Source organism: Methanobacterium lacus, from assembly GCF_000191585.1.
Taxonomy (GTDB): Archaea; Methanobacteriota; Methanobacteria; order Methanobacteriales; family Methanobacteriaceae; genus Methanobacterium_B; species Methanobacterium_B lacus.
Genome location: NC_015216.1, coordinates 1,016,545 through 1,247,230, shown reverse-complemented (window position 1 = coordinate 1,247,230; position 230,686 = coordinate 1,016,545). Strand labels below are relative to the sequence as shown.

Sequence of the window (230,686 nt, the reverse complement as noted above, 5' to 3'; positions counted from 1 at the left end):
GAGTAGTATTAATGGGTGCAAGAAGCAGTAAACGTGTTAACAATGTGATTGTAATTATAAAACTTGCTGTTGTAATTATTTTTGTATTAATGGGCATAAAATACGTTAACACCGCCAATTACATCCCTTTCATGCCAAATGGCATAAATAGTGTTTTCCAAGGTGCAGCCATGGTATTTTTTGCATATCTTGGGTTTGAAGCTGTGGCTACCTCGTCCGAAGAGGCCATAAATCCTCAAAAATCCATTCCTAAAGGAATAATAGGTTCATTAGTCCTGTGTGCAGTATTATATATTTTGGTAGTTATTATAATGACTGGAATGGTCAAATATTCAGAATATTCCGGAGTTGCAGCCCCTGTTCAGTACGCATTGAATGCTGTCGGTGCCAACTGGATCATGACAATTGTTACCATTGGAATTATGGCAGGACTCACAACTGTCATTCTAGTTAATCTTTACATAATTCCCAGGGTAATATATTCAATGAGTCGGGACGGACTGCTCCCTTCAAAATTGAGCCATATAAATACCAAATATAAGGTTCCCATCATACCAATAATTATTTCAGGAGTGTTAATAGGTATCATAGCGAGTTTTGTGCCATTGGGTTCTGTATTCGAACTTGCTAATATAGCAGCTTTAACAGCTTTTATCTTTGTGGCCATTGGAATAATCAACCTTAGAAGAACTTGTCCAGATGTACCAAGGAAATTTAAATGTCCATTAGTACCAGTCTTGCCTTTGATAACAATTGTAATTTGTTTAGTACTGATTTTAGAACTCAAACTATCAACAATCCTATATTTTAGCATATGGACTGTTCTCGGGTTAACAATTTATTTCGGGTACAAATGTTACAAACTGAAAAAAGTAACTGATTAATTCACCAGAGTAACCTGTTCCATGTTAAAATTCATTACAATTAAATAGAATATCGAATGATTTAAATTATAAACTAATATTGGGGTATTAGATGAAAAATTTTAAAATTATCTTTATTTTATTGGGGCTTTATCATATTCACAAATGGGTTCAAGTAGTGCATCTGCTGTGAAAAATCCATATGTTATTAGTGTTGATCCTTCCCATGGTTCTATTGATATTCCTGCAAATAAAGCAATAAATGTGATTTTTAATGAAAATGTAACACTTAATAATGGTCTGGTTGAACTTAAATCAAGTTCTAATCAGTCAGTACCCATATCCCTCACTCTGGGAAAACAAAAGTTGAGAATAACTCCAAATTGCTTGTTAAAAAATGGAGAGAAATATATGTTGTACATCCATACAGGCAGTTTCAAGGGTTTAAAAAACAATTATAACAAATTGTTTATTTCCAGTTTCAGAGTATCCTTAACACCTCCAACATCATCAAAGGTTTATTTTCAAGTTTTATCACCTGAAAAAACAGTTAATGGTACTAAAACTTATTCTAAATATGCAGTATATCAAAAACCTGCTTACAGTGCATACTGGAACAGATATCTATTCTATCACATGGTGAATCCTGCTGTTAATGGAACTAATGGTCCTGAAGATGTGTATAGAATTTATAAATTGCAAAATATTGTATCTAACTCCAGCTATATTTCCCCAAAACCAATTCAAAGTACAGATCTTACAACACCTGGAAACTGGGAAAAAGCCGTCCAAATAGCTGGAAATCCTTTGATGGGTGGTATGCACGGTTACGAAATGGTTAATAGTATTTTTTATTATGGAGATGGCATCAAATTCATTCCAACAATGAATTTAATGAATGAGTTCAATAAACTTGAGATCGTTGAAACATCTGATTTATTAAATCCTAAAAATAATTCCCAAAAAGTGGCCAAGACCGTGACAAAATATATTTGGAACGGTGCAAGTTTAACATAAATACCAAGTATCAATGGCTAGTTAATGCTAAAATTGTTACTGCTTACGCAGCAATGTTTCCTATTAAAAATAGTAAAAATGCTGCTTATAAAGGACAATTAGTGGGAAATAATGTTCAAAACTTTCATAATGGAAATGTTGTAAGGGCAAACTCTGCTAAGGGCACAGTTTGGGATGACAATAACAATCTCCATATGAGTATGCAAGTATTAAACCCAGTATCAGCCCTCAATTCCTATAAAACAAATGGTAATTCAGCACATGGAAAAACATGGTACAGGCAATTCGGATCATATATTAAATTATACATCACTCGAGTTCACAGTCCCCAATATGAAATGGTGACCAAAAAAACAGTTTGGTACATCGGAACTATGTACAACATATGGAACGTAGTTTGAAATTAGATTATAAATACAAAATATGGTGTGAACTATTAATAGAACCCACAACATAATTATTTAAAAAAAAAAATATATGTAAACCAGTTTTAACTGGTTATTCTTTTTTTACAACTTTATTTAGTGTATACAAGTCTTAGGGAGTTTAATATTACTGCAAGTGTAAGTCCCATGTCTCCAAATGTTACTGCCATCCACAATGAAACATAACCAAACACTGCAAGTACAGATAGTGATACTTGGATTATGAGTGCAACAGAAACATTCTGTTTAACAACCCCCATTGTTTTTCTGCTTAGATTCAGAAGGTAGTTGATTTTACTAATATCATCGTGCATGAGAGCTATGTCTGCAGTTTCAATTGCAACATCCGAACCTGCGGCCCCCATTGCAATACCCACATTAGATCTTGCAAGGGCTGGAGCATCATTCACTCCATCACCAACCATAGCAACTTCAATTCCTTTATCAATATACTTTTCAATGATTTTTACTTTATCCTCTGGTAATAATTCGGCATAATATTCATCAAGACCAATATCATCAGCAACAGTTTTTGCAGTTTGTTCATTGTCTCCAGTGAGCATGACTGTTTTTATTCCACTGTTCTTCAGCTTTGATATTGTGCTTTTAGAAGCTATTCGCACAGTATCCTTCATACAAATAAAACCTAATATCTCAGTTTCATTAGCAATTAAAACCACTGTTTTTCCTTGATCTTCAAATCCCCGAATCATTGTATCGGAAAATTCATATTTATTGCTAAATAAATTCTTCTTACCCAAAATATAGGTTTTATTATCGAGGGTTCCTTTTAAACCATTTCCAGTAATGGACTTGAAATCCTTTACTTCACTGAGTTTAACACCCTGCCCTTTGACATAGCTACTTATGGCATTTCCTATTGGATGGTTTGAATTTGATTCTAATGAACCTGCAACCATCAATATTTCAGCCTTCGAGTAATTGTTCAATGCTATTATATCAGTTAGCTCTAAATTTCCCTGTGTCAATGTTCCAGTTTTATCAAACACCATGACCTTTATCTTGCTCATTTCTTCGACGTATCTTGAACCTTTTATTAAAACTCCGTTCTTCGTACTTGCTGTTATTCCTGATACCATGGCAACTGGTGTTGATAATAAAAATGCGCAAGGACAAGATATTATTAACAGTACCAGTGCTCTATAAACCCATTCATCTATAGATTGTCCAAAGAATACAACCGGAATTATTGCAACTAAAGCTGCGAGTCCTATAACAGCAGGAGTATAATATTTTGCCAGTTTATCAATGAAATTTTCAGTATTTGACCTTTTTTTCTGTGATTCTTTAACCAGCTTGACGATCTTTGATAGAACTGTTTGATCCGACTCTTTAGTGACATCCATTTCAATGTAACCCTCTTGATTCAAAGTTCCTGCAAAAATATCATCCCCTATATTTTTATTTACAGGTACACTTTCACCAGTAATTGCTGCTTGGTTTATTGAAGTTGAGCCCTTGATTACTTTACCATCAATTGGGACTTTGTCTCCAGGTTTTACAACCAGAATGTCTCCAGCTTTTACATCATGAACATGAATTTCAGAGGTTAATCCATCTTTTTTCAAAGTTGCTGTTTCTGGTACCAATTTTAATAGGGATGCTATTGATTTTCGAGCCCTTTCTCCGGCATAGTTTTCAAGGTAGAGTGCTATGTAAAATAGGAATATTACAACTGCACCTTCAGCTCCAGAACCTATTAAAAATGAACCGAACACGGCTATTGTCATTAAAAAGTTCATGGTAAAATTTCCCTTAAAAAGAGCAATTATACCATTTTTTACCACATTATATCCCGAGAGCAAAACCACAATCAGGAATAATGGTGTAGTAGTTAATGATCCATATCCTGATAAGTCTAAGTACAGTGCTGCAAAGAGGAATATTCCTGATAGAGTTATGACCATAAGGGGTTTTCTGTCCCATAACTGTTCCTTTTCCTCTAAAAGGTCTTCTTCACAACTACATCCACATGTTCCATCATTACAGTTATCACCATTTACATTGCAAGTTTCACCTTCGCAGCCACAATTATCTAGTTTATTGTTGTTGGTTGATTCTTCATTTGATTCACAGTTTTCCTGGTTGTGTTCATGATTGTGTTTGTTATTCTTTGGCATGTTCAAGTCCCATTTCTATAATTTTTTCGACATGATCATCGGCAAGAGAGTAGTATGCCATTTTACCTTCTTTTCTAAATTTTACCAGATTGTTCTGTCTTAATATCCTTAATTGATGGGATATTGTTGATTGATTGGCTTCAAGTACTTCAGTTAGATCGCAAACACATAATTCTCTCCTAAATAATGCTTGGAGTATTTTGAGCCTTGTAAGGTCTCCGAACACTTTGAATGTTTCTGATACTTTTAAAAGGATATCATCAGCAGGTAATTCCGATTTAACTTCCTCAATTGTATCTTCATGTTTGCATTCAATTTCACACATATCATCAATTTTCATAGTTGTATATATGCACACATCACCATATATAAATGTGAGTGTCATGTGGTAATTCTCAAATCTTTTTATAGAATCTAAATTATTATTTAGCTAAAAAAAAAACAGTCAGAATATTCAAAAAAACGTCATTAAAACATTTAAAAATAAAATGAAAGGATTAAGTAAATTTATCCTGGAAATCCTCAACATAATCTTTTTGTATCAAAGGTTTTACAGCTTCAACCATGTTTCCCATTATAAAGAAAAAGTCCTTATCCTTCTCAATCATTGCATCCATTATAGATTTTTCCATACCTTTCCTAGCTGTAATATCAGTCATTATTGATATGGCACCTATGTACTCTCCATTCATCTTTTTTAGGGGACTTGTGGACATCAGGACCCACAGTGGTGATCCATTATTCTTTAAAAACTGTAATTCATAGGTTTGGCCTACACGTGCCTTTGATTGTAGATGCTTTTTAAAAACTGCCCTGCAGTTCTTTTTGATGAAACTGAAAACATCTCTGTTTAAAATTTCATCCATGTTGTAACCTAACATATCTGCCATTTGTTTGTTAACATAATTTATCTCATTTTTAGAGTTGATTAAAAACAGACCAGATTCTATTTTTTCAACCATGGCCCTGTATTTTTCCTCACTCTTCCTAAGATCCATTTCTATCCTTTTTCTTTCAATTGAATATTTTATGGACCTAGAAAGTAGTTGCTTATCAATATTACCCTTAACAAGATAATCCTGAGCACCTTCACCCACAATGTTAATTGCAAGTTCTTCATCTAAAAGACCAGTTAAAATAATAATAGGCATTTCTGGGGCGTGACTGTTCATTATATTAAAAGTTTCAATTCCCCTGCTATCCGGAAGGTTTAAATCCAAAAGTACGATATCAAAATCTTCAATAACATGCTCTACGCTGTCTTCAAGCCTTTGAAAATGTATGAGCTCAAATTTATTTTTATATATTTCCTTCAACATCTCCCTTATTATGACGGCATCCCCGGGATTGTCCTCAACAAGTAAAATACGAATATTACCATCTCTCATATTAATTCACCTTGTGGGAAGTTTAACTATACTTAACCAAAAGTTTTCTATTGATTTAACAACATTTATGAACTGATCAAGGTCTACTGGTTTGGTTATATAACAATTTGCGTTCATGTTGTAGGTTTCCCTTAAATCATCTTCTGCATTAGATGTTGTCAAAATAACTACAGGAATACATTTCAACATGTCACTATTTTTAATTTCCCTTAATACCTCACGTCCATCTTTTTTTGGTAGATTAAGGTCTAATAGGATGAGGTCAGGACAGAAATTATGGCCATTATCGGAATTTAAAATTTCCATAGCTGTTTCTCCGTCGTAGGCAATTTCCATTGCATTACATATATTTGCGTCCTTAAATACCTCTTGAATTAGCCTTACGTCCCCAGGATTGTCTTCTACTAACAATATTTTGATTGGATCTGATACAACATTTAATATGTTAACCACTCCTTATAGTGAAATTGAATTTAGTACCATTAATTCTTTCTGTGTCAACCCAAATAGTTCCACCGTGCTTTTCTACGATTCTTTTTGAGATTGCCAAACCAATTCCGGTTCCATTGTATTCATAAGAATCATGTAACCTCTTAAAAATTTTAAAAATTTGCTTACTGTACTTAGAAGGTATTCCAATACCATTATCTTCCACAGAAAAAATCCATTTATCACCATTATTTGTGGCTGAAATGTGAATTTCCGGACTTTTTACACTTCTGTACTTGATAGAATTGTTGATAAGGTTTTGAAACAACTGAATCATTTGGGTTTTGTCTGCTCTGATTTTAGGAAGTTTTCCACTGGTTATAAATACGTTGTTTTCCTTTATTAAAATATCTAAATTAGTTTCGACAATTTTCAAAACATCTTCAAAATCAACACAGGTAAATTCATCTGATCGTGTGTTGATCTTTGAGTATTCAAGCAAGTCATCTATCAGTTCATGCAAATGTATTGCTCCATCCACAGCAAAATTAATGAATTCATCTGCATCTTCATCCAATTGATCTTTATATCTCCTTTGGAGCAACTGTAAAAAACTGGTAATCACCCTCAGAGGTTCTTTAAGATCATGGGATGCTATGTAGGCGAACTGCTTAAGTTCTGAATTTGTGAGTTTTAATTGTCTAAGTGTTTCTTTTAACTCATTTTCTATCCTCACCCTTTGTGATATGTCATTAAATATAACTGCAAATTGATTCTTTCCAGGCGAAAATGCAAGAACATCATAATGTCTGTTTAATGCACTGGAATATTCATTAAAATGAATTGAAACATCTTCTAACGCCACTTCACCATAAATTTTAACCCAGTTAACAGTGTCCTCAGGAATAACTTCTGATTCTCTCCTTCCAATAATATCTTCCCTTTTAAGTCCTGTCAACTCTTCAAATGCAGGGTTGATGTCTAAAAATATGTAGTCTACAGGCTCACCATTAGAATCGCAAACAATTTCATGCAATGCAAATCCCTCAGTCATCTTATTAAAAAGAGATCTATACCTTTTTTCACTCTTTTTTAGTTCGTTTTGAGCTACAATTTTATCAGTTACATCATTAAACGTGGTATAAACTTGGAAAGGCTTATCATCATCTCCTATGAGAGGTACTGCATGTACACTCAACCATCTGTAACCACTGGGAATTTTAAGTCCCATAATAACATCTTCAATTTCTTTACCAGTATTTAAAGCTAAATATGATGGAAACTCTTCGGCTAAAAATTCTGATCCATCTTCATGTACAGATTCTTGTACAATATCCTGTGGTTTTTGTCCTTGAATTTCAGCTAAACTGTACCCCAATATTTTTTCAGCAGCTGGGTTCATTGAAGTAATTTTACCAGAAGAATCCTGATAAACAACTCCTTGAATCATGGTTTCAAACAGTCTTCTATACTTTTGTTCACTCTTAACTATTCTCTCTTCAACGCCCTTTAAATGAGTTATATCTCGACCGATGCCAAAAATTCCTAAAATGGAATCATCAAAACCCATATATGGACCTTTGGTCGTTATATAATCTCGAATTTCACCTTCCCTTTCAGAGTACAAACTTTCTTCGTAGGTCAAGGTTTCTATGTTTTCAATTATTTCCTTATCTTCCGTGGTTATTACTTCTGCATCTTCCCCATGGTATAAATCCCAATCATTTTTTCCAATAATTTCGGATATGGGTTTTCCCATTATTTCTGATGTAGCAGTGTTTACCATGATATAATTGCCACTTAAATTTTTTAGGTAGATAGCATCATTGGTGTTTTCAACTATGGAATTTAAAATGTTGTAACTCCGCTTGAGTTTCTTTTCAGTGTTCTTAGTAGCTGTCATATCCCTATTAATAGATATATGACCATTTACAACACCGTTTCCATCTGTAATAGTGACAATTTTAGAGCTTATATAAAGGGGAAAATTTTTTTTGGTAAACTGAAGAAATTCATTTTCATAGGATCCCTTTTCACTCAACATTTTAGAAGTGTTTGGTTGTTCATTTCCAATAAATTTGGTTCTTAAAACTGTTTTTGCAGTTTTTCCCAGAACTTCAGACGACTTCCAACCATATATCTCTTCTGCAGCAGGGTTCCAATATGATATTTTGAAATTTTCGTCTGTGATTATCACAGCATCTTTTAAAATAGAAAGCAATTCTATGTTGTAGGGCATTGAAATTTGTTGCTTTTCCCCCACACCGTTGTTTTTATTGGCCCGTTCTTGGAAATCTGAGCTTAAGTTTTGTTTCATGATCTTCATTTCACCTTTAAACAGCCTTAATCAATCTACCACATAAAGATATGGACATGAAAGTATAACTAATTTTTCATCTAGCTATGGTCCTCTGAGTCAACGTAAGGATAGTTATAATAAAATAAGTGAAAATTCATAACACCTGAAAATAATAAAAAAACAGTAATGCGTAAATAAAATTAGTTATGAGATTTTAAGAACATTTAAAGCTGTATCTATAAACACGGGAATGTCCTTTGGCCCTCTGCTTGAAATAAGGTTATCATCCACCACTATCTCATTATCAATGTATATGGCACCAGCATTCTTAAGATCCTGAACTATAGATCTCCAACCTGTGACCTTTTTTTCATGAAGCAAATCCGCAGTTATTAGTATCTGTGGTGCATGACAGATTGCAAAAATAGGCTTTCCAGTTTTAAAAAAATTCTTTACAAAATTCACTGCAGATTCATATCCTCTGAGGTGATCTGGTGAGCATCCGCCGGGAATCATAAGAGCGTCTAGATCATCTATATTATATTTTGAAACTGATTCTTCTATGGTTACAGGAGTGGACTTCCTTTTTCCCTTAACTACCTGACCTTCTTTAATTCCAATATGTACAATAGAATGTCCTTCATTTACAAATGCTTCGGAAGGTTTGATGTATTCAACGTCTTCAAACATTTCATCTATCAAAATACCTATCATAGCCAAGCGAATTACCCCGGTTACCCATAAAAAAAATACATAAAAAATTTATTTTTTCTTTTTCTTTGCATCATTCAATGATTTGAGTGTATTTAGTGTTATTTCCTGTTCTAAAACACGTAATCTTTCTGCTAAGAAATCTAATACTTGTTTCCGTTCTTCAAATGGCACATTCTTCTTTGAAAGCATGTTAATTAATTCTGTTGTACTTCTTACAGAAAAAGAACCTGCTTGTTCGTCCATTAGTATTATATCTCTTTTACCCATCTCTTTGGCTGGAGAAACACATACTGCCCCAAGGATGTTGCCTTTTTCATCCTTAACATCCATTGAACTTATATAACTAATGTTTGCTTCGTTCCTCATTTTAAATCACCTTAATTCTTTTTAATTCATCTTAACAAATTTTTTTTAATATTAATTAAGAGTTTGATATATAAATAGTTATTGGTTTTTTTTATTAATATGTCCATTAAAACTTTTTATTAAATAAAATAGAATTCCTGAAGTTTTTTAAACTCCAGGAACTTTATCATGTAAGTCTGTTACGGAGGCGGTAGACAGACATGACCATGAAGTTGGGAAAAGTATCCCTAATTTATTTTTGCGTAGGTACTTCTATATGTTTACTTACAAATAGATTATTCTTCATAGTATATAAATTTTAGCATGCAATACAACCTAATTCAAGCTATTACATCCTATATCTTTCAATAGTTTTTATCCATTTTTTAAAGATTTTAAGTGAAATATACGCTTTAATTTGGGTATAATCAAACTAAATTTGATAAATTAGATATATTCAAAAAATCTATTTAGTCCTAAAAATGAATCTCGTTCATCATATTAATTTTTAACAAAATTATAAATTCCTTCTTCACCATAATAAGTATTAATAATAGTATTAAACAGGAGTGATCGCTATGAATGAAAAAGAGATTGAGGAATTCGTTGAAAACTTCAAAGGAATGCTATGGGACGAACTTGACGATGAACTCGGTGAGATGTCACGTGAAGATCTGATAACCGTTATAGTAAAACTGAAAAGAAGGTATGGATAACATTTTTTTTATTTTTTTTAATTAGATTAAAAAAATAATTTATACAATCCTAGTAAATACTCAGAATTCTGTCATTCATATCCCACTAACACTAATTATCAATTTTCACAGGATATCAACTAAAAATTAATAAAAAAAAGTAAAAAATATTTACTTAATAAAATCATTCAGATTCAGCTTTTTCTTTCTCAGCTTGCTTCATTTTGTAATCTGCAATTGCAGCCTTCAATGCATCTGCTGCTAAGTTTGAACAGTGCATTTTTACAGGAGGTAAACCTTCTAATTCATCTGCCACATCATTTCTTGTGATTTTTAATGCTTCTTCGATGGTCTTTCCTACAGCCATTTCTGTAATCATACTACTGGTTGCTATAGCCGCTCCACATCCAAATGTTTTAAATTTTATGTCTGTGATTATGTTGTCTTCTACTGTAATGTAGATGGTCATAAGGTCTCCACAAGTAGGATTGCCCTCGGTTCCGACTCCACTTGCGCCCTCTATTTCCCCAACATTTCTAGGATTTTGAAAATGATCCATTACCTTTTCACTATACATATTTTCACCTTCTAATTATCAATATTTTGTATCAGATTATTCCCGTTAACAACTGTCAACCAATGGAATCCTATTGAATTTAATATTGTTATTATATTATTGTCATTAATTCTAATAGAACTTTGCATTACTAGTGTATAACTATAGTTATATTTAAGCTTTGAGTTTATATCAAAATATTGTTTTTTTTTTATTACAATTTATAATCCATATAATAAATTTATAAAGAAGTTATCACTCGGAAATATTGTTTAAATCTTTATTTTCCTTACTTCGTATTTATTCTTTCTAATTTTTACTTAATATAAATTTTCAGTTTAAAATAGAGTTTAATTATTGGAAAATATATCTTAATGGCCAAAAAATATAGTAATACTAATATTTAAATTAATAGTAATTTTTATTAATATCATCTCACATAATAATACTAATAAGAATTCAAAAAAAATGCGAGGTGTGACCCCATGAAAATCAAGGATGAAATAATAGGTAAAGAAGTAATGGATAATCAAGGAGCTTTAGTTGGAAAAATCAAAGATCTAGACTTAGATTTAAAATCTAAAAAAATTGACGCCATTGAACTTGAAGATACAGGATTATCAGGTAAAATAGGCCTTGGAGAAAAAAAGATATTGCCCTTCGATTTAGTTGAACACATTGGAGATAAAGTAATAATCAAACAAATCAAGTAAAAATTGAAGATTTGTAGGTTAAAGGAGATTATAACATGAAAGAAAGAGAAGAACCTAAAACCAATAAAGAGATCGAAATAAAAACTTCTGATCCTGAAAAATCAAAAGAAATTAAAGAACAAAAATCCAAAAAGACTTCTAAATTGAATATCGAGGCTGAAGAAAATAAAAAAGCAGCAGAGAATTATGTAGATGACCTCAAACAGGCAAGTTCCGAAAAAGGTCAAGAAATTAAGGAAGGGTTAAAGGATGTTAAAAAGGAAGCTAAAAAGAAGAAAGAAAAGTTAATTGAAGAGAGTAAAGCTAGAAATGTACATCCTACTGAAAAGGTATTGGGAGATATCATATCCAAATTTAAACAAGGCACAGACCAGATCAATGAAATGATGGCTGATTACACAAAAGAAAGTAAATCAAAAAAATCATTTAAATTGCCACTTGTAGATGTATTTGATACCAATGAAGAGATAATATTAATCGCAGACATTCCTGGAGTAAAAAAAGAACATATTAACCTCGGAATATCAAAGAATTGCGTGGAAATTGAAGTGAAATACAAAGATGTACCAGACATTAAAGATTCAAAATTTATAATAAACGAACGAAGTTATGGAATTAAAAAACGTAAAATACCCATTAAATCTGATATTAATGTAAAAAAAGCCAATGCCAAATGGGAAGACTCAGTATTGACCATAACTCTACCAAAAAAAGAAAGGGACCTTACAAAAATTGACATTGAATAATTATTCCATACTTATTTTTTTTTGGAGTCGAAATCCATTAAAAAAACAATAGAATTCATTGAAGCCTAAATTCCATTCAAATTATATATTAAGAAAGAAGTAAGCCAAAAATAAATGGAATTAATTATACTCCAACTCATCGTAGAATTCTGATAGAGCATAAAAAGATTCTTTAGGTTCCCAATTCATGTTTTTATATGTTTGCCCATGTCCCTCACACAATGTTTTAACCAGACTGTAACTTGCCATGTCTAAGTCACGACATGGATCCTTCGAATGTTTAAAGGTTGGCTGTACAAATGTGAAAACAAACCCACCATCCACTCCTGAATTTTCGAGAATATTCAGTTGTTCTGTTAATTCAAAGGCTTGTACAGCTTCATTTCTCACATAGTTTCCATTCAATTCTTCACTGTTCAGTTCATCCAAAATGTTCCAAGCCCATCCACCAAGATCTTCCGCTCCTTCATAGGTACAGCATCCAAATTCTCCAATTACAACGGGTTTACCAAATCTAGCAAAACTTTGAAGAATTTTAGGATATTCTTCTTTTATCTTTGCATCTCTGTAAATATCAACACATACAAAGTCAAAGATATTCCAGTTAACAGCTTCAAATGGTGCAGATGCATAGGTTACAGGACCATTAAACACATTTCTAACAAGGGCATTTCCTTTCACTAAAAATTCATTTAAGCTTGTGTTGTGCTTTCCATTGGTAACAATTTCCATGAAATCTGGACTTTGTAATCTTTCCATGAAATTCTCTCCGTTTAATATTCCATTCATGAATAAAGAGAGTTCTGTTCCCATTATAAAGACCACTTTTCCTTCATATATTAATCTGAGTTTTTCAGTTTCAACAGCTGCTTCAACAATGTACTCCAAAGTGTCCTCAGGATTTTTATCCCAAAGTTCCGGTGAAACCCATACTTCAAGACCAAGTTTAAGTGCAAATTCTGAAGCCCTCATGAGACGTTTAACATCTTTTCCACATATTTTAACCACATTACAATGCAGGTCTTCTTTAATTATTTCAAGTTCCTGTTTGACAATGTCATCATCAAATTCTGGGCGAAAATTTTTGTCCATCATCACCCTTCCAACATCGTAGCATACTCCTCTGCGATTCATCTCAACTTACCCCTGTAAACAGTTTGAATTATTTAAAATAATCTTTTTATTTCACTGAACTGTATATTTCTCCAAATCTTTCATGAAGAGAAATAATTTCATCTCTATGTTCAGAAAGTTTTTTTGGTTTAAAATCTTCTAAAATGGATATATATCCATTTAATTCTGTAATTGCTTTTTTAATCGTGATTTTATTATGATCTACATAACTTTCTTTGAGTAAATTACCGAAAAGTTTGTAGGTAGTTTCTGTTCCCTGTTCTGAAAGACTGTATTTTCCATCAGCATTTTTAACAATTAAATCTTCTGAAACCATCTTTTTTAACATGGGATAGAGGGATCCGTTTGAAGGACGCCACGAAAGATGTTCCTCCAATGTTTGATTATCTGGAAATTTAATGTTGTGCATCTTCTCAAATCTTTTGTTCATATCCATGAAGTTGACTTCATGCAGTTTTTGATGTTTAAATTGGATGTCATCTGCTATTTCCACACCATTTTTAGGACCTTCACTCAAAACAGATAGTATCCAAACTCTTAATCCCCCAATTTTTTCTAATTCTTCCATTCTTTCTCGAATATCCCTATGGCTAACAAACATCCTAATACCCCTATCTAACAAATTATCTATAAGTCGACAAACCGATTCAAAAAATTTATTTTAACCAAAATACACTTTGTATTTGTCAGCAACTTCCAAATCTTAAGTTTTGAATGTCGACTAATCGACTATTTAAATATTTTATTATATAAAATGATCTGAAAAATCTCAAATTTTACAGACAAATGGATCACCATTAAAATAATTCTCTCAATGATTCTCTTGAACTACAAAAATGTAATTATTAACTGTGTTATTTAGTTTTAATTGATTTTTTATGGGATTCTTTGTGAAATTTTATGGTTATCATTTCACATATTTACTTATGAGTGTGAACCAAAATTAGCATTCATTTAAAATATCCTTAGGAGTGGAAAAAAATTGAAGATTAAAAATAATTTGGATGAATTGAAATCAATTTTAAAAAACTCACCTGATTCCATTTTTGTACATAACCTAAAATTTGATTTAATTTATGCAAATAAAGGATCATGCGAAAGTCAACTGTATAACAATAATAAATTTGGTACTTCACACTTCAACGAACTCGACCAATTGATTCATTACAACCTTCAGAAAAATTACAATGATCTAATTAACAACGGATCAACCTACTTTGAATCTTCAAAAATCTGTTACGATGGATCTACCATAGATGTAGATGTTGATTCAAATATAATGGAGTCTGAAGAAGATTCAATAATATTAAGCATTGCTAGAAACTCTTGTGAAATTGAATCTCCAAACACTGATCAAAAGGAATTATATGAAATGCTTAAAACAACCAGAAAAGGAATGATAATAGATAATTTGGGTATAATAACTTATTTAAATCATAATTTATGTAATCAGTTAGGATACAGCAAGGATGAAATATTGGGCCATGAATATATCGATTTTTTCAAGGGAGTTCAAGAGTTCTCCATACTTGATGAGCTTGTTAAGGTCAAGATGGGAGGCGTTAGTAATTTAATATCTAAAATGGAAAGGAAAGATGGTTCAAATTTGTGGATGCTCACAACAATATCCCCCATCTACATTAAAAATGAGGAGTATTTAGGGAACCTATCAACACTCAGAGACATAACAGAATTAGTCAATCAATGATAAAAATCCAAATCTAAATTTTATATTTTGTTATCCTGAGTACGGTCTTCAATTGGTTGATACCAATTTGATCCCATTTAAATTTAAGATGATGGCCAAAATGTTTATCATTCTTCGGGATCTTGCATAGTATAATTAAACCATCTTAAACTTTCAAATGGGATAATTTGTTCTTCCCATCCGTCTTCATCTTTATATTCTATTTCAATTATTCTATTTTCCTTGTTAATTTGTATGTTTCTTATAGAATTTTTTCTAATTTCAAAGGTAGAATTAAGATCATCATTTCGAAATATTACCAGTTTTGAAGCCCATATTGTCAATTTTATGCCTCCAGACTTTAATTTAATTCTTTATCTTTGAATTCATCTATAGTTTATACTAAGAATTTTTTTTCATTTTTTCATGCGAGTATTATGTATAATATCTATCTGAAATTTTATTTAATAATTAATGAATTTTTCACAGTTTCATAGGTTACTTGAGATTGATTGAGAAATATTTCAAATAACAGTGCATTATTACGTTTTTTGACTGGAACAAATAGATTGAAAGTGTTAGATGATTTATCAACAAATTCAGTTGCATTTATGCCATCGACGAGTGTTACGTCTGTTATGTTGCTAGCGTTGTTTATGTAATTTGTTTTCACAGTTCTCATATCTGCTATGAAGTTAGGATCAGACTTGTCACCAGTTCCAGGTGTTGAGTTGAAGAAATATAAATCACATGTTTCATTTGATTCATCAACGACCTTGATGTTATTTGGTAACTTAAATTCCACGTATTTATTTTCAAAAACGTTAGTATCGACATGTGGATGATATACTAATGTAAAAATAACCAGTGCCACAAATATAGCCGCCCCAATATAACCCATTTTTTTGTTTAACAAATTTAATATTCCCCCATCTTTAAAATATTAATATTACTTTTTTATAATTTTTTTATAGTTGGAAATATTAGTAATTTGTCCCAGTTAGTGATGATATTGAGTAATAACTAAAATAGTTTAATTTAACATGAAATTATTAGATATAAAGGGAAATATTAGGAGTAAGGAGTAAATAAGTTGACGATCTAATATCGTTAAACTCTTATAAGTTTAGGATATAATAGAATTTCTGGATTAAAAATGATGGTTTAGTTGGAATAATCAAATAAATATACGATTCTAGGGGGATTTTGAACTGGGAAATACAAAAATTTTCATTACAGAAGATCAGATGATACTCAAACTCGATCTAAAAAACAGGCTTGAAACTTTAAATTACGAAGTGGTTGGAATGGCTGATAATGGATACGATGCAATTGAACAAATAGAAAAATTAGATCCTGATGTTGTTCTCATGGACATAGTGTTGAAGGGAGAATTAAATGGGATTGAAACTGCTCAGTTGATCAAAGATAAATTTAATACTCCCATAATTTACATGTCTGCATACTACGATGATGAAATATTGGACAAAGCAGCAAAAACGCAACCGGATGGTTACATCACCAAACCATATGAAGACGTGTTGATTCGCACTACCATTGAAATGGCCATGAGAAAAAGGAAGTATCGAGACGAATAATGAAAAAAGATAGCACTCCTGTTAAAATAGTCTTGTTATTTCCATTAGATAAGCATTGTTTAGTTATCAATCTTATAAAAAAGTATAGGTAGTAAACAATCCATACCTTTAATGGAGTATAATACTTTCAATTAGAATCCATTTTTTTTAAAAATAAATTTATTCATTGGATCTATCAAAAGCTCAGGTTTTGTCCTAATAAAAAAATGATCTTCTTTAGCCATTATTAATTTTGAATTTTGTATACGATCAAAGAGTTCCTTTGCATATTTTATAGGTGTTGATGAATCCTGTGTTCCATTAACGATAAGTGTTGGTGATTTAATTTCTTTCAAATATTTTGTTCCATCATAACTTGTCAGTGCATCAAATAGTCTTAAAAAAGATGTGGAAGAGGGAGGATATTTGCCCATTGCATTCAATAATTTAGGATTATTGGCTACTTGCTTTAATTTTTCGTAGGCTTCCTTAGAATTTTCATCGGAATTTTGAGCAGATTTAGCTGCTGCTACATTTAATATCAAATTTGAGACTCTATCTGGATATTTAGCTGCCATTGTAATGGCTATACGAGAACCCATTGATATTCCCAGAATACTTACTTTTTGAATTTTAAGTTCATCGAGTAAACTAATAGCATCTTCAGCCATGATTTCTATTGTGTACTCATCATTTGGTTTGTCTGTTCTTCCAGTGCCTCTGTTGTCAAAAGTTATTAATTTGTAATTCTTTGTTTCTTTGAGTTTATCTACAAAAGAACCAATTTCACCACCCATACCCCATATGATCATCAATGGTTTACCTTCACCAAAAATTTCGTAGTATATTTTGATTCCATTTACATTTGCATACACGATAATCACCTCGAACGTTTTAATTAATATTTAACATCATGTTATTGTATAACACTATGTTATTATATAACATGGTGTTATTTTTATTTAAATATTTGGATTTTACTAGAAATTTAGGGGAAATAGTCATTTTAGAAAAAGTTAATCTAGTGATAAAAGTTTGTTTACAAAATTAAGGAAAATTATGTTGAAGTTTTGATATTCATTCAAATTCAGTTCCTTAAATTCCATCTTCATTACAGGGGATGGACTGATCATTCCATCTAAAGTTGATAATATAATTATTGTCAAAAGCTTCGGATCCATATCAACCGAAATTGTTTTTTTATCCAAATTAGTAATTATTTCCAATAGAATATTGAATATTTCTCTTTGAAGCTTTAAAATTTCTTTTAAATCCCATACTGAACTCTTATGCTGTCCGTTTGTAGAACTTAATAGATCTTCAACCTCAAACCTTCCAGACTGGAAGTAGTTATAAACCTTGAAGTACTGTGGATACATCTGGAAAAACATATAATAAGTAGATCCCACAGCATTTATCATCCGTCTAGCAGTTGTCCTTTTCACATTTTTTTTGATCATTCCATTTAAAATGCGCATACCCTTTAAAATCACTGCAAAACACAGGGCTTCTTTATTTTCAAAATACAAATAAATGGTTGCACGATTCAATTCAACTTCATCGGCAATATCCTTCATGGTGACATTATCATAGCCCTTTTTAAAGAATAGAATTTCTGCAGCATCTATCATAGATTCACGCCTCTGTATTTTTTCACGCTGCTTTCTTTCCGGTATTGCCATGAATTTCACCAAGATAACTTAAAACGAAATGAATTTCTTTATTCAATTAAATTTAAGAAGTCATAACTATTTAAGATTTTGATACAACTTGAACTTTTCATGATTTAACAAATGTTATAACAATATATAACTCCAAGAATAAACTAATCGAATCTAAAAGTTAGCCCAGATATAATCAATACAAATATGAAAAACCTACTTTAAATCAAACCGACTTTTAATTAAAGAGGTAAAGCTGTACTGGAACATAAAGTTCAATCGTTAGATATACGTGTACTGTCCTTATTATCAGGTATTTTAGTATTATTAATTAGAATAAGAGTTTTTTTGTAAATCCATCATGTTAAACCCTTAAGTAAAAAAACTTATATGAAATGAATTCAATTTATTAAAAAAGGAGATTAAATACTATTTTTTTTGTTATAATTGAGGGCAGGGTTAAATTACAGGGGTCACAGGAATGAAAAAGTGAGTTCCCAGAAATAGTTAACAGTAAAAAAAAATAGTGGATATGTAAATTTAGAGTTAAATAAACTAATTTTTGGGATTCTTCAGAGGATAAGGATATAAATGGTAAAAGAATTCACGATGACAAAATCTGAGGATTTAAATGATTTTTCAGAGGATAAAACTAATAAATTTCTTTGGATCATCCCGGGATTAATTGCATTTTTAATAGCACTCATTCCAACTTTGAGCAATGCCTGGCCCTTCACTGTTGATATTTATGTACATGCAAGGACTGCTGAAGTATTCAGTCAATACGGACTCACATTTATAGATCCTATGATAAACCCACCTAATGGGGCTGCAATAACATCTCCACCATTATTTAGTTTGATCTTGATGTACGTGGGCGACTTTTTTAAAGTAAATTATTTCGATGCAGCACGTTTTTTACAACCGTTCCTTGCATTATTTGTGGTTTCTTCAGTATCGTATGTTGGGAAAAAATTTTATGGCAATGTTGCAGGTATGTCTGCAGGTTTCATTATAATGGCAAGCTATCTTTTTACTAGAATGATGTCACCCCTTCCAGAAACATTTGCAATTATTTTCGTTCCAATAGCAATTTATATGTTTTACAAGGCTGTAACAACCCGAAATTATCTATACACCATTATTACAAGTTTTTTGTTTTTAGTAATCTTAGCAACACACCAATCAACAACCAGTCTGCTGTTTTTAATTTTATCCGCAATTACATTGGTATTAACCATTTTAAAAAGGGATAATATTTATATCAAGAATTATTTGATTTTTCTTTCGATTATTGTTGTTGCAGGCATCATAGCATCCATCGGTCTTTTGATATTTAAACCTGACATGGCCTCCACAGTCCTTACCTACGCAATAAGCATGATAAAAACATCCGTTCCCTACAACGATCCAATCAGTAATGCAAAATATTTGATCTACTTGGGTATTGTACTGATTTTCATGTTGATTGGTGGTGTTGTTGTGCTTAAAAGACGAAGTACCAAGGACCTTTTCATCATCATCTGGATCTGTGTGCTTTTCATAATGAGCAAATCCTATTGGTTTGGAATAAATGTGTACACCATCAGGTTACTGATCCATTTATTAATACCCCTCTCAATTCTGGGTGGAGTTGGTTTAAGTTATCTTTACCTTGAATTTAAGAAAAAGGAATTTCCCAACAAATCCATAAGAAACACCTTACTGGTTACAACATGCATAATTCTATCGTTATTTGCTGTTGTCACTGCCACAAGTTCAAACTTCGAAACAATACCCCAATACAACTCCCAACCCTACGGTTCAAGTAACATCACTGTACCCCAACTCGCACCCCCAACTAATGCAGATGTGGAACTTGCAACTTGGTTTAACCAATATGGAAACAACAAATCATCAGTACTTTCAAATAATTACAACACGAACCAATTTTTAGTGGCAACAACTGGTCAACCAGTTATTAATGTGGGAACAAGTGAGCGTATCATCACCAATGGATTCAAATCATCAGAATTAAATACCTACAAAATAGGATACTTCGTGTTTGATAAACGTTTAACATTCCCTTCAAACACCAGTGATAAATATCTTGATCAGGGATTCCTATACCTAAACAGTAAATACAGTATACAATCTATCTTACCCTCCGATGCCACCCTACTTTACCAGAATGAGTACTACATAGTATACAAAATCTAGTTATTCCATTATGTATACCTTTTTTCTTAAAATGAATCAGAATCTAAGGTTTATTCAGACAGCTATCTGCCCAGACAGATTTGTTTTTCAAGACAGAAAATTAGAAAAACTGAAAGATTTATTAAGAAATTTATGTTATATAATAATAAGTATTATGAAATTATTTAGGGTGATAAATTTTGGTTAAACCAAGAATACTGATAGTTTTATCAATTATAGTTCTTTTTATAACTGTTTATGTAGTAGATTCTTTATTTTTTAGGCATTTATTCTGGGAACGTTTGATTGCTAATATTGTAATTGTTCTGGTTTTCGCTGGAATTTATCTAAAATATTTGAATAAAGAATGAATAGTCATTAATAGTGTCATTAAAATTAGTTCGTTTGAGGGGGATTTGATTATGGATGAAAATTATGTGCAGGCCAAAAACAGAATGCATCAATTAAAAGCATTTTACAAAAATTTAATATCCTATGTCGTAGTCATGATATTCCTTGTTGTAATTAACTATTTCACCAGTCCAAACTTTTGGTGGGTTCTTTTCCCTGCATTGATCTGGGGTATCTTTGTGATTATTCAAGGAGTAAGTGTGTACAGTAAACGTGGACTGTTCTCCAAAGAATGGGAAGACAAAAAAATTCAAGAGTATATGGACGAAAATGAGGATTAAATTCCACATTTTTTAGTATTTTTAGAAACAAAATCATGAATTAACAGTTAAAACTGATTCTATCTAAACTAGATTAAATTCTGAAAAATAAAAAAAGATAACGTAGTGGTGAGCTTACACTCATTTTATGCAAAGAAGTATCCGTCACTTTTTATTTGAGGTCGTATATTTTTCCAATAGTACGTTACTGGTGTTAGCGATGTTTTTGCGTACGATGTTACCGAAGATCTGCCACTGTAGAGTTTAACCTCGGGACTTGTTTCAACTATTTTTAATTTACTTGAAGTCAATTTAGTAATGGAATAAGTGCTGTACCAGGAATTATTTATTGTTTTATAATGAACCTGAACCACAACACCATTGCTTGTTTTGTATGTTTTCCATGTGTATGCAAACAAACCTCCACGTTCACCCCAGTAAAATTTGTTTGAACCTGAATCAATGAGATTTTTTTGTACAACTTTTTGGATAGATACTCCATTTGTATTGTTTGTTGCAGAAACTGAACCTGCAAATAGAGCTATTATTATAATTAAAACTATTATGGGAACCATATTCTTTTTCATTTAAAGAATCCCCTCCATTTTTATTTATTGGTGTTTAACGATATAATTAAAGCGAATTATTGCACTGTTACCCAACTAAATTCACTCTACACTATTATATGTACCATATATTTATTAAGGTTTTTTATCAGTGATTTCTAAGATAAATAAAAGCTTTAAGAAGTCTTAAAATCTTGATACTAATCTACAATCAGTTATAAAGCTGAATTATAAATTATTTGGATATTAAATCTTCGTAACTGTTGTAATATCCATTTACAACCCTAAATATTGTTCACATTCGTAATAGTTTAAAAAATTTAAATACCAAAAAATCATAATTTCTCATGTATTTTTTCAGATAAATACTTTCAAATATGAATGGATTAAAGCATTTAAAACAGTTTTAAACTCACATAATATAATTTTTTTAATGAATTAAATTAAAAATTTGTAGTGTTAGTGAAAATTTTATTTTTTTTACCCATCTGTTTCATGTTCCATTAGAATCTCCAAACTGGATATGATAGTATTTAATATCATAGTTATTTTAAAATACAATCAATATTAAGGAATTAGATAATGGAAGGGTACATGATGGATAAAACAAATTATACAATGCTTCTTAAAGAAGATAACTTGCCAATAGAAAAGGTGGGTGGTAAAGCATTAAATCTGTCCAAATTATCATCCATTGGATACAATGTTCCCATGGCATTTATTGTTTCAGTAGAAGCTTATGATTATTTTATTAAAAAAGAATTAGAACCTGAAATAGCTTCGATACTTAATTCTATCAATTATAATAATGAAAATTCAATTTATAAATAGGATCTAAATTGATTAAGAACTTGTTAAAATCTAAGGACCTACCAAAAAATCTTCTAAATTGAAATTCAAGGTCAAATAGAAAACCTTGCAGAGGGATATTATGCTGTAAGATCATCCGCATTGGCTGAAGACTTGGAAGATGTGAGTTTTGCAGGACAGTTAGATAGTTTTCTATATGTGAGTAAGGAAGATATTCTTGAAAACATTATACAATGCTGGGCATCTTACTGGAATGATCATGCCATCAAATACAGACACGACTCTTCAATAGGACATTTAGACACAGAGTTAGAAGCAGCCGGAATAGCTGTTCTTGTTCAGAAAATGGTAAATGCCGATGTTAGTGGAGTTACATTTACAGCTGATCCAGTTTACGGTACCGATGATATTGTGATAGAATCAACCTATGGACTTGGTGAAGCCATTGCATCAGGAATAGTAACACCAGATACCTATGTTTTAGATAGAAATAGAAACGTAAAGAAGCAGACAATAAAAACAAAGAATCAGGGCTATTTTCTTTTAAATGGTAGAAATACGTTGAAGGATATTGATGAGATTGATAGAAAAAATCAAGCCTCAACAATGAAATTCTTTCGGAATTAGAAACTATTGGGATGGAACTCGAAAAATATTTTGGTGTACCTCAAGACATAGAATGGGCATTGGAATTTAATGAATCAAGTTCAGATAATAAACATACCATCTACATACTTCAATCAAGACATGTAACCACTCTCACAGCAGGTTCAGAGAAGGATGATATTTTATGGTTCCGGACATATGGAGTTGAATATTGGGCAGATGCAACTACACCACTATTTTACGATGTCATGGGAAAAATGCTCACAGACTACGTTAACCATGAAGGTGCAAAGATAATGTGATACACCGATCTTACCGGCACAAAACTATTAAAACTGCACAAATCACGGGTTTACTTCAATAGTTGGGTGTTAGAAAAAGCCTTTTCATACTACCCAAAATTTGCATGATAACTTATTTTAAAAAAAAGTATTATTTATGAATTTGTTTTCTGAAATGAAAGAATTATAGGAAAATTTAAACAAAAATCTAATCATTTTGAAGTTTGTAATTTAAATATTCATTAAAACTATCTTTTTCCAGGAATTCAAAGTATGTTTCGAAGTGGTCTTTTTCTAAATCTTCTTTATACTTACATGATTGAAATCCTTTAACAATTTCATTGAAATATGATTCTTGATCTTTTTTATCAAAATTATCAAGTTTTAAACCTCTTCCAAAGTTATCATCATAACGCCAAATAACTCTTTTAAATGCCACTAGGTAATCAGTTTTATTTTCATATTTTACCGAGTTAATAAAGTATAGAGTAATTTTGTTTGCTTTTAACAATGCTTCAATTCTTTTTTTACTGAAAATTGTTAATCCGTTTCCAATATCTTTTCTATAATGATAATAAGTACCAATAACTGGAATGGTTTTCTTTGAATAATATGTTGCTCTTGCTGTAAAGGGAACGTCCACTAATCCGGGAAGTTTGTCAAAAGTTATATTGTTTTTTTGTAAGTATTTTCTTTTGTATATAGCATTCCAAATCACGACAGAATGTTCATTTAAGTTTAACAGTTCTCCATCAGATTTTCTTTCAAGAATTGTTCTGTTTATGTTATCTTCCTTTGAATGGTTCGGGTATTCATATACATATTCTGTTCTTGTTAAGTCAGCGTCCTGCTTTTTGGCTTCGGTAAATAATGTTTCATAAAAATTTAAATCAATCCAATCGTCACTATCAACAAATCCAATATATTCTCCTTTTGCAATTTTAAGACCAGTGTTTCTTGCCAATCCTGGTCCTTGATTTTTTTGGTTTATTATTTTTATTCTGCTATCTACTTTTCCATATTCATTTAATATTTCTCTTGATCGATCAGTTGAGCCGTCATCGATACAAATAATTTCAATATCATTTAGGGTTTGATTTATCACACTATCTAAACACTTTTTAAGATATTTTTCTCTATTGTATATTGGAATGATTACAGAGACTTTAGGGGGTATCTCTTCTAATAACCTTTCTTTTATTTCAGGGTAATATTCTAAAATTGCAGAAAGCTGTTCATCGTTTCTTAGTTGATTATCTTTATATAAAGTTCCATCGTTGTTTAAATTTAGTTCTCTTTCGGGATTGATGTATGTTAAATATTTATATCCATTTTTAATAATTTTGATCTTTCTATTGTTTAAAACAACCATTCCCCAAAACCACAGATCGTCATTATTTGGTGAAAGTTTAAGGAATAGCTGATCCTTTAAAACATCTTTATAAAAAACATCCGGAGGATATAAAACGCCCCCAACACCAGTAATCAAGTTTAAAATGGAGATTTCCTCATTTTCAGTGCACTTATCCCATAGTTCATAAGGTACAGGAGAACCCGATTCAAAATTCACTAAATGAGCTCTATGTGCCACTACGTTTTTTCCATCATAATTTTCATATAATCTTTCCAACCAATCTTCAGGATAAAAAATATCATCATCTGCAGTAACAATAATTTCATTTGGATACTCTTTTAGAGAATGAATTAATTTATTATAAACCCTAAAATTTTTGTCTGTCCATTTAATTTCCAAACCATGCTTTTCGAGATTTAATACATTTGAAGGTAAATCTTCTTCTAAATTTGGGAATTCTTCTTTTGACAACCATAAAATAAGTCTATCTGGCTTAAAATTTTGATTTAATAGAGAGTATAAACAGTAATGAATATCATAAATTCTAGCAGGATAAGAAGTTAGGGAGACTATTATTTGAGGGCTTCTTTTCTCTCGAGTAACTCCCAATCCCTTGAACAACTCTATTTCACATGCGATTTTTTCTTTGTTAATATGATTAAGAGTGAATACCCTGGTAAATTTTCTTGTTAACCTGTTAAGATCATCAATTTTTCTAGTTAATGATGAATGAGAATTAATTCTATTGTTTAACTTTTCAATTTCTTGCTTGTGTTTTTTATTAGTTTCATTTAATTTATTTTTAAGATCCTTAATTATATACTCTGTTGAGTTAATCTCAGCGTGATGATTGGGAAATCTTCCTTCTTTTTTCCCGTAAACAACATAGTGAATTAGTGGATTAACTTCAGACTTTCTTACATCAGAATAGTTTTTCAAGTAATAGTTTCCGTCGAACTTGGTAGATGGAACTCTTTTTTCCTTCCATCCATGATAGATATAATGATCCAATGGATTTATATTGGTATTTCTAATATCTGGATAGTTGGTTAAATAAAACTCTTTATCAAAAAGATTTAGAGACTTAATTAGTTTTTGAGCTTTAATAATTCTATAAATATTCTTTGGATTCAGTTTTTCCTTCTTAAAAATGTATATCATTGACATTTTGTAAAATTTCCTTTCAATTGTTATTATTCATCAGAAGATTTATAATATAATTCGTTCAACATATTAAATATTGATTAAACCATGATTATCATTGATCCATTAATATATATAAATATATTTTTTTACCAATTTATTGGGAGATTAATATGATTAAAGAGCTCATAAAAAAACAGATTAAAAAAACAGGGACATATAGAGAAGTAGAAATTGAAACCCAAAAGCTTGAAAAACAAATCCAAACCTTAGACCAAGTGAGACAAACACAAATTACAGCTCTTGAAAAACAATTAGAAACATCAAAAAATGACAAAAATAAGCTCAATAATCAAATAGAAACCCTACAAAAAGACAAAAATAAGCTCAATAATCAAATAGAAACCCTACAAAAAGACAAAAATAAGCTCAATAATCAAATAGAAACCCTACAAAAAGACAAAAATAAGCTCAATAATCAAATAGAAACCCTACAAAAAGACAAAAATAAGCTCAATAATCAAATGCAAACCCTACAAAAAGACAAGCAAGCACTTAAAAAAGAGAGACCTAGACTTTTAGGATATAGTATGAAAAGTAGACCTAGAGGAGTTAGTGCAGATGTGGGTAAGCCTGTCATTTTGAAGTATATTTTAGAGAATATTAAAAAAAACCAGAAAGTGTTAGATGTTGGTTTTGGATCAGGTGTGTATGGAAAATTGCTTAGAACATTTTATTATAGGTATGTCGATGGTATAGATGTTTTTGATAAACATTTGGAGGAATTTGGTCTAGATCTAATTTATGATAATATTTACATCGAAAATATACTCGAATTCGAATTTGAATTTTATGATCTGATAATTATGGGCGATGTATTAGAGCATATTGAGTTGGAAGCAGCTAAAAAACTGCTTACAAAGTTTATTGAAGAAAAAAAATGCGACCATCTAATTGTTTCTATCCCATTCGAGAGTGAACAGGGTGATGTACATGAAAATGTACATGAAATACACTTACAGGATAATGTTACAGCAAAATATATGGAAAAACATTATCCATATCTTGATTTGATTGATTTATACTATAATTCAGAACTAGGAAATATTAAAGCAGTATATATCTGGAACAAAGACTTAAAAACTAATCCCACGAGCTCTTGTTGATTTCGTCAATTGTTCCAGTTACCTACTAATTCTATTTTACCAATAAGCGGGCATAGATATTGTTCCTGCCAGTAATTACTCATCTCACTTTATTTAGAAACTATTCAAAATATCAAATTTTTATAACCATTTAATAATGAATCACGAGGTTAGTGTATTATGGAATCTAGATGTGACATTTTCGTGTTCATTAGAAATTTTAGAAATGTAACATTTATTTTTTGATTCCGCACCAGAGAGGAGACATTTGTCTTAGTTGTTCCACAACTTCTTTTATGGCTTTAATTGCATATTCAATGTCTTCTTCAGTGTTTTCATGGCCCAAACTAATTCTTAGTGATCCATGGGCTTCAACTTCCTTGAGTCCTATGGCTGTTAAAACATGTGAAGCTTCGAGTTTGGTTGATGAACATGCCGAACCTGTTGATGCTGCTATTCCCTTGGTATCTAGACGGAGTATGAGGGATTCGCCTTCAATTCCTGTGAATCTGAAGTTTGCATTGTTTGGAAGTCTTTTGGTTCTGTCACCGTTTAGGTAGGAATCTTCTATGGAGTTCAGGATTCCATCTACTAACTTGTTCCTGAGGTTTGTGAGTTTTTGTGCATCTGTTTCTTGGCTTACTTTGGCAATTGAGCATGCTTTGCCCAGCCCTACAATTCCAGCCACATTTTCTGTTCCTGGCCTTAATCCCCTTTCATGACCTCCACCGTGGAGTAATGGTTCGATTCTAACACCCTTTTTGATGTACAATGCTCCAACTCCTTTAGGACCGTATAGTTTGTGTGAGGAGAGTGATAGCATGTCAACATTCATCTTCTTAACATCTACAGGTATTTTTCCAACGGTTTGAACTGCGTCTGTGTGGAAGTATATTTTTTTCTCGCTTGCAATCTTTCCAATTTCTTCTATTGGTTGGATGGTTCCAATTTCGTTGTTTGCATGCATTACAGTTATGAGTATGGTTTCATTGGTGATGGCAGCTTTTAGATCGTCAACCTTGATGATTCCATCTTCTCCCACTGGTAGGTAGGTTACTTTGAATCCATTTTTTTCTAGGTACTTACAGGTTTCATCCACTGCAGGATGTTCTATGTTGGTGGTTATTATATGATTTCCTTTGTTTTTGAGTTTGTAAGCTGTTCCTTTGATTGCTAGGTTGTCAGATTCTGTTCCACCACTTGTAAATATTATTTCTTTGGGTTCTGCATTGATTAATGATGCTACCTCAATTCTTGCTGCTTCCATGGCCTGTTTTCCTTCTCTTCCAAGGGAGTAAAGTGTTGATGCATTTCCAAAGGAATCAACAAAGTAGGGTTTCATTGCTTCAAATACTTCTGGGTCTACCGGTGATGTTGCTGAATGATCCATATAAATCATGTTTTTATAACCTCTCAAAATTTTTATTTAAAATAATAAATATAACACCTACATATTTTAAATTCAAAATATTTATGATCGTTCCAATTTTATATTATTTTCAGACTCTAAAAATACTTTATAACTATAGTTATATTTAAGTCTTGTTAAGCTAATTATATTTTTTTATGTTATAACTTTCTAATAAAATGTTATATTCATGGAATTTAAATAACTGAATCATTTAAAACATCAAATTCCACAAATATTTCTATCTGAATGGTTTTTATAGTGTTAAACAGCCTTTATTTTTAATAAAAAAACAATCTTTTTTTTAACTGTTTTGATTAAACTTTAACCAATAATAGTATTATTTTTTAATATTGGGTTTGAAAATAAAAAAATTAGAAATCCTAATTTTCTGTCATCATGCTGCTTACATGATCCATTGTAACAATTCCAATGACAGTTTCAGATTCATCCACAACAGGCAGTGAGGATATTGAATATTTTTTCATCTTCCGTGCAGCCAGTTCTATTGGATCCTCTGGGCTGACCACTATAACTTCCTTGGTCATGATATCATCCAGTTCCTTGTAGTTTCTTGCTACAGATTTGGAAATATCCCATGCAGTTACAATTCCAAGTAGAGTGCTGTTGTCTGTCACCACTGGAAGGTGGGTGACCTTTTCATGGAGCATGAGCTCAGCAGCATGTTCAATACTTGACTTTTCTTTGATCTTTGGAAATTCCTTGGCCATCACATCCTTCACAAGAGTGTCCGATAAAAATCCTGCTATTAAGTAATTCAGCTGACCCGCTTCTATTAAAAAGGCATCATGCCCATAACTTGATTTAATTTCACAGTAGCTGACATTTATATCGTTGGCATTGAGTCCCATCACAATGTCTCTTGAAAGTGATGGAGGATAGAGCCAATCTGAATCAACTGATATCACGAGAAATTTAATTTTAAGACCGTAAAATGTTTCTGCGAGAGAACCTTCCCCTGCAAGATCGAAATAATCCACTGCCTTGGTTATGTAAAGGTAGGAATTTGCATCGAATCGCTTGGTGAATGAATTTCCCTGATAGTGAAGGTAGCTTTCGACTTCGAAGTCTGTTTCAAAGTCAAATCCATAGTCTTCCTTGTCCTGAAGTCTCCTTCCAAACTTCTGATACATGGATTCATTACTTAAATAAGTTATATGAGCTATCATCCTTGCAAGAGCCAAACCCTCTGTAGGTACTTCTGAATCGTAGTACTGACCATTATTCCAGTTTGGATCCGATATTATTGCCCTTCTACCAACTTCGTTAAAAGCTATTTGTTGAGGGGATGAAAATGCTGTGGTGGCAATAGGGATGGCTGATCTGACCATGTCAGGATATGAAACACACCATTGTAAGACTTGCATCCCGCCCATTGAACCTCCTATTACTGCGAACAATTGTGTTACACCCATGGAATTTACCAGTTTTTTCTGGGCGTTTACCATATCCTTAATAGTTATTATGGGAAAATCCAGCCCGTAAGGTTTGTTGGTTTCTGGATTGATTGAAGATGGTCCAGTGGAACCTTTACATCCTCCTATGACATTGGAGCAGATGATGAAATATTTTTCAGTGTCCAAACATTTGCCTGGACCTATTATAACATCCCACCAGCCTGGTTTTTTATCTCCCTCGTACCAACCTGCAACATGTGCATCTCCTGTAAGTGCATGGCAAACCAGTATAGCATTACTCTTCTCTTTATTGAGTTTACCGTAGGTTTCATATGCGACTTGGACATTTTTTAGTTTTTCACCGCTTTCAAGGATCAAATCATCGGATAAGGAATGATACTTGGTTTCTACAATTCCGATGGATTCGTTTTTCATATTTCCTCCCCTAAATTTTCATCCGGGATATTTCTCATTCCGGACTACAACTAAATCTTCTTTCCTTTGAATAGTACTGTGCAAAATACATGCTTTTATACCTATATTTATTTTATCGATGGCTATATTTGTTTTTTGGATTATATCTTGGACAGTGCCTGATCAATGTCTGCAATGATATCTTCAACATCTTCAAGACCAATGGATAGTCTTACAAAGTCCTCAGTAACACCTGTGGTTTCCTGTTCTTCCCTTGTTAACTGTTGGTGTGTTGTTGATGCGGGGTGTATAACTAGGCTCTTTGAGTCACCGATGTTTGCAAGGTGGGAGAACAGTTCAACATTTTCAATGAATTTTTTACCTGATTCTAATCCGCCTTCAATTCCGAATCCTATTAATCCACCGTATCCACCTTTAAGGTATTTACTGGCTACTTCATGTCTTGGGTCTTCTTCGAGTCCAGGGTAGTTTATCCATGATACTTTAGGATGATTTTTGAGATGTTTTGCTACTTTAAGAGCGTTTTCAGCATGTTTTAATACCCTTAGTTCGAGTGTTTCAAGTCCCTGTAAGAACTGAAATGCGTTGAATGGACTGAGTGCTGGTCCTAAATCCCTTAAAAGTACGACCCTTGCCCTTATGGTGAATGCTATGTTTCCGGCTCCAGGGAAGTCTCCGAAGGTTTCCCAGTATTTGAGTCCGTGGTAACTTGGATCTGGATCTGTGAATTGTGGAAATTTACCATTACCCCAGTTGAATTTACCAGAGTCAACTATTACTCCACCTATGGATGTTCCGTGTCCCCCGATGTATTTGGTGGCAGAGATTACAGTGATGTCTGCTCCGTAATCAATTGGTCTTAGTAATCCTACTGTGGATGTGTTGTCTACTATGAGTGGTATGTCATGATCGTGTGCAATCTTTGCAAGCTTTTCAAAGTCAGGTACATCTAATTTAGGGTTTCCTAATGATTCTACATATATTGCTCTGGTTTTTTCGTCAATTGCTGCTTCAAATTCTTCTGGTTTTTCAGAGTTTACAAATTTAACTGTTCTTCCGAGTCTTGGTAGGGTGTAGTTGAATAGTTCGTAAGTTCCACCGTAGAGGTTGTCACCGGATACTATGTTTTCTCCCAGCTCTGAGACGTTTAATACTGCTAGGAAGATTGCGCTCATTCCACTTGCTACTCCAAGTGCTGTTGCTCCACCTTCCACCGCTGCGACTCTTTTTTCAAAGACGTCTGTGGTTGGATTCATGATCCTGGTGTAAATGTTTCCAAATTCTCTGAGTCCAAAAAGATTTGCTGCATGTTCTGTATCATTAAATACGTAGGATGATGTGAGGTATATTGGTACTGCCCTTGATCCTGTTGCAGAATCAGGTTCTTCCTGTCCTACATGTAGCCCTATCGTGCTTAATCCCGGCCCTTGCCATTCATTATTTTTTTCTTGTTCTGACATTTTTTTTATTCTCCCTAAGTCTTATAAATCTGTTTTACCATTGGATCAATATTTAATGCCTCTAAATATTCTTTTCCAAGGTTTGTTTATATTTTCATAGGTTTTATCATCTGCAAAATTTGTGCTGATTCCCCAAATGAAAATATAACAATTGTTATTTTTTTATCCTATTTAAAAGTTTCCAATTTAACACTGTTATTAGGTCTTGTTAATCCAAATATAAATTCAAAGCTCATGGTTTCTTGTTAAACCGATCATAACATTTATATTGTTAACAATTGTTATTTATGTTTGGTGATTAAATGTCAATGACTAATGAAATGATGGATGCAATAGAAAAGGATCTTGTATTTCTAGCAACTGCCACAGAAGATGGAATACCAAACGTGGTTCCTATTGGATTTGCAAGACCTTTAGATGAAGATACAATATTAATAGCAGATAATTACATGAACAAATCCCGAAAAAATCTTGAAAAAAATCCATGGATATCGTTGGTAACTAAAGATTCCCAGAAAAATCCATTCCAATTCAAGGGAAAGGTAGAAATATTTGAATCAGGTAAGTACTTCGACACTGTAACGGAATGGGGACAAAATGCCATGACCAAACTAACACCCAAGGCAGCTATTCTCATGAAGGTTGAAGAAATATATTCAATACAACCTGGACCTGAGGCAGGTAAGAAGATAGAATGAAGTGGAAACACTTCATATATTATTTTAAGACAAACGCATAAAAATTGGCCATATAAAAAAACCAGCATAAACCAACCCATACAAAGTGTTATTAATTATCATCAACAAAATAACAACAGGCAGAGTAAACTATTTATATAACAATTGTTAATTTAGTTAATGTTGCTTTGTAAATCAAAATTTGCACTGCAAATGATTTATTTGCCGAGATGACCGAGCGGCTAGGTGCGTGGCTGCAAACCACGTCACTTGGGTTCAAATCCCAATCTCGGCCTATCTTTTTTATTCAAAGTGGATTGATAAATTTTTTTAGGCAATCATAGTTAAGTTATTTCCAGGAAAATAATGAAGCCTACAAATAAAACATAAAAAAAATGTTATGTCCATTTGATCATACAAATAAATCACTCAATCTATATAATTCTATAATAATCACAAATTTTAATCAAATTATTTTGGACAGTGAAAACCATGATAAAGTTGTACAACACCATGACCCGCAGGAAAGAAATTTTCGAACCTATAGAAGGAAACAGGGTAAAACTTTTTGTTTGTGGTCCAACAGTTTACGATTATTCCCATATTGGTCATGCAAGAACCTACATCTCCTTCGATGTTATTGTCCGTTACATGAAGTATAGCGGATATTCAGTGTTCTATGTACAAAACATCACAGACCTTGATGATAAAATTTTAAAAAGAGCTGATGAATTAGAAACATCCCCTCTTGAGCTTGCAAGAAGATATGAAGAGAAGTACCTCCGAGACATGGAACTACTGGGTGTAGAGCATGTTAACCTGTATGCAAGGGCCACAGAGCACATTCCAGAAATAGTAAGACAAATTGGGGTGCTTGTTGACAAGGGATATGCATATGAAACAGATAAAGGAGTTTACTTCGATGAATCTAAATTTGAGGACTTTGGAAAACTGAGCAACAGAAATCTCGAGGATTTAAATGTCCATAGAATAGGTCCTGACAGCTCAAAAAGAAATCCTGGAGACTTCGCACTTTGGAAAAAACGAGAAAGGATCTCAGAAGAGCAGGAAATGATATGGGATTCACCTTGGGGCACTGGTAGGCCAGGGTGGCATATAGAGGATACAGCCATTACAGAAACCTACTTCGGACCACAGTACGATATACACGGTGGTGGATTGGACCTTATTTTCCCACATCATGAGGCTGAAATTGCCCAGATGGAAGCCTCCTCTGGTATAAAACCAATGGTTCGCTACTGGATGCACACAGGATTTTTAAATGTTAAAGGTGAGAAGATGTCCAAGTCACTTGGAAACTTCATAACCATCAATGAATTGTTGGAAGAGTACTCTCCCGAAGTATTCAGATTTTTCGTGCTTTCAACCCACTACAGAAGTCCAATAGATTTCAGTAGTGAAATTCTTCACCAGTCCAGCCAGGGACTCAACAGAATTTACAAATTAATTGAAAAGATTAACAGCGAACTAGACAGTGACACAAACATATCACTTGATAACGATTCTGATTACATACAAAAGCTTGCAGCAGTTAGGGAAGAATTTTTTGAAGCCATGGATAATGATTTTAACACACCTGCAGCAATTTCAACCATATTTGATCTTATTAGGGATGTTAATCGTGACATCCATGAATCGAACATCTCGAAGAATTCACTCACCAAACTCAAAGCAATAATAATAGAATTTGGCTATGTTTTAGGTTTAGACTTCTCAATGGAACCTGAAAATGAAGAAAATCTTGAGGTCGAACTGCTTGATCTTTTGAAGTACGTCAGGGAGAAATTGCGTCAAAATAAGAATTGGGAACTTTCAGACCAAATAAGAGACAGGTTAAATGAGTTAAATATTACCCTTGAAGATAAAAAGGTCTGATTTTGATATTATTTTTTTAATTTTTGCATGATCAAAATATTTATTAGCCATGCCGTTAACAATTGTTATATAAATAAGCTTAACAATTGTTATGATGGTGGACGAATATAAGGCTGAAAAATACCGTTTTAAAAAAATTGTGAAGTGAAAACCATGATATACGATGTTATTATCGTGGGAACAGGAGCCGGAGGCGCAACTGTTGCCCATGAACTTTGTAATGAGAATTTAAATTTATTGATCCTTGATAAAGGTTCCAAAATCCCTAGGGGAAATGCAGTAAACAAAATCAAGATCACAAACTTAAACCTTGAAATTGAAGAAGAAACTGATAACACTGAATATGAATTTTTAAGCCAATCAGCAGAACTCATGGAAATTGTAGGAGTAGGGGGAACAACTCCTGTTTCGCTGGCAAATGCGTGTTATGCGTGTACAAGTTGCTATAAAAATTCTGCTACAGCACAGTTTAAGGGACATGACTTTGAACTCTTTGAAGAACTGGTAGATGCAAGCAAAGAACTCAAGGTTGGATCGTTACCATCCCACATGATGGGACCTGCAACCACCAGACTCATGAGGGAAGGTGAAAAATTAGGTTACTTCATGGAACCCATGCCAAAATTTATCGACTTCAGCAAATGCGACAGCTGCGGCCTCTGCATACTGGGCTGTACCAAAGGTGCTAAATGGGATGCCACAGATTTTATAAGGGATGTTAAATCCTCTGAAAATCCGCCGGAAATTGAAACAGATTTCACAGTGACAAAAATCCTTCACAACAAAGGAAAAGTTCAGGGTGTTGAAGGAATAGATAAAAACGGCGATTTAAAAGTTTACCAGTCCAAAAAAGTAGTTCTTGGAGCAGGAGCATTGAACACTCCCCAGATACTCATAAAATCAGATATATCCCAAGATGTTGGGGAAGGATTGTTCACAGATCTCTTCATAACAGTAGGAGGTTTCCTCAAGGACATCGAACTAAACAAAGAAATTCCAATGGGTGTCAAATCAGAATTTGGACCTTACTTCCTTTCACCGCACTACGCTGGACAGTTAGTTGGTATGATAAAGGATAAAGGCTTTGATGTAGAGGAATCTGATGTCATGGGCATCATGATAAAAATTGCAGATGAATCTAACGGAAAAATACACGATGACGGTACCATCACTAAAAAATTAACTGAAAAGGATTTGAAACTGTTTAAAAAGGGATATAAAAAGTGTGTTGAACTTTTAACTGCGATGGGTGTTGATCCAGATTCTATATCTTCCACCGCAATAAGGGGTGCGCATCCTGGTGGAACAGCGGCCATTGGGAAGGTTGTCAATAAAAATTTAGAAACCAAAATAGCAGGACTGTACATCACAGATGCAAGCGTTATTCCACAGGCACCTGGAAGACCACCAATACTCACAATAACAGCCCTTGCAAAGAGACTTTCAAACAATATTAAGAATGAGTTTAATGGTCTATGATGGCAATATCCAATCATTTTTTTCAGGAAAAGAAGTCCTGAAGCCTGACTTAACATTTAACTAAATATGAACAATTATAAAATTTTAAAATAAGGAAAATTAGAGCAGATCTAGAAATAATTGGGATGAAAATCATGCAGAGCAGATATTCAAGACAAGTTATACTGGAAAACATTGGAAAAGAAGGACAAGAAAAACTTTTAAAAAGTTCAGTTGCTATTGTTGGATGTGGAGCACTTGGAACAGTTGCAGCTAACAACCTTGCACGTGCAGGGGTAGGAAAAATAACCATCATTGACAGGGACTTTGTTGAACTCAACAACCTTCAAAGACAGATGTTGTTTGATGAAAAGGATGTGGGTGCACCCAAAGCTGTGGCTGCAGCCCAAAAAGTTCATGATATAAATTCAGAGATCGAAGTGGTGCCTGTGATAAAGGATCTGAACTACACCAATGCTGAAGAGCTCCTAGAAAATGTGGATTTAGTGGTGGATGGAACAGACAACATATTAACCAGAATGCTTGTAAACGACATCTGTGTTAAGAATAAAATTCCATGGATTTACACCGGAGCAATTGGAACCTCAGGAATGAGCATGAACATCCTTCCAAACAAGGCATGTATACGCTGCTTATATCCTGGAGTGCCAAAGGCAGGTTCACTCCCAACATGCGACACAATGGGCGTTTTAAACACAGCGACCGTGATAATGGGATCCATCGAAACAACAGAAGCCCTTAAAATACTATTGGGCTATTACGATGATGATGAATCCACAGACAGCAATTTAATTGTTTACGATACCTGGAACCACAGCTTCGACACCATCTCAGTCAGAAAGAATGAGAAATGTGAATGCTGCGGTAATCAAAACTACGAGTACATAGACTCTGATGAACAAGAAATCATAACATCGCTGTGCGGAAGGAACTCCATCCAAATAACACCTGCAGATCCCAAGGAATTATCTCTCAAGAAGATAGCAGAAAATCTTGAAAAACTTGGAAAAGTAAAATGTTCCGATTTTATCATGATATTCTCCACAGAAGAAACGGAAATATCTTTATTTAGGGATGGAAGGGCAATTATAAAGGGAACTAATGATGAGAAGGTTGCAAGATCAATTTATGCCAGATATATAGGTACCTGAAATCGATGCATTTATTTGTTAAGTTTGCAAAAGTAAAGAATTATGTTGAAAATTTTTTTAGGTGGACTAAAAAAATTTTTGTTTAACATGATCACAATCAAGGTTTCAAACTAACCTAAGGAGATAGACCTAAAAAATGAGAACTATCAAACTGAACAAAAATTCACATAAACTGGTGGATGATGTTTTAAAGGATCTTAAAGCATCACCAGATCTCGGTATTTATAAATGTGTTCAGTGTGGAATGTGCACATCAATATGTCCTGGAGCCAGTCAGTCAGATTACGATCCAAGGGATATGGTAAGGCGTGTTTTGGAAGATGATGTATCAATTGTGGACGATGAAAACATATGGAACTGTTTTTCATGCTACACTTGTAACAGTGTCTGTCCATCTGGAAACAACGCCAGCGAAGTTAATCAGATCCTGAGACAAATGTCCATTGATAAAGGAGAAGGAATTCTTAAAATCCAATCTTTTGCTGCCTATGGAGACAGCTTCATTGAACTTGGAGTGGGGTCTGTACCAAGCAAATTTTTCGATGACATGGTCAAAGATGTTGGACCAGAGTACATGAACTTAAAACTCAACATCGAAGACATAAGATCAGATCTTGGACTTGGAAGCTACATTCTTCCAGAAAAATCCATTGATGAAGTCGAAGAAATATTGGATAAATCTGGGTTTAAAGCAAGGTTGAAAAGGATTAAGGGATGTAAAAAATGAAATTTATACCAGATAAAGAGATACTGCTCTTTAAAAGTTGTCTGGTCAATGTTGAGTATCCTGGAGTGGAATCATCCACATGCTACGTATTCGATAAAATAGGCGTAGAGTACCATGTTGATGAAAGACAGTCCTGCTGTACAGGGCTTGGACACTACTACGATTTATTTGACCAACTATCAACCATCACACTGGCTGCTCGTAACTTCAATGTAGCAGCAGATACAGGCCACAAAAACATCGCAACCATGTGTGCAACATGCTACGCAATACTAAAAAAATCTGCCAAAATACTGAACCAAAATGAAGAAGCACGTGAAGAGGTAAATGGAATCCTCGATGATTCTGGCCTTGAAGCCATGGAGTACAGTTCTGGAGATATGGATCCTGCTGAAAATATTTTCCATGTGGCTGAAATTCTTTTTAATAAACGTGAGGAAATATCAAAACACATTAAGGTTGATCTTACGGGTTTCAAAGTTGCTTCGCATCATGCATGTCACTACTGTAAGGTTCACTACAACGACACCATAGAAGGCATAAGGGATCCTAACTTAATAGATGAACTTGCATCTGCCTGTGGTGTTGAAACCATAGGATGGTACGATCATAAAAGAGTGACTTGTGGTGCGGGATTTAGACAGAGGTATACTAATAAAGAAGCTTCACTGGCAGTGACAGGAGAAAAGCTTCAGGCACTTAAGGATAAAGATGTGGAAATACTTCTTCACATGTGTCCAAATTGTCAGATGCAGTTTGACAGGTACCAGCCATTAATCGGTGAAAAATTGGGAACAGAATTCAACATATTCCATCTTAACATTGCCCAGTTCATTGCCCTTGCAATGGGTGCAGATCCCTACAAAGTAGTGGGAATTCAAACACACACCGTACCAGTTGAACCTTTGTTAAACAAGTTGAAACAACCATTCAACCTGAAGGAAGATCAATCCAAAAGAAACTCTCTTAAGATCGATGAAAATCGTGATTGAATCTAAACTATCATTAATTTTATAGATAAACTTCTCTAAGAGGTTATTACAAATGAGTACCATTTCATTAAACGATAATGCAGATGAAAAAGCCCTTAAAATTGGTGTTTTTCTTTGTCGCTGTGGTGGAAACATATCTGACACAGTTGACATGGACCGGCTTAGAAAATCTGTTGATGCAGAAGTAATAGAAGAATTTGAAAATCTTTGTTCAATAAATGGACGAAAGATTATAAGGGACAACATAATTGAAAAGGAACTAGACAGGGTTGTGGTAGCTGCTTGTTCACCCATTACCCATGGAAAAATATTTCAAAACTACGTAACTCCACTGAATCCCTATCTCCTTGAAATGGCAAACATACGGGAACAGTGTTCTTGGGTTAATCCTGATAAAGACTCTGCAACTGACAAAGCCATATCAATTTTACAGTCTGCAATTGAAAAAGTGAAACATTCCATTGCTCTGGAACCAATTATTAGGAAAACACCTAAGAGTACCGCAGTAATTGGTGGGGGCATATCTGGAATAAGTGCTGCTCTTTCACTTGCAAGACAAGGAATAAGAACCTGTTTAATAGAAAAAGAACCTACCATAGGTGGAGCAATGGTAAAGGTAGGTAAACTTTTCTCACCAGAGAAATTGGCAGAAGAATGTGCCATGTGCCTACTAAATCCACTTGTAAATGAAGCTGTTGAACACGGTAACATCAATATAATGACCAACTCCACCCTCAAATCTGCAGATAGACGGTCTGGTAATTTTAACCTTCTAGTGGAAAAAAAGCCCAGCTACGTAATTAAGGGTAAATGTATAAGCTGCGGTAACTGTGCAGAGGTCTGTCCTGTGGAAGTCAGTGATTCTTGGAATGAGGACATGACCACCAGAAAAGCAATTTTCAAACCATTTCCACAAGCTGTTCCAGATGTTTACACCATCGACCATGAAAACTGTAAGAAATGCGGTAAATGTCAAGATGTTTGTAGAATGAATGCTATAGACCTTGACATGGAAACTGAGGTCATACCCATCACTGTTGGTTCTGTGGTGATAGCTACAGGTCATAAAACATTTGATATGGATAAAAGACCGGAGTATGCTTATAAAAGACACGAAGATATCATTACTCAGATGGAACTTGCAAGGTTAATGGGTGTTAATGGACCAACCAAAGGAAAGCTTTTAAAACCTTCCAATGGCAAAGTTCCAGAAAGGGTTGTTATGATACAGTGCGTTGGTTCTAGAGATGAGAAACCAGGCGGCAGAAAGTACTGTTCTAAGGTCTGTTGCATGGTTGCAATCAAACATGCCAATGTAATTAAACAGCACTACCCAGATACCGATGTTATCATCTGTTACACCGATATGAGAACACCGGGAATGTATGAGAAGTACTACAAATTTGCTCAGTCCAACAAGGTCAGACTCATAAGGGGAAGACCAGGAGAAGTAGCAGAGAAAGACGGCATATTCAGTGTACGAATGGAAGATACCTTTTCAAACGAACCTTTAGAAGTTGAGGCCGATATGGTTGTTCTCTCCACAGCCATGGAACCATCAGAAGGTACTATAGAAGTTTCAAAGGAACTTGATGTGGGTCTCACCGAAGAACTGTTTGTAAAGGAGAAGCATTCCAAGATTAAACCAGTTGCAACTGATGTTGAAGGGATATTTGTTTGTGGAACTGCCCAGGGACCTAAAGATATTACCGACAGCATAGTTCAGGCCAACGCTGCAGCATCCAAAGTATCAGAACTCATACACGGCGGTGTTGAACTGGAACCATTCATTGCCAAGGTAGATAACAGTAAATGTAATTTATGCCAAAAATGTATTGATATCTGCAGCTTTAAAGCTGCATTTATCCAGGAAAATGTTTTAAAAATCGATCCAATTGCATGTAATGGCTGTGGGGCATGTATTGCTGAATGTGAAACTAATGCCATCGACATAATTGGACAGACAGATGAACAGCTCTTTGCAATGATTGATGGAATGTTAATAAATAAAAAACCCGATGAAAAACGTATCATCGCATTTTTAGATTCTGTTGGTTATGTTTCAGCAGATAACATTGGTATAAATAAGATAAGTGTACCTAGTTCCATTAGAATTATCAAGGTTCCCTACATGAACAGGGTGATGTATAAACACATACGCTATGCCTTTGATAAGGGTGCTGATGGAATTATCATGGGAGAATATCCATACAGTCCACTTTACAAGAAAACCAAAGAAAAAGTTTTAAAACTTAAACAGGAACTTGCAAACAACAACATTAATCCTGACAAGCTCGAACTTTTCAAGGTTTACATACCCTACTTCAGGGGACTGGCAGATAAATTTAATAATTTTGACCAACGCATCAAATGTTTAGATGACTAATCAAAATTACTAGCCATAATCCCCATTTTCTTTTATTTCTCAAATAAAAGTAATGTAACTGTAAATATACTTGTAAAAGGGTTTTTAGGGTTTTCAATCACATTTTTTCAGGGAAAAAATAGCTGGTTTTTGATTAATCCATTATAATAAAGATGAAGATCATAGTAAATTTTATACTGAGTACTTAAAATTTTGGAGATGTAAATTTTGGATGAAAAAGAGTTTGAAGCCATGGAAAAAGAGTTCAAAACCAAGGAAATCGAAATTATCATTGGTGACAATATTCTAGATGAGGATATTCTAATTTTTGATGGAAGAAAATATAAAATTGAAGATATGAGCTACAACGATGGCAACCTTGAAAAGATAAAAGTAACTCCCATAATGACAGACAAAGAGTTTGCAGATTGGTTAAAATATAAGAGACTGAAATATAAAAGCAAACTAAAGGGAATTACTAAGTAGATCCGTGCCCTAAAATTTTATTCATTTTCTTAATTATTTTCTAAAAAATTCACCATGTACATGACCCTTAAATAGTTCTTATTATCCCTATTCTACAAGTTAAAAATTAATTAAACTTGATAACATAATATATCAATGGATTTCAGGGATTGTAAATATAATATTTTTATGGATATGATTTGAATCCGAGTATTAACATGAAGTTTTCAGGCAGATGACCTATGAAAAGTAGGAAAAGAGATCAGCTTAAGGAGTTTATGGATACTAAACTTGTTAACAAGCTCAGGTTATACACTGCAATCTTGGTAATCATGACAGTTATTGTGGTTGCAGAGGTTTTAAGATCTAAATTCAGTCCGGAATTGGCTGTTGTAGGATTTATCTCAGGAATGGTTGTTGGTATTCTTGTTGCTCGTATGTACAAGTTAAGTTGGGATGAATCTAACAACAATGTGACTGGCACTGTGGATGTTATTGGCGGAATAATTCTCGTCCTTTACTTCACGTACATCTTTACAAGAACTTATTACCTAGAGCAGTGGGTTTCAGGAATTCCACTCTTTGCATTTATTTTAAGTATGACGGCTGGAACCATGTTTGGAAGAATAATAAACACCAGACACGATGTTTTTAAAATTTTGAAGGCCCTGAAAATAATTTGAACATTTTTCATATATTCAATCTTTTATGGAGTTAAATTGAATCTATTATGATTTTTTTACATTTTTATAATAAATTTTTTCATATTTTTTAGTTTTCGATAGAAACAAATTTATAAACAAAAGTCTCTGGATATATTATGAAAAAGATAGTGCTAGGTCTCCCAAAGGGGAGTTTAAACAATGTTAATAGGGGTAATACTTATCAGTTATTTGTTGATGCAGGATACGAGGTCAGAGGATATGAACCAGGAAACGAATCTAATGAGATAGGGATCATGAACGACCCTGAGATCAAGGGATTTTTAACCAGACCACAAAGCGCTCCTGTAGAACTTAACAGAGAAATATTAGACCTTGCAGTCATAGGTGAAGATTGGGTTCAAGAAGAATCTGTGAACTACAAAGAAAAGCTCATAAAAAAGGTGGGGGATTTAGATTACGGTCAAACAAGGCTTATTGTAGGTGTTCCAAAGGAAGCAGAATACAAGGATCTTACAGACTTTTTCAGAAAAAACAAGGACAGAAAAACACCAATACTCTGTTTTACAGAATATCCAAATTTAACCCGTCAATTTTTTGAAAACAACGAAGGATACAAGGAAGTTTTCGGTGAAACTAAGCCATTTGTACAGGTGAGGGGATTAAGGGATGGTGACAACATGATGGTTCAGATCATAAATTCTGATGGTGCAACCGAAGTGTACATAGCCAAGGGAGCAGATCTCATTGTTGACAACACCCAAACCGGAAGCAGTCTCAGAAAAGCAGGTCTTAAAGAACTTGAAACCATAATGGAATCCAGTGCAGGACTTTATGCAGGACCAAGTTGCACAGGTGAAAAGGAAAAGAAAGCTAAAATGATATTTGATCAGCTTTTTGGTGCAATTAACGCACGAAAGTTCTTCGATGTTAAATTTAATATTTCAACACTCAAGGTTGATGATATCAAAGAATTTTTACTCAAAAATAAGTACTGTTCTGATGAACCAACAGTTGTTGAAGGTAAAACCTACTCCCAAGTCAATGTCCTCATACCTAAAACTAAATTTCCAGCCATGGTTAAGGGAATTAAAAATTACGGCGCATCTGCAATTGTAAGGGAAAATGTGAAACAGTACATTCAATAAACTTCCCACAATATTTCTTTTATGGCAAACCAATCTAGTTCGGATATAAAAGATACAAAAAAATAGTTGGAAAAGTTCACAATTACCACAGCTACCATATTAAGTAATTACTACTAATTTAATGGTTAAAGAATAGTAAAAGGATGTTAAAAAAAAATGATCGTTGTAACAGCTAAAATGAATGTTAAGCCAGCTTCTAAATATGATTTCATGGTTGAAACAGAGGCATTGATTAAACACACAAGATATGAGAAGGGATGTATAAGTTACAATTTATACACTGATACTGATGATCCAAATCAGCTGGTTATGCTAGAATTTTGGAAGGATATGGATGATTTAGATGCACATATGAATACTGTACACTTTAAAGCATTTGGCAATGCAATTTCAAAGTATTTAACCTGTGAAATAGAAATATCCAAGTTCGACGCCCAAAAAGTCTAGAATGAATTTTTTAAAATTTTTTTGTATACAATATTCCATAGCCATGGTTTAGATTAAAAAAGGGGTTGGAATGTTAATTAACCTTGATAATTTCTGACTTCCCGTTTGTTAATTCTCTACTTTTAATAGTAATGTGCAGGTTCCTTATGGACTTGGTTTATATACTTCAGTTCAAATATATCTTCAGGATTTAAATCTGTGCTCATGTATCCCAACTTCTTTAGAACTGGTAAAAAGTCCATTGTTGATTTAATGTACTCTTCAGGTATTTTCGCACAGTAGCGTGGTGAAATACTGTAGGTTTTCAATACAAAGTCTTTATCAACGACACCCATCTCTTCTGCAGCGATATCTGCTGCTTGTTCTGGATAGTTTCTTATTAAGTTACATGCTTCTTCATGTGCTTTTAAAAAGCTTAATATGAATTCTTCATCCTCTTTGATCATATCTTCTTGCACTACGATTCCGTAACTTGGATTGTATGGCCATAACATGTTTGGAGGTATGATTATTTTTGTTTTAAGCTGCATGTCTGCAACGGTAGCGAGGGAAGGTGTTCCAACACCTGCGGCTATTTCGTTTTCGGATATTGCATCTGGTATGAAATCAGCCCAGGGATAGTTGTTGATCGAAACATCACTGTTAACAATAAGATTTCTGATTATCACATCATGAATCGATCCCCTTGTGGGCGTTCCTATGGATTTTCCTTTAAATTGTTTAAGAACAGATTCTAAATCACCCAAATCATCGTATGAATCATATTCTTCCTTTGCAATCATGACTGTGCCTTCGATGTGTCCTCCAGCAACGCATTTGAGTTTCATTCCATTTTGTATTCCAATCATAACAGGAGGTAACCCCACGTATCCAAGATCTATTTCTTTATCTTTGAATGCCTCCATTATTGCCGGACCTGTTGGAAACAGTTGCCATTCTGTTTCATCGGAATTTTTGTAACCTATATTTCCACTTTTTAAGATGAACGATGTGTGATATATTGTTGAGAGATAACCAATACGCATGTTGCACCTCCTATTTTGACATATTATTTATAATATTTTTACTTTAAATCTGAATTAACAATTGTTATATAAATTAAGTTACTTAAATAAATTTTCAAAATTTAGGATTTAAACTAGGAAATCATTTTTGTAAAGACTAAATTCAACAGATAGCATTAAAAAAAATACAATATTTATTTCACCACTATTTTAGTCTAGAAATTGATGTCCTTTTTCAGTAATATATATTATTTTTTAATCAGATTATAATAATCCATCTAAAAAAATTCTGATTATCTTTTTAAAAATAAAATAAATCAAATTATACTTAAATTACAATAGTTAGGTTTTGGTTTTAAATTTAAAGATGTATGCTACTTTAAGTTATTTCCAAATAAGCTGTGATCGCGGATTTTGTATAATTACACAGTACCAATCGTTTATTGTTCATTTTGTTTTAGTAATATTCTGCAATATTTAATAACCATAAGTATATACACCAATAATGATAATATAGTATTAAGTAAGTGGTTTATAACAACTGAGGTGAAAAAATGGTGGAAACACAACAAGCAAGTGGTGGAGGTCTAGTAGGTTTTGCAATTATTTTCTTAATTATTTTACTACTATTCCCAGCCTTCGCTATATGGTTATTATATGTAGCAATAGTAGTAATGTTAATTGCAGGAATCATATCATTAATTGCAGGATAACTGAACTACTCATCTTATTTTTTTTAAAATTACATTAAATCCTTAAGTTGTTCAAATTAAAAACCATCTGTCTAATGAACCTCAAATGATTCATTGGTGGCCAAAAATCAGTCAGGAATACAATGAAAGCTGAACATTCCAACAATTTCCACTTAATGGCTAAAGCCAGGGAGCAATGTGCAATTTAGCGTGTAAATATTGTTTTTACACTCCAAAAAAGGAGTTATATCCTAATCTTAATATGGGAATGTCTGATGAAGTTTTAGAAGAATTTACCTGCCAGTATATTAATGCCACACCCATCTAAGAGATTACTTTTTCCGGGCAAGGTGGCGAACCAACTTTTATGGGCATGGAATTCTTTAAAAAAGCCTTAAAATATCAGAAAAAGTATAAATCACCTGAATGCATGTATATAATACTATTCAAACTAATGGACTATTTTAAACGATGAATGGTGTCAATTCCTGCGAGATAACAATTTTTTAGTAGTAATCACATGTCAATACAATAAATTACCCTTTAACCCATTCTTTTTTTTAATTTGTCTGATTACCAATTGAATTATTTTTTTGTAGCACCAGTGCTCTCAAAAAAAAAGGAAATGATCTCATGAATACCGCCATTCTTTGAAATTATATTTCATGATGATCATATCAAAAGCATTAAGAAGAATGGATAAATGACATGTAAAACAATATCTGCTGAGAAATGTCCCATCATTGCGGATTCCAATCCTTTTTTCCAGTAAAGCCATCCAAATACTATTCCCCCTACACCATTTAGCAGAACTGCTCTTCCAATGATTAATGGAGTTATTGAGGTTATGGATCCTGTTATTGGAAGATGACCCAAACCAAATATAACGGCTGAAAGAACGATGGCAATCCAAATACCCAAGGAATTAGGTTTTCCATCCTCTGTTTTTTTGATCTTGAAAATTATCCACACAATCAGAGTCATCAAGAACAGTCTCATGACAATTTCCTCGGATATTCCCCCATAGAACGATGCTAAAAATCCCTTCCACAGTGGTATGGATAATTCCACATTTTGAAAAGTAGCTGTTACAGGTGTGAAAAACAAACTTAAAACAACTATTAGCACACCAGATAACAATCCTAAACCTATGGAAATTCCCAATATGGATCTGAAATAACTTCCAACTTCCCTACCTTCCAACCATCCTTCAAGTATGGGTAAACTGAAACCCACACGTTTTGCAAGGATCAATCCCAAGAAAATAGCCACAGAAAATATTACCAGTGTCTGTATCATCTGTGCAATCAAAACAAAAGGTGTAAAAACCGCTGCTAAACCTGGGCTAAGGGCCAATGTATATGGTAAAACCAGAACTGCACTTATTATACTTGCAATAAGGAGAATACCAAATAATTTCCAGTTTATATTCGTATTCATAAATAACTACTCCTAATTATTTCATATTAAAAAAATGTTTAAATTTGATTCATTCTTCGTCAAAGAAGATGTCTTCGATATGGACATTGAAAAATTTGGCTATTTTAAAGGCTAATGTAAGGGAGGGATCGTATTTTTGCTTTTCTATTGAAATAATAGTTTGTCTAGTTACCTTGATCTCTTTAGCTAGATCCTCCTGGGTTAGATCATTCATGGCCCTGTAAACCTTTAATTTATTTTTCATTTTTTGATCCCTTCTAGTATCTCCTTTTGTAGTATATGCGTGATATCATGTTAATTATAAGTGCTAATACCGCTGTGGCAAATAACGTGTACCCCGCCAATTGAATGTCTGGATAACTGTTTCTCAAGGAAATGATTATGAGACCTGCATATAGTATAATTCCTACTAGCGCTCCCAGGGTTACTGTGGAAGATTTTTCATTTATGAGTTCTGTTCTCTCATCTTCCATAATATCTTTACCCTGGAACATACCTGAAATATCATTCCTATGTATGTAAACCAGGGGTAAAATTATTAATACAACGATTATGGCTGCTAAAACAAACCAAATATTTGCAAACAACAATCCAACTATCCATAACACGGATTGAATCATTGATGTTAATATAAACAGAATTTTCAAACTTTTTTCATTCATATAAAACACTCCATGTATAGTGTACTTTACATAATGTTATATATATTTTACTAATTGTAATGTTTGTTATCCATTTGAGGTAGAGTAAATGCTAAATTTTAAGTTCCATACACTGTAAATGATCATTTAGAATAGTTTTTGAATATCAAAAAAGTTAGAGGATAAAAACCATGGTTAATTATGCTACTTCCGAAGGATTTACCTTCAATATGCTGATGTTAAAATCATTTTCTCTCTGTGATGAATGTTCCAAGTTGGATGTGTGGGAAGAATCTAAATGTAGTGAAAAGTTGAATAATTTAAGAAATTATAGAGATAATCTCCTACAATTTAATTTTGAAGATGAATTTGAGATCAAACAAAAAGATGGGATGATTAAAAACCTATCTGCCATGATTACAAAACTTGAAACCCTAAAAAAAGATTAAATTAAAAATTAACCTCAAAAAATCACATTTTTTAAACCAATACACAATTAGTAAAAGTATAAAAAATGAAGAGTTATTTGGAGACAAAAAAATGTTTAAGTGGGATGCAAAGGAATATCAGAAAAGTTCAAGTGCACAGCAAAAATGGGCAAAAGAGCTCATAAAAAAAATGGATCTAAATGGATCAGAAAAAATGCTCGATCTAGGATGTGGAGATGGGAAAATAACATCTGAAATAGCCACAAATCTTGAAAAAGGATGTATATTAGGAATTGACAGTTCTGAAGATATGATAAAACTTGCAAAGGAAACTTTTCCGGAAACTGAGCAACCTAATTTAAAATTCAAGGTAAAAGATTTTCAGGATTTAAATTACAATGAAGAGTTTGATCTGATCTTCAGTAATGCTGCACTTCACTGGGTGAAAGATCATTCTAATATTCTTAAGGGCATAAAGCAAAGTTTGAAACCTAACGGCAAAATACTCATACAGATGGGTGGTAAAGGTAATGGTAAGGAAATTTTAGATATCAGTACCGAAATAACACATAAACCAGAGTGGAATAGTTACTTTCAAGATTTCAGCTTTCCATATGGATTTTACGACACTAATATTTATGAAAAATGGCTTAAAGAAGCTGGTCTTAAAGCTTTGAGGGTTGAATTAATATCTAAAATTATGGATCAAAATGGTGTTGAAGGATTGAAATCATGGATGCAGACTGTATGGCTTCCATACACCCAAAGAATTCCTGTAGATCTTCAAGAAAAGTTTATAGATGAAATTGCAATCAAGTACCTTGAAAACCACCCTATGGACAAGGATGGAATGGTACATGTTAACATGGTAAGGTTGGAAGTTGAAGCAATAAATTCAAAATAAACAGACCCCAATACCAAAGTTCCAATTATTTTTTTGTATAAGGAATACACATCCCAATTAATAAATAGTTCTAATTGAGATTGTTTGCTATTTTTTTTAAACTCTTTAAAAAAAGGAAAAAATTATTACAGAAACTACAAGATAGTAATCAAGCCCCATATAAGAATCAAACAGGATACTCAGTTTAATTTGTATTTAAACAAAATATTAAAGAGTTGTAATAATAATCTTTAATATGATGGTGTTTTTGAATGTACAAAGCATAAATATGTAAACTTAGCTATTGCAAGCAGAATAGATAGCCTGCATCAAGTTAAAATTAGAAATTTGATCAATTAATGATGATCATGATGTATATTCCTATTAATTGTAAAGATCAAAGGAGTTTACGTTGATGTTTCCCAATAAAAGTTTCTAAAGATTATTAGTTTTAACTTTAAACTTATTTTAATCTTTTTTTTGTTCTTCCAATGATAAATTTCATATAAAAAAATATTAAAACGCATCAGTGCATTATTAAATAGATAAAATTAAATTTTAAAGTTTATTTTTCCAATTAAATAGCAACTATCTCGATTTTGATGGGCTTGGCTTGAAAATTAAATCAATAAATTTATATGGCATATAGTGACTATTTTTAATAGTCCCAAGTTAATTTTAATTTATTTGGGATATAGACCACGGGGGTGAAACTATTAAACGAAAAATGTTTTTTTCGGTGTTATTGCTAATAGGATTAGCAGTGGTTTTGAATGTAAATTTTAGTAGTGCAACAACCGTGAATCAAACAGATATTATTAATTCGACCCATACTATTAATAATTCGACTGTATCACATACAGTCACTAGTAAAGCTAGTAACAAAACAGTGAAAACAAATTCAGTGTCGAATTCAACTAAGAATATGGCTGCAGGAGGATCCACAACTGTTAATGGTTTGAGTGTTTCCCAGCTTAAGGATGGAATTTCCAGAGTTCAAATATTCTACTTCAAAAACAGTAGAATGCCAAACTTCGTAAATTTTGGAACCAGAAAAATTCTAATAGGTACCTTCCAGAAAAATATAGCAACTGCTGGTTTAAGTATAAACCTTTCAGTGAATGGTTTAACAGTTGCTCAGTTGAAGGACGGAATTTCCAGAGTTCAATCATTCTACAGTAATAATGGTAGATTGCCAAATTACGTAAGTTATGGAACCAGAAAAGTTACCATTACAACATTCCAGAGTAATATTGCAACAGCCGGTTTAAAATTATCTTTATCATCAGGGACAATACCAATTGATACCAGCTCAGTATCTGCACTTGCAAAATCTCTTGCATACGGTTCATCGTCACAGTACGAAACCGCGCAGAAAATATTTAACTGGGTTAGAGACAACGTTACCTATTCATTCTACTATAATACCGTCTACGGTGCATCTGGAACGTTAACTAAAAGACTTGGAAACTGTTGTGATAAAACCAACCTACTGGTTGCTCTTTCAAGAGCAGCTGGAATTACTGCACAGTACAAATGGGGTTCATGTTACTTCACTACAAGTAAAACATGGTATGGCCATGTATGGGCAGACCTTTACCTAGATGGTAAATGGGTTGCTGCAGATACTACAAGTAGCAGAAATTCGTTAGGTGTAATTAACAATTGGAACACAGCCACATTCACGTTAAAAGGAACATATACGACACTACCATTTTAAACAAAACCCAAAAAAATAACACCTTTTTTTCATTTTTTTTTAATCGACACTTCAAACATCATATGCACATATAACCCCAATTTACAACTAAAACTGGTTTTTCAAGTCTTGAAGGTCTATTTTATGATATCACGTCTTTAACCTATATTTAATGTTTATTCTGGAAATCTTTTCTGTTAAATTATTGTTCCAAAATTTTAGAGCAAAATAACCTGAGAGGATTCCTATGATGGCCCCCACCACTACATCGTAGGGATAGTGTACCCCAATGTAAATCCTTGAAAATCCTACTACAGCTGCGAATATCATAAGGGGATAAAGTAGACTGTAACTTTTTCCCTTGAGGTTTAATTTATATTTACTGCCTATAACAAATGCTGCTGCAAAGGATGATGCTGCATGACCCGATGGAAATGAGTAGGTTTCCTCGGCATGAACCAGCAGATCAACATTGGCGAGTGTTAAAAATGGTCTGGGTTCGGCAACTAAAAATTTCAAGGAGTAAACCACAACATTTGCTATGAGGAGTGCCATAACTCCTAAAAATGCAATTTTACGTGTTTTTTGATCACCAAATACAAACATCAATCCTAAGATTAAAAACCATGCAAGTACACTGCCAAAATCTGTTATAAATGGCATTACAATATCAAATAGTCTGTTATCCAGACCATGGTTAATGAAGTAGAAACTTAAAATGTTCAAATAAGACAGTGCAGATAGTAAAGAATTCATGGAAATTTACCTCTAAAAAATATGAAAAAATTGTAGTTAGTATATTAGCTTCAATATCTGGGTCTTAGTTTATGTATATATTCCCTAATCAGACCCCAAACTTTTTCAATAAAAAAAAATTTGGTGTAATTTGGGTAAACGTTTAAAAACATCAAAAAACTATTAAATGTAAATCATCATGTAAACTCAATTAAAACTCCATAATCTTTAATTTTTAGCATAAGCAGATGTTGAGGAACTGTGTTTGATGGTTGAGTTTTAATTTGGTTTATGAATGAATATTAATTTAATTTGATAAGGAATTTTTATGAAGGGAATAACGAAAATTTTGCTGGTTCTCATAGTCTGCATTTTGATAGCTGCAGCTTTCTTCCAAGTGTACAGGACAAATGTTGGTTCCAATTCCACAGGATATGTAACTAAACAGGTTGATGCATACCCATTACCGCATCAGACAAAAATTGCGGTGATAACAGGTATGCACCCTCGTGAACTTCATGCAACCGATGTTGTACCCAAGGCAGCTCTGGCATATGCCCTTCAAAACAATGTGGAAATAGACAATTATCAGGTAACTGTGACTGATGAGCCTCGAGATTTTAATGTTGGAAGGGCCAACGGTCAGGCATTGGTTGCTGGCTTTGTAAATCCTGATATTATCAGGTCCAACTACTCCATGGTTATTATTTGTCATGATCATGAATCAGGTTACGGTTCAGGATATTACTTTGCAACCCCTACTCACGACAGTAAATCAGTTGCCTTGGGAAATAAAGTAGCCAGTCTGCTTCCAAATTTTAACTATTACTCAGGTTCTAGCAGTGCAAGTTACGAAGCAACTTCCATTTCACAGGTTGATCTTCCACTTACGAATGCTGGTATTCCTGTTTTTGTGTATGAAATTCCTGAAAACGATGATAACAACACAGCCTACTCCATGACCTACGACTTATTGAACGCAAGTTTTAAAGCCTTATCATCATGAGTTACAGGAAGTTTCATGATTCTAATAAACAAAATCAGTTTCAAAATCTTCCATTTTTTTATGAATCTGTAAAATTGACATCCCTTCTAAAAAGGGTAGATAAAAAATTTTGGTTTTAGTTAGTTTTATTAGGGAATGGTATTCAATCTAAAAAAAAAAGAAATTTGAGGTTTGAGATGTTTATGTCAAACTCAAGCCCTTGGATAATGCAAACTGGGTCATTAAACTCTTGGGTATAACAATTATGTTACCCTTGAGGTACTGTTGTACAACTGTTTGAAAAAGAGATCCCGATTTACTTGGATCCTTTATTGCTGCCATTACTGGTTTCATCAGAACTTCAGATGCTTCTCCTCGCGTCATTGTACTGTTTTTACCTTCACTCACGCTTCTTATGTAATCAATAGACGCATTGGTATCATTTGTGTAGCCAGGAATGTTCAGTGGAGCTATGGAATTTAAAATTGCATCTACAGCTTCAGGAGTTACTATGACCACTGCATCAGTTTTAATACCGGTGTTGGTTTGAACAATTTCTTGGGAATTTTTCACGTCTGCTTCTGTGTCCGCACCCCATAATGAATCATGAAGTCTCAAATGTCCTCCACCAGCATTTGCTTCTGCAGGTTCCATTGCTGTTGCTGAAACCATTCCACCAGGATAGATTGGTGTAAGGTTGGTGATGTCACCATCATGTACTCCGATTGCAAAGGCCATGTCTACTGCACCAATACCGGGTCGTTTTTCTGAAGGATCTGCTGTCATCAAGAGGATAGTATGATCCCCCTTCATAACATTGGTTGTTCCTGGTTGGTATAAATTAGAATATACAACATACCCTGCCGATATTCCAATTGCAACTAGGATGATAATTAAGGCAATTATTTTTCTACTCATGTAAATTCACCGTTTTTTTTCTAAACTTTTTTTTCTGGTCTTCTTTTTTTTTTGGTTATATTTTTTTTATTTACTAGAAATATTCAAGCTGAGTTGAAAACTTCTCTATTTAGTTTGAATATATGATTAATATAGTTATGTGAAAAATATTTAAGATAAAAAAAAAAGTGGGGAAAATAGAAAAAAATGGTTAAATATTACTCAATAAATTTAAATCAAAATAAATTAGTTATTTATCCTAATTAAATTACAACATTGAATTGGAAATTGATTTTTAGCTCTTAATTGCAACTAATCATATTATTTTTGACTTGAATCCGTATTAATTTTATTATTGAATTTTTAAATTTTTTATCAGTCTTTTAATTCTAATTAGCTGTCTAAAATTGAATTCATTAATTTCTATAAATATTTTATTTTTCAATACGAAAATATTTAGAAATAATAAAAAAATTGACAAAAATAAATAATATCATCTTAATTTTTAATTGAAGAGCTAATTTAGGGTTTAATCAGAATATTATGCCCTAAAAACTTTCTAATGATTCTCTGTTGGTTGAGGTACTTGTAGACACTACAACTCCATACCAGCCCTAAGATAAAGTAGTATAAATACATCTTATTTTCCCGAAAATACAGAGGATATGGCTAAATTCATAATAATAAGAATGGAGATAGACCATCCATATACTGTCCATTAAAAAAGGTTTTATAAGGTCTTAAATTGAATAAAAGGCCATAATATTGTCTTTTTTTTTATTTTGAACCAAAGGGTTTATATAGTTGGTTGAAGTCTTTAGAGTTAAGTTCAATTTCTCATTGAAAAAATCTTTTTCTGATGATTTTGAACTCGGAGGCGATTAGATTAAGCGAAAATCAATATGCTCTATCATGTTGCTATTGGCTTTTGCACTAATTTTGAATGTTCACACAACATCAGCTGCCACAACCAATGGAACTAGCAGCATTAATTCCAGTGTGAGTTCAGATGTGACTAATCAAGTTAGTGCAGCAAGTAGCACGAGCACAACATCAAAATCCAAGTTAGTTTCAACAAGCAAAGACGTAACTAAACCAAAGGTTGTTAAAACCGATCCTACGAAAAATGCAGTGAAAGTTGACACCAAAAAAACCATTAAAATATATTTCAGTGAAGCAATTAAATTTGGAAATGGCTGGATTGAATTAAAAAATAATAAAAAAAGTGTATCCATAAAAACAACAATAAACGGAAAAATTTTGACTATAGACCCCCTGGCCTACTTGAGTAAAGATGGTAATTACAACATCTACATACACTCAGGCAGTATTACTGACATGTCAGGTAACAAGTTAAGTTTGTATAAAACCAGTTTCAGTACAGTATCATCTAAGAAACCTGTATCAGCTGCCATGCAAAAATATTTGGTACCAACAGCAAATTGTCAATCGAACAACTCTAAGATCAAAGCATTAGCAGCCCAAATTACCAAGGGATCTACAACAGATTATGCAAAGGCTTCAAAGATCTTCAACTGGGTTCGTGACCATGTGAGCTACTCCTTCTACTACAACACTCAGAAGGGTGCTTTAGGTACTTTAAATTCAAGATCTGCAAACTGTGCAGACACTGCACATTTAGTTGTGGCCCTTGAAAGAGCAGCAGGAATACCTGCTCGTTACAACCATGGTACTTGCAGATTTTCAAGTGGTACCTGGTACGGTCATGTATGGGCACAAGTATATGTAAATGGAAAATGGTACTATGCAGATGGAACCAGTTACAGAAACTCCTTTGGAGTTGTGAAAAACTGGAACACCAAGACATTCACATTACATGGAATATACGCATCCCTACCATTCTAGGAGGACAATCTATATGATCAAAAAAGTCATATTGGGACTCGTTGTTATTGTTGCAGTATTTGGAATAGGATACGCAGCATTTACCAACATGAACACTACTACATCCCCAACAAACAATTCATCAGTTCAAAATGTGCAGAACACAACTTCAAACACCAGTAACGTTCAAAAAACAGAGAACAAAACCATCTCTTCAGAAGAAGCAAAGAAAATAGCAGCTAAGTACATTGAAGTATCAGGAGCAACACCAGGAACACCAAAACTAGTTAACCAAGACAGTAGAATGGTTTACATTGTACCTGTAATGGTTAATGGAGAAAATGTGGGAGAAATAGATATTGACGCTGAAACAGGTGCAAACCTTGGAGGCGCGGGAGGAGGTTAATAAACTTCCCCCAATTTTATTTTATTTATTTTGTATTAAATAAAAAAATAATTAATAAAACTTTTTTTACAACATTCTAATGAATCATGACTTTATACATGGATCTAATAAACTATGGATGGAAGTTGTAGATTTGAATAGGACCATAATTTAATGGATTTAGTTCTCATCAGATTCTTGGTTTAGATCATTTACGTATCGGTGGTAACTATCAGGATACCTTCTAAATACACGATCAAATATACTGCGATTTTTCATGTCCAATATAACGACATATGTGAATTTTAGGTATTCACGTGCACTGTCAAGATGCTTTTTTGTAACTTTTACTCTATGATCAAGTTTTTTGTTATCATCCTTCAGTTTCTCAAACTTACCAAACTTCATGGCAAGGTCTTGGAGTTCGTATTCGTTGATTCTGGATTCTAATGAACTGTTTTTTTCAACCATGTCACTAACCCTGTTGTTGGCATCTTGAATCCCCTCTTTTAAATTTTGGATTGTGACCTGTTTTTTTGCAAGTTCTATCTCAAGTTCTTCAATAATGGCATCATAATCTTTTTTACTCTTTTTTGAATCATCATCATTAATCGAAACCATCCCCTGATATGTTTTGGCTGCTTGATCCAGTTTATATTAAACTTTTAGTATGATCTGTTAGTTTCAAAGTTTACTAAATAAATTATGTTTCAAAACTTATAAAAAGAGTTCTAAGCACAACAGATGCAGCGATTCAAGAAAAAATAAAATAGAAAAAAAATATAGAAATAGTAATTGGTATTTGTTTGGTGTTATCCTCCAGCGATAGTCTGGAACATTACTATCTCATCACCATCGTTAAGTTTGGTTTCTGTACCATCAAGATCCCTTATATCCTCACCATTTACCATTACCTTCAGATAGTCCCTCACAGTACCATCTTCGTCTAATAAAACATCACGGAATGTTTCATCGTATTTTTCGCACAAAGCCTCTATAAGTTGGGATATGTCCCCTGCATCTTCAATGGTTGTAGTTTTTTCTCCGGTGATGTCTATGAATCTTGTTAAAAATTTTACTTCTACTTTTTGCATGATCTTTTCCTCATCTGGATCTTATGATAAATAAAAAGCTTGCTTTAAAATTGCAATACCATGATCATTCTTAACTATAGTTATACTTATTTTTAATCTTTGCGCAAATTTTATGCAACTGGACAAATCAACTGTTAGTCATATAACTAACTAGCATTCATTTTAAATTAGTTCTTGTAAATTATTTTATTGATCCAAACATATTTTGCATGTGAAGGTTAACTATTGTTATATATCATGATGGGAGATGAATTATTGAACTACGATTTAGATAAAGTTTACAACAGAAAAAACACTGACAGCCTTAAATGGGATTTCATGAAACCCATAATTGGAAGGGACGATATTATACCATTATGGGTAGCAGATATGGATTTTCCAGTTGCCGAACCAATTAAAGAAGCCATTAAAACCCGGGCTGAGCATCCTTTTTACGGTTACACACAGCCTGGAGGAAGTGTGGTTGATTCAGTTGTCCAAAGACTGAAAAAAAAGTACAACTGGAACATTGAACCAGAATGGGTTGTTTTCACACCCGGTGTTGTTCCAGCACTACAAACTGCTGTAACTTCTTTAACACATCCTGGTGATGAGGTCATACTACAACAACCATCTTATCACCCATTCTTTCCAGTGGTAAAAAATAGTGGTTGCAGCATAGTTAACAACCAGCTCAAACTGGTTAATGGAAGGTACGTCATGGACTGCGAAGATCTTGAATCTAAGTTTCATCCTAAAACCCGTAGATTAATGGGTCCTGGACGTTTAAAAACTATTATCTTCTGCAATCCACACAATCCAGTAGGAAGAGTGTGGAATCCTGATGAAATAGAAAAAATGGGAAATATTGTGATTGACAATGGCGGCGTGGTAATCTCTGATGAAATACATTGTGAAATACTGTTTAAAGGAAATAAACACACCCCATTTGCATCAATATCCGATAAATTTGAACAAAACAGTATAATCTGTATGTCACCGAGCAAAACCTTTAACTTGGCAGGACTCGAAGTTTCAAACATAATCATACCCAATCAAAGGATTCGTGAGGATTTTATTAACACAAGAGCAGGCATGGTTCCAAATCCAAATTTATTCGGTTACACAGCACTCAAAGCCGCCTACAAATATGGTGATGAATGGTTAGAACAGGTTCTGGACTATTTACAGGGAAATCTTGATTACATTAGGAAATTCTTAGAAACTAATATTCCAGAGATCAAAATGATAGAACCCCAGGGAACCTATCTTCTATGGCTTGACTGCAGAGAACTGGGCATGGACCCCCATACACTTCAAAGTTTCATGATTGATGATGCCAAGGTAGGTATGGAAGATGGATATATATTTGGAGAATCAGGCCAAGGATTTATGAGGATGAACATTGCTACACAAAGATCAGTTATTAACTCAGCATTAAACAGGATAAAAAATGCTTACCTGCTTAAGGAAAAATAAGTAACGATCGTTATATTTATTAGTTCGAATATAATAATTTAACATGACATAAAATTAATAAAAATCAGTTTTAACAGTAAGTTAAATGTAATGATTATAGGACATATGGATTAAAAATAAAAATAAAGTGTAAGAAGAATGATACAAAAAAAAATAGGAGGTTTACTATGCCGTTAAGAGTAGCAGTTGCGAGTAGTGATGGTAAATTTATTAACCAACACTTTGGACATGCAGAACAATTTTTAATATTTGATATCGATGATGAAGGAAATTACGAGTACATTGAACTCCGGAAAAATGAACCCACATGCTCTGGTGGTAACCACACAGCAGGATCAATGAAAAATGCTGTGGGTGTATTAGATGGTGTTAAAGTTGTGCTTGTAGCTCAAATTGGGCCTGGAGCATCACAAAATTTACTTTTAAGTGGAATTCAATCATTTTCTGTACCGTCCTACATTGATGAAGCACTAGAAAAGCTGGGTTCAAGTTATGCTCAGAAGCTAAAGGCTTCAAAATCAAGCTCTGATCAAGATACAAAAAATCAAGGGGATGAATTTTGATACTACTATTTTTTTTTAACCTTTGAATTTTGTATTGATATTTAATGAAGTCTTGAAGATTAAATTACTTGTTTTAAGATCAATAACATTCTAGAGATTTAAATTAACGATCGTTAAGTTTTTATATTAAGCCTAATCAATAGGAACAATATATAACGATCGTTAATAGATCAGCCGCTCTCGATCAAGATTGTTATATTAATAAATTAGTAAAAAGGGAGGAAAAATATTGAGCCCTGGAAAAAAAATAGATAAAATAGACTTGAGTAAAAACACTTGCCCAAATAGGGAACAAAGAGCCAAAGGTACCAACGTATACTTTGGTAAAGCATCAGAATTGTTAGATGAAGCAAAAGAAGGAACCTTGCAGTGTTCCGACAGGAAATTTCAACAGTCAGGAGGATGTGTTCTAAACTTCTATTTGGCAGTTAGGGTTTCTACAATCAGAGACGCGGCTGTAATATTTAATGCACCGGTTGGTTGCTCATCATCAGCTCTAGGATACAGAGAACTTTACAGAGCAGTACCAGTTGAACTTGGAAGGCCAGCAGAATATGATCTGCACTGGTTAACAACCAACTTGCAACAAAATGACGTTGTCTACGGTGCAAGTAACAAGTTGAAAGATGCAATTAAAGAAGCACAAACAAGGTACAATCCAAAGGCAATCTTCATCTTGACATCCTGTACAACAGGAATCATTGGAGAAGACATAGAAGGAACTGTAACTGAAATACAGCCTGAAATTGATGCCACAATCGTGCCAATTCACTGCGAAGGAGTAAGATCTCGACTGGTACAAACTGGTTACGATGCATTTTGGCACGCTGTACTCAAATATCTGGTTAAAAAACCAGAGAAAAAACAGAAAGACCTTGTAAACGTAGCAAGTATGTTATCATACACCTGGCAAGACAGGTTAGAAATAGAAAGATTGCTAGAGAAAGTAGGACTACGAGTTAACTTCATTCCAGAGTTCGCAACGGTAGAACAGTTTGAAAAACTCTCAGAAGCCGCAGTAACAGCACCTATCTGCCCAACCTACACAGATTACATTTCAAGAGGACTAGAACAAGAATTCGACGTACCATATTTCCTATACCCATCACCAATGGGAATCAAAAATACAGATGAATGGTTGAGACAAATTGGAAAGTACACCGATAAAGAGGAAGAAATCGAAGAACTCATAAAGGAAGAACATGCAAAATGGGTTCCTAAACTCGAAGAAATTAGAGAACAACTTTTAAACATCAAAGAAGATGGTACTAGATTGAATGTTCTCGGTTCATTGGGTCAAGGAAGACTTGTAAGCCAGCTACCATATTTCGATGAAATAGGATTAAACTCTCCAGCTGCAATGGCACAAGACTTCGACGATCTGTTGATTGAAGAACTTGAAGACGTTCTAGATACAGTGGGTGACTTCGATATAATGGTCAACACTTTCCAAGCATCTGAACAGGCTCATGTAACCAACAAAGTCAATCCCGATGTTGCACTTACCTGTCCATTTCAAGGTGGAGCATGGAAGCGTGACAGTGAAATCACAAGAATCCATGCCCTGAGGGGAGATGCAGATCCTTGGAGTGCACAAAGTGGATACACTGGAGCAGTTGCCTTTGGTAACTTCCTGTTACAATCACTCAAAAACAAATCCTATCAGAAAACAATGAAAGAAAAAACAGCTATAGGATACAAAGACTGGTACCTTGAACAGCCAGATCCATTGTACTTTCTAGAAAAGGGGAAATAATATGGCAGATAATAATTTACAAACAACTAAACAAACAGAAGTAACAGATCCTTCTATCCACGTAATAGAAGCACCTAGATACTCCTGTTCTCTAGCAGGAGTTTATGGAACTGTACTGGGTCTTTACGACGCAGTACCCATATTACATTCCGGTGCTGGTTGTGGAGTTGGTCAGCTATTTGGATTACTCTACGGTGGAGGACAAAATGCTGGTGGTGACTTTGGAGGAACAGCAACACCATGTTCCTGTTTGGTAGAAGAACACGTTATCTTTGGTGGAGAAAACAAACTAAGAAGTCTGGTTGATTCTAGTATCGACCTTTTAAATGCTGAACTGTTTGTAGTAATATCGGGTTGTGTTCCTTCACTCATAGGGGACGATGTTGATGCAGTTGTTGGTGAATTTAAAGATAAAGCACCTGTTTTACACATCAATGCCCCCGGGTTTAAAGCTAACTCCTACGAAGGATACGAACTGTTCTTTGAAGGACTCGCTGATCAGCTGCTTACTGAGAAACCAGTGCAGAAGGGTAGGGTGAACATTCTGGGAGTGGTTCCTTACCAACATATTTTCTGGAAGGGTGAACTCAAAGCCATAAAGGATCTTCTAGCCACCATTGGAATCGATGCAAACATCATATTCACCGAATATGACACATTGGAAAAGCTTAACGATATTCCTGCTGCTGAGTACAACGTAGTGGTATCACCATGGAACGGTCATAGAGCTGCTAAGAAACTGGAGGACAAATTTGGAACTCCATTTATTAGTTTCCCTGGTGTGCCTGTTGGACCTAAACAGACAAGTGAATTCTTAAGGGAAGTATCCAAGGCACTCAACACATACTCAGATAAAGTTGAAAATGTGATTGCCAAAGAAGAAAGGAGAACCTACAGGATCCTTGAGTACCCTGGAGATGCAATAATATTGGTACGTCCTCACTCCTACTTTGCAGTTGCCGCTGACAGTAGCACTGCAGTGAGTTTGACCAAATTTTTAACCAATGAGATTGGATATCTTCCAGACATTATCCAGATAACCGACAACCCACCAGAGGAATTCAGGGAGGCAATTATTCGTGAAATTACTGAAAACTTGGAAACAGGTTACAGTCCGGACATCATCTTTGAGGTAGATTCCCATAAGATCAGGGAAAACTTCAAAGACAGACCATTCCTGTTCTTGTTTGGAAGTTCACTCGAAGGACCTATTGCCATGTCAGAGTTTGGCGCCCTGTCTGTAACTGTTGCCTTCCCATCGTACAACAGGATGGTTCTTGTTGACAACTACGTGGGCTACGATGGAGGAGCAAGGTTGGTTGAACACGTAGTCACAACATTTGCAGGACCACTCTAAAACAGAACTTGCATTTGGATCATTGGTTGGGATTGAATTTTCATTCATCCCAACTTAAAAAAAATAAAAAGATATCTAAAAAAAAATTATGGGGTTAAAATTTAGTAACCATCAAATGATTAAAAAAATGATAAAAATAGTGTTTGGAGCTATAAATAGTCGATAATAATAAATTTAGAGGTATTAGAATGAGTAAACGAAAACAAATTGCAATTTATGGAAAAGGCGGGATTGGGAAGTCGACTACAACTTCCAACCTAAGTGCGGCCCTGTCAGATTTAGGTTACAGTGTAATGCAGATAGGATGTGACCCTAAAAACGATTCAACAACCACACTCAGGAAAGGAAAACCAATACCTACCGTTATGGATACAGTAAGAAGTGGCTCCAACAAACTGGATAATTTAATATTTGAAGGTTACAATGGGGTTCATTGTGTTGAAGCAGGAGGTCCTGAACCTGGTGTTGGATGTGCTGGACGAGGTATCATTGCAGCCATCGAATTGCTAGACAACAATGGAATAATTGACGACATCGACCCAGATATCGTTATATACGATGTTTTAGGAGATGTTGTTTGTGGTGGATTTGCAATCCCTATCAGGCAGGGAATTGCAGAACAAGTGTACACAGTTACATCCTCCGATTACATGGCAATTTACGCCGTAAACAACCTCTTCAAAGGAATTCTTAAATATTCCGGTAGTGGAGGAGCTTTACTTGGAGGAATAATTGGAAATTCCATCTCAAAAATATCACAAAAGGAAATGATAACAGATTTCAGCGAGAAAACTGAAACCAATGTTATAGAATTTGTTCCAAGATCATCCACTGTAACTAAATGCGAATTAGATGGTGTCACCACCATTGAAGGTGCACCAAATTCAGAGCAGGCTGAAGTTTACAGGCAACTTGCAAGGAACGTAATAAACAACAAAGATTCCTACATTCCAAAACCATTTGAAGCTCAAGATCTTGCAGATTGGGCTGCTTCATGGATTAACAATCTTCTTAAAGAAGAAAAGATCGAACAGAACGGTATTCGAAGCGGTAGTGGAGAAGGAATTTAAATTTAGATTGTTTAGAAATTTGAATATAGCCCTTAAGAGGTTATTTATTTTAAATTTTTTTAATTTTTGTTTCCTTTGGATAAATTAATTTAGAATCCAAACCAAATTAATAATAGAAAGATTTAAATAAAAAAACAATATTATAACAATCGTTATATAACGATAGTTATATATAGTTTGATGAAGTAATTAAAAATTGATCAAAAGGTGAAAAAATGGTAAATATACCAAAATTGACAAGGGGAATAGCAAACGATATTACAGAAACTATAGGAAACACACCTCTAGTGAGGTTAAATAAACTAACAGAAGGATCAAAAGCCGAAGTATTAGTTAAAGTCGAATCATTCAACCCACTCTCATCTGTAAAAGACAGAATCGGGGTAGCCATGATAGAAGCCGGTGAAGAAGCAGGTGTTATTAAGGAAAACACCATTCTAATCGAACCAACTAGTGGGAATACCGGTATTGCACTGGCATTTGTAGCAGCTGCCAAAGGTTACAAGCTCATTTTAACCATGCCCGACACCATGTCCATAGAAAGAAGAAAGTTACTCGCACTCCTAGGAGCAGAAATAGTCCTAACACCCGGAGCAAACGGAATGCCTGGAGCAGTTGCTAAGGCAGAAGAATTAGCGGCAGAAATTCCAGGAGCAGTAATGCCTCAACAATTTAAAAACATTGCAAACCCTAAGATCCATAGGGAAACAACCGCACAAGAAATCTGGAGAGACACAGATGGAAAAGTTGATGTTTTGGTTTCCGGAACAGGAACAGGTGGAACCATAACCGGTGTAGCAACAGCACTCAAAGAATTAAAACCTGAATTTAAAGCAGTGGCAGTAGAACCTGTTACATCCCCAGTACTTTCAGGAGGAAGTCCAGGACCACACAAAATACAGGGTATTGGGCCCGGATTCATACCAGACGTACTTCAGACAGAGATAATAGACGAAATTGTACAGGTTTCTGACGATGATGCAGCACAAACACTCCTCAAATTAGCAAGGGAAGAGGGAATACTCGCAGGAATTTCTTCTGGAGCAGCTGTTTTTGCAGCTTTACAGTTAGCTAAAAAGGATGAATATGCTGGTAAACAGATTGTCGTAATATTACCCGACACTGGAGAACGGTACCTCAGTATGGATTGGGTATTTGAAGATATCTTCAAATCATCTGAATCCTCAGATTTCACCAACTAAAAAAAATAAAATATATCAATAGATAAGTGGTTAGTAGAAAAAACTATGAGACGGTAACAATATAAAGTACAATAACTCTATATGAAAATTACTGTCTTAACTTAATTTTTTAGTTAAAACTAAAGGTGATTGAATGTTTGATAGAATTAGAGAAGACATACAAATGGTATTCTCAAGGGATCCTGCTGCAAGAAGCACGGCAGAAGTGATTTTATTCTCTCCAGGACTTCATGCAATATGGTTTCATAGACTAGGTAACTGGTTTTGGACACGCAATCACTTATTTTGGGGACGTTTCATATCCACACTCAACAGATTTTTAACAGGTGTAGAAATACATCCCGGAGCAACAATTGGTAGAAGAGTGCTTATCGACCATGGTATGGGAGTGGTTATCGGTGAAACAGCAGAAGTAGGCGAAGATGTGTTAATATATCAGGGAGTTGTCCTTGGTGGAACCAGTCTTGAAAAGAAAAAAAGACACCCAACAGTGGGAAACGGTGTAGTGATTGGATCCGGAGCAAAAATTATAGGAAACATTAAAATTGGGGACTGCTGCAAAATAGGAGCAGGTTCCGTTGTACTTAAACCAACACCTCCTGGAGCAACAGTTGTGGGCATACCTGGAAGGGTTGTACAAGAATCACGGAAATGTGCCATTGACCTTGACCATGGCCAGCTACCAGACCCTGTTGCAGAAGTTATACAACTGATACTTCAAAGACAGGACGAACTCGAAGCTGAAATCAAACAACTAGGTATCAGTACAGATATTGTTAAAATTAACGGTTTTTTAACCAAAAAATCAGAGATAGAAGAAATATTTTCAGAAGGGGCCGGAATATAGGCTGCTTCTACAAAAATTTTTATCATCACACTTATAAATACTCATTTTTTTTATAGTAAATCATAACAGTTATGTCAATTGTTATATATTTGAACAGACTTAACTTATAACACTAAATCATAAAAAAATTTTTCAAAGTAGTCACAATTTAACTAAAATAAATTGGACACACAAAAACGATTGAAACCCTAAATAAATATTAGAATATCAATTGTAAAAAATTTGAAGATCATTGTAGTATAACACTAGATTAAAATTTAGGAAAATTAAAGAGAAGTGATTAATATGAGACCTCCATGTGAAATTGTAGTATGGTACGTTATTCCAAGTATCAGATCAGAACTTGCAAAGGAACTCTTAAACCTTGGTATGAAACAAAAGGAAATTTCAGAATTACTTGATATTACACAACCTGCTGTGTCACAGTACATAAGTGATAAAAGGGGTCATGGAATCAAGTTTAATGACGAAGTTCAGGAACTTATCAAAGAGTTTGCATTGGATCTGAAGGAAGGAAAACTAAACCAGAGCGGAATTATATCAAGAATATGTGATTTGTGTAGACGCATTAAAACAGAAGATGTGGTTTGCCAACTACACAAAGAGAAGGACAACATACCAGTCAACTGTAATGCATGTATGGGTTCACAAGCAGACCATGAATGTCATTGAACCCCTACATTTCATTAACATTACAAATAACAAATTCTTAGATATGAACTGTTTTTAATTTAAGTAAACTGTTAAATTTAATATTCAACAAACCATAATAATTATTCTAATTGAGAACATATTCTCAAATTTTTCTCAACTGGGATATATTAGATTGGTTTACAAATTCATTATAAATATTTTTTTAAGTGATAGTCATGTGTGCAATTGCAGGTATACTCTCCATAAATGGTAAACAAGCCTTGGGTGAAGATCTGATTTGTATGCTTAAAACCATGGAACACCGGGGTCCTGATGGATCCAGAATATGTTTGGATGGTAAGCTCGTAACTGGTGATCTTGAAACTACGGATCTTCCATTTGCAAATATTGGTCTTGGACACAACCTACTTTCAATAGTTGGAACTGAAGTTTCACAACCCCTTGTTAAACATGGTTTAGTATTGGTTGCAAATGCAGAGATCTACAATTACAGAGAACTGAAAAACTTCTATGATGAGTGTTACTTCACAGATTCAGATTGTGAAGTGATCCTGACCCTTGTAAATAAGTACTACAAAAATTCACTTGTAGATGCAGTGAACACCACCATTAAAGAACTTGATGGAGATTATGCCTTCGCAATTTCCAATGGTAAAGAACTCGTGGTTGTAAGGGATGAACTGGGTGTTAAACCTGTTTACTATGCTACAGATCACAAAAGAGATCTATTTGCCTTTGCATCTGAGAGAAAGGCCCTGTGGAAACTTGGAATAAAAGACGTGAATGTGTTAAAACCTGGTGAGATGATTTTAAACAACAAAACCATTTCAAAACCACAGACAAAAAAGAAAACAATGCCAATTCCTAATGTTCGAGATGGAAATGAAAGTTTCCCTCAGTACGGCTCAAATTACTACAAAAATTTGCTTAAAAAAGTCCTAATAGACTCTGTGAAAAAACGGGTGGTAGGGCTTGATCGAGTAGGAATTATTTTTTCAGGTGGTTTAGACAGCAGCATACTTGCAAAACTATCTAAGGATCTCGAAGTTGAAACGTTTCTCTACACTGTTGGCACTGAGAACTCTTCGGACATGAAGTACGCAAAACAAGTTGCCAACTCCTTAGATCTTCCTTTAAAATCTAAAATTGTTGCATTGGACGATATTAAACATTACACTGGTCTCGTGTTAAATGCCATTGAAGAGTACAATGTAATGAAGATAGGTGTTGGAATGCCCTCGTACATTGCATCAGAACTTGCGAGTCAAGATGGAATCCGGGTAATGCTGTCTGGCCAAGGAGCAGATGAAATATTCGCAGGCTATCAAAGATACACCCAGTTTTACCAGGAGTATGGTGAGAAAACAACAGAATATCTTGAAGCTGATGTTTCAAACTTGTATCATGTGAATCTCCAAAGGGACGATGCTGTGACCATGGCAAACAGTGTGGAGCTTAGGGTTCCCTACCTTGACAGTAAGGTTGTAAATGTGGGATTAAACATTCCAATGAAGTACAAACTTGGCCACGACCCTGATGATCTTAGAAAATGCATACTCCGGAGATTGGCATTGGATCTTGAAGTACCAATGGAAGCAGTGTTAAGACCTAAAAAAGCGGCACAGTACGGTTCTGGTATTCACAGGCTTCTAGTTAAAAAGGTCTTGAAGGATGGAAGCTACAAGGCACAATTTGAGTCTTAATGAAAAATAATTTAGGATTCACATGGAAATAATTATGTTCTACAAAATTTATATTAATATAAAACAATAAGATTTAGCTAATGGATTATTTGAAATAAAATCTTATAGAAATTTATGATACGAAGTAAGGTGATGTAGTTGAAGATAGAAAAGGAAGCAGAACAGATATTAGAAAAATTTTCAGAAGCTCTCAAGGACATCCCAGATCTTGAGGAAACCCATTACATGGTGGACAATGTCAACCTTACTAGAGATGATATTGCAGAAGCTAAGGATCCAGAAAGGATCATGCGAAATGCACACACAGATGAAGATGGGAACATCATAGCCGAAAAAGGAAAATGGGTAAAATGAGATTAAATCTTGTTTTAGAACTTTTAGATGTTCCAGGACAGTTGATAGATGCACTGGAACCAATAGGAAAACTCGGAGCAAACATTGTTACCGTGATTCACCAGAGAGATGTTAAAACTGAACGTGGCACAATTCCAGTTCACTTAACACTTGAGGGTGATGAAGAAACACTTAAACGGGTTTTAAAGACCATTGAATCCAATGATATTCAGATCATCGAAGTTGATGGTGTGGTTAAAAAGGAAACCATCACAACCATACTCATTGGAAATATCGTGGATCACGACCTCAAGGAAACTGTTCGTGAGTTGAATTCCATAGATGGAGTTAGAGTGGCTGATCTGAACCTGAAAATGTCGGACAACCCTGAAAATTCAGCTTCAAGAATCGTGATTGAAACTGATTACGGAAGAAAAGCTGAATTAATGCAAAATATTAAGGATTTCGGTAAATCTAAAGGATTTTTAGTCATCAATGAAGTATAATGTAAAGGATTTATTGGAAAGTTGTTTTATTCGATTCTAATATAACTTATATGGACACTAAAGACCTGCTTATTTGGAGGATATTTTAATGAAGTTGTGTATACTTGGTTTTGGAGCAGTGGGGATGGGAGTTGTAAAAGTACTCTCAATGAAAAATGATATGTTAATAGATAAATATGGTCTTGATATAAGTGTTGTTGCTGTTACAGACAGATCAGGAGCAGCAGTAAACCCTGAAGGTTTAGACCTACAGCTCTTGATAGAAACCAAAGAAAACACCAATAAAATTTCAGACTATCCTGAATATGGAGTTCCTGGTTTAGACAGTGCAGAAGTTGTTGAAACTGTTGAATTTGATTGTTTAGTTGAGGTCACACCAACCAACATTGATCATGGAGAACCAGCAAACACCCATATGATGGAAACCCTGAAAAAAGGTAGGGATGTTGTAACTTCAAACAAAGGCCCATTGTCCTTGTACTTCAGTGAACTAGTTGAAACCGCCAATTCAAATAATGCTGAGTTTAAATATGAAGCATCTGTGGGTGGTGCTATGCCTATTATAAATTTTGCACATAACAACCTTGCAGGAAACAATATAAGTTCCGTACTTGGAATACTAAATGGAACTACCAATTACATACTCTCAAGAATGGCTAATGAAGGTTCTTCTTATGAACAAACCCTTAAAGAAGCTCAGGAATTAGGTATTGCTGAAACTGATCCTACCCAGGATGTTGAGGGAATCGATGCAGCTGCCAAAATAGTTATCCTTGCAAATTCAGTTTTAAACAGGAATGTGACCATTAAGGATGTTCATATGGAGGGTATAACTAATATTACCCCGGAATCAATCGAACTTGCAAAAAAAGAGGGATTTTTAATCAAATTAATAGGTGAAGCCTCAAACAACAACTTAGAGGTTGCTCCAAGGCTTGTGAAGGAAGGTTCACCATTTGCTGTTGATGGTACACTAAACGTTGCCACTGTTATGACCGACCTTGCAGATGATGTGACAGTTGTGGGTAAAGGTGCAGGTTCCATTGAAACTGCTTCAGCCATACTTAGCGACATAATCTGTGTAAAGAAATCAAGAAATCAAGATTAAAAACTTCTACCCCCCCCCATCTTTTTTTTGTTAAAAATTTTTTTTGTAACATCGTTACAATGAATACTTTATTAAAATAGAAGTTTTAGAAATAAAAGTTGTTTAATAAATTGTTTGCTTATACTCGAAATTTTACATGGAAATTCTTGTTGTATGGTTTTTAGAATCTTTTGATTAAAGAAGGAAGGAAAAATTATGAAGTACATCGTTGTTATAGGGGATGGAATGGCAGATTATCCCCTTAAAGAATTAGGGGGAAAAACACCCCTCCAAGGAGCTAACACGCCAAATATGGATAAAATAGCCTTAAATGGAGTTAGTGGATTGTTAAAAACTGTTCCCGATAATATGACACCGGGATCAGATGTTGCAAATCTATCAATATTTGGTTACAACCCTGAAAAGTACTACACAGGCCGTGGTCCAATAGAAGCAGCTAGTATAGGTGCCAAAATGGATGAACAGGATGTGGCATTCAGATGCAATTTGATCACCGAAAAATCTGGCTTACTTTCTGATTTTAATGCGGATCATATTAGCACGGTAGAAGCCTCTGAAATAATAGAAACCCTCAACACCAAATTTCATGATGTTGGAAAATTTTACTTAGGAACCAGCTACAGACATCTTTTTGTAACAAAAAAGCCTAACTCTGCTAATTTAATATCAACACCACCCCACGATGTTGTTAACGAACCAATAAACAACAATTTATTAAAACCTTCAACAGATGCCTCTGCCATCGAACTAAACAATGTGATGGAAGAGTCTAAAAAGATTTTAGAAAATCATCCTGTGAATCAAAAACGGATGGAAGAAGGGAAAAACCCGGCAAATATGATATGGTTGTGGGGACAGGGAGTTAAACCAGCACTTCCAAATTTTAAAGACAAGTACGGAGTTAAGGCTGCAACCATCACAGGAGTTGATCTCATAAAGGGACTGGGTGTTTACATGGGATTAACCAACATAGAAGTTCCAGGTGCTACAGGTTACTTCGACACAGATTATTGTGCAAAGGCTAAAAATACTGTTGATGCCCTTGAAGATCATGATATGGTATTTGTTCATGTCGAAGCACCTGATGAAGCAGGCCATGCAGGAGATCTAGAAGAAAAGATAAAGGCAATTGAAAGGATCGACGACAGGATCATTGGAAAACTTCTAGATGAACTTCCAAGTTTTAAGGAATATTCCATCGCTGTATTACCTGACCATCCAACACCCATATCAATCAGAACACATACAAGGGACCCCGTACCATTCTCTATGTTTTCATCCAACGGAGAATCCGACACAGTCAACCAGTACGATGAAGAATCAGTTAAAAATGGAGTTATGGGAATTTCATGGGGCTATGAATTCATTGAAAAGTTTTTAAACGGCTCAAAACCAGATTAACTTCTTTTAATATTTATTTTGCATTCAATATTTTTTTTAAATCTAGGACATTTGATTTGTGGAAAGTGATTTGATAGAAGTTAATATCCATTTACAATTAGTTATTATTGATTGTTTGGTTAAAAACATGATCCATTGTAATATTGTTCGAATTTAACATAAATTATCCAAATATATTTAATTTAAAACCGCTAATATTATAAACAATGATTGATTTATAATTAAACTTATTATACAATAGATTTACAAGTACAACAAACCTTTGAATCGTCATATACCTAAGGAGGTATCTAGATTTTTGATATTCATCCATCAGTAATAGCAGGAAGATTAACTATATTTGGATTGAAATTATTCGGTATGAAGGGAACAGCATTACCAGGTAAAGTTGCCATGAAGCTGGATCCAGATATTCTTAAATTAATTGATTCACGTTGTAAAAAGAAATTGATTATTACAGGTACCAACGGTAAAACAACAACTAACAATCTTATAAATCATATACTTGGAGAAAATTATCCTAATTCATTATCAAATTTAATGGGTGCAAATATGCCCCAAGGAATTGCAAGTGCATTTTTAAACAATTTAAAGGAAGAATATGATTGGGGCATTTTTGAAGTGGATGAGGGTTCGTTTGAAGAGATTGTGAAACACATCAAACCAGACTACGTACTAATCACTAATTTTTTCAGGGATCAACTGGATAGATTTGGTGAAATAGAAAACACGGCCAAAATGGTTTATGATGCCATTAAACCCCTTGATACAACTTTAATATTGAATGCAGACGATCCATTGGTTGTGAAATTTAAAGATCTTAACAAACCATCCATCTACTACGGAGTTCAGAAAACCCACTTCAGCTCTCTGAATCAAAGTGTTGTAGAATCTAGATTTTGTCCAGAATGTAATGAAGGTTTGGAATATGAATATTACAACTATGGTCAGCTTGGAAAGTATCAATGCGATAATTGTGGATTTAAAAATCCAGATTACCAGTACAAAATATCATCTATAGAATACATTAACAACAGCTACGAGTTTGAAATTGTAAACTCCCAAGGGGATAGTAGCACCATAAATTTTGGCTACGATGGAATTTACAACGCATACAACTGCTGTGCTGCTGTAGCCTTTGCAAGGGAAACTGGACTTGAAATGGATACCATTAAATCCAGAATTGGAAATTTCGATTACAAACTGGGTAGGATGGAAAATTTCTCACATAAATCTAAAATCATAAAGATCGTGCTGGTTAAAAATCCTATAGGTTTAACAGAGGTTTTAAACAGCATTACCAACGATGAAAGAAAAAAGTCTTTGCTTTTCATACTAAACGACAACCCCGCTGATGGTACAGATGTATCATGGATATGGGATGCAGATGTTGAAACTGTGCAAAATATAAAAAATCTCGAAAACATATTTTTTTCGGGTACAAGAGCAGATGATATGGCATTGAGATTAAAATACTCAGGATTAACTGTTAAACCTGAATTGATTAATACTAACATTGAAGATTCGATAAATGATGCCGTAAACAGCGCAGTTGAAATAGTTTACATTTTACCTACCTACACTGCAGTTTACAACACCCGAGAAATTGTTATAAATCTTATTAACAGTAACAACCCTAAAATTCAAAGATTTAGGGAAGTTTTAAGATCAAAACTTGGAGCCTAGGACGTGATCAATTATGGAACTAACTATTTGTCACATGTATCCAGATCTTTTAAACTTGTATGGAGATATTGGAAATATCATAAATCTCAAAAAACGCTGCGAATGGCGAGGTATCAAAGTTAACATCGTGAATTTCACAGTTGACTCCGATATTGATTTGGGTGAAACAGATGTCTTCTTCATGGGAGGAGGATCTGACAGGGGTCAATCAATTGTTTATTCAGATTTAACACAGTATCAAAAAATACTCACAAATGCCATTGAAGATAGAGCAGTGTTTCTGGCTATTTGTGGAGGTTACCAGCTTTTAGGTGAAAGTTATATTGATGCCGTTGGAAATAGAATCCCTGGATTGGGTGTTTTAGATTACACAACAGAGAGTGAAGATGGCAGGTTGATTGGCAACGTTGTGTTGAAAAATCATTTGGGGCTTAAACCTGAAACGTTGGTGGGCTTTGAAAATCATGGTGGAAGAACTTACCATGATTATGATACACTTGGAACCATATTAACTGGAAACGGTAACAATGGAAAGGATAATTTGGAAGGGATGGTATACAAAAATTGCATTGGAACCTATTTACATGGCCCTGTACTCCCAAAAAATCCTCATTTAACTGATCATATCATCTTAACAGCCCTCAAACAGAAGTATGACATTAACAAACTGGAACAGATCGATGATAAACTCGAGTACAAAGCTCACAACAATGTACTGGACCGTTATGGTATCTATTAAAAAGTTACGAATCATAAAATGATGCAGCTATCCATAGGGAGTATGAAAATCTTACTATTTTTTTATATTTTGCAGTATCATAGTAATTGAGCTGTTAAGTTGTGTGAATTTAGTTTTTTACCGGGTTTCTTTAAAAAATTTGGGGTGGATTGTTCAGGAGAAAATCGAAAAATCTGTATATTCATATTTGTGTTTCATTTTAACTTTCATTGATGATATTAAAACAGATAAATATAACCTCAGTCAAATTATTTATTAATAGTTGTATTGACTAAATTATTTTTAAAATAAGAAAAAATAATTATTAATGAATTTTTATAAAGTTAGTATGGTGCTAAATTTTTTGTAAGTACCCAGGATAATAATTTTAGGCTAATAATAAATTAGGCTTTACTAATAATGAATATCGATTGTAAAAGTAATTTAAGGAGATGGTAGATCTGTCAAAGTATATTGTGGTTACAGGAGGAGTAGTTAGTTCTATTGGAAAAGGAATAACATCCGCTTCTATAGGGAGAATACTGAGATCGTATGGAGTCGATGTCACGGCAATAAAAATCGATCCCTACCTAAACTGGGATTCAGGTACGTTGAACCCTTATCAACATGGTGAAGTGTTTGTTACAGAAGATGGGATGGAAACCGACCTTGATCTTGGCCACTATGAGCGTTTCCTGGATGTCAACCTTTCAGGAGAATGTAACATAACCACAGGTAAGGTATATTCCGCAGTAATTAACAAGGAAAGAAAGGGGGATTACCTTGGCGCTTGTGTACAGATCATTCCACATATTACTGATGAAATAAAGTCCATGGTTAGAAAAATTGCCGATAAAACCCAGGCTGAAGTGGTTATGGTAGAAGTTGGAGGAACAGTTGGAGATATTGAAAGTCAACCATTCCTCGAGGCTTTGAGACAGCTGCGTAATGAAGAGGGTCATGACAACGTGATGTTTGTTCATGTAACCTACGTACCTTATCTCAGGGCTGCTGGTGAATTTAAAACCAAACCTACCCAACACAGTACCAAGGAACTGAGGAGTACTGGAATCACCCCGGACATGATCATCTGCAGATCAGAACTACCAATCGACACCCACCTGAAAGAAAAAATTGCACACTTCTGTGATGTTGATAAAAATGCAGTTATTAACGCTCCAGATGTTCGTTCAATCTATGAAATTCCACTGATATTAAACAGTGAAAATGTTGGGGACTACGTTGTTGACAGGATGAAAATTGAAACCAGAAAACCTGATCTCTATGATTGGAGTAGGATTGTAGAGTCTCTGAAGCTCGATGAGAAAAGGGTGAGTGTTGGAATCATAGGCAAGTATGTGGAACTTGAAGATGCTTACATAAGTATCAGAGAATCATTAAAACATGCTGCAGCTGAGGTTGGAGTTAAAGTAGATATTGAATATTTAAGGGCGGAAGACAGTGTAAATAAATCCAAACTTGAGCAATTTGATTCACTTCTCATTCCAGGCGGTTTTGGTGAGAGGGGAATATCAGGAAAGCTCGATGCTGTCAGGTACTCCATCGAAAAACAGGTCCCAATATTTGGAATTTGTTTAGGTATGCAGTGCATGGTCATTGAATATGCTAGAATGAATGGTTTTGAAGGTGCAAACAGCACAGAGTTTGATGAAAATGCCAAACACCCAGTTATTGATATAATGCTGGAACAGAAGAAGATCAAAAATATGGGTGGAACAATGAGGCTTGGATCCTATCCATGCAAACTCGAAACTGGAACATTGGCCCATGCATCCTACAAGGAAGACATGGTGAGTGAACGTCATAGGCACAGGTTCGAATTTAACAATGATTATCGTGAAATTTTAGAGGAGAAAGGTCTGACAATTTCAGGTGCTTCCCCCGATAATTTCCTGGTTGAAATTGTTGAACTGAAAAATCATCCATGGTTTTTAGGTTGTCAGTTCCATCCAGAATTTAAATCCAGACCAAACAAAGCTCATCCAATATTTAGATCATTTATTGAAGCAGCAGTGGAGAATAAAAAGAGTAAATCTTCAACTTGAAAAATTCCCATTCTCATTTAATCCAAATATTTTATTATTATTTTTTAATGAAATTCAAATGGGAAATCTGCTTTTTGCTTCAATTAGGTGAAACATACATCACCAGTATTTTTTTTAAGAATCTCTTATTACAACTAGTTTTTAAAGTTATTATCTTGGAAGTCAATCCCATTAAAATCTGTGTTTTTTACTATATTTAGTTCATTTAACGTTGCGGGTTTAAGATTTGAGCTTTTAATCTGGAATTTGAAATAGTATGCAGGAGTTATATTTAAATGTGTAGGTCATAAATAATTTATGTTGAAGATTCTTAAAAAAAACAGTAGCATGAACATTTACATAAATCCTAGAGAATGATAATTATGTTTGTAAATATACCTCTCATAACAATAATTATTGCAGTTGTTGCATGCATATATGCAAGTTACTCAGACCTTAAATTTGGACTAATTAAAAACAAGTTAACTTTTCCCCTTATAGCCATAGGAATTATTTTAAACGGAATATACGTTTTAATCACCAACGACATTTTTCTATTTTTAGAGGGCTGTTTTGTGACTGGTTTGGTTTTTATAGTTGGTTACGTGTTCTGGAAGATGGGTGCATGGGCAGGTGGAGATGTTAAACTTTTCACAGCTGTTGCAGCCTTAATTCCATTTTATGCAACATCATATTACCCTACAATTGTAACTTACCAGATATTGGGTTGGCAATTTCCTCTTCTTTCACTCTATCAATTCCCATTTACTGTTATAATAAACAGCATACTTTCAATGCTGCCTTTCCTACTAGTATTTGTTTTCTACATTGCCTTAAAAAATAAACCCCACTTAATTAGTGAACTTTTCTCACCCCTTAAAGATTATGAGAAAAATTTGGTTCTGACACTGGTAATTTCTTCTTCTGTAACAATTGCCTATTACATTACTTTTGAATTGAAGTTTCAAATAATCATCTTAACTCTGATACTCATTTACCTGTTATCAGCCGTTATTTCAAAAATTCCCAACAAGATCAAAGCAGTTCTAGTATCTATTGTCACAGTTTATGCTCTCATAAACAACTGGGAAATTACTATTACGGGTATAGTATTCCTATTCATCTCAATAAATGTCATAGAAATAATTAAAAAGCTCTTAACCAGTGTGAGTAAACAGGCCCTAGAGGAAGATTATAAAATAGATGAGCTTAAAGAGGGAATGATTCCTGCCTACAACCTCTACGAAAATGATGATGAAATTTATGAAGATAAAAGCACATTCTTTGGAAGGTTAAAACAGGGAATCTCAAGTGGCGATGTTTCCAAGTTAAATGGGCCCCAAGATAAATTAATTATCAGCACAATGGCAGCTGGACTTAACACTGAGAACATAGAATATTTGAAGGAACTACGAGACAAAAAAAAGATGAAAGACAACTTAAAAGTAAAACGAGGTGTACCATTTGCCCCTTCAATTTTAATAGGTCTTTTAATATCACTGTTTATAGGGGATATAGCATTTATTGTCGAGAAAATCTTGATGGCCATTGTCTACTAAAGAAATAGCATAAGAAAATGTAGATATTCTTTCTCCATATATTTTTGAGTTAGACTGGATGCTTCAAATATGTGTTAAAGATATTTTTTTTAATCTTGAAATTAATTAAATCTTGAAAAATTTAAAATGAGTAAAGGCTCAATAATTTCTTGAATTCATTTGCATCCATTATTGAAACATTTAGATTATCCTTTACAAGGAAACTTCAATTTCTTGTTCGGATCATTCCTATTTTTTAATTGATTCCAGATCTTGCTTCACAATTTTTGATCTAACCCTATTATTTTAGTTCTGATGCTATGTACCACGAGCTACATCAGTGATAACTTTAAGTGTGAAAAAATATACAAATATAGTCATGTTTAGTATGGATGAAACTGGGCAGGCATCTGTCGAATACGTGCTGTTATCATTGGTATTTCTTATAATCTTGGGTTCAGTAACCATACCTATGATTAGTAAATCTATAGATAGTAGTATGGATGTTTCAGATACTTCTAATGTAAATTCTGCTGTAAACAGTATCGCAAATGCTGTTGGAGTTGTTTATGCTAATGGTCCTGGTGCAAAGCGAACAATCAACGTTTACTTCCCAGTTGCAGGTACTTTAAGTTGGAGTAACAATGCTATTGGCATGCCTGTAACCCTTACCAATGGAACTGCGAAAAATATAAACGCAGCTGTACCATTTACAGTTGTATTTAAGCCTAGCGGTAATGTTGCTCAAAAAACTAATTACAATGCAACAGTTGAATGGGCAGTTGGTGGTGCAAGCATAAATGTTACTTTAACACCAACCTAAACCAGAACTTGTCAACCAACATTCAGTCATTAATTATATTAGTAAGGTCGTAACATAGGGGATTCAATGAACATCTTTAGTATAATAGGTCATTATGTAATTAAATTATTTTCACTCATTGGGACGGTTATTATGACCATTCCAAAAATTCCTAGATTAATCAGGAATTTTGATTCCAGCGAAATAAAACAACATCTTGACTCAGAAAATATCAAGGAAAACATATCCAAGATACGTGAAGAAACTGCTATAGACGAAAGAATCTCTAAGATACGAGAGGAAACTGCTATAGACGAAAGAATCTCCAAAATTAGGGGTTCTGAAACCTTTAAACACTATGAAAGTAGTGATGATGATTCTGGATTCATCATGATAGGTGGTGCTTTTTCAGCTGAGGAAAAGGAAAGAACTGTGCTGATACTCCAAATACTTTCTGCATTGTTTATTGTACTGTCTATACTGAGTATCTTCAACTTCATATCTGCCATTATTTACATACCCCTAGGTATTGTTGTAGTGGGATACATTGTATATCTGATTTATAATAAGATTAAACTCATGTACAAATCTGATTTTAATGCTTATCGAGACTTTTTTTTGATGTACATTGCAGTTGGTGTGATACTCTACGTTATCAACTTCAACACCAACCTGGTCATGTCATTTTCCTTTGAAGTTTTACCCTCATTAACCGTGTTAATATTTGCTTTAGTAGCTGTAATCGCAGTATTTTTAATATTCCGTGTAAGGTACTACAGGAATTTTACCTATGGAACTGTTTTAGATAGTGGTAAAAATACAGCTCATGTGAAGGTGGACTACGATATAAGATCAAATGTAAAGCCAGATATTTACATCGTTGAAAATCATATTGGTGCAGTTGAAGGTGAACAAGTTAAATTACAACTTGAAGAAAAACTCATGAGTATGAGTGGTAACAGACCTGTTAACATTATTGAAACAGCTAACAGGATTTAAACTGCCCATAATAATTTTATTTTTATTTTTTTATTTCTTGAAATTGTTATTCTGTATTAAAAACCTCCTCAGTGATAAATCAGTTATATTCTCTTTAAATATATTAATCTATAAAATATTCATTTTTTAGTTTAATTTTGCGTATTTATTTTATTAAATGTACAAATATGTGAATTATAATACTACTATGATCAGTATATTGCAAAAACTTATATAGTTTAACTTTTCCATTATAAATATAAGACATTATCTAAGTTATCTTGGAGAAAAAAATGTTGGTAAAAAAAAGTATAATATTAATATTGATTGTTTTAACCTTTTTATCACCGGTTTTAGCAATAAACATTGATTTAGAAAGTACAAACCAAGATTATCAAACAATGAGAAATTACAAAAACATACCTGATAATAATTTAAACAATGCCAAAAAATATTCCCTGATAAAACATAATACTAAACGTGCTAATATTCATCAAGCCAAAACCTTAAAAACTATTGACATGGATTGTAATTCTGTTCACACATCTAAATTCGATATTGATGCAACCGATAAAAAAAGATTTGAAGATTTTAATACTGGCCAAACCTGAGTGCGGAAAGATTAAAATTAACTCAGATGGAACCTTTACCTACCTTCCTTACATTGATTACTTAGGAATGGATAGTTTCTGTTACGTTACAACAACAAACGAAGGACCTAGGATCAACAAAATAAAATTCAATATCCAAATCAATGATTAAAAATTCAAACCCTTAAAATAATTTAGGCTACCAAAATATAATCATTGATAATTTCTTTTTTAAATAAACAGAGATATAAAAAATGTGTAATCAATTTTGAATCAACATTCTTTACGATTGTAATTGTTTAAGCTTTTAATTTACCTAACTAAACATTTCTTAACATTAATTATTTTGGCATACTCATGAATATATACAATGAAATTCTAACAAATAAATTGTATGATACATAAGGATCATCCTAGATACGAATCTTTAAGGCTTAGAGCGAAAATTGTGGATGCATATAAGAATGGAATACTCGCAGACTCTGGAATGATAGCCCATGGACGAGGCGAAGCATTTGATTATTTGTTAGGAGAACAATCAACTGAAAATGCTAAGCTTGCAGTAGAAGCTGCAGCAGCAGCACTTCTTCTAGCTGAACATCCCATAATTTCAGTTAATGGTAACACTGCTGCACTCGTGCCGGATAAAATTGTTGAACTGTCAAATGAACTAGATATTCCAATTGAAATAAATCTGTTTTATCGAACCTCAGATAGAGTTTTGAAAATAGAAAAATTATTACGGGATCATGGTGCTAAAACTGTTTTAGGAACAGATCATGAGAAAAAAGCTTTGATTAAGGGGCTTGAAGGTCCGAGATCATCTTCGAGTGCCGAAGGTATTTACAAAGCAGATGTTGTTCTAGTTCCACTTGAAGATGGTGATCGTGCTGAAGCCCTTGTTAAAAATGGAAAACTCCTCATTACAATCGACCTAAATCCTCTTTCAAGGACTGCTAAAACATCATCCATAACAATTGTAGATAATATAGTGAGGGCAATACCTAACTTAATTGATACAGTTATTAACTTAAGTCAAACAGATAAAGTTACCCTACATCAAATTATCAGTAACTTTGATAATAAAGAAAATATTCAAAGTTCTCTCAAAAAAATTTCTAAAAAATACACCGGTGAAGACCTATGAAAGTGATTGGAGTTACAGGTCTGCCAGGATCCGGAAAAAGTGTAGTTTCAAGGGTTGCAAAACAATTGGGTGTTCATGTTATTCGAATGGGAGATGTGATAAGGGAAGAGGCTAAAAATCGGAACAAAACAACCGGTGAAGTGGCTGTAGAACTTAGAAGAGAATTCGGAGAATTTGTAATTGCTGACAGATGTGTTTCTAAGATTTTAAACTACAACCAAAAACCCAACACACCCAATCAAAGGAAAAATCCGGTTAAAGTAAATAAACCAACTATTTTCATGATAGAAGGAATTAGAAGTGATTATGAGGTTGAAATTTTCAAGAAAAAATTCAAAGACTTTAAAATAATAGCAGTGCATTCAACGCCTCAAACACGTTTTAAAAGATTAAAAAAAAGAATGAGACCAGATGATTCCAGAGAAGAATCTGAATTTAAATTAAGAGATAAAAGAGAATTAGACTTTGGAATAGGAAATGTCATAGCAACTGCGGATTACATGGTTGTAAATGAAGGCCCTTTAAAAAAAATTAAAGGCATTGTAAGGAGCATACTTGAAAATGAATTGCAAAGTAACGGTAAGGGCAAAGGTAAATCCAACAGAAGAACTAGACAAAGTAATTAGAGCTATATCCAATATTTTTGATTATGAAGAGCTCGAAATTGGTGATGGTTACGTAGAAGTAACAGGCGATGAAAATAGTGTGTTGAAACTTAAAGAAGAGCTTAAAAACAGAAAAATTAGGGACACCGCCAATAAAATGCTCTTTAAAGGAATTGAAAACAATAAGATCAGTTTTTCTCTGGGTAAACAAGCTGCACTTGTATCTGTTCCTAACTTCGTTGATTCAAAGATGTCTGCACTGGGCGAACTAGATGTTGAAATTGAAACTGATAATCCTGAGGTTTTTATTGCTTGGATTACACATAAAGAGGAAGATGAAGAGTAATTAGATCGACTATTTTATTTTACATAATTCTTATTTTATTCAAATATTTTCCTTGAATCATCCAGTTCCAAAAACTATAAATATTTGATACTCACAATTTATATTACTGACTCATGAGTCATCATAATGATTATAAATTCATTAAAGTTTTAGGGGAATGATCGTGTCACTTGCAAAATGGAAAGAAAGAGAGAAAGTAGAGCGTCAAAATGATATTATAAATGCAACTCGAAAATTGATAGGCCATAAAGATTTTGATGAAATTTCAATGGATGAAATAGCCAAAGAAATTGGTTTAGGTAAGAGTACACTTTACCTGTACTTCAAAAACAAAGAATCCCTTTACTTTGCCGTTGTTCTTAAAGGCATTAAGATTTGGGAAGAAATGGTAAAAAATGGAGTGAACCATAGTGATAATGGCTTAGAAATGTTAATATCTTATAAAAATGCCAATAAAGAATTTTCTAATCAATATCCTGAATATTTCAGTCTACTCTACTCCCCCACATCCATCAAAAAACAGTTCAACATGGAAAAGATGGAGAACAGCCAGGAATTTCAAGAAGTCAGAAAAGTATTCAAAGAGATATTGACAGTGGGAATAGATGCAATTCAGAAGGCATCTGAAGAAGGTACAATCAGAAAAGAAGTAGATCCTGTAGAGGCAATTATTTTACTGTCAATAATCTATAACGGCAGAGTGAATATGGGGGATTGGAGTAAAGAACTACTAAACAGTAGAGGTATTGATGATGAGAAGTTTAACAGCGATATTGGAGACTTCTTTTTAAAGATGTTAACAAAATAGATTGAACTCGATTGAGTTGGCTAATTATTCGTAAAAGATGATTTCAAGCCAGTTTTTTAGTGAATTGAATGTTAGAGGTGTTAAATATGGATTGTGTTGAAATGAGAAATGAATTAAAGGAACTTTTAAAATTGGATAATGAAATTGTAGCCATTAGCTGGTCAGTTAATGAGCCTAAAAATGTTGAAAAAGAAACAGAAAAATCACGTTTTTGTTCAAAACTTGAAAAGGCCATGAATGGACAAATGTTCTATTCAACCTTGGAGGAAGAGGAATGTATGGGTGGTGCTAGATACTCTGGGCTTAAAAATATGGCAGACTATCCTGCAAATGTACAAAGTGGTGCTTTCATGGTTCCAAAGGGTTTGTACAAAAATATCCCTGCAGTTCAACGTTCAAGAGAAACTGAGAGTTATATTAACCCTGGAATTTTCAAGGCGATTATATTTGCTCCTTTAAAGCATGTTACATGGGAGCCTGATGTGATATTTATGGTGTGTAATGCAAAACAGGGGATGGAAATACTCCATGCTAATGCTTATGATTCTGGAGAACATGGAAAAGGTGCAGACGCAGCCCCTATTTGCAGTTCAATGGCAGCTAATCCTTACATGTCAGGAAAAGTAACCTATGGTTTTGGAGACGTTGCTTCAAGAAACAATATGAACATCAAACCTGAAGAAATAATGATAAGTATTCCAGGTAGCGATATTTCTAGAATCGTTTCTAACTTAGTTGAAATGAAAACCAAGATGTTCTTCAAAGATTAACAGTAAAAAAAGAGTTAAAATAACCATTTTTTTAGATTTAAATGGATAATTTAGTGCAAATCACACCTCTTAGCGGATGCTCTAAATGGATGAACAAATTTGTTAGATGGAGCGAATAGTTGTGAATAACAATTATGCAGAAAAATATCAGATAAACCGTATCATGGCAGGACTAATGGTTGGACTTCTTATTGCTGCCTTTGATTATTCAATCATGTCAACAGCCATGCCCAACATTATTAATAGTTTAAATGGAATAGAATTTTATGTTTGGCCATTTTCTGCTTATATGTTGACTTCAACCATATCCATTATTATTTTCGGTAAAATGTCCGATATTTATGGTAGAAAATCTATTCTAGTTGCAGGAATTATTATATTTATAATCACCTCAATTATGTGTGGTTTTTCAGAAAATATGATAAAACTCATCATTTTCAGAGGATTACAAGGTATTGGCGGTGGAATTTTAATTTCTTTACCTTTTGTAATGGTTGGTGAAATTTTCAGTCAAAATGAACGTGCTAAATATATGGGAATATTAGGTTCTGTGTTTGGAATAGCAGATGTTTTAGGACCAATTCTTGGAGGGGTTGTCACAGACACCCTTGGATGGAGGTACGTATTTTTTATTAATGTTCCACTGGGAATTATTGCTTTAATCTTGATTTACAATTCCATTCCAAACTTCATACATGACCATGTTAAAAAAGTGATTGATTATCGTGGGATAATTCTATTTACACTCGGATTAAGTTCGATGTTTCTGGGTTTAACATTTACTGGACAGGTAACAAAACATCCTCCAGCTTTAATAGTTGGACTCATGTTAATGTCCATATTAATGTTCATAACTTTTGTTTTAGTCGAAAATAATGCAGATGAACCTATTATTCCCCTTCATCTTTTTAAAAATTCTATATTTAATGTATCCTCCATTGAAAGTTTTTTAGCAAGTGCCATAATGTTCTCTGGAATTATTTATATTCCACTGTTTACACAAGGTGTTTTAGGTATGAATGCTGTGAATTCCGGGTTTATAATGATTCCCATGTTGTTGAGTCTTACAGTTAGTTCAGTTGTTACAGGACAAATTATTTCAAAAACTGGAAAATATAAAAGTTTGGTTATTATTGAATTTCTAATTACAATTTTAGGAGTTGCTCTACTGGCATCTATGGATGAATACATCCCATATTATATGTTAATACTCTATTCAACCATTTTAGGTATTGGTTCTGGAATGGCATATAACATATTCAACGTTGCGGTACAAAATACATTTTCCATAGCTGAAATAGGAATTGTAACAGCTTCAATGAGATTTTTCAGAAATATAGGTACAATAGTTTTTGTTCCTGTGTTTGGATTTATAATGAATTTCAGCTTAAACGCTTCAACAATAGGTTCAAATACAACACAAACACTCATAGTAGCTATTCAGAATATTTTCTATTTAACTTTAATATTAGCGTTATTAGGCCTTATTATATCTCTATTTCTTAAAGAAACCCATTTATGTGAATCTTCTTCTGATAAAACAGATGATGATTTGAAATATGATAAAACAATTTGATAAATTAGTTTAACTGCATATCCCAATCTTCAAGTAGATTAAAAAAATTCATTAAAAAAAATTCTAATTGGTTATTTATTTGTCTTCAAGTTCTGCCTTGGATATGACCATGTATCCACTGTCAGTTTCCCATACATTTGAAGTTTCTTGTATCTTTATTCTCTTATTGAAAATTGGACCGTCAAGTACAAGTGTTTCTGCTTCGCCCCCTTCAAATGCCATGTGCATTCCATACTTCCCATGAAGATCTACTATTTCTTTTAACAGTTCTTGATCTAGTTTACGTCCGAGCCAGTTTTCATCCAGTCCCTCTGCAGACACGCTGATGAGTATCACTTCAAATCCCAGTTCAATTATTGTTTCCATGTAATCTTCAGGATCCCAGTGCCATAAAGGGGCTTTAGATTCTAGTCCAATATCTTCACACAGACCATCAATCCTAGATTTTTGATATTGAGATGCTAGTGCTCCTGCAAAAACAGCGTCTACTCCCCTGGCCTTGAGATCTAAAAGCACCTTTTTTAGATCGTCCAGTTCTTTCTCTTTAATACCATGGGTTTTAGCCCGGAGTAGTGGAATGCCCATGGCTTCTGCTGAAAGTTCTGTGATATGAATATTCGGAACATGGAACATGTAGGACTCTGGATTATCAGATATCATTGAAACCAAATATTCAACATTGTAACCTTCTTCAATGGCTTTATAAACTGCCATTGTACTGTCTTTACCACCGGAATAAAGTACTGCTGCTTTCATAGTTATTTTACATCCCTAAACAATAGTTTAAATCTTTTTACTTTTTTCTATACTCTTTAATACGTTCCTTTAGTTGGTCTAAAACACGGGATATGCTGTCAATGAACAACCCAGCTAGGCCTACAAGAACTCCTAAAAATCCACAGAACAGTATTATATCGTTTTTGTTGGGAATAACGTTTTTAACTGCTTGCACACTGTTTTCTGTGGTGCCGTTTATGGATGTGATGATAATTTCTCCTTGAGGTAACTGGGACATCACTTGATTAAGTTTGGATGCTTCCACAACCAATGTAACATTCGCAACACTGTAACTTATTGTGGATCCGCTTACGTACATCATCCATGTTTCAAGGGAATTAACCACATCCATCGGATTGGTATCGTTTTTAACCTCTAATAGTATGGTTTTATTGTTAGGTATCTGTATAGAGGTTATGTTTTCGTTAACAGTTTTAATTCTGTTTAAATAGGTTGTTTGCCAGTCTTGTGACATTTCAGGCGTAGTAATTGTTATTCCATTACTTTGTACGCTCTTTACTCCGTCAATTTTTTTGGTGTTTTGAAGAAACGAAGTGATGTTCACATCTGTGGACACATTCAAATTTATGACATCTGTACTGGAACTGGTTGCATGAAACAGTGAATTGGCCATGTCTGGAACATCATCAATTATAGGCGATATGAAAAATGCCCCACCCACAGCTCCTACTGTAAATCCAACTAAAACAACAAATAATATGTTCTTTTTACCGATTAAAGGTGTTAATAGTGCTGTTGAAAATATAAAAACTAACATTAATATGAATAATCCAAGCATTAGAATTACAGTAACTGGGTCCATGTTCTATCCTCTGATCTTGATCCTAATAGATTATCTCAATCATCTTGTTAAAGTTATTCAAAAAAATTTTACACTGTTAGAATGTTCCCATTGGCTGCATTTACATACACAGTTTTAGATGCAGTACCATTACTCAGGGATAATATCCAAGCTGAGTATTGGGTTCCATTTACTGCTATGTTGGCCTGATTCGTTGATGAAATTGTATACCCTGGATTTGCATTTGTAGCGATTTGTTGTGCCTGTGCAGCTGTTATAGTGAAATTCCCGTTTAAACTGGAGTTTGTAGAGTTGTTATTTGAAGGACTTACAAAGGTTACAGGAGTCACAGAACCTGTTGATGTTACTTGAGGTTGTGTTATGTTGTCTGGAGTACCAGTATATGGTGCGAAATATGAGTAGAGAATTATGATTACAACTACCGCTCCCAAACCAATTAAAGCCTTTTTTTCCCAGCCTTCTTTCAAGTCCATAATAAAAACTAGTATTTAAGATTATATAAACCTTACATCAACTGATCATGTTATTTGGATGGTTCCATTCACATTCTTCACATGGTACAAATTGTTGTTGTTCATGGTTGATGTTCCGTTGAATCTTTTAGGGATAACACTGACACTTGAACTCGATCCAGCGTTTGAAACTAATACAACATACCCTGTTCCTGTGTTTGTTATGGTTGCAGAAAAGGAAAATGGATTTCCTGATGAGGATAATTCTTGATTCATAGTTCTTAGATCCAGGTCTATGGAGTAACCATTCCCACTAACGTAGGCAGTGTTGATTGTTTCGGCTATTTTCTCCCCCATGATCCTTGCACCCCCATTATCAGCAGTTTGGGTTTTGTCCATGGTGCTGCCTACCAAACTTATGAGTCCTCCTAGTATTATCAGCACGATCAGTGATATTAATATGAACTCTGCACTGAACTGTCCTCTATCGTCGTTAATCATGATTCACCTAATATGCGTAAGGGGTACCATCTAATCCCAATAAATTTTTGTACGTTGCTGTAAGGAAAAATGTGCTTCCCAACGGATCTGATACTAATGTGTTGACTCCAGAGTGTGTTGTGTTGATTGGAGTTCCATTTATTCCTGCAAAGTATTCATGGTCAAGGTATGATGGTGTGTAACCTGGAACATTTTCCCAAACTGGATTCCATAATATAAACGTGCTCATCCTCGCACTTGGTGGACTTACACTGGTGTTATTGGTTCTGTTTTCAAGCCTGTCAAAAAATGAAAGTCCATGTGTATCTGGGAAGTAGTATGGCATGTACCCAAATCCTGAGGTTTCGTTACTACCTATTAATTCTTCATTAAGATAATTTAATTTACCTGAAGACACTTTATCAGCAAAGTGGTAAATGTTACTGGCATTTCCGCCAATTAAGTTTGATGACTGGGTGTAATAAGGGTAAGGAATTATAACAGAACTGTTACGTGCATAGGTGTTGATCCAGATGTACGGATCTTCAAGCTTTGCCACTGAAACATAAACATTCATTGGGGGAGTGTTTAAATTGAATGATTGGTTATTGGATGTAGAACTTTGGGTAATTGTCACAGGAACAGATGTGAGTGTTATGTTAAATCCAAATGGATCACTTTGGGTAATGTTCATATCGCCACTATCAAATATTGCAACACTCGAAGTATCAGATGGGTTAATTGCAAATCCATTTATAGTGATGTTTCTCCCTGTTTGTTGTTCAAGAGCTCTGCAGGTGTTGGTGATGTTTTGGTTTAACATTGCCAATGTATTAGTTTCGATATAAGTTTGACTGTCTGATGGAGCTGTTTTACCAAAGAATGGATTATTGTTTCCGTTGTAATTATCAATAACTTCTCTAGTTGCAGTGTAAGCTGCATTTCTTCCAGCATCAGCAGTATCATCCCTGATGGCTTTAATTACATTTGTAGCTACAGTGGTGGTAACATCTCCAGCTATCGCTATTGAAGATAAAGAGTTTAATTCATTTACTATACCACTAAATGAAACACCTATAATAATTACTGGTATGAACAGCAGCAACACAAGTGGTGTGAAAGCATATCCTTTATCATCCATATTATCTCTTCCCTATTTCTATTGTTCCCACAAATCAAGTCTTACAGGTATTGCGTTTGGAACATCTCCCGTCCATAATGTACTGTTTCTAATTAAACTTGGATCATACGAATATCCGGCATCAGTTAATGTTTGTTTAAGACTAGCAATTGCATTTAATGCAGCTTGGTTTGATGTGGATGCATAACCAACAGCCCACACATTTTCCAAAAACTTAGGATAAATTACACTGACCCTTGTACCTGAAAATATCTCAGGATCTGCACTGTAACCATAGTTTGGTGGTGAACTCGCCCCATCCCCAGATTCATATGCCAAAGCAGGAGTAATTGTTATTTGAATAGTGTAGTTACCTGGTTTTGGCGCCACTGTTCCATTAGGAAGAACTTGTGAAAGAACTCGTGTAGAGTCCAAACTAGCCATATCTAAAACATATGGTACCTGTCCATTGTAAATGGTTGCAGATCCTCCAGTTGAATTTCTCACGGTCACGGATATCGACCTTGTATCGAGACCTGCACCAACGAAGAGTAGAGCACTCTGTGCATCTGAATCGATTTTAAATTTCTGTATCTGAGATTCTGTTGTACTGGTTGTTTTACTTGATGTGGAATTCTGGGCACTTACAAATGGGAAAGTATCCCATCTAATAGGGAATTTACTGTAGGTAACCCTTGAATAACAACTTTCAAGACCAACTAGATCGTAATCTGAACTAGATACATCGTCCCATGTTATTATCCTTACACTGTTGTTTCCACTCGTTAGATATGGTAAGATATTTATTATTCCTGGAACATTACCATATCCTCCATCTGTTCTGTTGGTGTTGGTCCATGAGCTGAAAACAGTTGTCCATATTCCAGTGGTATTCCTCACCTGTACAATAACACCATCTTCCCCACCATAGGCATTTACAACTGTGTATGCATCAAAAAGCTTATTTCCAGGAGGTATGTAGATGTTTTGTTGTGTTGCAACTGCGGATCCAGTTTGAGTACCAGTTCCAGAAGTTGGGATGTTTGTTAGAGCAAATGGAGTATTCAGCGGATAGTTAGCAGAACCCCATGCTGTGCTGCAGCCTGGTAAAGCTGTTGTTACACCAGTATCAAGGTTGTAACCAATACAAGCATCCGGTCTTCCTATTCCTGCTATATCATTAAATGGAATTGTATCGTTTGCAATACCCTTTGGAACACTTATGGTGTTGGTGTAATTTGCAATGATTGAGAACCATGGCATGTTATTGTTGGTTGTGGCATTGTAGGTTAAAAGGAAATTATTTTGACCGTTTATCAATGTAGATGGATTGATATTTTGCAGATAGTTAAATATAAGTCCCTGGTTAGCACTTGTGTACAGAGGTATGAAACTTGAATTTAGGACGTAGTTATTGTAAATACCATTGAACAGAAGGTTTGCTCCGAATGATTTGGTTTGACCACTACCTGCTGCTGACCCAATTAAAAATCTAGCACTGTTAACCGGACCTGGAATTGAGAAAGTAATGTTCTTACTTCCCCCACTACTAGTTGCACCCCAATATTTGTAGGTGTTTAATCCACCGCTCCAAGGGCTAAAGTTCTTAAGGTAGTTGTGGAAGTTCCAAACTGTTGTGACCTGTGTTCCTGTAATGTCTTGAAACTGAACTTCATCCTGTTTATAATATGCCCTTCCCATCCATCCCTCACTAGGGGCAGATATTACCTTGACCTTGGTTGCAACATCATTAGAAGTTAAAACACCATTATTATCACTCACCGAACCATAAGGATCCATGGTAATCTTATACCCCACAGTACTAGGAATGATGTTGTTAAGTTCGTTGGTTAACAATGTTTGAGCACCAGTGGTGTTGTTGTTAGCATACTGAACTGCAGCTTGCCTTAAAGTTCCATCCTGCTCCATAGTTTCCAGTGCACTATCTGCAATGGCTTCTAAATGTTGATGGTTTTGTCCCTGATAAATTGGAAGGAGCCCGTAGGTTACAACAGAAGCTGTAAGTACTATAACAACTACCAAAGCAAGAACAGCATCCGTTGTAAATAAAAATCCTTTTTCATCCATTTTATCACTCATTTTAACTTAGCCATAAATATAAGTCAAATGTACTCGGTTTTAATTTTACAGTGTCAGATGTTATTTCTGAAGCACCGGTATTTTTCGGTGTTTGAACAATGTATAAATCTATCGAACTTGGAAAGCTTCCAGTACCATTAAATGTTACGGTGTTATTGAAATATTGATTTGGAATAGTTGAATTGGTAGTTAGGAAGGTCGAATTAATTTTTTGTGGAGTGCCCATGTTAGCTGAGTTAAAGCTAAACACGTTGTTGTTAACACTAACTGTTGCAGCTGTAAATCCTTGATTGTTTGCCAACAATATCCAATAATCATAGGAATTGGTTGATGTGTAACTGGTTTGGAATGGCGATGTAGTATAAGTTTTACCTCCTCCAGTAAATCTTATCTGTTGAATAAGTGACGTTACCACCTTAAATTTGGAGGATAATACAACACGTTCAACTTTAACCACATCCTTGGCATTTGGATAACTTGCATTACCCATGAGCTTAATTGTCACAGGTGTGTTAGTTTGATTTAACGTAGTTATGTTCATGTAGTAATGATAGTTGGGACCTATGATAGACTGTATCTGGCTATCCGTAACTGCCGCCAACTTAACGGGATCTATCGTTCCCTCTACCGGTGCTCCTTTGGATGTATCATACTGGGCCAGACCCACAACATTGGCCACTCCAGTTGTTTCCCAATTAACTGGATCGCCACTTGTTGTGACTAATGTTGAAACAGCATCGGAAGCAGCTCTATCAGTTGCACCTCTAAAAACTGTGTCCTCCATTTGGTAGAGTATGTTGTCCATGTCTGCAGCAACAAAACCTAGTACCAAAGTTAGAGGGATAAGTGCAAGAAGTAGATCCATTGAAATTGCAAATCCCCTAGAATCTTCTGATAAAATATCGAACATTTCCCTCCCCAGCCTTAATAATATTTTATAATATTTTATATATCCTAAGGGTAAATAAAACCTTATTGGTATTATTAGATATAAAAATAGTAATATTGCTGATTTGGAGGACTATACATAAATGAAATTTAAAAATAATATTTTATAACAGTTTAAACCAGAAAATAACATTAATATAATATTAATTATTGATTTAAAACCTGAATTTGGAGTTATTAAAAATTGATTGATAGATAATGAAATTCTAATCAGTGCAGGAATTTGTAATTCGAAAATTTAAACAATTTAGATTATTATCAAACTTCACCATCAACATCATATTTTAAAATGTAACAATCTGAAATATTGCTCTTTTTTGTGCAGGTTTTGAATAGTTGGGATTTGTTTTGAATTTAGTGTTCGGTTCTATCCTTCTCTTCCAAATAATATACTGCTGGAAGACCCATAACCCCTGCTTTTTCCATTGCAAGGATCAGATCTTCGGTTTCTACAAATTTTTTAGCTGATTCCATGTCTTCCCATTCTATTATTACAACCAATTGTTCAGGAACATTTTTGTTACGCAAAACAGATGCTCCCCTAGAACCCATTGACTTTCTCATGTTTTCATGTTCGTCGAAAATTGATTTCCATTTATCATAATCCTTCACACTCTTTATGATCATCATATAGGTCATTTTATTAATCTCCCCCTAAAATTTCCCCTATCGTTATCAACTATTATTATGTTGTTACTTTGAAATATAATTTTCTCAAAACCCCATTTAAAAGTCTATTTAATATTATTAGAGAACAAAAATCCACAATTCAAAAAAATTAAAGGAGAATTATCCTTAAAGGATAGGGTTTAAAAATTTTGACTGTAATAATCTAAAAGTACTCGGCTTAAAATAATTAATACATTTATTAAACTATATAATACTCCCATTTACCTTGGTAATTTAAGGTTTAATGGATGGGCTAATGAATAGTTTAAATCTGCAAAAATTTAAATTATATACTGGAACAATATTGTATTGACATAAAAAATTTAGAATTTTAATTAATATCTAAAAGGATAAAAAAAATGGATCAACGTGGACAGATATCAATCGAATATGTACTTTTAGTATCTATAGTATTGATTATAGTGGTGGTATTTGGATTGATCATAACTGATCAAAGCGAACAAAACAATTTGGCATCAGCTGTTCAGCTTGGAGCAAGTAATGCAACTGCAAACCTTGTTTTTGGAAGTACTTCTCAATCTCCTGTTAAAGTTACAAATGTTGCCATGACAGGCACAGGTCAAAATATAAGCGTTGTTGTTCACTTTTCAAGGCCTGTGACAGATCAGCAGTCCACCATAATAGCATCCATTGTAAAGTCCCTTAATTCATCAGGTTTCACCAATGTAACATCTACCACAAGCAGTGTAACCGTAACAACATCCGCCACTGCCACAGGAACACATCATATTTACAACATAACACTCAGTTAAGTTATATCTAATAAATGGAGTTTAGATTTATGTCCGATAACAATAAAACCATTGATAGAGATCTACCAGTTAAGAAAAGGAAGATTAATACTTGGGGCATTTATATCAGTTTGATTTTTATTGTTGTTGGCCTCGTATGGTACTGTGTTAACATTGGACTCATACCAGTTTCACTTATTCAAGAGCAGGCCGGACCAATTGTTGTGATTATTGTGGGTGTCCTGATCTTGATCAAATCTGTTATGAGATGAAATTTTTTTTATTATTAGTTTATCATTTCTTAGTTAATTTGAATTGAATTATCGAATGGAGTAAAAAAAATGGACAGTTTGCTAAAAAAACTTTCAGATGCACCAGGAGTTTCTGGATTTGAAGAAGAAATTAGAGAGATAATAATAGATGAGTTGAAGGATCATGTTGACGAAGTAGAAGTTGATCAGATGGGCAACGTGATCACCACCCGTAAAGGAAAGCCAAACGGTAAAAAGATCATGTTAGCAGCTCACATGGACGAAATTGGGCTTATGATACGTTACATCGATAAAAATGGTTTCATTAAATTTTCCAAAATTGGTGGAATAAATGATCAAATGCTTCTAAATCAAGAAGTAACCATCCATACAGATGATGGAGAAGTAACAGGAGTCATAGGTTCAAAGCCACCACACCGTATGAAAGAATCAGAGAGGAAAAAAATTCTCGATTATGAAAATATGTTCATAGATATTGGTGCTAAAACTAAGGAAGAAGCTGAAGAACGTGTTAAACTGGGAGATCCAATAACGATCAAACAGGAGTTCACAAAACTTGGAAACTTTTACAAGGGCAAGGCATTAGACAACAGAATAGGATGCGCCATCATGATCGAAGTCATGAAAAGAGCCGAAACTGACGCAACTCTCTACGGTGTTGGAACAGTTCAAGAAGAGGTTGGACTCAAGGGAGCCAAAACATCGGCATTCAAATTAAACCCAGATATGGCCTTGGCATTAGACGTTACAATAGCAGGAGACCATCCCGGAATTAAAGAAGAAGATGCACCTGCTAAAATGGGGAAGGGCCCCGCAGTAATATTGGTGGACGCTAGTGGTAGAGGACTTATTACACACCCAATGGTAAAAAAGCTCATTATAACAGCGGGAAATGAAGATGTTATACCATATCAGCTTGAAGTTAGCGAAGGTGGAACAACCGATGCAACTGCCATACATCTCACCCGTGAGGGAATACCAACCGGAGTCATTTCACCACCAACAAGGTACATACACACACCAGTAAGTGTTGTAGATATGGAAGACGTTGAAAATGCTGTAAATCTTATATTAGCAGTGTTAAAACGACTTTAATATCCTTTTTTTATTTTCATATATTTAAAATAAAACTTCACAATTGAATTAGGGTCAGATGTAGTTTATTTGAATGTATGACATCCAAATTCATTTTTGGTAAACAGTAATTAGTTGCCAATCCAAATAAGTTAATTCTCTCGCCTATTTTTATAATTCAACCCATAAAAAATCATTTTTCAATTTTAAACTACATGAACTTCTATTTTTAGTAATTACAAGAATTTAACGCCTAGTTTTTAAAATAACGCTACAGAAAACTTTAAATAATAATTAATATATACTCAGTGTGCAATTAGTAATATTTTCAAAATAAAAACTAAAAAAACTCTGTTAATGATTAAATCCAAAATTTAAATTTGTTGAATGTTAGTCATATTTAAAAAAACAAAAAAATTAGCTTAACGGAAGAGTACATTGCACAGTAATTGTTCACTTACTTCATTTTCTTGTGATAATAATCCTTTGACAGGATGATATCTCATTTTGAAGTTTCGTTAAATAATTCAATTTATTAAAGGAGTTGATACTATTTCAGAGGATATTGACCCTGATCTAAGCATTATAAATTGTATACTGGTTTTATGTTGCCTAAGTATTATTCTACCCGTGTCTGCAAACTCAGTGGGAGCTTATAACGTTACAGCGACCCATGATTATGTTAAAGCAACAGCAATATGTTCATGTGGAGAAAATACATACTCCAGCGGCAATAATAATTATATTTACCACACATCAACATTTAAAAATTACTGTCCTCGCTGTAAAAGTTACGGAACCCTAAAATTCAACCCAAAAGGAGTTCCTGAAGGAGAATGGACCTGTACCAAATGTAGTTCAGATTACTGTGCAGCAGATGGAAGGGAAAAAATAACAGGAAGTCACTACAGTTTAGTAGAATACAATCCTCCACAAGTAAAAGTGCAATCAAAGGTTAATTCTGGATTAAATATAGAAATGAATGTTATAACCGATTTAAATAACGTAAATAACAAAAGTATACTCGAAGCTGATTACCAAAGACTAAGAAATTCAAACTATTTCGCCATAAACTAAAAAAACACAAATCCAAAAATCTATCCTTAAATACATATATCGAGTAAATTTCTTGGTAATTGTAATTTATAATTAAAAAAGTTCATTGATCACTGTTGAAGAGGATAACTTTATATGTGTGATCAACACAATAAATGTTTTTGAATTACCAAACTATATTTTTTTATGATTTCTACAATCAAATATAGGAGAAAGTTGGTATTAGCTTATTAATCAGATAAGCTCTCAAAAACCAAGAAAATATAATGAAAAAATTTTAGATGTATAATTAAATTTCAGAATAAATTCATATCCTAAACAAAATTAAAAAATTTGACTAAAAAAATACTGTTTTTTTGTAAATAACTTCAGGATCTTAATATAAACAAGTTTTAAGATGGACTAATAAACTTTCTTTGAGATTCTGCTGCAAAATCATTATCTATACAATTTTTTGAACTGAATTAAGCAGCATTTACAAAAACAGATTTAGTACATCATATTCTCAGGAGTTGATACTATTTCTATTGACATTAAAAATTTAATATTTAAGACCTTCATGATGCTCTCTGCAATAAGCATGGTAATGGTACCAGTTGCATTTGCAACATCTGTAGGTGCCAAAGATGTTGTGGTTAACAATCAGTATGTACAGGCCACTGCAATATGTAGCTGTGGATCCTACGAATACGACCATTACATAACAGGAACCTTTTTAAACTACTGCCCTCAATGTCACAGCTACGGAACCCTTGAATTCAACCCTAAAGGTACACCTGAAGGAGAATGGACTTGTTCCAAGTGTAACTCAGATTACTGCGCAGCAGATGGAAAGGAAAAAATTGACGGCAGCAAGTACTGTCTGACCCAGTACAACGTAACCACCACCAACACACACAACTCAACACAAAATAATACCACCCAAAATCAAACTTTAATTCAAAGTGAAGCCATGCTCAAAACATTTCACCAAACAATACTTGAACAGCTCGCATTATTGAATGGAAAAGCATTCTACGAATGGTAAAATTCATGAAAACTTGTTGGATTGAAGAAAAAAACTTCAATTTTCTTTTAAAGTTTGTATAATTACAAAAAAAAATTATATTTATATATAAATAATAAGAACAAACCCCAAGAAAATTTAAACTCAAAATAGTCTATTTACGTTTGAATTAAAAAGACCACAAATTTCTTTTTAATTCATCCAATTAGACCATTGATATTCCATCTGAGTTTATTTCATAGCTTATAAATTGTGTAGGGGTTTTGGTGCTTCTCATTTTTACTATGTCCATTACACGTTCCCTTCTACCTGTGTATGGATTTTCACGTTTCATCAATCTCATGGCACCGTAAACAGAGAATAATGCTATTTCATTGAATTCCTTTGAAGTTGCACTGTCGAGTATGATGAGTGCGGTAATGTCTCGTTTTTTCAGTTCGTAAACCAGCAGATCAAAACGATCCCTAAATTCGTAGGGAGTTAATTTAGCAGTGTAACTACCAATATTATCTATAACAACGGTATTAGTGTCTTCAGGAATTTCATTGACAAACTTGGTGAAGTTACCCTTCATGGCCCCTATGTCAATACTCATTTCTGCTTCTGTAACCTTGGCCCTCACACCTGCAAGTTCAACGAAGTTGAGTTTTCCAGTTTCAGTTTGGGATTTCATATCCCAATTAAAAGATTCGCCCTGGGTGTACAGGTCCTTTGCATCTTCTTCAGTGGTTATGTAAGTTGTTTTAAATCCCTGAGCACAGCTGCTCTTTGCAAATTGCAAGCCAAAAATCGTTTTCCCTGAACCAGCGTCCCCAGTAACAAGCATGGATCTTCCCTGAGGAAATCCTCCAGTTATATTATCAATTCCTTCAATACCACTTTTTACCCTTTTCAAAATGCAAACCTCCTTAAATACCCCTTAAAGGTCATATGTAAATCCCTTATAAAACATTATTTATTATTTTGTAAATTTAAATTCAAAATTACATTTACCTGCACCATCAGCCATGCACAATGTTTGTTCAACATTACCCCTCATATTCGTCCATGTGAAACTACGTATGACCATGGCACGGCATATTAAACAGAACATTGGACTGGAGCCTGCTTCTTTAAGCCACGGACAGTTAATAAATTGTAAACAATGATTATCATCCTTTTCAAGTTTCTTAGTGTTAATACCAAGATTTAAAAGGAAATCTGAAAGCCAATCTATGTAACAGTTGAATAACACTTTGTTATCCGTTATATCATGTGTACACTCAGCAAATTCCTTGTCAAAAGCAGGTTTCATATTCTGCTCGAATCTATCAGAAAAACTTTTGGCGATGTTGTTTCGTACTTGTGGTGGGATGTTAGATGCAAATACTGGTAGAGCACTCACAACAAAGTTTGAAAGCTCTCCACGAGCTTTTTCTTTTAATAGTTCCTCTCTTTCCCTTTCTGCCTTTCTTCTTTCGGTTATATCTCTGAAAACCAGTGCAACACCCACAATATTTCCAGACTTGTCTGTGATAGGTGCACTGCTATCATCAATTGGTATTTTACTACCGTTCTTTGTTACAAGTAGTGCTGGTTCGTTAAAATCAAGGATTTTGTTTTGATCAATGATTTTGTTCACTGGATCATCAATTGGAGCTCCGCTTGTCTCATTTACAAGTTGGAATACCTCCTTTAGATCCTTTCCCAATGATTCTTCTTCGTTCCACCCTGTGATCTTCATTGCCACAGGATTCATAAATTTGATCTTCCCATTATCATCGGTGGCTATTACAGCATCACCAATACTTTCCAGAGTTGTTGAAAGCCATTCTTCACTTTCTTTTAATTTACTTTCCATTTTATGTTTGTACAATGCCACTTCTACAGCACTGTGAAGTTCCCTATCTTCGAATGGTTTGATAATGTAACCAAACGGCTCTGTTACCTTAGCTCTTTTCAGGGTTTTTTCATCGGAGTATGCAGTTAAATAAACCACAGGAATATCTAAACTGTCTCTAATTCTTTGTGCTGCTTCGACACCATCCATATCACCCTTAAGAACAATGTCCATTAAAACAAGATCTGGTTTGGTTTCAGTCGCTTTTTGGATTGCTCCTTCACCTGATGGTGTTATTCCAGTGACTGAGTAACCAAGACCTTCGGCCCTGTGTTTTATATCCATTGCCACTATGCTCTCATCTTCAACAACAAGAATTTTTACATTAGACATGGTGCTAACCTTAAAACTTAATTTTATAGAGTATATTCGACTTTAATATTACCAATATTATTTTTCAATATGTTGTTGGTAGGAGTGTGTTGGACTTGATTCATGCAACTTCAACAGTACATCTCCCAATTAATGGCAATATTTCTATGAATTGATTATTATTTGTCTATCAGAATATTTATTCTTTCTTGATGTTTAAGCTATCGAAGTGATCATGGATAATGTTAGCTAGTTTTTTACTGATGCCCTTTACTTGTTGAAGTTCATCCAGATCTGCATTCATGATATTTTCCATGCTTCCAAAATGTTTAAGCAGTAACATCCTTCGTTTGTTACCGACACCTGGAATTTTATCGAGGGGTGAACTTTTAAATTCCTTTGATCGTAGCTGTTTGTGATAAGTAATAGCAAACCTATGGGCTTCATCCCTTATTCTTTGAAGTAAAAGCAAGGCTTCAGAGTTCCTGGGCAGAATTAGAGGACTGGGTGTTTGAGGAATAAAAACATGCTCAAATTCTTTAGCAAGTCCTATTACAGGATAATTTATATTTAATGAATAAAAAACTTCAAGAGCAATGTTTAACTGTCCCTTACCACCATCTACCAGCACAAGATCTGGTTCAGAATCCTGATTGTTTATGAGGTTTGTGAATCTCCGAGTTAACATTTCCTTCATCATGGCGTAATCATCGGGACCTTCGGTTTCAATTTTATATCGTCTGTATGCACTTTTTTTAGGTGTTCCATCTTCAAAGACAACCATGGATCCCACTGCATTTTGTCCACTTATATTTGATATATCATATGCTTCTATGCGTTTGGGTATTTTAGCTATTCCTAAGTACTTCTTGAGATCCACAAGAGCACCTTTAACCTCTTTTTGATGGTTTAAAAGTATTTGAGCATTTTTAGACACCATTTTAGCCAGCCTAAATTCAATGCCTTCAACTGGCACTTCAATACCCACATTTGCTTCTCTTTTTTCTGATAACCATTCTTCAATGAGTTTTCTGTCTTCAATGTCTTTGTGCAGTATTATCTTAGAAGGAACATGTCGGGGGCCCATGTAGTACTGTTTTAGGAAGGCCGTCACAATTTTTTCTTCGGAACTGTTTTCTCCTCCGCCCATTAAGAAATCTTCCCTTCCTATGATCTTGCCGTTTCTCACGGAAAAAACTGCTACACATGCCAATTCTTCATCAGAAGCAGATGCAATAACATCCTGATCCAGATCTCCAGTGAATTCCATCTTCTGTTTTTCCAGCACATCTTCCACCGAGTTTATTTGATCCCTTAAAACTGCGGCCTTTTCAAATTCATGGTTTTCAGCGGCATCCATCATTTCCTCTTTAAGTGCATCCATAATTTGATCGTATTTACCCTCAAAGAACATGGATACATTATCAACCATTCTTTTGTATTCAGCTTCGCTTATCTTGTTGTCGCAAGGTGCTCTGCAAAGATCTATTTGATAGTTTAAACACGGCCCATCCATGTTTTTACAGTCCCTTACTTTGAACAATGCTTTAATAAATTTTACAAGTCTTCGAAGGGTTGTTGCTTCTGTAAATGGTCCGTAGTAATATGATCCATCATCAAGCACTCTTCTGGTGATTATGACACGTGGAAATTTTTCGTTGGTAACCCTGATGTATGGGTATCTCTTATCATCCTTAAGCCGTATGTTGTAACGGGGCATGTGTTTTTTTATGAGGTTAGATTCAAGTATCAAGGCCTCCTTTTCTGTGTCCGTTACAATGTACTCTAAATGATGGAACTGGTTCATTAGGGCCCTTGTCTTGGGATCAAGATCTGATCTAAAATAGGATTTAACTCTTTTTTTAAGGGATTTTGCCTTTCCAACATAGAGTATTCTATCTGCAGAATCTTTTAACAAATATACTCCAGGAACCAACGGAAGATCATCCGGATCGTTGCTTTTTATAACCAATTCTCTCACTCTTAAAATAACATTAGAAATTACAAATAAGAACCTAATATTCCATTACTACACAATTGCCATCCCATCTTATATATTTAATATTTGATTTTTTATTACTCATATTTTTCCAAGTTTTGCATGTTTTTCAGCCTTAAATTTTCCCAAATACTTTAAACTGGCTTTAATCCTTCTAAAATTTAAAATAATTATAATATCAATTTATATCCCTATCAGAATGTAATAATATCACAGTCAAAACGTATAATTAAATAAAAATTACCGAACTTACCTACAATTTAGTTATCTGATTCAATCTTGAAATTTCAATGAGTTTATTCTCACCTGCTCTCTACCTCAGTTAGTTAATACAAAAAAAATATAATATTTTTAGTTGGAGTTAGCGTTACTTAAAAAGTTGGAGTAAACAAAAGCATTTTTATAACATAAAGTTATGCTATACTAAATGTTAACTATTTATGAGTTATTGGATATAGTATGTAATATGAAGTATGAACATATTGCAAATGACCCTGATTTTATTGATTTTTGTAACCGCAGAAAACATAAAACGAGTACCACAAACCAATATCTTCATGCTCTAGGAATGTACACTGATTTGATCGGCAAATCTTTACCCGAATTGATCAAAGAGGCCGAAGATGAAGAGGACGAAGGGATAAGGCTAAGAAAAAGAACAATCAGAAAATACTTATCTAAATTTCAACAACACATAGAATCTTTAGGATACAGTGAAAGTAGTAAAAAGGTCTTTACAACATGTGTAAGGGCATATTATAATGAATATGAAATACAATTGCCTAAAAGATTTAAAAATAATGCTAGATCGGATAGAAAAGAAAAATTATATGAAGATTTGCCAACTTTAGAAGATATAAGACATCTGTTAAAATATGCTAATTTAACCTTTACCGCCATAATATTACTGGGACTAAGCTCAGGAATGAGCAGAGCAGAAATATGCTCCCTAAAGTTTAAAGACTTTTATAATGCGATTGATTTAAAACCATTTCCTAAAGATCTTGATGAATTTTTAGAACGTGTCAAAGACCAGACTAATATTATACCGTTCTGGCAAATAACAAGAATTAAAACAGAAAATTCATTCTTTACTTTCAGTACTCCAGAGTCAACTGAAGCTATCATAAATTATATTGCAGATTTAAACAGAAGGAACAAAAAACATATTGCTCAAAATAGGACAACTCAGATAGAAATTACCCCCGAAACTTCATTATTCTTAAGTAGCTACATGAATCGGATGTCAGAAACTGTCGTTAGTATAGCATACAAAAGAATGAATGAAAATGCCGGTTTCGAGAAAAAAGATAATAAATCGTTTATTAGACCACACATTTTAAGAGAAGTCTTTGCCAGTACACTAGAAAAGAATAAAATGACACATTTAATGACAAGATGGATAATGGGACATAAATTAGATTCCACAACATCAGCATATTTTAAAGCAGACCCTGAAGCAGTGAAAGAGGAATATATTCAATTCTTAAGTCACTTAACTGTAAATCAAAATGTTGAAGTAAAAACAGTGACCACAGAAGGTTATGATCAACTTTTAAAAGATTCAAAAGAAAAGAAAGATAAAATAAAATTTATGGAAGAAGAAATTCAAAAAATGAAAAAACATAATGAAGAGAGAGATAAATTATTAGATGAAATTATTCATGATAAAAAAGTTATGGGAAATATATTGAAATAATATCTTGGGCTAATGAGTGATTCTGTAGTATACAATTCTCAATTAGAACTATATAACAAGAGTATAATTGATTCAATTAATAAACAAGTAATAATACTATTAATGGGATTAAATAAGTGATAATTAACGTTAAAATATCAAGTTTAATCAGTACTAATAACAGAGATAGTTTGAAATGTATTGATTGTGGTGATTTGTATGGCTTATTTGGTCTGTGATAAATGTGGTGGATATTATGAATTACAACCTGGAGAATCTCCAGATGATTTTGATAGATGTGAATGTGGTGGAAAATTAAAATATTTAACAAATTTGGATTACTTATCGGATGATTTCTCTGATTATTCTAGCAGTGATAATAGTATTGATGCGTTTCCAAAATCAACTTTAAATGAAAGGGAATTTATTAAGCTTTTTTGGGAGTTGCCCATCATATGTTTTTTTATGGTAGGGTTTTTTGTCATGACATATGGCCTATCAGTGTTAAGTTTTCAATTTATCAATATGCACAATTTTATGAATGATTTTTACACCGCCATATTTATTTTCTTAATTTTAATATTTTTCATAATTCTTTGTTTAGTTGGAGTATTAGTAGGCTTGAAAAATATTCGAAATAGATATTCAGATTGGTATAAGGAGATGAATTGGAATTATAGGGCAATTGGAGTTGCTTTCATCGTTACCATTGGTGTTATTATATTTGGTGCTAAATATTTGCCTAATAATTTTAGTTTAATAGGGCCATTAATTGGTGGTTTATTAGCAGGTTACATGGTGGGTATTAACCGAGGTATGGGATTTGTGCATGGTGGAATTTCTGCAGGTGTGGCAGGATGTATAGGATTTCTATTACCTTCATTAATTTACAAAACAGGACTGCCTTTTTTAACCCAGACACGATTTGATAGTTTAATTTTGATTGTATTGATATTTGCAGTCATCTATTTTATGGTATTTTTTATCCTTGGATCCATTGGAGGAACCATAGGCACGTTAATAAAACTACATTCAACACAAAAAAATAAGTAGTTTAATCATAAATCATTATTTTTATATTCTGGCATCAATCTTATTTATTAATCCCGAAATAAAAGTCTAATAATCTTAGGAAACGGAATAAAAGGAACCATCAACATCTACACAGCACAATAATAATTTAAAATAATCAGATGATTGGATTTATTGAATAAGGTAATTCAATTTTTTGATGGCAAGGGAAGTTTATCAACATTGAAAGTTTCTAATGTCGGTAGATATAATATATTTGGAGGTTTTAAATGCGATTATATTTTAAATATATTATTATAGGATTTATTATTGCCGCGACCACATCATTTGTCTTAGGATATTTTAGTTCTATTTTAGGCGGATTAGTTGTAGGTTATTTAATTGCCGATGATTACATGGATGGAGCAATAAATGGTGCAATTGCCTCTGCCATTGTAGGATTATTGTATGGAGTATTTTATTTGTTATTATTCAGTAGAATTTTCAACACTTATGGTGTAAGTGGTGGATTTGAGTATGTTGGAATTATTTTCATAGCAATTGCAGCCATATTTGCAGGTTTAATATTAGGAGGAATAGGCGGAGCTGCAGGTGTATTCATTAAAGAACAGAGTGAAATAAGAAATATGCAACAAAATGGAGTCACATCTAGAAAAGAAGATGATGGTTATTTAGTTTGTACAAATTGTAATGCATATTACAAACTCCAACCAAACGAATCACCAGAAGACTTCAATGATGAATGTGAATGTGGAGGAAAATTCAGATATTATAGCAATATAGATTGGCTAAGCAAAGAAGAAAATTAATTTATGCTTAAAATTTATTGAATTATATCTTAAGTATTTTTTTCCGTATTGAATTTGGTCTTTCTACTGGAGAATTATTACATTTAACTTATTATACACAAAATTAGAATATAACATTTAAAAGAACAAGGGCATCGTACTAAGCCTCAAATACAACCTATAAAAACAAACAATGAAACAAGGTGCATAAAAATGCATGAAAGAGAAATAACTTGTATTTTAATCGAAATACATTCTATAAAATGCTAGATAAAATAAACCACAACACTCAATTCATTTTAGTAAATTAACGAAATATTTATTATTTTGACTAAAACGTTTAGGAAGGATTTAGTGGATTTTTTATTTAAACAACATCATATTTAGATAATATAAAATGTCTTTGATTTTATTGTTAACAGTTGAAATGATCTACTATTGAAGGAAGTTGGAAGGTTATGGTACGCAAAGATGATATAAATAGTAGTAAAGGGTATTTATTATGTGATAAATGTGGTGGATATTATGAATTACAACCTGGAGAATCTCCAGATGACTTCGAAGAATGTGAGTGTGGTGGAAACTTAAGATATAGCAAAATAAATCCTGTAAAAAATGAATCAAAGGGATCAATAACACAAAAATTTCCTCAAAATGATTTAAAATCATTGATATCTCAAAACAAGAAGAAGAGCTTAATTATCATTTGCGTTTTAGCCATTATTATCACAATACCCCTTATTCTATATGTGAATCAACAAACAAATATAAAATACACGCTATTAGGATCGTACGATGCAGAAAATATAGATTATACACTAGTTCATATACCTCAAGGAACTAAGAGTATAAAAATCGAATATAATATCTCCTGGAATGCTACGTCTGCTGGCACCAATGCTTTTGAGTTACATGCATACAATATTAATAGTGGAGATAGGGTACCAACAGGCACTTTAAATCTTACCAATAATAAAGGGTTTTCAATATATGAAGGACAGAACAAAAGTGGAACCTATTACTTTAACAATCCCCAAATTAAAACTCTTGTCCTTAATGGAAACGGAATAAAAGGAACCATCAACATCTACACAGCACAATAATAATTTAAAATAATCAGATGATTGGATTTATTGAATGTGATGATAATTCCATTTTTTTTGGTGGTAATGGAAGTTTATCTTAAGAAGTTTCCAGGACCTCTTAGTAAAAATTAATCTGCTAATAATTAATTTTAATTAAAAATAGAACAGGGTACTATTAAGGGTAACAACATGAAACAAGCTTATATTATTTTAGATTTTTTTATGGTTTAATATAAATTTTTATTTTGTTATTAAATAATAATTTTTAAAGTATAAATAATACTAAATATTTCTTTTTACATAATTAATACTACTTGAGCATGTGTGAGGTGATCGTAGTGTTTGTAAATAAGTCAGTATCCCTTGACTTGGACGACTTGAGAAAGGTCATGAAATCCATAAAAAGGGGTGAATCCAAAAATTTAAGTGAATATGTAAGAAAAGCAATTAAAATCAAATTGGAGGACGATAAAATTGATTCAGCAACTAACTGAAGAATTAAAATCAGAGTATAATAAATACCGTAACAAAAAAAAGCTTCCAGTTAATATTAGGCGAGTTAAACGTTTCTTAGAAATTGAAGGAGTGCTCAAAGAGGACGAATAAACTTCAAGGAGGTTTTAGTATTTCAAAAGAGAGAATGGAAGGGAATTTGCAGGGACCCCTTCATAGTAATACTTTGTTTAGAGAAAATAAATACTTATCGGAAAATCAGAACCCACTTGAGATACTTCCAGATAAACTGGAAAAAGTAGAAATACCTTATTTTAGACAAAAACCCGTAATGCTCACTGTTGATGGTTTCAGCTTATTTTTTAAAGAAATTAACAAATTAGAGTACTGGATCTCTGAACAGCACACTGGTAGTTCTTTTTTAGTTCAATGGATTGAAATCAAAGATTCAAAACCGCAACCTTTCCATAGAAAATTATCAAATCGAAATGGATTAGATATTGAAAACAAAAAACGTGACAGCTCACTTGTAAAACACTTATTCAAAAAAGTTGAAATAGAAAAAAACGAAATTCTCGATTATTTAGAAGAAGTAGGCGTTTATGTAAGTGATAATAGATTGTTGTTAGCTCCATTTGCTAAAACAATAGGGAAAGAAGATGATTTAAAAAGATCTGAACCTGAAGAAGAAATTTCAGAAGAGCAAATGAGTGCAATGGTTAAACTCCTGGAAAGGCCAGACCTTCTAAGTTTTATTGATCAAGCATTGTATGAAAGAAAACCAGAATCTGGATTTATTATTGGTGAAATCGAATCTAAGCATGTGTTAAATTTCAACTGTGTAGGAGCCAGATTAGGAGTGGCCACTATAAACACGCTGAAGGGTGCATCTTCCATTGGAAAAACCAACACTGCTAACATAGTAACAGGTCTGCACCGGACTAAAAAAGTTGGAAGTTTGTCTGATACTGCTCTAAAATACGCTAAAGACATGGATAATATTGATGTACTTTACATTCAAGAAACTTGTGAGGATGAATTTAAAACTAAAGAAACCAGACTCATGTCTGATGATGATGAGGGTTTCATTGCCGAGACTACTATAAAAAATCCTGAAACCAATGAATTTGAAGTTCAACGCACGGTTATACCTGTTAAAACTTTGGTGACAACCACCACTGCCATGGAATTAGATCCAGAATTTGCCACAAGAAACTTCATAATACCTGTAGACGACAGCGAAGAACAAACAAAAAGGATCATTGAAGAGAACTTTAAAACCACCGAGAAAAAGCTCCAGGAAAGAAATAATAAAACGAAATTTAACCATAAATACGACCAATTAAAAGAGGCTTTTACAATACTTAAAGAGTATGATGTTTTGATACCTTTTGAGAGTGATTTGTTTGAAATTTTTCCTACTTCTAATCCTCAAACTCGTCGTGATTCAAAAAAGTTAATAAAATTAATATCATGTAGTGCTCTTTTATTTCAGTATCAGAGATGTAGATCAGAATCTGATGATGAAAATTTTCTAGTGGCTTCCTGGGTTGATTTGGTTCATGCACTTGTTCTCGGAGCTCCCATACTCGAAGCAACACTCACAGGATTTGATAAAAGACTGCTCGACACACTTCCGGTTATAAACAATCTCATTGATGATGATGGCTATGTTACAACTAATTCACTTGCAAAGAAGATTAAGAGATCCAGTAGATATGCTTGGCAGATTCTGAAATTTTTTGAAGATAATGGTTTTATTTACCATGACATTGACACTAAAACCAAGTATGGGATCAAGGGCAAGGCCAAAGTGTATATAAAATCTGAAGCAGAGAAATATGAAAATCTACTTTTACTCATCGGAAATATAGATTGGCCGAATATTAGAAATAAGGAAGAAGACTTCATAAAAAAACAAATTCCAAATTCCTCCCATCAAGTAAGTGATGTAATTTACCTACCAAAATATGATCAAAAAAAATCCAACAAAGTTGTTTACAATCCATATCATGTTCAATCAAAAGAATTTGGAATTTACTCAAACACAAGAAATACAGTCGCAAAAACCGAAAATACGAATCCTGAAATTCTGATAGAAAAAAATAGAATTAAAAATAACGATAAACACATAAAACAGGCCACAAATGCAAAAATTGACTATAAAAATTTGACAGTACTCGAAAGTGCCATACTATCCGAACTCGTGAACTTCATTAAACACACATACAAATCCATAATAGACGTATTGAAACCCAAATATTCCGAGGTGGACATTTATCAAACATTGGTTGATATGGAACATCGGGGGTGGATAGAATAGGGGAACAGTCCAGACTTTCGGAACTTCCAAAACCTAAATACAAAACAAAACCTCCAACACTTTTATTAAACTGGGACCAAACACGACCAGATCTAAAAAAATTTATCTATCTACACATCATCCGCGCAGCGGGAGAATACCAAGATCCACATATGAAGTTAACAGCTTCAAAATTAGTTGAATCAATGGCCAGTAACACAGGGATCATTAAAAGGCAGTTAAATCTCTACATTGAAAATCTTCTTTTCTATGGATATTTACTCAAACCATATTTGAACGATAAAATTATCGTTTCAGACAAACTCTACAATGATCTTCGTAATCTCGATAGAATACCTGAGGAGCATCTATAAATGAAGGGTATTCTATCTTTTTATGAATCTTTTTATGGATCTAATTTTTACAGGCACTTCAGAAGGCCGCCTGACTTTAATAAATCTAACTTCAGAATACAGTTTACTGTCAAAGATCCTAAAAGTTTATTCGTTCATGTACACCGAAATAATGGTAATCATCCATGTTTAATTCATACCTATGATCATGGAACTATTGACAATTTAAAAGAGAAGAAAAATAGTATCATGGTTTTTGATAGGGTCTTCTTGGATTTTGATGTAAGGAATGAAGAAGCTCGAAAAATAAAAAATGAATTAGTTAAACTCAGGAGCTCAGGATTAAATTACAAAAAATCTTTACAGAATAGTCTCCAAGAAAAACTCCAGAACTTGGTAATTAATGAGAAAATATCTAAACCTGCAGTAAATGATGCCAAAGACTTTGCAATAAAAATTGAAGAAACATTCGAAAAGCCCCCAATACTCTTTTTCAGTGGTTTTAAAGGTTGCCATGCATATATATTCTTTAAACCAACTGAATTTAAAGATATCAATTTAGCCGTTTTATGGTTTGCAAAGCACGTTAAAAAATCTTATGGTTATTCTACATTGGATTTATCAGTAACTCGTGATGCTAAGGCCAGACTTTCAAGAGTGCCTTACAGCAAACATCAATTAACAGACTTAATTGTAGTGCCATTCCAACTCTCTGATGATTATGAAGATATAATGGCCAGGTCTTTAGATCCTAGTGTTGAAAACTTTGATATTGAGGATTATTGTACTAATTTTTCTGAACATCTACAAGAAATTGATGAAATAGAATTTTACAATTCAAAAATTAGAAAAACAACTCAAAAATCTGAGATGGCCACGAAAAATAGTTTTGATGATGTTACTGATCAACTTATATTATTCAAACAAATCCTTGGCACACCAGTTAGAGTGTATCCAGAAAAAGAATATGTAATGTACCACTGCCCATTTCATGACCATGAAGATAAAAAACCTTCATTCCGTGTTAATAAGAAGGGATACTATTGTTATGGTTGTGGAAGGAAAGGTAATTATTGGGATTTTTTGAAAAAAAATTATAGATGAAATTAATATTTAAAAAATTTGGTTGATGATTACAATATAATGAAATATTTTTTTCTAACACATTAAATTTAACCCTAGGACCATTTATTCAAAATCTTTGCTAACTTGTGATGTTATCTATTTTTACTAATGATTTTTAATACTAGCGAATACCTATCAATTTCATTATCGCTTTTATTCATATTTTGAATTAAGAAATCATATTCAGCTAAGTTATTGAGATCATTCATATAACTAATATAAAATAATAAAACGCTATCTGCTATTATTTTAGCTAAATTTCGATCCACATAGGTAATTTGCTCAAAATTACCTTCATGGACTAGTTCATTACGCCTTAAATACAAAAATTTGAATCTATTTCTAATAAATTTGTCATTATGAAATACTTTAAAAACTTGTTCAAGTCTTTTAAGTAGGTTTTCATCTTTTATTTTTCCACTTATTTTTTTGATGATGGTTTCTCCTATCATCCAAAATTTAAGAAATGCATATGGAAGATTTTTTTCAGTACAGGCATCGTAATACAGTCGAAGGAACTCTGTTAAACATTTCCACAATTTCTTTTTTGATTTATCATTCTTAGTTTCTTTCATTAATTCAATATAATGTTCGAAATAAGATAAGTTGTATCTAATTTTTAAATCAATAGAATTAGTAAATCTTACTTCATTAACTTCATTTCTAATAGAATCTAATGTTCGTTCTGGAACGTATTTCAAATAAGGATAAATTAATTTATCTCCCTCCAAAACAATACATGATTTAGCATTAATTTTATCAATAGGCTTATCATCATTGAAATCTATACGTTTTAGGAAACGATACCTCATAAAAGAAAAAAATCCTAAAAACAAATCTAATTTAGAATTTGCTAGCTTTTCTGCAAATTCAAAGTCTCTCGCATTAATCGATATTTCTATAGTTTCTCCATGACTATTTTTAAAAATCTGCATTAATTTATTTAAATTTGATTGATCTTCATATGCTCCATCAATTGTAAACTTCTCTATTACTACCCGTTCAATATCAAATATTTTTAATACGTTTTCATAAATTTTTCTTTCATTTTTGTAGTCTGAATCATCTTCATCTATTAATCTAAACCGTTTTATATTAAGCAAAAAAATAAATTTGAAATTCTTTTTGGAGTTATGTTTAATATTGTTAAGTTTCAAATCCATTTTCTCTAAAAATTTATCACTTAATTCATATATTTCCTCATTCCGTAGGTTATAAATGATTTCAATTAAAGATCCAAGAGCTAAATCTGAAACTTTTAAATTATTAAGTTGAGACTTTAAATCGGTAGTTTCATATAAATGACTTAATATTAAATTTCTATATTCTTCAAAATCAGAACTGGCTGAATAATTATTGTTTTCATATTTAACCTTATTAATGGCAGTTTTTATTAATTCATTGAATTCTTTACATGATTTTTGACATTCCTGTTTAAATTGTAATCTTTTACATTCATGTTCTGTATTTTTAGACCGAATATTATCAACTCAATTTTTTTAGAATCTAATAAACTCTATTAAGAAAACAGCTTAGATATCTTGAAAATTCCTTGTATATTAACTGTTAATCTGGCCCTTCTAATTCTCCAGTGATTGCATTCACTGCTCCTGGTGATGTAGAACTATCTCCAGTTTTTTTGTCGATGAAAGTAATTGAATAATAAGGTTTTCCCTCTATGTAAAATAAGGTGGCAACATAACGATATTTGTTACTATGGTCTGCAGTTTCTTTTTTGTAAATATTAATCGCTTGTTGTTCAGTGATATATTGTTGCTTTGTTTGATTTTGAACTTGGGATTTATTAGTTGTTGAATTTATAGTTGAAACATTAGAAGCATTGGAACTATTTAATGAGTTGTTAAGGCTACTTGTTTTTGGTTGCGATGCCAATATATAAGCTAATGAAAACGAAACAACAGCAATCAAAATAATAACTAACAATATAATTGCATAATCTTTACTTTCCAACTAATACCCCCTTCCACAGAATATTATATTGTCTTTATTACTTAAACTTAATACAATATCAAGTAAAGTGCTTTTACTATGGAATACAACTCTTACAGCAAAGTTCCTTCGTTGGAAATCCTAAAAGTTCAAATATTGTTTAAAAATGTCCTGATAGAAAATTTTTTTTAATTTTGTTTAGTCAACTCTTTTTATGTTGATTTGCCTAATTTACTACCACAATTTTTACAGTATTTTATATTTTCAAAATTATCTAAAACCACCTTGGTTAAATCTTTAAAATTGGACATCCTGATTTAATGAACTGTATTTTTTTAAGAATTAATTGTTTATGATGGATTTTTTAGTTTTATTTCCTATATAACTTCCAACTAATGCAAAGATTATATTTATAGAACTAATAATTAATGCAGATTCAACAGCCCCTATTGTTAATAAAACAGTTATTATATATGGTATAATGGGTAAAATACCGATTAAAGGGCTTTTGTTAGAAAGTAGGACAGTGATAAAACCCCCTACAAATGCACCAATTCCAAATGATATAGTAATAACAAAAAACGATAAGTGAAAATAAAAAGCTAATTCAGTTATACTCGGAGTAATTATGAATACTGTTACAACTCCAATCGCCGTAGCTATAATAGGGTTATAAAGATGTAATTTCAATTTATCATTCAGAAGTAGTACGATAAAAACAATTAAAATACCAATCGCCAAAATACCAAAAATAATCGAAATATCATTCATTTTTTAATCTCCAACTACTTATTTAAAACAATATCACTAACAAAACTAAATATCGTGTTTCATTCATAAGTACTTGAATCTTTCAGTAGAATAGTCTTTACCTCACATTGCATCGTTATTTATGGACCTAATTCTAAAATTAATTTTTTTATGATCTTACTTATGATATTAAAAAAAATATAAAATTGAATTCAATTTATAAACTTTTTATTTTTACAAAATCATGTTTAACTGCTAGAAAGTTCCTTCGTCGCAAGCTCCTCAGTCACAAAAACATAAACCTTATTATAATTCATATTTAACAGTTAAGTACCATAATTATTTCTTTATAAGTGAATTTAAGCATTTTAAAGCGAAATATTTATATAGTCCGGATGACATAATATTACTTACAGGAGTAAAAGTGTTATAGGTGATTCAAATGAAAACTCAACAAAATATGAGACAAATGGTTTTTGTACCCCATAGAGATGGAGAATGCTTAATTGGAAACAGTAACACCGGAAGACTCCATTCACTTGATTGCAGTGCCATTGATATGATGAGGGAAGATCATAAAATACCTACAGATGGTGCAGGATTTACACCTTGCGGCTGGTGCCATGCATGTGGAACCTGCCATGAAACCATTTTTGAAGAAGTCAATGAAGATCCTGAAGGAACTGAACTCTGCATGGACAAAAGAATAATTCAACTATTCAAACAGACAGGATGTGCAAGTTGCAGTTCAAAAAAAGGAATAATCAAAATGTTTCATGATCCTCACGGTGTGAGATTAATCGGAAGAGAAGGCCATTGGTGGATCTACTTTGAATGTGAAGAATGCGGTTACCAAACTGCATGGTGGAAAGCCATGAATAAACTAAAAAATAGTAAATGAAGGTGTGGAATATGAAAAAAGAAAAACGAGTGTGTTTAACACTACCCCAACCTATTCATGAAATGATATGGAAAACTTCGGGTAAACTTAAAGTCAACTACGTTGCAGAATCACTTCTCATTGAGTTCATGGTGGATCCAGATCTTCAAAAAAGAGTAAAAAACAGAATTAGGGATGGTTTTAAACGAAATAAATAAAGCCATCCATTATTTAAGTCATATAAATAATTATGAATTTGATAATTAAGTTGTTAAATGGAATTATTTATTTTTATCACTGTCTTGATGATTTTTCTCTTTAAATTTTATGAATGACCCAATATTTATTCTACGAAATTCCTCTTACTTTTAGAAGTTTTTAATAACATATATATTCAATCCAAACAAAAATCATTAAAAGATCTAAAAAATGTTGCCATCTGATGATATTTAAGGTTGGGTAGCTAAAAGAGATTAGTGTTTAATAAAGTGAACCAATGGAAGTACTTATATGAATATTAAATTGAAAACATTAGCAATTGGTATAATAATTAACATATTACTTGGTTTAATTCTTTCATATTTGCTGGGTGGTATAGGACTCACAGTTGCACTAATTTTAGCTGCCGTTTACGTAGGTTTTAAGGTCGAAAAAAATTATAAAGTTGGGGCATTGAATGGAGCAATTTTGGGTATTATTTTTGGAATTTGTTTTGGAATTTTACTCGATAATTCATTAGGGCTTCTTTATTTGAGAGCCATTGGCCTTGTAATATTCCTTTTATTAATTCCTACAGTGATATTTGGTATAATAGGTGCAATAAGTAGTATAATAGGTATTTATATCAATGAAAAACATCAAAGAGCCTAGCTGATTAAGTTATTAATTGTATGTATTGAGTTAGATGGAGATAAATATGAATTTCAAAAATTTGAATTTAATAATAGGTTTAATTATAGCTATTTTTCTTGCTTATATTATCCCAAATACAATAGGTAGTTTAATTGCTGTGTTCTTAGGAGCAATGTATGTAGGTTATATGATTGAAAAAAATTATAAGGAAGGCATATTTAATGGTGCAATCCTTGGAGTACTTTATGCTATATTTGCAGCAATAGCAACTTATTACATTATGAACTATCATTTTGTGTCTGTAAGTGAATTAACAACTTGGATTTTCAGTTTAATCATATTATATGTAGTTTGTGGAGTACTTGGAGGAATTTTTGGAACTTTCATCAAAAACCTAAAAATACTTTCATTTGATAAAGTTGGAGAGTAATATTTTTTACTATCCTATTGTTATAAAATGATATTTCAATAAATCCTTTAGGGTCTTATATATTTTTCTTTTTTTTGAAGCGTTAATTTTTAGTATTTTAAGTATTATTTATTTTTATTTTCTAAAAATAATTTGATAATTAGCATATATCTGAATTTTTATCGAGATTTAAATCCGATACATACGTTAAAATCGTAAACAGCTTTTAATAACACCAAACCATTAAAAAAACGTTGAAAACCAACTTTTATTCTTTATTCCACTCCCGTGGATTTAGATTACAATTTAAAACGCATAAATCGTTCTAAAAAACATCTAGAAAAATGAGATCTCAAATGGAGTTAGTTATCCTCTTATGGATTTTATATAGGTATTAAAGCAATTATAGTAATGGAAAAAAAATCAGCACTACCTGTTGCCATTATAATCCATTCTGGAGTCCGACACGATTCAAAAATTTTCTCAGAAATAATGGAAAACCTACAAAAAAGAAGAATAATCAGAAAAAACGACACAATAATATTCGACAGATGATATTACCGCGATAGAAACTACAATTTAAATATAACCAACACAAAAACAAGATCCAAACAAAAACTTAAAAAAAAAAGGGTTTCTACAAAGCCGAAAAAATTAGAAAATTTCATAGTTATTTATAATATTTAGAGTGCGTTCAGAAAGTTGGTATCGATACTCTAAAGAAGTAAATAATAATCAGTTTAAGGAGATGAAAAGATGGTAGAAATAAAATGGATGCCTGTAATAATTGGTTTAGTAATAGCAATAATATTGAGTATTATTCTAGGATTATTCCTGGGTTCTTGGGGAGATATCATTGGATTTTTGATAGCAACTATTTACGTTGGTTACAGTGTTGGTGGAGACTACATGAATGGGGTCGTACATGGTGCATTAGTTGGTATTGTTGCAGCTATAATGGTGGGTATACTTGCAATACTAGGGTTAAGCCCTATACTTGGAGCTGTAGCAGTAGCAGGAAATATGTCGGCATTAATTTTAGGTATCATAGTAGATGGAATCATTGGTGCAATAGGTGGAGTCATTGGTGTCTTAATAAAGGGTTAAGGTAGTATAATCAGATTCGAATTGCGAAATGGTAACATCACAAATTATTGAACCGAATGATGAATAACAATTTAATTATTTTTTTAACTGACTATTTTATCCGTTCAATGTTTCAATAAAATTGAGATTTTAATAATATTTTGTCAATTTTTAATTTTCGATTTCTTGATTTTCCATGTTCAACTCAATTTAGATCCAAAAGGAGGAAGCACTTTCAAAGAGAGGTGCAATTTGTGTAATGTGCTACTTGGAAGACTAATTATCTTTGATGTATTGAACTTATTCCCACATTTCATGGTATCTTTCTAATGTACCTATGTGAATAGATAAGAAATTGAGGTGTTGTTCTTGAGTCATGGGTATCAACTCAATCAATTTTGTGGGGACTATATTTTCTCTTCTTTTGGAAATTGGAGCATTTAACTTTTTTTATATTTGTGAGATGACCATATGATATTCTTTTTCTTGGAGTAGCCATATAAATCTCTTTTTCATTATAGGGCTATTGGGGTCTATTTCCTTAAAATGGCCATAAATATTCATGAAATGACTATAGAAACTTCCAATACTTGAAAGGGCTATAGATATTCCCATTCATGAGAAGACCAAGATCATTCCATTTTTTGGGAGGGCCAATGAAACTCCCATTATCCTGAGAAGGTTATACTAACTTTGTTTCATGATAAGGCCATAGATTCTCCATTTTTGTGCGATGAACATTGGGACATCCAATTCTTGAAAAGGCCATAGAAACGTCCAATATTTGTGAAGTCCAAAGAAACTCCCATTTCATGGGAGGGCCATAGATTTTTGACTCAATTTTTTATTATAGATGTAAATATTTATCATTTCATTTATCCGATTTTGGAATCATTAATGGAATTTTTTATTAAGTTTTTGGTGTGTGATATTCTGCATAGATCATTATGCGACCTATTCGAGACTGATTATTAATAAAAAAACACCATAATGGAGTGGAATGATAAAATGAGTATTTATGTTTACAGGCAATTTGTTCAAAACATTTAAATTAATTTATTCAGAAAGAGTTATTATGGAAATAAGTGCTATATTTGTTTTAATAATGAGTATTCTTGTATTAATTTTCTCTATTTTAGTAATCAATCATTATAGATTACATCCTGAAAAAGATGGAACGATCCTATCTATTTCGTTAGTTACTCTAGGAATTATTCTTGTTATAGGTGCAATTACGGATCTTACCAGTTTATTAATACTATTGTATTTGATTATATTCTTACTCTATTACAAATATACTTTAAATAAAAACCCTGAAATCAGGAAAAATAGAGAAAAAGGTAAGGAAATATTAAAAAAACATCCAACTTACAAGATTTTAAGAATTTCCCAATATATAATGCTAGCTTGTGCTATCTTTTTGAGCTTAATTATCTCAATAATTGTAATATTTAATATAAAATTTTAGTGAGAAGTCATCAACTTTCAAATTTATAAAAAGTGGATTAATCGATTCAATGCAGATAATCTTATATTATTAGTACACAAATCAACTAAAAAATGGGTTTCTACAAACCCATAAATTAAAAAAAATAATGAACTTTTAGAGGTAAAATGAAATCGTACATAAGCATTATCATTATTATAATAGGTGTGATTGCTTTTTTAGTTACTCGAATTGTACATGATCCAAGTTATAATTTTAGTCTTGGTGCAATCATAATTATTATTATTGGACTAATTTGGATGTATTTCGATTCTAAAGGTCCAGATCGTAAATTTAACTTCAGAAAAACGGATTCTGTTGATAACTGTACAAAATGCAAATATTACAATAAAAGATCTTTTAATGGTGTAAATGCAGATTGTAAGTTTTTATATATAAAAGTAGACGAATTCCATGTTTGTGATTTATATAAAAAAATTAACTAAAAATTTAGATTCTACATTGCTATTTTTTTGAAGGGTAATATTATTAAGAATCAGCATATAATCATGATTGATTGCAGTGCAATTGATATGATTGGGGAAGACCATAAAATACCCACAAATGGTGCAGGATTCACACTCTGTAGATGGTGCCATGTATGCAGAACAATCCACCAAGATATTTTTAGGAGACAATCAGATCCAGAGAAACTGAACTCTGCATGGACAAAAGAATAATTCAACTATTCAAACAAACAGGATGTGCAACTTGCAACTCCAAGAAAGGAATAATAAAAATGTTCCCAGATCCCCACGGTGTGAGACTAATCGGAAAACACGGCCACTGGTGGATATACTTCGAATGTGAAGAATGCGGCTACCAAACAGCATGGTTGAAAGCAATAAATAAACTAAAAAATAGTAAATAACGGTGTTAAATATGAAAAATGAAAAAAGTGTGTTTAACACTCCCCCAACCCATCCATGAAATGATTTGGAAAACATCTGGAAAACTAAAAGTCAACTACGTTGCCGAATCACTACTGATAGAATAAATGGTGGACCCAAAGCTACAAAAAAGAGTTAAAACTAGAATCAGAGAAGGTTTTAAACGAAATAAATAAAGCCCCTTTCTTTTTTTCACTATAAACATTCTAAAGAATCTTATATGAAATAAACATTTAGAAGAATATATTTGATAATCTAAGATTGATAATTGGGTTCAAAATCATATTTTAAAAAAATAAGTAGTCTTTAACCGCTTATCAATTATTTATTTCATTAATAACTTTATCAACCAATAAACTTACTTCATTACCTATTTTTGTAAATTTCTTTTCTATTCCCCAAGAAAAACGAATACGTTCTAATTTAAATAATTTTGTTCCAATCTTTATAAGATCCTCATTTAATTCCTCTTTGGTTTCATACGAAGATAAAATTAATATTTGCATTCCAATTGAACTAAATCTTTTTCCCATATTTGTATAAAATGATCCAAATTTCTCTTCTTCATTTTTATACACGGATTCCCATAATATTTTAAATTCATTTAACTTAGATAAAATTGCTTTCCGATTATCATTTATATTAGAATTAGAACCATTTATTGGAGATGCAGGGTTATTAATCCAGATTCCATTGGAAAAAATATCATTATAATTACTTAATTCTTTGTTTATTGATTCTTGTGCCTTACTAATTTTTTCAAGTTCTTTAACTACTTCATTAAATCCCTTCTCTTCGCTGGAAAGTACATTAAAATAAGCACCAATATCTAAAATATGTTCTGTAGTTCTTTTAGATTCTTCTAGTCCCCCATAATAAGTTATTTTAGCGTTGTACTTATTAGGAAAATTTTTTATTCCATAATACCCTATTGTTGAATCAAAGAATGTTTTAATTTTGTATTTAGGAGGCATTGATCCAATTCCTTCTTTTATAAAAGCAATTTCATTTATATCATGTCCTATGCTACTAATAAGCTTTGGATCGAACTTTATTTTCACATCTTTGGCCAATCCTTTACCAACATTTTCTACAATTAAGTTAATTATACGATTCTCAAATTCAAAATATGCTACTACATAAGGAGCAATTTCTTGATCTCTAGTTTCCTTCATTTCTTGAAGAGTTAATTGAGATACCTTTGCAGATTTTTCAGTTGAAACAGCCATATCATATGTTTTCCATACATAAATTATTAAAAAAATTAGAGTAATCATTTGTATTATTGCAATAATTATATCCATAATATCTTTGTCAGCTGCCAACAATGGTATTGTCATGATATCATCCGTTTTCCTTAACTTATTTACTAAGTATTATAACTTTCATGTCTATCTTTTTCATAATTAATCCAGTTAACTCAACAATCATTTTTGTTATTATATGTCAATGAAAAACAAAGAATTTTCATGCTTTAGGAACAATATGGTTAGATTCCCTCCATTTCATGAGGAGGCCATAATTATTAATTACATTTTTAGAAATGAATTAGATCAAAATTTTATGAAAAACTATTTTTTGAAATATTTTTTGTATAGTAAAATTTGAATTGTTTTGAGATTTTTTATTAAGATTTTTGTGTGTGTGTTTTTTTTAAGTATTATATATGGGGAGAAATATAATAATAATCATGGAGAATGTAATACAAATAATGGAGGAGATAAATAAAGGTAAGAATATTATCTTCTACAATAAGAACATCTACGATTGTTATGACCAATTACAAGATGATTATGTTTGTATTTATTTCAATGAACCTACACCGGTCAAGGGCAAATTGATCAAAATAATTAATGAAATAACTGAAGACGATAGACCTTCATTAAACCGTAAAACCATTGCTGCACTTAAAGAAATTTTGATCAAAGGATTAAAATATGAAAGGTTAATTATTTGTTTTAATCATTTTGACAGTTTAACTAACAAGTCTGTGAAAGTTTATCAGTCACTTAACAGTTTGGAGAACATTCAGTTTGTTTGCAGTTTCAATAAAAAATTTAAAAAAGAAATATATCCATTTTATTCACAGTTTGAACTTGCTAACAAGGAGGAGTATGAAAAGAAAACTGTTAAAGATGAAATTAACATGACTTTTCCTCTTTATTTGTTCATAGCATTACTTTGTTTTGTTATTTATCTTAAAGCTGCATCATCACTTTACATGGCCTTCATTTTAATTGGAGCTGCATGGTTTTCCTTAATAATATTTAGAACATTAATTTTCATAGGGGGCCGACCATGAGAAGTTACACCCACATAGCTGGTGCTCTGGTTCTGTTCTTAGTATTTGCTTATATATTTGATTTAAATCAGATTTTTGTAGGTTTAATATTTGCAGCTTTGAGTTCAGTTTTTCCAGACATTTTAGACAACTTAATAAGCGAACACAGAGGATATGGCCACTCAATAATGTGGATCATCTTAGCTGTATTCATATTATTCTTTAATTTCACAATGGGATTTGCAATTATCATAGGATTACTATCTCACATTTTACTTGATTCAATTACCACCCATGGAGTTCCTATTCTTTATCCTATAAGAAAGACCAATTTCATTGTTTTAAATGCAAACAGACGAGTCAAAACTGGTACAAATCAAGATAATGCCGTATTCTTGGCATTGGTTTTTTTATTAATCACCATTTTATGCTTAAATATAGCATTTACTCAGATAAGCGCAATAAATCCTTTCCAATCATTTGCAGCACAAAGTCCTTCCACAAACAGGAACATGGCCATAAATGCTTCAAATGATTTAAAAACTAACTTTGATTTTGATTTACACTTGAATCAGAATGATAAAAATATTACCGTTAAAAAGATCAGCGAAAATGAAACCAATTACTTGATAAAAAATGTAGAACCTGGAGGTTGACATAATATGAAAAAATGCAGAATTTTCTGTGATGTGTATGGTGCAAATGTGAATCATTCTGAATGTATGAAATGCAAACTCAAAAAAGATTGTATCAAAGTTAAACTGCCAATTTTAAATAATAAAGATTTAATAAAATTTATTTAATATATTGTAGAACGAAATGTCATGGTCGATTTGGAACTGTCATTAGCAGCATAATCTTTAAATTTGGGATGTGCAATTATTAAAATTTGATTTATACATTCTGATTGATGCCACTTATTTTCATTTTCATATTGAGCAAAATATTTATTTTCTAAATCCTCTAAATCATCTATAATATAATATAATTCTAATAGCGTGTTTAAAGTAATTTGGTCATTGTTTTCATCGTTATATCTTTTTATATTTTCATATAATTCCTTAGTTTTAAAAAATATCTTTTCCCTATCTGAGAAATAAAAGTCTAAAAACTTTTGAAGAGTTTCGATAGTCAATTCCTGTCTAAATATGTTTGCGAAATCATCCACTTTCAGTTTTCTATTTTCATTCAAAAAATTTTCTTTAACTATTTTTAACTCATAATCATATTCCCATATATCATCTTTAAGTCTGACAAACTCTTCGTCTGCCAATTCCAATATTGCACTTAATTTGGCCAATTGATGTTGAAATTTGTGAGGAATATATTGACCTTTTTTATAAGTTAATTTATGTTGTATGGACGCATGAACATCCATTAATAATGTTCTGATTTGTATTTCAGCTGTTAAATCCTTTAAATTTTGATATTCATATTGTTTTAAATCATCATTTTTAATTTTAATAATAAAATGTTTAGATCTATAACCAAACTTTTCTGCATCTAATAAATCAGATTTATTCACCGATTTTTTAACATCAAATTCCTCTTTAATGATTTTTGAAATTATTTCTAAATCATCAGAAAAATAACAAATAATTCTAATGCCACAGATATCTTCTATTTCCTTAAAAGGATTCTTATAGCTTTTTCTTTGAATTTTCTCATAAAATTTATCAAAATCTTTAATTCTACATTCTATTCGAAATTTATCTACCTTGCTTTTTAGTGATTTTTCTAGATCATTTTTCAATATTTTTCCTAATTCAAGATAATTGTCGTATTTTTTTTGATATTCACGTTTTAAGTCATTTTTTGTGAGATTTATTGAATCTGAATCCGAAAAATTATCTATTTCAGGGTTATATTCATATTTTCCACCACATTCACAATATTTATTTTCTAAAATTTGTTCTGAAAATATTTTGGATTGTTTGCCACACCGATTACATTTAATATCTTTGATGAATTCGGAAGTTCCCATATTATCACCTAATAAATATTGCTTAGTTATTGCTTAGTTATTGCTTAGTTATTGCTTAAAAATGGATTTATTAAACTAAAATATAATGTGCACCAGGTCCAGAACCTTCTAATGCAATAATTCCTTTATCAACTAACTCTTTTAAGTCGTTTAAAGCTGTTGATCTACTGATACCGATGTTAATACTCCGATATTCCTTATTTGTTATTCGATTTTCTAAAAATAGGTAATCTATTGCTTTTTGTTGTCTCTTATTTAATTCCCTTAAGATTTCATCTGTTATTTTATATTTATTAAGTATAACAACAAAATCACCCGCTTTAATCTCAAAAATAGGTTTAGGAAGTCCTGCTTTTAAACAACTTTGGATTATCCGTTCTATTCCTGTTCCCCAATGTTCAATAAATTTGATATCAAAAAAACGTTTAGCTATTAAAGGATTTCTTGGATGAGAATTATGGGGTTTTTTAATATCTTCAACTGTCAAATGTTCAGGAAGGGGTCCACATCCCCAAAATTCTAATCGATCGTTGAAAATTCTTATTTGAATATTAGAACTTAACTTGTAATTTCTATGACAAATACAATTAGTAATTGATTCTCTAATAGCTGCTATAGGATATTCCCATTCATCTATTCTTTCAGTTCCGACAATAGTAGTTTTAAGATTTATATGGTCTTTTACAAATTCTATGGCTTTCGTTCTTTGATCAATGATATTTCCAGGAAAAGTTTTTCTATCAACAAAATCGATGGCTTTGGTGCCTTTAAATCTACCGCATTGTATTTCCGCTTGTCTAACAAATCTTTGAGGATCTTTTCCGAAAAGTAAAACAGCAGCATTAGTAAGTTTACCATCTTTAACTAAATCTAATTTACTTAAAGTTTCTTCAATAGATAATTCAGGATCTAAATCTCTGTTTCTTTGTTTATTAGTTTCATTTACAAACCATTTGAGTTTATCAACATCAATATCATCCTTTAAAGCATTTTCACAAATTTTTTCATCCCAATATACTCCACTATGACCTTCTAAAATCATTCTTTTAATTTCAGATGATGATAATTTTTGATTTGTTTTTCCAACCCTAATAAATGCTTTATCTCTGAAAAATACGGGCTTTTCTTCATTCTCTTCTACTTCGATAATGACAACATTGTTATTATTCTTTTTCAGGACTGTGATAGTGGGAAAAATATGAGGATCTGTGTTTCTTTGGATTTCATTTGCCAAATTTTCCAATGTATTTTTACCTAAACTAACTCCAACCACTTCTTTATTGTCATTTATTCCTACCAATATTGAACCTCCATTTTTATTGGAAAAAGCAGAAATAGCTGTGTAAATAGGGTTATGTAAAGATAAAGAGTTTTTAAACTCTATTTTCTCAGACTCTCCATTTTCTATCATCTTTGATAAATTTATCACAATTAAACCTCTTAATACTATATTCACAAATTATTATTTAATTTATCATTTATACTATTAACAATTTTAAATATCAAGATAAAATATTTTTATACGCGCGTGGTGTTTTTGGCGTTAGTATAGAAAGCATCAAGAATATCTTGAATTAATTTATCAGATTATATGATCTATGCAAAACTCTTGCTTACTACACACTCTTATGTAAACTATATAAACCTACTAATAACTACGCACACGTATGCAAACCTATGCAAAACCATTGCTAACTACGTAAACCTATGCAAATCTATACAAACTTACTACTAACTGCTTACACCTATGCAAACCTATGCAAATTCACTACTAACTGCGTACACTTATGCAAACTTATGCTAACTAACTACCACTTATACCTATGCCCCGATTATATATTAGGAGGCTCGTTACCTACATTGGAAAATAAGTAAAGATTATTGATAAAATGCTAGAAATTCTTTTATTTGTTTTAAGATAGTTTCATTATCAACTATCCGGAGATTCCGGATAGTTCAAAAGAAAATTATAATTAATAATTTGTTCGTCATAGCGCGGTATGGCGAAGTAAAAATTTTTTAGGATAATATGAAAATGGATATTAAGGGTTATTTTTTCTCAATTAAAACAGATTGCGGTTTAAGGATTTTTACTTTTGGATCATTAATTTGAACAATTTTTAATAGAATTAATAAAAACACTGTTTATGTTAATTTTGATATTTTTTTAATTAAGAATTAATCTATTAATTTATATACTTCTTATTGTGAATATTAGAATATAACTGGGGTTATGGGGGTATTAGGGTAGAGTCTAATCAGAATGATATTAAATTTATCAATGAATTTAGAACTAGGAAGCAGTATATTGATCCTGCCCTAAAAAAAGTTGGTTGGCTAACGAAATATATTAAAGAAGAAGTCAATCCAATTAAATCAAATTTTAAAAACAAAAATTTTGTTTATTTTGATGGAAATATCGAAAAAAATGTCGATAGATTCATAGACTATATATTATTAGATGAAGACAACACACCTTTAGCCATTATAGAAGCTAAAAGATACTCCAAAACACCAGATATTGGCCGTATACAAGCCCGTACATACGCAAAAGATATCGAAGAACAACTAACATTTAAAATACCTGTTTTTTTAACTAATGGTGAAAAATGGGTTTTCATTGATGAATATGGCATTGAAAGAAAAATTAGTGGCCCATTTTCACAAACAGATCTAAAAAGACGACGTGACCTATACGAAAATCGTAAAGATCCAAGAACAGTTAAATTAAGTACCCATATCGTGGATAGGCCTAGAAGTGTGCAGATTGTTCGTAAATTGAGTGAACATTTTGCTGAATGTCATAAAACTGCATTGATTGAGATGGCCACAGGTACAGGAAAGACCAGAGTGGCCGTGACCATTATAGACCTTTTAATCAGAGCAAATATGGTACGTAATGTTCTCTTCATTGCTGATCGTGTAGCACTCATAAGACAGGCTAAGGACAATGGGTTTAAAAAATATTTCAATGAACCTGTAGCAGATCTTAGGGATGGATTTAATCCTAACAGCAGATTATACGTCTCCACAGTTCAAACTTTGATGCAAGGTAAAAAAGGTAGAATGTTTGAAAAGTTCTCACCTGGATTTTTCGACCTAATTGTCTTTGATGAGGCACACCGATCTATTTACGATAAAAATAATTTGTTGTACCAATACTTTGATAGTATTAAGATAGGTTTAACAGCTACACCCCGTGAAAGGGAAACTCAAAGTACTGTTGATTTATTTGGATCTGCCACAGCAGAATATTCCTACGACGAAGCTGTAAGAGATGGTGTGCTTGTTCCATACTCTGCACATATAATATCTACTAAAGTATTGGGTGAAGGTATTCAAAAGGATAATCTTGATAAGTTTCTTAAAGACATTTTAAGAAGGCAAGAAGTCGATCCTGATAATTTTGAACCTACCGGTGCCCAATTTGACAGAATATTTATGGACGACAACACCAATGCCCTTATAATTAAAATATTTATGGAATCCTGTTACAAATCTGATGAAGGTAAACCTGCTAAAACGATTTTCTTTTGCGCAAGCAGACATCATGCTAGTCATATGAAAGAAATGTTTGGAGAATTGTTCCCGAAATTTTCAGATGAAGTACAAGTGATAACTTCTGACATGGCCCGGTGTGAAGATGAAGTTGAACGATTTAAAAAACAATCTAATCCAAGAATAGCTTTATCTGTAGGTATGCTTGATACTGGTGTAGATATTCCTGAAGTTTGCAACTTAGTATTTGTAAAACCTGTCTATTCATCTATAAGATTCTGGCAAATGTTAGGAAGGGGTACAAGAAATTTAGAATCATGTAAACACAAAGACTGGCTACCTGAAAATAAAAAAAATGACTTTCTAATATTTGATTTTATGATAGGTGGCCACTCAAACATAGAGTACCATGAGCTCGAAAGAAGCAAAGGATCTATAGTACCAAACGATGTCTTAACTACCATATTCAATAATCGGGTTGCTTTACTTGAAAAGGATTTAACACCTATTGAAAAACAGATAATATCCAAAAAAATCAGTGCCACTATCAACAATCTAGATGAAGATTTTTTCCTTGTAAGAGAAAAAAGATCTGTAATCGCTGAGATTAAAAATAGTGCTGATTTAAAGGATAATATCGGTAGTTTGATCGATGATATTTCTCCGATAATAATTACACAGTTTGGTTCAAATTCAAAAGTATCATCATTTATTTTAAGGGCAGAAAAACTCTTTGATTACGTTCTGGAAAGGAATAAAGAGAAGATTGAGGAAAAACGGCGTGAATTTACATTCATGATTAAAGTTGTTCTAGAGAAAGATAATCTTCAAGCAGTAAGTGAGAAAAAGTCACAGCTTATTACAGCCATAAAACCAGAATTCTGGGAAGATTTAACCTTTGAAGATGTTGAATTTCTCGTCAATGAAGTTGCCCCTCTTATGAAGTACTTTGAACCAACTGGCCAACCCATAGTTGATATACCTGTAGTTGATGAAATTTTAAGCTGGACAGAATTTCAAAAGGAAATTAAAGAAGACGAAGAACTCAACCGACTACTCGAAAGAAATGAAGCAGTTAAAAAGTTAAAGGAAGGTAAAGGAATAAACTCTTTAGAATTAATTAAACTTGAGAGAGAACTTTCAGCTTTAAAACCTGAAATTACCATTCAATCTATCCAAAAAAGTCAAAATATAGACTTTTTACAATTTTTAAGAGACATTATCCACATTAAAAGGGAAGATAACCCTCGGGCAATGATTGAAAAACGTTTTGACGATTTCATCACTTCAAATCAACAGTACAATTCAAAACAGCTGGAGTTTTTAATGCTTCTAAAGATGGTCTTTGCAGAACGAAAACACATCGAAATGAGAGATCTTGGTGGACCTCCTTTCGAAGAAGAAAATCCATTAGATTTGTTTACTTATGATGAATTAAAAGGAATTGTAGAAAAGTGTAATAGTATTAAGATGTGTTAAATCGGTGCATTAGATGGTTAATAAAGAAAGAGTTAAAATTGGTCGAAATGATCCTTGTCATTGTGGTAGTGGTATAAAGTACAAAAGATGTTGTTTAAACAAAGATAAAAACTTAAATCGAAGTACTTCAAATCAAAAAAATTTAGAAGAAAATGATGAATTAAACAAGAACAAAATTAAGGATATACCTTCTTTTCAAAAAATGGAAGATTCCATCAAAGGTATGGAATTTTTGAAAAGTGTTACAGAAATTGGTTTATTAGATGGTCTTATACCAATGGGTTTGGATGTTGACGCTTTAAAGGAAACATTATCCGAAGTTGATGGATTTGTCGAAGAATATCATGACATCACAAGTGTACCTGATAAATTTAATGAAGCTTTTTTAAAATGTGGCTGGGTATTTTATATGTCGATGAATCATGAAGTAGTAACTAACTCCATTAAATTATATGAACAAAGAAAATTTAATCAAGCAGAAAATATTTTAATAAACTATTATGATGAAAATATTGAACTTTTTATACAATGGTTAGGATGGATAGATGAATTTAAACCAAGATTAGAATTGATAGAAAAAGTTTATGAAGATTACGCTAATGAAAGATATCACGCTTGCATTCCGGTTCTATTAGCTGTTATTGATGGAATAGTATTTGATAATAAAGAAACTGGAAATAAAGGATTTTTTGGAGAAGAAAATAAATTAACTGCTGAAGATTCTATTGCAGCACATATTACAGGACTTCCAGAATTACAAAAAATATTGTCTTCACCACGTACAAAAACAACTACAGATGAATTGACAATTCCTTATCGTAATGGAATACTCCATGGACGTGATTTAAATTATGCCAATAAATCCGTTGCAATTAAACTTTGGGCTACATTATTTGCTTTAAAAGACGGTTTAGTAGAAATAAAGAAATCCAAAGAGCCTAAAGAGGAAGAAAAAGATTTAACTTTCAGTGAATTAACGGCTTCAATTAGGAAAAATGATATGAGGGAAACTCTACTGAAAAAGTGGAAACCACGTAATTTAGAAATTAATAAAGATTTTCCAGAATTTAGCTTATCTTCAGATTATCTTGAAGGAAGTCCTGAAAGAACTTTAGTTGAATTTTTTGAACTCTGGATGAAAAGAAATTTTGGATATATGGCTCAAAAAATGGATCATAGAACATTGAAAGAATATAGTATCGGTATTATTGCTGGAAAATTTAGCAGAGAAATATTCAATAAGAAAAATCTTAAATCATTCAAAATTTTAGAAATAATTGATGAAGCTCCTGCAATATCAGAAATAAAAACAGAATTAGTAATTGAGAAAAAAGAAAGACAGCTAAAAAAAGAAATTACTTTTAGAATAATTTATGAAGACGAAAAGGGCCAACCAGAAATTAGGACCATGAATAATGGTTCTTGGAAGTTTATCAGTTGTTTCGGAGAAATAGATAATATATAATCATTATCAGGTGATTGATTTAATGTTTACAGAAGGAGATTTGCCAAAAGTATGGAAAATTAAAAAGTTAACAGAGATTTGTGATGTGCGGGATGGGACCCATGATTCTCCAAAATATAAAAATGAAGGGTATCCTCTTGTCACTTCAAAAAATGTTGCAACGGGTTTTATTGACTTTTCTGATGTGAATTTAATTTCTAAAGATGATTATGATAATATAAATAAACGTTCATATGTGGATGATGGGGATATTTTAATGCCAATGATTGGGACCATTGGTAACCCAATAATTGTAAAAAAAGATCGAAAATTTGCAATTAAAAATGTAGCTTTGATAAAGTTCACAAAAACTGATGTTTCTAACAAATATGTTAAGCTATTTTTAGAAAGTATTCATTTTAAACATTATATTAAAAAAATTAATAGAGGAGGAACTCAGAAATTTATTTCCCTTAAAGATATTAGAAACTTTCCAGTTATTTTACCACCAATAGAAAAACAAAACAAATTAATAAAAATCTTGGAAAAAGCTGAAAAAATAAAAGAATGGCGAGTGGAAGCTGATAAATTAACTGATGAATATTTGAAAAGTGTATTTTTAGAAATTTATAATTCTGCATCTCATCATCCTGATCTAAAAGCAGACTATCTGTCGGAATCATTAAGGGATGTTAAAAATGGATTAAGTAGGCGAAGAAAAATCTCTGAAAATAAAGGCGATATCGTTTTACGTTTAAAAGATATTAGGGAAAATAAAATCGATTTAACTGAATTGAACAGGATTCCGCTAAATGAATTAGAAAAAGAAAAATATGGTGTAGAAAGAAATGATCTATTATTCATTAGAGTGAATGGAAATAAAGATTATGTGGGTCGTTGTGCTGTTTTTAGAGAATTTAATGAAAATATCTATTTTAATGATCATATTATGAGAGTTAAAATTGATTCAAACCAATTCAATCCTATTTTTTTAGCATTTTTAATAAACAGTGAGTATGGTAAAAAACAATTAAAAAATCATTTAAGAACTTCAGCAGGTCAGTATACTATAAACCAAAAAGGTTTAGAAAGATTAAAATTTTATCAACCTGATATATCTCTTCAAAATAGCTTTGTTGATTTATTTAATAAGATAGAGATCTTAAAAAAAGATCAATTCAATTCAGAAATAAAAATTAAAGAATTATTTGACACATTAATGCAAAAAGCGTTCAAAGGGGAACTTGTATGTTAGATCCAGAGCTTAAATCTAAAATTAACAAATTATGGGACATGTTTTGGAGCAGTGGGATATCCAACCCTCTCCAGGCCATAGAACAGATGTCCTATCTTATTTACATGAAGCGTTTGGATGATGATGAGAGGGCCAAAGAACAAAATGCAAAATTCAGTGAAGAGGAATATGAATCATTGTTTAAAGATTGTTCTGATTGTCGCTGGTCTAAATGGAACAACATGGCAGCAGACGAAATGTTAATACATGTAAGAGAAAAAGTTTTTCCATTTTTAAGAGATTTAGGAGATGAAAATTCTTTATATAGGCGTTATATGAAAGATGCAGTTTTTGCAATTCCTACAGGTTCCCTTCTCGTCGAAACCACAAGCATCATTGATGAAATGCATATTAAAGAACAAAATTTGGATACTAAAGGAGATATCTATGAGTATCTCTTGTCTGAACTTAAAACTTCTGGAAAAAATGGACAGTTTCGTACACCTCGACATATTATTCAAATGATGGTTAAAATAGTGGATCCAAAAGTTAATGAAATTATCTGCGACCCTGCATGTGGAACTGCGGGATTTTTAGTAAACTCATATCGACACATTCTAAAAGCAAACACTTCCCAAGAACTAATAAAAATAGATGATGAAGGCCAGGAATACAATTTTAAGGGTGACAAACTCAGTAAAAGTGAATATTTAGCTTTAAAAAATAATTCCTTATTTGGATTTGATTTTGATCAGACCATGGTCCGAATATCACTTATGAACCTAATGATGCATGGCATAAGCAATCCACAGATCGATCAAATAAATACCATTTCAATGCGATACAATCAGAATCCTAACTTTGATGTTGTTCTGGCCAACCCACCATTTAAAGGAAGCATAAATAAAGATGAACTTAATGATGACTTCTCAATAAATACTACTAAAACAGAGATATTATTTTTGGAATTGATGTACAATATTCTTAATATTGGTGGAAGATGTGCAGTTATTGTACCCCAAGGAGTTTTATTTGGAAATTCAAGAGCCCATAAATCTATCAGAAAAAAATTATTAGAGGATTGCAGATTAGATGCAGTAATATCTATGCCTTCGGGAGTATTCAGACCTTATGCTGGAGTATCTACAGGAATTTTAATCTTCACCAAAGGTGAGCCAACAGCAAAAGTTGGTTTCTATGATATGGAAGCAGATGGATACACTTTAGATGATAAAAGAACTTTCATAGATGGTAAAGGAGACATTCCAGACATAATTGAGAAATTTAAAAATTCAGAACCTGAACTATTCCAAGATAGAAAAGCTAAACATTTTTACGTCCCATATGAAGAAATTAAAGAGAATGATTACAGTTTAAGCATATCCAACTACAAAGAAATAGAATACGATGAAATAGAGTATGAATCTCCTGATGTTATTAAAGAAAAAATTTTAGAACTTGAAAAGAAAATTATTAAGGGATTAGAAGAGTTGGATTTTCAAATGAACAACAGAAACAATTTGGAGGATTAATATTGGAAAAGTTTGAAGAAAGAGGCGTTTTCTGGGTGCCAGAGAAAAATGTAAAATTATCTGGTGTTTTAAGATTCGATCCTCAAGAAAAAATTGAACTGGAAATATTTGGTTCAAAAGGAGAAACAAACTATCCTCTTTTTTCAGGAAAAATTCATCATGAAATAATGTTAGGAGTTATATCTGGCAGAAATGTAACATTATATCACTGTCATCAAATAAAAGGTCAAATTAAAGATAATGAATTTATGACATTAATTTTTGATATAAATACTATTTTTTTGGGTTATCATTTTAAAAATAAAAAAGATATTTGTTTTAATAGTCTTGATATTGAATATTCATATCTAGAAGACTGGGTTGATCGCACTGGATTTAATGTTTATCCTATTTTAAATTCAAAGAGATATATTGAAGAATATACAACTACCTACAAATATCCACAAAATGTTCATGCAAAATTAGACAATTTTCAAATTCAAATCAGATTCAGATTTCAACCTTTGCAATACAAATACAAAATTGATTTAAAACAAGATACTTACTTAGAAATAATTCCAAATGAAGTTATACATTTTAAGGAGTATAAACAAAAAATACTTGATAATATTCAAAATTTTTTAACTTTAGGGATTAGTGAACCTTTATTCCCTATAAATATCACTGGAAAAATTAAGAAAAATAATGTCAAAAATGACGATAAATATCCCAATTATACAAATATTGAGATATTTTACCGTACAATAACAGCTCATTTTCCTAAAAAACAAATGAATACTTGGGATATGTTTTTTTCGTTAGAAGATATTAATTTTAATGAATGTCTAAATAATTGGTTTAGAAAATATGAAAATCTTAAACCTGTAATCCAATTGTACTTTGGAATTCTTAATAACCCTTCACATTTAGAAAATAACTTTATAAATCTTGCTCAAGCCATTGAATCATATCACCGAAGAACATTTCAAGGTAAATATATGCCTACTAAAGAATACAAAAAATTGAGCAAAATTCTTAAGGAAAAAATTCCAGAAAAGATAGCCAAAGATCATAAAAATAGTTTAAAATCCAAAATAGATTTTGGAAATGAATTTTCTTTACAAACAAGACTATATGAAATTTTTGAGAAATATGAAGATGTATTAAAGATAAATATTAACAACCAAGATGAATTCATAAAGGATGTAAAAAATACAAGAAATTTTTTAACTCATTACAATAAAAACCTTGAAATAAAAGCTAAAACTAAAAATGAAGATTTATTTGATCTAATACAAAAACTCAAATTTATGTTAGAAGTTTGTTTTTTATTTGAATTAGGAATAAATTCAACTAAAATCATGAAATTAGTTTCTCAAGATAAAAGATACCAAACCAAATACCAGTTTTATGATTGATAAAATTGATTAATTCCTCTCAAGTGTTCATATTTTATAATTTTAAAGGACTAATTGATTTATAAGAAGTGGGTCGAAAAAGTTTTCAAGTAAACAAGTTAACTGCGTTAATGTTTAGGTGTGTTTATGCAAAAAAAAGGATTCTTAGGATTCTTTAAGTACATATTTGGAGGATTTGTAATTTTATATTGGATGTTCATTACGGGCATACCTTCAATACTTGGTTATGTATATATTCCTAATGGTATAACCTTAGATCGGCCTTCTTTGGCTATTCTTACAATAATTATATTTACATTAATTTTCTTGTGTTCGTGGCTTATTTATCAGGGTTGGCAAGTTTATCATACTAGTTTTGCTCAAAATGATCTTCCAAAAATTGTAGACTTTCTGCGTTCAGATAATTATGGAGAAGAATTCGTATTTTTAGTTGAAAACGAATCTAATATTAATTCTGGTAAAATTGCAGAACTTAGAAGATATTCTCACGGAGTTGAAGTAAGTTTTGCTCTAATAGAATTTATGGAAAAGAATTCCAAAGGACAATTTCAAGCAAAACATATCTGGTTCTCTCCCGGACATCTTCGAGAATTAAAATTGAACTGTTTTTCTGTTTCTGAAATTACAGTTGATTTAAATGTTAATATAAATACATTAAATAAATACATGGAGGAGCTAAAATGAATAAACACGTTTTTATTAGCTATTCACATGAAGATAAATATTTTGCTAATAGAATTGCAGAAGACTTAATGAAAAACGGAATAGAGGTTTGGTTTGATAAGTGGGAAATTCAAGTTGGAGACTCATTGATTGAAAAGATATTTTCAGAAGGATTGTCTAATAGTGATTATTTTTTAATTTTACTTTCTAAAGATAGTATTAACTCCAAATGGGTTAAAGAAGAACTAAATAATGCAATTATTCGAAGAATGGAGGGAGTTACTAAATTAATTCCACTATTAACAGAATCTATAGAAATTCCACAACCTTTAAAAGCTCTTAAATGGTTAGACATGTATTCTAATTATGATAAAGGCCTTCGTTCTCTCATCAATACCATTTATAATATTTCAGAAAAACCTCCAGTTGGTAAAATTCCAGAACATATTGTTTCTTTAAGGAATAGTGTGGGAGGTTTATCCAGGCAAGCTTCTACAATTGGTAGTTTATTAATATTTAAACAAGAAGAGGAACCTGGATTCGAAAGAAGCTATTCTGCTAGTGAACTTCATTCATTAATTGAATTTATGAATAATGAAGAATTTAATGATGCTATTGATGAATTAGAAGAATATGGTTTAGTTAAGACTCTTAAAGTTTTCGGAATGCATCCATATGACTTTGGACAAGTGAACGGGACATATGCTCTTTATTTGCATTTTAAAAATGAATTGAAATATGATCCTGAAAATGATATTAAATCCGTTGCAGCTGTTGTTAGTGAGAAAAAAGAAATTGATGGAAATAAGCTTCATTCTATGTTAAATATACCTCCTGTAAGATTAAATTATGCAGTAGCTTATCTTGAAGATTATGGTTACGTTAAAGTACTCAAATTTTTAGGAACGCATCCTTACGATTTTGGTATAGTCACTGCAACTAGACATACACGCCAATTTGTAGATGAACACTGTAAATAATAAAACTTATTGTTTATTTATTTATACAATCAATATTCTCAATAAATTCAATCCATTCGATTTAATCTTTTTAAGACTATTAAATTGATGAATATGACCTCGTATATTTATTATATGTTCAATTTCTTCATTTTTTTCTCTAATAAATTGGATTGATAATTTGAAGAAAGTATACTAGTATCAATCTTTATTCACCAAATTAATTGAGTAACAGACATTGCACCATCTCAAAAAAAACAGAATCATAAGTTCTAGAATACATGAATATTAAAAAAAAATGAATCAAAAATTAGAATTAAATATTAACCATTTTCATATATTTAAACGCATAATGTGATTTCCTCTTTTCTATTAATTGTTTAATATATTCTTGTTTGAATCCCATATCTTCTAATAGATATAATTCAAAGACTATTTTCAATATTACTGTTGTATAAAAAAGTTGTCCATAGTCTATGTTGTTATTTTTATCTTTATGAACCAAAGAATTACGATTAGTGACTACTTTATAAATAAAACTCTCTATTCTTGTCATATTACGAAATACGTCGGAATAAGGCCTTAAAATATTCAATAATCTTGCTCTCAAACTTGGTTCATTACTATAATTTAATTGAGATTCCAACCATTTTTCATGTTCTATAGGTGCGACTCTGATAATTGATTCTACTCTTTTATTATGTAAATACTTGTCAATTTCAATATTATCTGTCCTCGAACGGTGGTATCCTTCCAGAGCCATTATGACATTTAAAAATTGATTTTCAAGAAATAAATTTTTATTATAAACTGTACTAAAATAAGAATTATAAACACTATTATATAAAGAAGAATTTACTAGCCAATTTAATAAATATCTTTTTATATCTTTTTTTACTTCATCAAATGGAAAAAGCATTTGATAAGAATTCACTTCTTCTAATAGTTTAGGAATTTGAGAGTGAGTAACATAAATATCTATAAATGGAGAACTCTCTACAATAGGACCTTCAAAATCATCATCCACTATTTGGATTATTTTATCTTTTCTAACTTTACCTTTTATCTTTAAAGGGTATGTAGGATGCATAAATGCAATTGTTAAAAAATTTTGGATAGAACGAATTATATTTTCATATTCTGCCCAAGGTTTGTTATTTTGAAATGATTCAATCCAAATATTGGCATATTGGGTTACAGTCATTTTTCTAAATGAAGAAAAAGGCATACTTTTATGAAAATCTATAAAAACCTTATAATCGCCCATTTTTGTTAGTGGAATACTTTTAGGCCTATTCTCCAATTCATCTATTTTTAAAGGCATATCTATCCATTCATCTAAATTAGAATATTGAATTGAAATACACTTCAGTTTAATATCAGATAAATTTTCAAAATGATGTCCTACAAATATGTACCACACTTTTAAAGTGAATATAAATACTTCTTCCTGTCCATGGCCCCCACCTTTATAACTATTTGAAATGTTGTGGCATTTGTATAATGTAATTTTTTTTCCTTCCGATGTTAGACCTAAAACTATTTCATGATATGGTTCGGTTGGATCTCTATCAAATGGTTCAAATTTATCTTCAGAAAAATCTGATAACTTTAAAATTGCCCCCTCGCCTGGAACATATTCAAGTTTGCCAAATACTTTTTCTTCATCAGGTTTATTTGGAAACCACCAATAACCATTAAATTCTATTTTATCATCCATAAAAAAAACACCAGATATTCCAAGATTCATCCCTTAATTTCTACTAAAATTAATCTAGCATCAATCATTTTAAATTTAATTGTTTTAATGTGTATCATTGCCAACTTTATTTATTTAAGTGTTGAATTCATATATAAGTGCAAATGATTTCTTTAACAAATATAAATTTAACCAGAGAAAAAAGTCCAAGAAGAGGAAAAGCAAAATATTTATTAGGTAATGGCATTTGGGGGCTTACAGCTGAAGAATCAGCAAAAGATTACTATGAAAGTTTAGGATATAAAGCTAGAAATACCGAAAATCAATTTTGGCAAAGTTTTATGATTTTTTTCTTATGGGATAATAAAATTGAAGGAAAAATTAGTGTAAATGAAAAAATAGATTATTTAAAATCAAAAAATTTAGAAAATTATTTAATTCAATCTCACAATGAGCATTTTATTAACACTTTCGATGGGAATTACAAATATTCTAGATATACTGATAGATGGGATCATTATCTTATAGAAGATTACTTAATACCCTTAAAATTTATAGAAAAAGAGAAATTATTGGAGTTTATCAAAAGATTGGCTTTTAAAAATACAGGTCTCCCGGATTTAATTGTTTATAATGAGGAAAATTTCTTTTTTTCTGAAGTTAAAAGTGAAAATGATCGAATATCTGATGATCAATTTGAATGGCATATGTTTCTCTCAGAAAAATTAAACTTAAACGTAGAAATTTTATTAATAAACAATTCTCAAAAGAAAATTGAGAACATTAAAAATCGTTATCAAAAATGTGGATTTCATATTTGATATAGAAAATCATTTTTGAAAGGGATCTCTAATTTCAAATATTACAATAATTATAATTTCTAATTCATTATACTATGGTGATATTATGAGATGTAAATACAAATATGAGTATTTTCCGTGTTATGAAGACACTTACAAAAATTATGATTATTGTATTCTGCATTTACAACCAAATATGGATTTTAATGAAGACGATATGTATAAAATTGAAAAACTAAAGCATATCAAAATTAATGAAAAAATTAAAAATGGGGATTTTAATTTCGATGGTATTTTTGTAAGAGACATATATTTTGAAAACATGGAAATTTCTAAGGACATGAGTTTTCGCGGAGCTTTATTTGAGGAATTTCACTTTAATTCTTCAATTGTAACAGGAAATATTGATTTTAGTGATGCAAAAATTACAAAATGGGTAGATTTTACAAAAAGCAAAATAGATGGTAATGCAATATTCACATCGGCAAAACTCCCGTATAAAGGACTATTTGAGAAATTTAAAGTAAAATATAATGTTGATTTCGAGAATTGCTCTTTAGAAGGTTATTTAGCATTAAATGAGTCCAATATTGGTGGACGATTAAATTTTGCTTCAACAAAAATGGAAAGTCTAAACTTAAATTCAAGTAGAATAGGATCCTTAATTCTTGATCATACACAATTAACTGGGAATTTATATGCGCAAAATGCAGCAATCTGGGGAATGGTTGTAAACAATTCATCAGCAAAGTTTATGAACTTTGATGAGTCAAAAATTACAAAAGATGTTGAATTGTATTCCAATAGTTTTAAAGAAGGTATTAGTTTCGATAAAACATCATTCATTGTGCCATTATCTCAAGAAAAAACATCCCGTTATGTTAAAAATATATGGGAAAAATTAGGAGATCGAAACAAAGCAGATTATTATTTTTATCGAGAGATGGAAGCCAAACGACTTCAGAAGGGCAAACTAAAAAGATTTTTGGAATATGTATTTGTTCAATGGGCTTTTGAATATGGGAGTAATCCATACAAAGTACTAGGATTATGGTTGATATTAATATTAGGTTTTAGTTTAATATATGGTATTTTAAATGCTGTTGAAGGGATTGCAAATCCTTTAGATTATATTTATTTCAGCGTATTCGCAGGGACAGGATTTGATTATGCATCATATCATTTAAAAGATGGTTTTCAATTTTTAGCAAGTATTGAAGTAATATTTGCAATTTTTATATGGGGTGCTTTTTTAGTTATATTTTCTAGAAAATATATGCGGTAAAGTTGATTATGTGTAACAAATCTAATTTTATGAAACCTACCTTTCCATATTTACTGTTATAACATCATCTTTACAAGTTATAGAGCTTAGAATAAAAAGTGAGTCCGCTTTTTTTATACCGTTTTCATCATTATAAATTAATTTCATACGTTTACCTTCTTTACTTTTTAGATGGGTGTATATCCTATCATTACTACTATTTCTGTTGAATTTAAAGTGAGGTTTTCCAATTGGATAATAATGACGAGTAACCTCAGTAATTTCCAACCCATCAATATTTAAATAAACTGATGACATTCTTGGCATATTTATCCCTCCATAGAATACTTGGAGAGTTTATTTATTAATAGTTTCTAAATAAAAATCATGTGATAATCAAAAATTGAATAATATCATCGTAATAGAATAGATGTCCTAATAATGATTATGAAATTTATTGCGGACTATATTATATATATTAAAATCTTTTTATCTAATCTAATTACCTTATTTCATCCCATAAACAACTCGTATTCCTTGCGTATGTTCATCTAACTTCTTATTAATTGTCTGCATTCTAAATCACCTCATAAGATTATACATTCCTAATTATTTCATTACATTTTTCAAATTTCTAATTACTCAACCTAATCCTCACCTATTTCTAATTATCTTTCAATGAATGTCATAAAATTTTCAAAAAAATGGATTTAAAAAAAATATTTACTAATATCAAGGCTAATTTTTTTATTCTTTTAATTGTTCTCTTAAAGTGTTTTTCAATGCTTCTTTTAACTTCTCTGCCCCATCTATAGAATTTTCGTATACGATGTACCTATGATGTCCTAGATCAAATGGAATGTCATCTACATTTTGTGTAATTAAAATCACTTCTTTATTCATTGCATGTGCTAATCCCAATTCATAAAAAACATTCGGATTTTTTTCAGTTAACTCTGCAACTAAAATTCGTGCTTTCTGGATATAATTCCAGATATCTTCTATTATTACTCCAATCGTAAAAATTTCATCTGCTCTTTTACAATTTAAAGCAAATTCATCATCTTCAACTATTTCCTTTATGGTATTATATATGGAATTAAATTTTTCATCAAAAGGCATTAAAACAAAACAAAGTTTTTCATCAATTTCTAATTCATCCTTTTTTAGTTCAAATTTTCCTTTATCATTATCAATTTCTAATTCTTTTAGGTCAATCGTTCCGTAATCATCATCATCAATTTCAATTAATATTTTGTTTATTTTTTGTTCCATAGGATTATATAAAGATCTTATATATTCTCTTCTTGATTGGTAGGTTGGTAAATTAATTTTCCAATAAGAATAAAAATCTTTCAAAGATTGATGAGAGTTGAGATGAAGTAATTTTAAACCTTGTTTCTCAAAGTTATGAATTTTTTTATTTATTGAAAAATGAATTTTCTTATATTTTTCATCACAATCTTGAATATTATGAGAACCATTAGTAGAGACATCTTCCATTATAGCTTCTATTTTAGTTATATCATTCTTTAATTTTAGTATTTGATTTTTAAACTCTGTTTTTATCATATAATACTCCCCCAAATACATTTGATTTATATCATATAAATCAAGATGGATTTCTAAGATTAATTATATCAAATTTTTATAATCAAAAAAAAAAAAAAAAATTAATAAATTATATTCAAAATTTCAAAAAAATTACTTTAGAAAAATTATAATTGATTGGATATTAAGATGAATCATTTCAACAATTAACAATATTTCTCAAGTTGATCATCAATTATTTGTGATTTATTATTAAATAATTTCCGGAATATAAATTTTAAGAAGATATTATTTTAATATTCTAAAAATTTAATTTTTATTCTCATTTGCTCTCTACCTCAACATCTAATAATTAATATTTATAACTTATATTTGGGGTAGAAAAAAAATGAAAAAACTGAACTCAATTTTACAAATTTTCAAAACATATATGACATGATGTACTATTTAATATCATAAAACTTAGTAGAATGTGCAGTATTACCAAGGATCAAATAAGTATTAAAACATATACGATAACTTCAAAATAATAAACACAAAGACTTTTATTACATAAAATTATAATAATAGTATTGGATTTAAATATTAAAAAAGACCTTTATAGAAGTTTGAATGGAAGTCTTAAAACGATTGAATACAAGCAATATATGATTGTTTACTCTATTTCTAAATTTAAACCATTAATTTATTTGGTTTAATACTAACTTAAATTTATTCTGTTATTCTAAAGAGAGGATAATAAAAATGTCAGAATTTAAACTAATATCACCCTACAAACCTTTAGGAGATCAACCTAAAGCAATTAAATCAATTTCAGAAGGATTTAACAAAGGTCTGAAACATCAGACCCTTCTAGGTGTGACAGGTTCAGGTAAAACATTCACAATGGCCAACGTTGTTAAAGAGGTTAAAAAACCCACCCTCGTGATTTCACACAACAAAACATTGGCAGCCCAACTTTACGAAGAATTCAAGGAATTCTTCCCAGACAATGCAGTGGAGTACTTCGTGAGTTACTACGATTATTATCAGCCAGAAGCTTACATTGCCCAATCTGATACTTATATAGATAAAGAAGCCCAAATAAATGATGAAATAGATATGATGCGTCACTCAACAACCCAATCTCTTTTAACAAGGGATGATGTGATTGTTGTGAGCAGTGTATCATGCATCTACGGTATTGGATCCCCTGAAGATTATGGAGGACTCATCCTTTCAGTCGAAGTTGGAGACAGCGATGGAAGGGAAAAAATAATCAGAACCCTCATTGACATGCAGTACGAAAGAAATGATATCGACTTTACAAGGGGAAAATTCAGGGTAAGAGGAGACGTTGTAGAAATCAGGCCTGCACAGGGAAATATTGGAATCAGAATTGAACTGTTTGGAGACGAAGTGGACAGAATATCCCTCATAGATCCCCTGCTTGGAAGCGTTAAGAGGGACATGGATCGTGTGGTTGTTTTCCCGGCCAAACACTTCGTAACCTCCAAGGACAAGATCGAATCCGCCATTACCAATATTGAAAAAGAACTTGAAGAAAGATTAACTGTACTACATTCCCAGAATAAGCTAGTTGAAGCCCAGAGACTTGAACAGAGAACAAGATTCGACATGGAAATGCTTCAAGAAGTAGGTTACTGTACAGGGATTGAAAACTACTCCATGCACCTATCAGGAAGAAAGTGGGGTGAAACACCCATAACACTCATGCAGTACTTTCCAGATGATTTCTTGACCATAATAGATGAATCACATGTGACAGTGCCACAAATTGGTGGAATGTATGCTGGAGATAGGGCGCGTAAAGATTCTCTGGTTGATCATGGTTTCAGATTACCCTCAGCAAGGGAGAATAGGCCATTAAATTTCTCTGAATTTGAGATGATCCAAAATCAGGTGCTCTATGTATCTGCAACACCAGCCAAGTATGAACTGGGAATCAGTCAGAACATGGTTGAACAGATCATAAGACCTACTGGATTGGTTGATCCAGAAATAATAGTTAAACCAGTTGTTGGCCAGGTTGATCATCTTTTAGGTGCAATTAAAGCCAAAGTTGAAAAGGATCAAAGGGTGCTTGTCACAACCCTCACCAAAAAAATGGCAGAAGACCTAACAGACTACTATGCTAAGGTTGGAATCAAGGTAAGGTACCTTCACTCCGACATCACCACCCTCGAGAGAATAGATATCATAGACGAACTAAGAAGGGGTAGTTTTGATTGTCTTGTGGGTGTTAACCTTCTGAGGGAAGGTTTGGACCTTCCAGAAGTAGCGCTTGTTGGTATACTCGATGCAGATAAGGAAGGATTTTTAAGGTCAAAAACCTCACTCATACAAACAATTGGAAGGGCTGCGAGAAATGTGGAGGGCCAAGTAATTATCTACGCCGATAAGATAACCGACTCAATAAGTTCTGCAGTTGAAATAACCAATGAAAGGCGAAAGTTACAGATGGCCTACAACAAGGAAAATGGTATCAACCCTAAATCAACTGTGAGATCTGTTAAAGAAAAGACTAAAAAAGATACTAAGATAAGGGATAATGTTAAAGACATTCCTAAGGACGAATTATTACTATTAATTAAGGATCTCGAGGCAGATATGAAGAAAGCCTCACAAAAGCTTGACTTTGAAACAGCAGCTAAGATCCGTGATAAAATACAATTTTTAGAAGGAGCATCACCTGATGAATACTAAAAAGGATTACATAACCATAAAAGGGGCCAGGGAACACAACTTGCAAAATGTTGACCTCACCCTTCCAAGGGACAAATTTCTCGTGATTACAGGGCTGAGTGGTTCTGGAAAATCTTCCCTTGCATTTGACACCATATATGCTGAGGGACAAAGAAGATACGTGGAATCATTATCTGCCTATGCCCGTCAATTTTTGGGTCAGATGAAGAAGCCAGAAGTTGATTACATAGAGGGACTGTCCCCAGCAATATCAATTGATCAAAAAACAACCAGGGTAAACCCAAGATCCACTGTGGGTACTGTTACAGAGATATATGATTACTTCAGACTACTATTTGCAAGAATCGGAACACCACATTGTTATAAATGTGGCAAGGAAATTTCACAACAGACATCTGGACAGATAGTTGATTCCATACTCACAGAGCCTGAAGAGACCAAAATTCAGATACTCGCACCTATAATTAAGGATAGGAAAGGAGAACATGTCAAAGTCTTCGATGATCTAAAGAAGAAGGGATTCATACGGGTCCGTGTAGATGGTGAAATTTCTGGTATCGACCAAGAATTTGATCTAGATAAAAAAAGGAAACACAGTATCGAAGTGGTTGTTGATAGGCTTGTTATCAGAAGAGATGAAGATTTCAAACGAAGATTAGCAGATTCTGTTGAAACTGCCCTTGAACTTGGTGAAGGTCTTGTAATAGTCTCATATGCTGATGGTAAAACTGACGACAGGGTTTTCAGTGAACATTTCGCATGTACTGACTGTGGTATAAACTTTGAAGAAATAAGCCCCAGGATGTTCTCATTCAATAATCCACATGGTGCATGTCCTGAATGTAACGGACTTGGAAGTAAGCTTGAGATAGACACTGATTTTGTTGTACCAGACAAAAACCTTTCATTGAATGAGGGGGCCATATTACCGTGGAGTAAATCAGGTAACAAAGACAATTACTACTCACAGATGTTAAAGGCCGTGTCTGATCACTATGGTTTTAGTATGGACACCCCATTTGAAGACCTGCCAAAGAAGTATCAGGACTACATTCTCTACGGAACACCTGACAAAGTTGAATTTAATTTTAACAGAAAAAACAGACATTACAAGGTTAACAGACGCTTTGAAGGTGTAGTTAAACGTATGGAACGATTGTTCATGGAAACCCAATCCAACTACATGAGAAGTTACGTTGGTAAATTCATGAGTGATCGTAAATGTCCTGTTTGTGGAGGAACCAGACTCAGGCCTGAAAGCAGATCAGTGACAGTGGGTGGAATATCCATATCTGAAGTTGTGGAAATGCCTATTAAAGCTTCAAAAAAGTTTTTTGACGAACTAGAACTCAAAGAAATGGAACTCTACATAGCCAAGGAGATCTTGAAGGAAATTAAGGAACGTCTAAAATTCCTGGTTGATGTGGGTCTTGATTACATAACCCTTGACAGATCTTCCGGTACACTGAGTGGAGGAGAGGCACAGAGAATAAGGCTTGCCACCCAGATAGGTTCAGGATTGGTTGGTGTTCTCTACATTTTAGACGAACCAAGTATAGGCCTTCATCAGAGGGACAACGCACGTTTAATAGAAACCTTAAAAAGACTCAGAGATATTGGTAACACCCTCATCGTTGTTGAACACGATGAAGACACCATAATGTCTGCGGACCACGTGGTAGATATTGGCCCAGGTGCAGGGGAACATGGTGGTAAGGTTATTGCAGAAGGAACTCCCAAGGAAATAATGGAAAATCCTAATTCAATCACAGGACATTACCTGTCTCGAAGAGAGCTCATTGAAGTGCCTGAAAATAGAAATCTTCCAAATGGAAATTATTTATCTGTGAAGGGTGCTAGACAGAACAACCTCAAAGGAATAGATGTTAACTTTCCTTTGGGAGTATTCACTTGCATAACAGGTGTTTCAGGTTCTGGTAAAAGTACACTCATAAACGATGTTCTCTACAAGGGAGTTAATGGTAAGCTTAACCGTAAGAACATGCTTGCAGGTAAACATGATGAAATAACGGGCATTGAAAACCTGGACAAAGTGATCATAATTGATCAGTCACCCATAGGCAGAACACCTAGATCCAACTCTGCAACCTACACCGGAGTTTTCACCCATATAAGGGAACTCTTTGCAACTACTGTTGCAGCTAAAAGCAGAGGTTACAAACCTGGAAGATTCAGTTTCAATGTTAAAGGTGGACGTTGCGAAGCTTGTAGCGGTGATGGAATAATCAAAATTGAAATGCACTTCCTTGCAGATGTCTACGTGCCTTGTGAAGTTTGTAAAGGTAAACGGTACAACAGGGAAACCTTGGATGTGAGGTATAAGGGTAAAAACATTGCAGAAGTTCTTGATATGACTGTGGAAGAATCACTGGAATTTTTCAAGAACATCCCAAAGATCCATAAGAAACTCAAGACTTTGGATGATGTGGGACTGGGATACATCAAGCTCGGACAGCCTGCAACCACCCTCTCCGGAGGAGAAGCTCAAAGAGTTAAATTAGCCAAGGAATTAAGCAGGCAAAGTACCGGAAAAACTCTTTACATCCTAGACGAACCAACCACAGGACTTCACTTTGCAGATATTAAAAAGTTACTAGATGTTCTTGGACGTTTAAGAGATTCAGGCAACACCATACTCGTGATTGAACACAACTTGGACGTTATTAAGACTGCAGATTACATCATAGATCTAGGTCCTGAAGGTGGAGACGATGGTGGTAGAGTAGTTGCAGAGGGCACACCTGAAGAAATTGCCATGGGCACAAGCTACACTGGAAAGTATCTTAAAACTGTTTTAGAAGAAAGTGTACCCAACATAGCCGGTGAAATTGTCCAAGACAATGATATGGCAGAAACAGCCTCTAAGAACAGTTAAATGGAAGTTAAGACTTCCATCAACTCATTTTTTTTACATCCTAATTGAATCTTAATTTATTATAATATTTTTTTGAATTACCCAATTTAGTTTACTCTTGAAATAAATTGAAGGAATTAACTGGGGTTAATGTTAATTAGGAGTGATAGGTACAGCTAACACAGTTACATATCTAAATATCATAATCAAATATTTATGATGTTAATGGGTAGAATATTAACATTAATACTGTAAAATAGTGATTATTTATTATTTAACGCATCCAATGGAATGTATTTTTAATTACTGTATGTGTTCCTATCTTAGTAATCTTATTCTTGCGTTTCTTTTGTTATTTATTCCAGAATTCTTTGAATATGGGATCATATTTTATATTTGTTAGGTTCATACTTATTTTAACTTGTTTAATAAAATTGAACGTGACTATGCAGGTGATTAACGGAAGGAATTATATACCAAGGAGTTCTATAAAATTTATTATTATGATTAAACGCTGTTTTTCGGGGGGAAGTTCAGCTATTAACCACTATGACAGTTTGATGGTTGATCCGATTTTCATTCCGATTTTTGCACAGTTTTGTTTCAAAAAAATAATTAAATGGAGAAGTTAAAAATGATTAGCGGGTTTTTAATCGCAATTCCATCTTTGGATCCTATTTATAACATTTTAGGTAGGGGAGATTATTTCATACTTCTTCTTCTGTTACTTGTAATACTGATGGTGGCACTGTTAACTGAACGTGTTGAAAAGGTTAGAACCCTTAACAAATTGAATCAAGAACTTAAAACGGAAGCAATGAAGCTTGAAGATGCAAACAACGAACTTGAAGCCTTCGCATATTCTGTTTCACACGATCTAAGAGTACCATTAAGAGCTATTGACGGTTTTTCTCGAATAGTAATTGAAGATTATGAAAAAGAACTTGATGAAGAAGGTGTGAGACTTTTAAATGTCATACGTGATAACACTAAGAAAATGGGTCAGTTAATAGACGACATTTTATTACTATCACGTGCAGGACGTCAGGAAATGAACAACAGCAAGTTGGATATGACATCACTTGCTAAAAATGTTTACAATGAATTTCAACAGGATGTAAGCTCCAGAAACATTGACTTTGTTGTTGAGGATATGCCTCCAGTTGATGCTGACAGGGCACTTATGACACAGGTTTTAACCAATTTAATTGGAAATGCCATTAAATTCACCAAAAAAACAGAAAATCCTAGAATAGAGTTAGGTTACACCGAAGATGAAGCCAATTACATTTACCATGTTAAGGATAATGGTGCAGGTTTTAATATGAAGTACTACGATAAACTCTTCGGCCTTTTCCAAAGACTTCACAGCCAAGAAGAATTTGAAGGTACTGGTGTGGGATTATCAATCGTTCAAAGAATCATAAGCAGACATAATGGACGTGTTTGGGGTGAAGGTGAAGTTGGAAAGGGCGCAACAATTTATTTTTCACTACCTAAAACTAAATAATGAATGAATTAATAATTAATTCCCAACAGAATGGAGGAGAAGATATTTATGAGTTTGGATGAAACTGAAATTCTACTGGTTGAAGACAATCCCACAGATGCTGAACTCACAATGAGGGCTTTAAAAAAGAAAAATCTGATTAACAAATTGGTATGGGTTAAAGATGGAGCCGAAGCTTTGGATTTCATATTTGCGAAGGGAGAGTTTTCAGATAGAAATCCCGAAGATCTGCCCAAACTCATACTTCTTGATCTTAGAATGCCCAAGGTAGATGGTTTAGAGGTTCTTCACAAAATTAAGGAAAATGAAAACACAAAAAACATTCCTGTGGTTGTTTTAACATCTTCCAAGGAAGATCGGGATATTGTGGAAAGTTACAAATTGGGAGTTAACAGCTACGTAAGCAAACCAGTTGAATTTGATGAATTCATCGAAGCTGTTTCTACCATGGGATTTTACTGGATACTCATAAACAAACCACCTTCAGAGGTACCTCATGGAACCGATTAGGATATTGTTGGTTGAAGATGTTGAGTTAGATGCAGAATTAACAGAACGCGAACTCAAACGAACCAACCTTAATTATGTATCAAAAAGGGTAGAGGAAGAATCTGATTTTATAGATCTTTTAAAATCATTTAAACCGGACATAATTCTTGCTGATCATTCTCTGCCAAATTTTGATGGTGTAACAGCCCTTAAAATTACAAAGGAAAAATGTCCAGAAACTCCATTCATATTTGTTAGTGGTAAAATTGGTGAAGACTTCGCTGTTGAAATGTTGAAAGAAGGTGCCACAGACTACGTTCTTAAAAGTAACCTGCCCAAACTTGGCCATGCTGTTCAGCGAGCTCTTAAAGAATTTAATGAACAAGTTGAACTTAAATTTGCTCAGGAAGCACTTCTAGAAAGTGAGAACAAGTACCGCACATTATTTGAAAAAAATAAACATCCAATAATAGTTTTTGATGATAAGGGAAACTTCACAGATTCAAATGAAGCTGCACTCATGTTCATGGAGACCAACAAGGAGCATCTTCTCACCAAAAATTTATCTGACGTTATATTATATTCTGATGATGTGGAAACTATTGGAAGTGAAGAATTTTGGAATAAAAAGGATAATTTAGAAGTTACCTTTGAAATTAAAGGAAAGCTTAAAATTTTAGAACTCACACTCACTCCAGTGTACCTCAACACTGAGACCATAGTGTTTGGTGTGGGTACAGATATAACTAAACGTAAAATTGATGAGGAAAAGATTTTAAATTCCTTGAAGGAAAAGGAGTTGCTCTTAAGAGAAATTCATCACAGGGTTAAAAATAATCTGCAGATAATATCCACTTTACTCACACTTCAATCTTCACAAAACAACAACGTCAATGTTGATGACCTTTACAGAGAAAGCCAAAACCGTATACAATCCATATCCTTGATCCATGAGAATTTGTATCATTCAAAGGATCTCGCAAACATAAACTTTGAAATCTATGCAAAGGGTTTGATAATGGATTTGTTCGATTCTTACGGTATGGATTCCCAAAAAGTAAGGTTAAACCTTGACATTGATAATATAACCATGGGAATTGAAACTGCAATTCCATGTGGACTTATAATAAATGAACTCGTATCAAACTCCCTTAAACATGGTTTTTCAGACTTCAAAACCGGTGAAGTAAATGTAAAACTCCACAGAATTCAAGATGGAAAATTTTCACTTGTTATTAGCGATACAGGAAGACCATTTCCAGAAAATATAAATCTAGTTAACAACGAAACTTTAGGATTAGAACTTATTAAAAATCTAGTAAATCAGCTTGATGCTCAACTTAAATTTGACAGAGACAAGAAGGAATTCAACATAATTTTTAAGGAACTCGAATACAAGGAGAGAATTTAATGTCTAACGAAAGAATAATGATCGTGGAAGATGAAAGCATCGTTGCCATGGGAATAAAACATAAATTAGAGGATCTTGGCTACGATGTTGTGGGTATAGTTGCCACAGGCGAAGGTGCTGTTACAACAGCTCTTAAAACTGTGCCAGATCTTATACTGATGGACATAGTTCTTAAAGGAGATCTAGATGGTATTGAAGCAGCTCAACAGATTCACAAACATCAAGATACTCCAATAATTTACATTACTGCTTACTCCGATGAAGAAGTTTTAGAACGGGCCAGAATAACTGAACCGTACGGTTACATATTAAAACCATTTAAAAAGAGTGAGATAAATGCCAACATTCAAATGGCCATCTACAAACATAAAAAGGACAGGAAAAGGAGTGAAGAAACCAAAAAAAGAGTTCTTGCAGACTTTTACGATTTCATACTAACTGCAATGCCCACTTGCAGCACAGATTCAGACATGGAAATGAGACAATTGCTTTTAAGAGTTTTTGCAGAACGTTTGGATGATGATCTCTATCCTAAATTTGTTGAAGAACTGAATCCAGATGAGATTGAAGATGCAGATGAACTGTTTGAAACTTACGTTGCTTGGCTTGCAAACTTATTTGGAGACTTTGGAATCAAAACCATCGTAACAGAAGAGGGTGACAGGATCTACCTAGAATTTTTGAACTGCCCATGGCCAGAAGATGCCAAGAAAAAACCAATCTTTTGCCTGAACTGCCAGGCCATGATAAACAGAAGTTTCAACTGGACAGGATTAAGGGGAAGTATCGAGAGGAGATCCTCCATAACTGATGGGTCAGAATCCTGCGTATTCAAATTCAACAAAATTGAATGATTCCTAAATGGAAATTAGAAAATACTGGAAATTATATTGGTTCCAGTGTTACAATTTTCAGAATTAAAATCCAGTTCTCTTTCATATTTAAATTTTGATTTAGTCTAATTTTTTGGTGTACTGATCTGATTTAATCTTTTTTAGATTGTTTTTGCCAATCAGTAGTGTTATAATAGTTCCTAAACCTGTAATTATTGCAAATGCTGTGAATGCTGTTTTTAAGCTTAAAAGGTAGAGTGAAAAGTTTGAATTGTTTATCTGGACATTACCAATGTAGATTGAAAATATAAATAGCATGATGCTTAAGCTCAGTGTTTGTCCAACGTAGATCATGGTTGAGAGTGTTGCGCCTGCCATACCATAGTCTCTGCCTTCAATACTTCCCATGAACTTGTTGGTTGTGGGAGAGTTGAAGAGCCCCAAACCAATACCCACAAGGATCAAGCCAATTATGGGGATGTAAAGTTCTGTTTGAGGTTGTAAAGTTGAAAATATTATGAGGCCTAATGTAACAAGAATCATTCCAGCAATTGAAAATGTTCTGTTTTCCACTCTATCAGCCAGTCTTCCCACTGGCACAGATAACAATGCAACCATGAGGGGTTGAACTGAAAGTATCATGGCAGTTGTGAGTGGACTTAAAGATAGTATATCCTGAAAGTACAGACTTAAAATTGCCCACATAGACGTGGTTGCAATATTCATAAGGAGAAGTGCAAGTGCTGAAAAGGATGATACTCTCTTTTTAAAGATATTGAGCCTTAAAATTGGATTTTTAGATCCCCTCTCCTTGAGTATGAAAATTGCAAGGCCAAATATTCCTGCTAAAAGAATCAACTTTCCTAAATTGGTTTGGAAGCTGGAAATTCCATACAATATTGCAAGAAGTGCAATTATATATATTACCGAACCACTTTTCTCAAATTTCTCGCCATCATAGCCCTTCCAATCTCCATGTAGTTTGAATTTAATTAGTATCAAGCTTATAATTCCTACAGGTACGTTAAAGAGGAATATACTTCTCCATCCAATGTTATTAGCTAAAAAACCTCCGAGTAGTGGTCCTAAAAATAGTCCAATATATACTGCTGTGATGTAAGCTCCAAGGGCTTCACCACGTTGGTTTGATGGATACACACTGCTGAGTAAGGCCACTGCTGATGCGAAGATCATGGCACATCCAATTCCTTGCATGAAACTGAAGCACACAAGCATGATGCCTGATGTTGATAATCCTGCAAGTAGTGATGCTACGGTGTAAATAACCATACCATAGGCATAAACTTTTTTTCGGCCGATTATATCTCCTAAACGTCCTAATGGCAGGATAGTTGCAGCATTTGCAAGTACGAACACAGTTGGTATCCAGCTTAGAATTATTAAGTTTACAGAAAGCTCATTCTGTATAACTGGAAGCACAATGTTAAGGGACGATCCCATGAATGGAATGAGAAATGATCCAATACATACAACAATCAAGGCAGTTAATTTCAAATTTTTATCATTATGAGTATCAGCTTCCATTTTGGATCAGAAATTATTATAACCTTCATACATCTTAAACATTCATAAATCATGAAAAAAATATCTTGATAAACCATAGTTTAATAATGAAACTGTGAAACATTGCAGGGTATATTTAAAATAAGTAAATTATCCAAATAATTTGAGATTTATAGATTTTTTATTGAAAACTTTTTGAAGTGATGTTTAGAATGAGTCTTATAGTAACTTATATTGGAAGTAAAGGATGTATAATGGCTGGGGACAAGAGGAGAATAGGTTTTTATGGTTCGCCTGAAGCCCGGGAAACTCTTGAAGATGAGCTATACGCTGGAAAGATCAAAACCGAAGAAGATCTGATTAAAAAGGCAGAAGAACAAGGGATTAACCTTAAAATTTCTGATGACACAACAAAAATACGTGAAATGGATAATGTACTGGTAGGCGAGGTTATATCTAGAGCAACCCACGAAACTAAGCGTAAAAGAATTTACGCCATATCCGGAGCTTACAGCATGGTTGAACTCACTGGTTCAAATATTGATACTGTTAAAAGTGGTGGAAGATCCATAATTGTCTACGGTAACAAGTATACACAGGAACTTGCTGAAAAAACCATTAAAAAGTATTGGAAACCTAAAATGAAGTTTGTAGATGTTGAAAGGATCATGGAACTTGTTATGAGCGAAGTTTCTGAAAACACACCCTCTGTGAGTAAAAGCTTCGATTTGATGATAAAGTACAATTCAATGGATCAAAAGTTGGCCAAGGAAGTGATAAGGACAACTGTTCTTGAAGATGTTAAGAATCTGGAAGCCTTCAGAAACCAGTTGAGGGAAGAGAATATTAAAGCTACCAAGAACATTCAGATGGCCACTAAAATTGTGATTGAGGGAAATATTGGTACTGTGACACGGGTAAATGGCAATGATGTCGAAATAATACTCGATCAAACTGTGGAAGCACTTGATTTCAACTGGGAACCCGTTGCTAAACCTGCAGAGCGTGTTATATTGACTTCAGAAAATCCTCAAAATGTTGTGATGGGTGATCTTGCAGTGATCGAAAACGAAAATCTGTGCATTAAACGAACCAAGGAAAGTTTGAACTGTGGATTTATCCTCTGCAGATCAGATGATTAATTTTTTACTTTTTTATTTGAGAAAAGGTTAAATTTATTAAAAGATTAATATTGTTTTAAATACTTTAATTTCCTAGGGGAATTGAAGTTTTATTCGTTTACATATGATGGTTGGAGATGATTGTATAATGAAATTAATATTTTTAGGAAGTGGTGGCGGTCGTTTTCGCCACAATAACCCAGAAGAGGATGACAGGCGGATTTAGATTAGAAGATTTTGAAGGGAAAAATATTCATGTAGATCCTGGTCCAGGTGCACTGGTACGTACCTACCAGTTTGGACTTAGTCCCATGAAGATAAATATTCTCATGGTTTCACACTGCCACACAGACCATTATACTGATGCTGAAGTACTTTTAGAAGCAATGACTCGAGGTATGACACGTAAAAAGGGAACAATTGTTGGCAGCACCAGTGTTATCAATGGATATGAAAGGTGGGGTCCATGTATCTCCAAGTATCATCTAAGCAAACCAGAGGTAGTGACTCTGGAACATGGAGAAGAACACAGATCAGATAAGCTTAGAATAACTGCTACGAGGACTGTGCACGGTGATCCTAAGGCTGTGGGTTTTAAGATATCAGGTCCGGATCTAACAGTTTCTTACACATCTGATACAGAGTACACTCCTGATCTACATTTGGATCATAAAGGTGTTGATGTTTTAATAGCAAGCATCATAAGGTCGGGTAGTGAAAGAATAAGGGGGCACATGTCAGTGGATGATTTCATAACCTTGATCAATGAGGTAAAACCTAAACTAGCAATTATGACTCATTTAGGGATGAAATTCATAATGGAATCTCCTGAAAGGGAAGCTCAACGGGTTACAAAGGAGACGGGAGTGAAAACCTTGGCAGCTAGAGATGGTATGAAAATTGAATTGGATGACCTTGTAACCAAACAACACACACTTGACCAGTTTTAACATGAAAACTCCCAATATTCTTCAAATGATCTTTTTTTTAAGATATTTTTTTTAATAGATGTCTTTTTAAAGGATGAAATCTAATTTAAAATAGATATGCCTCGGTGGCTCAGTCTGGTAGAGCGCGTGATTCGTAATCTCGATGTCGAGGGTTCAATTCCCTCCCGAGGCTTTTTTGTCATGGGTTTACGTTTTTCAATATAATTTAGAGGTTTTTTTCATATTATTTCTATATCATGACATAAATTATTTAGTTTTTGGCTAAATACATCTTATTCTTTTTATATTCCTTTCCTTGGCAACAAACTACAAATAATACTTATATTATCAAATATGTTCCTAATTGATTATGTGGAAAATAATTAATTTCTGGATGATGGGAACCTAATCAGTTCAAAAGAAGGATTTTTTTATAAAATTATTTAATGTTTCAAATCATATTATAATAACATAATTCATGAAATTTTCAGACTTTTTTAATTATCTGTCTAGCCAATTGATGGAGGGTAATTATGGATCATGATGGTTCTATGGATATGGGGCATGCTGATCATGAAACTATGGGTAAATGTGTAGTCTGTGGAGGGGATCTTGATGAGAAACACAGACTCAAAGGTGGCCATGTACACTCTAACATGATCGATGATTTAAAAAAGAGATTTTGGATATCATTGATATTTACTGTGCCAATCCTTGCTTTATCTCCAACGATTCAAGAGTTAGTGGGATTGAATAATTCATTTACATTTACTGGTGATTTATTTCTTCTTTTCATATTAGCTTCATTTGTTTATTTTTATGGCGGTTATCCATTTTTTAAAGGATTTTATAGTGAAATTGTATCAAGAAAACCTGGAATGGACATGTTGATATCTGTTGCCATTACCAGTGCTTACATCTACAGTAGTGCAGTAGTGTTTGGACTCAACGGAGAAGTATTTTTCTGGGAGCTTGCAACCCTAATTGATATAATGCTCATTGGACACTGGTTAGAGATGAGGTCAGTTATGGGTGCGTCCCAGGCACTTGAAGAACTCGTTAAACTCATGCCTAAAAAGGCCCATAAAATCCTGACTGATAAAAGTACTAGTGACGTTCCATTGGCTGAACTCCAAATTAATGACCATGTACTTGTTAAGCCTGGAGAAAAGGTACCTGTGGACGGTGTTATCTTAGATGGTAACTCATCAATAGATGAATCCATGCTTACAGGTGAATCTGTTCCTGTGTTTAAAAAAGTCGGTTCTGAAGTTATTGGTGGATCTATAAATGGGGATGGGTCTGTTGTTGTTGAAATTAAAAAGATCGGTAATGATTCATTTCTGTCTAAGGTTATATCTTTGGTTGAGCAAGCTCAATCAACTAAGTCCAAGACTCAAAATCTTGCTGACCGCTTTGCAACCTGGCTTACTATAATTGCTTTGTTTGGTGGTTTCATAACACTTTTAATTTGGTTATATATCTCGAATTTTGGTTTTGAATTTGCTCTTGAGAGGGCAGTGACTGTGATGGTTATTGCATGTCCCCATGCATTAGGTCTTGCTGTACCGTTAGTTGTAGCTGTTTCAACTTCTTTATCTGCCAGAAATGGGCTTTTAATTAGAAATCGTGCATCTTTTGAAAGGTCTAGAAATTTAGATGCCATAATATTTGACAAAACAGGTACTTTAACAGAAGGCAAATTTGGTGTTACAGATACTGTGTCTTTAAACAGTGAATACACAGCTGATGAAATTTTAAAATATGCAGCATCTCTAGAGTCCTATTCGGAACATCCCATTGCTAAAGGAGTTGTTGAATCCGCAAAGGATAGATACGATGTTGAAAATTTTAAGTCTTTACCTGGAAGGGGTGTTAAAGGTAAAATTAACCAACATGATGTTATGGTAGTTAGTCAAGCCTATTTAAAAGAGATCAACAACGATGTAACTGACAAATCCATTGAAAAGCTTTTCTCTCAAGGTAAAACCATGGTTTTTTTAACTGTGGATAACGTGGTTGTAGGTGCAATTGCATTGGCAGATATCATACGAGAAGAATCTAAAGAAGCTGTGACTAATTTTAAGTCCATGGGAATCCGTTGCATTATGATAACTGGAGATAGAAAAGAAGTTGCTGAGTGGGTGGCTAAAGAGGTGGGGGTTGATCAGTACTACGCTGAAATTTTACCTGAAGATAAAGCCATCAAGATTCATGAAATTCAATCTGAAGGGTTGGTAGTTGCCATGACCGGAGATGGGATTAATGATGCACCGGCACTTGCACAGGCAGATCTAGGGATAGCAATTGGAGCAGGTACTGATGTTGCCATAGAAGCTGGGGATGTTGTTTTAGTGAGGAGCAATCCCCTGGATGCTGTTTACATAATCAAGCTTGCCAAATCTACATATAGAAAAATGTTTGAGAATCTAGTTTGGGGTGCTGGATACAACATTTTTGCCATACCCCTAGCTGCAGGAGTACTTTACAGTGTGGGAATTTTATTAACACCTGCAGCAGGAGTTATATTGATGTCGGTAAGTACCATAATAGTGGCTATAAATTCGAGAACACTTAAAATTCAAAAATAATCATATTAACTTGAAATTAATGAATTTTTAGTTTACAAATTTAGAAAAAAAGAAGTGTTTGAAGAGTTTTTATTCCTTCGCTATCATTACTTCCGTGGATTTAATTATGGCTTTTACAGTGTCACCCACTTTAATATCAAGATCTTTTATAGATTCCTTGGTAATAATAGCTGTAATTACATCGGGACTTTCAATTTTAATTTTGACATTTGCCATCACAGCCCCTTCTTCCACTCCTTCAACGGTTCCTTCCACAACATTTCTTGCACTGATTTTCATACTGTCACCTCAATATTATGTATTAATATTGAACTTAGACACATAAAAAATTTACTCAAAGTGTAATAAATATTTAAATTGACTCAAATTAGAAAAAACCCACTAAAACCTAGAACATCGAATTATTTAAATATACATATCCTCATATTAACATAAACCATTTATATGAATTTTAAAGATAAATGTACAATAGTTACATGACAATCAAATTGATTAAATTTACTATACTAACCAGTTCATCATGGAAAAATTTAATAAAATGATGCATTATCTATCGAAATGCAGGAAAAGAGGTATTAATACAAATTTAATGTTACAAAATAGGATGTTATTTAATTCGAGCGAGTGTTTATATGAAAAAATACGATTATACAACCATTTTCTTCGCAATCATGGGATCATTTCTGGTTCTGTTTATTCTTATACCCATCTTGAACTTGATGGTTTCATCAAACTTGGGAGCTATAAGTGCCAATCTGCATGACCCTCAAGTAATTTCATCCTTATTTGTAAGTGTGTACTCTGCATTGATTGCAACTATAATAGCCCTGATATTTGGAGTTCCTTTGGCATATATCCTTGCAAGACATGATTTCTTTGGTAAGGGTTTGGTAGAATCAATTATTGATATCCCAATTGTTATTCCACATACTGTTACTGGTATAGCTCTTCTTTTGATTTTTACTTCCACAGGAATAATAGGAGCGCCATTGAGTAAGTTGGGAATAATTTTTACTAATTCCATTTCTGGAATTATTTTAGCCATGCTTTTTGTTAGTGCTTCATTTGTTGTGAATTCTGCAAGGGAAGGATTTGAAAGTGTTGATCCTAGAATGGAAAAGGTTGCACGCACATTGGGTTCTGGAACACTTAGAACATTCTTTGTGATTTCATTTCCATTGGCACTTAGAAGTATTGTTGTGGGAGCGATACTTTGTTGGGCAAGGGCCATAAGTGAATTTGGTGCCATTATTATACTGGCTTTTTATCCACTTGCAGCATCAACCCTGATTTATGAGAGGTTTGTGCAGTTTGGACTTTCAGACTCTACTCCCGTTGCAATTATCCTCATATCTATTTGTTTAGCCCTGTTCATTGTAGTCAGACTTTTGATAAAAGGATGGAGATCCTATGATAAAAATTGAACATCTTTCCAAGGATTGGAAAGAATTTAAAATTAACGATGTAACCCTTGAAATCAACGAAGATGAATATTTCGTATTTTTAGGACCCAGCGGTTCGGGTAAAACCATGCTGTTAGAACTGATAGCAGGGATGTGGACACCAGATTCAGGAAAGATATACATAAACAACCAGGATGTTACAAATTTTCCTCCTGAAAAGAGGGGTGTTGGATTCGTGTATCAGAACTACATGTTGTTTCCCCACAAGACTGTGTTTGAGAATATTGCATTTGGATTGAACATCAGAAAGGTGGATAAAAAGAAAATAGAAGAACAGGTTGGGGAAATGATGGATCTATTCGGTATTTCCCACTTGGCACACAGACTACCTAGAACTTTAAGTGGGGGAGAACAACAGAGAACTGCACTTGCAAGAGCTCTTATCATCCGACCTAAAGTGCTTTTAATGGATGAACCTTTAAGTGCACTTGACAGGATTACCAGGGAAGAGTTGATAAGAGAATTTAAAAAAATTCATGAAGAATTTAACATCACAATCATTCAAGTCACTCATAACTTTGATGAAGCACTTCAGCTTGCAGAGAGGATAGCCATCATTAAACAGGGAACCGTGTCCCAAGTTGGTTCAACGGATGAAGTTTTTAGACGTCCCAAGGACGAGTTTGTGGCAGACTTCGTTGGAACGGAAAATATCATAAGGGGAGTTGCAACAGATGGTGAAGAAAATTTAACATCAGTTGACACTGGAAATATAGTAGTCGAATCTACTGAACACAAAACAGGGAAAGTACATTTTACAATAAGACCCGAAGCCATCACAGTGTCAACATCTAGAATAACAACCAGTGCGAGGAATGAATTTAAAGGAAAATTAACTGAGATCTACGATCTTGGAACCATCATAAAACTGACCGTGGATGTTGGAGAACAATTTGTGTTGGTACTGACCCGTCAATCATTCGATGATCTGGAACTCAATATTGGAAAAGAAGTGTTCATATCGTTTAAAGCTACCGCTGTGAACTTGTTTTAAATTTTTCACAATTATTTCTGTGATTTGAATTTTAAACCAGAAATTACCACTTTTTTTATTTCAATTGAGTTGTTTTAACTTTTTTTTATAAACCTTTAAATATAATTAGTTCGTATATATACTAACAAAAGGTGGACGTGATAGTGTGAAATACAGATGTGATATTTGCGGTTATATTTATAATCCCGAAACAGGGGATGATGAAAATGATATAAAAGCAGGCATTGACTTTTATGACCTTCCATCAGATTGGGTTTGCCCAAGGTGTGGAATTGATAGGGAACAATTCATTCCAGTTGACAAGCTGACAGGTTCTGAAGGTGAAGGACCAATGGCACTTATGATACTGGCCTTGACCAACGGTCTCTGGAATATTTCTGGGAGAGGTTCATATTCTGTAACCAGAGAGATTGGGCGTGTATTTGTAAATGAACTCAAAAAGGAAGGAGTAAATTTCAAAAATAGTAAAGATTCACTTGAATGTGTAAAAGATTATTTCCTGAGAAATAAGTTTGCAGGTGGAGTTTTATATGACATCAATGAAGAGGGTGCAGAGCTTGAAATAAAAAACTGCCGTTTCTTTGGAATTTGCAAACAGCTTGAAAACCAAGGTGTTCTCATAACCACATGTCCATACACCAATACAGCAGCAATGGCACTTGAAGAATCTACAGGTTACAGGTACAGGATCAAAAAAGAACAAGAAGGATATGGACATCACATTGAATTGAAACGGGTTTCAAAGATATGATAACAAATTCGTTTTAATACCTCTTTAATATCTTTTTTTAGACATTACACTAATTTTATTGTGATTATTATATGGTTAATGTTAGAAAATCCATATGATTCCATGTCATTTTTCTTACAAGACCAAAATAAATTCAAAATAGGGAATTTTATTAAATAGTACGTACTATTTAGAATTTAAAGATTGGAGTATGCAAGATGTTTGAAGATATAAAGATTCCCGGATATTTGAATAAAATTGTCGTTTTAGTGTTGGTAATATTGGCCTTGGCGGGGCTTAAACTTGTTTCATCTATTTTAGGGCCGATCCTAATTGCCATGTTTTTCAGTATTCTTATATATCCATTTTTAAAGTGGTTAAATAGAAGGGGTTTCTCTTACAATGTGTCAATCATCATCACACTAGTTGGATTCGCAGTGCTTGGGGGAGTCATAATTGAAATTCTCTACTTCAGTTTGAGTCAGATGGTAAGTGCACTACCATCATTTTCAATAAATTCCTCATCAGCCCTTTCTTCTGAAGCCAACTACGTGGCACAAACCATTATCTCACACTTTCCAATGGGTGCTGTGACAGACATAGTGGGAACAGCTGTGTTTGTGTTCTTCGCAACTATATTCATGATATACGAAATTCCCAATCTTAAAGTAAGGTTAGAGAAGGGACTGGGAAAGGATAACAACAACTTGAATGAGATGATTGGTCTTATTGATACATTTATCAAGTATTTTTTAATCAGGGTGAAGGTTAACTTGTTTGCAGCACTGGGTTTTATTGGAATATTTTTAGCCTTCGATATTAATTTCGCACTTCTTTGGGGAATTCTGACATTTTTCCTTGGTTTCATACCCTACTTGGGGATTATGATAGCTGCTATACCACCAATTCTAGCAACATGGGCAAAGTATGGTATTCAAGGTGCGATTCTAATTACCATTCTCTTTATTATAGTTAACACCATCGCTGAAAGTATTATATTCCCAAGACAAACTGGTAAAGGACTTCAAATGTCGATATATGTTGTTTTTGTGTCGTTGTTTGTATGGGGATGGATACTCGGCCCTTCAGGATTTTTATTGGCCATTCCATTAACCATAATTGTGATTAAATACCTTGAAAAGTACGATGAAACACGCTGGCTTGCAATTCTCATGACCAGTGATGATGATGAAAATAACGTGAATGAATAATGGGGCACTCAACTGGTTACATAATAACGGACCAGTGATTCCTACATTTTATTATAAATAATTTCCCTAGAATGAACTTTTTTTTAGTCAAAAAAATATTTGCAGAGGTTGGTTTTATCCAACCTCGAGGATCTCGTCAACTATGAACTGTCCTCCACAGCTGCAATTTTCAATAAAGTCTCCTATTGAGTATGGAACAGTGTTTCCTGATACTTCATAGGTTTTTTCTTGATCACAAGTATCACATTTAGCTACAACTATCCAGTCCATCTTATTTACCTCCGAATAAATTGTTTTTCAAAGTTTGCATGGGTCTATGTAACCTGCCCTTATAAGTTGGTCTGCAAGGATTATTGATACTGTTGCTTCTGCCACCGTTGTTACCCTTGGGCAGATGCATGGGTCGTGCCTGCCCTGAATTAATATGTCCTTAGATTCCATTGATTTAGTATCAACTGTTTTTTGTGTCAATGAAATTGATGGTGTTGGTTTAACTGCCATGCGGATGTTTATAGGCATTCCAGTTGTGATTCCTCCAAGTATTCCCCCAGAATGGTTAGTTCTTGTTTTTATTGTATTAGTTTCAATTAAAAATTCATCGTTCATTTGGGATCCTTTGAGTTCTGCTGATTTAAATCCTAAACCTATCTCTACGCCCTTAACAGAACCTATTCCCATGAGTCCGCCTGCCAATTCTGCATCTAGCTTTCCAAATATTGGATCACCCAATCCTGCAGGGGGATTTAGTACAACTGTTTCAACTATTCCCCCAATAGAATCTCCAGACTTCTTTGTTTCAATTATTTCTGCTTCCATTCTTTCAGCTGCTTCTAGATCTGCACATCTAACTGCATTCTGGTTTATGTTAGTTTCTAGTTCGTTGACATCAACAGGATCCGCCTTGATTGTTCCGACTTGAGTAACATGGGATATTACTTTGATGTTTAATGTGTTGAGGAGTTTTTTTGCAACTGCTCCTCCAATTACATGCCCTATGGTTACCCTGCCACTTCCACGTCCTCCTCCTCTGTAGTCGTAGACATCATATCTTGCTTTCCAAGTGTAGTCTCCATGGCCAGGTCTGGGAGTGTCTTTAATGTTTTCATAGGCAGAAGAATCCATGTCTGAATTGTAAACTAGAGCTGTTATTGGAGTTCCATCGGTTTTTCCCTCAAAAATTCCAGATACTAGTTTAACTTGATCCATTTCATTTCTTGATGTGGTGATCTTGCTGGTTCCAGGTCTTCTCTTATCTAATTCTGTCTGTATATCTTGTGTTGAAAGTTCTAGACCTGCTGGACATCCATCAATTACTGCTCCAAGTGCAGTGCCATGGCTTGATCCAAATGTTGTGACAGTGAAGATTTTACCAATACTATTTCCCGACATGTTTACATCCTATTAATTTTTTTGTGACATCTTCATAAAATCTTAATTAATTAACCATACTAAAGAAACACAGTGATAAACCCCTAATTATTGATCATCACCCCATCACAATATTATTTTAATATTCCAAAATAAAATTAGAATATTACTAGTTTTATGGCCCTTGAGATGATTTTTATAGCTAATTTCTGTTTCTTTAGCATGTGTTTTTATATTAATATGTGGTTGTTTGGATCATATAACCCTTAAGATAAATTTAAACTTAAATTTAAGTAATTGATTGGTGGAAAAAAAACGAGTTTTAAATCTAATTTACTAAAATATTAACAAATGAATTTATAAGGAAATTATTCATTTTATGGATTTAATTTACTTAATTAAAATCAGAACTTAGAATTAATCGTTAAAATAAGTAAATAATGGAAATATATTTTAAGAGTATTGTGTGTTTAAGAGATGACGTTCACGGGTACCTTCGATTCTTTAACGATTTTATCGGTAGTTCTTCCTAATAAGAATTTCTCTAGACCTTGTTTGCCTGATTTTCCCATTATTACCTGATCAATTCCTTCATCATCTATGGTTTTTAATATAACATCAGCAGGATTGCCTTCCTTTAAAAGGACCTTGAAATTGATATTTTTACATGTGCCACTGCATTGATTTTCTTCAATTGTTTCTTCAAACTTTTTTACTGCATTTTTCATATCGTTCCTAAGTTCTTCGTCCACATCTTCTCTGACTTCTGGTTGTGGTATGGCATCAAGATAAGATGTGTCTATCACGTTTAAAATAATTATTTCAGCACCACTCATATCTGCAAGTGATATTGCATGCTCCCCTGCTTTAATAGCGTTTTCAGAACCATCTGTGGGTAGTAATATTTTTTTGTGCATTTCAAATCTCCTCCTTTTTGTTAAAACAAAATCTCCTAAAAAAATGGGAATTAGGAAAAATTTCCTGATTTTCCATTAAATTTCCCAATATATTCCACCTAATTTTTTTTAACCTAGGAATGGTTTTCCTATTGTTAAAATTACGGCTATTGTGATAATTATTCCAATTACCACCATTGGAATTCCTGCTTTGAGGATTTCTTTTATCTTCACATATCCTGTTCCGTATGCCATGGCAACTGTTGGATCTGCCATTGGGAACATGAACGAAAGTGAACATGAAATCGCAACAGGTACCGCATAGATACCTACTGGCTGACCTTGTGCAGCTGCAAGTGTCACAGATAACGGAACTAAAATTGCTGCAAGAGCAATGTTAGACATTACCTGGGTGAATATAACTGCAATTATCATCAGCATAAGCATTATGGCCAAAGTTGAAACGCTGTTTCCCATCAAACCGATTAGGTCTTGTATGAGCCATGCTGCTGCACCAGTATTTAGAAGGGCCGCTCCCAAGGACAGTGCACCTCCAAAGAATATGATAAGTCCCCAGTCAACTCCTTCTTGAGCATCTTTCCAGTCAATAACACCTGATATGAAGTACAATGCAGCACCAATTAAGGCCACTGAATAACTGTCTAAACCCGTTATACCTGTTGTTACCCATAATCCTATGGTGAAGAACAGAATGACAGCGGTAATTTTTTCCTGCTTTGAGATTGGCCCCATGACACTCATTGATTTGTGCAGTGTTTCCTTTCCACCCACAATTCCATCTACTTCTGGTGGGAATATCCAGCCTAACAATTTCCATGTAACAATTAACATGATTATTGCAAGAGGAAATCCAAAGACCATCCAGTTGGCAAATGGGAGGTGTGTGTAAGCTGCAGCCATCAAGTTCGGTGCCGTACCTATTTCAGTACCAAATCCACCTGCAAGTGAACCGTAAGAAGCACCTAAAACCATGGCCTTGGCAAAGTTACTGTTACCCTTCTCTGCATCATTTATACCAAATAAAGGTATTATGGTTTTAATAATTGGAAGTAACATTGCAAATGCCACAACATTTTCAATCCAAGCAGATAATAGTCCTGTACTGAACACTGCAGCAAATATACTCATATTAGGTGTTGTTCCAACTTTAGATAACATCCAATAGGTGAAACGTTTAGCAAGTCCACTTTTACCAATTGCAACAGCTAAAATGAAACCACCAATCATTAAGAATAATATTGGATTGGCAAAACCAATTACTGCATTACCAAAACTTGCAATACCCAGAATAGGTTGTAAGAAAAGTAGTATTAGAGATGTTACTGCTAAATGCTGAGCTTCACTAGCCCACATTATAATTGCAAATATTAATAATGCAATTGCAGCATGTCCAGGATAACTTAAACCTGGTAATGGGACTAGCATGACCACTAAAAAAGCAATGATCGCTAAAGGCATCCCTAAAGTCTTAAAGCTAATTTTCGTAATTTATCCCTCCTTATTCATTCAATTTAAATCTTGAACAAATTAGGTAGCGAGAATATATTATATATACATATTTTGTCGTGAATAATTATTAAGGATTATATTTATATAGCATGAAAATTTGAGTTAGTTTAACCCCATTCAAAATAATTAAAACTTATTTTATCTCAAAAAGTGTTTGGATACCGGATATCATGAATAAATACGATAATCAAGAATTCATAGCCATTTACACCCAATTATATGATCTTTACGGACCACAAGGTTGGTGGCCTCTGCAAGATATTGTATCTGGTTTAACACCCACTAAATCAGGGGCACAAACTGGTTATCATCCCCTTGATTATAAACTGCCCAAAACCCCCAACCAAAGGTTTGAGATAATACTCGGAACCATACTCACACAAAATACAGCATGGACCTCTGCAGAGAAAGCCCTGAAAAATCTGAAAAATTTGGATGTTATAGATCCCAAAAAAATTTTATCCATAGACACTGAAACACTTAAAGCAGCCATTAAATGTGCTGGCTTTTTAAATCAAAAAGCAAACTACATCATTGGCATAGCAGAATTTTTCAACGAGTTAGATGGTGAAATTCCAACAAGAAAGGAACTGTTGAGTGTTAAGGGAGTTGGAAATGAAACAGCCGATTCAATATTGCTTTATGCATATAAACAGCCTTTCTTTGTTGTAGATGCCTATACTAAGCGGATATTCACACAGTTAAAACTCGTGAATGAAAAAGATAGTTACTTAGAAATTAAAAAAAAGTTTGAATCGAACCTACCCCAAGATTACAAGCTCTTTAATGAGTATCATGCATTAATAGTGGAACATGCCAAAAGATATTATAGTAAAAAGCCATACGCAGTAAATGATCCCCTCGTTGATAATAAAATAGGGCAATAAGTAGGGGTTCTAAACACTATTTGTTACTCGAGGGTTTTTCCATGAAAAAAATTAGATTTACAGATATCAGTGTAACAGTTATCAGTCACACATTTAAACAAAGATTTTTGCTTGCAAAAATTTGTAATACCCTACCTCCAGTTGCGTGGGTGGTTAAAAAACTATTTTTTGATGGTGATGACATCCAAGTGCTTCCAATGGACAAAGCTGTGAAGAAAAATTCTTTAGTCCAAAGTATCGATGTTGATAGTAAGGTTCCATTGTCTGAAAGTTCCCCTGTTCCGAGCGATGTTTTAAGACTCATGATCAAACAGAGCAGATATCGTTTCATATTGAATTTCTGCATCTGCAGAACTGCTAATAATTGTGAAAAATTTCCCCATGACTTGGGATGTCTCTTCCTTGGTAAGGGAGCAAGTAGAATATCTCCAAGCGTAGGTAGGCCAGTGAGTATTGATGAAGCAATTGCTCACATCGAAAAATGTGGTGAAGCTGGTTTAGTTCATATAATTGGACGTAACAAGATCGACAGTATATGGTTAAATGCTGGTAAACATGATGAGTTACTCACCATATGCAACTGCTGTGATTGTTGTTGCCTTTGGAAAATGGCTACCTATCTACCTGAACATATTGGCAGTAGTTTAATGCCAATGGATGGCATCGAACTGGTTTACAATCGGGATTTTTGCACTCTATGTGGAGCATGTACGAAAGATGAATGCTTTGTTCATGCCATAACCATGGATACTGATGGAGTAACCATTGACAAAAAGAGATGTAGAAAATGTGGAAGATGTGTTGATACTTGTAGGCATGGAGGATTGACTATTTCTATGGATTCTAATACTGTAAACCGTTCACTTGAACACGTTGAAAAATTGGTGGATGTTAATATGAGTTAAATTTCCATCAAACCAAGGCTTTTTTTTATTGGCTACAATTTTATAGTCAGACTTTCATATTAATTATCAAACTTGAAATAAAATTAAAAAAAAAGTGATAGAAATGGAATTTCCAGTAACTAGAATGAGGAGACTCAGAAAGGATCAAAATATCAGAAATATTCTTACAGAAACTAAATTAAATCCAGAAGATTTCATATACCCTATTTTTATTAATGAAGCACTTGAAGACGGCAACAAGGAAGAAATAAAAACCATGCCGGGCCAGTTCAGATTTTCAATAAACGATGCTGTTACCTACCTTAAAGAACTTGAATCAATTGGATTATCATCTGTTATCCTGTTTGGAATGCCAGAAATTAAAGATGAAAAGGGATCAATGGCGTATCATAAAAATGGTGTGATACAACAAACAATTCGAAAACTAAAGGCAGAAACAGACTTGGTTGTTATTACAGATGTGTGTCTTTGTGAGTACACCTCCCATGGTCACTGCGGAATCATCAAAGATGGGGAAGTTTTAAACGACCCTACTTTAAACTACCTATCAAAAGTTGCTTTAAGCCATGCTGAAGCAGGAGCTGATATTGTTGCACCATCCGATATGATGGATGGTAGAGTAGCAAGCATCAGAAAAGTATTAGACCTCAACGGTTACCAAGACACCATAATCATGTCTTACTCAGCCAAGTACGCCTCAGCTTTTTACGCACCATTCAGAGAGGCTGTTTGTTCAACACCTAGTTTTGGTGACAGGAAAACTTATCAAATGAACCCTGCAAATTCCCAGGAAGCCCTGAGAGAGGTTAAACTAGACATAGCTGAAGGGGCGGACATGATAATAGTTAAACCTGCAATGCCATACATGGATATTATAAGAGAAGTTAAAGATGAATTTAAAATGCCCACAGTAGCATATCAAGTTAGTGGAGAGTACTCCATGATTATGGCTGGAATTGAAAATGGATATCTCACACAAGATTCAATTTATGAATCTTTACTGTCAATTAAAAGATCCGGGGCGGACCTCATCATCAGTTACTTTGCTCCTGAATTTTTAGAGGGAAAAATTTAATTTATATTCATTAAATGGTTTTTGTTGGGAAAAACTTATCTTCCATACTATTTTCTAATAAAACTATTATAGGGAAAAAATTCAATATATGAATTTAGAAATATTTAAGATCAAAAAAAGGAGTTATTAATTTGGATCCTGATTTCATTGCAAAAACCGCCCAAATAGCATCGGTGTTAGAAGTTAGTGGCTATCCTAAGCCTGGAAATGTGCACAGAACACAAGATTTTTCAGATATGGTGTTTGAAGACTTTTTAATCAGTGGAGTAGTGATTGGGAATATCATGAAAAAAGCTGCAAAACTTGGTCAAATCCACGGCTCAAATTCCAGAGAAATGTCCCAGATCGAAGTAGGGAAACTCATTAAAGAAGCCGTGGTTGAAACAGATAAGTGGATAAAAAACAACACCAATCTAGGTATAATAATGCTCCTTACTCCCATCAGTGCTGCTGCTGGAATGAGTGACGAAATAGATGAACTTCAATACAGCGTAGATGAAATTTTGAGGGCTACTACACCTCAAGACGCTGTTGATCTTTATGAAGCGATAAATATAGCTGAAGCAGGTGGAATGGGAGTTCAGGATGATTTAGATGTTTCAAATGATAATGCTAAAGCAGAACTCATTGAAAAGAACATCAATATGTTCGATGTTTTGGATCTATCATCACAGTGGGACATGCTTGCAAACGAACTTACCAGAACCATGCCAATCACATTTGAATTGGGTTATCCGACATTTAAGGAAGTTAGAAAGGATCATGGCATAAATAAAGCCACTGTCCAAACCTTTTTAACCATACTCTCAATATATCCTGACACATTGATAGCACGGAAATATGGACTTGAAACTGCACAGGAAGTTTCTGTAGATGCTGGTCTGATTATTAAGGAAGGTGGAGCATTGACTGATAATGGTATGGATATGCTTATGGAATTCGATAATGATCTGGTTAAAAAGAAATTAAATCCCGGAACAACAGCAGATCTAACTGCATCATCAGTTATGGTTGCTCTTCTGGACGAATATAAAACAAATTTTAATTGATTATCATAATTTTTGTAGTATTATAAATTTTTTAGGTTTATTTAAGGGATGTTATGACAATGAATGCAGATAAAATTGATAAAGTTATTGATGAATTGCACATCAACGAAAAGAAGGTTTTGAAGGGACTCGAGTCTGCGGGTTTGGAAGCCATTCCCGAAGAAATTGTGGAAACCCAGAAAATGAATATCAAAGCTGTTATGAGTGCAGCAGGCATACTAGAATCTAGAGGCCTAATAGAAGTTCAAAAAGATGAGAAAAATGTGGTTTCTTTAACAGACGATGGTAAACAGTACGCCCAGGAAGGTTTACCCGAGAGAAAACTGTTAAAATCGTTAGGGGAGAATAAATCAATACCTATGAAGGACATAGGTCAAAAAACCAATTTAGAACCTTCAGAAGTAAAAATTGCAATTGGTTGGCTTGTAAGGAAAAAATGGGCAAAAATTAACCAGGGAATTGTTGAGATCACGAATGAAGGTTTGAATTCCTTAAACACTCAGTCTGATGATGAACAGGTATTGGATAAACTGATGGATGCCCAGAAAATCTTAATGGATCCCACTAAAATTATTAAAGACAGTTTCAACTTGGGGTTCAACCTATTAAAACAAAGAAAGGGAATAATAAATGTTAAAAAGGACAGTCAGTATTTACTGAAGGTTACAGAAGACGGGAAGGCAGTTATAGATAAGGGAATAGACCTCACATACACTGTTTCACAGCTCACACATGAACAGCTTAAAACAGGTTCATGGAAATCTTTGAAATTCAGAAGTTATGATATCAATGCTGAACATCCGGAAACCTTTCCAGGAAAGATCCATCCTTTAACCAGGATTATTGAGGAGATAAGAAATGTATTCTTGAACATGGGTTTTACAGAATCCAGCGGAAACATTCTTGAATCAGCCTTCTGGAATTTTGACTGTTTGTTCCAGCCACAGGATCATGCTGCAAGGGAAATGCAGGATACATTTTACATCAAAAATCCACAGTACTCGAAGTTGCCAGACAATGATATTGTAAACAGGGTTAAAGACGTACATGAACATGGTGGTAGCACAGGGTCTGAAGGATGGAACTACTCATGGGATCGTGAGGTTGCTAAACAATCTGTACTTCGAACCCATACTACCTGTGTATCTGCAAGATTTTTGGAGGAATATGAGCCTCCACTTAAAATGTTTTCAGTTGGAAGGGTCTTCAGACGGGAAACCATAACCTACAAACATCTACCTGAATTTCACCAGGTTGAAGGAATTGTTGCTGCAGAGGATATTAACTACAAAAATCTCCTTGGAATTATTGAGGAATTTTACCATAAGCTTGGATTTAAGGTAAGGTTCAGACCAGCTTACTTCCCCTACACCTATCTCTCCACAGAATGTGAAATATATTTGCCTCAAAAGGAAAGCTGGATAGAACTTGGAGGGTCTGGAATGTTTAGACCCGAAGTTTTAGAACCCTTAGGAGTTGAAACCCCCGTTTTAGCATTTGGTCTTGGAATAGAAAGACTTGCAATGTTAAAACTTGGAATAAGCGACATTAGAATGCTATATAAGAGTGATATAGGCTGGCTTAGAGATCTTCCTGTGTCCGACGGTGTGAAACTCAAATAAATCCTATCATAAATTCTTTTAACATAGTTCAAGTTATTTTAGGCGGATTATACAATGACAGATGACCAAGAGAGGATAGAAATAATAGAAAAACTTCTTTCTTACAAGTTAGCATTGGAAAAATCTCGACCTGAACTTTTAAAAGAACTCGGAAAATATTATTCATCTGAAAATAATGGAAACCCACATGATTCTCATGATGAATTCAAAGATGTTGAATTCATGAGCTTTACTGATGCAAGTGAAGCCTATATTTTGACCCAGATAAAGGTGGTTGATAGCATGCCTAGGGTCATTAACGAACATATTTTCAGATTAAATGTTGGAGACGACATAGACGATGTTCTTGAATCATTTGAAATCGAAGTTTACGGCGTGAAAAAGGATATTTACAAAAATCTCACAGAGTGGGAAGATTTACTTGACCACGTACCCGATGAAAGGATTCAAGAACTTACCAGAAACCCCAAGGGACACGGTGATAAGATTTTGAAGGAACTTTGGTGGATTCGAAAGTTCGAAGACCAAAACCTAGGATAATGCCCAGAAACTTGAATTTCTATCTTTTTTTTTATATTTTAATCTTTTATATTGCTTAAACAGTTATTACATGTAGATATATTTTCATATGTTCCTGAAATTACAATATTGTGGGCCATTACAACATATTAAGAGTATTATTTTTTTAGTTAATTTTTTAATATATAAACGTTAATTATATTACTCATCATTACAGTAAATAATACATGAGGTGTTTTAATTAGCAACCAAACTGACGTCATAAAGGTTTTACTGGTTGAAGATAATCTTGGAGATGCTAGGCTGATTCAGGAAATGTTGAGTTTGGATGATACACATAACTATGATTTGGTTCATAGTAAAAGACTGGATGATGGCATTAAAATGTTTATTAAAGAAAAGTTTGATGTAATGCTACTTGACCTCGGACTGCCTGACAGTGATGGTATGGAAACCTTTGATATCATGAGATACAATGCCCCAGATATTCCAATTATTGTACTTACAGGTTTCAAAGAAGATGTAATTGAAATGGGTGCAGTTGGAAGGGGTGCAAAAAATTATATTGTTAAGGATGAACTGAATACTAAATTATTGATAAAATCAATTGATGATGCACTGGAAGATCAATAAATATTCCATGATAAATTTTTATGATTTATTTTTAGATCTCATAATATAAATCCCCTAATAAAATTATTTTGAGAAATATACATAAATTAACTTACCAGTATAGATGGCTTCGTGTATTTAGGTGGATTTTCAGATTTTATATAAATCCGAGCTAGAAAATTTTGTATTAGTTATAGAATATGGAAGTTTTGAGAACTATGAATTTTAAATGAAATTAATTAACATTAATCTTTCATTGATGTTCTTGATTTATATTTTGAAAATTAGTCCTACTGGAAATATGTCATCTCAAAAAAATTGTGATTTACAATTTGGAAAAATTATATTTTCAAATTAAATTAAAAAAAATCATTTCATCACTTAGATCGTAGATTTCCAAAATTGAACCATTAATCTATTGTGGGATGTGATTTTGGTCAGACTGTGGTTTGATAATACAAAATAATCATTAAATTCATTATTAGTTTTGAAAAAAAAGAAAATGGAATAAAATTTATTTCCTTGTTGTTATCCCTCATTACCAATAAAATACTCCTATGAATGGCTATTTTGGTAGTCCTGTGTTTGGTAGTACTTTGATTGGGGTTTTATTTACTGTTTCATTGGTATTGTTTTTATTATTGGTTTTTAATTATTTGAATGTTGATTGTTCCGTTGTTTGTTATTTTTGTAGTTGTATTGGCACTGATTTTTGGTTTAATAGTGTATTTTGCACTTTTTATGGCTTTTAATGTGATTTTAAGGTTTGGATCCCCAAGATCCAACTTGTCTAGTTTCCAAGTGAGTGTTTTTGTTCGTGTGTCAAATTTATATTTCCCATAATCTGAAGTTCCAGTTACAAATTTCAGTCCTTCAGGTACTTTAAAGCTTACTACCACTTTTTTTGCCGTGTCTGGTCCCTTATTTCCTAGTTTAAAGTTAATGGTGAATGTTTTACCAACCTGTGGATGTTTGACGTTTATCGTTGTTTTAATGTTAAGCTTGGCCCATGGAGTTACATTTAATTTACCAGTTCCATTACTTCCGGAATATATAGTATCTCCAGTGAATATGGTGTTTACAATGAAATTTCCAGAACTATGTGTAATGAGGTACATGTTTGCAGTTCCATTCACGTCTGTGATGGCCTTTCCTATGATTTTGCTGTTTATTATGAAGTTTATGGTTTTACCTGAAACAGGATTGCCAAGTTCATCTTTTAAAACAGCTTTCAAGTTGGTTTTATCACCATTTTTAACAGTGATGTTTTTGACTACGAACTTGGTGTTTGTTGGATTTACTTTGAGTGTTCCTTTGTTAGTTGAAGCGGCATAGATATCGTCCTGTTTAAAGTTTCCAGTGATATTGTAGTTTCCAATAGTTTGTTTTATGATGTAACTCAACGTTGCAGATCCAGTACTGTCTGTTGTTTTACTACCAATTTTATCCCCATTTAAATAGAATATTATGGTTTTACCAGATAATGGGCTGTTATCTACATCTTTCAGCACTGCAGTTAGATTTGTATGATCCCCATGTTTCCCCGTAACATCATCCACTAAAAGATGCGTACTTATTGGATATACTTTGAGTATTCCACCGTTAGTTGAAGCAGCGTATAAAGCATCTTGTTTAAAGTTTGCAGTGATATTGTAGTTTCCAATGGTTTGTTTTATGATGTAACTCAACGCTGCTGATCCATTGCCATCAGTTACAGCTGTTCCAATACTTTGGCCGTTAATGGCAAAGTTTATGGTTTTACCTGATAATGGGTTGATATCTTCATCTTTCAGTACCGCTGTGAAGTTTATATGACCTCCATACTTCCCAGTAACATTACTCACCATTAAATGAGTGCTTATTGGATTTACTTTGAGTATTCCTCTGTTCGTTGAAGCAGCATAGATATCGTCCTGCTCAAAGTAGGTGGTGATATTATAGTTTCCAATGGTTTGTTTTATGATGTAACTCAACTTTGCAGATCCAGTGCTGTCAGTTACAGCTGTTCCAATAGTTTGACCATTGATAGCAAAGGCTACGATTTTATTAGATAATAAGCTATTATTTTCATCTTTCAATACCGCAGTTAGGTTTATATGACCTCCTTCCTTCCCAGTAACATCATCCACTAAAAGATGCGTACTTATTGGATATACTTTGAGTATTCCACCGTTTGTTGAAGCAGCATAGATATCGTCGTACTCAAAGTTTGCAGTGATATTATAGTTTCCAATGGTTTGTTTTATGATGTAACTTAATGTAGCTGAGCCATTGCTGTCTGTTACAGCTTCTCCAATAGTTTGACCATTGATAACAAAGGTTATGGTTTTACCTGCTAATTGGTTATCATTTTTATCCTTCAGCACAGCTTTGAGAATAACTTTATCACCGTGCACGCTGCTTAGATCCTGCACAGTTATAGTTGTTGGTAGTCTGTCAATGATCAATGAACCTGTGGTTGAAGATGAATTAAAAATTTTATTTCCATCAAAATTGGCTGTGAAACTCTTATCTGGTATTTTAGTGATGATGTAACTAATAATTGCATCTCCGTTAAAGTCTGTTGTCCCAATAACCGCGACACTGCCCATATAAAATGTTATAGTAGCTCCAGATATGTTAGATCCATAGTAATCCGTTAAATGCGCATGTAGATTTACAGTATCTCCAGAATCACCCTTAACATCATCCACAGTTAAACTGGTTGGTGTTTTGGTAACATTCAAGCCCCCAGTTCCTGTGCTGTTCTCATAAATGGTTCCTGTTCCATCATACTTTGCAGTTATGGGGTATACTACAGAATACCAATCTCTTGGTATCACCCCAGTAAATGATGCTAATCCATTGTTTATGTAAAATGTGTATTTTTCAGCGTTTATTATAAAGGTTACAAGTCCGTTGTTAACATTGTTATTATTTTCATCTGTTACATGGGCGCTTATGGTAATTGCCTGTCCACCGAAGTTTGTTACAGAATCTACTTCGACTTTTGTGCCCATTCGAACAAAATCTGTATTATCGGATAGTGTTTGTGAAACTGAACCCCCTGCTTTCACAGAGGCCGTAGCATTTTTAGTGGTTAGCTTGGCAGTTTCTGGTGTTAAACCATTCCATGAATCGTTTCCAGATGATCCATTAACGTTGATATGATCTGCACTAGCTGCAGATGCACTGTTCAGGGATAGAACAACTAAACTACCAAAAATTAATAGAATAAGTAGTTTAGGGGTAATCAAAATTTTTCGCATTCTTTCACCTCCTTTTTATTTAATATTACCAAAATTGGTTTATTGCATAAGGTAATAAATAGTTTTCTTGATAATTCAGAAAAAATTATCACACTGATTTATAATTCAAAATAAAACAACTAAAGTGTATATGAAAATTATTTAAAACTAAACATCCTTTAAAATGTCATGATTCCACTATAATTCATTTTATATACGTTTCAGCAATTTTTTATTGTACAAAAATTGAATCAAAACCCAATAAGATGAACATCTTTTTTATAAATAGTTTCCTATTTGATTTTTATTACACTAAATTAATAATTACTTAATCACATAACGAAGAAATGTGTGATTTAAATTTATAATGTGGGGTGAGTGGAATAGGAAACGAAATTAAAAATTTTAAAGGAATTAATTTTAGGACATGTTTTTGTTATTTAGCGATTTTAATTGGTTTAATGGCAGTATTTTCCGGTGCTGTTTCTGCTGTTACTGTTTCAAGTTCACCTGTAGTGTACGTCAATGGTGATGGTGGAAACGATAACTGGGATGGATTATCAGCAAACTACAATGTTACAACAAAAAGCGGACCCAAAGCCACAATATCAAATGCAACAGGGATAGTTGATAATGGTGGAACAGTTCGTATTGCCAATGGAGTTTACACTGGAGACAGTAATGGTAATCTTTACATTTCAAAGAACATGACCATAATTGGGCAGAGCAGAGCCGACACAATAATAAACACTCATTTCATTGACAATCTTCAAGCAGGATTGTCGTTGAAAATATTCAACATCACAATTAAGAACGCAGAAAGCAGTGCAGGAGGTGCAATAGTAAATTCAGGCGATCTTACTCTGGAAAAAGTTAGTTTCATAAGAAACTCGGCTGCAACAAATGGAGGTGCCATAATAAATTATGGCAACCTATCAGTGAACAACTGTTTATTCTCCAATAACCTATGTAATTCAAATGGAGGAGCAATTGCAAACATGGCAAACGCTAATTTAACAGTGAATAACACGATTTTTGAATATAACAATGGTTCAGCAATCCTTAATTACGGAACAGCTAATTTTTACAGGTGTAATTTTAGTAAAATGGGAAATGGGGGTGCAGCATACAACTACGGTATGATGGGGGTCCATTTCTCAAGCATTATTGACAACGAATACTATGCACCAACATTCACAAACGACAAAACTTATCTTCCTAAAGCAACCTTGGATGCATCATATAACTGGTGGGGAAGTAACGATCCTTCATTTTCCACTGTTGATACAATATTTGACAATTGGATAACTGCAACGCTAAATTCATCAACATCGATAATTCCAAAAAACGGTCATGCATTAATCAAATTTGATATGATGCATGATTGCAATGGAAATGCAGTGACTGGGTACATTCCAGATGGAATAGCTGTCACATTTAGAACCACACTTGGAAACATAACTTCTACAGCATATACAATAAATGGAACTGCAACAGCAACGTTAACAGCAGGAACAGTTGGAGGATTAGCATCCATAGTAGGAAATTTAGATAAAGAATATCGTGGAACAACAGTTACAATAGATGTTACAGCCCCTACAGCAGCTTCAAACATTAAAAGCGGAACATACAATGTTAATAAGGTTATTACCCTCTCAAAAAACAAAGCTGGGACTATTTACTATACCTTAACTGGAGCCACACCTACAACATCAAGCACAAAATACGTGGGTCCAATCACAATCAGTTCATCTAAGGTTTTGAAGTTCATAGCAATTGATATAGCGGGAAATAAATCCCCTGTTTACACATACAATTACACAATAGACAAAACAGCCCCTAAAATATCTTTAACCACCCCCACAAATCTTAAAACAGGTATAAAAAGGACTTCAAACATAGTAATTAAATTCTCTGAAAATATTAATTACAGCACATACTACAGCAAGATAACCATTAAAAACTCTAGCGGAAAATCTTTATCACTGTCTAAATCCATCAATGGAAACACGTTAACAATTAAAACCAGCAGCAAATCAGCTAACACATGGTACATAGTGACCATACCTAAATCAGCAGTCAAAGATAAAGCAGGCAACAACTTAACAGCTAACTACAGCTTCAAATTCAGAACTGGATCCTAAATTATCTGGATCCAAACAATTTTTTTAAATTATTTTTTAGAATTCTTATAAAACTTAAAACATTTTTTATTTCTTGTCACATTATTGTACGATACAGTAACATTTATTATTAATGTAATCCTATTTTTTATTAAATTATCTAATATTATATTTGGGCTTAGGGGTTTAAATGAAGATAAAATGTATAAATCGTTTTTTTATTACATTGTTTGAGGAAATATACTTACAATTTAGGAGTAATTTGGTTTTATGCAGTCACACTAAATTTTGAGTCTGTTCCACAAGGATCGAAGTTTAATAAACCAGTATTTCCAAAGTAGTACACTGATAATATGTAATTTTCGGGTTCAAAATTTTTGGTATTAACTTCAACCCCGGCTTTACCATTGATCCAGTTTGTTTTAGTAGTTTCATAGAATAAAATTTTTAGGTTTCCATCATAGATACAGAAAGTTACTTCTTCCCCAATTAGTGGATTATTCCAAAATTCCCCCTTAATCCATAGTTGGGCTGTGATTCCCACTACATCACCTTGTTTACAAGTAATAGGGGATATAGGATCCATTTCTGTATTTACTGCTGCAACAGTTGAAATATTTGACACTAATATTAACGTCCACAAAATTACTGGGATAATTATCCAAATGCTCTTTTTTTGTTCGTTGTACATTATCCACAACCTAAATATTTAACACATATATTAAGTTTTCATTTATAAATTAAAAGTTATAGTATATTAATATTTATACTATAATTTCAAAAATATAAACATTTACATATTTAATTGGGAGGATTGCTATTGAAAGAATATAAAAAAATTGGAAATTTTAAGCTTGGCTTATTATTTTTAGGTATTTTATTTGTTTTTAGTTTGAGTGTTAGCCCCTCAGCAGCCACTCATGTTGACACTATCTATGTAATCAGTCATGGAAATTGTAATGGACATTCTTTAGTGTACAATGATAAAACATTTAGTAATCCTAAAGCAACACAACTTAATTCAACTAAATCAATACAGAATAAAGGTAATACCGATGATAGGGCGGTAAAAACTTCCGAAAAAGGACCTAGTAAATACAAAGCTCCTGCAGTTCCAGGAGGGCAGATAACAAGTCCCAGTAATGAATATAATGGTTACGTCTATCCGGGATCAATTGATGTTGTAAAAGGAGAAAAATTTTTTGTTCAAAGGCCATTCGATAACTGGATAGTTTGTAATAAAGGGAGTATCTTTTGGGATGATCAAGGGTATTGGAATCCAATATATGACACTGGAAAAGGAATAACACTTTTAGAGGTCAATGTATTTGGCGCATGGTTTGAATGTGATGGGATTATCAGTAATGGAACTTCAATAAAATGGAAAACAATGGATTATACCAACCCCTACAGGGTAAATGTGAGAATGAAAGTATTTGGACCACTATGAATTTTTCAAATCTTTTTTTTAAGTAACCACTGAGTAACAAATTTATTATATTATTATTTTTTAGAAATTTTTCGCTTTTAAACAGAATTTTGTCTTTTGTTCAAACAAATGGAATATTATGAGATTCAGTAGCTGAATATCCTCCTATAATACCATCTTAAATCCAGTGTTATGTTAAATATTATGGAAAGTAGATTATACATTTAAAAATATTAAATAAATATAAAATTATTAAGCAAAGAAAATACTTGCAAATGAAATCTTGCATTTCTAGGTGAATAAAAGATTCTAGAATTTATCCTCAGCATTATTAAGTTGCAATATATCCAAAATATATTAATAATCAATAAGAAACGATTTTTAAAGCAATATCATATTTTGTAAATATAATAATTTGGAAGTATCTATGAAAACTGAAGTATCGGCAGGAACATATAGGTTAAAACCAACCTTGTTAAATGCTTTATTAATTGTAGTTGTTTACGCAGCCATATTAGTTGTAATTGAAATGTTTATGGGAGTTCCATACACAGAATTTTCCAAATCAACAAACAACATGTTTATGGGAGTTTTAATACCCATAGCTATGGGTTCTGTTATTTTAACTTCAATAGCATTATGGTCTGGATGGTGGAACGAATTATGGAGGGATAAATACCATATTAAGGATAATGGTTGGATGCATATATTTTTGGTGTTGTTCATTGTTGCTATATCAATGAATTTCCTGGTTGGCCACATAAGTTCATTGAGACCCACCTACATCTTAGTCACACTCATGGCAACAATTTTAGTTGGATATTCAGAAGAACTGCTAACAAGAGGTTTGCTTGTTTGTGGTGCTCGAGGTTCAGGTTACTCAGAAGTAAAAGTTTTTTACATTGTTATGATTGTTTTTGGATTTATACATGGAATTAACTTTATTAATGGCCAATCTTTGGGGTTAACCATCCAACAAATGTTTATGGCTGGATTATTAGGTGGTGTTTTTTACACAATATTTCGTAAAACTGGTTTTTTGATTGTGCCTATGATCGTTCATGCATTATGGGATTTTTCATTATTTACACAAGGATTCAACTTTGTAGGGGAACTAATCACAACAAGCACAGGAACTTATAATCCTCTCCAAATAATCGGCATTATGGCTATTTATTCCACATATTTATTGTTGATACTCGCTGTGAGGAATTTTAATGTTGAAAAATCCGAATTAATATCTCTAAGATGAATATCCTCATAAAAATTCGTGAATCGGAAAAAAAATATTTTAATATCATGATGCTAAACATGATTTAATTTTTTTTTATTGCATGGTTTTGGTAATCTTTAAATTTAAGTGTGTTGATAATATTTAAAAATAAAAAAAAATTGAGATTTTTCTACGTCAGTATTCTAGGATAATAATTATAAACCATAATTGTGCTTATTTCGGAGATCATGAATATCATGATGATAAAAGAGAAAAAATGGCAAATATTAGTTGCCCTTGCTCTTGGTACCATCATGGTGCCAATTAATACAAGTATTGTTAATGTAGCTTTGCCATTTATTGCAGTTGGTTTTAACAGCAATGTTTTAAACGTTGAATGGGTGATTACCAGTTATCTTATCAGCCTATTGGGACTCGTTTTGTTCTTTGGAAGTTTAGGTGATAAAATAGGACATGAAAAGGTTTACTTATCAGGATTACTATTTTTCATATTCACATCCTTACTTTGCAGCTTGTCACCTTCATTACTATATTTAAATATTTTCAGAGCATTACAGGGAATCGGTGGTGCTATGATGATTTCTGTGTCTTTGGGAATGGTTAAAAATGCATTTCCATCATATGAATGGGGCAAATCTCTTGGAATATATGCAATGGTGATAGCAACGGGTTTAGCAATAGGGCCTGCAATTGGGGGAATTTTAATTGGATTATTTGGATGGCAATCCATATTCCTAGCCAACTTGCCCATAGGAATTACTAGTTTCTGCATTTGCCTTTTTGTACTGGAGAGAAAGGAAGGTGTAGCTGTTAAATGGGATGTACTTGGAATAATATTGCAATTTATAACCCTATTTTCCACTATTCTATTTTTAAACCAATTAAACAATCCAACCATTAGTGGCAGCTCTAAAATTTTGTTAGGATCGATGATAGCAGTATTTTTAGGTTTGTTTATTTGGAGAGAAAAAACAGCTGAAAGTCCCCTTCTGGATCTATCTCTTTTTAGTAACCACAAGTTTTCCGCCTTTAACTTAGCACTTTTTTTCAATTATATGAGTCTGTATATGATAATATTTGCTCTGCCATTTTATATTCAAAAAGTGTTACATTATGGTCCATTTTTAACAGGACTTGTACTAACTGTAAGTCCACTTTTAATGATGATCATAGCACCATTTAGTGGATTTTCAAGCGATCGTATAGGTTCTAGACCACTAGCATTTTTCGGATCCTTAATTTCAGCCTTAGCATTCTTTTTAATGACAAAATTAACCATTTTTTCTTCAATTTACATCGTTACATTTCTTATGATCGTACTGGGTGTTGGAACTGCAATTTTCCAAGCTCCAAATAATCGGGCCATCATGGCATCAATACCCAATGATACATCGGGGCAGGCTTCAAGTATTCTTGTTACAATGAGAAATCTGGGCATGATATTTGCTGTGTCAATTGGGAGTTTACTAATCAGCACAACCATTGATTACAACATTCTAAACTCTCCAATTTTATACAATCTGGAATCCTACGATTTCACCCAAGGATTACATTTAATAGCCCTATTGGGTTCGGGTTTAAGTTTAATAATGGCAATATTATCGTTATGGGGTAGCAAACATTTAAAAGAAGTTAAACCGTTGGTTAAAGATATTATTTAAAACTCAGATTTGAAGTTTAAAATTTACAATTAAAAGGTTTAGATGAAATTTGATTAAAAACCCTTCAGTAGTTCATCTAAATTTCCGACAAATTCCAAACCCGCATTTTTTCCAGTTCCTTGATACAGTAGTTTATTGGTATTTTTTTCTTTTTTGTAGAGTTTTATATGTATCTTGGATCGGAGTGATTCGTTTACTTTACTTGTCATTTCTCCCAGCTTGGGAGCTGGAAGATCCACTCCTTCAGCGCGGAGGGCATTTATTTGTAGGCAATAATTTTTGTCAGAAATTTTTATTTCGATATCTGCATCTGTGACATCGAGTTTTTCTATTTTAGCCCTGTTGTAGGTTGTAAATTTGTAGATCTTTCCATCATAGACTAAACCAAAAATGTAGCCTGTGAAGTAGCTTCCTAACCAGGGAATTTTTGCTATGGATACAAATAGGGATATTCCTTCCTTATCAAAATGGTTGGTCTGCATCCATATCCATGATGATGGCATTGAAGAGCCCCAGTCCTTTTCAATATATCCTTTACCATCTGTAAAATCAATTTTATCATTATTTATAGTCACGTATCCTTTTATTGTATGGTTAAAACTTAAAACACCATGGTAACATTCTAAAAATGGGATGAATGCAAAAAATCCCATTGCACCCGGTGAAAATCTGGTTACTGGCCATGGAACGATGTTTTCAAATTCCATATCTGCTTTAACCCTTTTTCCTCCGTCATCAATATTGAGGATCATGTGGTCCAGACTGAAATAATTGTTAGCAATTTTAATCTCAAATTTGTCTTTATTTGCCCAGAAACTCGACATGGGATAACTGAAGTAATGTAGCACTTGGTTACGAGCATCCATCAGCATGATGAAAGCGTGAGAATTCTCGGATATTTTGGTTATGGACACTCCTACAATTATAGCATAGGCGGTTTCTTCATCCTTTGAAACTGATTTGAAATACCAACCTTCAAAATATTCTTTTTTTTTATTTTGGCCCTGAAATATTTCGGGATTCCAAATTTTAAACATTAAATCACCTTTTAAACTAGTTAAACCATTAATTTCTAGCTAATTCTTCTATTTAATTGCATGTTAACAATTTTATGGGTAGACATTTTTAAAAGGTAAATGACAATTATGGTTCGTTAATTACCTATATCATTATTTGGATATTTCCATATGAAATTATTAGGAGGGTATTGCAAATTTCTGCAATGCATATCTTTTCAGCAATTCCTGATTTGGAGTATGATCGATCAGCAGGCATAACAAACACCCCAGTTTTTATTGGTAAGACTGCATCATTGGTACTGTGCCTAATTTTCTGGTTGGGTTTGTCATTCATAGTTGTAAGTCTTGCAGGTTATTATCCGTTAAGCTTCCTAGTATTTTTATATCCCTTATTTCCATTAATATTACTCGTTAAACAAAATTTAAAAATAATGGATGTTTAATGGTATTTACCATATGTAAACACATTCCTTGGAGGTTTATTATTCTCGGCACTGGTTCATTTATAAGGTATTTTACCTATGATAGTTCTTGTAAAAAAATAGGTGGTTTAAAAGCTATTCAAGTATCTCATCTATTTTTTAGTACATTAAATTTTTATTCATTTGTTCACAATAATTTATTTGGTATTCGCAGCTTTTTTAATTAAGTCCACAATTCTTTTCTCTTCTGATAATGTGAGTTCTGTCAAGGCAAAGGCCACGGGCCACATGTTACCTTCATCAAGATTTGCAGAATCATTGAATCCCAGTGTCATGTACCTTTCTTTGAATTTATCTCCGCTTCTAAAGAAACATAATACTTTACCCTCCTTGGAATAGGCTGGCATTCCATACCAAGTTCTGGGTGATAGTTCTGGTGCAGTTGTTTTAATGAGTTTATGAATTTTTTTACCCATTGTTTGGTACGGTTCAGCCATGTCATTAATCTTTTCTAAAACAGCAGTTTCTCCATCCATTTTAACCCCTCTTTTAACCGGTTTTTTCTTAGAACCTATATTTTCCGTTGATTTATTCACAATAAACCTCTCAAACAAATTATTAATTAATTAATAATATGGTGTTTAAATTTAATAAAACTAGAGGAAAACGTATTTTCAATTAAATTATTGTCTAAAATAATAATTTCAACAGTGATACTACTATCATTTCATAAAATAACAATTTTATACAATTTAGATTTAAAGAATAATTTAAGAAAAAATATATGATTTGTATTATATATTAAATTTGCACATTTAATTAATAAAAATTTTTAGGAAGGTTTGAAGGAATATGAAAAATTTAAAAAAACTTTCCCCTCTTCTTTTTTGAAATAATACCTATTTTATTTTTCCATTTTACCAATACAAATTCTAGGTATGGTTTTAATTATTATATTATTGGTTTTTATTTCATGATAGAAAATCATCCTCTGCAAAAATAAAAACAATCAAATACCCAACTGCGTTATATCGTGGTTAAAAGAAATAAAAGTATTAAGATTGTATAAATTAATTATTATATAATCATAGAAATTTATTTAAAAAGTAGTTTGATCCGTACTGTTTTTTTTTAGTTTGAGGATGTTCTCCAGGTTAGGTGATCATTTGATTGTTCCAAAACAAGAGTTCCGTGGAGAACACCCTCAAGTCTAACTATTAAATATATTCTATATAAATTTTGTTTAATAATTTGGGTTAACAACACACCATAAAAATAAGGTGAAATAGGGTATTAAACCATTTGAATCCACAGGATTCATTGATGGATGTTTTAAATTGTCTGCTTGTTTATTTTATTCAAAATATTTCTAAGTAGGGATATTAATATTGCAGCTACACCTAATATCGTGAAAATAAGAAATGCTACTCTGGTGCTTATTAGTAGTTCAGGATAATTTTGTGGATTGAATTGAATCTTACCTAGGTACACTTCAAAAATTATTAGGGTAAATCCCATGCCAAATGTTTGCCCCAGAAGTCTCATTGTGCTTGCAGAGGCTGAAGCCAATCCAAAATATCTTTTTTCAACAGATGACATTATTAAATGTGTGTTTGGTGCTGAAAAAAGTCCAATTCCAATTCCTACAAAAATTAATCCGACTATTAGTAGGTACACGCTTGTTTCCATGTTTAACAATGTAAATATAAATAATCCTATTGTTATTAAAATGGTTCCAAACAATGCTAATCTTCCAGAATCAAACCTATCAGATAACTTACCTGCAACAGGGGATGTTAAAACCATGACAACTGTTTGAACAGCTAGAATAAGTCCAGTTATATTGGGATTGAATCCCTTTATGTACTGCAGATACAAACTAAGTAAAAATCCTATTGATAGTATACCCATGTAATTCAGGATTATTGTAAAATTTGATAGTACAAATGGTTTGTTGCCCATGAACATTTTAATTTCGAGAACAGGATTTTCAACCCTTAATTCCCAAATAATGAATGATATGAGACTTAAAATACCCAACATGATCATGAACTTACCAAAAGTTCCTTTAATGTTTGAGAATCCTATTAGAATCAAAGCCAGCATAAGCATGTACAGTAACGATCCAGGATAATCTATTTTCTCGCTACCCCGTTCACCATCTTCAACTTCATTCATTTTCCAAAATATAAGGATTGTTAACATGAATCCCATGAAAATCATGAGGTAAAATATACTTCTCCAACCGAAGTACTGTGTTAAAAATCCTCCTAAAACTGGACCAATTACAAGTCCTAAATAAACAGTGGTGACATTTATCCCTATTGCCTTTCCACGTTCACTTGATGGAAACACTGATATTATAATTGCAAGTCCCGTGACAAATATCATTGCACTTCCAATACCCTGAATAACCCTACTTACTATTAGAAAATCAACAGAGGGAGCAATTGCAGATAAAAAACAGGCCAGGGTAAGGATTATAATCCCATATCTAAAAACCTTTTTCATCCCATAAATATCTGCAATTCTACCCATTGGAAGAGCAAACATTGCAGATGTTAAAAAGAACGATGTAGTAATCCAACTTAATAGAATTGCATTGGCTGATAATTCATTTGCAATAGTTGGAAGTGCTATGTTGAGTGAACTACCAATAAATGGAGTTAAAAAAGAAGCAATAATAACAATCAACAAAATGTAATTCTTGTTTACTTTGTTGTTGTTATGAGAAGTATCCATAATAAAAAGTTACATGTTAAAAGGATAAACATTGCTATATCATAAATTATTATAATTTCAAACCATTAGATTCTCAGACTCTTTAATTTTAGTTTTAAGACGTTAACAGCAGTAGGTTTAACAATTTTTCTTTAAGTCCCTGAATTTCAGAGTGTATGGTAACAGAAAGAAATATTTTTAACTTCTCACATGTATAATTCAGATATTGAAACAATTATTTAGGAGACTAAATTACGTAACTCTTTGTTGAGTTGGACAAATTCTTTTTAAGGAAGAAGATTAAATGGTGGAAGATCAAGAAATTGCAATTATAATTGGAGCTGGACCTGCAGGTTTAACAGCAGCATATGAACTATTAACTAAAACCAATATCAAACCTATAATTCTCGAAAAAACAGGAGAAATTGGCGGTATTTCTAAAACAGTTAATTATAAGGGTAATAGAATTGATATTGGAGGTCACAGATTCTTTTCTAAATCAGATAGAATCATGAAGTTTTGGAAGAACATACTACCCCTTCAATGTGCACCAGCACATGATGATCTCATCCTAAAGAGAGAAGTTCAATTGAGTGAATCCTACCAGAATCAAGGACTAAACAACAAAACCATAGAGGAATATGATGTTCCGGACCCTGAAAAGACAGATAAGGTAATGTTAAACCGGGCCAGGGTGTCCAGAATATATTTTCTCAGAAAATTTTTTGATTATCCTGTTTCACTCACTCAGGATACCCTTAAAAATCTTGGCTTTAAAAGAACATTTAAAATTGGTATGAGTTACATAAGCACTATTTTAACTCCTTCTAAGCCTGAAAATTCCCTTGAAGACTTTTTCATCAACAGATTTGGTCGAGAGTTGTACCTAACCTTTTTTAAAGATTATACAGAGAAAGTCTGGGGAGTTCAATGTAGTGAAATCAAAGCTGATTGGGGTGCTCAACGAATAAAAGGGTTATCAATCCAAAAAACCTTGGAAAACGCTGTTAAATCAAAATTTTCAAATGCTTCAAATCTCTCACAAAAAGATGTTGAAACAAGTTTGATTGGACAGTTCATGTATCCTAAATTTGGGCCCGGACAGATGTGGGAAGAACTTGCTGCTAGGATCTTGGAAAAAGGGGGTGAAATCCACCATTATCAAGAAGTTGAAAAGATTGTGACCGACACTAAACATGTTAATTCTGCTGAAACCATGGACTCAAGATCTGGAAAAACTCAAAAATGGATTGGAAACTACTTCATATCCACAATGCCAGTTAAAGATCTGATACAATCATTTGATAATGTACCTGAAGATGTGGCAGATGTTGCAGGTGGATTGATTTACAGGGACTTTATCACCGTGGGATTGCTTTTAAATGAACTAAAAATAAAAAATGAGTCCGAATTAAAAACAATGAACAATTTAGTTCCGGATAACTGGATTTACATACAAGAAAGGGACGTTAAAATTGGAAGACTTCAAATATTCAATAATTGGAGTCCATACTTGGTTAATGATCCTGATAAAGTTTGGATTGGACTTGAGTACTTCTGCAATGAAGGTGATGATTTATGGGACATGTCAAGATCGGAATTCACTGAATTTGCTGTTGATGAACTGGTTAAAATAGGCATTATTAAGCGAGAAGATGTTTTAGACAGTGTAGTATTGAAGGTAGAAAAAACTTATCCGGCATATTTCGGATCCTACGATCGTTTTAATATTATTAGAGAATTTACAGACGAGTATGAAAATCTGTATCTCATAGGAAGAAATGGTATGCATCGTTACAACAACATGGATCATTCAATGTTAACTGCCATCACCGCCGTTGAAAACATAGTAAAAGGTGTTAGATCAAAGAACAATATTTGGAATATTAATGCCGAAGAAGATTACCATGAAGAATGATTTATTCTAAAAAAAAATAGAATAGATGTTAAACTTAAAACTGATAGGTTGTTTAAGATATTTTATAAACGAAAAGTTAATGACCATTTTAAGTTTAACAGCTATTTAAATCTGGACTCAATTATTTTTTAAATAACATTACAGTTATAGGATTCAATTTAAAATCTAAAATAAAATTTGTTCATTTATCCCATTTTTTTGAATGTAAACGTTTATAATTCTTGCACTTACACTCTAATTCATTCTTATTAATTATACAATAAAATGCTCCATTAATCAATTTTAGATTTTCACAATAATTCATATACAACTTATATCATGCCTCAAATTCATTTTAGTCCCGTATAAAATATAATTTTTGATTTTTTAGTGTTCAAAATTACATTTATCTCAAACTGTAAATATCTTCGTATCGAACTAAATAGAAAATTTTATCTATAAATCAATATTAAAGAGTATATTGGTGGAAATTTTTCCACCAAAAAAATCTATATGTTAAAATATACATTTCATGTTTATGCTGTAAAAAAATGTTTGAGGCGTTGAAAAATGAAAAAAAATCTTACTAACACCCCAATGAATTCTAATCAAAGCATAAAAGAGAATAAAAAAAGAATAATAGTCTTAGAAGCTAGAAAAGATAGATTAAATGAAGAGATTGAGAAACTCGAGAAAAAAACCAATAAAAATTTGATCGAGAAAACTAAAATTGAACATCTCAAACATGAGCTAAAATCCAGATATGATCAGATAGATGAACATCGTAGATATTTAGACAGATCAAAGGAACTGTTAGAAGACATGGATCTATAGGGTAGTTCCAAAAATTAAAGAGTATATGAATTTTTGAAAAAACTAAAATGAGGAGGCAAATAATATGATATTACCTAGATATGAATATTTTTTATGCAACTGCGAAAAGGGAGATATTATCCTGACTAAAAATGGATTTGGAAAAGTTAGAAGTAATAAACGGAAAGGAAATGATAGAAAAGCAGTTTATACAAGCATAAAAGGCTGTAACAAATGCGGTAGTACCATTGATTCCCATGGAACAGACCTCAAAAAGACACTTTTATAAATTCTGTAATTACAACGTGAATGAGCACGAAATTTCATAACTTTTTTAATTTTTTTTAAAATTAAATTTTTATAAATATTTTTTTTAAGGGATTATCTATCCACTCAATTTAACAACGAAACTAAATACCAAAAATACATAACAAACCAAGTCCAAAATTAGATAAATTAAAAAATAAAGATTTAATTTACATTTGTAAAAATAATGAATCTGTTTTATGGAGGAATATCCATTGACATCAAAAAATTCTGTGGAAAGCGACATAAATGAAGATGTAAAATCTATTGAAGTTGTGGAAGGTGAAAGATCCTGGATAGTTTGTATAAGTGACTTGCACTTGGGAGCAGATGATACTTACTCGGAACTAACTAAAAACAGAGATGCATTGATTGACTTTTTAAACTGGGTCAGATTCTCACCAAATATTAAGGAACTGGTAATAGCTGGTGATTTAATTGATGAATGGTTTGTACCAATGAACTTGGATACATTCAAAGGAAAGACACAAATGGACTTCGTAAAAAATGTAGCATTGAATAATAAACCTGTTATAGATGCATTTAATGATATCATAAATGATGGTCAGATCAGACTAACATATGTGCCTGGAAATCATGATATATTAATAACAGCCGAGGAAATTGAAGCTATTCTTCCTGGAATAAATCAATCCCGTGATGTTAGGGGTTTAGGTGCCTACAGTCCAGATTATCTTCCGGAGTTAGTGATTGAACACGGCCACAGGTACAATTTTTTCTGTGCTCCAGACCATTCAAACAGAACAGTTACCCAAACAGATTCCATTCTACCAACAGGATATTTCTTTACAAGAATGGCAACCAGTTCAGTTGTTCAGGGAAGACCTAAAATAGATATGAACATCCCAATTGTTACGGAAAATGAACTGGGAGAAGAACAATACCTTTATTATCTCTACTACAAAGCATGGGAAAAATTAATAAATGTTTTCCCAGTGAACGAAGGAATCAACGAACCTGCAATCCATACTGGAATCGATGGATTTACCAATTCCTATGCAATTAAAGACGTTCTACCCTACCAGGACCCAGAAAATAATTATATAGATGTCAATCTGTACAAGGGAATAGTGGAAAGTTGGGAAGAAAGACAAGCCAACAATTTAGTCCCAATTTTAATTCCTACAGAAGAAGCGATTTTAAAGGCAGCCCTATCAAGCCATTTAGATGATCAATCAGCAAACCAGTTTTTCGTTAACCCCCACTCTAACAAGAGGATCGTAATATTTGGACATACACACGATGCCAGACTCATTACTTCTTACAATGAAAATATGGATGCAAATGTCTATGTAAACTCTGGAACCTGGATTGACAGTAAGGATTTGACCATGACATTTGTAGTTGTAATACCTCCAAAGGATGATAAATCCAATAAGGGATACGTTGGACTGTACCAGTATGCAGATGAAGGTAAAATCAGTAAATTGGATTCACAAATTATAAACAATCTTAAAAACTAAACTAAAGGATTTAAAGAAGTTTAAAGGTTATTAAAACCTTTCTTACCTTATTTTTTTTTAATTATGATTGATTGGATTATCAAAGAATATTATGCTAAAGAAGTTTTAAAAGAAATATTTAATTTCAATTGTAAATTTTAATATAGGGTTAATAAATGTATAAATTTCCGTAAAAACATTAATTAGGACTTCAAAACTCTAAACGAAACAATTAAAGAGTTATTATAATTTTGATTATTTTATAAACCATTTAAAATAGTATAAATTTATCATAATCACACTTTAAGACCCTAAGTTAAATCTTAGCACTATAAAAAACAATTTTGGGATTTGAATAAAAAAAAATTTTAGAATTCAAGATTAAAATTGGCTTGAATTCAAATTTATCTTGCTATTAAACTTATAATTCCTGTAATAAGCATCACAAGTATAGCTACATATAACAGCCATAGTGCGAATGCAGGGAATAGTAGTAGAATTATCAGGAAAATAATGGCAAGAGCTACCAACGATCCCCCATTAGCTTGGTTTGTTTCCACCATATTTTTCACCTCCTTCATACTCTTTACAGCAATTATCAACTTATTGTAATAATTATTATGTCATTATGCTTAGATATAGTTTATTATTAATCATGACAAAGATTACCGATAAAGTCTGATTATTCTTAGGAAGATAATTAAAATAATTGAACACATCATTCACTTGTTTAGTATGAGTAAATTGGTAATAACAATGAAATATTAACCCAATATTATTTTTAGTAGAAGAGGATATCATAGTCATTACGTGAATAAAAATTTGAGAAAATTTTCATATCTGAACCAAATAGAATAATATGAAAAAGTTCAATTAAAAAGTATGAGGTGTTTAAGTGGGTTATTTGGTCTGCAGTAAATGTAAAAGTTATTATAAATTACAATCTAATGAATCACCAAAAAATTTTTCTGATAACTGTGATTGTGGTGGTAAATTACGATACATAGAAAATTTAGATATTGTTGACCCCAGTTGGAAACAGATCACATTTAGAAAAAAACCTACTATGAAGGAAAGATGGAATAAAAAATCCAAATCATTATTCTCACTCCCAAAAATCAACCTAAAAAATCGATTAAATCAATTTTATTATAATTACATAGGAAGACATATCTATAAAGCTCGACACCAACAAAGAGTTCATCGAAATCCTCCAGGAATGCAAGCAGGCTTTTTAAACTCCTTGATGAATGAGTTTCATCTGGAAAATATTCAATGGAACCTAATCATTCCTATGACAATAGCAATCACCCTAATATTAGCATTCACCCATGGTATCTCTCTACTTCTCACGTTTGTATTGTTGGTAATTATGGGTTACTTATCTAAAAACATGATTATTGGAGCTAAAAATGCGGTAATTGCAGGAGCCATATCCTTTTTCTTAGGAAGTTTGTTCATTGGTTCATTCCTACTAATAATACCTTATGCCATATTAGGAATTATTAATGGTGCAGTATGTGGTTTAATTGGAGGATATCTCAAAACAAAAGGATTCAGATAAATTTTACTCAATCAGGGTACTGAAAATAGAAGTTGATTTTGAATTAAAAAAAAATAGAATATGACTTATTCAACTACAGTTACGTTGTAGATTTTTCTGTCTAAAGGGTGAATTGTGTCCCAAGATCTTAAAAGTTCGAACATCACGGACTGTGTCCCTGGCTCTGTTGCTCTAAACACAAATACTCTTTTACCAGGAGATCCTGCTGCCATGGTATTTGGTGGTAAATATTCTTGGCTTATCAGCATAACACCTGAAGTACTGGCACGTAGCATCCATTCATATCCCGTTGATCCACTGTTGTCAACAACGTTACAACAAACTCATCACCTACTCCAATAGTATTATCTGACAATTTTAGAGTAGAATCTGCAGCATATGATCCAGAAGTCATTAACAAAACAGTTAAAACCAACAATAATATTCCAAACTTTTTCAAAATTTATCACTCCCCTGTACAATTTTAAATTAAAAGTTTTAATATATAATGTTATCTTCCTCCATTAAATAAAATTTTCCCGTAGGATCTCCAAAAAATACTTCAGACATTAACAAAAATGATAATTAAGAGATTAATAGATGATTATTAGTTCGAATGTTACCTCAAATTTGAGTATTAAGAATGAATAAATAAATAATTTAAATGGAGTATATGATGAGCAAAAGAGAACATGAAACTTTATTTGAAAGAAAAACTAATGTTGGACCCTTCTCAAATTGTGCTGACATTAAACCTCAAAAGGAAGGATTTAATGACGCCATATGTGAAGTATGTGAAAAAGTATTTAAAACTAACGAAAATGTATATATTTGCCCAGAATGTATTAAAAAAGAAAAATACAAAGGTCAGGTTGATTTAAAGGAGTAAAATATATGTTTTTATAGACATATTATACTGTCAATTTCAATAGATCCAATTTTTTACTATCTATTTAGTTCTCATAATTTAATTCTTAGTTCTTTAATGGATTTTTAGTTGGAAAATTATCTAATTTTATTGGTATTGACTGACTATGTGGCGCTTTAGTTGAAAAGCAATTTTATTCCATGATAAGTTTGTGTTAATTATGGGAAATTAGGATCTAAAAATAACAATTTAAAAAGTAGTATTCAATAAATAATTTCAAAATTCTTGTCATTCTATTTACCGTTATTATTATTTTTACCTTGCAAATAAGCATAATTATATGGAATAACGAACATAAAATATAATATAACTATAAAGGGAGGTGAAAAAATGGTCGACGTAAAAGAAATTAAATCCATTGAACTGGTGCCTTTCACACTTATGACATCTTCAATTAGCGCTATATTAGGCCTTATATACGCAATATTACTACTAATTGCATTTGGAGCATTATCCGCATTTTTACCAGGAGCTGCACTAATATTTGCAAGCTTAGGTATTTCGATGATAATCCTCTACCCTCTAGGAACATTTCTAGTTTACATTGTTCTATCGTTCTTAACTGCACTCCTCTACAACACATTTGTACCAAGACTTGGCGGTATAAAATTGGGATTAGAAGGAGATCAGATCACATCGTTGCCAGTAGTGTCATTTGCACTGATTCAATCAGCTGTTGCAGCAGCATGGGCTTTGATAGTTGGATTACTATTAACTGCAATAATATTACCTTTAACAACACTCATTAGTACAGTAATCCCACTAGTTATGCAACTTGGAGTTGATGCAATCAACAACGCAACTGCAATGTTGAGTACCAGCACCATAGCAAACAACGTATCTATCAACGCAACTAACTTTACAGCCGCAAATCTTCCAAACGGCTCTGCCGTAGGAAATGGAGGCGTAGTGTTGGCATTGATGTTGATAATTGGATTACCAATTGCAGTTTTCATTTTCGTATTCATTGGAACTGCCCTAGCTTCAATCTTCTACAACTTCTTAATACCAAGAGTTGGTGGTGTTAGATTGTTGTTTGCACAAGCAGGATCTGCACATGAGATAACATCTATCCCAGTCGTTGCAGCTTCTTTAGCAATTGCTGTAGTCGCACTTATATTTGGTATCATAAGTGGACTAGTTGGTTTAATTGGTATGGCATCAGCAGGAAATGCAGTTGGTGGAGTTGAATTCCTCATATACGATATCATAAGATATTTTGTAGGAACCTTCATAATGGTTGCAATTGTAACCATAATCTACAACTTCTTAGCACCAAGAATCGGAGGAATTCAGTTAAAACTTGAATAAAGGCATTTTAAGACCTTTATTTTTTTTATTTTTTTTAGAATTGTTATCTATTAAATACTCTTTTCAAATATTTTATTAATAACATTATTATAGATGAAATATATATTTTTTATAAGTAGTTTATTTGTCAAATAAAGAATCCGGATTGATAAATTGATAGACGCAGAAAATCTCACAAGAAAGTTTGATGATTTGATTGCAGTAGATAATCTCAGCTTTCATATTAATGAAGGAGAAGTATTTGGTTTTTTAGGACCTAATGGTGCCGGGAAAACCACAACTATTAGAATGCTTAGTTGTTTGATATCTAAAACCAGTGGGGAAGCCCGAATTGCAGGATATGATACCTCAGATGAATCTGAAAGCTTAAAAATTAGGAAGTTAATTGGATTGCTCCCTGAAAATGTTGGACTTTACGATGATTTGAGTGCTTATAAGAATTTAGATTTTTATGGGAAACTTTATGATTGTTCTTTAAGCAAGAGGAAAGAGAATATTGAACATTTTCTTAAGATGTTAGGTCTGTGGGATAAAAGAGATGTGAGTGCAGGTACATTCTCCAAAGGAATGAAGCAAAAGCTTGCAATTGCCAGAACTTTAATTCACGACCCTGAAATATTATTTTTAGATGAGCCTACAGCAAATTTAGATCCAGAATCATCAAAAACTGTCCGAGAATTTATACTAGATCTTAAAAATGAGAATAAAACCATATTTATCAACACCCACAACTTGGATGAAGCCCAGAGAATATGCGATAAAATTGGGATCTTTAACAAAAAATTAATGGCGATAGGATCTCCTGAAGACTTGGAAAGATCTGTTTGGAGTAATAAAACCGTAATTCAATTAAAAAGGGTAACTGAAAAAATTTTAGAATCGCTGGAGAGTTTAAGTATTGGCAAATTCACATCCAACGATACTGAAATCAAGATTGATGTAAATGATCCTGAGTTGGATAATCCTTTAATAGTCAGTACAATAGTTGCTGCTGGTGGCGAAGTTCAATACGTTAATAGGTTAAGCCCGACCCTTGAAGAGGCATATCTTAAAATTGTGAAGGGTGGTAAATGATGAATTTCTCCAAATCTTGGGTCATTGCTAACAAAGATTTCAGTATATTTATGAAGAAAAAAAGAATTTTATACACCTTGATAATTTTGCCATTAATATTTTCAATTATTTTACCATTGTCCATCAGATCTTTAACCAATGAAACTGATCCTGCTGATGTAATAGCTTTAATAAACGCTTTTTCGTATTTCTATGTTATATTGGTCTACATTCAATCAACAACACTTGCTTCTTACAGTATACTCGGTGAAAAGATTGAACAAAGTTTAGAACCACTTCTTGCTACTCCCACAACCGAAAGTGAACTACTACTTGGAAAAACCGTGGCGTCATTTCTTCCATCTGTGGCCATAATATATGCAAATTCAGTTATATTTATGGTTTTAATAGATCTGTTTACAAAAACCAGTTTTGGCTATCTTTTTTATCCCAACTGGACCATGGCTTTCATATTATTGGTAGTTGTACCATTATCATCTATCTTCAGTATACAGTTGAATGTAATTATTTCATCGAGGGTGAACGATGTTAGAACCGCAAATCAGTTAGGTTTTTTGATGTTTTTACCATTCATGGGATTGTACATTCCACTGGTAACAAATTCTCTGTCGTTAAACATCGTCAATTTAACAGTACTATCGTTTACCATCTTACTAATAGATATAATACTGTTTTATATCAGTAAATCCACATTTAACCGTGATAAAATCCTGACTAAATGGAAATAATTATCCCAAAATCCACGGCATTAAAACTTTTTTTTATGTCAGAAATTTATTTAATTTTAAACAAAATACTGAAAAGATCTGAAAAATCTTTCTATTGTATCTGTTTATACTCTGATTATTGATTACTTTTCATATGCTCTTGCACTATGGCTAAACTATTATAAGTACACGTTATTATTGGTGATAAAAAATGGTGCAAAATAGCTACAAGAATAATGTACAGAACCAAGCAGTTAATTATTCAATACATGCCATCAAATTTTTAGATCCTCAAAATAAATTATTGGATTGTGATACAGAGGGCATGTTGGACTTTGAAGTTCAAACAACGCTTGAATCATTCATTAAAACTAAAAAATAATAATATATCTTCAGGAATTGATATTTAGAAAAAATATGGTAGAATGGTACTCAAGTTAAATTATTTTCTCTTTTTTTAACCCATTCTACCCATTATTGTCTCCCTAAAATCCACTTTTAGGATCATTGTCGTGGACTGATATTTTATAGTATAGATATTTGTTCCTAAGGAACTGCATTAAAATGTTTTAGTACCATTTTTGAAGTTTTTTAGTTACAGCTTCAAATGTTGGTTCCAATGTGTATATATCTACATGTAAAGCATCATCAATTTCAACAACTTCATAGCCTGCAGATGTTAATTTATCACATTCAGCAATTATTTCAGGTACATCGCGTGAACCACGTATTATAAGGACATTTTCGGGATCAAACTCAATTAGTGGAATTTTTCCCAATGTTGTGAATAGATCAGTCACAGATCCGTTTACTCTGTAATCCCTGAGTACCCTAATCATTCCTTGAGTTTTAGGGCCGAATGTTTTAGCCAATGCTGGTGATATTCCAATAGCGTAATCTGCATCACTTATTAAAGATAATCGTCCTCCAAGTGAATGACCCACAGCTGTTACCTTTCCAAACTGTTTGAAGTATGTTATAGCTGTTTCGAGATCTGAAAGAATTTTTCCATCCATTTTGCAACTGTTCTCACCATGGCCCCTAAGATCAATTACTCCAGTTGTGAATCCTGTTTTTGCTATTCGAAAAGCTAAACCTAACATTTCTTCCTTTGAACCTCCATAGTTATGAGCAACAACTACTGAACCCCTTGATTCAGGTGGTGTTAACTTCAAAACAGGTACTTGGCATCCGTAACCTTCTATTATAACCTCTTCAATCTCTAAAGAATTTTTATTCTGTTTCATAATGCTTCATCCCCCTTGTTGTTGACTCCTGGAAAATAAAATTAAAAATTTGATTTGTTAGAAAACTCTAAATTTTAATTCTCCAAACCAAATCTAATAAATTTTCTATTTCGTACTCTTTTAGGCTATTTTCACTGATTTTTTGATTAACAACGATAATCCAACTCCTAAAAGCAGTATTAATCCCATTACTAAGTATGGTAAAATGTTTATGCCTGTGTCAAGTAGTGTTATTGCTAAAATAGGGCCAATTCCTGCACCTATAAAGAGGATTACAGTGTGTAGTGAGAGTGCAGCTCCCCTTGACTGGCCGCCTATTTGTCCGATGATTGTTATTAAAGCAGGGGCTGTTACTGCTATGCCTGCTACAAATATTACACTTAATAGTACTAGTATTTGGATGCTGCTTACGAAAGCTATGGAAGTTAGGCTTATTGCTGCTATTAACAACCCTCCAATCAGTACGTTGAATAATCCAAATTTTTTGACAAACAAACCTGATGTTGCTGCAAATATTATTCCAAATATTCCTGCAGCTCTAACATAGAGAATTTCCTGACTGTTAAGACCAAATTGAGGTTCTATCAAATAATATCCCAAACTCGTATACATACACATCATAGACATTAAAAACATCACATCAACTGCAAAACATAATATAAGGGGCTTTATCTTCAGTAGAGATGCCATATTTTCAACAGTTTGAATAATGCTTGTTTTAAGACGTGGTAAGTTGTCATTTGGCAATAATAATAGTACTAAAACTAACGTTACTAGATATGTGAGTCCCATTATGTAGAATACATAGTTCCATGCCAGATATTGATTTATTAGTCCGCTTATAACTTGTCCTACAATTCCTGCCATTAAAAATCCTGTTACAAGAAAACCTGTGGCAGTTAATTTTTTATCATCTGGAAACATTTCTGGTATGTATGCCAGTGCAACTGGAGAGAATGATGCTGCTACAGCACCTTGTAATGCTCTCATAGTTAAAATCCAATATATATTATCAAACAGTCCCACTAACGGTGTGATAACTGTTAACATTGTCATACCTATTAAAATAATTTTTTTTCGGCCGTATCTATCAGACATGGGCCCATAAACAAGACAGCCAACTGCGAAAAATATGCAAAATATGCTACTTGTCCATGCTGCCACTCCTGATGGTACATCAAATGTGGATGAAAACAAAGAAATTAATGGTATGGTAAGATACATACTCGACATGACAATTAAACCACACCAAAATAGGATTAATGTCATTAAAGAGTAGTTTGATTTTGATTTAATAGTAGTAATTGATTTATTCATTAAAAACCTCTTAAAAAATAGTTTATGTAAGCAAATTTATATCGTAACAAGATATAAATATTGTTGTTTTTTCTATTTCCTTCATGAAAATTTTCAACAGTAAAACTGTCATCCAACAAAAAAAAGTTTTATCAACTAAAAATGTAATTTGACATTATCAAAGATTACTGTTACGATGGATTCATCTGTTGTTTTTTGCTCTTGAGTCCAAATGCTAGAATTGTCATAATTAGGGCAATAACACCCATGATAAAGTAAGATAATTGATAACCCAAAATAGTACCAGCGTATGAACCAATCAACGCTCCAATCAACGCCCCGCCCATTAATTGACCAACACTCGTAATAATATTGATCAACGCTTGACCAGATGCTCTTTCCTTAGCTGGGCTTTCAACGAGCATTATGTATCTTGGTGGGGATCCTATGGCAGTACTCATTCCAACACCAACCAGGAACCCTGAAATAATAATAAGATACAATGATTCTGGAAACATTCCTAGCATTAATAGGCCTATTGACATTATAAACGAACCAGTTATCATTATATTTTTTGATCCGAATTTATCCAAGAGCTTACCAATTATTGGAGCTCCAATTGCCATTGTAACAACAATCGGAAGTAACATCAAGCTTGCGGCGGAACTGTTTAATGATAGTCCTATGACTACAAATGCTGGTATAAAAATTGTTGCTGCTTGAATTAATCCTGTTCCAACCATCATTGTATTAATAAGTTTTACTTCTCGACTTTTGAATAGATCAATCTGGATCAGTGGATCTTCTATCCATTTTTCAACCTTCCAAAGAACAGGTAAAAGTATTAAACTTAAGATGAGGTAGGGCAACACTGAAAGTGACAGTAAACTGTTTATAAAATTGTTTGCTTCGATCTGATTCAAACCGTAAGCCAAAGATATCACTAAGATGCTTAAAATAGCCAGACCATACCAATCAAATTTGATGTTCCTATTAACCACAGTTTTTGGAAGTAGGTAGTAACTTCCAACTAGTAACATTGCAGAAATTGGTAGATTAATGATAAATAGAGATTGCCAGCCAAATTTAAGGAGTAAACCTCCTAATATCGGCCCTAATACACTTGAAATACCCCATACTGAACTAATAATACCCAGAGCCCCACCTCTTTTTTCAGGAGGGAATATATCTCCGATAAATGCATTTGCAACTGGAAATATTCCACCAGCACCCACTCCTTGAACTGCCCTACCAATGAGCAACATTTCAAATGAGATGGATGTAATGGTAATGAGGGATCCAATGGCAAATAGAATTATATCTAGCATGTAAATAGTTTTACGACCGTATATGTCTGATAGTTTGGCCATTAATGGAGTTCCAATCATGAAAAACAATATGTAAATGGTAAATACCCATGAAAGAAGCCTTTCATTTACCGCGAAGTAGGATTGTACTGCTGGAAGTGCGGGTCCAACAATGCCAATATCAAGGGATCCCATGAAAACCCCAATGAAAAGTAAAACCAACACTTTGTTGTTACCATTTAATTCCATGTGAATCATTTGATCTTTCAAAATAAACCTTTTTTTGTTCTGATTTTTTCCAACCATGTTCCTATTTGACCCATACATATCGATCATTAAATTTATTATTGATGCTGTTCTAAAGTGTAATAAGGTGATTTAGTATAATTTTTTTTTTGAATAGATGAAAATTCTTGTTCAACATCAAATGTTAAGAAGGATGTAATATGGAAAATTGTGCGAAAGAAAAAAAAAGTGATATGGATATTGGAGATATGATCAGATCCTTTGAAGCCGTAGCAAACAATCCATTTTCAAAATTTATTATAAGTAGAACCTTTGATTATTGTGAAAAGGATCATGGAAATCGTCTTGAAGTAGGGCTTGAGTTACTTTTTAACAAAAGAAAAACTGCATGTATACGTTGCAAAGGACTTTCTAAAATGTTATCCTTCATTATTAACAAGGGAGTTAAGACTTTTGGAGTTACTGATGACGACCTAAAAGAATTAATGGAAGATCCTTATTGGATAAAAGGTTTAAGCAGTGTAATTAAAGGAATTGGAGAATTTGGAGTTAAAAAGCCATTTGTACCTGGAGCTCCTTTTCAAGTAGTATGGAACATAACAAAATCATGTAACATGAACTGTGCCCATTGTTACGAGAATGCAGGTAAAAAAGCTGATGATGAACTGAACAGTGAACAAATAAAACAGTGCCTTGAGACTTTGTCAAGAAGCGGCGTTACATCAATAGCATTTTCTGGTGGTGAACCCACAACTAAACCCAATATTAGAAATCATATTAAGGATGTTGCAGATCTTGGTATATACCCTGCAATGGCCACAAATGGATACAGCCTTTCTAACAAAAAACTTTGCGACAAGTACGTTGATTCGGGACTCCAATTTGTACAGATAAGTTTAGATGGTTTAAATCCTGAGACCCATGATAAATTCAGGGGGATTGATGGTGCATGGGAAAGGGCAGTTCAAGCCATAAAAAACTTCGTGGAAGAAGATATATTTGTAGAGGTATCAACCACTGTGACCCAACACAACATCGATGAAATTCCTAGTATGATAAATTTCGTAAGGGAACTTGGTGCACATTGGCTCATGTTGTACAATTTCATACCAACAGGTAACGGCCTCAATATCAGTGAAATGGACATATCTCCACAAAAACGGTTTAATATGCTAAAAACAGCCTATAATGAAAATTTTAAAGGAGATATGCAAGTACTTTCTACTGCTCCCCAGTATGCATCTGTCGCAGAATCCCTTCAAAATATGAAGTCAAGTATTATTCCAACTCATTTTTATAATCCGGAGTATGAAAATCCTCAAATTATGCAGTTAGCAGAATTTGTAGGAGGCTGTGGAGCTGGAAGGTTTTATATGAGTTTAGAACCAAACGGCGATATGTATCCTTGTGTGTTCTTTCCCCATGATGAATTTTTAAGGTTGGGAAATATTTTAGAAGATGATTTTGAAGAAATTTGGCAAAATCAACCTCTTTTAAATGATCTGAGAAATAAAACCCTTTTAGAGGAAAATTGTGGAAGCTGTGATAACAAAAATATCTGTGGAGGCTGCAGAGCCAGAGCATATACCTACTTAGACAATGTTCAGGCACCGGATCCAGGATGCATAAATAATCAGGTCAAATGGGACGGTATAAGGACTAAAACTCCGGAAAATATTTCAAATACTGAAGATAAATATGTAAATTCGGAATGTAAATAAAATTTTATTTAAATTCAACTTATTTTGATGAGATATTAATAAAGTTTCACCTTTATTTTCGTATAGATAAGCTCGTTTTCGTTTCCCAAGGATTTATTCAATCATTTTAAACTTCATGAAACAAATATAGTATATTAGAAATTATTAACTTCATGTACATATGTAGGATAACGGAAGTGATTAGTTTGACAACAAAAATACTGGTTTCACTAGGTGGAAACGCAATACTTAAACATACAGACAAGGGAAATGCAGAAGAACAATTTTCTAACACTGCCAAAACTAGTCACGTGTTGGTTAACATGCTTAAAGAAGATTATCATATAATTTTGACACATGGTAACGGTCCTCAAGTGGGAGATATTCTACTCGCATATGATATTTCAAAGGATATAGTTCCTCCAATGCCCCTCGATGTATGTGTGGCACAGACCCAAGGAATGATAGGATTTATGCTCCAATTATCACTTGAAAATAGTTTAATTAAAGAAGGTATGAAGAAGTCCATAGTTACCATCTTAACACAGACCATTATTGATAAGGATGATCCACAATTAAACAAACCATCCAAACCCATAGGGCCATTTTACAGTGTAGATGAATCAGAAGAACTCCGCAAAAATCATGACTGGGTTATTGTTGATGATAATGGAAGAGGTTATAGAAGGGTTGTTCCATCTCCATTACCAGTGGGTTTTGTGGAGGAAAGTTCAATTAGAACATTGTACAACGAAGATAAATTCGTAATTGCCTGTGGAGGTGGTGGAATCCCTGTAATGAAAAATGAAGCTGGTAATTTTGAAGGTGTTGAAGCTGTTGTGGATAAGGATCATACTTCCTCATTGCTGGCATCTAAAATTGGGGCAGAAGTACTGCTCATTTTAACAGATGTTGAGAAAGTTGCTGTGAACTTTGGAAAACCTGACCAAAAATATCTCGACCATTTAACTGTCCAAGAAGCAAAGGATTATCTTGAGGATGGACAATTTCCTCCAGGAACCATGGGTCCAAAAATAAAATCAACCATAGATTTTATTGAAGGCGGAGGTAAAAAAGCTATAATAACATCAATAGAAAAAAGCATAAAAGCTCTAAATGGCCAGGCAGGAACCATTATTACCAGAAACTAAAAAAAATGTTAATTAATTTAAAGGGTTAAAAAATAAAGGTTAAGGTTTATCTCTTTTGAGATTATCAACCTTGTTTTTCTTTTTAATTCGTTCGGAATCCAAACCTTTAGGTCCTAATAAAAGTTCAGGATTAGTACCATCATGAAATTTGTTGTCCTTACTGATTTTCTTTTTTTTGCTAAGATCCACATCACATTTCTCATCTGCCATACTTTCACCCCTTAAGAGTTTGAGTTGAGTTTATGAAATCATTCAAGTTATTCCAATCTTACCAGCTTATTTCAGTTTCATACACTCATTATCATCTTATATTTTGAAATTTATATAATTATCTGATAATGTAATAAATTTTATTTTTAATTATTATTACAATTCTGTTTCATTGATTTTCAAAAAATTTGGTGCAAATAAATAAAAAAAAAGTAGGTTGGTTGAAAAATTTTACAAACTAAAAAAAACATAATATGTATTGGTTAAAAAATGTTGTCAAAAATACCCATAGATATTGGAAAACTGAAAGGTGAAGATTTAAATAGAGAAATTTTAAGGGCTGCAATAATAGGAGAACTTGATGCCATTAATCTCTACGAAGAATTCGCTAACATGACAGATGATCAAGACATACAAATAGTTCTAAGAGACATTGCTCAAGAAGAAAAAACCCATGTAGGTGAATTACAAACACTGTTGTTAAGGGTTGATGAAGAACAAGCTATAGAATTAGAGAAAGGGAAAAAAGAAGTTGAAGAGTTAACAAGAAAAAAATGAGTAACTAAAACCCCTTAAAGATTTTAAAAAAATCTTAGTATATCTGCAAGAAAAAAATCTCAAATAAGATCTGTCTAAATTCAGATTCATTAAAATCCTATTAGACAGCTATCAAAATACATATATAAGCACATATTCCCGTCTAAATTTCAAGTGTCAAATTTTGTATAGTTGTTTGTCTTAAATTGCATAATTGCAACATGGTAATTAGCCCTTTTTTTCTTAAATTATGAAAGTAATTATAGTTGAGGTGTCAAAAAAATGTTGAAATTTGTTACAATAAATCCACAAGATGCGTTTAAGATTATGGAAGAGAAAGGTTCAGAAATTACTATCCTAGATATACGTCCCAAAAATGAGTACGAAGAAGAACATGTTCCAGGTGCAGTGAATTTAGATTACAATGGACATGAATTTAAGAAAAAAGTGGAAATAATGGATAAAAATGTTGATTATATAATTTACTGCGAAAGTGGTGTTAGAGGAGGTTATTTCATGGGTAAAATGGAAGAATCTGGATTTAAGTCTGCATATAACATCCTTGGAGGGTTTGTTGGATGGAAAATTAGTGAATTACCCACTGTATCAAACAATAAAACAAAATAAATTTTTATTTAAAACTCTTGAAACCAACCAAAGATTTATGTGATAGATAATAAATATTTTTAAAAGCAGATCAATAAATTTAACGATGCACATGTTTTGAGGATGGGGTTGCAAAATTTAACATAAAAAAATGGTTATGAATGAGACAAAACTCTCTCATATGGATAGTTTGTTGTCAAATTTGCTGTCCATTTTAAGAGTAATCAAACATAAATCTTCCAGAATGCAATTTCTGTATCAGACTGTTCTTTCATTAGTGAATACTATTTTTTACTTAATTTTTATACAGATAAAGTTAGATTTTCATTATAATATATATATGAGAGTGATAAATTAACGAAGTGGGAAAAAAACTTATAATCTTAATTTCATTGATCATAAAAATATAGTTGGGTTGAGTAAAGGTGATAAGATGTATGGTGGGGAATATCCTGATGAAAAGAAGAATCAAATTCAGATGGATGTTGAAAAAATATTAAAAAAAATAGATGACTTTGAAAAACATCCCGACACATTAGATGCTGTTTACAAATTAAAATCACAGTATATTGAACTAAACCTTAAAAATATGGAATTAGAGAAATCACTACAAGAATTTGATGACTCTAGAAATAGAATGTACTACGATCTTTACCAATCATCCCCACTGGGTTATTACTCATTAGACAAAGATGGAAAGATCAAATCAGTCAACAACACAGGTGTTCGTATGTTGGGAACCAACAAAGAGAACATTGTTGACTCTAATTTTAACAAGTTTGTAGCTCCCCATTTCAAAAATATGTTCAAGTTTACACTTCTTACAGCTGCAAACAATCATGAAAATCAGAAGTGTGAGTTAAATATCATACAAAACAAGGACACTTTGTTTACACAACTTGAAATTATCCCAATTTTTGATGAAATTGAAAACATTAAGGAATTTAATGTTATTTTAATAGATATTAGTGAACATAAGAAATTAGAATCCAAATTAAATTATAGATATGACGATTTAAAGGAAAAAATGGATGCACGTGTGAGTGAACTTTTGCTGGTTAATGAAAGTCTTGAAAAAATAATAGCCAAGAATGAACTTTCAGATAAAAAACTTCGAGCCAGTGAAAAAAGAGAACAAGCAAGATCTGAAGAGTTTGCAAGGGTTTTAGATGCAGTTCCTGCAGCAGTGTGGATATCCCATGATAAAGACGGGCTCTGGATAACTGGTAATCAGCTTTCATATGACTATTTGGACATCCCCCAAGGTGCCAACGCATCAAAATCACTACCACCACAGGAAGCTCCACAGTCATTTAAAATATTTAAAGATGGAAAAGAGATGGAACCTGGAGAAATGCCTGTTCAAGCATCATCTGCAGGAAAGGAAATAAGAAATTATGAATTTGACCTTATTTATCCCGAAAAAGAAGTTAGACATTTAATGGGCAATGCAACTCCACTTTATGATGAAGAAGGTAAACCTCGTGGTTCAGTATCAGCATTCATGGATGTCACAAAGAGAAAAAAAGCGGAAATGCAAATGGCTTCGCTTTTAAAGGAATTAGAACGATCTAACAGGGAACTTGAACAGTTTGCATATGTAACTTCACATGATTTGAAGGAACCTTTAAGAATGATCAGTTCATTTACTAAGTTACTTGAACAAAAATTCAAGGGTCAACTCGATGAAGATGCAGATAACTACATCAACTACATTGTGGATGGAACCAAACGAATGCAGAGGTTGTTAGACGACCTTCTTGCATACTCCAGAATCTCCAATGAAGTTAAATACGAACCTTTAAAATTAACAGAAATTGTAAATGAAAGTATACACAATTTAAAGGTGGCTATAGATGAAAATCAAGCTGAAATAACTGTTGATCCATTGCCAGAAGTTGTGGCCAACAGGACACAAATGATTCAGTTGTTCCAGAATTTAATTGCCAACGCCATCAAGTTTCAAAGCAAGAAAAAGCCAGTTATCCATGTTTCATGCGAAGAAAGTGGAAACAAATACTATTTTTCAGTACAGGATAATGGAATAGGTATTGATTCAAAAAATTTAGACCGCGTATTTAAAATGTTCCAAAGACTTCATACAGCCGATGAATATGATGGAACAGGCATAGGACTTTCAATCACCAAAAAAATTGTTCAACAACACAGTGGAGCAGTTTGGGTAGAATCTAAGTTGGATGAAGGATCAACATTTTACTTCAGCATACCAATTGATGAACAAAAGGTCTAAAACTTGTAGTGAACAGTTTTTACTTAATATTTCCAAAAAAAAGTTATCTATTTCTCCATATAAAACTTCGAATCCTTCCAAGACATTAAATTTTTATTTTTAATACATTCTAGGTTTCATTATCTGTTTATAGCCCAAAAAAATTTTATCCAACTATTTGTACTTGTTTCTGTCTCTCAATTTCACTATACCATAAATTATAAATCCAACCACTGTAGCTAGGATAATTCCTAAAATAAATCCAATCACTATTGCTGCGGTTCCTGTGAATATTGCATCCAAAAATCCCATGATTATTATTGTTTTTCAAACCTAAAATAATTTTAGATAACTCTAAAAACTGAACCAGAATTAAATCATCAATCACGTTAATAAAACAAGAAAAATCTTTAGAATGAAACTAGAAAATATTATTAATATCGACTTATAATATTAAAGTAGTTCTTATACAAATTTTATTTTATTATCATTGAATTTACAGGGTTAAAATATGAAAAAGGTAGCGATTTTGATTTTGGTAGTGGTTGTTTTATTAGTGGCGTACGGAGTAAACTCCTTGTTTAATTCTTCATCTAATAATAGTATGTCAACAAGTGTCTCCAAATCTAACATTACCATGTACTTTACTGGGGATGTTATGTTGGGTAGAAATGTGGAAAGCGTTCTTGCTAGTGGTCAAAATGTATTTGCAAATGTTGATGAAATGTTTAAAAATTCTGATGGCGCAGTAATAAATCTGGAAGATCCCATGACCACATCTAGCACTCCATACAAAAGTACAATTCCATTGAAGGCTAATCCTGCATATGCCCATGTTCTTAAAGATAACAACATCATCGTTGCTTGCCTTGCAAATAATCATATCATGGATTATGGAGATACAGGTTTAAATGACACTATTTCTGCACTGAAAGCAAGTGGTATCAATTACACCGGTGCTGGAAACAACGTTGATCAATCTTCAAAACCAGTTTATCTTAATATAAAAGATCGTAAAATGGCAATATTAAACTATATGGATAACACGACATTTACAGGGTTCAGTGCATCTGAAATGGCTGCAGCAACATCATCAAGTGCAGGATATGCTCCAGCAGATCCTAATTTAATAAAAAAAGACATAGATGAAGCTAAAAAAAATTCGGATATGGTAATTGTAGTTTTCCACTATGGAAACGAATACAGTACACAACCCAACACCTACCAAGTCACACTGTCTCATGCTTGCATTGATGATGGTGCTGATATGGTAATAGGAAGTCATCCTCATGTTATACAAACTATAGAGACTTATAATGGAAAACCTATTTTTTACAGTTTGGGAAACTTTGTATTTGACATGTCAAACTCTGCTACGCACGAATCACTAATGGTTGAAATGGATTTAAACAACAATACAGCTAACATCAAGGTTCATCCCATGGTCTTGGTAAATTATATGCCTCAGTTGATGAACAATGCAAGTTCTACTCAGCTGCTTGAAAATTTAAAAAATGAATCTCCTGTAAACATGACCATAACGGGTGGAGAAGGTGTAATATCTTTCCCCATTGAATAAAATAAAAATAGATAACTAAGGAGTTAGTGAAACACGATCCCTAACTTAACATCACAATTTTTTTTTAAAAAATATTTATCTTTTTTAACTGATGTTCTCAATGAATTTTTCAATGGTTGAACTGTAGGAACCATTCTTTAATTCGGGTGCTTTAAGACCAAATGATGCTAATGGAGTTACTTGAGCAGATTCTGCAATACCATTGAGTGTCCCATCAATTCCTGTTCCGCCACACGTGCAAAAGCAAGCTAAATTTGGTATTTTATCCCGGTTCTGTTCTATATAAGTCTTAACTGGAACTGCCATTTTTCCAGCCCAAACCGGTGTTCCTATTATTAGTAGTTCGTAGTTTGATAGATCATTTTTTGGGGGTTCTATTTCAGAAACTTTATTTCTTACAGTTTCATATCCCGATTTAATGTATCCAATTATTCCTGAACGATTTTCTTTGTCAAGAATTTCTTCAATATCACAATCTAGTGAGTGGGATATTTCTTCAGCAATTCCCTTGGTGACTCCAGTTCTACTGTAGTAAACAATTAACGTTTTCATGATATTAATATTGATTCTAGAATATTTAAATCAATTGAGAAATAAAAATAATATGGTTAATAGTTCATTATTTCAAGTTGTTTGGGGGAGTATGATAATGAGGGAAACCATAACAAAGATCTACAAGATCAGATCCTCAATTAGAGAAGTTTGGAAAGCATTGGTTGATCAATCTGTTATTGACAAATGGGGCGGCGGACCTAGTAAAATGACTGAAACTGTTGGCACTGATTTTGAATTGTGGAATGGTGATATTTATGGGAGAAATATTAAGGTAGAACATGAAAGTCAACTAGTGCAGGAGTGGTTTGGTGGAGACTGGGCTAAACCATCCATCGTGACCTTCAATTTGAAAGAACAATATCCCTACGTTATCCTTGAACTTGAACAGATCAATGTTCCTGATCCTGATGTAGAGGATATTGATGCAGGATGGGATGATTTTTTCTTAGGGCCCATGAAAAAAATGCTTGAAACCCAGTGAAATCTTTTTTTTTAGAGAAGAAATATTTAATTTGGGCACAAAATCTTTCAATTATTCCCATTAATTTTTGTTTTGTAGTTTTTGCTGTCAATTTCAATCCAATTTTTTTGTATAATAATCTCGCTATTTGTATGATAGAAATTTTAATCTAGTAAAAAGTATAAAAATAAATATGCATCATAGAATTGAAAGTGTTTGATTTAAATTAATTACGTAGTAAAAAAATTTTAGAACTAAATTTTTTAAGCATGTTTAACTGTTAAAATAATTTTAGGAGTAGTACTATGAGTATTGAACCAATTAAAGTCCTAATGATAGAAGATAATAGGGGAGATTACCAATTAATACTCAAATTGCTTGAAAAAAGTGAAAATGCTCAATTTGAGCTCGTTCATTCCCCCAGATTGAAAAGTGGGGTTGAATTGTTGGAAAATAACAGCTTCGATGTGATATTACTAGATCTTGGCCTGCCGGATAGCAATGGATTAGATTCTTTCAACGTTATTTTAAAGAAACATCCTGAAATTCCCACAATAATTTTAACAGGTCTAGCAAATGAAGAAACAGGAATACAAGCCATCAAATATGGAGCTCAAGACTATCTGGTTAAAGGTGAATTCAATGGAAAACTTTTAGTCAGAGCAATCCAATATGCCATAGAACGAAAAAAATTGGAAGGGCTGTTTGTTTACTGAATTATTTATTTTCAGGCCCTAAATTTAATTTTTTTTAGACAAATGATTTAATTCGAATTATAAATAGGATTTAATATCTAAATTTATACTCAGAAGAGATAAATAAAGGGAGATAAAAAAAGTTTTAACTCTCTGTAATTGGTATTTTCCAAAGGTATCCAACTTTTTTACCTTTTTCCTGCTTATTTTTACCCTTCTTCTTTTTTACATGAGCTTCACTGCCTTCCCATGTACCAACAGTTTGATCTAAGTACTTGGCAATTTCTTCATTGTATTTTTTAGTACCTATGGTGTAGTTCTCAGCCTCGTTATGAATGTAGCTTATACCTTCGCCTTTTTCTTCCATAACCTTAGTTATTTCCATTAATTTTTTGTAAAACTTTTCAGACATCATTTTTACGTCTTCTCCTATTGGCAAGATTTTTCAATAAATATGAAGTATTTTAAAAAATACGATATATTCTCAACATGCTACATTAATATTAGTATGTGTATCAAATCTCTGTTTATTATATATAGATATACATGGATTAATGCTTCGATCAAAATGCCACTTAAACCATGAAAAATTTCCAAAGATCATGAAATATTCATGATAATTCATAATAGTATAGGTACAAATATTATTTTGTACCATATATAATGTTTGATAAAAATATTGAATGAGTAATTATTTATTCAAAATATTAAATTAAAAGCACATTTCTAAAATGAAGTACAAAGTTTATAGTAGTAAACAAACAAATAAATTTGATTTCAAAATAAACATTTAGAGGTGTTAGTTTGGAACCTGAACCAATATCTGGTATCGTGAAGGGGTGTAAAGTGATATGTCAACCCAAAGAACTCAAAGAATATGAAGAAGGAGTAAAAGTTGTTGTTGTCTCTGAAAAATTGTTTTCAAAACTTATGAGTAGCTTATCAGAGATGGAAGAAGATTTAATGAGATTAAACGATTTACATCTTGATGATACCATCAAAAACATCGAAAAGGTTAGACTGAAGATCGAAAACAACTTGAAAGAACTTTCCTACAGCGAATATCTGGATGACTAAAAAAATGTAGAAGTTTTATCGCCTAAAAAGGATTAACGTGTAAAATCAATCAATTTTCAATCTTAAAATGTTTTTTTGTTTTTTAGGCAATTTAATAGTTAGCACTGCATCTTTATAGGTCCCCTCTGCATCTTTGGCCACAACCTTTGATGGTAACTTTATAGATCTGCGTATTTTACCGTAACTCCTCTCCCGGAGGATGTAATTGACATTTTCTGTGTTTTCCTCTTGCATTTCAGCGCATATATCTACGCTGTCTTCGCTGATGGCAATTTCTATATCCTGATTTTTCAACCTTGGAAGATCTGCTATGATGGTTATGGAATCTGTTGATTCGATGACATCCACAAGAGTTCTCTTATTAAATATTGAATAATCAGAGATCATTTGACTAAATTCTTCTTGTTTATCCTTTAATGTTGATAAAATATCATTTATTGAACGTTCTGATGTTGTTAATTCATTTTCAACTTCTGATTCTTCATCAAGAATACTTTCTTCCGTGGCTGTTTCATTTGGTTTCAGTTTCAAATTCTTTTCAGACATTTCCATCACCTACAAAAACACATTAATTTTAACTTTATTATTAATATTTACATTGAACCTATTAATTATTCTGATTGTAGTAATCCTAAAAATTCATTATAAAAAAATCAATGACTTATTTATAATAAATAATAAATAGTATCGTACAGTAATCCTATATTTCCTTTAAAATTATTGAAATAATATTTAGAATGGTGATGTTATTGGAAAATCAAGATGATCTTCGTGAGCGAATTGGGAGAAAAGCATCAACAGTAGCCATAGTTGGAAATATTTTTCTCACAATTTTCAATTTTGTTATAGGCACATTATCTGGGAGTAGTGCACTAATAGCAGAATCAGCACACACGTTGTCCGATGTCCTCACATCGTTAATAGCATTTGTTGGTTTTAAAATTGGTATGAAACCTGCAGATGACGATCATCAGTATGGTCATGGGCGGGCAGAACCATTGGTAGGTTTGGTTATAGTTGTTTTTCTGGTTTTTGTGGCCTACGAAATTCTTTCGGGTGTTTACATTAAATTGATCTCAGGAAATGCATTGGTTGCACCAGACCTAATAGCTGCAGGTATGGCATTGGTTGGAATTTTAACTAATGTTGTTCTTACCAAATATCTTCTAAGTGCTGGAGAAAAGATACATAGCCCTGCAATAATAGCCGATGGCCAGCATCAAAAGGTGGACATATTTTCATGTATTGCCATATTTGTAGGAGTGTTGGGTTCCCAATTGGGTTACACCTTTTTAGATCCTTTGGTAGCTATTATTATAGCATTGATAGTGATAAAAACAGCTATTCAACTGGGTATTGATAATGTAAATATTTTAATGGGTAAAGTACCATCCAACGACATAATAAAAGAGATTGAATCCAAATCAATGAAAGTTTCAGGTGTTAAGGGCGTGCACGGAATCAGAATAAATCCCATGGGCCCCTATTGTTCAGTAGTACTTCATATTGAACTTAGTGGAGAACTGAAACTTAAAGAAGCTCATGTTATTGCCCACAATGTAGAACATGAAATATTAACCAATGTTTCTCTAATTAAAATAGCAACAGTCCATGTATGTCCCCATGAAGAAGAATGTGGCACAGAAGATTCGTTATAAACGATCTAAGCAGTCACAAATTTATTATTACAAGTTTTTTTCTTTGTTTGCATCAGTTATTCCAGTAAACTACTGAAAAAATTCCAGGATTATCTAGGAAAAAAAAGAGTTTCATTATACAAAAAAACAAATAATTTTTTTTTGAGTGTTTATTTAACCATCCTAATTGTCAGTTTTCCGGATTATTTTAAGATTAATTATTAAAATATAATTAACCAACTTAAATCCACGGCAATACATGGTACAGAAATCTAAAGATTAAAATAGGATAAAAGACTAAAATATATATCGTATTGTATTGAATTACTACAAATAACATGTTAACATAAAACTTTGATAATTATTCGGGTCTTCAAATTCTTTAGACCAGTTGGGAGTTGTATATGACAGAAATTTATGGGATATATGCCATACTGCTGCTGATATCAACATCCGTAACACTTTATATATCATTTTACAGTTGGAATAAACGTTTAAATCCAAATGCATATTTATTTTCACTTTTGATGGGTGCAGTATCACTTTGGTCAATTTGCGAAGCCATGCAAATGGCATCAACAGGTATAGATACTAAGATACTCTGGAGTCAATTGAGCTACGTTGGAATCGTTTTCATAGGCCCATTTTTCCTATTGTTCACCATGAGTTACACCGATAACAAGAAGTATCTCAATAAAAAATTTGCAGCCCTAATATCAATAGTACCAATTTTTATTCTGGTATTAGTTGCAACCAACCCATGGTATGGGTTGATCTGGCCCAGCATCACACCAACCTCAAACGATCCTATGGCATTACTCATATACGGTAAAGGTATTGGATTTTTCATCAACGCGATTTACACCTATATATTGCTTGTTGTAGGAGTTCTCTTGCTCCTTCAGTCCATAATCCGAAATCCTAAAGTATTTCAAAAACAAGCCTTGATGATACTGTTGGCTACCATGATTCCCATAGTTGCCAACGTGATTTACTTGTCAAAGTACAGTCCAGTGAATGGCCTGGATCTTACTCCATTTGCATTCACAATATCTGGCGTGTTAGTTGCCTACAGTATCTTCAAATACAAACTCCTAGATATTGTACCGATCGCCTACAAAAAATTATTCAACAAGATGGGAAGTGGCGCACTAGTAATAGATTCTGAAAAGGGCATAGTGGATATTAACAAATCAGCTAAGGAAATACTAAAAATAAAGTCAAATTTTGAGGGTAAAAATGTTGAAGAAACTGTAAACCAATTTAGGGAACTATACCCACTCAAAAAAATTCCCCAAGAGAATAAAAAGGAAATTGAAATCGAAAACCCCGAAAAAATATGGCTTGACACACTGGTAACGTCTCTTGAAAATAAAAAACAACACATTGGATGGCTGATCACCTTCAGCGACATTAGTGTAAGGAAAAAAGCGGAAGAATCTGTCCAAAAATCTTTAGAAGAAAAGGAAATGCTTCTAAAAGAAATTCATCACCGCATGAAAAATAATTTAATGGTCATATCAAGTCTTTTAAGTCTTCAATCTCGTTATATTAAAGATGAGGCATCTAAAAATATTTTTAAAGAATCACAAAACAGGGCCAGATCAATGGCACTCATCCATGAACTCCTTTATCAGTCCACTGACCTTAAAAGAATAGACTTTGGAAAGTTTATCAATACATTAACAGGCGAACTTTACAGAATCTACATTTCAAATCAAAACCTTATTAAGCTCAACGTGGATGTAGAATCGGTTATGGTGGATATAAACACAGCCATACCATTAGGACTTATTGTTAATGAGTTGGTTTCAAATTCGATGAAACATGCATTTCCAGATGGAAGAAATGGAAACATTAAGATTAAATTTTGTTCAACTGATGACAACTATACTTTGGTGGTTGAAGATGATGGTGTAGGTTTTCCCGTAGATATTGATTTGTACAACACAGATTCACTTGGATTAAGACTTGTTAACAGTTTAACTGATCAGATTGATGGAAAATTATTCCTTGATAAAACCAGGGGAAGTAAATTTATCATTAAATTTAAGGAAGAAAGTTATGAAGATGATATTTAGACAATTAAGACAACAGGGGGAATTAAATGACAATAAGGGTTAGAAATAAAAAAACTTGGGAAAATGAAGGTGGAGAATTTGTTGAATATGTTGGAAAGGGTTCTGTGCTTGAAAATCCTTACACACATGGTTGTCGTAGAAAATTGAAGGATCAGTATAAATCGTACCTTACCAAGTTAAACGAAGACAGTCCGGAATGGAAAAGAATAAACGAGTTGAAAAAACTTCATGAAACTGGTGTAGATCTGAATCTTCTGTGTTCATGTTATCCAGATCCCTGCCATTCAAATGTTATAAGCGATGCAATTACAGGTAAGATCAAACCAAAGAAGGATTGACAATAATCCTCATTTTGATCTCCTTAATTCAATTAAACTCATATTTATTTCCTGTTTCTTTTGATAGAATAATCTACCCCATTAATGTATCAGTATCCATTAAGGGTTTCATTGATCTCGGTTTTCAGATCTGAATTGAAACTGGAAAAAGAATTTATCCTGATTAAAATATCGCTTTGGTTGATTTTACCTTCAAAAACATCCTTTTTTGCAGTGTCAATTTTATTTATAGTGTGCACTGTCATGTCTCGATTCTTTAAAACTGCATTTAACTGTTTATTTTTTTCTTCCAGGGATATTGTACCAGAGTTGTACTTAGATTCTATACTATCAACTTGAGAGTTGTAAAGTGAATTTACATAGTCAGTTAATACGCTGTTTTGGATGTCTATTGATTCTATTACATTGGTATCATTCGAGCTATCAATAAAGTTTGTGAATGTTTTATCTGTGTAAATTGAATAATCATGAACGAAATAGGTTATAAATGAAGCTGCTATTACAAATAATGCAATGACCATGATCAAAAGATTTTTCGAGTTTTTTAGATTCATCAGCAAATGATTTAGTTCTATGTATTAATTAAATGTAGTGATTCTATGCATCCAAATATCGATAAATTTATATATGGATCAGTACGATCATTATTAGGTCATAAAAAACCATCATAAATGGTTCATAAATAGTTATAGAAAAAATATAGGTTGAATATATCTTAATAATCTAAACAAACTGTCAGAGGGATTTATTTGTATGTAATAATCATGGGTGGTGGCCGACTAGGCCTGAAACTGGCCAAAGAATTGATTTTTGATGGACATGATTTAACTTTGATTGAAAAGGATGAAACAAAATGCAACTTCCTATCATCAGAAATAGATGAACTTGTTTTGTGTGGAAATGCCACCGATGCAATTACACTCAAAAATGCAGAAATTTCAGTTGCCGATGCATTTGTGGCTGCCACAGGCAATGATGAAACTAATCTTCTAGCAGCCTTAATGGCCAAAAAGTTGGGTGCTAAAAAGATTATTGCAAGATTAAACGAACCACAACATGAACCTATTTTTGTTTCTAACGATTTTATCACAGTTGTAGTACCTGAAACCATCGAAGCAGGGTACCTAGAAAAGCTTGTTCTAAAACCCAAAGTTGCAGATCTGTTCATAGTGGATCATGGCAATGGAGAATTATTAGAACTTGAAGTAAACAATTCCAAGATAATTGGAAAGACTGTGGGTGAACTAAACTCTCAAGATGATTTTTACATATGCGGTATCTACGATAAAAAGAAATCAGAAGTAAATATAGTCAATGACAGTACCTTAATCACAAAAAACTGTAGATTAATAGTTTTAACCAAAAAAGAAGCTGTTGGTAATGTTTTAAAACTATTTACTAACTAAACTGCTTGGAGGAATTATTTTGTATGTTGTAATAATGGGAGCAGGGAGAGTAGGAATAAATCTTGCTAATGCCCTTATAAGGGCCGGTTTTGACGTTACAATGATTGAAAAGGATCCTGAACTCTGCAGCCATGCATCAAACGAATTAGATGCCCTTTTAATCTGTGGAAATGGTACTGACCTCAAAATTCTAGATGAAGCAAATGTTTCGGATGCAGATGCATTTGTTGCAGCCACAGGTAACGATGAGGCAAATTTACTTGCATGTATCCTTGTTAAGGAATTTAAACCTAAAAAGCTAATTGCAAGACTTAGTGATCCTGCCCATGAAGATGCATTCCACAAGGTGGGAATAAATGCCACTGTAAGTCCAGAACTCACTGCTGCTTCGTACCTAGAAAAACTCATAATAAGACCAAAAATTGCAGACATGGTGGTACTTGGTAAAGGCAATGCAGAGCTCATTGATATACCTGTTGAGAACCAAGATGTTATCGGCAAAAAAATTGGAGATATGAGTCCTAATAAAAATTATGTTATATGTGCAATCTACAAGCCTCCAAATTATGAAATAATAATGCCCGAGCCCAACATAACGATTGAAGAAGGAGATAAAATTTCTATTCTAATCAAAACTCCATCTATAAAGAGTGTTGTAAAAAAATTTATAAAATAGTATTTGAATCCAGATTAAAACCAAAAAATAACATAATAAGGTGAATTCATGCATTCCATGAGCAAATTTAGAAGATCAGAAATTTATTCCCTCCTACATTACACCGGATACATCAGTGTTCTTCTAGGTATTGTGATGTTGGTTCCAATCATAGTAGCATTCATCTATCATGAACCCCACTATGTTCTGCCATTTATTTATTCATCCATTACCAGCTTGGTGTTTGGAGTGGTACTGTACAAATGTTTTTCCAGCGGCTCTGAAATCTCGCTTAAAGTTGCAATGCTATTCTCCACACTCATATGGCTAATAGGATCTGCTATTGGTGCCCTCCCCTTCTATTTATCAGGAGATCTAAGTTATCTAAACAGTTACTTCGAAGCAATGTCAGGTTTTACAACAACAGGATTCAGTATGTACAGTAACCTTGATACAGTATCGTACACCATGGACTTCTGGAAAGGATTTATGCAGTGGCTGGGAGGTATTGGTATAATTGTAATGGCACTCACTGTACTGTCCTCTTCAAACGTGAGTATAATGAGACTTTACTCTGCAGAGGGACGTGACGAAAGACTGGTTCCGAGCATCAAACATACCACAAGAATCATCCTCTACATCTACCTTGCTTACACCGCAGTTTCAATATTATTATTTATCGTAGCTGGAATGCCAATATTTGATTCAATATTCTATGCTTTCACAGCCCTTTCAACTGGAGGATTTGCAATGCAAAACGCCAGCATAGGCTATTATCATAGCATCTGGATTGAAATAGTCGCTATGATCATCATGATAATGGGTGCAACAAACTTCGCACTCCACTACACAGTACTCAAGGGCAACTGGAAAGAATACTTCAAAGACATCGAAACACGTGTATCCTGGCCACTAATCATACTTGGAACAATAATCGGTACAATATTCCTCTTCAACACCTCAGTTTACGGCCATGATATGCTCATTTCATTAAGATACTCCATTTTCCAAGTAGTTTCTGCCCTTACAACCACAGGGCTTCAAACTGCCACACCATCAGACATCACCTCCCAATGGGAAGGTTTAGGAATATTTATTTTAACCCTACTCATGATAGTGGGAGCCGGAGCATGTTCAACAGGGGGAGGAATTAAATGGATAAGAATAGGTATTCTTATCAAAGGTATGTGGTGGGAAATTAAATCATTAATCCTCCCAGAAAGCGCAGTTATATCAAAAAAAATACACCATATAAATGATGTTAAAATCGATACAAAACTTCTAAAGATAACAGGTTTGTTTGTATTTAGTTATCTTGTTATCTACTTCGTAAGTGTTATTATTGTACTGTTCTATTATCCAAATGTTTCACAAACCCTGTTTGAAGTAGCATCAGCACTGAGTAATGTAGGGTTAGGTTCAGGCTTGATAACAGCCACATCACCATTCGTTGTGAAGATTGTTTTCATTATAGATTTCTGGATAGGCAGACTAGAAATCTGGCCCATACTACTATTGGTTGCATTATTAATCCAGAATTCAATTCGAAAATAAAAAACCAATTAAAACAAGTACCATACCAAGTTTATGGTATAAATTTTTTATTTTTAAAGTACACCTTATTTAACAGGGGTTTTAATTTTGACGTAGCTCTTTAACAATTTTGATTCTAAAAAAAAAAAAATAATAAAGTTTGAATCTCAAGATAGTAAATTTAAGAAATAACATTTACAGGTACTTTGGATTCTCTGACAACCCTCTCTGTTGTCTGTCCCAATAAAAATTCTTCAATTCCATGTTTACCTGATTTTCCCATTATAACTTGATCAATACCTTCTTCATCAATGGTTTTAAGAATTACTTCTGAAGGTTTTCCTTCTTTAATAAGAACACGGAACTTTATATTTTTACAGTACCCCTCACACTGACTTTCTTCAAGTTTAGCCTTGAAATTTTCCACAGCCTTCTTACCATCTGCCCTTAGTTCTTCTTCCAGGCTTTTTCTTAGGTCTCGCTGTGGTAGTGCATTTAGATAGTAAGTATCAATAACATTTAAAACTAAAATGTCTGCACCACTAATATCTGCAAGAGATATGGCGTATTCACCAGCTTTCTCAGAATTCTCTGAACCATCAGTAGGTAACAATATCTTTTTCATAAAAAACACTTCCTCCATAATTTATTTCTGGGACATTAATACAATTATTTTGTTCGTTATGGTATAATAATCCTTTTGATACCTATTAATATCATTTGATTTTAAATAATTCCAATTTATATCTTAGATCAACACCACTTAACCTGTTTAACCTGCAAATCTGCTTTAAATGTAGGATAGGGAAAGAAAAGATCCAATTAGATAAGATTTACATGAATGAGAAATATCCACATTTAAACAAGAATATTTAAATATATAAACTTTTAAATGGGATTATATGCTTGATATTATACTTTTATAATTAATCAAAGATTTTTAAACCAAAATTAGCAATGAGGTTAATTTAGTATGAAAAAAATGATTTCTATAATTTTAGGGATAGTTCTGATTGGTCTTGTAATTTTAATAATTATTCCTTCAAGTTCCCATGTCGAAAATGGTCCTGTAACACTGGTTAAAGAAGCCGATATTGGGGGAGATGGAACACAGATCCATTTCGTAACTGTTTCAAGTGATGATAATCTAAAGGTCAGTATCACAAATGTGACTAAGATATCTGACACAACCAATGTTGCGGAGATAAAGGTGTTTGCACTTAAAATTGAGGGAGCAAATGGACAACTCCCTGAAAGCTATGGTAACAATGTTATTAAAAAAAATAAATTTGGAAATTTAAAAACCAGTTGCTTTGAAGGTAACATCACCTACGATAAGGGTGTTAAATCCTTTGGATTTGTAACAAACAATGTCAAGGCCCATGTTACCATACTGAAGAGATTTTAATTTTTTAGAAACTAAAAACCTACATTATCTATTTTTATTTTCATTTAAAGTCTCATTATCATTTTTTGGCCAATAGTGTTGTAGCTAAAATTTTTTTAAATAAGCCCTCCTTATGGTTCTCCATATATTTGTAATAAAAGATTTTTAGGTAATCTTCAAGTACAAATGCAGCTAGGGAGTAAACCCATACAAATAAGGCTAATTGCCAGCCTATTGGTGTTAAAAACCATCCATAAACAACCAGTAAAGTTGCAAACAAATCAGTTAAGATCACTGAGCAGAAAAATATTCCACTGGGTTTAACAGACCAGAAATGTCCTGTGTTCCTCGTGACAAACATGGTCAAATGTCCTGCCACAACCAGTTTTAAAAATATCAACGATTGGATCACACCGGCATCAAGATTTAACATCACCTTTCCAATGTAAAAAAGGAAAAATGATGAAACTACACCCAAAGCACCTAGGAAAGTTGCAAGTCCAATCACACTGGACATATCCCATTTCTGTGGACTGTTAACTGATTCAGTCCTGTCATAGGCTATGGTCATGACTGGTATATCATCTAATAATGCAATTAAAACCAGCATAAGTGCCGTAACTGGATAAAAATCAAACAGGATTATTACTAATGCTGTGAAAATTAAAATTCGTATGGTTTCAGCTACCCTGTATATTGAGTAGCTCTTCATTCTATGGAATATTTTATAGCTTTCTTTAATAGCATTGATGATCACAGAAAGTCCAGGTTTGGTTAGTACAATATCAGCTGCAGATTTAGCAGCATCAGTTGCTCCAGATAATGCAATTCCCGCATCTGCTTTTTTAAGTGCTGGAGCATCGTTAACACCGTCTCCTGTCATCCCAATTATCTTGCCCTCTTCCTGGAGAAGTTCGACTATTCTGTACTTATGCTCTGGAAAAACCTCGGCAAATCCACTGGATTTTTCTATAACTTCTGCTGCTTCATCATCAGGTAAATCTAAAAATGATCTTGGGAGTTTAATATTGGTTTCAAGATCCAACTCACCTGCAATCTCCTTTGCAATTGCAATGTGATCTCCTGTCACCATTTTGACTTCTATTCCCATTGATTTTGCGGCTTCTATCGTTTCCTTTGAACTTTTCCTCGGAGGATCATAGAGTGCAATAAGGCCTATTAAATGCCATTTATCATTGATATCAGTTGCAGCAACACCAATAGCACGATATCCTTTAGATGCAAAGTGATCTATCTGACGTAATACCTTCATTTGAAGTATTTCTTCCTCAGTAACTAAGTCAACAATTACTTGCGGTGCTCCCTTTGACACCTTAAATATTTTTCCAGTTGTTGATTCAACCTTTGATTGTGTACTTTTACGTACAGGGTCAAATGGGTTGAAGCTTAGGGTTTTGTATCCCCTCAATTTTTCGTCGAGTTTTTCTGATTTTTTTATGGTTTCAAGTACTGTTGTGTCGATCGGGTCCAGTTCTTCCCTCATGGATGCTAAGCCAGCGTAGAAAATAACATCATCCTTTGTGTAGCTGTTGTAGGGTGATATTTCTGCTATTGATATTTTGTTCTTTGTGAGTGTGCCTGTTTTATCAGAAAATAATATATCCATACCTGCCATTTCCTCAATAGCTGCAAGCTTGCTTACAATAGCCTTTTTTTTCGCGAGAGCCATTGCACCAACTGTCATTGTGACAGACAGTACAGCGGGTTGTGCAACTGGTATAGATGCTATTGTAAGTACTAGTGCAAATCCCAATATATCAAAGAATCCCTGATTACGAAGTATGCCTGCAATAAAAATGAGTATAACCATTATGGCATCTAAAATTATGAGGTAGTCCCCAATTTTAATAACAGCTTGTTCTAGGTGGCTTTTATTGGGGGTCTTTGCTATCAGTCCAGCTGCCCTTCCAAAGAATGTGTTCATTCCTGTTGAAAACACTATTCCATGCATTTGTCCCTTCTGAATAATTGAACCAGAATAACAAATGTCTCCTACTGCCTTATCTACCGGTAATGATTCTCCAGTTATTGAGGACTCATCTGCTGTGACGTAGTCTCCTTCGAAGAGTTTGATATCTGCAGGAACTATATCTCCTAAGTGTATTTTTACAATATCTCCCGGAACAAGCTCTTTTGATGGTATTTTTTGCCATTTACCATCACGCTTGACTTGAGCATCAAAGGCTAATTTTTCCTTCAACAGTTCTATTGCATTGTCTGCCCTGTCTTCTTGCCAAAATCCTACTGCACCGTTTATAAGTAGTAAAAGTAAAATTATACTGAATTCTTCCCAGTGCTGTATTACTATGGACAGTAAAAGAGCAACTTCTATCATCCAGGGTATGGGTCCCCAGAAGTATCCTAAAAATTTTTTTATATGTCCCCTTTTAATCTCAGTTATTTCGTTGAATCCATACTCTTCCAATCTTTTCTTTGCTTCAACACTAGAGATACCGTTAATAGAGGAAGAATATCTTTCGAAAACTTGGGATGTTGTAATGGATTTAAGATCATCCAACATAGGATCTGGTACCATAAGCTTAATATAACTTGAAAACTTTTATAATCATCTATTTTTTAGTTTCAACTCTTTAAAATGGTATAAGTTACTGCCATTAATTCTAGTTCGGGGGTTTAATAATACTTAAAAAAATACTTTCTTCTTCAAATATCCAATTTTCCTTAAAATCTATTTAAATGTGTTATTTCCGTTTATTTATTTGTATTGATGTTAACTATTTGATTTACTCATTTTATTCTTAGATAAGGAGTTATTTTTTCCGGAGGTATCAATAAAAATCCTTGCAAAAATTTTAGGTAAACCTAAACTTTATAAGTATGGATGTACAATTGTGTAGTATAATTAGTTTAGGTGAACCTAAATGTCAGAGAATAAAAAGTTAAGTGCAAACATCGAAGAATATCTCGAGACCATTTACAAGCTAAGCCAAAAGGATGAGGATGTTAAAACTTCCAAAATTTCTAAGGATCTTGGAATAACACAAGCAAGTGTTTCAGAAATGCTAAAAAAACTAGATAAATTGGAATACGTTAAATATTCACAATACAAAGGAGTTAGATTGACAGACAAAGGATTGAAAACCGCACAAAAGGTTACTAGAAAACACAGACTACTCGAAAGATTTTTACATGATATATTAAAGCTTAAGGATAACCTACTGCATGATCAAGCTTGTGAAATGGAACATTCACTTTCAGACGAAGCCGAAAGGGCCATGTGCCAAGTACTGGAATATCCGGACAAATGTCCAGGTGACAGTGTTATTCCAGCATGTGATCTTAAATTCACATCATGTGATGAATGCATGAACCGTAGGGAAGAAGAAGTGAACGAAGTTGGAAAAAGAAATGAAAATCTCATCCCAATAATGGATCTTAAAGATCATCAAAAGGGCAAAGTTTCCTTCATTCGTGGCGATTACAAAGTCATAAGAAGACTTTTAGATATGGGAATCACAATAGGTGCATTTATAAGCGTGGTAAAAATAGCACCATTAAGCGGACCCGTGGAAGTAGCAATTAGGGGTTCAAAACTCGCAATTGGCCGTGACATAGCATGTAATGTCTTTGTTGAACTAGTGGAATAATTGAAGGAATTTATATGAGCAAAGACACCGACGAAAGATCCCCAAAGCCAAAAAGGTTTAAAAGATCAAAAAAACAAGAAAAAGAAGGAGACACCCCTCAAAAAATTGATTACACCATTGCATTGGCAGGAAATGCCAATGTAGGAAAAAGTGTTGTATTCAACGAACTAACAGGATCCAACCAAATAATAGGAAATTGGCCCGGTAAAACTGTTGAAAGAGCCGTTGGAAAGCTACTTTTTGAAAGCAAATGCATTGAAGTTATTGATCTTCCAGGTATATACTCATTCTCAACCTATTCTATGGAAGAGATTGTTTCAAGGGAATACATAGCCTTTGAAAAACCTGATGTGGTTATTAATGTCGTTGATGCATCAGTACTAGAGAGAAACCTGTTCTTTACAATCCAATTAAAGGAAATGAATGTGCCACTCATAGTATGTGTCAACCAAATAGATCTAGCAAAACAAAAGGGAATCATCATAGACACTGACAAACTTTCAAAGGCTTTGGGAGTACCAGTTGTTTCAACAGTGGCAATTAGGGGTGAAGGACTCCATGAATTAATGGAAACTGCAATTGAAACTGCAGGTCAAAAAACAGTTACAGACACCCACACCCTTAAGTACGGTGCAGAGGTAGAAAACAGAATAGAAAAGATCACCGAAGATATAGACAATAAAAATCTTGATCTAGGATATCCATCCCGATGGGTAGCAATTAAACTCCTAGAGAATGATCCGGAGATTCGAAAGCTTGTTGAAGCTCAATCAAGGGAAGTTGTGAATCATGCCTACGCTCTTGCAAGGGAAATTGAAGAAATACACAACGAACCTTCATTTTCTGTCATTGCCTCAGAAAGATATTTCCTAGCAAATCAATTTGCATTTGGAGCACAACTTGAAAGTAAAATAAAAATAACCTTTGCTGAAAAACTAGATAGATTAGTAACCCATAGGGTGTTTGGATACATAGTATCTGCCCTGGTAATAGGAGGACTGTTACTCTGGACATTTGTGGTGGGTGATTTCCTTTCAGGATTACTGTCCAACGCTTTCAGCTTTTTCCAGCCGGTAGATCCTCAAACATCAGGTACTTTAACCAGTATTTTGTGGAATGGAGCATTTGGAGGTATTGTTGCAGGAGTAACTTTAGTTCTCCCATTTGTAATTCCATTTTATATGATGTTAAGCCTGATTGAAAACTCGGGAATCTTAACCAGGGTTGCATTCATGATGGACAGTGCCATGCATAAAATTGGTCTGCATGGAAAGGCCCTAATACCCATGATTCTGGGTTATGGTTGTAATGTTCCGGCAATAGAAAGTACCAGAATACTTGAAACCAGACGTGAAAGGCTTTTAGCTGCATTTGCCATCACATTCGCACCTTGTGCTGCAAGAACTATAGTTATTTTAGGACTGGTTGCAGTATACGTAAATATCTGGTGGGCCATTGCATTGTATGGAATTGACCTGCTCGTGATGTTTGTGTTGGGAAGATTGGCTTACAAAGTTGTTCCAGGTGAAGCATCAGGACTAATCATGGAAATGCACACCTTCAAGGTGCCATCGATTTCGGTAGCAGCTAAACAAACTTGGTCGAGAACAAAATCATTGATATACGTTGTATTTCCAGTGTACATAATTGGGAGTGCTGCAATTCAAGCCTTGTACGCTTTAGGATTCTTAACTCCAATAGCAAATGCACTTGCACCAATAACTGTCTTCTGGTTAGGATTGCCTGTAATTGCAGGAGTCGTGTTAATATTTGGTGCTGTTAGGAAAGAATTTGTACTTCTTATGCTTGTAGCAATCTTCGGCACCAACTTGGCAGCTGTTCTAACACCTATACAGTTTGTTATACTTGCCCTTGTGAGTATGTTGTTCTTACCATGCTTGGCAACGTTAACTGTGCTACTCAAGGAATTTGGTGCTAAGGCCACCACAACCATCGCTCTTGCAAACATAGTAACCGCTTTGATAGTGGGTGGACTGGCCTACAGACTGTTCCTTCCATTTTTATGAACAGTCCTACTATTTTTTAAATTATTTTTTTTTTTTAAGATTCTAAGAATTCTAAGTGTCTAAGAGGGTAAAAAAGTATTTATTTAATGTATCTAAAAAAATATAAAATATAGGGCAGATTAGGTACATTTGAGCGAAAAATGATTTATTTTGCCCTATATTAACTTGTTTTGCTGTAGGGATCATGCTGGTTTTTAGCTTTTGATCCCCACATCTAAATGCAGTAGGAATATGGCTGTCAAATTTAATTATTACCTAAAAACTGATCTCAACGAATTTAGTAATACTATAACTCATATTGTTGTGATCATAAATACCTTGTAGGAATTAATATAAAAAGCTTCCGATATTGATTTAAATAATACTTATACTCTCAAATACAGTTAAAATGTATTAAATGAATCATTTAACAAACAACTTCATTCCAGACTTAGGGTGAAAATACTTATTAATTCTGATGGCTACTATAAAACTATGAAAGACTCTGATAGGAATAAAATTTTAGCACTACTATTCGTAGGGGTTTTCATGGGTGCGCTGGACATTGGGATAATCGGTCCAGCTCTTCCTGCAATAAAAGCTGCTTTTGGCATAAATGAAAGACTGCTTTCATGGATATTCACCATTTACATACTTTTCTTCATGATAGGAACTCCATTGATGGCCAAGCTTTCTGATAACTACGGTAGAAAAACTATATACATATTGGATGTTTTTTTATTCGCTGTTGGATCAGCCATTACAGTAAGTTCAACTTCTTTTGAAACCCTGCTAATAGGAAGGGCAATTCAGGGTTTTGGTGCTGGGGGAATATTCCCAGTTGCAAGTGCATTTATAGGAGATACATTTCCTCAAGAGAAAAGAGGAAGTGCATTGGGATTAATTGGTTCAGTATGGGGAGTATCTGGCCTACTGGGACCCATACTCGGAGGTCTGCTACTAAATTATGGATGGCAGTGGTTGTTCATCATAAACATACCGATTGCACTCGTAGTTATTTTGCTTGGATATAAAATTCTTCCACAATCACGGAAAGAATCAAAATCAAGCTTCGATGTCAAGGGAACACTTGTTCTTACCATTTTAGTAAGCTCACTTGCGTATGGAGTAAACCAAATTGACACAACAAACTTTTTAGGAAGTTTATCATCGGTGTTTACGTGGCCTTTCATTGTCATTGCCGTGATCATGTTGCCTCTGCTTTTGAAAATAGAAAAAAATGCAGAGGATCCAGTTTTAGAGGTAAACCTTATAAAAAGTAGGGAAGTTAAGATTGCAACAAGCATAGCATTTGGAACCGGGTTAAACCAAACAGCCATAGTATTTTTACCCGCATTTGCAGTAACCATACTCGCACTCTCTATATCACAGGCCAGTTTAATGGTGATTCCATTAGTTGTTACACTCGGTTTAAGTGCGCCCATCATAGGGAAACTGCTTGATAAGTACGGAACCAAAAGGGTTATGTTTGTAGGTACTTCTATTCTTGTTGTGGGTCTTTTCATGTTGAGTTACCTTGCTAGTTCATTCTACATGTTCATAATTTCGGGTGCTATTATTGGAATCGGCCTAAGTAGTGTTTTAGGTTCACCATTAAGATATATTATGTTATCTGAGAGTCCAGCAAGTAAAAGAGCTTCAGGCCAGGCCCTTATCAATATTAACTCAAGTGTGGGTCAATTAATTGGAGGAGCATTAATTGGTGCCGTGATTGCTTCTCAAGGGAGTAGTGCTCAGGGATATCAATCAGCATATATTGTAATTGGTTTTGTAGCCATCATCATGACCCTCTTGACACTAGGACTAAAAAAACGTGAAGAACAAATTTTAACCAGTAAAAATAATGAGTAAAAACTATTAACTAAAAAGTTTTTACACAATAACTTGAAAAACTATGATAAAATTTTAAGAATCAAAAAAAAAAAAAGGATGTGAAAATTTATCCAATAAAATTGAAGTTTTACTTAATGTCAATAGTAAAGCTTTGCTTTTTCTCTAATTTCGGAACTTCAACTGTTAACAGTCCATTTTCAAACTTAGCTTCTGCTTCATCTGGACAAACCTTTCTTGGGAATCTAACAGTTCTCCGGATTAGAGTAGGGCGTCGATTATTACCTCTTACCTCACCAACGAGCTCATCTTCAAAATCAGCTTTAACCTTAAGGTTAGTTTCAGTCAAGTTAAGCTCAATGTTTTCCTTTTTTATTCCGGCAAGATCTACACGGACTATTATTGAATCATCTGTTTCAATTATGTCCTTACCCGGAACAAATGTGTAGTCGACTATTGTTTTTTCAATATCATTTTTGATGCTTTCAATGGTCTTTGAAGTGTCCTCCAGCATCTTATCTATTACTGCTTTACTATCCATTCCTTTTTTCATTTTTTTCGCCTCATTTTTTGAGTCAGTATTATATTAACAAAAGGTTACTATAAAGTTTTCTATGAAAAGTACACTTCAATAAATTATTAATCTGGAATAAAACTAATATTAAATGTAAAAAATATACAGATTTTATACCAAAATATAATAATGTAAAGGAGAGTATAATATGCCTGTAATAACTATTGACGGACCAAAAATGAGTAAAGAACAAAAAGCAGAACTTGTAAAGGAATACTCCGAAACAGCAAGTAGAATCATGAAACTTCCAGTTGAAGCCATGGTAATAATTATTAGAGAAGTTGAAGGAGAAAATGTTGGAACCGGAAACAAACTTCTATGTGATAAATAATTTTAATTTATTTTTAACTTTTTTTATGAATAATATCACATACATTAATAAATCAAGATACTCAGAAAAATTTAAACAAAATCTATCCAATATAATATATATTAAAAAAATGATATTTGTGAGATCATGAATCTGAAAAACAATGTTTTAAAAGTTCTATCTGGAGAAAAAACAGATTTAACACCGGTAATTAGCGTAACACAGTTGGGTGTTGTAGAAGCCATGGAACAGACAGATGCTTTCTGGCCAGAAGCACATGAAGATGCTGATAAAATGGCAACACTTGGAAGTTCTCTTTATGAACTGGTAGGTCTAGAATGTGCCAGGATCCCATTTTGTTTAACAGTAGAAGCAGAGGCACTTGGATGTGAAGTTGATCTTGGAAATGAAGAGAAAACACCCCAAATACGAAGCACTCCGTTTAAAACCGCAAGTGAAATAGAAGTACCTGCCAATTTTTTAAGTAATGGTCGTATACCTGTTGTGCTAGAGGCTATTGAAAAGTTAAAGCAAAAATACGGCGACACTCTTCCCATAATAGTAGGAATTACTGGTCCATTCACATTAACAGGACACTTGTTAGGTGTTGAAAATTTAGTTAGGTACATGAAAACTAAGCCTGACGAAATTGAAACAGCCATAGATAATTCTCTTGATGCCTGTATGGATTATGCAGAAGCAATTTCTAAAGTAGGCCCGGACATAATCTGTGTAGCTGAACCAACCGCAGCTCCAGAACTCATTGATCCCCTTCAATTTAAATCCATGGTTAAACCTGCCCTCGAAGATCTTGCGAACTTTATTAAAACAAAAAAGGTACTTCACATATGCGGATCTACTCAACCCATAATCAAAGACATGGCTACAATAGGTTACGATGGGATAAGCGTCGAAGAGAAGGTAGATATTAAAAAAGCAAAGGAAGAGCTTGAAAAGGGATCCAATGTAATGAAGGTTGGTGGAAAATCCATGCCCAGGGGAAGCAGTTCCATATCAAAGATCATAGGAAATATTTCAACAACTCAAACCCTGTTTAGAGGAACTGAGGAAGAAATTAAAAATGAAGTAAAAATGGTCCTTGATGCCGGAATTGACATACTAGCACCTAGCTGTGGATTAGCTCCGAGATCTCCCCTTAAAAATATTGAAGCCATGATAAATGCTAGAAATAAATTTTTTGATCAATAGAGCTTGGTATTAACCCAAAAAAATGAATTTTTATCATTTTTAATCTTCTTTTTTAGAAAATCCAATTAAAACTGTAGCTATTTTAGGGTCTTCAGGATAACCATATATATTTTTAATGTATTCATCACCCATTGTAGATGGAGTTCCCGAAATTATATCAGTTATTTCCCCAAGTTCATCTAGCTCTGGAAATGGAATTGGAGGTAAAATAAACTGTTGTTTTTCGATAACATCCCGATTTTTACTCTTTTCCGGTTTAAATAATATAAAGTTGTTGCTTAAAAATATAACATCGTTTCTGTTAGAGTAATTCTCTTTATCCTCATTTGATATGAGTTCGCGTCCGAGTATCTTCCCTGTGTCAGTTTTTAGGATCACTGTTGGTTCCGGTGGAATTCTGAATTCAGCTGTTTTAAACATCACTAAGCAAAATTCCCGCTTTAAACATTTATTTAAACCTTCATTGATAACAGGTATAAAATCATCTTCATGAAATGATTCAATTTTTAACAGGGCCCCTTTAGCATCTTTCGAAAGTAATTGCACTCCTAATACTCCTTTAAGGCACTTTACAATATTAACTGCATCATCAACAAACATTTTTTTATCTCCAGTAACTACTACAATAATTTAAGATAATTTGGCTTATAATTTTTATGTAAAGTTCAAGTATAAATGATTGAAGTATCGATTTTAAATCTTTTGTTAAGCTTTAAAATGCTTTTTTTTTAACCTCAATTAATTTAATGTATTAATTTCTCTATTTAAACATCCATTGAACCTTAAATATTTCTTTGGATGTTTTAATAAAAATTATTTCAAAATGTTTATGAGAAATTCAGTACATAATATAATACAGTGACCAATATGAAACGATTTACAAAAATGGTTTATAAAGATTCAGACGATATGGTTTTTGGCCATGCTAAATTTCCGGTTAGCCAACATTGGAATACCCAAATCGGTGCGGGTTATGTTGTTCCTGAAATAAAAGTCGCACCTGTGGAAGGATCTGAAGAAACAAAAGAAGGAATGGTTTCGGAGTGTAGAAATATAACTCAAAGTGCTTGTGAAAGAGCTGTGGCTATAGGTTTACCTGCTTTCATGGTGGAACAGGAACATATTTTCCAACAGACAAATAATCCCGACTGGACTGCAGAATGCACCCAAGTCCAAGCTGAGACATTGGAAAAATACTATGATGAGTACGATATAAGAGTGTCACTTCTAGCAACTCCGGCTGACATTAGGATAGAAGAAAGAGATGGACTAAGGGGATCCGATTATGACAATAAGATCATAGAATCAGTCGAAGCCAGTGCAGCCAACGGGGCATCTTGTGTGGCAATTGAAACCATTGGTGGAAAATCCGTGTCTGACTACGGTATTGCAAGAGGTGATCCTAAGGCCATTCTCTTTGGTATAGGAGTTCTCGGAAGCATTGATATGGAGTATATGTGGAAAAGAATAGTTGATGTTTGCAGAAAATATGATTGCAGACCTGCAGGGGATACTGATTGTGCACAAGCCAACACAGCCATGTTTCTTGCGGGAGGATTGTTAGATAAAGATTGTTCACACACATTAGCTGCTCTTGCAAGGGCCATGGCCGGAGCAAGAAGTTTAGTAGCTGTGGAATGTGGAGCAATAGGACCCCTAAAGGATTGTGGATATGAAAACCCAATTATCAAAGCTATAAGTGGAGTACCAATAGCAACTGAAGGTAAAAATGCTGTATGTGCTCACTCTGACCTCATGGGGAATTTATCAGCTGCAGTCACAGATGTATGGAGTAACGAATCTGTTTATCATAGGGAGGAAATGGGCGGCACAACACCGGAAGTGTGGTTGCAGGCCACTGGGTATGAAGCTGCCCTCATGAATACTGCCATACAAACTGGTCAGGAAAAAATATTAAGGGATCTATACACACTCACAGATAAATATCGAGATCCACAGGCTTTAGTCCTTGCCTATGATAACGCATACAGAATAGGAGAAGCTATAGTAAAATATGGTAAAGATCCTTATTTAAGGGCTAGAGCAGCAGCTCTTGAAGCTGGTGCCATAATAAATGAAGCTGTTGAATCTAAAAAAATGTATCTAACTAGATTTGAACGTGATTCACTTGATCATGCTTTGAACATCTTTGAAGCACTTCCAACAGAATCTGAACAGTTCACTGATGACTGTATAAGGAAGTACTCAAGAAAGATATCTGAATTTGATCCAAAGAGTTACGAGTTATAGGGAGGTTTAAAGATGAGTTATGATGAATTTGAAAGTAAGATGGACCAAAACTTTGTAGCTGTCAGATACAACGTTGAGGTAGAAGGTGCAGCAATTAAACCAGAAGAAGATCTCGATGTACAAAACACCCTTCCCACAGATGAACCATTCAGGTCCATAGCATTATCAGTATTGTATGAAGATAGGGATTCATCACTTGCAAATGTTCAAAAGGCATTGAAAGACAAAATATCACCCATTGAAATAATTAACAATGGTTTAATGAAGGGAATGGATGCAGTTAACATTCTTTATACCAAAGGATTTTATTTCCTACCAGATCTCATGTTAGCAGGGGATGGTATGATGGAAGGTGTCAAGGAATGTGAAAAGGTTTTAGGCCACAAAAGTGAAACCAAAGGAACTGTTGTTTCATTTGTAGCAGAGGGTGATCCTCATGACATTGGTAAAAACATGGTTGTGATGTTTTTAAGAGCCGGTGGATTTGAAGCAATTGACATGGGGCGTGATGTTCCAATTAAAGATGTTGTGAATGCTGTGAAAGAGTACAATCCATTGTTCATGACTGGAACTGCCCTTATGACAACCACCATGACAGCTTTCCCAAAAATCGTTGATGAAATTCAAAAGGAAGGACTCGAAGTTCCGGCCATAGGCTGTGGTGGTGGCGCCGTAAGAAAAGATTTCGTAGAGTCTTTTCCCATGAGCGTGTATGGGGTTGAAGCATATCATGCCCCTAAACTTGCTGAGGCTATTTTGAAAGATAAAAAAACATGGAAAGACCTAAGAAAAGAGTACTCAAAAATAGTTGGAGAATTTGTTTCAGAGTATTCTTAAATCTGTAACAAATTTACCTATTTTTTTACATTTTTTTATTTTAATAAAAAGTTTACACATTAAAGTTATAATTCTTAAACAGTTTTTAAATTTAATCAGTAAAAACTTAAAATATATTAAAAAGGTCTTAAAATGAACAACCCATATTCGATTGCTTTAGATATAGGAACCAGCGGTATAAGAGCCCAGGCAATTAATTTAGAAGATTTTAAAGTAATTTCTACTGCCATTACATTGAGACATCCTTTGCCAGGAGCTAATGTTGTGGATCACCTCCATTTTGCCATTGAGGTGGGTAGAGAAACTGCACACAAACTTCTGATTAAAACAATTAACAATGTATTAAATAATCTTGGAATTGACTTAAAACAGGTTGAAAGATTGGCTGTTTGTGGAAATCCAATACAACTATCATTATTTCAAAATATAGAAATAAGGGATCTTGCATATTGGGGATCAAATGCAATTAAAAGTTTAAATATTACACCACCCTCACGGGATGCAACAACCATAACTGCAAAAGAAATTGGTCTTGACATGAATCCAGATGCAGATATACTAATTCCT

221 protein-coding genes, 2 tRNA genes and 2 pseudogenes (2 of these 225 running past the window's edge) are annotated in these 230,686 nt (G+C 33.1%); 151 read left to right on the top strand and 74 right to left on the bottom strand.

Features of this window, described 5'->3' with window-relative positions:
• From METBO_RS06220 to METBO_RS06210, 3 genes are all read left to right on the top strand, one after another.
• Positions 1–884 carry the 3' portion of an amino acid permease gene (locus METBO_RS06220; protein ID WP_013644835.1) on the top strand. 493 nt of this gene lie to the left of the window's left edge, so 884 of the gene's 1,377 nt are visible here — the last part of the coding sequence; its start codon lies beyond the left edge, outside the window; it ends in the stop codon at positions 882–884.
• Positions 885–1,028: 144 nt separating this feature from the next.
• Entirely contained in the window at positions 1,029–1,880 is an 852-nt protein-coding gene (locus METBO_RS06215; RefSeq protein WP_013644834.1) for an Ig-like domain-containing protein, read from the top strand.
• Entirely contained in the window at positions 1,856–2,281 is a 426-nt protein-coding gene (locus METBO_RS06210) for a hypothetical protein (RefSeq protein WP_048186386.1), read from the top strand. Before METBO_RS06215 ends, METBO_RS06210 begins: the two co-directional genes overlap by 25 nt.
• Before the next feature lie 116 nt (positions 2,282–2,397).
• On the opposite strand, the gene METBO_RS06205 is transcribed toward METBO_RS06210, so the two are convergent.
• From METBO_RS06205 to METBO_RS06175, 7 genes are all read right to left on the bottom strand, one after another.
• A complete protein-coding gene (locus METBO_RS06205) occupies positions 2,398–4,446 on the bottom strand; it encodes a heavy metal translocating P-type ATPase (RefSeq protein ID WP_013644832.1) in 2,049 nt (682 codons plus the stop codon).
• Positions 4,433–4,786 (bottom strand): ArsR/SmtB family transcription factor, encoded by a 354-nt coding sequence (locus tag METBO_RS06200; protein ID WP_048186385.1) that lies wholly within the window; start codon positions 4,784–4,786, stop codon positions 4,433–4,435. The genes METBO_RS06205 and METBO_RS06200 overlap by 14 nt, the downstream gene beginning before the upstream one ends.
• Positions 4,787–4,943: 157 nt before the next feature.
• On the bottom strand, positions 4,944–5,834 hold the full coding sequence (locus METBO_RS06195) for a PAS domain-containing response regulator (RefSeq protein WP_013644830.1): 891 nt from the start codon (positions 5,832–5,834) through the stop codon (positions 4,944–4,946).
• A gap of 6 nt (positions 5,835–5,840) precedes the next feature.
• Complete coding sequence (locus tag METBO_RS06190; RefSeq protein ID WP_013644829.1) at positions 5,841–6,287, bottom strand: response regulator; 447 nt, start codon at positions 6,285–6,287, stop codon at positions 5,841–5,843.
• Entirely contained in the window at positions 6,280–8,580 is a 2,301-nt protein-coding gene (locus METBO_RS12720; protein WP_048650810.1) for a PAS domain S-box protein, read from the bottom strand. Before METBO_RS12720 ends, METBO_RS06190 begins: the two co-directional genes overlap by 8 nt.
• A gap of 186 nt (positions 8,581–8,766) precedes the next feature.
• On the bottom strand, positions 8,767–9,276 hold the full coding sequence (locus METBO_RS06180; protein ID WP_013644827.1) for a type 1 glutamine amidotransferase domain-containing protein: 510 nt from the start codon (positions 9,274–9,276) through the stop codon (positions 8,767–8,769).
• A gap of 48 nt (positions 9,277–9,324) precedes the next feature.
• Positions 9,325–9,642, bottom strand: a complete 318-nt coding sequence (locus METBO_RS06175) for a hypothetical protein (protein ID WP_013644826.1) — start codon at positions 9,640–9,642, stop codon at positions 9,325–9,327.
• A gap of 557 nt (positions 9,643–10,199) precedes the next feature.
• On the opposite strand from METBO_RS06175, the gene METBO_RS13835 reads away from it, so the two are divergent.
• A complete protein-coding gene (locus METBO_RS13835; RefSeq protein ID WP_013644825.1) occupies positions 10,200–10,337 on the top strand; it encodes a hypothetical protein in 138 nt (45 codons plus the stop codon).
• Between the two features lie 163 nt (positions 10,338–10,500).
• Here the strand turns inward: METBO_RS13835 and nifU are convergent, their stop codons facing one another.
• Positions 10,501–10,893: a Fe-S cluster assembly scaffold protein NifU gene (nifU, locus tag METBO_RS06170; RefSeq protein ID WP_013644824.1), complete on the bottom strand. Its 393-nt coding sequence runs from the start codon at positions 10,891–10,893 to the stop codon at positions 10,501–10,503.
• 464 nt (positions 10,894–11,357) lie between these two features.
• On the opposite strand from nifU, the gene METBO_RS06165 reads away from it, so the two are divergent.
• The gene (locus METBO_RS06165) at positions 11,358–11,585 is read left to right on the top strand and encodes a PRC-barrel domain-containing protein (RefSeq protein WP_013644823.1); all 228 of its coding nucleotides are present in this window, start codon (positions 11,358–11,360) and stop codon (positions 11,583–11,585) included.
• A gap of 35 nt (positions 11,586–11,620) precedes the next feature.
• Entirely contained in the window at positions 11,621–12,331 is a 711-nt protein-coding gene (locus METBO_RS06160; protein WP_013644822.1) for an Hsp20/alpha crystallin family protein, read from the top strand.
• 120 nt (positions 12,332–12,451) lie between these two features.
• Here the strand turns inward: METBO_RS06160 and METBO_RS06155 are convergent, their stop codons facing one another.
• Both METBO_RS06155 and METBO_RS06150 read right to left on the bottom strand, forming a co-directional pair.
• Positions 12,452–13,465 (bottom strand): hypothetical protein, encoded by a 1,014-nt coding sequence (locus METBO_RS06155; RefSeq protein WP_013644821.1) that lies wholly within the window; start codon positions 13,463–13,465, stop codon positions 12,452–12,454.
• 46 nt (positions 13,466–13,511) lie between these two features.
• The gene (locus tag METBO_RS06150) at positions 13,512–14,066 is read right to left on the bottom strand and encodes a PadR family transcriptional regulator (RefSeq protein ID WP_013644820.1); all 555 of its coding nucleotides are present in this window, start codon (positions 14,064–14,066) and stop codon (positions 13,512–13,514) included.
• A 381-nt stretch (positions 14,067–14,447) separates the two neighbouring features.
• Between METBO_RS06150 and METBO_RS06145 the strand changes: the two genes are divergently transcribed.
• Positions 14,448–15,173, top strand: coding sequence for a PAS domain-containing protein (locus METBO_RS06145; protein WP_013644819.1), 726 nt, complete (start codon positions 14,448–14,450; stop codon positions 15,171–15,173).
• A 107-nt stretch (positions 15,174–15,280) separates the two neighbouring features.
• Here METBO_RS06145 and METBO_RS06140 read toward each other — a convergent pair whose 3' ends face one another.
• Both METBO_RS06140 and METBO_RS06135 read right to left on the bottom strand, forming a co-directional pair.
• Positions 15,281–15,496 carry a hypothetical protein gene (locus METBO_RS06140; RefSeq protein WP_013644818.1) on the bottom strand — a complete coding sequence of 72 codons (216 nt, stop codon included), beginning with the start codon at positions 15,494–15,496 and terminating at the stop codon, positions 15,281–15,283.
• Positions 15,497–15,612: 116 nt separating this feature from the next.
• Entirely contained in the window at positions 15,613–16,068 is a 456-nt protein-coding gene (locus METBO_RS06135) for a hypothetical protein (RefSeq protein WP_013644817.1), read from the bottom strand.
• Positions 16,069–16,363: 295 nt separating this feature from the next.
• On the opposite strand from METBO_RS06135, the gene METBO_RS06130 reads away from it, so the two are divergent.
• Positions 16,364–16,750 carry a response regulator gene (locus tag METBO_RS06130; protein WP_013644816.1) on the top strand — a complete coding sequence of 129 codons (387 nt, stop codon included), beginning with the start codon at positions 16,364–16,366 and terminating at the stop codon, positions 16,748–16,750.
• A gap of 131 nt (positions 16,751–16,881) precedes the next feature.
• Here the strand turns inward: METBO_RS06130 and METBO_RS12715 are convergent, their stop codons facing one another.
• Together METBO_RS12715 and METBO_RS06120 are read right to left on the bottom strand one after the other, a co-directional pair.
• Positions 16,882–17,604 carry an alpha/beta fold hydrolase gene (locus METBO_RS12715; protein WP_013644815.1) on the bottom strand — a complete coding sequence of 241 codons (723 nt, stop codon included), beginning with the start codon at positions 17,602–17,604 and terminating at the stop codon, positions 16,882–16,884.
• 141 nt (positions 17,605–17,745) lie between these two features.
• Positions 17,746–18,411 (bottom strand): TetR/AcrR family transcriptional regulator, encoded by a 666-nt coding sequence (locus tag METBO_RS06120; RefSeq protein WP_013644814.1) that lies wholly within the window; start codon positions 18,409–18,411, stop codon positions 17,746–17,748.
• A gap of 570 nt (positions 18,412–18,981) precedes the next feature.
• Here METBO_RS06120 and METBO_RS06115 point away from each other — a divergent pair.
• Both METBO_RS06115 and METBO_RS06110 read left to right on the top strand, forming a co-directional pair.
• Complete coding sequence (locus tag METBO_RS06115) at positions 18,982–20,589, top strand: 6-pyruvoyltetrahydropterin synthase (protein ID WP_013644813.1); 1,608 nt, start codon at positions 18,982–18,984, stop codon at positions 20,587–20,589.
• 401 nt (positions 20,590–20,990) lie between these two features.
• On the top strand, positions 20,991–21,260 hold the full coding sequence (locus METBO_RS06110; RefSeq protein ID WP_013644812.1) for a 2TM domain-containing protein: 270 nt from the start codon (positions 20,991–20,993) through the stop codon (positions 21,258–21,260).
• A gap of 125 nt (positions 21,261–21,385) precedes the next feature.
• Here METBO_RS06110 and METBO_RS06105 read toward each other — a convergent pair whose 3' ends face one another.
• Positions 21,386–21,826, bottom strand: a complete 441-nt coding sequence (locus METBO_RS06105; RefSeq protein WP_013644811.1) for a hypothetical protein — start codon at positions 21,824–21,826, stop codon at positions 21,386–21,388.
• A 561-nt stretch (positions 21,827–22,387) separates the two neighbouring features.
• Between METBO_RS06105 and METBO_RS14040 the strand changes: the two are divergent.
• Positions 22,388–23,242: pseudogene (locus METBO_RS14040) on the top strand (PEP/pyruvate-binding domain-containing protein).
• Positions 23,243–23,253: 11 nt separating this feature from the next.
• Complete coding sequence (locus tag METBO_RS14035; RefSeq protein WP_048650807.1) at positions 23,254–23,523, top strand: PEP/pyruvate-binding domain-containing protein; 270 nt, start codon at positions 23,254–23,256, stop codon at positions 23,521–23,523.
• 187 nt (positions 23,524–23,710) lie between these two features.
• Here the strand turns inward: METBO_RS14035 and METBO_RS12695 are convergent, their stop codons facing one another.
• The gene (locus METBO_RS12695) at positions 23,711–26,023 is read right to left on the bottom strand and encodes a glycosyltransferase (RefSeq protein WP_013644810.1); all 2,313 of its coding nucleotides are present in this window, start codon (positions 26,021–26,023) and stop codon (positions 23,711–23,713) included.
• Positions 26,024–26,172: 149 nt separating this feature from the next.
• Between METBO_RS12695 and METBO_RS12690 the strand changes: the two genes are divergently transcribed.
• Complete coding sequence (locus METBO_RS12690) at positions 26,173–27,165, top strand: class I SAM-dependent methyltransferase (RefSeq protein WP_013644809.1); 993 nt, start codon at positions 26,173–26,175, stop codon at positions 27,163–27,165.
• Between the two features lie 214 nt (positions 27,166–27,379).
• On the opposite strand, the gene nifS is transcribed toward METBO_RS12690, so the two are convergent.
• From nifS to METBO_RS06070, 3 genes are all read right to left on the bottom strand, one after another.
• Complete coding sequence (gene nifS, locus METBO_RS06080) at positions 27,380–28,540, bottom strand: cysteine desulfurase NifS (protein WP_048186577.1); 1,161 nt, start codon at positions 28,538–28,540, stop codon at positions 27,380–27,382.
• A 395-nt stretch (positions 28,541–28,935) separates the two neighbouring features.
• On the bottom strand, positions 28,936–30,405 hold the full coding sequence (gene metX, locus METBO_RS06075; protein WP_013644807.1) for a homoserine O-acetyltransferase MetX: 1,470 nt from the start codon (positions 30,403–30,405) through the stop codon (positions 28,936–28,938).
• Positions 30,406–30,545: 140 nt separating this feature from the next.
• Positions 30,546–31,865 (bottom strand): O-acetylhomoserine aminocarboxypropyltransferase/cysteine synthase family protein, encoded by a 1,320-nt coding sequence (locus METBO_RS06070; RefSeq protein ID WP_013644806.1) that lies wholly within the window; start codon positions 31,863–31,865, stop codon positions 30,546–30,548.
• A gap of 302 nt (positions 31,866–32,167) precedes the next feature.
• Here METBO_RS06070 and METBO_RS06065 point away from each other — a divergent pair, with 302 nt between their 5' ends.
• The 12 genes from METBO_RS06065 (at position 32,168) to METBO_RS06010 (ending at position 43,874) form a co-directional block, all read left to right on the top strand.
• Positions 32,168–32,563: a pyridoxamine 5'-phosphate oxidase family protein gene (locus METBO_RS06065; RefSeq protein WP_013644805.1), complete on the top strand. Its 396-nt coding sequence runs from the start codon at positions 32,168–32,170 to the stop codon at positions 32,561–32,563.
• A 203-nt stretch (positions 32,564–32,766) separates the two neighbouring features.
• Positions 32,767–32,837: transfer RNA gene (locus METBO_RS06060), tRNA-Cys, on the top strand.
• 197 nt (positions 32,838–33,034) lie between these two features.
• Positions 33,035–34,438: a cysteine--tRNA ligase gene (gene cysS, locus METBO_RS06055; RefSeq protein WP_013644804.1), complete on the top strand. Its 1,404-nt coding sequence runs from the start codon at positions 33,035–33,037 to the stop codon at positions 34,436–34,438.
• A gap of 153 nt (positions 34,439–34,591) precedes the next feature.
• Complete coding sequence (locus tag METBO_RS06050; RefSeq protein ID WP_013644803.1) at positions 34,592–35,917, top strand: GMC family oxidoreductase N-terminal domain-containing protein; 1,326 nt, start codon at positions 34,592–34,594, stop codon at positions 35,915–35,917.
• 134 nt (positions 35,918–36,051) lie between these two features.
• A complete protein-coding gene (locus METBO_RS06045) occupies positions 36,052–37,068 on the top strand; it encodes an NAD(P)H-binding protein (protein ID WP_013644802.1) in 1,017 nt (338 codons plus the stop codon).
• Between the two features lie 136 nt (positions 37,069–37,204).
• Positions 37,205–37,795, top strand: a complete 591-nt coding sequence (hdrC, locus tag METBO_RS06040) for a ferredoxin:CoB-CoM heterodisulfide reductase subunit HdrC (RefSeq protein ID WP_013644801.1) — start codon at positions 37,205–37,207, stop codon at positions 37,793–37,795.
• Entirely contained in the window at positions 37,792–38,787 is a 996-nt protein-coding gene (hdrB, locus tag METBO_RS06035; protein ID WP_013644800.1) for a ferredoxin:CoB-CoM heterodisulfide reductase subunit HdrB, read from the top strand. Before hdrC ends, hdrB begins: the two co-directional genes overlap by 4 nt.
• Positions 38,788–38,839: 52 nt before the next feature.
• A complete protein-coding gene (gene hdrA / locus METBO_RS06030; protein ID WP_013644799.1) occupies positions 38,840–41,173 on the top strand; it encodes a ferredoxin:CoB-CoM heterodisulfide reductase subunit HdrA in 2,334 nt (777 codons plus the stop codon).
• Between the two features lie 207 nt (positions 41,174–41,380).
• Positions 41,381–41,638 carry a hypothetical protein gene (locus METBO_RS06025; RefSeq protein WP_013644798.1) on the top strand — a complete coding sequence of 86 codons (258 nt, stop codon included), beginning with the start codon at positions 41,381–41,383 and terminating at the stop codon, positions 41,636–41,638.
• Positions 41,639–41,859: 221 nt separating this feature from the next.
• Positions 41,860–42,300: a hypothetical protein gene (locus METBO_RS06020; RefSeq protein ID WP_013644797.1), complete on the top strand. Its 441-nt coding sequence runs from the start codon at positions 41,860–41,862 to the stop codon at positions 42,298–42,300.
• Positions 42,301–42,437: 137 nt separating this feature from the next.
• The gene (hisG, locus tag METBO_RS06015; RefSeq protein WP_013644796.1) at positions 42,438–43,427 is read left to right on the top strand and encodes an ATP phosphoribosyltransferase; all 990 of its coding nucleotides are present in this window, start codon (positions 42,438–42,440) and stop codon (positions 43,425–43,427) included.
• Positions 43,428–43,583: 156 nt separating this feature from the next.
• Positions 43,584–43,874, top strand: a complete 291-nt coding sequence (locus METBO_RS06010; RefSeq protein ID WP_013644795.1) for a putative quinol monooxygenase — start codon at positions 43,584–43,586, stop codon at positions 43,872–43,874.
• 122 nt (positions 43,875–43,996) lie between these two features.
• Here METBO_RS06010 and METBO_RS06005 read toward each other — a convergent pair whose 3' ends face one another.
• Positions 43,997–44,899, bottom strand: a complete 903-nt coding sequence (locus METBO_RS06005) for an ABC transporter substrate-binding protein (RefSeq protein ID WP_013644794.1) — start codon at positions 44,897–44,899, stop codon at positions 43,997–43,999.
• A 533-nt stretch (positions 44,900–45,432) separates the two neighbouring features.
• On the opposite strand from METBO_RS06005, the gene METBO_RS13830 reads away from it, so the two are divergent.
• Positions 45,433–45,591 carry a hypothetical protein gene (locus tag METBO_RS13830; protein WP_013644793.1) on the top strand — a complete coding sequence of 53 codons (159 nt, stop codon included), beginning with the start codon at positions 45,433–45,435 and terminating at the stop codon, positions 45,589–45,591.
• Between the two features lie 651 nt (positions 45,592–46,242).
• Here METBO_RS13830 and METBO_RS06000 read toward each other — a convergent pair.
• From METBO_RS06000 to METBO_RS05990, 3 genes are read right to left on the bottom strand one after another with little or no spacing between them, the layout of a single operon-like run.
• Complete coding sequence (locus METBO_RS06000; protein ID WP_013644792.1) at positions 46,243–47,010, bottom strand: CPBP family intramembrane glutamic endopeptidase; 768 nt, start codon at positions 47,008–47,010, stop codon at positions 46,243–46,245.
• Between the two features lie 49 nt (positions 47,011–47,059).
• Positions 47,060–47,254 carry a helix-turn-helix transcriptional regulator gene (locus METBO_RS05995; RefSeq protein ID WP_013644791.1) on the bottom strand — a complete coding sequence of 65 codons (195 nt, stop codon included), beginning with the start codon at positions 47,252–47,254 and terminating at the stop codon, positions 47,060–47,062.
• Between the two features lie 13 nt (positions 47,255–47,267).
• Positions 47,268–47,672 carry a DUF2178 domain-containing protein gene (locus METBO_RS05990; protein ID WP_013644790.1) on the bottom strand — a complete coding sequence of 135 codons (405 nt, stop codon included), beginning with the start codon at positions 47,670–47,672 and terminating at the stop codon, positions 47,268–47,270.
• 170 nt (positions 47,673–47,842) lie between these two features.
• Between METBO_RS05990 and METBO_RS05985 the strand changes: the two genes are divergently transcribed.
• The 3 genes from METBO_RS05985 (at position 47,843) to METBO_RS12995 (ending at position 50,682) form a co-directional block, all read left to right on the top strand.
• Positions 47,843–48,100, top strand: a complete 258-nt coding sequence (locus tag METBO_RS05985; protein WP_013644789.1) for a hypothetical protein — start codon at positions 47,843–47,845, stop codon at positions 48,098–48,100.
• 91 nt (positions 48,101–48,191) lie between these two features.
• On the top strand, positions 48,192–48,983 hold the full coding sequence (locus METBO_RS05980) for a class I SAM-dependent methyltransferase (protein ID WP_013644788.1): 792 nt from the start codon (positions 48,192–48,194) through the stop codon (positions 48,981–48,983).
• A 718-nt stretch (positions 48,984–49,701) separates the two neighbouring features.
• Entirely contained in the window at positions 49,702–50,682 is a 981-nt protein-coding gene (locus METBO_RS12995; protein ID WP_227717251.1) for a transglutaminase-like domain-containing protein, read from the top strand.
• A gap of 129 nt (positions 50,683–50,811) precedes the next feature.
• Here METBO_RS12995 and METBO_RS05970 read toward each other — a convergent pair whose 3' ends face one another.
• Positions 50,812–51,417: a phosphatase PAP2 family protein gene (locus tag METBO_RS05970; protein ID WP_013644786.1), complete on the bottom strand. Its 606-nt coding sequence runs from the start codon at positions 51,415–51,417 to the stop codon at positions 50,812–50,814.
• A gap of 307 nt (positions 51,418–51,724) precedes the next feature.
• On the opposite strand from METBO_RS05970, the gene METBO_RS05965 reads away from it, so the two are divergent.
• Complete coding sequence (locus METBO_RS05965; RefSeq protein WP_013644785.1) at positions 51,725–52,402, top strand: hypothetical protein; 678 nt, start codon at positions 51,725–51,727, stop codon at positions 52,400–52,402.
• Positions 52,403–52,582: 180 nt separating this feature from the next.
• On the opposite strand, the gene METBO_RS05960 is transcribed toward METBO_RS05965, so the two are convergent.
• On the bottom strand, positions 52,583–53,299 hold the full coding sequence (locus METBO_RS05960; RefSeq protein WP_013644784.1) for a DUF4012 domain-containing protein: 717 nt from the start codon (positions 53,297–53,299) through the stop codon (positions 52,583–52,585).
• Positions 53,300–54,190: 891 nt separating this feature from the next.
• Here METBO_RS05960 and METBO_RS13920 point away from each other — a divergent pair.
• Together METBO_RS13920 and METBO_RS12985 are read left to right on the top strand one after the other, a co-directional pair.
• Positions 54,191–55,144, top strand: coding sequence for a transglutaminase domain-containing protein (locus tag METBO_RS13920; protein WP_013644783.1), 954 nt, complete (start codon positions 54,191–54,193; stop codon positions 55,142–55,144).
• A gap of 13 nt (positions 55,145–55,157) precedes the next feature.
• Positions 55,158–55,529, top strand: coding sequence for a PepSY domain-containing protein (locus METBO_RS12985; RefSeq protein WP_013644782.1), 372 nt, complete (start codon positions 55,158–55,160; stop codon positions 55,527–55,529).
• Between the two features lie 159 nt (positions 55,530–55,688).
• On the opposite strand, the gene METBO_RS05945 is transcribed toward METBO_RS12985, so the two are convergent.
• Together METBO_RS05945 and METBO_RS05940 are read right to left on the bottom strand one after the other, a co-directional pair.
• Positions 55,689–56,129: a hypothetical protein gene (locus tag METBO_RS05945; RefSeq protein WP_013644781.1), complete on the bottom strand. Its 441-nt coding sequence runs from the start codon at positions 56,127–56,129 to the stop codon at positions 55,689–55,691.
• 191 nt (positions 56,130–56,320) lie between these two features.
• A complete protein-coding gene (locus METBO_RS05940) occupies positions 56,321–56,602 on the bottom strand; it encodes a ubiquitin-like small modifier protein 1 (RefSeq protein WP_013644780.1) in 282 nt (93 codons plus the stop codon).
• A 255-nt stretch (positions 56,603–56,857) separates the two neighbouring features.
• On the opposite strand from METBO_RS05940, the gene METBO_RS05935 reads away from it, so the two are divergent.
• From METBO_RS05935 to METBO_RS05805, 26 genes are all read left to right on the top strand, one after another.
• On the top strand, positions 56,858–58,060 hold the full coding sequence (locus tag METBO_RS05935; RefSeq protein ID WP_013644779.1) for a MalY/PatB family protein: 1,203 nt from the start codon (positions 56,858–56,860) through the stop codon (positions 58,058–58,060).
• 167 nt (positions 58,061–58,227) lie between these two features.
• Entirely contained in the window at positions 58,228–58,623 is a 396-nt protein-coding gene (locus METBO_RS05930) for a NifB/NifX family molybdenum-iron cluster-binding protein (RefSeq protein ID WP_013644778.1), read from the top strand.
• A gap of 229 nt (positions 58,624–58,852) precedes the next feature.
• Positions 58,853–60,379: a nitrogenase component 1 gene (locus METBO_RS05925; RefSeq protein ID WP_013644777.1), complete on the top strand. Its 1,527-nt coding sequence runs from the start codon at positions 58,853–58,855 to the stop codon at positions 60,377–60,379.
• Between the two features lies 1 nt (position 60,380).
• Positions 60,381–61,736: a nitrogenase component 1 gene (locus METBO_RS05920; protein ID WP_013644776.1), complete on the top strand. Its 1,356-nt coding sequence runs from the start codon at positions 60,381–60,383 to the stop codon at positions 61,734–61,736.
• Positions 61,737–61,924: 188 nt separating this feature from the next.
• Entirely contained in the window at positions 61,925–62,806 is an 882-nt protein-coding gene (locus tag METBO_RS05915) for a nucleotide-binding protein (RefSeq protein ID WP_013644775.1), read from the top strand.
• A 215-nt stretch (positions 62,807–63,021) separates the two neighbouring features.
• Positions 63,022–64,008, top strand: coding sequence for a cysteine synthase A (gene cysK / locus METBO_RS05910; RefSeq protein WP_013644774.1), 987 nt, complete (start codon positions 63,022–63,024; stop codon positions 64,006–64,008).
• A 133-nt stretch (positions 64,009–64,141) separates the two neighbouring features.
• Entirely contained in the window at positions 64,142–64,855 is a 714-nt protein-coding gene (gene cysE, locus METBO_RS05905) for a serine O-acetyltransferase (RefSeq protein WP_013644773.1), read from the top strand.
• 285 nt (positions 64,856–65,140) lie between these two features.
• Positions 65,141–65,527: a transcriptional regulator gene (locus METBO_RS05900; protein WP_013644772.1), complete on the top strand. Its 387-nt coding sequence runs from the start codon at positions 65,141–65,143 to the stop codon at positions 65,525–65,527.
• Positions 65,528–65,724: 197 nt separating this feature from the next.
• Entirely contained in the window at positions 65,725–67,212 is a 1,488-nt protein-coding gene (locus tag METBO_RS05895; protein WP_013644771.1) for an asparagine synthase-related protein, read from the top strand.
• A 138-nt stretch (positions 67,213–67,350) separates the two neighbouring features.
• Positions 67,351–67,566, top strand: a complete 216-nt coding sequence (gatC, locus tag METBO_RS05890; protein WP_013644770.1) for an Asp-tRNA(Asn) amidotransferase subunit GatC — start codon at positions 67,351–67,353, stop codon at positions 67,564–67,566.
• Entirely contained in the window at positions 67,563–68,051 is a 489-nt protein-coding gene (locus METBO_RS05885; RefSeq protein ID WP_013644769.1) for an amino acid-binding protein, read from the top strand. Before gatC ends, METBO_RS05885 begins: the two co-directional genes overlap by 4 nt.
• 88 nt (positions 68,052–68,139) lie before the next feature.
• The gene (locus tag METBO_RS05880; RefSeq protein ID WP_013644768.1) at positions 68,140–69,159 is read left to right on the top strand and encodes a homoserine dehydrogenase; all 1,020 of its coding nucleotides are present in this window, start codon (positions 68,140–68,142) and stop codon (positions 69,157–69,159) included.
• Between the two features lie 195 nt (positions 69,160–69,354).
• Entirely contained in the window at positions 69,355–70,560 is a 1,206-nt protein-coding gene (locus tag METBO_RS05875) for a cofactor-independent phosphoglycerate mutase (RefSeq protein ID WP_013644767.1), read from the top strand.
• A gap of 360 nt (positions 70,561–70,920) precedes the next feature.
• A complete protein-coding gene (locus METBO_RS05870) occupies positions 70,921–72,246 on the top strand; it encodes a MurT ligase domain-containing protein (RefSeq protein ID WP_144017527.1) in 1,326 nt (441 codons plus the stop codon).
• 13 nt (positions 72,247–72,259) lie between these two features.
• Entirely contained in the window at positions 72,260–72,985 is a 726-nt protein-coding gene (locus METBO_RS05865; protein ID WP_013644765.1) for a type 1 glutamine amidotransferase, read from the top strand.
• 431 nt (positions 72,986–73,416) lie between these two features.
• Positions 73,417–75,030 (top strand): glutamine hydrolyzing CTP synthase, encoded by a 1,614-nt coding sequence (gene pyrG / locus METBO_RS05860; RefSeq protein ID WP_013644764.1) that lies wholly within the window; start codon positions 73,417–73,419, stop codon positions 75,028–75,030.
• Positions 75,031–75,392: 362 nt separating this feature from the next.
• The gene (locus METBO_RS05855; RefSeq protein WP_013644763.1) at positions 75,393–76,568 is read left to right on the top strand and encodes an A24 family peptidase C-terminal domain-containing protein; all 1,176 of its coding nucleotides are present in this window, start codon (positions 75,393–75,395) and stop codon (positions 76,566–76,568) included.
• Between the two features lie 358 nt (positions 76,569–76,926).
• Positions 76,927–77,370 carry a hypothetical protein gene (locus tag METBO_RS05850; RefSeq protein ID WP_048650806.1) on the top strand — a complete coding sequence of 148 codons (444 nt, stop codon included), beginning with the start codon at positions 76,927–76,929 and terminating at the stop codon, positions 77,368–77,370.
• 132 nt (positions 77,371–77,502) lie between these two features.
• On the top strand, positions 77,503–78,348 hold the full coding sequence (locus METBO_RS05845; protein WP_227717250.1) for a DUF2101 family protein: 846 nt from the start codon (positions 77,503–77,505) through the stop codon (positions 78,346–78,348).
• A 272-nt stretch (positions 78,349–78,620) separates the two neighbouring features.
• On the top strand, positions 78,621–78,938 hold the full coding sequence (locus METBO_RS05840; protein WP_013644760.1) for a hypothetical protein: 318 nt from the start codon (positions 78,621–78,623) through the stop codon (positions 78,936–78,938).
• Between the two features lie 373 nt (positions 78,939–79,311).
• Complete coding sequence (locus METBO_RS05830) at positions 79,312–80,064, top strand: 4-phosphopantoate--beta-alanine ligase (RefSeq protein WP_013644759.1); 753 nt, start codon at positions 79,312–79,314, stop codon at positions 80,062–80,064.
• On the top strand, positions 80,061–80,690 hold the full coding sequence (locus METBO_RS05825; RefSeq protein WP_013644758.1) for an AAA family ATPase: 630 nt from the start codon (positions 80,061–80,063) through the stop codon (positions 80,688–80,690). Before METBO_RS05830 ends, METBO_RS05825 begins: the two co-directional genes overlap by 4 nt.
• Positions 80,626–81,015, top strand: coding sequence for an RNA-binding domain-containing protein (locus METBO_RS05820; protein WP_013644757.1), 390 nt, complete (start codon positions 80,626–80,628; stop codon positions 81,013–81,015). Before METBO_RS05825 ends, METBO_RS05820 begins: the two co-directional genes overlap by 65 nt.
• A gap of 157 nt (positions 81,016–81,172) precedes the next feature.
• On the top strand, positions 81,173–81,823 hold the full coding sequence (locus METBO_RS05815) for a TetR/AcrR family transcriptional regulator (RefSeq protein ID WP_013644756.1): 651 nt from the start codon (positions 81,173–81,175) through the stop codon (positions 81,821–81,823).
• Positions 81,824–81,909: 86 nt separating this feature from the next.
• Complete coding sequence (locus METBO_RS05810; protein WP_013644755.1) at positions 81,910–82,593, top strand: DUF169 domain-containing protein; 684 nt, start codon at positions 81,910–81,912, stop codon at positions 82,591–82,593.
• A gap of 121 nt (positions 82,594–82,714) precedes the next feature.
• A complete protein-coding gene (locus METBO_RS05805; protein WP_013644754.1) occupies positions 82,715–84,169 on the top strand; it encodes an MFS transporter in 1,455 nt (484 codons plus the stop codon).
• A 75-nt stretch (positions 84,170–84,244) separates the two neighbouring features.
• On the opposite strand, the gene METBO_RS05800 is transcribed toward METBO_RS05805, so the two are convergent.
• From METBO_RS05800 to METBO_RS05765, 8 genes are all read right to left on the bottom strand, one after another.
• Positions 84,245–84,925, bottom strand: coding sequence for a diphthine--ammonia ligase (locus METBO_RS05800; RefSeq protein ID WP_013644753.1), 681 nt, complete (start codon positions 84,923–84,925; stop codon positions 84,245–84,247).
• Between the two features lie 37 nt (positions 84,926–84,962).
• Positions 84,963–85,769, bottom strand: a complete 807-nt coding sequence (locus METBO_RS05795) for a hypothetical protein (RefSeq protein WP_013644752.1) — start codon at positions 85,767–85,769, stop codon at positions 84,963–84,965.
• Between the two features lie 68 nt (positions 85,770–85,837).
• Positions 85,838–86,242, bottom strand: a complete 405-nt coding sequence (locus tag METBO_RS05790; RefSeq protein WP_013644751.1) for a hypothetical protein — start codon at positions 86,240–86,242, stop codon at positions 85,838–85,840.
• Positions 86,243–86,287: 45 nt separating this feature from the next.
• A complete protein-coding gene (locus METBO_RS05785; RefSeq protein ID WP_013644750.1) occupies positions 86,288–86,722 on the bottom strand; it encodes a hypothetical protein in 435 nt (144 codons plus the stop codon).
• A gap of 7 nt (positions 86,723–86,729) precedes the next feature.
• On the bottom strand, positions 86,730–87,842 hold the full coding sequence (locus METBO_RS05780) for a hypothetical protein (RefSeq protein ID WP_013644749.1): 1,113 nt from the start codon (positions 87,840–87,842) through the stop codon (positions 86,730–86,732).
• An 18-nt stretch (positions 87,843–87,860) separates the two neighbouring features.
• Positions 87,861–89,909: a hypothetical protein gene (locus METBO_RS05775; protein ID WP_013644748.1), complete on the bottom strand. Its 2,049-nt coding sequence runs from the start codon at positions 89,907–89,909 to the stop codon at positions 87,861–87,863.
• Between the two features lie 13 nt (positions 89,910–89,922).
• Positions 89,923–90,831, bottom strand: coding sequence for a hypothetical protein (locus METBO_RS05770; RefSeq protein WP_013644747.1), 909 nt, complete (start codon positions 90,829–90,831; stop codon positions 89,923–89,925).
• Between the two features lie 392 nt (positions 90,832–91,223).
• Entirely contained in the window at positions 91,224–91,508 is a 285-nt protein-coding gene (locus METBO_RS05765; protein ID WP_013644746.1) for a cyclase, read from the bottom strand.
• A gap of 389 nt (positions 91,509–91,897) precedes the next feature.
• On the opposite strand from METBO_RS05765, the gene METBO_RS05760 reads away from it, so the two are divergent.
• The 5 genes from METBO_RS05760 to METBO_RS12675 all read left to right on the top strand — a co-directional run bounded on the left by METBO_RS05760 (position 91,898) and on the right by METBO_RS12675 (position 95,719).
• Entirely contained in the window at positions 91,898–92,311 is a 414-nt protein-coding gene (locus METBO_RS05760) for a class III signal peptide-containing protein (RefSeq protein WP_013644745.1), read from the top strand.
• 29 nt (positions 92,312–92,340) lie between these two features.
• Positions 92,341–92,562 (top strand): hypothetical protein, encoded by a 222-nt coding sequence (locus METBO_RS05755; RefSeq protein WP_013644744.1) that lies wholly within the window; start codon positions 92,341–92,343, stop codon positions 92,560–92,562.
• 69 nt (positions 92,563–92,631) lie between these two features.
• Positions 92,632–93,657: a M42 family metallopeptidase gene (locus tag METBO_RS05750; protein WP_013644743.1), complete on the top strand. Its 1,026-nt coding sequence runs from the start codon at positions 92,632–92,634 to the stop codon at positions 93,655–93,657.
• Between the two features lie 609 nt (positions 93,658–94,266).
• On the top strand, positions 94,267–94,713 hold the full coding sequence (locus tag METBO_RS12680) for a hypothetical protein (RefSeq protein ID WP_013644742.1): 447 nt from the start codon (positions 94,267–94,269) through the stop codon (positions 94,711–94,713).
• Between the two features lie 559 nt (positions 94,714–95,272).
• Positions 95,273–95,719, top strand: coding sequence for a hypothetical protein (locus tag METBO_RS12675; RefSeq protein WP_158304893.1), 447 nt, complete (start codon positions 95,273–95,275; stop codon positions 95,717–95,719).
• A gap of 184 nt (positions 95,720–95,903) precedes the next feature.
• On the opposite strand, the gene METBO_RS05735 is transcribed toward METBO_RS12675, so the two are convergent.
• From METBO_RS05735 to uvrC, 3 genes are all read right to left on the bottom strand, one after another.
• On the bottom strand, positions 95,904–96,593 hold the full coding sequence (locus METBO_RS05735; RefSeq protein WP_013644740.1) for an ATPase domain-containing protein: 690 nt from the start codon (positions 96,591–96,593) through the stop codon (positions 95,904–95,906).
• Positions 96,594–96,656: 63 nt separating this feature from the next.
• On the bottom strand, positions 96,657–97,910 hold the full coding sequence (locus METBO_RS05730) for a methanogen output domain 1-containing protein (protein ID WP_013644739.1): 1,254 nt from the start codon (positions 97,908–97,910) through the stop codon (positions 96,657–96,659).
• A gap of 178 nt (positions 97,911–98,088) precedes the next feature.
• Positions 98,089–99,861 carry an excinuclease ABC subunit UvrC gene (uvrC, locus tag METBO_RS05725; protein ID WP_013644738.1) on the bottom strand — a complete coding sequence of 591 codons (1,773 nt, stop codon included), beginning with the start codon at positions 99,859–99,861 and terminating at the stop codon, positions 98,089–98,091.
• A 493-nt stretch (positions 99,862–100,354) separates the two neighbouring features.
• Here uvrC and METBO_RS05720 point away from each other — a divergent pair, with 493 nt between their 5' ends.
• The 9 genes from METBO_RS05720 to METBO_RS13915 all read left to right on the top strand — a co-directional run bounded on the left by METBO_RS05720 (position 100,355) and on the right by METBO_RS13915 (position 108,683).
• Positions 100,355–101,587 (top strand): tyrosine-type recombinase/integrase, encoded by a 1,233-nt coding sequence (locus METBO_RS05720; protein WP_048186379.1) that lies wholly within the window; start codon positions 100,355–100,357, stop codon positions 101,585–101,587.
• A 642-nt stretch (positions 101,588–102,229) separates the two neighbouring features.
• On the top strand, positions 102,230–102,619 hold the full coding sequence (locus tag METBO_RS13610) for a DUF5518 domain-containing protein (RefSeq protein ID WP_158304892.1): 390 nt from the start codon (positions 102,230–102,232) through the stop codon (positions 102,617–102,619).
• A gap of 248 nt (positions 102,620–102,867) precedes the next feature.
• On the top strand, positions 102,868–103,407 hold the full coding sequence (locus tag METBO_RS12670) for a DUF5518 domain-containing protein (protein ID WP_013644735.1): 540 nt from the start codon (positions 102,868–102,870) through the stop codon (positions 103,405–103,407).
• A gap of 437 nt (positions 103,408–103,844) precedes the next feature.
• Complete coding sequence (locus tag METBO_RS13875) at positions 103,845–104,489, top strand: hypothetical protein (protein ID WP_013644734.1); 645 nt, start codon at positions 103,845–103,847, stop codon at positions 104,487–104,489.
• A gap of 320 nt (positions 104,490–104,809) precedes the next feature.
• Positions 104,810–104,965, top strand: coding sequence for a hypothetical protein (locus METBO_RS13605; protein WP_158304891.1), 156 nt, complete (start codon positions 104,810–104,812; stop codon positions 104,963–104,965).
• A complete protein-coding gene (locus METBO_RS14030; RefSeq protein WP_013644732.1) occupies positions 104,946–105,077 on the top strand; it encodes a hypothetical protein in 132 nt (43 codons plus the stop codon). The genes METBO_RS13605 and METBO_RS14030 overlap by 20 nt, the downstream gene beginning before the upstream one ends.
• 34 nt (positions 105,078–105,111) lie before the next feature.
• Positions 105,112–107,247 carry a hypothetical protein gene (locus METBO_RS05700; protein WP_013644731.1) on the top strand — a complete coding sequence of 712 codons (2,136 nt, stop codon included), beginning with the start codon at positions 105,112–105,114 and terminating at the stop codon, positions 107,245–107,247.
• Positions 107,235–107,600 (top strand): hypothetical protein, encoded by a 366-nt coding sequence (locus METBO_RS05695; protein WP_013644730.1) that lies wholly within the window; start codon positions 107,235–107,237, stop codon positions 107,598–107,600. The genes METBO_RS05700 and METBO_RS05695 overlap by 13 nt, the downstream gene beginning before the upstream one ends.
• Positions 107,601–108,683, top strand: a complete 1,083-nt coding sequence (locus METBO_RS13915) for a CHC2 zinc finger domain-containing protein (RefSeq protein ID WP_013644729.1) — start codon at positions 107,601–107,603, stop codon at positions 108,681–108,683. It abuts the gene before it with no gap.
• A 113-nt stretch (positions 108,684–108,796) separates the two neighbouring features.
• On the opposite strand, the gene METBO_RS05685 is transcribed toward METBO_RS13915, so the two are convergent.
• The 3 genes from METBO_RS05685 to METBO_RS05675 all read right to left on the bottom strand — a co-directional run bounded on the left by METBO_RS05685 (position 108,797) and on the right by METBO_RS05675 (position 111,425).
• A complete protein-coding gene (locus METBO_RS05685) occupies positions 108,797–109,867 on the bottom strand; it encodes a HEPN domain-containing protein (RefSeq protein WP_013644728.1) in 1,071 nt (356 codons plus the stop codon).
• A gap of 403 nt (positions 109,868–110,270) precedes the next feature.
• A complete protein-coding gene (locus METBO_RS05680) occupies positions 110,271–110,675 on the bottom strand; it encodes a hypothetical protein (protein WP_013644727.1) in 405 nt (134 codons plus the stop codon).
• A gap of 321 nt (positions 110,676–110,996) precedes the next feature.
• A complete protein-coding gene (locus tag METBO_RS05675) occupies positions 110,997–111,425 on the bottom strand; it encodes a hypothetical protein (protein ID WP_013644726.1) in 429 nt (142 codons plus the stop codon).
• Positions 111,426–111,846: 421 nt separating this feature from the next.
• Between METBO_RS05675 and METBO_RS05670 the strand changes: the two genes are divergently transcribed.
• From METBO_RS05670 to METBO_RS05635, 9 genes and pseudogenes are all read left to right on the top strand, one after another.
• The gene (locus tag METBO_RS05670; RefSeq protein WP_013644725.1) at positions 111,847–112,305 is read left to right on the top strand and encodes a hypothetical protein; all 459 of its coding nucleotides are present in this window, start codon (positions 111,847–111,849) and stop codon (positions 112,303–112,305) included.
• An 11-nt stretch (positions 112,306–112,316) separates the two neighbouring features.
• On the top strand, positions 112,317–112,502 hold the full coding sequence (locus METBO_RS05665) for a hypothetical protein (protein ID WP_013644724.1): 186 nt from the start codon (positions 112,317–112,319) through the stop codon (positions 112,500–112,502).
• Positions 112,503–112,806: 304 nt separating this feature from the next.
• Positions 112,807–113,154 (top strand): DUF5518 domain-containing protein, encoded by a 348-nt coding sequence (locus METBO_RS05660; RefSeq protein WP_144017522.1) that lies wholly within the window; start codon positions 112,807–112,809, stop codon positions 113,152–113,154.
• 46 nt (positions 113,155–113,200) lie between these two features.
• Entirely contained in the window at positions 113,201–113,566 is a 366-nt protein-coding gene (locus METBO_RS12660; protein ID WP_013644722.1) for a DUF5518 domain-containing protein, read from the top strand.
• Between the two features lie 146 nt (positions 113,567–113,712).
• Positions 113,713–114,190, top strand: a pseudogene (locus tag METBO_RS13190) (transposase); the annotation flags it as partial.
• Between the two features lie 111 nt (positions 114,191–114,301).
• Entirely contained in the window at positions 114,302–114,652 is a 351-nt protein-coding gene (locus METBO_RS05650; RefSeq protein WP_013644721.1) for a DUF5518 domain-containing protein, read from the top strand.
• Positions 114,653–115,706: 1,054 nt separating this feature from the next.
• Positions 115,707–116,099, top strand: a complete 393-nt coding sequence (locus METBO_RS05645; RefSeq protein ID WP_144017521.1) for a hypothetical protein — start codon at positions 115,707–115,709, stop codon at positions 116,097–116,099.
• Positions 116,100–116,626: 527 nt separating this feature from the next.
• On the top strand, positions 116,627–116,797 hold the full coding sequence (locus METBO_RS13600; RefSeq protein ID WP_158304890.1) for a hypothetical protein: 171 nt from the start codon (positions 116,627–116,629) through the stop codon (positions 116,795–116,797).
• A complete protein-coding gene (locus METBO_RS05635; RefSeq protein WP_048186377.1) occupies positions 116,782–116,988 on the top strand; it encodes a hypothetical protein in 207 nt (68 codons plus the stop codon). Before METBO_RS13600 ends, METBO_RS05635 begins: the two co-directional genes overlap by 16 nt.
• A 336-nt stretch (positions 116,989–117,324) precedes the next feature.
• Here the strand turns inward: METBO_RS05635 and METBO_RS05630 are convergent, their stop codons facing one another.
• Complete coding sequence (locus METBO_RS05630) at positions 117,325–118,347, bottom strand: hypothetical protein (RefSeq protein ID WP_013644718.1); 1,023 nt, start codon at positions 118,345–118,347, stop codon at positions 117,325–117,327.
• 350 nt (positions 118,348–118,697) lie between these two features.
• Between METBO_RS05630 and METBO_RS05625 the strand changes: the two genes are divergently transcribed.
• The gene (locus METBO_RS05625) at positions 118,698–119,309 is read left to right on the top strand and encodes a hypothetical protein (protein ID WP_048186375.1); all 612 of its coding nucleotides are present in this window, start codon (positions 118,698–118,700) and stop codon (positions 119,307–119,309) included.
• On the top strand, positions 119,306–119,944 hold the full coding sequence (locus tag METBO_RS05620; RefSeq protein WP_013644716.1) for a metal-dependent hydrolase: 639 nt from the start codon (positions 119,306–119,308) through the stop codon (positions 119,942–119,944). Before METBO_RS05625 ends, METBO_RS05620 begins: the two co-directional genes overlap by 4 nt.
• 143 nt (positions 119,945–120,087) lie before the next feature.
• Here the strand turns inward: METBO_RS05620 and METBO_RS12655 are convergent, their stop codons facing one another.
• Positions 120,088–121,272, bottom strand: coding sequence for a GTP pyrophosphokinase (locus tag METBO_RS12655; RefSeq protein ID WP_013644714.1), 1,185 nt, complete (start codon positions 121,270–121,272; stop codon positions 120,088–120,090).
• A 70-nt stretch (positions 121,273–121,342) separates the two neighbouring features.
• Positions 121,343–122,701, bottom strand: coding sequence for an RNA-binding domain-containing protein (locus METBO_RS05610; protein ID WP_013644713.1), 1,359 nt, complete (start codon positions 122,699–122,701; stop codon positions 121,343–121,345).
• A gap of 782 nt (positions 122,702–123,483) precedes the next feature.
• Between METBO_RS05610 and METBO_RS05605 the strand changes: the two genes are divergently transcribed.
• The 7 genes from METBO_RS05605 (at position 123,484) to METBO_RS12645 (ending at position 133,499) form a co-directional block, all read left to right on the top strand.
• Entirely contained in the window at positions 123,484–126,249 is a 2,766-nt protein-coding gene (locus tag METBO_RS05605) for a type I restriction endonuclease subunit R (protein WP_394294935.1), read from the top strand.
• Between the two features lie 13 nt (positions 126,250–126,262).
• The gene (locus METBO_RS05600; protein ID WP_013644711.1) at positions 126,263–127,714 is read left to right on the top strand and encodes a YecA family protein; all 1,452 of its coding nucleotides are present in this window, start codon (positions 126,263–126,265) and stop codon (positions 127,712–127,714) included.
• A 22-nt stretch (positions 127,715–127,736) separates the two neighbouring features.
• Entirely contained in the window at positions 127,737–128,948 is a 1,212-nt protein-coding gene (locus METBO_RS12975; RefSeq protein ID WP_013644710.1) for a restriction endonuclease subunit S, read from the top strand.
• Positions 128,942–130,459, top strand: coding sequence for a type I restriction-modification system subunit M (locus tag METBO_RS05590; RefSeq protein WP_013644709.1), 1,518 nt, complete (start codon positions 128,942–128,944; stop codon positions 130,457–130,459). Before METBO_RS12975 ends, METBO_RS05590 begins: the two co-directional genes overlap by 7 nt.
• A 2-nt stretch (positions 130,460–130,461) precedes the next feature.
• Entirely contained in the window at positions 130,462–131,856 is a 1,395-nt protein-coding gene (locus METBO_RS05585) for an ApeA N-terminal domain 1-containing protein (RefSeq protein WP_013644708.1), read from the top strand.
• A 126-nt stretch (positions 131,857–131,982) separates the two neighbouring features.
• Entirely contained in the window at positions 131,983–132,540 is a 558-nt protein-coding gene (locus METBO_RS05580; RefSeq protein ID WP_013644707.1) for a hypothetical protein, read from the top strand.
• Positions 132,537–133,499, top strand: a complete 963-nt coding sequence (locus METBO_RS12645) for a toll/interleukin-1 receptor domain-containing protein (protein ID WP_013644706.1) — start codon at positions 132,537–132,539, stop codon at positions 133,497–133,499. The genes METBO_RS05580 and METBO_RS12645 overlap by 4 nt, the downstream gene beginning before the upstream one ends.
• A 295-nt stretch (positions 133,500–133,794) precedes the next feature.
• Here METBO_RS12645 and METBO_RS05570 read toward each other — a convergent pair whose 3' ends face one another.
• Positions 133,795–135,198 (bottom strand): ApeA N-terminal domain 1-containing protein, encoded by a 1,404-nt coding sequence (locus METBO_RS05570; protein ID WP_048186374.1) that lies wholly within the window; start codon positions 135,196–135,198, stop codon positions 133,795–133,797.
• A 143-nt stretch (positions 135,199–135,341) separates the two neighbouring features.
• Here METBO_RS05570 and METBO_RS05565 point away from each other — a divergent pair, with 143 nt between their 5' ends.
• Entirely contained in the window at positions 135,342–135,998 is a 657-nt protein-coding gene (locus METBO_RS05565) for a VRR-NUC domain-containing protein (RefSeq protein ID WP_013644704.1), read from the top strand.
• Positions 135,999–136,083: 85 nt separating this feature from the next.
• Positions 136,084–137,262 carry a hypothetical protein gene (locus tag METBO_RS05560; RefSeq protein ID WP_013644703.1) on the top strand — a complete coding sequence of 393 codons (1,179 nt, stop codon included), beginning with the start codon at positions 136,084–136,086 and terminating at the stop codon, positions 137,260–137,262.
• A gap of 36 nt (positions 137,263–137,298) precedes the next feature.
• On the opposite strand, the gene METBO_RS05555 is transcribed toward METBO_RS05560, so the two are convergent.
• Positions 137,299–137,568 (bottom strand): hypothetical protein, encoded by a 270-nt coding sequence (locus METBO_RS05555; protein WP_013644702.1) that lies wholly within the window; start codon positions 137,566–137,568, stop codon positions 137,299–137,301.
• A gap of 420 nt (positions 137,569–137,988) precedes the next feature.
• Positions 137,989–138,813: a hypothetical protein gene (locus METBO_RS12640; RefSeq protein ID WP_013644701.1), complete on the bottom strand. Its 825-nt coding sequence runs from the start codon at positions 138,811–138,813 to the stop codon at positions 137,989–137,991.
• A gap of 723 nt (positions 138,814–139,536) precedes the next feature.
• On the opposite strand from METBO_RS12640, the gene uvrB reads away from it, so the two are divergent.
• The 6 genes from uvrB (at position 139,537) to METBO_RS05520 (ending at position 148,637) form a co-directional block, all read left to right on the top strand.
• Positions 139,537–141,498, top strand: a complete 1,962-nt coding sequence (uvrB, locus tag METBO_RS05545) for an excinuclease ABC subunit UvrB (RefSeq protein WP_013644700.1) — start codon at positions 139,537–139,539, stop codon at positions 141,496–141,498.
• Positions 141,485–144,394: an excinuclease ABC subunit UvrA gene (gene uvrA / locus METBO_RS05540; RefSeq protein WP_394294934.1), complete on the top strand. Its 2,910-nt coding sequence runs from the start codon at positions 141,485–141,487 to the stop codon at positions 144,392–144,394. Before uvrB ends, uvrA begins: the two co-directional genes overlap by 14 nt.
• 613 nt (positions 144,395–145,007) lie before the next feature.
• Positions 145,008–145,883, top strand: a complete 876-nt coding sequence (locus METBO_RS05535; protein WP_013644698.1) for a sensor histidine kinase — start codon at positions 145,008–145,010, stop codon at positions 145,881–145,883.
• A gap of 48 nt (positions 145,884–145,931) precedes the next feature.
• The gene (locus tag METBO_RS05530) at positions 145,932–146,393 is read left to right on the top strand and encodes a response regulator (RefSeq protein ID WP_013644697.1); all 462 of its coding nucleotides are present in this window, start codon (positions 145,932–145,934) and stop codon (positions 146,391–146,393) included.
• The gene (locus METBO_RS05525) at positions 146,380–147,783 is read left to right on the top strand and encodes a histidine kinase dimerization/phosphoacceptor domain -containing protein (protein WP_013644696.1); all 1,404 of its coding nucleotides are present in this window, start codon (positions 146,380–146,382) and stop codon (positions 147,781–147,783) included. Before METBO_RS05530 ends, METBO_RS05525 begins: the two co-directional genes overlap by 14 nt.
• Positions 147,783–148,637 (top strand): methanogen output domain 1-containing protein, encoded by an 855-nt coding sequence (locus tag METBO_RS05520; RefSeq protein WP_013644695.1) that lies wholly within the window; start codon positions 147,783–147,785, stop codon positions 148,635–148,637. The genes METBO_RS05525 and METBO_RS05520 overlap by 1 nt, the downstream gene beginning before the upstream one ends.
• Before the next feature lie 99 nt (positions 148,638–148,736).
• Here the strand turns inward: METBO_RS05520 and METBO_RS05515 are convergent, their stop codons facing one another.
• Complete coding sequence (locus tag METBO_RS05515; protein ID WP_013644694.1) at positions 148,737–150,161, bottom strand: MFS transporter; 1,425 nt, start codon at positions 150,159–150,161, stop codon at positions 148,737–148,739.
• A 191-nt stretch (positions 150,162–150,352) separates the two neighbouring features.
• Between METBO_RS05515 and METBO_RS05510 the strand changes: the two genes are divergently transcribed.
• The 4 genes from METBO_RS05510 (at position 150,353) to METBO_RS05495 (ending at position 154,781) form a co-directional block, all read left to right on the top strand.
• Positions 150,353–151,282, top strand: coding sequence for a DUF2121 family protein (locus METBO_RS05510; protein WP_013644693.1), 930 nt, complete (start codon positions 150,353–150,355; stop codon positions 151,280–151,282).
• Between the two features lie 152 nt (positions 151,283–151,434).
• Positions 151,435–152,211, top strand: coding sequence for an MBL fold metallo-hydrolase (locus tag METBO_RS05505; protein WP_013644692.1), 777 nt, complete (start codon positions 151,435–151,437; stop codon positions 152,209–152,211).
• 98 nt (positions 152,212–152,309) lie between these two features.
• Positions 152,310–152,383: transfer RNA gene (locus METBO_RS05500), tRNA-Thr, on the top strand.
• A gap of 340 nt (positions 152,384–152,723) precedes the next feature.
• Positions 152,724–154,781: a copper-translocating P-type ATPase gene (locus tag METBO_RS05495; protein WP_013644691.1), complete on the top strand. Its 2,058-nt coding sequence runs from the start codon at positions 152,724–152,726 to the stop codon at positions 154,779–154,781.
• 69 nt (positions 154,782–154,850) lie between these two features.
• Here METBO_RS05495 and METBO_RS05490 read toward each other — a convergent pair whose 3' ends face one another.
• The gene (locus tag METBO_RS05490) at positions 154,851–155,060 is read right to left on the bottom strand and encodes a TOBE domain-containing protein (RefSeq protein ID WP_013644690.1); all 210 of its coding nucleotides are present in this window, start codon (positions 155,058–155,060) and stop codon (positions 154,851–154,853) included.
• A 353-nt stretch (positions 155,061–155,413) separates the two neighbouring features.
• Here METBO_RS05490 and wtpB point away from each other — a divergent pair, with 353 nt between their 5' ends.
• From wtpB to METBO_RS05470, 4 genes are all read left to right on the top strand, one after another.
• Positions 155,414–156,205, top strand: coding sequence for a tungstate ABC transporter permease WtpB (gene wtpB / locus METBO_RS05485; RefSeq protein ID WP_013644689.1), 792 nt, complete (start codon positions 155,414–155,416; stop codon positions 156,203–156,205).
• The gene (gene wtpC / locus METBO_RS05480) at positions 156,192–157,238 is read left to right on the top strand and encodes a tungstate ABC transporter ATP-binding protein WtpC (RefSeq protein ID WP_013644688.1); all 1,047 of its coding nucleotides are present in this window, start codon (positions 156,192–156,194) and stop codon (positions 157,236–157,238) included. Before wtpB ends, wtpC begins: the two co-directional genes overlap by 14 nt.
• Before the next feature lie 145 nt (positions 157,239–157,383).
• Positions 157,384–157,989 carry a rubredoxin gene (locus METBO_RS05475; protein WP_013644687.1) on the top strand — a complete coding sequence of 202 codons (606 nt, stop codon included), beginning with the start codon at positions 157,384–157,386 and terminating at the stop codon, positions 157,987–157,989.
• Between the two features lie 197 nt (positions 157,990–158,186).
• Complete coding sequence (locus tag METBO_RS05470; protein ID WP_013644686.1) at positions 158,187–159,179, top strand: AI-2E family transporter; 993 nt, start codon at positions 158,187–158,189, stop codon at positions 159,177–159,179.
• Positions 159,180–159,293: 114 nt separating this feature from the next.
• On the opposite strand, the gene METBO_RS13825 is transcribed toward METBO_RS05470, so the two are convergent.
• From METBO_RS13825 to METBO_RS05455, 4 genes are all read right to left on the bottom strand, one after another.
• The gene (locus METBO_RS13825; protein ID WP_013644685.1) at positions 159,294–159,449 is read right to left on the bottom strand and encodes a hypothetical protein; all 156 of its coding nucleotides are present in this window, start codon (positions 159,447–159,449) and stop codon (positions 159,294–159,296) included.
• Positions 159,450–159,476: 27 nt separating this feature from the next.
• Positions 159,477–160,568: a chorismate synthase gene (aroC, locus tag METBO_RS05465; protein ID WP_013644684.1), complete on the bottom strand. Its 1,092-nt coding sequence runs from the start codon at positions 160,566–160,568 to the stop codon at positions 159,477–159,479.
• Between the two features lie 449 nt (positions 160,569–161,017).
• Positions 161,018–161,464 (bottom strand): universal stress protein, encoded by a 447-nt coding sequence (locus METBO_RS05460; protein ID WP_013644683.1) that lies wholly within the window; start codon positions 161,462–161,464, stop codon positions 161,018–161,020.
• A 108-nt stretch (positions 161,465–161,572) separates the two neighbouring features.
• A complete protein-coding gene (locus tag METBO_RS05455; RefSeq protein ID WP_013644682.1) occupies positions 161,573–162,922 on the bottom strand; it encodes a DASS family sodium-coupled anion symporter in 1,350 nt (449 codons plus the stop codon).
• 221 nt (positions 162,923–163,143) lie between these two features.
• On the opposite strand from METBO_RS05455, the gene METBO_RS05450 reads away from it, so the two are divergent.
• From METBO_RS05450 to METBO_RS05420, 7 genes are all read left to right on the top strand, one after another.
• Complete coding sequence (locus METBO_RS05450) at positions 163,144–163,860, top strand: endonuclease III domain-containing protein (protein WP_013644681.1); 717 nt, start codon at positions 163,144–163,146, stop codon at positions 163,858–163,860.
• Between the two features lie 41 nt (positions 163,861–163,901).
• Positions 163,902–164,765 carry a 4Fe-4S dicluster domain-containing protein gene (locus tag METBO_RS05445; protein ID WP_013644680.1) on the top strand — a complete coding sequence of 288 codons (864 nt, stop codon included), beginning with the start codon at positions 163,902–163,904 and terminating at the stop codon, positions 164,763–164,765.
• 103 nt (positions 164,766–164,868) lie between these two features.
• Positions 164,869–165,840, top strand: coding sequence for a porphobilinogen synthase (gene hemB / locus METBO_RS05440; protein WP_013644679.1), 972 nt, complete (start codon positions 164,869–164,871; stop codon positions 165,838–165,840).
• Positions 165,841–165,971: 131 nt separating this feature from the next.
• The gene (locus METBO_RS05435; protein WP_013644678.1) at positions 165,972–166,889 is read left to right on the top strand and encodes a triphosphoribosyl-dephospho-CoA synthase; all 918 of its coding nucleotides are present in this window, start codon (positions 165,972–165,974) and stop codon (positions 166,887–166,889) included.
• A gap of 59 nt (positions 166,890–166,948) precedes the next feature.
• Positions 166,949–168,511 (top strand): phenylalanine--tRNA ligase subunit alpha, encoded by a 1,563-nt coding sequence (pheS, locus tag METBO_RS05430; RefSeq protein ID WP_048186373.1) that lies wholly within the window; start codon positions 166,949–166,951, stop codon positions 168,509–168,511.
• Positions 168,512–168,565: 54 nt separating this feature from the next.
• Complete coding sequence (locus METBO_RS05425) at positions 168,566–169,051, top strand: hypothetical protein (RefSeq protein ID WP_013644676.1); 486 nt, start codon at positions 168,566–168,568, stop codon at positions 169,049–169,051.
• Positions 169,052–169,270: 219 nt separating this feature from the next.
• Entirely contained in the window at positions 169,271–169,663 is a 393-nt protein-coding gene (locus tag METBO_RS05420; protein WP_048186562.1) for a response regulator, read from the top strand.
• Positions 169,664–170,280: 617 nt separating this feature from the next.
• Here the strand turns inward: METBO_RS05420 and METBO_RS05415 are convergent.
• Positions 170,281–172,890: an Ig-like domain repeat protein gene (locus METBO_RS05415; RefSeq protein WP_013644674.1), complete on the bottom strand. Its 2,610-nt coding sequence runs from the start codon at positions 172,888–172,890 to the stop codon at positions 170,281–170,283.
• A 440-nt stretch (positions 172,891–173,330) separates the two neighbouring features.
• On the opposite strand from METBO_RS05415, the gene METBO_RS05410 reads away from it, so the two are divergent.
• Positions 173,331–175,013, top strand: coding sequence for an Ig-like domain-containing protein (locus METBO_RS05410; protein ID WP_013644673.1), 1,683 nt, complete (start codon positions 173,331–173,333; stop codon positions 175,011–175,013).
• A 247-nt stretch (positions 175,014–175,260) separates the two neighbouring features.
• Here the strand turns inward: METBO_RS05410 and METBO_RS05405 are convergent, their stop codons facing one another.
• Entirely contained in the window at positions 175,261–175,683 is a 423-nt protein-coding gene (locus METBO_RS05405) for a hypothetical protein (RefSeq protein ID WP_013644672.1), read from the bottom strand.
• A gap of 129 nt (positions 175,684–175,812) precedes the next feature.
• Here METBO_RS05405 and METBO_RS05400 point away from each other — a divergent pair, with 129 nt between their 5' ends.
• The 3 genes from METBO_RS05400 (at position 175,813) to METBO_RS05390 (ending at position 179,316) form a co-directional block, all read left to right on the top strand.
• Positions 175,813–176,442 carry a hypothetical protein gene (locus METBO_RS05400; RefSeq protein WP_013644671.1) on the top strand — a complete coding sequence of 210 codons (630 nt, stop codon included), beginning with the start codon at positions 175,813–175,815 and terminating at the stop codon, positions 176,440–176,442.
• A gap of 406 nt (positions 176,443–176,848) precedes the next feature.
• Positions 176,849–177,673 carry a CPBP family intramembrane glutamic endopeptidase gene (locus tag METBO_RS12635; protein WP_013644670.1) on the top strand — a complete coding sequence of 275 codons (825 nt, stop codon included), beginning with the start codon at positions 176,849–176,851 and terminating at the stop codon, positions 177,671–177,673.
• A 218-nt stretch (positions 177,674–177,891) separates the two neighbouring features.
• Positions 177,892–179,316 (top strand): MFS transporter, encoded by a 1,425-nt coding sequence (locus METBO_RS05390; protein WP_013644669.1) that lies wholly within the window; start codon positions 177,892–177,894, stop codon positions 179,314–179,316.
• A gap of 53 nt (positions 179,317–179,369) precedes the next feature.
• Here METBO_RS05390 and METBO_RS05385 read toward each other — a convergent pair whose 3' ends face one another.
• From METBO_RS05385 to METBO_RS05370, 3 genes are all read right to left on the bottom strand, one after another.
• On the bottom strand, positions 179,370–180,353 hold the full coding sequence (locus METBO_RS05385; RefSeq protein ID WP_013644668.1) for a tocopherol cyclase family protein: 984 nt from the start codon (positions 180,351–180,353) through the stop codon (positions 179,370–179,372).
• Positions 180,354–180,954: 601 nt separating this feature from the next.
• Positions 180,955–181,353 carry an iron chaperone gene (locus tag METBO_RS05375; RefSeq protein WP_013644667.1) on the bottom strand — a complete coding sequence of 133 codons (399 nt, stop codon included), beginning with the start codon at positions 181,351–181,353 and terminating at the stop codon, positions 180,955–180,957.
• Positions 181,354–182,089: 736 nt separating this feature from the next.
• Positions 182,090–183,499 carry an MFS transporter gene (locus METBO_RS05370; protein ID WP_013644666.1) on the bottom strand — a complete coding sequence of 470 codons (1,410 nt, stop codon included), beginning with the start codon at positions 183,497–183,499 and terminating at the stop codon, positions 182,090–182,092.
• Between the two features lie 283 nt (positions 183,500–183,782).
• On the opposite strand from METBO_RS05370, the gene METBO_RS05365 reads away from it, so the two are divergent.
• From METBO_RS05365 to METBO_RS05350, 4 genes are all read left to right on the top strand, one after another.
• Positions 183,783–185,396: an NAD(P)/FAD-dependent oxidoreductase gene (locus tag METBO_RS05365; protein WP_013644665.1), complete on the top strand. Its 1,614-nt coding sequence runs from the start codon at positions 183,783–183,785 to the stop codon at positions 185,394–185,396.
• A gap of 549 nt (positions 185,397–185,945) precedes the next feature.
• Positions 185,946–186,209, top strand: a complete 264-nt coding sequence (locus METBO_RS05360; RefSeq protein WP_013644664.1) for a hypothetical protein — start codon at positions 185,946–185,948, stop codon at positions 186,207–186,209.
• Positions 186,210–186,273: 64 nt separating this feature from the next.
• Positions 186,274–186,477: a hypothetical protein gene (locus METBO_RS05355; RefSeq protein ID WP_013644663.1), complete on the top strand. Its 204-nt coding sequence runs from the start codon at positions 186,274–186,276 to the stop codon at positions 186,475–186,477.
• Between the two features lie 232 nt (positions 186,478–186,709).
• Positions 186,710–187,978 carry a metallophosphoesterase gene (locus METBO_RS05350; RefSeq protein ID WP_013644662.1) on the top strand — a complete coding sequence of 423 codons (1,269 nt, stop codon included), beginning with the start codon at positions 186,710–186,712 and terminating at the stop codon, positions 187,976–187,978.
• A 383-nt stretch (positions 187,979–188,361) separates the two neighbouring features.
• On the opposite strand, the gene METBO_RS13820 is transcribed toward METBO_RS05350, so the two are convergent.
• Complete coding sequence (locus tag METBO_RS13820; protein WP_013644661.1) at positions 188,362–188,520, bottom strand: hypothetical protein; 159 nt, start codon at positions 188,518–188,520, stop codon at positions 188,362–188,364.
• Between the two features lie 332 nt (positions 188,521–188,852).
• Between METBO_RS13820 and METBO_RS05345 the strand changes: the two genes are divergently transcribed.
• Positions 188,853–189,521, top strand: coding sequence for an MFS transporter (locus METBO_RS05345; RefSeq protein WP_013644660.1), 669 nt, complete (start codon positions 188,853–188,855; stop codon positions 189,519–189,521).
• A gap of 65 nt (positions 189,522–189,586) precedes the next feature.
• Here the strand turns inward: METBO_RS05345 and METBO_RS05340 are convergent, their stop codons facing one another.
• Positions 189,587–189,796, bottom strand: coding sequence for a protease inhibitor I42 family protein (locus METBO_RS05340; protein ID WP_083804463.1), 210 nt, complete (start codon positions 189,794–189,796; stop codon positions 189,587–189,589).
• The gene (locus tag METBO_RS13380) at positions 189,763–189,960 is read right to left on the bottom strand and encodes a hypothetical protein (RefSeq protein WP_048186368.1); all 198 of its coding nucleotides are present in this window, start codon (positions 189,958–189,960) and stop codon (positions 189,763–189,765) included. The genes METBO_RS05340 and METBO_RS13380 overlap by 34 nt, the downstream gene beginning before the upstream one ends.
• A 204-nt stretch (positions 189,961–190,164) precedes the next feature.
• On the opposite strand from METBO_RS13380, the gene METBO_RS05330 reads away from it, so the two are divergent.
• The 5 genes from METBO_RS05330 to METBO_RS13595 all read left to right on the top strand — a co-directional run bounded on the left by METBO_RS05330 (position 190,165) and on the right by METBO_RS13595 (position 193,902).
• The gene (locus tag METBO_RS05330; protein ID WP_158304889.1) at positions 190,165–190,389 is read left to right on the top strand and encodes a hypothetical protein; all 225 of its coding nucleotides are present in this window, start codon (positions 190,165–190,167) and stop codon (positions 190,387–190,389) included.
• Positions 190,390–190,758: 369 nt separating this feature from the next.
• Positions 190,759–191,739 (top strand): hypothetical protein, encoded by a 981-nt coding sequence (locus METBO_RS05325; RefSeq protein ID WP_013644658.1) that lies wholly within the window; start codon positions 190,759–190,761, stop codon positions 191,737–191,739.
• Between the two features lie 153 nt (positions 191,740–191,892).
• On the top strand, positions 191,893–192,813 hold the full coding sequence (locus tag METBO_RS05320; protein WP_013644657.1) for an ABC transporter ATP-binding protein: 921 nt from the start codon (positions 191,893–191,895) through the stop codon (positions 192,811–192,813).
• Positions 192,810–193,541 (top strand): ABC transporter permease subunit, encoded by a 732-nt coding sequence (locus METBO_RS05315; RefSeq protein WP_083804462.1) that lies wholly within the window; start codon positions 192,810–192,812, stop codon positions 193,539–193,541. The genes METBO_RS05320 and METBO_RS05315 overlap by 4 nt, the downstream gene beginning before the upstream one ends.
• A 190-nt stretch (positions 193,542–193,731) precedes the next feature.
• Positions 193,732–193,902, top strand: coding sequence for a hypothetical protein (locus METBO_RS13595; RefSeq protein WP_158304887.1), 171 nt, complete (start codon positions 193,732–193,734; stop codon positions 193,900–193,902).
• 187 nt (positions 193,903–194,089) lie between these two features.
• Here METBO_RS13595 and METBO_RS05310 read toward each other — a convergent pair whose 3' ends face one another.
• From METBO_RS05310 to METBO_RS05300, 3 genes are all read right to left on the bottom strand, one after another.
• Positions 194,090–194,767 (bottom strand): alpha/beta hydrolase, encoded by a 678-nt coding sequence (locus METBO_RS05310; RefSeq protein ID WP_013644655.1) that lies wholly within the window; start codon positions 194,765–194,767, stop codon positions 194,090–194,092.
• Positions 194,768–194,887: 120 nt separating this feature from the next.
• Positions 194,888–196,036: an MFS transporter gene (locus METBO_RS05305; protein ID WP_227717256.1), complete on the bottom strand. Its 1,149-nt coding sequence runs from the start codon at positions 196,034–196,036 to the stop codon at positions 194,888–194,890.
• A gap of 218 nt (positions 196,037–196,254) precedes the next feature.
• On the bottom strand, positions 196,255–197,640 hold the full coding sequence (locus tag METBO_RS05300) for an MFS transporter (protein WP_227717247.1): 1,386 nt from the start codon (positions 197,638–197,640) through the stop codon (positions 196,255–196,257).
• 176 nt (positions 197,641–197,816) lie between these two features.
• Between METBO_RS05300 and METBO_RS05295 the strand changes: the two genes are divergently transcribed.
• Together METBO_RS05295 and arcC are read left to right on the top strand one after the other, a co-directional pair.
• Positions 197,817–199,337 carry a radical SAM/SPASM domain-containing protein gene (locus METBO_RS05295; protein ID WP_013644652.1) on the top strand — a complete coding sequence of 507 codons (1,521 nt, stop codon included), beginning with the start codon at positions 197,817–197,819 and terminating at the stop codon, positions 199,335–199,337.
• 176 nt (positions 199,338–199,513) lie between these two features.
• Complete coding sequence (gene arcC / locus METBO_RS05290) at positions 199,514–200,467, top strand: carbamate kinase (RefSeq protein ID WP_394294931.1); 954 nt, start codon at positions 199,514–199,516, stop codon at positions 200,465–200,467.
• Positions 200,468–200,506: 39 nt separating this feature from the next.
• Here arcC and METBO_RS13590 read toward each other — a convergent pair whose 3' ends face one another.
• Positions 200,507–200,677 carry a hypothetical protein gene (locus METBO_RS13590; RefSeq protein ID WP_013644650.1) on the bottom strand — a complete coding sequence of 57 codons (171 nt, stop codon included), beginning with the start codon at positions 200,675–200,677 and terminating at the stop codon, positions 200,507–200,509.
• A 270-nt stretch (positions 200,678–200,947) separates the two neighbouring features.
• On the opposite strand from METBO_RS13590, the gene METBO_RS05285 reads away from it, so the two are divergent.
• The 3 genes from METBO_RS05285 to METBO_RS12970 all read left to right on the top strand — a co-directional run bounded on the left by METBO_RS05285 (position 200,948) and on the right by METBO_RS12970 (position 204,071).
• The gene (locus METBO_RS05285; protein ID WP_013644649.1) at positions 200,948–201,235 is read left to right on the top strand and encodes a ferritin family protein; all 288 of its coding nucleotides are present in this window, start codon (positions 200,948–200,950) and stop codon (positions 201,233–201,235) included.
• A 261-nt stretch (positions 201,236–201,496) separates the two neighbouring features.
• Positions 201,497–201,841: a rhodanese-like domain-containing protein gene (locus tag METBO_RS05280; protein ID WP_013644648.1), complete on the top strand. Its 345-nt coding sequence runs from the start codon at positions 201,497–201,499 to the stop codon at positions 201,839–201,841.
• A 412-nt stretch (positions 201,842–202,253) separates the two neighbouring features.
• A complete protein-coding gene (locus METBO_RS12970) occupies positions 202,254–204,071 on the top strand; it encodes an ATP-binding protein (RefSeq protein ID WP_013644647.1) in 1,818 nt (605 codons plus the stop codon).
• Between the two features lie 153 nt (positions 204,072–204,224).
• Here METBO_RS12970 and METBO_RS13585 read toward each other — a convergent pair whose 3' ends face one another.
• A complete protein-coding gene (locus tag METBO_RS13585) occupies positions 204,225–204,362 on the bottom strand; it encodes a hypothetical protein (protein WP_013644646.1) in 138 nt (45 codons plus the stop codon).
• A 199-nt stretch (positions 204,363–204,561) separates the two neighbouring features.
• Between METBO_RS13585 and METBO_RS05270 the strand changes: the two genes are divergently transcribed.
• On the top strand, positions 204,562–205,629 hold the full coding sequence (locus METBO_RS05270; RefSeq protein ID WP_013644645.1) for a CapA family protein: 1,068 nt from the start codon (positions 204,562–204,564) through the stop codon (positions 205,627–205,629).
• Positions 205,630–205,713: 84 nt separating this feature from the next.
• Here the strand turns inward: METBO_RS05270 and METBO_RS05265 are convergent, their stop codons facing one another.
• The gene (locus tag METBO_RS05265; RefSeq protein WP_013644644.1) at positions 205,714–206,181 is read right to left on the bottom strand and encodes a flavodoxin family protein; all 468 of its coding nucleotides are present in this window, start codon (positions 206,179–206,181) and stop codon (positions 205,714–205,716) included.
• A 97-nt stretch (positions 206,182–206,278) separates the two neighbouring features.
• Between METBO_RS05265 and METBO_RS05260 the strand changes: the two genes are divergently transcribed.
• On the top strand, positions 206,279–206,665 hold the full coding sequence (locus tag METBO_RS05260; RefSeq protein WP_013644643.1) for an SRPBCC domain-containing protein: 387 nt from the start codon (positions 206,279–206,281) through the stop codon (positions 206,663–206,665).
• A 284-nt stretch (positions 206,666–206,949) separates the two neighbouring features.
• Positions 206,950–207,360: a response regulator gene (locus METBO_RS05255; protein ID WP_013644642.1), complete on the top strand. Its 411-nt coding sequence runs from the start codon at positions 206,950–206,952 to the stop codon at positions 207,358–207,360.
• A gap of 124 nt (positions 207,361–207,484) precedes the next feature.
• Here the strand turns inward: METBO_RS05255 and METBO_RS05250 are convergent, their stop codons facing one another.
• On the bottom strand, positions 207,485–207,778 hold the full coding sequence (locus METBO_RS05250) for a hypothetical protein (RefSeq protein ID WP_227717245.1): 294 nt from the start codon (positions 207,776–207,778) through the stop codon (positions 207,485–207,487).
• Between the two features lie 365 nt (positions 207,779–208,143).
• Between METBO_RS05250 and METBO_RS05245 the strand changes: the two genes are divergently transcribed.
• Entirely contained in the window at positions 208,144–208,416 is a 273-nt protein-coding gene (locus METBO_RS05245) for a hypothetical protein (protein ID WP_013644640.1), read from the top strand.
• 45 nt (positions 208,417–208,461) lie between these two features.
• Here the strand turns inward: METBO_RS05245 and METBO_RS12630 are convergent, their stop codons facing one another.
• The gene (locus METBO_RS12630) at positions 208,462–208,962 is read right to left on the bottom strand and encodes an Hsp20/alpha crystallin family protein (protein WP_013644639.1); all 501 of its coding nucleotides are present in this window, start codon (positions 208,960–208,962) and stop codon (positions 208,462–208,464) included.
• A 197-nt stretch (positions 208,963–209,159) separates the two neighbouring features.
• On the opposite strand from METBO_RS12630, the gene METBO_RS05235 reads away from it, so the two are divergent.
• The 3 genes from METBO_RS05235 to METBO_RS05225 all read left to right on the top strand — a co-directional run bounded on the left by METBO_RS05235 (position 209,160) and on the right by METBO_RS05225 (position 212,472).
• On the top strand, positions 209,160–210,074 hold the full coding sequence (locus tag METBO_RS05235; protein ID WP_144017585.1) for a cation diffusion facilitator family transporter: 915 nt from the start codon (positions 209,160–209,162) through the stop codon (positions 210,072–210,074).
• 383 nt (positions 210,075–210,457) lie between these two features.
• Entirely contained in the window at positions 210,458–212,134 is a 1,677-nt protein-coding gene (locus METBO_RS12965; protein WP_013644637.1) for a histidine kinase N-terminal 7TM domain-containing protein, read from the top strand.
• Positions 212,135–212,160: 26 nt separating this feature from the next.
• Entirely contained in the window at positions 212,161–212,472 is a 312-nt protein-coding gene (locus METBO_RS05225) for a DUF4326 domain-containing protein (RefSeq protein ID WP_013644636.1), read from the top strand.
• Between the two features lie 89 nt (positions 212,473–212,561).
• Here the strand turns inward: METBO_RS05225 and METBO_RS05220 are convergent, their stop codons facing one another.
• Complete coding sequence (locus METBO_RS05220) at positions 212,562–212,993, bottom strand: hypothetical protein (protein ID WP_048186367.1); 432 nt, start codon at positions 212,991–212,993, stop codon at positions 212,562–212,564.
• A 243-nt stretch (positions 212,994–213,236) separates the two neighbouring features.
• On the opposite strand from METBO_RS05220, the gene METBO_RS05215 reads away from it, so the two are divergent.
• Genes METBO_RS05215 through METBO_RS05205 form a run of 3 tightly spaced genes read left to right on the top strand, consistent with a single transcriptional unit; the run spans position 213,237 to position 216,087 of the window.
• Positions 213,237–213,878 (top strand): potassium channel family protein, encoded by a 642-nt coding sequence (locus METBO_RS05215; RefSeq protein WP_227717243.1) that lies wholly within the window; start codon positions 213,237–213,239, stop codon positions 213,876–213,878.
• Between the two features lie 19 nt (positions 213,879–213,897).
• Entirely contained in the window at positions 213,898–214,554 is a 657-nt protein-coding gene (locus METBO_RS05210) for a potassium channel family protein (protein WP_013644633.1), read from the top strand.
• 48 nt (positions 214,555–214,602) lie between these two features.
• The gene (locus METBO_RS05205) at positions 214,603–216,087 is read left to right on the top strand and encodes a TrkH family potassium uptake protein (protein ID WP_013644632.1); all 1,485 of its coding nucleotides are present in this window, start codon (positions 214,603–214,605) and stop codon (positions 216,085–216,087) included.
• Positions 216,088–216,247: 160 nt separating this feature from the next.
• Here the strand turns inward: METBO_RS05205 and METBO_RS05200 are convergent, their stop codons facing one another.
• Positions 216,248–216,691, bottom strand: a complete 444-nt coding sequence (locus tag METBO_RS05200; RefSeq protein WP_013644631.1) for a universal stress protein — start codon at positions 216,689–216,691, stop codon at positions 216,248–216,250.
• 348 nt (positions 216,692–217,039) lie between these two features.
• On the opposite strand from METBO_RS05200, the gene METBO_RS05195 reads away from it, so the two are divergent.
• On the top strand, positions 217,040–217,474 hold the full coding sequence (locus METBO_RS05195; protein ID WP_013644630.1) for a hypothetical protein: 435 nt from the start codon (positions 217,040–217,042) through the stop codon (positions 217,472–217,474).
• A gap of 58 nt (positions 217,475–217,532) precedes the next feature.
• Here the strand turns inward: METBO_RS05195 and METBO_RS05190 are convergent, their stop codons facing one another.
• Positions 217,533–220,010: a plasma-membrane proton-efflux P-type ATPase gene (locus METBO_RS05190; RefSeq protein ID WP_013644629.1), complete on the bottom strand. Its 2,478-nt coding sequence runs from the start codon at positions 220,008–220,010 to the stop codon at positions 217,533–217,535.
• 346 nt (positions 220,011–220,356) lie between these two features.
• On the opposite strand from METBO_RS05190, the gene METBO_RS05185 reads away from it, so the two are divergent.
• From METBO_RS05185 to METBO_RS05175, 3 genes are all read left to right on the top strand, one after another.
• Entirely contained in the window at positions 220,357–221,082 is a 726-nt protein-coding gene (locus tag METBO_RS05185) for a metal-dependent transcriptional regulator (protein ID WP_013644628.1), read from the top strand.
• A gap of 14 nt (positions 221,083–221,096) precedes the next feature.
• Positions 221,097–223,109 carry a ferrous iron transport protein B gene (gene feoB, locus METBO_RS05180; RefSeq protein ID WP_013644627.1) on the top strand — a complete coding sequence of 671 codons (2,013 nt, stop codon included), beginning with the start codon at positions 221,097–221,099 and terminating at the stop codon, positions 223,107–223,109.
• Between the two features lie 474 nt (positions 223,110–223,583).
• Positions 223,584–224,960, top strand: a complete 1,377-nt coding sequence (locus tag METBO_RS05175; protein WP_013644626.1) for an MFS transporter — start codon at positions 223,584–223,586, stop codon at positions 224,958–224,960.
• Positions 224,961–225,069: 109 nt separating this feature from the next.
• Here METBO_RS05175 and METBO_RS05170 read toward each other — a convergent pair whose 3' ends face one another.
• Positions 225,070–225,492 (bottom strand): Hsp20/alpha crystallin family protein, encoded by a 423-nt coding sequence (locus METBO_RS05170; RefSeq protein WP_013644625.1) that lies wholly within the window; start codon positions 225,490–225,492, stop codon positions 225,070–225,072.
• Positions 225,493–225,661: 169 nt separating this feature from the next.
• On the opposite strand from METBO_RS05170, the gene dmpI reads away from it, so the two are divergent.
• Both dmpI and mtaA read left to right on the top strand, forming a co-directional pair.
• Complete coding sequence (dmpI, locus tag METBO_RS05165; protein ID WP_013644624.1) at positions 225,662–225,844, top strand: 4-oxalocrotonate tautomerase DmpI; 183 nt, start codon at positions 225,662–225,664, stop codon at positions 225,842–225,844.
• A 126-nt stretch (positions 225,845–225,970) separates the two neighbouring features.
• A complete protein-coding gene (gene mtaA / locus METBO_RS05160) occupies positions 225,971–227,032 on the top strand; it encodes a methylcobamide:CoM methyltransferase MtaA (protein WP_013644623.1) in 1,062 nt (353 codons plus the stop codon).
• Between the two features lie 39 nt (positions 227,033–227,071).
• Here mtaA and METBO_RS05155 read toward each other — a convergent pair whose 3' ends face one another.
• The gene (locus METBO_RS05155; RefSeq protein ID WP_013644622.1) at positions 227,072–227,632 is read right to left on the bottom strand and encodes a hypothetical protein; all 561 of its coding nucleotides are present in this window, start codon (positions 227,630–227,632) and stop codon (positions 227,072–227,074) included.
• A gap of 267 nt (positions 227,633–227,899) precedes the next feature.
• Between METBO_RS05155 and mtaB the strand changes: the two genes are divergently transcribed.
• The 3 genes from mtaB to METBO_RS05140 form a co-directional block, all read left to right on the top strand.
• A complete protein-coding gene (gene mtaB / locus METBO_RS05150; RefSeq protein ID WP_013644621.1) occupies positions 227,900–229,282 on the top strand; it encodes a methanol--corrinoid protein co-methyltransferase MtaB in 1,383 nt (460 codons plus the stop codon).
• 12 nt (positions 229,283–229,294) lie between these two features.
• The gene (mtaC, locus tag METBO_RS05145; RefSeq protein WP_013644620.1) at positions 229,295–230,119 is read left to right on the top strand and encodes a methanol--corrinoid protein MtaC; all 825 of its coding nucleotides are present in this window, start codon (positions 229,295–229,297) and stop codon (positions 230,117–230,119) included.
• 132 nt (positions 230,120–230,251) lie between these two features.
• On the top strand, positions 230,252–230,686 hold the 5' end (the start) of the coding sequence (locus METBO_RS05140) for a methylamine methyltransferase corrinoid protein reductive activase (protein ID WP_013644619.1). It continues 1,188 nt past the right edge of the window; 435 of the gene's 1,623 nt are visible here — the first part of the coding sequence; it begins with the start codon at positions 230,252–230,254; its stop codon lies beyond the right edge, outside the window.

What these genes read in the sequence shown, in the direction of transcription:
- METBO_RS06215 (WP_013644834.1), top strand. Translation starts at nt 1,029, where the DNA reads ATGGGTTCAAGTAGTGCATCTGCTGTGAAAAATCCATATGTTATTAGT.
- METBO_RS06205 (WP_013644832.1), bottom strand. Translation starts at nt 4,446, where the DNA reads ATGCCAAAGAATAACAAACACAATCATGAACACAACCAGGAAAACTGT.
- METBO_RS06200 (WP_048186385.1), bottom strand. Translation starts at nt 4,786, where the DNA reads ATGAAAATTGATGATATGTGTGAAATTGAATGCAAACATGAAGATACA.
- METBO_RS06195 (WP_013644830.1), bottom strand. Translation starts at nt 5,834, where the DNA reads ATGAGAGATGGTAATATTCGTATTTTACTTGTTGAGGACAATCCCGGG.
- METBO_RS12720 (WP_048650810.1), bottom strand. Translation starts at nt 8,580, where the DNA reads ATGAAACAAAACTTAAGCTCAGATTTCCAAGAACGGGCCAATAAAAAC.
- METBO_RS06180 (WP_013644827.1), bottom strand. Translation starts at nt 9,276, where the DNA reads ATGATAGGTATTTTGATAGATGAAATGTTTGAAGACGTTGAATACATC.
- METBO_RS06175 (WP_013644826.1), bottom strand. Translation starts at nt 9,642, where the DNA reads ATGAGGAACGAAGCAAACATTAGTTATATAAGTTCAATGGATGTTAAG.
- METBO_RS13835 (WP_013644825.1), top strand. Translation starts at nt 10,200, where the DNA reads ATGAATGAAAAAGAGATTGAGGAATTCGTTGAAAACTTCAAAGGAATG.
- nifU (WP_013644824.1), bottom strand. Translation starts at nt 10,893, where the DNA reads ATGTATAGTGAAAAGGTAATGGATCATTTTCAAAATCCTAGAAATGTT.
- METBO_RS06165 (WP_013644823.1), top strand. Translation starts at nt 11,358, where the DNA reads ATGAAAATCAAGGATGAAATAATAGGTAAAGAAGTAATGGATAATCAA.
- METBO_RS06160 (WP_013644822.1), top strand. Translation starts at nt 11,621, where the DNA reads ATGAAAGAAAGAGAAGAACCTAAAACCAATAAAGAGATCGAAATAAAA.
- METBO_RS06155 (WP_013644821.1), bottom strand. Translation starts at nt 13,465, where the DNA reads ATGAATCGCAGAGGAGTATGCTACGATGTTGGAAGGGTGATGATGGAC.
- METBO_RS06150 (WP_013644820.1), bottom strand. Translation starts at nt 14,066, where the DNA reads ATGTTTGTTAGCCATAGGGATATTCGAGAAAGAATGGAAGAATTAGAA.
- METBO_RS06120 (WP_013644814.1), bottom strand. Translation starts at nt 18,411, where the DNA reads ATGGCAATACCGGAAAGAAAGCAGCGTGAAAAAATACAGAGGCGTGAA.
- METBO_RS06115 (WP_013644813.1), top strand. Translation starts at nt 18,982, where the DNA reads ATGGTAAAAGAATTCACGATGACAAAATCTGAGGATTTAAATGATTTT.
- METBO_RS06110 (WP_013644812.1), top strand. Translation starts at nt 20,991, where the DNA reads ATGGATGAAAATTATGTGCAGGCCAAAAACAGAATGCATCAATTAAAA.
- METBO_RS06105 (WP_013644811.1), bottom strand. Translation starts at nt 21,826, where the DNA reads ATGAAAAAGAATATGGTTCCCATAATAGTTTTAATTATAATAATAGCT.
- METBO_RS14035 (WP_048650807.1), top strand. Translation starts at nt 23,254, where the DNA reads ATGGAACTCGAAAAATATTTTGGTGTACCTCAAGACATAGAATGGGCA.
- METBO_RS12695 (WP_013644810.1), bottom strand. Translation starts at nt 26,023, where the DNA reads ATGTCAATGATATACATTTTTAAGAAGGAAAAACTGAATCCAAAGAAT.
- METBO_RS12690 (WP_013644809.1), top strand. Translation starts at nt 26,173, where the DNA reads ATGATTAAAGAGCTCATAAAAAAACAGATTAAAAAAACAGGGACATAT.
- metX (WP_013644807.1), bottom strand. Translation starts at nt 30,405, where the DNA reads ATGAAAAACGAATCCATCGGAATTGTAGAAACCAAGTATCATTCCTTA.
- METBO_RS06070 (WP_013644806.1), bottom strand. Translation starts at nt 31,865, where the DNA reads ATGTCAGAACAAGAAAAAAATAATGAATGGCAAGGGCCGGGATTAAGC.
- METBO_RS06065 (WP_013644805.1), top strand. Translation starts at nt 32,168, where the DNA reads ATGTCAATGACTAATGAAATGATGGATGCAATAGAAAAGGATCTTGTA.
- cysS (WP_013644804.1), top strand. Translation starts at nt 33,035, where the DNA reads ATGATAAAGTTGTACAACACCATGACCCGCAGGAAAGAAATTTTCGAA.
- METBO_RS06050 (WP_013644803.1), top strand. Translation starts at nt 34,592, where the DNA reads ATGATATACGATGTTATTATCGTGGGAACAGGAGCCGGAGGCGCAACT.
- METBO_RS06045 (WP_013644802.1), top strand. Translation starts at nt 36,052, where the DNA reads ATGCAGAGCAGATATTCAAGACAAGTTATACTGGAAAACATTGGAAAA.
- hdrC (WP_013644801.1), top strand. Translation starts at nt 37,205, where the DNA reads ATGAGAACTATCAAACTGAACAAAAATTCACATAAACTGGTGGATGAT.
- hdrB (WP_013644800.1), top strand. Translation starts at nt 37,792, where the DNA reads ATGAAATTTATACCAGATAAAGAGATACTGCTCTTTAAAAGTTGTCTG.
- hdrA (WP_013644799.1), top strand. Translation starts at nt 38,840, where the DNA reads ATGAGTACCATTTCATTAAACGATAATGCAGATGAAAAAGCCCTTAAA.
- METBO_RS06020 (WP_013644797.1), top strand. Translation starts at nt 41,860, where the DNA reads ATGAAAAGTAGGAAAAGAGATCAGCTTAAGGAGTTTATGGATACTAAA.
- hisG (WP_013644796.1), top strand. Translation starts at nt 42,438, where the DNA reads ATGAAAAAGATAGTGCTAGGTCTCCCAAAGGGGAGTTTAAACAATGTT.
- METBO_RS06010 (WP_013644795.1), top strand. Translation starts at nt 43,584, where the DNA reads ATGATCGTTGTAACAGCTAAAATGAATGTTAAGCCAGCTTCTAAATAT.
- METBO_RS06005 (WP_013644794.1), bottom strand. Translation starts at nt 44,899, where the DNA reads ATGCGTATTGGTTATCTCTCAACAATATATCACACATCGTTCATCTTA.
- METBO_RS13830 (WP_013644793.1), top strand. Translation starts at nt 45,433, where the DNA reads ATGGTGGAAACACAACAAGCAAGTGGTGGAGGTCTAGTAGGTTTTGCA.
- METBO_RS06000 (WP_013644792.1), bottom strand. Translation starts at nt 47,010, where the DNA reads ATGAATACGAATATAAACTGGAAATTATTTGGTATTCTCCTTATTGCA.
- METBO_RS05995 (WP_013644791.1), bottom strand. Translation starts at nt 47,254, where the DNA reads ATGAAAAATAAATTAAAGGTTTACAGGGCCATGAATGATCTAACCCAG.
- METBO_RS05990 (WP_013644790.1), bottom strand. Translation starts at nt 47,672, where the DNA reads ATGAATGAAAAAAGTTTGAAAATTCTGTTTATATTAACATCAATGATT.
- METBO_RS05985 (WP_013644789.1), top strand. Translation starts at nt 47,843, where the DNA reads ATGGTTAATTATGCTACTTCCGAAGGATTTACCTTCAATATGCTGATG.
- METBO_RS05980 (WP_013644788.1), top strand. Translation starts at nt 48,192, where the DNA reads ATGTTTAAGTGGGATGCAAAGGAATATCAGAAAAGTTCAAGTGCACAG.
- METBO_RS05970 (WP_013644786.1), bottom strand. Translation starts at nt 51,417, where the DNA reads ATGAATTCTTTACTATCTGCACTGTCTTATTTGAACATTTTAAGTTTC.
- METBO_RS05965 (WP_013644785.1), top strand. Translation starts at nt 51,725, where the DNA reads ATGAAGGGAATAACGAAAATTTTGCTGGTTCTCATAGTCTGCATTTTG.
- METBO_RS05960 (WP_013644784.1), bottom strand. Translation starts at nt 53,299, where the DNA reads ATGAGTAGAAAAATAATTGCCTTAATTATCATCCTAGTTGCAATTGGA.
- METBO_RS13920 (WP_013644783.1), top strand. Translation starts at nt 54,191, where the DNA reads ATGTTGCTATTGGCTTTTGCACTAATTTTGAATGTTCACACAACATCA.
- METBO_RS12985 (WP_013644782.1), top strand. Translation starts at nt 55,158, where the DNA reads ATGATCAAAAAAGTCATATTGGGACTCGTTGTTATTGTTGCAGTATTT.
- METBO_RS05945 (WP_013644781.1), bottom strand. Translation starts at nt 56,129, where the DNA reads ATGGTTTCGATTAATGATGATGATTCAAAAAAGAGTAAAAAAGATTAT.
- METBO_RS05940 (WP_013644780.1), bottom strand. Translation starts at nt 56,602, where the DNA reads ATGCAAAAAGTAGAAGTAAAATTTTTAACAAGATTCATAGACATCACC.
- METBO_RS05930 (WP_013644778.1), top strand. Translation starts at nt 58,228, where the DNA reads ATGCCGTTAAGAGTAGCAGTTGCGAGTAGTGATGGTAAATTTATTAAC.
- METBO_RS05920 (WP_013644776.1), top strand. Translation starts at nt 60,381, where the DNA reads ATGGCAGATAATAATTTACAAACAACTAAACAAACAGAAGTAACAGAT.
- METBO_RS05915 (WP_013644775.1), top strand. Translation starts at nt 61,925, where the DNA reads ATGAGTAAACGAAAACAAATTGCAATTTATGGAAAAGGCGGGATTGGG.
- cysK (WP_013644774.1), top strand. Translation starts at nt 63,022, where the DNA reads ATGGTAAATATACCAAAATTGACAAGGGGAATAGCAAACGATATTACA.
- cysE (WP_013644773.1), top strand. Translation starts at nt 64,142, where the DNA reads ATGTTTGATAGAATTAGAGAAGACATACAAATGGTATTCTCAAGGGAT.
- METBO_RS05900 (WP_013644772.1), top strand. Translation starts at nt 65,141, where the DNA reads ATGAGACCTCCATGTGAAATTGTAGTATGGTACGTTATTCCAAGTATC.
- METBO_RS05895 (WP_013644771.1), top strand. Translation starts at nt 65,725, where the DNA reads ATGTGTGCAATTGCAGGTATACTCTCCATAAATGGTAAACAAGCCTTG.
- METBO_RS05885 (WP_013644769.1), top strand. Translation starts at nt 67,563, where the DNA reads ATGAGATTAAATCTTGTTTTAGAACTTTTAGATGTTCCAGGACAGTTG.
- METBO_RS05880 (WP_013644768.1), top strand. Translation starts at nt 68,140, where the DNA reads ATGAAGTTGTGTATACTTGGTTTTGGAGCAGTGGGGATGGGAGTTGTA.
- METBO_RS05875 (WP_013644767.1), top strand. Translation starts at nt 69,355, where the DNA reads ATGAAGTACATCGTTGTTATAGGGGATGGAATGGCAGATTATCCCCTT.
- METBO_RS05870 (WP_144017527.1), top strand. Translation starts at nt 70,921, where the DNA reads ATGAAGGGAACAGCATTACCAGGTAAAGTTGCCATGAAGCTGGATCCA.
- METBO_RS05865 (WP_013644765.1), top strand. Translation starts at nt 72,260, where the DNA reads ATGGAACTAACTATTTGTCACATGTATCCAGATCTTTTAAACTTGTAT.
- pyrG (WP_013644764.1), top strand. Translation starts at nt 73,417, where the DNA reads ATGGTAGATCTGTCAAAGTATATTGTGGTTACAGGAGGAGTAGTTAGT.
- METBO_RS05855 (WP_013644763.1), top strand. Translation starts at nt 75,393, where the DNA reads ATGTTTGTAAATATACCTCTCATAACAATAATTATTGCAGTTGTTGCA.
- METBO_RS05850 (WP_048650806.1), top strand. Translation starts at nt 76,927, where the DNA reads ATGTTTAGTATGGATGAAACTGGGCAGGCATCTGTCGAATACGTGCTG.
- METBO_RS05845 (WP_227717250.1), top strand. Translation starts at nt 77,503, where the DNA reads ATGACCATTCCAAAAATTCCTAGATTAATCAGGAATTTTGATTCCAGC.
- METBO_RS05840 (WP_013644760.1), top strand. Translation starts at nt 78,621, where the DNA reads ATGTTGGTAAAAAAAAGTATAATATTAATATTGATTGTTTTAACCTTT.
- METBO_RS05830 (WP_013644759.1), top strand. Translation starts at nt 79,312, where the DNA reads ATGATACATAAGGATCATCCTAGATACGAATCTTTAAGGCTTAGAGCG.
- METBO_RS05825 (WP_013644758.1), top strand. Translation starts at nt 80,061, where the DNA reads ATGAAAGTGATTGGAGTTACAGGTCTGCCAGGATCCGGAAAAAGTGTA.
- METBO_RS05820 (WP_013644757.1), top strand. Translation starts at nt 80,626, where the DNA reads ATGAATTGCAAAGTAACGGTAAGGGCAAAGGTAAATCCAACAGAAGAA.
- METBO_RS05815 (WP_013644756.1), top strand. Translation starts at nt 81,173, where the DNA reads ATGATCGTGTCACTTGCAAAATGGAAAGAAAGAGAGAAAGTAGAGCGT.
- METBO_RS05810 (WP_013644755.1), top strand. Translation starts at nt 81,910, where the DNA reads ATGGATTGTGTTGAAATGAGAAATGAATTAAAGGAACTTTTAAAATTG.
- METBO_RS05800 (WP_013644753.1), bottom strand. Translation starts at nt 84,925, where the DNA reads ATGAAAGCAGCAGTACTTTATTCCGGTGGTAAAGACAGTACAATGGCA.
- METBO_RS05795 (WP_013644752.1), bottom strand. Translation starts at nt 85,769, where the DNA reads ATGGACCCAGTTACTGTAATTCTAATGCTTGGATTATTCATATTAATG.
- METBO_RS05790 (WP_013644751.1), bottom strand. Translation starts at nt 86,242, where the DNA reads ATGGACTTGAAAGAAGGCTGGGAAAAAAAGGCTTTAATTGGTTTGGGA.
- METBO_RS05785 (WP_013644750.1), bottom strand. Translation starts at nt 86,722, where the DNA reads ATGATTAACGACGATAGAGGACAGTTCAGTGCAGAGTTCATATTAATA.
- METBO_RS05780 (WP_013644749.1), bottom strand. Translation starts at nt 87,842, where the DNA reads ATGGATGATAAAGGATATGCTTTCACACCACTTGTGTTGCTGCTGTTC.
- METBO_RS05775 (WP_013644748.1), bottom strand. Translation starts at nt 89,909, where the DNA reads ATGGATGAAAAAGGATTTTTATTTACAACGGATGCTGTTCTTGCTTTG.
- METBO_RS05770 (WP_013644747.1), bottom strand. Translation starts at nt 90,831, where the DNA reads ATGTTCGATATTTTATCAGAAGATTCTAGGGGATTTGCAATTTCAATG.
- METBO_RS05765 (WP_013644746.1), bottom strand. Translation starts at nt 91,508, where the DNA reads ATGACCTATATGATGATCATAAAGAGTGTGAAGGATTATGATAAATGG.
- METBO_RS05760 (WP_013644745.1), top strand. Translation starts at nt 91,898, where the DNA reads ATGGATCAACGTGGACAGATATCAATCGAATATGTACTTTTAGTATCT.
- METBO_RS05755 (WP_013644744.1), top strand. Translation starts at nt 92,341, where the DNA reads ATGTCCGATAACAATAAAACCATTGATAGAGATCTACCAGTTAAGAAA.
- METBO_RS05750 (WP_013644743.1), top strand. Translation starts at nt 92,632, where the DNA reads ATGGACAGTTTGCTAAAAAAACTTTCAGATGCACCAGGAGTTTCTGGA.
- METBO_RS12675 (WP_158304893.1), top strand. Translation starts at nt 95,273, where the DNA reads ATGGTAATGGTACCAGTTGCATTTGCAACATCTGTAGGTGCCAAAGAT.
- METBO_RS05730 (WP_013644739.1), bottom strand. Translation starts at nt 97,910, where the DNA reads ATGTCTAATGTAAAAATTCTTGTTGTTGAAGATGAGAGCATAGTGGCA.
- METBO_RS05720 (WP_048186379.1), top strand. Translation starts at nt 100,355, where the DNA reads ATGAAGTATGAACATATTGCAAATGACCCTGATTTTATTGATTTTTGT.
- METBO_RS13610 (WP_158304892.1), top strand. Translation starts at nt 102,230, where the DNA reads ATGAATTGGAATTATAGGGCAATTGGAGTTGCTTTCATCGTTACCATT.
- METBO_RS12670 (WP_013644735.1), top strand. Translation starts at nt 102,868, where the DNA reads ATGCGATTATATTTTAAATATATTATTATAGGATTTATTATTGCCGCG.
- METBO_RS13875 (WP_013644734.1), top strand. Translation starts at nt 103,845, where the DNA reads ATGGTACGCAAAGATGATATAAATAGTAGTAAAGGGTATTTATTATGT.
- METBO_RS05700 (WP_013644731.1), top strand. Translation starts at nt 105,112, where the DNA reads ATGGAAGGGAATTTGCAGGGACCCCTTCATAGTAATACTTTGTTTAGA.
- METBO_RS13915 (WP_013644729.1), top strand. Translation starts at nt 107,601, where the DNA reads ATGAAGGGTATTCTATCTTTTTATGAATCTTTTTATGGATCTAATTTT.
- METBO_RS05685 (WP_013644728.1), bottom strand. Translation starts at nt 109,867, where the DNA reads ATGGATTTGAAACTTAACAATATTAAACATAACTCCAAAAAGAATTTC.
- METBO_RS05675 (WP_013644726.1), bottom strand. Translation starts at nt 111,425, where the DNA reads ATGAATGATATTTCGATTATTTTTGGTATTTTGGCGATTGGTATTTTA.
- METBO_RS05670 (WP_013644725.1), top strand. Translation starts at nt 111,847, where the DNA reads ATGAAAACTCAACAAAATATGAGACAAATGGTTTTTGTACCCCATAGA.
- METBO_RS05665 (WP_013644724.1), top strand. Translation starts at nt 112,317, where the DNA reads ATGAAAAAAGAAAAACGAGTGTGTTTAACACTACCCCAACCTATTCAT.
- METBO_RS12660 (WP_013644722.1), top strand. Translation starts at nt 113,201, where the DNA reads ATGAATTTCAAAAATTTGAATTTAATAATAGGTTTAATTATAGCTATT.
- METBO_RS05650 (WP_013644721.1), top strand. Translation starts at nt 114,302, where the DNA reads ATGGTAGAAATAAAATGGATGCCTGTAATAATTGGTTTAGTAATAGCA.
- METBO_RS05645 (WP_144017521.1), top strand. Translation starts at nt 115,707, where the DNA reads ATGGAAATAAGTGCTATATTTGTTTTAATAATGAGTATTCTTGTATTA.
- METBO_RS13600 (WP_158304890.1), top strand. Translation starts at nt 116,627, where the DNA reads ATGATTGATTGCAGTGCAATTGATATGATTGGGGAAGACCATAAAATA.
- METBO_RS05635 (WP_048186377.1), top strand. Translation starts at nt 116,782, where the DNA reads ATGGACAAAAGAATAATTCAACTATTCAAACAAACAGGATGTGCAACT.
- METBO_RS05630 (WP_013644718.1), bottom strand. Translation starts at nt 118,347, where the DNA reads ATGACAATACCATTGTTGGCAGCTGACAAAGATATTATGGATATAATT.
- METBO_RS05625 (WP_048186375.1), top strand. Translation starts at nt 118,698, where the DNA reads ATGGAGAATGTAATACAAATAATGGAGGAGATAAATAAAGGTAAGAAT.
- METBO_RS05620 (WP_013644716.1), top strand. Translation starts at nt 119,306, where the DNA reads ATGAGAAGTTACACCCACATAGCTGGTGCTCTGGTTCTGTTCTTAGTA.
- METBO_RS12655 (WP_013644714.1), bottom strand. Translation starts at nt 121,272, where the DNA reads ATGGGAACTTCCGAATTCATCAAAGATATTAAATGTAATCGGTGTGGC.
- METBO_RS05600 (WP_013644711.1), top strand. Translation starts at nt 126,263, where the DNA reads ATGGTTAATAAAGAAAGAGTTAAAATTGGTCGAAATGATCCTTGTCAT.
- METBO_RS12975 (WP_013644710.1), top strand. Translation starts at nt 127,737, where the DNA reads ATGTTTACAGAAGGAGATTTGCCAAAAGTATGGAAAATTAAAAAGTTA.
- METBO_RS05590 (WP_013644709.1), top strand. Translation starts at nt 128,942, where the DNA reads ATGTTAGATCCAGAGCTTAAATCTAAAATTAACAAATTATGGGACATG.
- METBO_RS05580 (WP_013644707.1), top strand. Translation starts at nt 131,983, where the DNA reads ATGCAAAAAAAAGGATTCTTAGGATTCTTTAAGTACATATTTGGAGGA.
- METBO_RS12645 (WP_013644706.1), top strand. Translation starts at nt 132,537, where the DNA reads ATGAATAAACACGTTTTTATTAGCTATTCACATGAAGATAAATATTTT.
- METBO_RS05570 (WP_048186374.1), bottom strand. Translation starts at nt 135,198, where the DNA reads ATGGATGATAAAATAGAATTTAATGGTTATTGGTGGTTTCCAAATAAA.
- METBO_RS05565 (WP_013644704.1), top strand. Translation starts at nt 135,342, where the DNA reads ATGATTTCTTTAACAAATATAAATTTAACCAGAGAAAAAAGTCCAAGA.
- METBO_RS05560 (WP_013644703.1), top strand. Translation starts at nt 136,084, where the DNA reads ATGAGATGTAAATACAAATATGAGTATTTTCCGTGTTATGAAGACACT.
- METBO_RS05555 (WP_013644702.1), bottom strand. Translation starts at nt 137,568, where the DNA reads ATGCCAAGAATGTCATCAGTTTATTTAAATATTGATGGGTTGGAAATT.
- METBO_RS12640 (WP_013644701.1), bottom strand. Translation starts at nt 138,813, where the DNA reads ATGATAAAAACAGAGTTTAAAAATCAAATACTAAAATTAAAGAATGAT.
- uvrB (WP_013644700.1), top strand. Translation starts at nt 139,537, where the DNA reads ATGTCAGAATTTAAACTAATATCACCCTACAAACCTTTAGGAGATCAA.
- METBO_RS05535 (WP_013644698.1), top strand. Translation starts at nt 145,008, where the DNA reads ATGATTAGCGGGTTTTTAATCGCAATTCCATCTTTGGATCCTATTTAT.
- METBO_RS05530 (WP_013644697.1), top strand. Translation starts at nt 145,932, where the DNA reads ATGAGTTTGGATGAAACTGAAATTCTACTGGTTGAAGACAATCCCACA.
- METBO_RS05525 (WP_013644696.1), top strand. Translation starts at nt 146,380, where the DNA reads ATGGAACCGATTAGGATATTGTTGGTTGAAGATGTTGAGTTAGATGCA.
- METBO_RS05520 (WP_013644695.1), top strand. Translation starts at nt 147,783, where the DNA reads ATGTCTAACGAAAGAATAATGATCGTGGAAGATGAAAGCATCGTTGCC.
- METBO_RS05515 (WP_013644694.1), bottom strand. Translation starts at nt 150,161, where the DNA reads ATGGAAGCTGATACTCATAATGATAAAAATTTGAAATTAACTGCCTTG.
- METBO_RS05510 (WP_013644693.1), top strand. Translation starts at nt 150,353, where the DNA reads ATGAGTCTTATAGTAACTTATATTGGAAGTAAAGGATGTATAATGGCT.
- METBO_RS05495 (WP_013644691.1), top strand. Translation starts at nt 152,724, where the DNA reads ATGGATCATGATGGTTCTATGGATATGGGGCATGCTGATCATGAAACT.
- METBO_RS05490 (WP_013644690.1), bottom strand. Translation starts at nt 155,060, where the DNA reads ATGAAAATCAGTGCAAGAAATGTTGTGGAAGGAACCGTTGAAGGAGTG.
- wtpB (WP_013644689.1), top strand. Translation starts at nt 155,414, where the DNA reads ATGAAAAAATACGATTATACAACCATTTTCTTCGCAATCATGGGATCA.
- wtpC (WP_013644688.1), top strand. Translation starts at nt 156,192, where the DNA reads ATGATAAAAATTGAACATCTTTCCAAGGATTGGAAAGAATTTAAAATT.
- METBO_RS05470 (WP_013644686.1), top strand. Translation starts at nt 158,187, where the DNA reads ATGTTTGAAGATATAAAGATTCCCGGATATTTGAATAAAATTGTCGTT.
- METBO_RS13825 (WP_013644685.1), bottom strand. Translation starts at nt 159,449, where the DNA reads ATGGACTGGATAGTTGTAGCTAAATGTGATACTTGTGATCAAGAAAAA.
- aroC (WP_013644684.1), bottom strand. Translation starts at nt 160,568, where the DNA reads ATGTCGGGAAATAGTATTGGTAAAATCTTCACTGTCACAACATTTGGA.
- METBO_RS05460 (WP_013644683.1), bottom strand. Translation starts at nt 161,464, where the DNA reads ATGCACAAAAAAATATTACTACCCACAGATGGTTCTGAAAACGCTATT.
- METBO_RS05455 (WP_013644682.1), bottom strand. Translation starts at nt 162,922, where the DNA reads ATGCCTTTAGCGATCATTGCTTTTTTAGTGGTCATGCTAGTCCCATTA.
- METBO_RS05450 (WP_013644681.1), top strand. Translation starts at nt 163,144, where the DNA reads ATGAATAAATACGATAATCAAGAATTCATAGCCATTTACACCCAATTA.
- METBO_RS05445 (WP_013644680.1), top strand. Translation starts at nt 163,902, where the DNA reads ATGAAAAAAATTAGATTTACAGATATCAGTGTAACAGTTATCAGTCAC.
- hemB (WP_013644679.1), top strand. Translation starts at nt 164,869, where the DNA reads ATGGAATTTCCAGTAACTAGAATGAGGAGACTCAGAAAGGATCAAAAT.
- pheS (WP_048186373.1), top strand. Translation starts at nt 166,949, where the DNA reads ATGAATGCAGATAAAATTGATAAAGTTATTGATGAATTGCACATCAAC.
- METBO_RS05425 (WP_013644676.1), top strand. Translation starts at nt 168,566, where the DNA reads ATGACAGATGACCAAGAGAGGATAGAAATAATAGAAAAACTTCTTTCT.
- METBO_RS05415 (WP_013644674.1), bottom strand. Translation starts at nt 172,890, where the DNA reads ATGCGAAAAATTTTGATTACCCCTAAACTACTTATTCTATTAATTTTT.
- METBO_RS05410 (WP_013644673.1), top strand. Translation starts at nt 173,331, where the DNA reads ATGGCAGTATTTTCCGGTGCTGTTTCTGCTGTTACTGTTTCAAGTTCA.
- METBO_RS05405 (WP_013644672.1), bottom strand. Translation starts at nt 175,683, where the DNA reads ATGTACAACGAACAAAAAAAGAGCATTTGGATAATTATCCCAGTAATT.
- METBO_RS12635 (WP_013644670.1), top strand. Translation starts at nt 176,849, where the DNA reads ATGAAAACTGAAGTATCGGCAGGAACATATAGGTTAAAACCAACCTTG.
- METBO_RS05390 (WP_013644669.1), top strand. Translation starts at nt 177,892, where the DNA reads ATGATGATAAAAGAGAAAAAATGGCAAATATTAGTTGCCCTTGCTCTT.
- METBO_RS05385 (WP_013644668.1), bottom strand. Translation starts at nt 180,353, where the DNA reads ATGTTTAAAATTTGGAATCCCGAAATATTTCAGGGCCAAAATAAAAAA.
- METBO_RS05370 (WP_013644666.1), bottom strand. Translation starts at nt 183,499, where the DNA reads ATGGATACTTCTCATAACAACAACAAAGTAAACAAGAATTACATTTTG.
- METBO_RS05365 (WP_013644665.1), top strand. Translation starts at nt 183,783, where the DNA reads ATGGTGGAAGATCAAGAAATTGCAATTATAATTGGAGCTGGACCTGCA.
- METBO_RS05360 (WP_013644664.1), top strand. Translation starts at nt 185,946, where the DNA reads ATGAAAAAAAATCTTACTAACACCCCAATGAATTCTAATCAAAGCATA.
- METBO_RS05355 (WP_013644663.1), top strand. Translation starts at nt 186,274, where the DNA reads ATGATATTACCTAGATATGAATATTTTTTATGCAACTGCGAAAAGGGA.
- METBO_RS13820 (WP_013644661.1), bottom strand. Translation starts at nt 188,520, where the DNA reads ATGGTGGAAACAAACCAAGCTAATGGGGGATCGTTGGTAGCTCTTGCC.
- METBO_RS05340 (WP_083804463.1), bottom strand. Translation starts at nt 189,796, where the DNA reads ATGCTACGTGCCAGTACTTCAGGTGTTATGCTGATAAGCCAAGAATAT.
- METBO_RS05330 (WP_158304889.1), top strand. Translation starts at nt 190,165, where the DNA reads ATGGAGTATATGATGAGCAAAAGAGAACATGAAACTTTATTTGAAAGA.
- METBO_RS05325 (WP_013644658.1), top strand. Translation starts at nt 190,759, where the DNA reads ATGGTCGACGTAAAAGAAATTAAATCCATTGAACTGGTGCCTTTCACA.
- METBO_RS05315 (WP_083804462.1), top strand. Translation starts at nt 192,810, where the DNA reads ATGATGAATTTCTCCAAATCTTGGGTCATTGCTAACAAAGATTTCAGT.
- METBO_RS13595 (WP_158304887.1), top strand. Translation starts at nt 193,732, where the DNA reads ATGGTGCAAAATAGCTACAAGAATAATGTACAGAACCAAGCAGTTAAT.
- METBO_RS05310 (WP_013644655.1), bottom strand. Translation starts at nt 194,767, where the DNA reads ATGAAACAGAATAAAAATTCTTTAGAGATTGAAGAGGTTATAATAGAA.
- METBO_RS05305 (WP_227717256.1), bottom strand. Translation starts at nt 196,036, where the DNA reads ATGACATTAATCCTATTTTGGTGTGGTTTAATTGTCATGTCGAGTATG.
- METBO_RS05295 (WP_013644652.1), top strand. Translation starts at nt 197,817, where the DNA reads ATGGAAAATTGTGCGAAAGAAAAAAAAAGTGATATGGATATTGGAGAT.
- METBO_RS13590 (WP_013644650.1), bottom strand. Translation starts at nt 200,677, where the DNA reads ATGGCAGATGAGAAATGTGATGTGGATCTTAGCAAAAAAAAGAAAATC.
- METBO_RS05285 (WP_013644649.1), top strand. Translation starts at nt 200,948, where the DNA reads ATGTTGTCAAAAATACCCATAGATATTGGAAAACTGAAAGGTGAAGAT.
- METBO_RS05280 (WP_013644648.1), top strand. Translation starts at nt 201,497, where the DNA reads ATGTTGAAATTTGTTACAATAAATCCACAAGATGCGTTTAAGATTATG.
- METBO_RS12970 (WP_013644647.1), top strand. Translation starts at nt 202,254, where the DNA reads ATGTATGGTGGGGAATATCCTGATGAAAAGAAGAATCAAATTCAGATG.
- METBO_RS13585 (WP_013644646.1), bottom strand. Translation starts at nt 204,362, where the DNA reads ATGGGATTTTTGGATGCAATATTCACAGGAACCGCAGCAATAGTGATT.
- METBO_RS05270 (WP_013644645.1), top strand. Translation starts at nt 204,562, where the DNA reads ATGAAAAAGGTAGCGATTTTGATTTTGGTAGTGGTTGTTTTATTAGTG.
- METBO_RS05265 (WP_013644644.1), bottom strand. Translation starts at nt 206,181, where the DNA reads ATGAAAACGTTAATTGTTTACTACAGTAGAACTGGAGTCACCAAGGGA.
- METBO_RS05260 (WP_013644643.1), top strand. Translation starts at nt 206,279, where the DNA reads ATGAGGGAAACCATAACAAAGATCTACAAGATCAGATCCTCAATTAGA.
- METBO_RS05255 (WP_013644642.1), top strand. Translation starts at nt 206,950, where the DNA reads ATGAGTATTGAACCAATTAAAGTCCTAATGATAGAAGATAATAGGGGA.
- METBO_RS12630 (WP_013644639.1), bottom strand. Translation starts at nt 208,962, where the DNA reads ATGTCTGAAAAGAATTTGAAACTGAAACCAAATGAAACAGCCACGGAA.
- METBO_RS05235 (WP_144017585.1), top strand. Translation starts at nt 209,160, where the DNA reads ATGTTATTGGAAAATCAAGATGATCTTCGTGAGCGAATTGGGAGAAAA.
- METBO_RS12965 (WP_013644637.1), top strand. Translation starts at nt 210,458, where the DNA reads ATGACAGAAATTTATGGGATATATGCCATACTGCTGCTGATATCAACA.
- METBO_RS05225 (WP_013644636.1), top strand. Translation starts at nt 212,161, where the DNA reads ATGACAATAAGGGTTAGAAATAAAAAAACTTGGGAAAATGAAGGTGGA.
- METBO_RS05220 (WP_048186367.1), bottom strand. Translation starts at nt 212,993, where the DNA reads ATGGTCATTGCATTATTTGTAATAGCAGCTTCATTTATAACCTATTTC.
- METBO_RS05215 (WP_227717243.1), top strand. Translation starts at nt 213,237, where the DNA reads ATGGGTGGTGGCCGACTAGGCCTGAAACTGGCCAAAGAATTGATTTTT.
- METBO_RS05205 (WP_013644632.1), top strand. Translation starts at nt 214,603, where the DNA reads ATGCATTCCATGAGCAAATTTAGAAGATCAGAAATTTATTCCCTCCTA.
- METBO_RS05200 (WP_013644631.1), bottom strand. Translation starts at nt 216,691, where the DNA reads ATGAAAAAGATATTGTTACCTACTGATGGTTCAGAGAATTCTGAGAAA.
- METBO_RS05195 (WP_013644630.1), top strand. Translation starts at nt 217,040, where the DNA reads ATGAAAAAAATGATTTCTATAATTTTAGGGATAGTTCTGATTGGTCTT.
- METBO_RS05190 (WP_013644629.1), bottom strand. Translation starts at nt 220,010, where the DNA reads ATGGTACCAGATCCTATGTTGGATGATCTTAAATCCATTACAACATCC.
- METBO_RS05185 (WP_013644628.1), top strand. Translation starts at nt 220,357, where the DNA reads ATGTCAGAGAATAAAAAGTTAAGTGCAAACATCGAAGAATATCTCGAG.
- feoB (WP_013644627.1), top strand. Translation starts at nt 221,097, where the DNA reads ATGAGCAAAGACACCGACGAAAGATCCCCAAAGCCAAAAAGGTTTAAA.
- METBO_RS05175 (WP_013644626.1), top strand. Translation starts at nt 223,584, where the DNA reads ATGAAAGACTCTGATAGGAATAAAATTTTAGCACTACTATTCGTAGGG.
- METBO_RS05170 (WP_013644625.1), bottom strand. Translation starts at nt 225,492, where the DNA reads ATGAAAAAAGGAATGGATAGTAAAGCAGTAATAGATAAGATGCTGGAG.
- dmpI (WP_013644624.1), top strand. Translation starts at nt 225,662, where the DNA reads ATGCCTGTAATAACTATTGACGGACCAAAAATGAGTAAAGAACAAAAA.
- mtaA (WP_013644623.1), top strand. Translation starts at nt 225,971, where the DNA reads ATGAATCTGAAAAACAATGTTTTAAAAGTTCTATCTGGAGAAAAAACA.
- METBO_RS05155 (WP_013644622.1), bottom strand. Translation starts at nt 227,632, where the DNA reads ATGTTTGTTGATGATGCAGTTAATATTGTAAAGTGCCTTAAAGGAGTA.
- mtaB (WP_013644621.1), top strand. Translation starts at nt 227,900, where the DNA reads ATGAAACGATTTACAAAAATGGTTTATAAAGATTCAGACGATATGGTT.
- mtaC (WP_013644620.1), top strand. Translation starts at nt 229,295, where the DNA reads ATGAGTTATGATGAATTTGAAAGTAAGATGGACCAAAACTTTGTAGCT.